This window comes from Actinomyces sp. oral taxon 175 str. F0384 (assembly GCF_000223355.1).
GTDB classification, from domain to species: domain Bacteria; phylum Actinomycetota; class Actinomycetes; order Actinomycetales; family Actinomycetaceae; genus Actinomyces; species Actinomyces oris.
In genome coordinates this window covers 115,344-346,029 of the sequence record NZ_AFUR01000006.1, presented here as the reverse complement: position 1 = coordinate 346,029, position 230,686 = coordinate 115,344, and the positions used below count along the sequence as shown (strand labels likewise).

The following is a 230,686-nucleotide window of genomic DNA, read 5'->3' as shown; positions in this document are numbered from 1 at the left end:
GACCCCGTGGGTGGAGTGGACCATCTTGTCGTGGCTCCACCGGTGGCGGTAGAAGGTGTCGGCCTCGCGCCCTCCGGTCAGGAACAGGCGGCGGGCGTCGGCAGAGGCTTGTCCTCGACGCAGGTACGAGCCCAACGTGAGCAGTCCGGGGGCGTTCTCGACCTGCTGGTCGGGCCCAGGGACGATCCCGGGGCCGGTGGTCTGGGAGCCGGTGGTGCTCATCAATGGTCCTTTGATCCGTGAAGCTGGTGGGTGGTCAATGGTGTGTCTGTGTTCATCAGTGGTCAGCCTGGGGCTGGCTGGCTGGCGGCGGTCCGGCCGATGGCGACCGGGCGGGCGCTGCCCCCTCGACGGGGCAGGCGGGCGGGTGAGCCGTGAGCCGCCGAGCCCGTCAGACAGTTGTGGGCGTTCCGAACGGATGCCGGATGTGGGAACTCAGCCCGGGAACGGGGCTCCCGGTCGCGCGTAGCGCAGCCAGCAGATGACCGCGCACACGGCGCAGTAGGCGACCGAGATCCAGAACCAGGCGGTGGTGCCCAGGGAGGCGATGGCGACGCCGACGATGAAGGGGCCCAGGCTGCCAACGGCGGCTGTGAAGCCGATGGCGCCGCCGGCCTGGCGCTTGGGCATAATCATTGGCATCTGCTTGAAGGTGCCGGCGTTACCCAGGCCGGAGAAGAAGAACATCGCCAGCATGGACCACAGGAAGCCGGGGAACTGCGCCGGATCGGTCGGGTGGAGGTAGAAGGTGGTGACGGCGAGTGTGGCGCCCATTCCCACGATGGAGATGAAGGTCCAGATGGCCCCGCCGAAGCGGTCGCACAGGGGTCCCCACAGCATTCGGACCACCGACCCGATCAGCGGCCCGAGGAAGGCGTAGGTCGCACCCAGGGGCAGCAGGGACTTGTCGAAGTGGTGGGCCAGGGGCGAGCCAGGCCCGTAGGTGTTCTTGATGAGGAGTCCGAACTGTGCGGCGAACCCGGAGAACAGCCCGAAGGTCGCCACGTACATGAGCGTCATGTACCAGGTGTCGGGGTTGGTGAAGATATCGATCTGCTGGCGGATGTTGGCCTTGACCGGGACGTCCTTGAGCAGGGCGAAGGCGAGGACCGCGGCCACGATGGTCCACGGGATGAAGAAGACGGCCACGTTGTGGACCCACACTTGGCCGCTGCCGGCGTGCTGGGGGGCGATCCAGGTGATGCCCAGCAGACCGAAACCCATGAGCCAGGGGCTCAGCAGCTGGATGATGCTCATTCCCATGTTCCCGACGCCCGCCTGGATCCCCAGGGCGGTACCGGTCAGCCGCTTGGGGAAGAAGTAGCCGGTCGAGGGCATGTAGCCGGAGAACGAGCCGCCCCCGATCCCGCAGGCGAAGGCCAGGGCGAGCAGTGTCCCGAAGCTCGTCTCGGTGCTCTGCACCGCGAAGAACCAGCCGAGCATCGGCAGAGCGTAGAGCAGGGACGACCATGCGACGAGCTTGCGGGTGCCGACGATCGGCGGCAGGAACATGTAGATGAGGCGGATCAGGCCGCAGGACAGGCCGGGCATGGCGGCGAGCCAGTACAGCTGGCTCTCAGTGAGCTTGAAGCCGATCTCGGTGAGCTTGGGGGCGATCGCGCTGGGGAGGAGCCAGACGCAGAAGGCCAGGATCATCGAGTAGGTCGAGATGGTCAGAGTGGTCCAGGCGATCTTCGCGGACCAGTTCTCCGGCTCTTCAGGGTTCCACCCTGTGAGGACGCGACCGGAGGTGTCGAGCGTGGACATAGGGCTCCTGCTGTTGTGGGGCTCGGCCCGCTGGGCGACAGCGCCCTGGACCTGAGACTGTTTGGAGAGGGTCGGTGAAAGCCTGCGGACTCACACCGCGCTCAATGATGCATTGAGTTGGTCAGATCTTCATGCAAGGGACGAATGTCTGAGCAATACGAGGCGAAACCGACATCTCAGAGGTGACTAAGGGCGGTGAATTAGGTTCAATGTTAGTTGCCTAATTGAGGTTGCCGGTTGGATCGGGACGTGTTGCCCTTGAAACTCCGGGTGGGAGACGGAGGAGCCGCGCGGGGTGTATGCGGACTACGGTGGGTCCATGAGTGAGACCCCCATCGTCCAGAAGGGCCTGGCGGCCCTGCCCGAGCCCGTCAAGGGCGCCGTCATCACCGTCTCCGACCGCTGCGTCAGCGGTGAGAGAGAGGACCTCTCCGGCCCGCTGGCCCAGCGCCTCCTGGCTGAGCACGACGTCGTCGTCGAGAAGGTGGACCTCGTGCCCGACGGTGTTGAGCCGGTGCGTGAGGCGATCAGGCGGGCGGTGGCCGGCGGCGCCCGGGTGGTCCTGACCACCGGCGGTACCGGGGTGACCCCTCGGGACCTCACCCCGGAGGCGACGGCACCACTGCTGGAGACCCGCATCGAGGGCATCGAGGCTCAGATCCGCGCCCACGGGCTGACCAAGACACCGCTGGCGGGACTGTCCCGCGGGCTGGTAGGCGTGACCTCTCGCGGCGACGACGGCGCCCTGGTCGTCAACGCCCCCGGCTCGCGCGGTGGGGTCAAGGACACCGTTGCCGTCGTCGGCCCCCTGGTGCCCCATGTCCTGGAGCAGCTCGGCGGCGGCGACCACTGAGCACGCTCGAGCACTACTGAGCGATTCGGATTGAGCCGGGCTGCTACTCGGAGCGGCCCGAGTCCCAGGAATGGACCTCGGCCCAGGTGTCCAGATCCCGCACGACATCGCGAGCCGTGGGGATGGCCCTGACGCGGAGCGTCCCGAGTGCCCGGCGCACAGCCGTGTCCCGCAGAGGTGTGCCGCCCGGGGCGACGGACGCGGCCAGTGCTCGGCGACGGTAGAGGCCCAGCAGGTACTGGGTGTGCTCGCCGTCGCGGGCGCAGACGCCGTCCAGCTCCGGCTCGGTCTGCGCCAGCGCCCGGTGCAGGGCCGGCAGCGCCCTCCAGGACAAGGGCGCGTCGCAGGTGAGGATCCCGGCCAGTCCCGCAACCGGGGCGCTCCGTCCTAGGACATCCAGCCCGGCTCCGATCCCGGCGACGGGTCCTCCCAGGGGAGGGTCCTCCAGCGCCCGTAGGACGCCTCCGGGCAGAGCGACCTCTGCCGGGGCGACAACGCACACGCGCCCGAGCGGAAGGCCCTGTTCGCGAAGCTGCTCCAGGCCGGCCAGCACGTGGTCGAGCAGGCGCAGCCCCCGGGCGACGACGTCGGGCTTGGAGGCTCCGTCCAACCGAGCGCCGGTTCCGCCGGCCAGCACGACAACGTCGGCGGTCTCGGCGACCTCGGTGACTTCTGCCGCATCCGCGGTGCTCATGATGGCGCCGACCGTCTGCTCAGGCGGCGTCACCGCGGTCACCGCGGTCACCGCGCACCCAGTCCCCTGAGCGTCCCCCGGACTTGGCGACCACCTTGGCCTCTCGCAGCTCGACGCCCCGGTCCACTCCCTTGACCATGTCGACGATCGCCAGTCCCGCCACGGTAGCGGCGGTGAGGGCCTCCATCTCCACGCCCGTGCGGTCGGCCGTGCGCACCGTGGTCTCAATGTGCACGCCGCCGTCGACGATCTCCAGGTCCACGCGCGCCCCATGCACGCCGATGACATGCGCCAGGGAGAGGAGCTCGGGGACCTTCTTCGTCGCCGCGATCCCGGCCACGCGGGCCACGGCGAGCACGTCGCCCTTGGGGACAGAGCCGCTGCGCAGGGCGTCGACGATCGCCTCCGAGCAGGCCACGAAGGCGGTGGCGCGGGCCTCGCGCACGGTCGGGGTCTTGGCGGTGACATCCACCATGTAGGCGGCGCCCGCCTCGTCCAGGTGGGTGAGGGTGATCTCGGGGCGGGTAGTCACAGGGGCTCCTTCACTGGGGGTGGGATCGTGCGTCGTGGATGTGGCTCGTCGCTTGTACCGGCGGCCTTCAGGGGCGGCCGGCGGGCGCTACGAGGCGGACAGCGGGATGAGGGGCAGCTCGTCGCCGACCTCGACCGCCTCGACCTCGGCGGCCACCACCGCCAGCGCCTGCGCGGCGGGCAGCGAGGCCACCAGGTGCGAGCCGGAGCCCAGCCGGTGGGTGGGCGTGACCCAGGGGAGGCCCGCACCGTCAACGAGGTCGGAACTGACGTCGGAACTGGCTCCGTTGCTGGTGGGGGCCTCGGTGAAGCGCACCGGAACGTGCTGGCGCCGCCCCGGCGGGGTCCGCCAGCCCACCGCCGCGCGCGCTGTCAGGACAGGCCGCCCCGGAAGCGGCTCTGCGCCGCCTGCCGCATCCTGCCCGGCCAGGCGGGCCAGCGCCGGAGCCACGATCGTGGTGAAGGAGACCAGGACACTCACCGGGTTGCCCGGCAGGCAGATGATCGGCACCCGCCGGCTGTCGTCGGCCAGGACCCAGCCGTGCCCCTGGGGCTTGCCCGGCTGCATGGCCACCTTGACGAAGTCCAGGTGCACTGGGGCCTCCTCGCCCCGCTGCGCCTGCGCCAGCATCGTCAGAGGATCGAAGGCTCCCGCGGACACGCCCCCGGAGGTGACGATGAGGTCGGCGCCGGCCGCGGCCTGCCGCAGCACCTCGGCCAGGGCCTCGGCCGTGTCGCCGCTGCGGGCCACGCTCGTGCACACGGCCCCGTGCTCGGCGACCAGCCCGGCCAGCAGCAGGGAGTTGGAGTCGGGAATCGTCCCGGGCTCCAGCGCCTGGCCGGCGTCACGCAGCTCGGCCCCGGTGGACACCACCGCCACGCGCACCTGCGGCCGCACCAGCACTAAGCCGAGCCCCACGGAGGCCAGGGCGGAGATGGCCGCCGCCGACAGCCTCGTCCCCGCCGCCATGACCGGATCACCCGCGGCCACGTCCTCCCCGGTGCGGCGCACGCTGAGGCCCGGGGTCGCTGCCGCGCGGATCTCGACGCGCTTGGGAATCGGGTGTGGGCCGGGAGCCTGGTCGGTGTCCTCCACCTTGACCACGGCGTCCGCGCCCTCAGGCAGCATCGCCCCAGTCATGATCCGCTGGGCGGTTCCCTCCGCGAGGGGCTGCGGCGCGGCGCCGGCCGGAACGTCCCCGCTCACCGGCAGAACCACGGGCGTCTGTGGGCAGGCGCCGGTTGTGTCCTTCGCGCGCACCGCGTAGCCGTCCATCGCCGAGTTCGTCCACGGCGGCACCGGCACGACGGCGGTCACGTCCTCGGCCAGCACCCGTCCGTGCGCTCGCCCCAGTGGCACACGGCCGCCCTCAAGGGGCGAGAGGGCCTCCAGCACCTGGGAGAGGTAGTCCTCCAGCGGAATCATCAGCGCCATAGCGGTCCTTCCTTCGGCGAGCGCCCCGTGGGCTGCGACTCGAGGCGGGCGGTCGCGGGGCCGGTGCCCGAGCATCCGGGGCCTATCATGCCCGTTCAGCCGGGGAAGCCCACATGGGTATGCTCGCGGCCGACCATCCGATCATGCCCAGCCCGCCGCCCCGATCGAGGAGACCCCGTGACGCCCAGCCCCGACCAGCCCAGCCGGCAGCTCCCGGCTCCCATGGCCCGCGTGGTCCGTGCCGAGGTCACCGAGGCCCCCGTCAGCGTCACCGAGCTCGCCGACGCCGTCCAGGACGCCGCCGCCGGCGCCGTCGTCACCTTCGAGGGCGTGGTCCGCAACCACGACGCCGAGCGCGCCGTCACCGGCATCGGCTACTCCTGTCACCCCACGGCCGGCCAGGTCGTTAAGCAGATCGCCCAGGACGTAGCCCAGCAGGGGCGGGTGCGGGCCCTGGGGGTCGTTCACCGCGTCGGCGACCTGAGCGTCGGGGAGGTGGCGCTCGCGGTCGCCGTCAGCTCCGACCACCGCGCCGAGGCCTTCGCCGTGTGCAGCCAGATCGTCGAGGAGGTCAAGGAGCGCCTGCCCGTGTGGAAGCGCCAGACCTTCACCGACGGCTCGAGCCAGTGGAGCAACATCGCCTGACGTCGTGTCGCCGAGTCGGGAACGTCTCGGGCAGCCGGCCGGAAGAACGGTCGGGATGTGCGACAACCGCCCGGCTCGATGCGGTCGTCACCCGCCGGCGAAGGGCGGGAGCACGTCGACGGCGTCGCCGTCGGCCAGGGGCGTGAGCGAGTCCGCCGGGGTGGAGACCGAGTTGACGAGGAAGCTGCAGATCGGGATGACCCGCGCCATCTCCAGGCCTCGACCGGAGAGCCGCTCGCGCAGAGCCGCCAGTGTCGTGCCGGCGGGCAGGTCCAGGCGCTCCTCGGGACGTCCGGCGGCCTCCGTGGCCGCGGCGAAGTAGCGCAGGGTCACGGAGATCTGCGCCTGACCGGCGTGCGCGCCCGCCTGGGGCGACAGCTCGGGGGAGGGTTTCGTCATAGGGGGCTCCTGAGGATTCGGGTCAGCCACCGATGGCCGACATGGTGCGCTGCGGGCGAGCGAAGCCGTCGCTCTCGGTGTGGGGACTGTCCGAGCCGTGCGCGCGGGGCTTGCCCCAGGTTGCGCCGGCCCAGATGCGGATGAGCTCGTCGTCGTCGGCCCCGGCGCGCATGGGGCCGCGCAGGTCGGTCTCGGTGCTGGAGAACAGGCAGGTCATGAGGCGTCCGTCGGCCGTGATGCGGGTGCGGTCGCAGTCCGAGCAGAAGGGGGCGGTGACCGAGGCGATGACGCCCACCGTCCCGGCCGGATGCTCCTGGCCCGACGCGCTTCCGGCGGCGACCCGCCACAGCGCCGCCGGACGACGGTCCGGGCGGCCCACCTCGGTGAGGGTGAATCCGGCCTCCCGCAGCACCTCCAGGATCTGATCGACACCGACGACGTCCTGGCTGCTCCAGGTCTCGCGCGGTCCCAGCGGCATGTGCTCGATGAACCGCAGCTGCCAGCCACGGCGCAGGCACTCGGCCAGGAGGCGCGGCGCCCGCTCCTCCACAGTGGCGGGCACGGCCACGGCATTGACCTTGATGGGGTCCAGGCCGGCCTCCTGGGCGCCGGCGATCCCGGTCAGGACGTCGGCGAGCCGGTCACGGCGAGTGATGGCGGCGTAGTCCTGCGGGTCCAGGGAGTCGATGGAGATGTTGACGCGGTCCAGGCCCGCCGCCCGCAGCCCGGCGGCCCGCTTCTCCAGGCCCAGGCCGTTGGTAGTCAGGGCGATGTCCGGCTTGGCCCCGGCCGAGGTCCGCAGTGCGGACAGTGCACCGACGATCTCCTCCAGGTCGCGCCGCATGAGCGGCTCGCCACCGGTCAGGCGGATGCGCTCAACTCCCAGTCGCTCGACGGCGATGCGCCCCAGGCGGGTGAGCTCGGCGGTGGTCAGCAGATCCGGGGTGGGCAACCACTGGAGACCCTGCGCGGGCATGCAGTAGGTGCAACGCAGGTTGCAGCGGTCCGTGATGGACAGGCGCAGGTCGCGCACGGTGCGCCCGTAGCGGTCGACCAGCTGCTGGGGGACGCCGTCGGCAGCCGGGGCCGACAGGCCGGGACGTTCGGGCAGGTCGGGTAGCACCGGCCGGGTCGTCGGCATAGGCAGGTCCGCGGAGGCTCCACGGCTCCTGCTCGGGCCGACGACCGCGGCATCGAGTGGTGCTGGCGTCATGCGTTGAGCATATCGGGAGCGCGCCGACGGTATGGAGCCAGGCCCGTTGAGGCCCCGAGCCCATGGCCGAAGCCGAGTGCTAGGGACCGCGGGTGCCTTCCGCCGGCCGGTCGCGCTCAGGCGCGGATCAGGCGGTGCGCAGGATCTCGACGCGCGCGAAGCCCTCGGACTGCTCCAGCAGCGTGTGCTGGAAGGTGAAGGGCAGCTGGTCGATCTGGGCCAGCAGAGGGGTGGGCACGTGCGGGGCCACCAGGTCGAAGCCCTCACCGGGGTTGAGGGAGGAGGCGGCGCCAATGACCGCGGCGTGGCGCAGACGGTGCGGGATGGCGCGCGCGTCCAGGGTGAGGCGCTCGTCGCTGTGCTCGTGGCAGCCGCAGCTGGACTTCTTCTCAGTGACGGGCAGCAGCTCGGGGCTCTCGCTCATAGGGCTCTCCTTCGGAGTGTTTCGTACTGGTGTGCGTGACCTTACTACCACCGCAGGGCCGGCTGGAACGACTGTCCACCGCCAGTGGAACGGCTGTCCACTTCTGCTGGAACGACTGTCCACCTCCGCTGGCGCGGCCAGCCCCACTCAAACCTACCGAAACTTCATAGACGACACGGAGCCGTGTCGTCTATGAAGTTTCTGTCGATGTGAGTGCGTGGTGCGTGGGTTTGCGGCGCCGTTGGATACGGTTGGTCCGTGGAGACGGACCGACTCAGCCGGGCGCTGACCAGCCGCGTGGCGCCGCGCCTGGTGGCCCTGGCCCTGGGGGCCGCCTGCATCCTCATGGGACTCAACGCCGCCCTCCTGCGCCTCAGCCTGCCGGCCCCCGTCAACGGGGCCGAGCTGGCGGCGCTCCACGGCCCCCTCATGCTCGTCGGCTTCCTGGGGACCGTCATCGCCCTGGAACGGGCGGTCGCCGCCCGCACCCCCTGGGCCTTCCTCGCCCCCCTGGGAAGTGCCGCGGGCTGCCTGGCCCTCCTGGCCGGTGCCCCCGACGTTGTCGGCCGGGGACTCGTGGCCGGCGCCGCCGGCGTCCTGTGCGCCATCTACCTGCGGGTTCACCGCCGCGCCCCCAGCGCCGCCGTCGACGTCGAGGCCATGGGCGGGGCCGCCCTCCTGCTGGGGGACGTCCTGTGGCTGGGTGGGCGCGGCATGGAGGACGTCGTCCCGCTGTGGCTGCTCTTCCCCACGCTCACCATCATCGGCGAGCGCCTGGAGCTGGCCCGCATCGCCTTCCTCGACGAGATGGTGGAGACCGTCGTCGAGGCGCTCTCCGGCGCGGCGGTCCTGGGTGCCTGCCTGTTGCTCATCGCACCGGGCTCCCACCTCGTGGTTGGCCCGGCCCTGCTGGGACTGGCCGTCGTCATGGCCTACTACGACGTCGCCCGACGCACGGTCCGCCTGCGCGGCGGGGTGCGCTTCATGGCGGCCTCCATGCTCGCCGGCTACGTGTGGCTCGCCCTCGCCGGGGCGGTCTGGTCGCTGTGGGGCCTGCAGGGCCTGAACGGGGCCGCCTACGAGATCGTCATCCACTGCATCACGGTGGGCTTCGCCTTCTCCATGATCCTGGCCCACGCCCCGGTCATCATCCCCGCGATCGTCCACCGGGCCCTGCCCTACCACCGGCTCATGTGGCTGCCCTACGTTCTGCTGCACGCCGGCCTGGTGGTGCGCGTCGTCGGCCTGCTGGCGGAGGCCTCCGCGGTCTGGAAGGTCGGCGGTGCTGTGGGAGTGGCGGCGATCCTCGTCTTCATGGTCCTCACCCTGGGGCGCGTCCTGACCTCCGGCAGCATCCGCAAGCCGGTCCGGGTCGGACCGCCGGATGCGGCCGCGGCATCCGGATCGACGACGTCGCAGACGGGAGGTAGCCCCGCATGAGCCTGTCCATCGGTTCTCCCGGTACCGGATCCGCCCCCCGGCCCGGCTCGCTTCCCGGCCCCGGACGCGTAAGCGGCCCGGGCCGTCCGGCCAAGAAGCCCTCCCGGCGCACCACCCAGGTACGTCGCAACGCCCTGGTCATGGCCTGGCTGCTCATTGCCGCGGTCCTGGCGGCCCTGACCATCGTGGGCCCGCTGGTCTCCTGGGGAACCTGGCTGCCTCTGCACGCCCTGCTCCTGGGCGGGATCGGCAGCGCCATCACCATCTGGTCCGCCCACTTCGCCGACACCCTCCTGCACCGCCCGGCTCTGGGTGGTGCGGCCCTCCTGGATACGCGCCTCTACGCCCACAGCCTCGGTACCGCCGTCGTGCTCACCGGCATCACCATGGGCCAGCAGGTGGTGGCGCTCGTCGGGGCGGGTATCGTCATGGCCCAGGCCATTGCGGGTGTCGTGGCCATCACCGTGCAGTACCGCAGGGCCATCGCCCCGCGCCTGGCATCCCTGGCCCTCCACTACGCCGTCGCCCTGGTCCTGCTGGCCACCGGTGCGCTCCTGGGCTTCCTCATCTCCTGGTCCAACGCCCACGGGCGCTCCGCCCTGGCCGACGGCTTCTACCTGGCCCACACGACCACCATGCTGCTGGGCTTCGTGGGCACCACGGTCCTGGGCACGCTCACGGTCCTGTGGCCCACGATGCTGCGCACCCCCATGGAGCCGGTCGCACCGCGCTGGACCACTCGCGGCCTGCCCTATCTCGTGGGCGGCACCGCGCTGGTGGCCGCCTGCGGGCTGTGGCCGCCCCTGGCGGGTCTGGGCACCCTGGTCTACCTCGGTGGTGCCTGCGCCGTCCTTGTGCCCGCCTACCGCACCGCCCGCCGGGTCCCGCCGACCTCCTTCGCCACGGCCTCCGCCACGGCCTCGGTGGCCTGGTTCGTCGGCTGCGTCGCCATCCTGGGGGCCCGCATGGCACTGGCCGACGACGCCGCTGCCTCCCGCCAGGTCATCCACTCCCTGCGCCTGCCCCTGGCGGCAGGCTTCGCCTTGCAGATCCTCGTGGCGGCCCTGAGCTACCTCACCCCGGTGATGCTCGGCGGCGGCCCCGCGGCCACCCGGGCCACCAACGCGATCATGGACCGCTTCGCCGCCTACCGGGTCACCGCAGCCAACGCCTGCCTCCTGCTGGCGCTCTACCCGGGGGCGCCCTGGCAGGTGCGCGTCGTCGCCGGTGCCCTGGCCGCACTGGTGACCTCCTACCTGCTGGCAGGCATGATCCTCAGCCTGCGCGAGGTCTCCCAGCGCAAGCGCCCGCCGCGTACCCCACGCACCCCGGCCGACGCCGCCACCACCTCCGACCCCGCGGGCCACCGGTCCGCCCAGCCCCGAAGGGGAACCCGATGACGAAGACGTCCGACGCACAGGCACCATCCCCTGATGAGGCCGCCGCTCCCGAGTCTGCCGGCGCTGAGAACGCCCCTTCTCAGGACGCTGCCTCCCAGGAGACCGAGAGCAGCGGCGCCGGCATTGCGGCTCAGGCCCCCGGCGACACTGCTGGGCGCGCGGCGACGGGCGCCGGCAAGCCCGAGGGCGCCCACCGTCGAGCGGTGACGGCCGGTACCGCCCCCGCCATCGACCGCAACCGCCGGCCCCTGACCAGCGGGGCCGGCCCGACGGCGGGAGACGGGACTGCCGCACCGTCCTCGGGCGGCCTGCTCCAGTCCGCCGACCGCCGCGGCGTTCTCATGGGGCTGCTCACCGCCGGAGCGGCCGTCGTCGTCGGCAGCGTCATCGGCAACCGGGGTCAGGGCGGAACCACCCAGGACGTCACGCCCACCGGCAACACCGTCAATGCCACCATCACGGTGGAGGGCCTGCGGTTCGTGCCGGACACGGTCGACGTCACCCCCGGAGACCGGCTCGTCATCACCCTGGACAACACCGCCGACCAGGTCCACGACCTCGTCCTGGCCACCGGCCAGACCACCGGACGCATCGCCGCCAGAGCCAAGGGCACCCTCGACGCCGGCATCGTCGCGGGCCCGATCGAGGGCTGGTGCTCCATCGCCGGCCACCGCGCCCAGGGCATGGTCTTCCACGTCACCGCGGGCGGGGCGGCCGCCGGCGCCCACCAGCACGGCGGTGGCCAGAGCAAGCCGGCCGGCTCCGGCAAGGACGCGGTTCCCGACTACTCGGCCCAGCTGCCCGCAGGTTTCAAGGCCTTCGACGCCGCCCTGCCACCGGCCCCCACCAGTCCCGACGGCGGTCCCATGACCCACCGGCACACCTTCACCGTCAAGGAGCAGGTCATGCCGGTCGGCGCCGGTGTCACCCAGCGGCGCCTGACCTTCAACGGGCAGGTCCCCGGCCCCGTCCTGCGCGGCAAGGTAGGGGACACCTTCGAGATCACCCTGGTCAACGATGGCACGATGAGCCACTCCCTGGACTTCCACGCCGGGATCACCCCGCCCGATCAGGCGATGCGCTCGATCAACCCCGGGGAGTCCCTCGTCTACACCTTCACGGCCCAGCACTCGGGGATCTGGCTCTACCACTGCTCCACCTCGCCGATGAGCCTGCACCTGGCCGCCGGCATGCACGGGGCCGTCATCATCGACCCGCCGGGGCTGCCGGCCGTGGACCGCGAGTACGTCATCGTCGCCTCCGAGGTCTACCTCGGTCCCGAGGGCGGTGAGCCCAACACGGACAAGATCGCCGCCAAGACCCCCGACCTCATGACCTTCAATGGGGTGGCCTTCCAGTACCACCAGCAGCCGCTCAAGGCCAAGGTCGGGGAGCGCGTGCGCTTCTGGGTCATGGCCGCCGGGCCCTCTCTTCCGACGTCGTTCCACGCCGTCGGCCTGCAGTTCGACCAGGTCTTCTTCGAGGGGGCCTGGACCCTGGGCGGCCCGAACCGGATCGGGGCCGCCTGGTCCGGCGGCTCCCAGGCTCTCGGCCTGCAGCCGGCCCAGGGTGGATTCGTCGAGTGCGTCGCCTCCGAGCCGGGACACTACGTGTTCGTGACGCACTCCTTCGCCGACATGGAGAAGGGCGCTCACGGCGTCCTGGAGGTCACCGCCTGAACCGCGGGCGCCTCAGACCAGGGCTCGTAGCACCACCGAATGCCACTTCGGCCCCGGGCGACTGTGCCCGGGGCCGAAGCCTTGCGATCTCAGAAGTGGTGGACGGGTGGACAGGTGGTGCGGTCGGGGCCGAGCGCTCAGGCGACGTCGGCGTGGACGATCTTGAGATCCGGCTCCGTGTCGACGGGCTGAGCCGAGCTGATCTGGCAGCCGTCAGGACCGTTGGGCAGGAACTTGAGACGCTCGTAGGCGGCCGGGTCGGGGCCGACGACGGCCCGGAGGAAACCCTCGTGCATGGTGCACACCAGGTCGCGCGGCTGGTGGTTGCGGGTGATGAGCGGGCAGGAGCGCAGGACGACGCTGTCTCCGGAAACCTCTGGGGCGAAGCCCATGACCGCCAGGTAGGGGATGAGGGCGGTGACCCGGTCCACCTGCTCGCCGTCGACCGTGGGCTCAGCGATGGTGCCGGGGGTCAGCTCGGCCCACCGGCGACCGATCTCCAGAGCGGTGGCGCGGGCGTCCTCGCCCTCGCCCAGGGTGTCGGCGATCGCGTCGAGCAGCAGCAGGTAGGCGTCGACCATCTGCTGGGGGTCGGGTGCCGTTGAGGCGTAGCGCAGGGCCGGGCGGCCCCGCTTGCCCGTCGGCTTGGTGGACACCGTGACGAACCCGGCGTCAACCAGGGCGTCGAGGTGCTCACGGACGGTGTTGTGGTGCAGGTTGAGGGCGCTGGCGACCTGAACGGCCGTCATCGCGTCGTTAGAAGCCTCCACGACCTCCAGGACGCGCCGGCGCGCCGCAGAGAGGTTGGCGCGTGCGGACAGGTCGCCCAGGGCGGGACGTGGAAGCGAAGGGGTCGGACGGTTGTGCATGTCCTGAGACTAACGCGCTTTCGCTTGTGGGAACCGTCAAAATCGGTGTGTAGTTGAATCCTGCAACGGCTACGTGATGTGACTTTTAGCACACCGTGTCCAATAGTGGTTCTGGCGGAACGTGAAAAAAGTCAGTATTGACGCCGTTTTTGCCGGGTCGTCGCCCTGTTCCAGGGCAAACGACTCTCAGGGTTATAGGGCCTACTGTCGACGAAACTGTGACGTGCCCGGAAGGGCTCTGCGCGCGCCGTCGGGAGTGCTTCAGGGGCGGGTGGGGTCCTCGGCCTCCAGTGAGGGGGCCAGCAGCCGGCGGAAGGATTCCACCCTCGCGCGCCGCTCCCCAGGTGAGGTTGAGGCTCCCGGTGCGTTCGGCCCGTCCGCTGCGCCAGTCCAGGCATCCAGGGCGCAGTCGACGACGCCGTCCTCGTGGGTGCACCCGCGCGGACAGTCCTCGGCCACGCGGGCCAGGTCCGGAAAGCCCCTCAGGACGTCGGCGCTGCCGACGTGGGAAACCCCGAAAGAACGCACGCCGGGGGTGTCGATGACCCAGCCGCCCCCGGGCAGTTCGAGGGCCTGAAGGCTGGTGGAGGTGTGGCGGCCCCGGCCGGTGACCTCGTTGACGTGTCCGGTGGCGCGGTCGGCGCCGGGCACGAGTGCGTTGATGAGCGTGGACTTGCCGACCCCTGAGTGGCCCACGAGGACTGAGACGGTGCCGTCGAGCACCTGGCGGACCGCCTCGACGCCGTCGTCGGGCCTCTCGTCGCCGCTCTGGGAGGGGGCGGCTTCGGGCCCATGGGGGTCCAGTCGGGTGGCCAGGCAGCGCACGCCCAGGGGGCTGTAGAGGTCCGTCAGCGGAGCGGCGTCGGCCAGGTCGGTCTTGGTGAGCACGATGAGCGGCTCCATGCCGGCGTCGTAGGCGGCCACGAGGTATCGGTCGATCATGCGTGGGCGCGGCTCGGGGTCGGCCACGGCGGTGACGATGACGAGCTTGGCGGCGTTGGCGACGATCGGCCTCTCGGTGCCGGCGGCGTCCCCGTCCTCGGCGCTGCGGCGCAGCAGGGTGGTGCGCTCCTCGATGCGGACCATGCGCGCCAGGGTGCCTTTGCGGCCGCTGGTGTCCCCGACCACGGCGACCCGGTCGCCGACGACGACCTTGCCCCGCCCCAGCTCGCGGGCCTTCATGGCGGTGATGTTGCCGATGGAGTCCTCGGTGAGGCTTGGGTCGTCCAGGCGGATCCGGTAGTGGCCGCGGTCGATGCGGGTGACCATGCCCAGGGCCGCGTCGGCGTGGCTGGGGCGCTGCTTGGTGCGCGGGCGCGAGCCCCGGCCGGGGCGGACCCTCACACGCGGGTCGTCAGTGCCGATGTCGCGGCGGGCCATCAGGCGCCATCTCCCGGGGCTGCGGGCTCGCGGTGCGATGCGGTGGCGAGTCCGCTACCGCCCTCACCGGAGGTGGCCAGCATGGCGGCCCACAGGTCCGTGAAGCCGGGCAGCGTCTTGGAGGTGCACTCGACGTCGTCCAGGCTCACCCCGTCCACACTCAAGCCGATGATGGCGGCGAAGGTCGCCATCCGGTGGTCCGCGTAGGAGCGCAGCGCGGCACCGTGCAGCGGGGCGGGGCGAATGACGAGCCCGTCGTCGCTCTCCTCGGCGTCCCCGCCCAGGAGGCGGATCTGGGTGGCCAGGGCCGCCAGGCGGTCGGTCTCGTGCCCGCGCAGGTGCGCGATGCCGGTGAGGGTGCTGGTGTGGCCCTGCGCCCCGGCAAGCGCTGCCAGGGCCGCTACCGTGGGGGCCAGCTCGCCGACGTCGGACAGGTCCGCGTGGATCCCGGTCAGCCGCCCGGTGCCGCTGGCCGTGAGCAGTCCGTCGGTGAGTGCCACTTTCCCGCCCAGGCGGGGGAGGAGCTCGCGCCAGGCGTCACCGGCCTGGGTCGTGGCCGCCGGCCAGTGGGGGACGCTGACCCGGCCACCGGCCACGAGGGCGGCCGCCAGGAAGGGACCTGCGTTGGACAGGTCCGGCTCGATGGCCACCTGCCCGCCGCGCGGGCGACCGGGGTGGACCCGCCAGGTGCGCTCGCCGTCACCGGCCCCGAGGGCAGGCTCGTCCACGGCGATGCCCCGCTCGCGCAGCGTCGCCACTGTCATGCCCACATGCGTCAGTGAGGGCACCGGCCCGGTGGGGGTGAGCTCCAGGCCGCCGGGCAGGATGGCGCCCAGGAGCAGGAGGGCGGAGACGAACTGGGAGGAGGCCGAGCCGTCGACCGCCACCCGAGCACCCTCGGCTCGTAGGAGGGCACCGCCGCCGGGGCCGACTCGGAAGGGTAGGAAGCCGGGCTCACCGAGGTGGGTGACCTCCGCACCCAGGGTGGCCAGCGCGTCGAGCAGAGGCGCCATGGGGCGGCGCCGGGCGGCCTCATCCCCGTCGAAGACGACTGGGGCGTCGGCCAGCGCGGCCAGAGCGGGCACGAAGCGCATGACGGTCCCGGCCAGGCCGACGTCGATGCGTCCGACGCCGTCGGATCCGGTCTGCACGTGCAGCGGCAGGGGAGCCGGCGTGACGCGCAGGCGCGTGCCGGTCTCGTCGAGGTTCTCGAAGCGGGCACCGAGCACGCTCAGGGCAGCGAGCATGAGCTCGGTGTCGCGCGAGCGCAGGAGCCCGGTGAGCGTCGTCGGCGCGTCAGCGAGCGCGGCCAGGAGCAGGGCCCGCGCGCTCAGCGACTTCGACCCCGGCAGCTCCACGACGGCCTCCAGCGCCCCCGCCGCCGCCGGCGCCCGCCACGGCTCGGCCGATCCGGCCGAAAGGGCCGCATGGACGCCAGGGCCGGCGGCGCCGGGGGCATCGGTCATGCCAGGGCCTCAATGACCGCGTTGAGGGTGGTCGAGGGTCGCATGGCGGCGTCGGTCAGGGCCGCATCGGGGCGGTAGTAGCCGCCGATGTCCACCGGGGAGCCCTGGACGGCCAGCAGCTCGTCCTGGATCGTGTCATTGAAGGCCTCGAGCTGCTGGGCGATCGGGGAGAAGACGGCGGCGAGCTCGGGGCTGGTCTCCTGCGCGGCCAGCTCGCGGGCCCAGTACAGGGCCAGCCAGGCGTGCGAGCCGCGGTTGTCGACCTGCCCCAGGCGGCGTGCCGGGGAGCGGTTCTCCTCCAGCAGCCGGGCCGTGGCGGCCTCCAGGGCGTCGGCCAGGACCTCGGCGCGCTCGTTGCCGCTGACCTGGGCCACGTGGTGGAAGGCCTCAGCCAGGGCCAGGAACTCACCCAGGGAGTCCCAGCGCAGGTAGTCCTCCTCGAGGAGCTGACGCACGTGCTTGGGGGCCGAGCCCCCGGCCCCGGTCTCATAGAGGCCGCCGCCATTCATCAGCGGCACCACCGAGAGCATCTTGGCGCTCGTGCCCAGCTCGAGGATGGGGAAGAGGTCCGTGTTGTAGTCGCGCAGCACGTTGCCGGTCACCGAGATCGTGTCCTCGCCGCGGCGGGCGCGCTCCAGGGACAGGCGCGTGGCCGCCACCGGGTCCAGCACGCGGATGTCCAGGCCCTCGGTGTCCTCATCTGCCAAGTAACGATTCACCAGGTCGATGAGGACGGCGTCGTGCCCGCGCTCGGGGTCCAGCCAGAAGACGGCCGGGGCGCCGGTGGCCCGGGCCCGCGTGACCGCCAGGTGCACCCAGTCGCGCACGGGGGCGTCCTGCGTGGTGCAGGCCCGCCAGATGTCGCCGGTGGCCACCTCGTGGGACAGCAGCACCGCACCGGGCGCAGCGCCCGCCCCCTCGACCACGACGACCTCCACGGTGCCGTCGGCCGGGATGAGGAAGGTCTTGTCGTGGCTGCCGTACTCCTCGGCCTTGCGGGCCATGAGACCCACATTGGGCACCGAGCCCATGGTGGCCGGGTCCAGAGCCCCGTGGGCGCGGCAGTCATCGATGACGGCCTGGTAGACCCCGGCGTAGGAGGAGTCCGGGATGACGGCGAGCGTGTCCGAGGTCTGGCCATCCGGCCCCCACAGGTGGCCGCCGGCCCGGATCATGGCGGGCATGGAGGCGTCGATGATGACGTCACTGGGCACGTGCAGGTTCGTGATGCCGCGATCGGAGTCCACCATGGACAGGCGCGGTCCGGCGGCCAGCTCGGCCTCGATGGCGGCGCGGATCTCCTCGCCCTGGGGCAGCGAGTCCAGCCCCGCCAGGATCGAGGCCAGCCCGTCCTCGGCCCGCAGACCCGCCTCGGCCAGGACCCTCCCGTAGGTGGAGAAGACCCCCGGCAGGGCGGCGCGCACCGCGTGACCGAAGATGATCGGGTCGGAGACCTTCATCATCGTGGCCTTGAGGTGCACCGACAGCAGCAGGTCCTCATCCTTGGCGGCGGACACCTGCTGGGCGAGGAACTCATCCAGGGCGGCGGCACTCATGAAGGTGGCGTCCACGACCTCCCCGGCGGTCACCGGCAGCGACTCCCGCAGGATGATCGGCTCGCCGCCGTCGGCCGGGCGCAACCGGATCTGCAGGGTGCCGGCCTCGGGCACGACGACGCTGCGCTCATTGCGCCGGAAGTCCCCGGCCCCCATCGTGGCCACGCGGGTGCGCGACTGGGGCGACCAGGCCCCCATCGAGTGCGGGTGGGAGCGGGCGTAGGCCTTGACGGCCGCCGGGGCGCGCCGGTCCGAGTTGCCCTCACGCAGGACGGGGTTGACAGCGCTGCCCTTGACGGCGTCGTAGGCGGCGCGCGCCTCGTGCTCGGCGGGCGTGGCCGGGGAGTCGGGGTAGTCGGGGATCTCGTGGCCCAGGGCCTGAAGCTCGGCGATGGCGGCCTTGAGCTGGGGCAGGGAGGCCGAGATGTTGGGCAGCTTGATGATCGTGGCCGCCGGGGACTGGGTGAGCCCACCCAGGCGGGCCAGGTCGTCGTCGGCCAGGGAGAATGCCGCCAGGATGCGTCCCGCCAGCGAGATGTCCGCCGTGCCCACGCTCACGCCCGCCCGCTGGGCGAAGCCGCGCACGATCGGCAGGAAAGAGTGGGTCGCCAGCATCGGGGCCTCATCGGTCCAGGTGTAGATGATGTCGGGCTGGTCAGCCTGCTCCGACTGGGATGACTGGCTTGCCTGAGCCGGCTGGGCGGACTGGACGGTCATGAGTGCTCCCTAGCGTGTCGATGACGTGTCTGCGCGTGGTGGTCAGTGGTGCGGGCGCGTGCGCGCGCCGCGACCGGTCGGAAGTGGACCGGGGCGAGAGTAGCCGCCGCCTGTGACGCCCAGGTGACAGGTGCCGGGGCGCTGCGGGCGAAGGTGGAGATGGGTCGACGTCGTACCCGGGCTCGGAGCCAACGGGTGACGACCGATGCCGACCAGGGTGACTCAGGCAGTCACGTAGCGCTGCTGAACGGCCTCGTTGGCGGCCTGCATCGCCTCGCGCTGCTGACGTGCGTTGCGCACCTGCCAGGCCAGGGACGGCCTGCCCTGACGGTCCACGGCGGCCAGCGCGAGCCCAGCCCCCAGGGCGGCCCCGCGCAGCAGCCCGGAGAGGGCCTCCTTGCGGGCCTGCGTCCCTTTCACCGCCCAGACGGGGTTGTTGACCACGGTCAGGGGCACATTGAGGGCCGCCAGGATGGTGGCGTTCGTACGGGGCGCCCGCCCGGCGGCCAGCCCCAGCCCGGCCACGAGGCTCACGGCACCCGAGGCGCGGGTGAGCAGCCGGGCGTCGGAGGCCAGCACGGGCGGCAGACCGACCCGCTCCAGCGTCGGGGCGACCTTCTCGAACTTCTCCACATGGCGCGACGGGCGCACCAGGGCGTCGAGTCCATCGACGATGAAGGGCGCGGCGAGCATGGGGCGGGCGAAGGAGCGCAGAATGTTCATGCCCCCATCCTGACCTACGCGGGCGGCTCGGGCCAGCGATATCGCTGCTCGAACGTGGTGCGCGCCTCGCTCAGCGCGGACGGGGAATGAAATCGGGGCGCCATCGTGTTGGCCGAGACATGAGCATCCAGCAGCCGATCGCGTCGCCGCCGAGCCGGACCGCCCGCCGGCGGGGCGCACCGCCGAACGGGCCGCGCGGCCGCCGAGAGCGGCCCGGCAGGCAGGACCGGCGCCGTCGGCCCCGGGATCTGCCGGGACGACCCGCCACGATGACCGGGATGATGACCGAGACGATGACTCAGACGATGACCAAGGCTCGTGGCGTCGGTCGGGCCGAAGACTCCCCGGGCGCGTTAGGCTCGTGGCTGATGACGGACATCGACGACCACACTGATGAGATCACCCTGGATGAGGTGATCGATCCTGACGATGGCGCGCGCGATCTGGACCGGGCGCCGGCCGATGAGGACGAGGCCGCCCGGGCCGCCCGCTTCGAGGCCGAGGCCCTGCCCTACCTGGACCAGCTCTACGGCGCCGCCCTGCGCATGACCCGCAACCGGGCCGATGCCGAGGACCTCGTGCAGGACGCCTACGCCAAGGCCTTCGGCTCCTTCCACCAGTACCGGCCCGGCACCAACCTCAAGGCCTGGCTCTACCGGATCCTGACCAACACCTTCATCAACTCCTACCGCAAGAAGCAGCGCGAGCCGCTTCAGTCCGACGCGGAGACGGTCGAGGACTGGCAGCTGCACCGGGCCGCCTCCCACGACTCGGTGGGGCTGCCCAGCGCGGAGAACCTCGCCCTGGACGCCCTGCCGGACTCTGACATCAAGGACGCCCTGGGCCAGCTCACCGAGGACCGGCGCCTGGCCGTCTACCTGGCGGACGTGGAGGGCTTCTCCTACAAGGAGATCGCCGAGATCATGGACACGCCCATCGGGACCGTCATGTCCCGGCTGCACCGAGGTCGCCGCCAGCTGCGCGAGCTGCTGGCCGACTACGCCCGAGAGTACGGATATGGGGAGGAGGAGAAATGACAGACCGCATGGAATCGGGAACCCCCGGTGACAACAGCGCCGATCCCACCAAGGGCCCCAAGACGGCGGATGGCTCCCAGGACTGCTCCTGCGCCGAGGCCCGCGCCCACCTGGAGGCCTTCCTCGACCGTGAGTGCACCGCCGACCTGGCCGAGCGCCTCGCCCAGCACGTGGCCACTTGCTCGCACTGCTCCCGCCTCGCTGACGCCGAGACCCACTTGCGGGAGATCCTGCGCTCGCGGTGCGCCGAGCAGGCCCCTCCCGAGCTGCGCGCCCGGGTCCTGGGGCGCCTGTCGGCCCTGCGTGCCACCGCGGTGAGCGTGACGACGACGTCGACCACGACTCGGACCCAGGCCTCCGCCTCCGGGCGGGTCGTGCGCGTCGTGGAGTCCCGGGTCGAGTCCTCCCGGACCGTCCGCTTCGAGCACGACTGAGGGAGCAGCCGGGCCCCGGCTGTGACGTGCGCCGACGTGTGGTCGCCTTCACCGGCTGGTCAGCGGCGCCAGACTGGCCCAGGCGCGCCGCCGTGTGCGAGAATCAGCGGCGTTCCGTGCCCCCTCGTGGGGCGAGTCAAGACACGAGGAGGCAGTGATGAGCAAGCGCGGTCGTAAGCGTCGTGCACGCGCCAAGTCCAGCGCCAACCACGGCAAGCGTCCCAACGCCTGAGCCGGGTAGCGCACTGAGCGCAACGCCCTGAGACATAGCAGACGTCGGCCGGTCACCACTGTGGTGACCGGCCGACGTCGTTCTTGAGCCGTCCCGGAACTGTCCTGGTCAGGCACCGATTCGCACTCACAGCCTGGGTCCTTCGGCCTTGACGGTGATGAGACGGTGAGGTGTGAGCCGCGGGACATGGCCTGATTCGTGGTGAGGGGGCACTGTCCAGCCTCTCACCGAGAAACCCGGTGGTGTCTCGTGGGTATGGCCTTGCCGGCTCCTCCTCAACGACGGCGGTGTGACATGAACCTGAGGAACCTGACAGCACCAGACCAGTGGACACTCTCTGACAACTCGCTCCTGCGGCGCATCCTCGTGTGCTTCCTGGGGGAGGTAATCACGGCGGTCGGGATCGCGATCTGCCTGGAGGGCAAGAGCGGCGTCGACCCGTTCACCGCCTTCCTCCAGGGCATCTCCCACGTCTCTGGGATCTCCTTCGCGGCGATCGTCCCGATCGTCAACATCATTATGCTGATCCTCGTCTTCCCCTTCGACCGGTCCATCTTCGGCCTGGGGACAGTCATCAACTTCACCGTCGTGGGTGTCCTCGTGGACTACTTCCGCCCGATCTACCGCAGCTTCTTCCATGTCGAGTACTCCTTCGGCAGCATGCTGCTCCACCTGGCGATCGGGCTGCCGCTGTTCTGCCTGGGAGTCTCCATGTACATCACCTGCGACCTGGGCCAGTGCCCTTATGACGGGATCGCGCCCTCGCTCAGGCGGCACTTCCCGCGCTACAGCTACCGCGTCTACCGGCTGGTTCAGGACATCGTCACAATCTTCCTGGCCCTGCTCCTGATCAGGTTCGACCTCTCGCTGGGCATCGTCGCCCTGGGTACGGTCATCATGGGCTTCTTCATCGGCCCCATCGTCGGTTTCTTCAACAACCACGTCTCCAACCGCCTGGTGGGGATCAGCGGCGACATCTTCGCCGTCGCCGAGTCGTCGTCTGACGAAGGCTCCCCAGCGCCTGCCTGACCGGCGGGTATCGAGGCCTCAGGACTCGGGGCGCTCGACGCCGAGCCACTCGTACCAGCCGCGGTGCAGCACCAGCCAGGCCAGCAGACCGTAGCCGGCCTGGCCCGGGTGCGTGCCGCCGGCGGCGGCGACGTCCGCCGTCCACTGCTCGTGGTTGCGCAGCGGCTCGAAGGCGTCCACGTAGGGCACGTTGCGCCGCAGGCACACCTCCTCGGCGGCCTGGGACAGCTGGGCGGTGGCATCGGGGTCGGCCTCCGGTAGGGGAGGGGGCCCGACGACGAAGCACTCGCGGTGGTCGGAGGCGGCGGTGTCGAGGATATTGGCCAGGGCCAGGCGTGAGCGGGCGTAGGAGATGCCGGCGAGCACGTCGGCCACGCCTAGCCCCACGACGAGCCGGTTGATGCCGGTGTGTGTGGAGCGGCGGGCCACCTCGGGGCCCCAGCGGTCGGACATCTGCGCCGTCGTCTCACCGGGAACCGCCAGGGAGGTCCACAGGATGTCGGCGTCCCGGGGCGTGCGGGCCATGACCCGGCCCGTCCATCCCAGGGCGCGCCCGTCACCATGACCGGCCACCAGCTCGTCACCGATGAAGCTCAGCCTCGTCTCACGCATGACAGCGCCTCCTCATGCCTCATGATCCCTCATGCTGTCTTGACATTATCGTGACCTTGCGTTGTAACGGTGGAGGCTGACGGCATTTCGGCGGGGCTGCCCCAGGACGGGCCGGTGAACCGGTCTTCTTTCAGTGGCGGGCGAAGGCCTGGCGGAGGATCTCCTCCTGCTGGGCGCGGTGGACGCCGGCGGTGCCCACCGCTGGGGCGGCGGCCTCCGGCCGGGAGACCAGCGTGGGCAGGACGCCACCGGTCAGATCCGTCGGCAGGTTGAGCGCCAGGTAGGGCCACATGCCCTGGTTGGCGGGCTCGTCCTGGACCCACACGAGCTCGGCTCCGCTGAAGGGGGCCAGCGCCTCGGCGATGTCCGAGCTCTCCAGCGGGTAGAGCTGCTCGAGGCGGACGATGGCCGTGCTCGTGTCCCCGGTCTTGGTCCGGTGAGCCAGCAGGTCGTAGTAGACGCGCCCCGAGCACAGCAGCACCCGGTCCACGCCCTGCTTGCGCGCAGTGGCCAGGACGGCGTCGTCGGTCTCCCCGATGACCGGCTGGAAGGTGCCGGAGGTGAAGTCCTCCACCGGGGAGCAGGCGGCCTTCAGACGCAGCAGCTGCTTGGGGGTGAAGACGATGAGTGGGCGGCGCGGGCGGGTGTAGGTGTGCTCGCGCAGCAGGTGGAAGTAGCTGGCGGGCGTGGAGGGCTGGGCCACCAGCATGTTGTCCTGGGCGCACATCTGCAGGTAGCGCTCGATGCGGGCCGAGGAGTGGTCGGGTCCCTGCCCCTCCTGGCCGTGAGGGAGCAGCATGACCAGACCGGAACGCTGCCCCCACTTCTGGGCGGCGGAGGTGACGTACTCGTCGATGACGGACTGGGCGCCGTTGGCGAAGTCGCCGAACTGGGCCTCCCACATGGTCAGTCCCTCGGGGCGCTCCACGGAGTAGCCGTATTCGAAGGCCAGGGCGGCGTACTCGCTGAGCAGGGAGTCGTAGATCTCCAGGGGCGCCTGGTCCGGGGTCAGGAAGCTCAGGGGCGTCCACTCCTGCCCGGAGGTGTGGTCGTGCAGGACGGCGTGGCGCTGGGCGAAGGTGGCGCGGCGGGCGTCCTCGCCGGCCAGGCGGATCGGCACGCCCTCCATGAGCAGGCTCCCCAGGGCGATGAGCTCCCCGAGCCCCCAGTCGATGCCGCCCTCGCGCGTGGCCTCGCGGCGCTTGGAGAGCATCGCCTGGAGCTTGGGGTGGACGGTGAAGGACTCGGGCCAGGCGACCTGGGCGTCGCCGATGCGCTCGACGACGTCGCGGGGCACGGCCGAGGTCCAGCCCAGCATCATGCCGGTGCCCGCCCGCTGGGAGTAGGGGATCTCCAGGGAGGAGAGGGGCACGCCCACCTTCGTGGGGTCCGACAGATCCTGCGTGGCGGTGTCGGCCGCCTCCCCGGCGCCGTCGGAGCCCGTGCCCCCGGTGACCTGGACGCGGGCCTCGGCGAAGACCCGCTCCAGCTCGTCCTGGTAGCTCTTGGCGATCTCCTGGGCCTCCTGCGGGGTGATGTCGCCGCGACCCACGAGGGCGGCGGTGTAGACGCCGCGCGTGGAGTCCAGGGAGTCGATGAGCCGGTACATGAGCGGCTGGGTCATCGAGGGGTCGTCGCCCTCGTTGTGGCCGCGCCGCCGGTAGCAGATGAGGTCGATGATGACGTCCTTGTGGAAGGTGCGTCGGTACTCGTAGGCGTGGCGGGCGGTGCGGGCCACCGTCTCGGGGTCGTCGGCGTTGACGTGGAAGATCGGCACCTGCAGGCCCTTGGCCAGGTCGGTGGCGTAGATGGTGGAACGGGCCGAAGCCGAGCCGGTGGTGAAGCCGATCTGGTTGTTGACGACGATGTGGACGGTACCGCCGGTGCGGTAGGCGGGCAGCTGGCTCATGTTGAGGGTCTCGTAGACCACGCCCTGGCCGGCGAAGGCGGCGTCGCCGTGGACGAGGACCGGCATGACCGTGTAACCCTTCTCGCCCAGACCGATGCGGTCCTGCTTGGCGCGCACGATGCCCTCGACGACGCCGTCGACCGTCTCCAGGTGGGAGGGGTTGGCGGCCAGGGAGACCCGGGTGGACACGCCGTCGGTCCCGGAGAAGACGCCCACGGTGCCCAGGTGGTACTTGACGTCGCCGGTGCCGGCGCCCTCGATGACGCCATTGCCCTCGAACTCGTCGAAGACCTGGCCGTAGGACTTGCCGGCGATGTTGGTGAGCACGTTGAGGCGGCCGCGGTGGGCCATGCCGATGACGACCTCGTCGAGGCCGTCGTGGGCGGCGGCGTCGAGCAGGCGGTCCAGGGCCACGATGAGGGACTCCCCGCCCTCGAGGCTGAAGCGCTTCTGGCCCACGTACTTGGTCTGCAGGAAGGTCTCGAAGGCCTCGGCCTGCTCCAGCTTGGTGAGGATCCGACGGCGCTCCTCGTCGGCGATGTCCTCCCAGTCGCGCTCGAGGCGCTCCTGCCACCAGGCGCGCTGGGCAGGGTCCTGGATGTGCATGTACTCCACGCCCACGGTGCGGCAGTAGGCGTCGCGCAGCATCCTGAGGATCTCGCGCAGGGTGGCCCGGTCGCGCCCGCCCAGGCCCCGAGTGGGGAAGGAGCGGTCCAGGTCCCACAGGCTCAGCCCGTAGGAGGTGATGTCCAGGTCGGGGTGGCGGCGCAGTCGGTAGGTGAGCGGGTCGTTGTCGGCCGCCAGATGGCCACGCTGGCGGTAGGCGTGGATGAGCTCGGCCACGCGCGCCGGCTTGCCGGTCTCCAGCTCGGGGTCATAGGTGGTGTCACGCACCCACTTGACCGGCTCGAGGGGAATGCGCAGGGACTCGAAGGCCCGGTTCCAGAAGCCGTCCAGTCCCAGGAGCTTGCGCTCCACCAGGCGCAGGAACTCGCCGGAGGCGGCTCCCTGGATGACGCGGTGGTCGTAGGTGGAGGTCAGGGTGACGACCTTGCCGATGGCCTGGCGGGCCAGGGTGTCGGGGCTGGCACCGGCGAAGGCGGCCGGGTAGTCCATGGCGCCGACCCCCACGATGAGCCCCTGGCCGGGCATGAGGCGCGGCACCGAGTGCAGGGTGCCGATCATGCCGGGGTTGGTCAGGGTCACGGTGGTGCCGCGGAAGTCGTCAAGGTCCAGCTTGTTCTCGCGGGCCTTGGCCACGAGGGCCTCGTAAGCCTCCACGAACTGGGACAGGTCCATGAGGTCGGCCTGCTTGATGGAGGGCACCAGCAGGCGGCGCTGCCCGTCGGAGCCGGGCACGTCGATGGCCAGGCCGAAGGCCACGTGGGCCGGCTCGTGCAGGACCGGCTTGCCCGCCTCGTCGACCCCGTAGGAGACGTTCATCGAGGGCATCTCGGTCAGGGACTCGACCACCGCCCAGCCGATGAGGTGGGTGAAGGAGACCTTGCCGCCGCGGGTACGGGCCAGGTGGGTGTTGATGACGGCCCGGTTCTCAATGAGGACCTTGGCGGGCACGGCGCGGGCGGAGGTGGCCGTGGGCATGGACAGGGAGTCGTCCATGTTCTTGGCGGTGCGGGCCGCCGCACCCTTGAGTCTGGTAGTGCGGTCCTCGTAGGCGTCACCGTCCTGGTCGTGAGCGGGGTGGCCGGCCTGGCGCTGGGCGTAGGGGGAGGTCGGGGGCGCGGTGTCCGACGGCGGGGCCGGCGGCAGGTCGGAGCGCGTGACGTCCTGGACGGCGGAGGAGCGGCGCAGGGAGGAGGCGGCCTGGGGCGTGATGGTGGCCCGGCGCGGCCCACCGGCGGCCGACGACGCAGAGCCGTTGGAGGAGGCAGGGCCCGGTTGGTGCAGACCAGCACTCGGATCGGTCTCGAAGAGCTCGCGCCACTGGGGACTCACGGAGGAGGGATCCGCCGACCAGGCGGCCCGCATCTCCTCCACCATCCACTCGTTGGCACCGAAGCCTGGGCTGATCTGGTCCTGCGTGGGCACGTCGGGTCTCCTCGGAGCTCGTCAGTCTCCCGTTCCGACACTGGGAGCCTCAGCGGGACCCCGGGGGAGGAACGGCGGTGTTCACAGGACATCCTAGAAGGTGAAGGGCGTCTCATGCGAGCAAACACGGGACCAAAGACACATGCGTGTCCGGGGCATGGCGAGCCCCTGAGGTACCTAGGAGGCTCAACTGGGATGGTGGAGATGTCGTCAGGATTGGGCGGAATTACTGTCTGACAACTTTAAATTAACTGCATTTCAGTTTGTTCTGTGTTTAAATTATAGGGATTGATTCTATGTGTGTGGCAATTTCGTCGAGTTTAGATTCCCCGCATCTAGTCGTGTTTTAGGGATGTGACTGGAAGCTTATTTCGTCAAGCAGTTTGGCTGCCATCTCGTTATTGGGGTTGATTGATAATGCCTTACGATACCTGTCTCTGGCACCTTGGAGGTCTTGGTGGAATAGTTGTAAAAACTGCCCATATGCAATTAAGGTTAAGTCGTTTTCGGGTTCGATCTCGAGGGCGTGCCTATATAGTTCTTCAATGCGTTCTGCCTCCCTCTCTTCTTTCGACTTCATCAGGGTTGCGGCGAAGCTTGTTAATGTCGTGGCATTGTCTGGGTCGATTTTCAGGGATGCTTCAAATTGATCCTTTGCGGCAGTATGGTCATTTAGGTCGCCATCTAAGAATAAGGCGTAGCTGGCCAGGTATGTTGGGTTATTCGGACTCTGTGATAATGCTCGTTCGTATAAGTGTTTTATCTTCATTAGGTTTCTGTCGTTTTGCCGCTGTAAGTAGATGGCGTAACTCATGATAATCTCCGACTCGCAGGACTGGATCTTAATTGCTGACTCATATGTCCGATGAACTTCATTAGGGTCTCCGCCCTGGTTCTTCAGGAGGATCGCGTAACTTCCCAGTGCTCGCGTGTTTCTGGGTTCTAGGGAGATGACTTTATTTAATATTTGAAGCGCTTCAGTTGCGTTGTTGGTGATCGTCATTGCTGTGGCGATACTGAGAAGTTGGGATGGTTTTGTGACTAATGTGGCTGCGGTACTGAGTGTTGAACTTGGTGTTGTCCAGTTGGCTTCGTCGGCAATAATGTCAAGTACTTCCCAGCTGTCGTTTCCCACTTGCCGCAGGAGTGCTATGGTGTCGTTGATGGGTTTGGTTGCTTGTTGCCAAACGTCATCCCAGTCGGCGGGTCCCCAGGCGGCGTTGCTGTAATCTCTAGAAAATGTGATGAGTTGCTCTCTTGAGGCGGACCCTAGGCCAATTCTGCGCCAGTCTGCTGCGGCCTTGATGAGTACTCCACACCACGAGTGATTCCTGAGTTCGTCTGCAAACGCGGCGCGCACTGCTTCGGCGCACCCTAGTAGGGGGCCTAATCCAATACTCTCAATCTGTGATATCTGGTTCGCGTAGGGTGTGAGTTGTGTGGCCTTAAGTTCGGTTGTTGAAAGTGAGCGGCTGAGCGTTACTCTTTTGAATCGGTTGATTACATCCCATCCCGCCACTTCCTCGCTGCTGCGGTCGCTGTGCTTGACGTACTGTGAGTGCATCATGGTCGCGATAATGATGCATGAATTGCTTATCCATCGGTTGAGTTGACCTAGTTTGAGGCTTTGGTTGGATAGGAATCTGTCAAGGTCGTCCAAGATGATAATTGCTCCGCGTTTTGGCTGCAGCTGGTTCTTGAGGATTATTTCGATGCTGTCCTCATCTGGTGGGAACCAATGTGGGCGATTTGGCCATTGGGAACGAATTACCTCTATTGTCAGGCGAGTCTTCCCGGACATGGATGGACCCTCAATTAAAACGGGTGTTCCGTTACTGAGGTGCTTGATCAGTTGGTCCTGAATGTCGCGAGGAACGAACTCTGTGATATCGCGATTCGAGGTGTGCACCCTCAGTGAATCTAAAGGATCCCTGCTTATGTCGATTGTAGCCCCTGCTGATTCAGCGATCTGCCGCCTGTGGGAGCGCGCTGAGAACCAGTCGCGGAACTGGGGTGTTGCGGCGCTGAGTCCTGTGACGGTTGCGCTCACGACGCCCGCTATCGCAGAACTCGCTGTGTTGTGTGTGAGGAGTTGAGAGGATACGGTGCTGACGCCGCCGGCGATGATGCCAGCGGTCGGTGGGAGGATCCACCAGCCGGACTGGCCTAGGTCGGTTGAGCGGACCGCTATTTTCCGTGGCTTCCGTGACGGCATTGCAACCTCCATGCTCACTTGGTCTGTGGCGTAGGTTACCCCAATCGTGAGAAACCGGTCCCTCTGTGATGGCGGTGTGACACCTGATGGCTACCTCGGCCTCACTGCTGCCGCGGTGGTACCGTTCGGTCACTATGCGATCGGCTTTCCGCCGGGCCTGCAGGCGCCGCGCCCGCACGCACTGCGCCTCCTCGCCCGCCTCTGACCACCCCCACCCCGACTCGTCCGCCTCCAGCGTCCACGCCGCATCCCACGTGGGGGAGGGGCCCGCATGACCGACTGGCTCATGATCGCCGTCGGCGTGGTCCTCACCGTGGGTACCGCCCTGTTCGTGGCCGGTGAGTTCTCCCTGGTCGCCCTTGACCCCTCCACCGTCGAGACCCGCGCCGCTACCGGGGACAAGCGCGCCACCACCGTCCGACGCGCCCTGGGGCGCCTGTCCACACTCCTGTCCGGCGCCCAGGTCGGCATCACCCTGACCACCGTGCTCCTGGGCTACACCATGCAGGCCGCCCTGGCGAACCTGCTCACCGACCTCATGAGCCACTGGCTGGCCACCTCCGTGGCCACCGGCGCCGCAGTCGTCATCGCCCTCATCGTCGTCAACGCCTTCTCCATGGTCATCGGCGAGCTCATCCCCAAGAACGCCACCCTGGCCGACCCCATGCGCGCCGCCGGTCTCGTGGCCCCCTTCCTCATGGGCTTCACCACCCTCCTCAAGCCCCTCATCATCCTGCTCAACGGCGCCGCCAACGCCGTCCTGCACACCATGGGCATCGAACCCGCTGAGGAGCTCAGCGGCACCCGTAGCGCCGGCGAGCTCGCCTCCCTCGTGCGTCACAGCGCCGAGGAGGGCACCCTCGACGCCTCCACCGCCACCCTGCTCACCCGCTCCATCGGCCTGGGGGCCCTCACCGCCGTCGACGTGATGACCGACCGGGGCCGCCTCCATACCCTTGATGCCGACGACTCCGCCGAGGACGTCGTGCATCTGGCCCGCGCCACCGGCCACTCCCGCTTCCCCGTCATCGGCCGCGACATCGACGACGTCATGGGCATCGTCCACCTGCGCCGCGCCATCGGCGTCCCCTACGAGCGGCGCGCCGACGTCCCCGTCGCCTCCACCTCCCTCATGACCCCCGCGCCCCGCGTCCCCGAGACCATGCCGCTGGCCAACCTGCTCGTCGAGCTGCGCGCCCAGGGCTCCCAGATGGCGATCGTCGTCGACGAGTACGGCGGTACCGCCGGCGTCGTCACCCTCGAGGACGCCGTCGAGGAGGTCGTCGGGGACGTCGCCGACGAGCACGACCGCCGCCGCGCCGGCGCCCACCTCGACCCCTCGGGCCACTGGGTCGTCCCCGGGTGGATGCGCCCCGACGAGCTCGCCACCCGCGCCGCCATCCAGGTTCCCGACGACGGCCCCTACGAGACCCTCGGTGGCCTGGTCATGACCGAGCTCGGCCGCATCCCCGCCGTCGGCGACGTCGTCGAGCTGCCCCACGCCTCCCTGACCGTCGACGCCATGGACGGGCGCCGCGTCACCCGCCTCCACGTGCGCCCCAAGGACCTCGAGGCCGCCCCCGGAAGCCGAGGACCAGAGGGGGAGCGCCGATGAGCACTCCGCTCGCCCTCCTGCTCACCGTCATCCTCCTGACCGGCAACGCCTTCTTCGTTGGCGCTGAGTTCGCCGTCACCTCCTCACGCCGCAGCCAGCTCGAGCCACTGGCCGAGGCCGGCGACGCCCGCGCCACCACCGCCCTGTGGGCCCTGCAGAACGTCTCACGCATGCTGGCCACCGCCCAGCTCGGCGTCACCCTGTGCTCCACCGGCCTGGGCGTCGTCGCCGAGCCGGCCATCGCCCACGCCCTGGAGCCCCTGCTCGCGGCCGTCGGCGTCGGGCACGCCGGCTCCCACGCCGTCGCCGTCGTCATCGCCCTGGTCATCGTCGTGGGCCTGCACGTCGTCGCCGGGGAGATGGTGCCCAAGAACATCTCCATCGCCTCCCCGGAGAAGGCCGTGCGCTGGCTCGCCCCGCCCCTGGTGTGGTGCTCGCGCGTCTTCAGCCCCGTGGTCAACGCTCTCAACGGCTTCGCCAACGGGGTCCTGAGGGTCCTGGGCATCGAGGCCAAGGAGGAGATCGCCGCGGCCTTCAACGCCGAGGAGGTCGCCTCCATCGTCGAGCGCTCCACCGCCGAAGGCGTCCTGGAGGACTCCACCGGCCTGCTCAGTGGCGCCTTGGAGTTCTCCGAGGAGACCGCCGGCAGCGTCATGGTGCCCCTGAGCGAGCTCGTCACTCTGCCCCAGGACTGCACCCCGGAGGACGTGGAGCGGGCCGTGGCCTCCACCGGCTTCTCCCGCTTCCCCCTGGTCGCCGACCAGGCCGCAGTTGATGAGGGGGAGGAGCCCGTCATCACCGGCTACCTGCACCTCAAGGACATCCTTTACGCCGACGGCGCCGAGCGCACCGAGCCGGTACCTGCCTGGCGCGCTCGCGCACTCGTGCCCGTCGGCTACGACGACGAGGTCGAGGAGGCGCTGGCAGCCATGCAGCGCTCGGGGGCCCACCTCGGGCACGTGCGCAACGCGCAGGGGCGCTTCGTCGGGGTCCTCTTCCTGGAGGACATCCTCGAAGAGCTCGTCGGCGAGGTCAACGACGCCATGCAGCGCGAAGAGCACCAGCGCCGTGATTAAATCGTGATTTAACGGCCGGAATCGGCGGATTCCCACAACATGGGCTGCCTGGGGCGACCATTGTCGATCACTGCTCCAGCACTGGTGGCCAGGCGCTGATTCCTTCGTATGGCACGCGAATCCGGTTCGCGGCCGGCTGGTCGGATGGAACCCCTGGGGTTTGTGTGAGAAGTGCAGGTCACACAAAGGTGTGCTGGTTCTCCTGGCAAGACTCACAGCGGACCGCTACTGTTTTAACCGAGTACAACCCAGGCTGTCGCTCTGGCAGCCGCCATGTCGCCACTGCCGGGACACCGGCCGTAACGACTTCCCTATGACACTCAGCCACCTGGAGGCTTCCCGCGTGACCCCGCAGCCCATGAGTCGACGCCAGCGTCGCGAGGCGGAACGTGCTGCCGAAGCTGCTCGCCAAGTCGCTGAGGCGCAGGCCGGAACCGCCCCGTCGTCACCGTCGACGACGCACACCACTCACGTCGCCGGAGCCACTCGCCGCTCACGTCGCGACCTTCACGCTCACCGCGCCGAGAACGGCGCCGCCTCCAGCCCCGTCACCGCTCCGAGCCCATCGGCTCTCCCTGACGTCCCGGTCGCCCCGCAGAAGCAGAACCACCCGCAGCGGCCCGTGGCACCGGCAGTGCCTGCGACGCGCCCAGGGAGCGGTTCAGCGCCGTCGGCTCCCGCAGAGCCGGCGCAATCGCAGCCCGTCGCACCGATGAGCCGCATGGCCCGCCGGCATCAGAGCACCATCGAAGGGCCCGAGCCCACCTCCCAGCAGCCGCAGGCCTCGGCGCCTCAGGCACACAGTGACGCTTCTGCGGCCCCCTCCGTCTTCTCCTCCTCGCCGCAGGTCACCGGTGACACTCGCCCCACCCGGCGCTCCCGCAAGGAGATGCGCACTGCCCAGGTCTTCGAGGACCCCGAGCAGACGCGGGAGAACCCCGCTGTCCAGAGCCCCGTGCAGCCCCAGGCTCACCGCACCGAGGGCCACTCCGAGCTCCACCACGACCAGCACCACTCGCATCGTGGCGACCAGGCCGTGCCCGCCGCGGCACCTTCAACGCCCTCGGCGCTGTCGCCCCTGGTCTCGGCCTCACTGGCCGAGTCCACCTCAGGGCTCGAGCCGGCAGCAACTCACCCCGCCGGTGCCACGCCGTGGTGGGCCGGTAGTGGTGCAGCTCCTGTTTCGCCCAGCGACACACAGCGTCACGGTCATCGGCACGCAGCCGCGCAGACCGCCTCCGCCGAGCCGGAGATCGGGGCGGCCTCTGAGCCCGCCTCCCGATCCGCGGGCCGTCGCCGGCAACGCGCCTCCGCTGCAGCCCCAGCCTCGACCGCCTCGGCCAAGCCCGTCGTCGCCTCCACGCCCCACCACACCGCCACCTTCGACGTCGTCGGCACGCAGGTGGACCACCCCGCCGTCCAGACGCCGCAGGCTGAGCCGTCAGCGCCCGCGCAGCAGGCTCCCCAGGCGACCTCGGCTCCCGAGACACCCCACGAGATCCGCTTCTCGCAGCGGATTACGGACTTCCGAGGTGCCGAGACCATCGAGGTCCCCGAGGTCCGCAAGATCATGGCCGCCCGCAAGGCCGGGGTCCCGCTTGCGGACGAGGAGACCATCCGCGCCATCAAGGCCGCCCGGAGCACCAAGAAGACCAAGCCCGAGAAGACAGCCGCCCAGGCCAAGCGAGGCGAGGCGGCCGATGAGGCCGGCTCCCCGAAGTCGTCGGCCAAGGCCAAAGCGGCATCGAAGCCGGAGGCCCACCGCGACTCCTCGACCGGCCCCGCCCTCGCCCGTCCCGCCCGCCGCCGCACCGGCTCAGGGATTCTGGGGCGCACCGCCGTCCTGTCGGTCCTGGCCGTGGCCACGGTGCTCGCCCCCCTGTCCAGCCACCTCGACAACACCCCGCTGGCCTCGGCTGCCATGAAGATGCACCCTAGCGGCTCGGCCACGCAGAGCCCGGCCGCCGGTGGCACGAAGGCATCCTCCGTGGCCAGCGCCGTGCTCGGCAGCGACGACCTGGACGACGACTCCGACACCCAGCTGTCCAACGTGCCCGACGCCGCCACCCGGGCCCGGATCCGTGAGGCCTTCCAGAACGCCGCCAAGACCTGCTCCTCGGCCACAGGAGCCTCCGGCGACACCACCGCCTTCAGCACCAAGCCGCAGCTGTTCTACCCGATGCTTCCGGGCACCTACGAGATCTCCTCCGAGTACGGGTACCGCACCCACCCCACCCTCGGCTACCGCAAGCTGCACGCCGGGCAGGACATGGCCGCCCCCGTGGGGACGCCCATCTACGCGGCCGCCGCCGGCACCGTCACCACCGCCGGCATGGTCGACGGCACCGGAACCATCACCATCAAGCACGAGATCGACGGCCAGGTCTGGTACACCAGCTACCTGCACATGTACGAGGACGGCATCCACGTCAAGGTCGGTGACACCGTTACGGCCGGTCAGATGATCGCCGGCGTGGGTAACACGGGCCGGTCCTCCGGTTCTCACCTGCACTTCGAGGTGCGCACCAAGGACGACACCGCCGACGAGTCCACCGTGGAGCCGTGGGGCTGGCTCAAGCAGCACAACGCCGTCGAGCTCACCACCAACTGCAGCTGAGGGAGACCCACTGTGCCGCCTGCCGCGTCACGAACCCGCCGTCCTGCCGTCATCGCCCACCGCGGCGGCGGAAGCGAGGTTCCCGAGAACACCTGGAGCGCCGTCGAGCATGTGGCCGCGCTCGGGCTGGAGTGGATGGAGACCGACCTGCGCCTGACCGCCGACGGCGTCGTCGTGCTCAGCCATGACGAGGACCTGCGGCGTACCGCGAACGACCCCCGCACCGTGGGGGAGGTCATGTGGGCCGAGCTGGCCGACCTCGACTCCGGCGACGGGCGCGGCTTCGTCCGGCTCGACGACGCCCTGTACGCCCAGCCGGCGATGAAGTTCAACATCGACCTCAAGGACTCCTGCGTCGTCCAGGCGGCCCTGCAGACGGTGCGTGACGCCCAGGCCCTCGACCGAGTCCGGTTCGCCTCCTTCTCCGCCCGCCGGCTGGCCGTGCTGCGCCGCCAGGAGCCGCGGGCCATGACCTCACTGGGCGTCAGTGACGTGATCGGCCTCATGCTGCGCAGCGAGGCGGCCGTCCCCCTGCCCCAGACCCGCTGGGGCTGGACCCGCGGCAGGGTCGACGCCGTCCAGGTGCCGGAGAGCTACCACGGCGTTCCGGTGGTCACCCGCCGCTTCGTCGCCTCCGCGCACACCGCGGGCCTGGAGGTCCACGTCTGGACGGTGGACGACCCCGAGCGGATGCGCTACCTGGCCGACCTCAACGTGGACGCCATCACGACCGACGTCCCCAGCCTCGCCCTCAAGACCCTGGGGTGACGCTGGGCGAGGCGAGTCGCACCGCTGAGCAGCGGTGTAAGGAATCTTGCCCACCTCTATCCTCGGTACTACCATAATGTCGTGAGGTTCGAGTTCAGCGATTCTGCGGACAAGCATGGCGTTCCCCGCTCCGATGCGGAGTACGCCGTCATGCATCACGTCGATTACGAGATCCTCCAACCCCGCCGTGCAGGTGAGCAGTCATTCATGTTCGTCGGTCTGCCCCACCCGCAGGCACTGCGCTACCTCGAAGTCGGCGTCGTTGTTGACGGTCGTGGTCGACGCACCATCTTCCATGTCATGGAGGTCACTGATCTCTACCGTCACCTTGTTCCACCCGTCGACCACTGACCGACCAGATAGAGCCGCTATGTCTCCTGATTCCACACGCGCCCCTTTCACTGATGCTGAGCAGGCCTACTACAACCAGCTCGATGAGGACGTCACCGCGGGCCGCGTGCCCACCGTTGGACACGGAACCCGCCGTGACGGCTCACGCATCAGCGACGCAGATCTTGACGCCATCCTCCGTGGCCGCCCAGGCCTCGGACAGTCCCACGCCACCGGCCGCGGACGCTCCCCGCGCCGCCAGGTCCGCCTGCCCGAGCACACCAACGCGGCTCTTGACGCCTACATCGAGAAGCACGGCACTACCGCCAGTGCCGTCATTCGCGATGCCGTTGAGGCTTATCTTTCCCATCAGAACACGCCAGCCGCATGATGACCGGTCTGAGCCATGGACACACTGTTGCCCTGTTGTCATGCCTCGAATACATGAGCAAGCCCCCGCCGCGGGTGGTGACGGGGGCTCGGGAGTGGTGCCCCGGACAGGATTCGAACCTGCGACCTTCTGCTCCGGAGGCAGACGCTCTATCCACTGAGCTACCGGGGCCCGAGGCGTGACTGTACCAGCGTCCCGGTCCTGGAGTGAAACCGGCGCGAGACATGCGACATGTCCCACGATGCCCTGCAGCCGCCGGGCTCGCTCGTGATCCGGCCCGCCCGTTGACGGTACGCTGACGCGCGTGACCCCAGAAGAGCTTGCCGCAGCCATCCGCACCGTCCTGGAGGAGGCCTCCGCCGAGGGCTCCCTCGCCCTGCCCGCCGCAGAGATTCCCGTTCCCCGCGTCGAGCGCCCCCGCAACCGCGACCACGGTGACTGGTCCACCAACGTGGCCATGCAGCTGGCCAAGAAGGCCGGCACCAAGCCGCGCGACCTCGCCGAGCTCCTCGTCCCTCGTCTTGAGGCCCTCGACGGCATCGCCTCCGTGGAGGTCGCCGGCCCCGGCTTCCTCAACATCCGCCTCGACGCCGCCAGCGCCGGCGAGCTCGCCCGCTCCATCGTCGAGGCCGGTGAGGCCTACGGCCGCAACGACTCCCTGAGCGGTCAGCACATCAACCTCGAGTACGTCTCGGCCAACCCCACCGGGCCGGTCCACCTGGGTGGCGCCCGCTGGGCCGCCGTCGGCGACTCCCTGGCCCGGATCCTGTCCGCCTGCGGCGCCCAGGTCACCCGGGAGTACTACTTCAACGACCACGGCACCCAGATCGACCGCTTCGCCCGCTCCCTGCTGGCCTCCGCACGCGGCGAGCAGACCCCCGAGGACGGCTACGGCGGTGCCTACATCAGTGAGATCGCCCAGCAGGTGACCGCCGACGAGCTCGCCGCCGGCCGCCCCGACCCGGCCACCCTGCCCGACGCCGAGGCCACCGAGGTCTTCCGCTCCCGCGGCGTCGACCTCATGTTCGCCGCCGTCAAGGCCGAGCTGCACGCCTTCCGCTCCGACTTCGACGTCTTCTTCCACGAGGACTCCCTGCACACCTCCGGTGCCGTCGAGCGTGCCATCGCCCGGCTGCGCGAGCGCGGTGTCATCGAGGAGCGCGACGGCGCCACCTGGCTGCGCACCACCGACTTCGGGGACGACAAGGATCGCGTCCTCATCAAGTCCGACGGCAACGCCGCCTACTTCGCCGCTGACCTCGCCTACTACCTGGACAAGCGCGAGCGCGGCGCCGACTGCGCTATCTACCTGCTCGGAGCCGACCACCACGGCTACATCGGCCGGATGATGGCCATGTGCGCGGCCTTCGGGGACACTCCCGGCACCAACATGCAGATCCTCATCGGCCAGCTCGTCAACCTCGTGCGCAACGGCGTCCCGGTGCGTATGTCCAAGCGCGCCGGCACCATCGTCACCCTGGAGGACCTGGTCGACGCCGTCGGCGTGGACGCCGCCCGCTACGCCCTGGCCCGCTCCTCCATGGACTCCATGATCGACATCGACCTGGACCTGCTGGCCTCTTCCACCTCCGACAACCCCGTCTACTACGTCCAGTACGCTCACGCCCGCACTCGCAACGTGGCCCGCAACGCCGCCGAGCACGGCGTGAGTCGCGACCCGAACGAGGCGCCCTTCGAGCCTGGTGCCCTGGACGATCCGGCCGACGCCGCCCTGCTGGGCGTCCTGGCCCAGTTCCCCGCCACCGTGGCCCAGGCCGCGCAGCTGCGCGAGCAGCACCGCGTGGCCCGCTACCTCGAGAAGCTCGCCGCCGCCTACCACGCCTGGTACGGCGCCACCCGCGTCACCCCCCGTGGGGACGACGCCGTGGACTCCGGGCACGTCGCCCGCCTGTGGCTCAACGACGCCGTCGGGCAGGTCCTGGCCAACGGGCTCGACCTGCTGGGTGTGAGCGCCCCCGAGAGGATGTGAGAGTTGATGACTGACCAGATTCCCGCCGGAGAGCCGCCCCTGGGGGCATTGGCCTGCCCCGAGCCCGAGGACCGTCCCGACCTGTGGCCGACCACGGCACGGCGCACGGATGACGGCGAGCTCGTCCTGGGTGGGCTGACCGTCTTCGAGATCCTCGCCGAGGCCCCCAGCCCCGTCTTCGTCCTGGATGAGGCCGACCTGCGTAGCCGCGCCGCCTCCTGGGCCGCTGCCATGCATGAGGAGTTCTGGCCCAGCTATGGCATGGCCGGGGGAGAGGCCTTCTACGCCGGGAAGGCCTTCCTGACCACCAAGGTCGCCCAGTGGGTCCTCGAGGAGGGCATGGGCATCGACACCGCCAGTCGCGGCGAGCTCGCCGTGTCCCTGGCCGCCCTGCAGGAGGTGGACGGGGAGAAGACCACTACGGACGCCACCCGTCTGGGCCTGCACGGCAACGGCAAGACGCAGGCCGAGATCGCCGTCGCCCTCACCCACCACGTGGGTCACCTCGTCCTCGACTCCCTCGAGGAGGTCGAGCTCGCTGCCCGCGCCGTGCGCGATCTGCGCGCCAGTGGCGTCTACGGGCCCGAGGAGACCGGCAAGGTCATGGTGCGCCTGACCACCGGCGTGCACGCCGGTGGCCACGAGTACATCTCCACCGGTCACGAGGACCAGAAGTTCGGCCTCTCCGTCCACGGAGGCGCTGCCCGTCAGGCCATCGACGCGATCATCGCCGCCCCCGAGCTCGAGCTGCACGGGCTGCACTCCCACATCGGCTCCCAGATCCTGGACCTGGCCGGCTTCCGGGAGGCCGTCGGCATCGTCCTCACCCTGCGCCACGAGGTCGCCGTCGACACCGGGCACCTGTGCCCGGAGGTCGACCTGGGCGGTGGCTACGGCATCGCCTACACCGGGGCCGACCCGGTGCCGCCCAGCCCGGCGCAGGTCGCCCGCACCCTGGCCGAGGCCGTGCGCGAGACCTGCGAGCGTCTTGGAGACGAGGTCCCCACCGTCTCCATCGAGCCCGGCCGCGCAGTCGCCGGCCCGACGACGGTCACCCTCTACACCGTCACCGGCCTCAAGCGCGTCGAGCTGGGGGAGGGGGCCTCGCGCCTCTACGTCAGCATCGACGGCGGCATGAGTGACAACATCCGCCCCGCCCTCTACGAGGCCGCCTACACGGCCCTGGTCGCCAACCGCCGCCCCGACCCGCAGGCCGGGCTGGTGCGCAGCCGGGTGGTGGGCAAGCACTGCGAGTCCGGCGACGTCGTCGTGCGCGACGTGGACCTGCCCGCCGACCTGGCCGTCGGTGATGTGCTGGCCGTGCCCGCCACCGGCGCCTACGGGCGCTCCATGGCCTCCAACTACAACCTCTTCACCCGCCCCGGCGTGCGCTGGGTGCGTGAGGGGGAGTCGGGCTGGGTTCTGCGCCCCGAGACCATCGAGGACCTCCTGCGCCTGGAGGGCTGAGGCCTCCTACCGGTCGCTCGCTGAAGCGCCGTCGTTCCAGGAACAAGTCCTGCAACGACGGCGCTTCTGTATATGTTCTGATAAAACGATGAGGTGGCCCTGAGGGCAACAACAACCTTAAAGAGTGCTGGGTGTAGCCACTTCAAAGGCGGGGTGGATGTCGATTGTTTTGGAGGGCTGACACAACTGACGTGCGGCTTGCCTGATAGGGGAGACACAGGGGCGGCATGGCCCGGCAATAGATTTCTTATAGGAAACCTACAAGACTTTGGGGTTCAGTTTGTTGGAAGATGCAGATTTGGATGTGACGAGACTGTGACGTCGCGCGTGTTTTGAGTGTTCCCTGTTCCCAATCAGTCGGTTTGTGACACAGTGGTCTTGGTCATCACGGGGCGGCCTTTCCTTCTCCTGAACAGACGGTGGGAACGTTCGGTGATGTTTCACAAGGCAGACCCTTGTCATCTATGCCAGGAATCCGGAGAACCCATGAACACAATGTCCACGGGCGCCGCCTCTCGGCCGGCCCTCACGCGAGGGGCGGTGAGGGGGGCCGCCGCCATCCTCACTCTCTTCCTTGTCGCGATCTTGTCGCAGTTCGCCCCCCAGGCGAGCGCTGAGCAGAACAAGAGCGTCAACGTCACCAACCTGTCTCTGACACGGGTGGACGGCAACAACGTTGAGCAGGACGGGCAGCTCAACACCTACGACCTCGCCCGTCTCAGCTTCGACTGGAGCGGCGTCGACGCCAACCTCAAGAGCGGCGACTCCTTCACGATCGGTCTGGGTGAGTACTTCACCAACCTGCAGAACAGCGAGACCCACCCCATGACCGTCGAGTACGGCGGCAAGGATGTCGAGGTCGGTACCTGCACCCTGACCGTCAAGGACGTCACCTGCACCTTCAACTCCAAGGTTGACGAGCTCAAGGCCGCCGGCTTCCACAACTTCAAGGGTTCCGGCTCCGCCCTGGTGTCCGTCGCCAAGGCCACCGACGTGCAGTCCGTTGACTTCACCGTCAACGGTGTCACCACGACCGTCACCCTGCCCGGCGGTGGCGGCATCGGCGGCCCCAAGGAGAGCGACTGGGAGCTCACCAAGTGGGCCTCCAGCTTCTACAACAACTACAAGGAGCTGACCTGGGGTGTGAACTTCGGGACCAACCAGACCACTGGTGGCAAGCTCGGCAAGACCTTCGACGGCTCCCGCCAGAGCATCGTCTTCACCGACACCCTCGGTGGCGGCATGACCTTCAACCAGGCCGACGCCACCCGCACGGTCCTCAACCTGCGTCCCGCTGACGGCAAGTCCATCCCGCTGACCAACGCCGCCGGCCAGGACTCCACCACCCAGTACGGTGACTACGACGTCAAGGCCACCTACTCCGAGGACGGCCGCACCGCCACCTACGAGGTGACCGGTCCGTTCCAGAACGGCACCAACTTCACCCTGGAGTACCCCGTCTCCTTCGTGGACGCCAACGGCAAGGCCGTCGCCGCCTCCCGAGGCACCTCCTACGAGAACACCGTGAACCTCAACGGTACGGACCTGACCAGCACCCAGAAGCAGTCCTACGTCCAGTACTTCGACATCTCGGTCCAGATGGAGCCCGGCTTCGGCAGCTTCAACGTGACCAAGGTCGTCGAGGGCGAGGCTGCCGCGAAGGCCGCCGGCTCCAGTTTCGTCGTCGACGTCGCCTACGAGCTGCCGGCCGCTGCCAGCTCCTACCCGGACTGGAAGGCTCCCGAGGGCCAGAAGGCCACCGGCGAGGGCCGCACCGGAACCTCCTCCGTCACGGTCAAGCCCGGTGAGCCGGTCACCTTCGACGGCACCTTCCCCGTGGGCACCAAGGTCACGCTCACCGAGGACACCTCCAAGGCCCAGCCCGCCGCCTCCGGCTTCAGCTGGGGCGAGCCGGTCTTCACCATCGACGGCCAGAAGACCAACACCTTCACCATCCGCGACCAGGAGATCGTCAATGTCTCTCTGACCAACACGACGACGACCACCTCGACGCCGCCGACGACCACGCAGACCCCGCCCACGGTGACCACTCCGCCGGCGACCCCGCCGACCACCACGCAGGCCCCGCCCACGGTCGACAACCCGCCGGCGACCCCGCCGACCACTACGCAGCAGCCGCCGAGCACCCCGGGTGCTCCGGTGCCGCCCACCTCCACCCCGAAGACGCCGAACGGTGGCACCCCGCCGCTGGCGCACACCGGTGCTAACGCCGTTGCGCTCGTGCTGCTCGCCGGCGCCGGCCTGGGTGGCGGTGCCCTGCTGGTGGCTCGTCGCCGCAACGCCTCCTGAACGCGGGTGACCGCTTCTCGAGCCTGAACGCTCTGTCAGCAGAGCCCATCCAGTGGCCCCTCTCCGGTTCAACCGGGGCGGGGCCACTGGCCATCTGCGCCCTGGGGTCCCACCCCGACGGCCCGGCTCGGCGGATCTGCCGAAAGCAGGAGAGCCCCATTCGATCGTCTCGGCCGTGGGGAGGAGGAGGCCGCCCCGCTAATCATTCTCTCGAGGGGCGCTTATCGCGTGGCTGTTTTCTAGCCTGAAGGCATGAGCGCAACAACCTCCTCCTCTTCGTCCTCACTGACCTCCTTCCTCTCCTCCCTGGAGCAGCCGCCTCCGGCCTGGGGGTACTCCGACAGCGCGGCCGCCCCGGTATCTCTGGGACTGGGGCGGGTGATCGGCCGACTGCTCAAGCAGATCATCTGGCGTCGCTGAGAACTCCGCCCCGTCCGCGTGCAGCCTCAGGCCAGCGCCGGAGGCACCCCCGCCGGCCTCATCGCACTGGGGAGCACAGAGCCGGTCGTGTGTCCACAGGCGGACATGCAAGCGCTCCACGGCCGATGCCCCTTATGCTGGCCCGCAGTGATGGCCAGCGCCGGTGGGCGGTCGGTTGACCGTGCCAGCCGATCGGCCCCATCGCATGACGCAGTCGAAGTGCCCACGCGCGGCACACAACACAGCACACACAGCAAGGTGGTCATCCCGTGGCTCAGGACCTCTCACCCGCCCAGCGCACACTGACCGTCGGCGTCCTCGGCGCCGGGACCGTCGGCAGCCAGGTCATTCGCCTCCTCACCGAGCAGGCCGACGACTTCGCCGCCCGCTCCGGCGCACGTCTTGAGATCACGGGCGTCGCCGTCCGCGACGTCAACGCGCCGCGTGACTTCGCAGTCCCCCAGAACCTCCTCACCGATGACGCCACCGCCGTCGCCACCGGCAACGACCTGGTCATTGAGCTCATCGGCGGGATCGAGCCGGCCCGTACCCTCATCCTGGCCGCCTTCAAGGCCGGGGCCAGCGTCATCACCGGCAACAAGGCCCTCATCGCGGCCCACGGCCCCGAGCTCTACACCGCCGCCGCGGCCGCAGGCACCGACTTCTACTACGAGGCCGCTGTTGCCGGCGCCATCCCTGTGGTCTACGCGCTGCGCGAGTCCATGGCCGGTGACCGCGTCACCAGCGTGCTCGGTATCGTCAACGGCACCACTAACTACATCCTCGACGAGATGAGCACCAAGGGACTCTCCTTCGAGACCGCCCTGGCCACCGCCCAGGAGCTCGGCTACGCCGAGGCTGACCCCACCGCCGACGTCGACGGCCTGGACGCCGCCGCCAAGGCCGCCATCATCGCCTCCCTCGCCTTCCACACCCGCGTGGGCCTCGACGACGTCTCCGTCGAGGGCATCCGCGAGGTCACCGCCGACGACATCCGCGAGGCCCACGCCTCGGGCTGCGAGCTTAAGCTCCTCGCCATCGCCCAGCGCCGCGACGACGAGCACGCGCAAGGCGTCTCCGTGCGCGTCCACCCCGCCCTGGTCCCCAACGACCACCCGCTGGCCAGCGTTCACGGCGCCTACAACGCCGTCCTCGTCGAGGCCGAGAGCGCCGGGCGCCTCATGTTCTACGGTCAGGGAGCCGGGGGAGCCCCGACCGCCTCCGCGGTCCTGTCCGACGTCGTCGCCGCCGCCGCCCACCGGGTCCACGGCGGCCAGGCCCCCCGCGAGTCCTCCTACGCGAGCCTGCCGGTCCTCGGCCCCGAGGCCGCCGTCACCCGCTACCAGATCCAGCTGCGCTCAGACGACGCCGTCGGCTCCCTGGCCGCGATGGCCTCCGTCTTCGCCGAGAACGAGGTCTCCATCAACTCGGTGCGTCAGAGCGCCTACGTCACCTCCGACGGCAGCCACGACCAGGCCGTCGTCACCTTCGTGACCCACCCTGCCCCCGTCTTCCACCTCGACGCCGCCGTCGAGGGCCTGCGGGACTCCGACCGGGTCGCCGAGGTCGTCTCCATCCAACGCGTCGAGGGCGAGTGACATGCGCATCGTCTACGAGCGCGCGGCCGTCCGGGTCCCAGCCACGACGGCGAACATGGGGCCGGGCTTCGACTCCTTCGGCATGGCCTTCCGCTACTACGACGAGGTCTCGGTGCGGCCGATCACCGGCACCACCCGCGTCATTGTTGAGGGGGTGGGCGCCGAGACGGTCCCCACCGATGACGACAACCTCGTCGTGCAGGCGCTGCGAGCCGGTCTGGACGCCGTCGGCGCCCCACAGGCCGGCTTCGAGATGCGCTGCGTCAACCGGATTCCCCACGGCGGGGGCATGGGATCGTCCGCCAGTGCCGCCGTGGCCGGACTCATGCTGGCGCGCGGCCTCATCGCCGAGCCCGAGGCCCTCAGCGATGACCGGATCTTCGCCCTGGCCACCGACTTCGAGGGCCACCCCGACAACGTCGCGCCCGCCGTGTTCGGAGGCGCCACTGTCGCCTGGGTCGAGCGCGGGGGACGCCCGCGCATGGCGCCCATGCCCGTGGACGCCTCCCTCGGGGTGAGCCTGCTCATCCCGCCGGCGACGACGCGCCTGTCCACCAAGGAGGCCCGTCAGGTCCTGCCGGTCTCCGTGCCGCGCGAGGACGCCCTGTTCAACACCTCCCGGGCCGCCGTGCTCATGCTGGCGCTCGCCGGACGTCCCGACCTGCTCATGGCCGGAACCGAAGACCGCCTCCACCAGGAATACCGGCGCGGAGTCCTGCCCGCCTCGATGGCCGTCATGGACTCGCTGCGCGAGCAGGGCTACCCGGCCGTCATCTCCGGCGCCGGTCCCACGGTGCTGGTCCTGTCCACCCTGGCCGATCAGACCCGCTTCGCCCTGGAGAACCACGGCTGGAGCGTGCTCAGCCCCGGAATCGACACCCGTGGTGCGGTCCTGACCTCCTGATCCGCGCGAACGGCTTCTCCATCCGCCTCCCTGATCGCGGGCGTCCTCGGACTCGAGGACGCCCGCGATCTGCGTCCGTCTCGAATCCCCGGTGAGGCTGCTGAGCCCTGCTTCCACGTGGGACGTGCACCACATCTGGGTAGTTGAGAAATAAACTATGGGCTTCTCCAGTTCTCTCAGTACACAAGAAATCATTGAAATCCAGTGTTGAGAACAGGGAGGACGTCCGATGCAGTTTGGAATCTTCACAGTTGGAGACATCACGACCGATCCGGCTACTGGCAAGGCTCCCAGTGAGCATCAGCGCATCAAGAACACGGTCGAGATGGCGGTCCTGGCCGAGCAGGCGGGTTTGGACTTCTTCGCTACCGGGGAGCACCACAATCCACCCTTCGCGCCGTCGTCACCCACGACCCTGCTGGCCAACATCGCCGCCCGCACGGACAAGCTGCTCCTGAGCACTGCGACCACCCTCATTACGACCAATGACCCGGTGCGCCTGGCCGAGGAGTACGCCTACCTCCAGCACCTCTCCGACGGGCGCGTCGACCTCATGATGGGGCGTGGCAACACCGGACCGGTCTACCCCTGGTTCGGCAAGGACATCCGCAAGGGCATCTCGCTCGCGGTGGAGAACTACGACCTGCTGCGCCGCCTGTGGCGCGAGACCAATGTGGACTGGGAGGGTGAGTTCCGCACCGCGCTGCAGGACTTCACATCCATGCCCCGCCCACTCGACGGCGTTCCGCCCTTCGTGTGGCACGCCTCCATCCGCTCGCCCCAGATCGCCGAGCAGGCCGCCTACTACGGAGACGGATACCTCCATAACAACATCTTCTGGCCCATCGACCACGTCAAGAAGATGGTCGACCTCTACCGAGAGCGCTTCGCCTTCTATGGTCATGGCCGGCCCGAGCAGGCGATCGTGGGTTTGGGCGGACAGATCTTCGCCGCCAGGAGTGAGGCCGAGGCCATCGAGCGCTACACCCCCTACTTCCGCAACACCTACGTCTACCAGGGGGCGTCGCTGGAAGAGATGACACAGCACACGCCTCTCGCGGTCGGCACGCCCGAGCAGATCGTGGAGAAGTACCTGACCTACCGGGACGCGATCGGCGACTACCAGCGTCAGGCCTTCAACCTGGACCTGGGCGGCGTCCCGCACAAGGAGATCATGAAGCAGATCGAGTACCTGGGTTCCGAGATCGTTCCGGCGCTGCGTGCCGAGCTGGAGTCCACCAGGCCCGAGGGGGTTCCCGACGCGCCGCTTCACCCGCGCCACCGGGCCCTGCTGGAGGGGGTCGAGCCTCCGGCTGAGGAGCCTTTCTCCCTGTCCAACGAGTTCGACCCGCTCACGGGCCGGAAGGTGAGGATCTGAGATGGCGTGGGAAACCCGTGACACGACGAGTGACAGGCAGGAGATGGATGACATGACCGCTGATACGACCGCGCCCGTCGCCCCTTCCGGGGGCACTCAGTCCCTGGCCGGATCGCCGACCTATGACGCCTACGCCAATACCCAGATGGGGCGTCTGAGCCGGATCGTGGCTCTGCACGCCGGGGTCTCGGAGCCCTCGACCTCCCAGATGCTCGCCGAGCGGCTGGCCGAGTCGACTCGCAAGGCCCTAGAGGCCGACTCCCGCCTGGCCAGCATCGAGGTCATCGGGCTCAGGCCCCTGGTCAAGGACATCGCCCTGGCCGGTGTGGGTGGGCCGGTGTCCGCCGACCTGCAGAAGGTGATCGATGCCCTGTCAGCCGCCGACGGCGTCATCCTGGTCAGCCCGGTCTTTCAGGCCTCCTACTCCGGACTGTTCAAGTCCGCCATGGATGTGCTGCCGGCGGGCACGCTTGAGGGTGTCCCCGTCCTGCTGGGGGCGACGGCCGGCACCGCGCGGCACAGTCTTGTGACCGAGATGGCGCTGCGGCCGCTGGTGGTCTACATGAAGGCCCTTCCGACGCAGACCGCTGTCTTCGCGGCCAGTGAGGACTTCGGTGCGGCCTGGCAGAGGCCATCATCCTCGAAGAGGCCCGAGTCGCCCCTGAGCGAGCGCGTGGCCCGGGCGGGGCGGGAGCTGGCCGCGCTCATGGAGCGCTTCCCGCGCCAGGCGCCGGTTGACCCGTTGGCCGACTTCGCGCCCATGGAGGCGCTTCTCGCAGGTCGTTGAGGTCGTGAGCCTGGGGGCTTGAAGGGCGAGAGTCGGCTTGGTGGTGTCCGAGTCGATCATTCCGGTGGGGCTGATCGTGTGTGCGGTCGGCCCCACCGGCGTCACGGCGACGGCGAGAAGTGTCATGGGTGGAATAACGGCTGCATCCCCGGCGTTGCTCGCCAGTGTTCCGTTAGGTGCTGCTTCTCCGGGCTGCTATGATGACGCTGTCGGCCGCACGGATCGCACCATGCCGCTGACCGCACCAGCCCCGGACCTGAGGCTCAGGTCTCAGCAGAAGCCGGCAGTGCATGACCCACCCCCGTGAATGATTCCGGGGAAGTCTCCCCAGTTGAACGTCTCCTTTGTCGGAGCGTTATCACACCGTTAGGACACTCGTGACCGAGACCTCCAGCGCCCAGCCCTCGCTTTCCACCATGCGTCTGGCCGAGCTTCAGTCGCTCGCCGGCTCCATGGGCCTCAAGGGCACCTCCCGTATGCGTAAGAGTGAGCTCGTCGCCGCCATCCGTGAGGCGCGCGGCTCCTCCGCCTCCACTCCCGACTCCCACAGCACGTCGAAGAGCTCGCCCGATGCCCGGGCGACCAACGCCGCTGACTCCTCCTCCGCCTCAGCGGCCAGTGAGCCCGCACCGGAGCAGCCCCCGGCCGCGGCCTCCGGGCGCTCCCGCCGTCGTCGCGCCACCGCGGCCTCCGGAGCCCCCGAGGAGCGCCAGGCCGCACCGGCCCTCGACCTGGGCCTCGATCTGCCCGATCGCTCCGGCTCCTCCAGCAGCGACTCGGACAGCGGCTCCGGCCGTGACGAGGAGCGCCCCGCACGCAGCCGGTGGCGCGAGCGCGCCGAGCGCTCCGAGACCACTGAGGGCGATGACCGTGACTCCCACGGGCGCTCGGAGCGGGGTGAGCGCTCCTCGCGCGACCAGTTCCGCCGTGGCCGCCGGCGTGCCCAGGCCTCCGCCGGCGCCCCCGAGAACCAGGAGCGCGCCACACGCGAGCCCCGCACCGACTCACCCGAGGACCACGCCGACGCCAAGGCCGCCCTCATGCGGGACCTGGCCGACGCCACCGGGACCTCCGTCGTCGAGCCCCAGGAGCGTTCGCGCCGGGGCCGTGACGGCAATGACGAGTCCGACGGCTACGACGAGGAGCGCGGTGGGCGCCGTCGTCGGGGCCGCAAGCGCGGACGCGACCGCTTCGACCGTGATGACCGTGACTCCGGCCGTGAGGGCCGGGACGGCTCCGCCGGGCGCGGCAACCGCAACCAGCCGCGTGAGGACGAGGTCCTCCTGCCGGTCGCCGGCATCCTGGACGTCACCGACAACCAGCACGCCTACCTGCGCACCTCCGGGTACCTGCCCGGCCCCAAGGACGTCTACGTCTCCAACCAGCTCATCAAGGACAACGGGCTGCGTGCCGGCGACGCCGTGACCGGCTGGGTCCGCGAGGGCGGAGAGTCCTCCACGCCCCACCAGGGCGGGCGCAACAACCGCCGTCAGAACCGGGCCGGCCGGGTCAAGTACAACCCCATGGTCAGCGTCGAGACCGTCAACGGCATGGACGCCGAGCGCTCCAAGCGCCGCCCCGAGTTCGCCAAGCTCACCCCCCTCTACCCCCAGGAGCAGCTGCGCCTGGAGACCACGCCCAAGGCCGTCACCCCGCGGATCATCGACCTGGTCTCGCCCATCGGCAAGGGGCAGCGCGGGCTCATCGTCTCCCCGCCCAAGGCGGGTAAGACGATCGTCCTGCAGCAGATCGCCAACGCCATTAGTGTCAACAACCCCGAGGCCCACCTCATGGTCGTGCTCGTCGACGAGCGCCCCGAGGAGGTCACCGACATGCAGCGCACGGTCAAGGGCGAGGTCATCGCCTCCACCTTCGACCGCCCCGCCTCCGACCACACGATCGTCGCCGAGCTGGCCATCGAGCGCGCCAAGCGCCTCGTGGAGCTGGGCCAGGACGTCGTCGTGCTGCTGGACTCCATCACCCGGCTCGGGCGCGCCTACAACCTGGCAGCCCCGGCCAGCGGCCGGATCCTCTCCGGTGGTGTGGACGCCTCCGCCCTCTACCCGCCCAAGCGCTTCTTCGGGGCGGCCCGCAACGTGGAGAACGGCGGCAGCCTGACCATCCTGGCCACGGCCCTGGTGGAGACCGGCTCCAAGATGGACGAGGTCATCTTCGAGGAGTTCAAGGGGACCGGAAACATGGAGCTGCGGCTGTCGCGCCAGCTCGCCGACAAGCGCATCTTCCCGGCCGTGGACGTGGCGGCCTCCGGCACCCGCCGCGAGGAGCTGCTCATCGACCCCGCCCAGCTCAAGATCATGTGGCGTCTGCGCCGCCTCTTCGCCGGGCTGGAGCAGCAGCAGGCCATCGAGCTGGTGCTCTCCAAGCTCAAGGACACCCAGTCCAACGCCGAGTTCCTCATGGTGCTGTCCAAGACCACCCCGGCCGGCACCTCCCTGGCCGACGGCGAGGACGAGTAACGCAACCGGCCAGGTGCCCGGTCTCACGCGGCCCAGCCGTTGCGACGGCGCGTGAGACAGTGGCAAAATCTGCTGCTGGCCTCCGGTTCACCCTCGCTCCCGCGTGGGACCCGGGACCCTCTGACGCTTAAGGAGAAACCTATGAAGCAGGGCATCCACCCCGACTACGTGGCCACCACGGTCACGTGCACCTGTGGCAACACCTTCGAGACCCGTTCCACCGTCACCTCTGGTGAGATCCGCGTGGACGTGTGCTCGGCCTGCCACCCGTTCTACACCGGCAAGCAGAAGATCCTCGACACCGGTGGCCGCGTCGCCCGCTTCGAGGCCCGGTACGGCAAGCGCAGCAAGTAGCCGCGTCTCACGACGCCGGCGGCCGGCTCCCAGAGTCGCCGTCGGCGTCGTTTGCATATCGCACGAGTGCCGCTGGTGCCCGTCAGCACGACTCCTAGCCAGTGAAGGAACCCGAGTCCATGAGTGAGGACTTCTCCGCCGCAGAGCCGCTCCTGGCCGAGTACGCGGATATCGAGGCCGAGATGGCCGGGCCCGCGGCCTCCGACCCCGGTGCCATGCGTCGGCTGGGGCGCCGCTACGCCGAGCTGGGCAGGGTCGTGGCCGCCTACCGGGCCTGGCAGTCGGCCAGTGCCGACCTGGCTGACGCCCGCGAGCTGGCCGCGGAGGACGAGGACTTCGCCGCCGAGGTGCCGGCCCTGGAGGCCGCCGAGGCCGCTGCCGGGGAGCACCTGCGCGAGGTCCTCGTGCCCCGGGATCCCGACGACGCCCGCGACGTCATCATCGAGGTCAAGGCCGGTGAGGGTGGCGAGGAGTCGGCGCTGTTCGCCTCCGACCTGGCCCGCATGTACTCCCGCTACGCTGAACGGCAGGGCTGGGCCGTGGAGGTCCTGGACGCCACCGACTCCGACCTGGGCGGTTACAAGGACGTGCGTCTGGCCATCAAGGCCCGCGGACCCGTGGAGCCCCAGGACGGGGTGTGGGCGCACCTGAAGTACGAGGGCGGCGTCCACCGCGTCCAGCGCGTCCCGGTCACCGAGTCCCAGGGCCGCATCCACACCTCCGCCGCCGGCGTCCTGGTCATGCCGGAGGCCGATGACCCTGGTGAGCTCCAGATCGACGCCGCCGACCTGCGCATCGACGTCTTCCGCTCCTCGGGACCGGGGGGCCAGAGCGTCAACACCACGGACTCGGCCGTGCGCATCACGCACCTGCCCACGGGGATCGTCGTGTCCATGCAGAACGAGAAGTCCCAGCTGCAGAACAAGGAGGCGGCCATGCGGGTCCTGAGGGCCCGGCTCCTGGCCGAGCGTGCGGCGGCCGCCGCCGCCGAGGCGGCGCAGGCCCGTCGCAGTCAGGTGCGCACTGTGGACCGCTCCGAGCGCATCCGCACCTACAATTTCCCTGAGAACCGGATCGCCGACCACCGCACCGGCTTCAAGGCATACAACCTCGACGCCGTTCTTGACGGTGACCTCGGCCCGGTGATCGCCTCGGCCATCGCCATGGACGAGGCCGAACGGTTATCCCAGGTGGGTGAGGGCAGTGGTTCCTGAGTTGTGCGGCGGCGCGCCGGCGGGCGCGGTGGACCGCTACGGGCTGCGGGCGCTGGTGCGTCAGGCGGCCGGTCGGCTGGCTGCGGCCGGCGTGACCAGCCCCCAGGTCGATGCCCGAATCCTGGCTGAGCACCTGCTGGGGCGGGCCCTGTTGCTGGCCGACGGCGCTGACGGCGACTTCCCGGCCGCCTATGACGCACTGGTGCTGCGCCGCGAGTGCCGCGAGCCGCTCCAGCACATCATCGGCCGCATGTGGCTGCGGGGCGCCGAGCTCATCAGCCGTCCCGGCGTGTTCATCGTGCGCCCGGAGACCGAGGTCGTGGCCGGGGCCGCCATTGAGGCGGCTCGGGAGGTCATGGACGGCGGTGGGGGAGTGGTCCTGACCGCGGACCTGTGCACCGGCTCGGGGGCGATCGCGGCCTGCGTCGCCAAGGAGGTGCCCGGGGCCCGGGTGGTCGCCGTCGAGATCAGTGAGACCGCGGCGTCTCTGGCCCGCGAGAACTGCGAGCGGCTGGTGCCCGGTCGGGTCGAGGTGATCCACGCCGACGCCACCGACCCACTGGTCCTCCACGACCTCAACGGGCAGGTCGACGTCGTTGTCTCCAACCCGCCCTACGTGCCGGCCGGCGCCGTGGAGGACACTGAGACGGAGCAGCACGAGCCCACGGTGGCGCTCTACGGCGGGGGCCCGGACGGGTTGGAGATTCCGATTGACGTCCTGGTGCGCTCGGTCGCGCTGCTGCGCACCGGCGGGGTGCTCGTCATGGAGCACGACCACGAGCAGGGGGCGCTGCTGCGCGCGGCCGCGCTCGGGGCCGGGTTCAAGCAGGCCGAGACCGGCCAGGACCTCACCGGCCGCGACCGCTACCTGCGCGCCGTGCGGTAGGTTCTTCGGTAAGCGAGGCAAAGGTGGCCGGGCCGCCTACCGTCTCGGCGGCCGACGTGGTCGGTTCTCTGGTCGTCGTTCCGCGGTTCTGAGAAAATGGTTCTGTGGCGGTGAAAGTGGCGATCGACACCAAGGTGCTGTCGGAGGCATGCGCCCGGTTTGGTGTTGCTCGGTTGCGTGTCTTTGGATCAGTGCTTAACGATCATTTTGATCCCCAAGCCAGCGACATCGACTTTCTTGTCGACTTCCAGGCGGGCCGGGGGGATCGATTTGCGGATTTCTTCGGCCTGCAGGATGAGCTGACGAGGATCTTCGGAAGAAAGATTGACCTGGTCGTTGCTGAGTCGGTCAAGAATCCTTACTTCAAGTCCTCGGTGCTGAGGGGTGCTGAGGATGTCTATGCGGCCTGAGTGACGGCGTTGGAGTTGGGCTGATCTCGGTGCCGCGGGTACTTGTGATGGCAGCGTGATGCTCGCTCGCATCTGGTGAGTTGAGGTTTCATAGTTTGAGCGGATGTGGAATCACCGTTCATGGATGGGTGTGCGACCGGGTTCAGGAGTTGCGACTGCCTGCGGAGGATAGTTGCTCCGCCGACTCGTGGATCACCGTCGTGGCGGCCTCCAGGAACGCAATGAGCTGATTGACCCGGCTCTCGGGCCAGCCGTCCACCAGAGCTGTCAGTTTCCGGTTGGCGGGCAGGAATATCTCGGCGAGACGATCAGCGCTCGTGGCGTGGATGGTGAAGGAGCGCAGGTCCGTCTCGCTGGGGCGACGCTCAACCCAGCCATCGCGGACGAGTCGCCGCAGCACGCTCGTCATCGTTGTTGTCCCCATCCGGGTGCGGCGGGCGAGGGCGGTGGGGGTCTGCGGGCCGTCGCGGTGCAGGGCGTCGAGTACCGCCAGGTCGCTGTCATTGAGCCCGGTTTTCGCGGCGACAGCGCGGTTGCTGGCGGCGAGCTCGCTGTTCATGGCGCGCAGCGCCCGGATGAGACGCTGATCGTGAATCCCTCCGCTCAAGCGGCCCTCCTGATCGGGGTGAAGATGGATGAGTGTCAGGATAGATCGATGACGAGCTTGCCGCGGACGTGGCCCTTTGCCAGCTCGGTGTAGGCGGCGCGAATCTGCTCCAGTGTGAAGGAGTAGGTGTGGGCGACCTCAACCTTGATGGCGTCATCCGCCACCAGCTCTGCCACCTCCTCGAGGTCGCTGCATCCACTGCTGTGCCGTGAGCCGGTGAACTGCGCGCCCCTGAGGATTGCTGCGGGCGAGGGAACCAGGGTGCCGATGGAACGGCCCGTCAGTCCGAGATCGCGGCCAAGCCGTACGTAGGTGCCGCCGTAGCAGTCCAGGAGCTTGGTGACGGGGGAGGGAGCCGCGTCGCGAACCCGGCTGGTCAGATTCTCGCCGTAGGTGACCGGAATGGCACCCAAGGAGCGGAGGTAGCCCATGTTGCGGGCGCCGGCGATTCCGATGACGGTGGCGCCTCGGCTCACGGCCAGCTGAACGGCGACCGACCCCACACCGCCCGCGGCGGCACTGATGACAATGACATCGCCATCGTGCAGGTTCAGCTGCCTGAATGCGCCGCACGCGGTTTGTGCAGCTACACCCAGGCAGGCCGCCTGCGTGAAGGAAAGTGGAGCCGGCTTCGTGATGACGTCGTCGGCGGGTGCCACCAGCTCGGTGGTGAGTGCCCCGCGGGTGTCGGCCTGACCGGGCGCACTTCGCAAGGTGCCCAGCACGGCATCGCCCACGGCGAGGTCGGTGACGTTCGCACCGACGGCATCAATGACGCCTGCGAAGTCGCGGGCCACGCCCCTGGGGAAGCGAGCGGATGCGCCCTCCAGCCAGCGTCGAGGATGAAGGATGCGCTGAACCCGTTCAAGCCTTCGCAGATCGCCTCGGAAGGTCTTGAAGTCGAGGGGGTTGAGCCCGACGGCGCGCACCGCGATGCGTACCTCTCCGTCGCCGGGTGCCTGCGCCGGGCGCTCGGCCTCCTCCAGGACCTCTGGCCCGCCGAACCGGTGGTACTCGATCGATCGACTCATGGAAGCCTCCTCGTAGACCCTCGACGGCGATACGCTGCGCTCGCATCAACCTACTACGTAGAACGTATAGTACGAGTTTCGTATTAGGTGAGCAAGGAAGTGTCCTTGGGCGGGCTCTGTGGTCCCTTCGGGGAGAGGTCGCTCAGTCGAGCGGCCGCAGCTTGCCGCTGATGCCAGGGGTGTGTCGTAGTGACTCGTTGTCCTGTGGCGGCAGGCGCTGACCGTATCCTGTTAGCTGTTCTGCCAGGCGGCGGTCGCCTCCATGAGTGCCATGTAGTCGTCCTCCCGGGCGCTCAGGAAGACCTGCTTCCAGGTGTCGGCCATAGCGTCGGGCACGAGCCCGGTGATCCGCATGATCTCCGCGGTGAAGGGGACCGCGTGAATGCCTGAGGCCGTGGTGACGCCCCGGTTGGTCACCACTGGGGCCTCCACATAGTGCGCACCGCCTCGGTATCCACTGGCCTCCAGGTACTGGGCGGCATTCGAGGTGTGGCGGCGCTCGTCCAGGAAACCACCGCGGGCCAGCAGAAGTGTGGCACCGCAGATGGCCGCCACCGGAATCTCCTCATCCACGAGACGGCCGACTGCCTCGATGAGCCGGTCGTGCCCGGCCTCGTAGTGGTCTCCTCCAGGGATGACCAGGGCTGCGAGCGAGCTGTCGTCGGCCAGGGCCTGCAGGGTGTCGAGGTCGGCCTCAGGCGTCAGTGGCAGGTTGCCGAGCGTGCGCACCGGATTCAGCCCGTCGCCCACGAGCAGGAGCCGAAAGCGACCGGGCTTGAGCTGCTCCGCGCCCGCGATCTGAGTGGTGAGGTAGGCGTACTCCCAGTCCGCCATGGTCTCGGTCGTGTACAGGGCGATGGTGCGCATCTGGGTTCCTCTCGCAGCGGCTTTCGCAACCTGTTCACAACGTACTGTGAAGGCGGGCGGTGCGGCGGGGAAAGCGGGACATGTCGGTGGCCTGGCCTAGGCTTGGCCTCACGATGAACGCGATGAACTCCCTCTTCGGCGCCCTGCCCATGCCCGGCTCCGGCGGTGCGGCCACACCGCCGCCCGAGGCCGCGCTACCCGCCCTCGTCCCCGCCGCAGGCTCCTTCGACGACGACTCCTGGGCCGACGTCGAGGCCCCGGAGGAGGACTGGGGCCCCGAGGACGCCTCACCGCCTGAGGACGAGTCCGCCGCAGCCCCCACCTGGGAGGAGCGCCAGGACGAGGTCTCCGCCCTCGTCGCCCGCGCCCAGGCCAACGCCGCCGCGGCCCGCACCCGAGCCGACGGCGCCGCGCGGTCGGGCCAGTCCTCCGGCCCCGCCTGGGGCGTGACGGTCTCAGACCCGGCCGAGCTGCTCTCCGGCCTCAACCCCGCCCAGGAGGCCGCCGTCACCCACGCCGGCGCCCCCCTGCTCATCATCGCCGGCGCGGGATCGGGCAAGACCCGGGTCCTGACCCACCGCATCGCTCACCTCATCGCCACCGGACGCGCCCGCCCCGGCGAGATCCTGGCCATCACCTTCACCAACAAGGCCGCCGCCGAGATGCGCGAACGCGTCACCGCCCTGGTGGGCCCCGCCGGCGAGCGCATGTGGGTCTCCACCTTCCACTCCGCCTGCGTACGCATCCTGCGCCGCGAGCACGAGGCCGCCGGCCTGCGCTCCACCTTCTCCATCTACGATGCCGCCGACTCCACCCGCCTCATCACCCTCATCGTGCGTGAGCTGGGCATCGACCCCAAGCGCTTCACCCCCAAGACCTTCGCCCACCGCATCTCCGACCTCAAGAACGAGCTCATCACCCCGGCCCAGTTCGCCGAGCGGGCCGTCACCTCCAACCCCCTGGAGCGCCACCTCGCCGAGGTCTACCGCGCCTACGCCCAGCGCCTGAGCGCCGCCAACGCCCTGGACTTCGACGACATCATCATGCGCACCGTCGCCCTGCTCCAGACCCGCCCGGCCGTAGCCGAGATGTACCGGCGCCGCTTCCGCCACATCCTGGTCGACGAGTACCAGGACACCAACCACGCCCAGTACGTCCTCGTGCGTGAGCTCGTCGGTGGGCCCGGCACCTCCGGGGCCGGCTCGGCCCTGCCACCGGGCGAGCTCACCGTCGTCGGCGATTCCGACCAGTCCATCTACGCCTTCCGCGGCGCCACCATCCGCAACATCGAGGAGTTCGAGGAGGACTACCCCGCGGCGCGCACCATCCTGCTGGAGCAGAACTACCGCTCCACCCAGAACATCCTCTCGGCCGCCAATGCCGTCATCTCCCGCAACAGCGGCCGGCGCGAGAAGAACCTGTGGACCGCCGCCGGCGACGGCGCCCCCATCACCGGTTACGTCGCCGACTCCGAGCACGACGAGGCCCGCTGGATCAGCCAGGAGGTCGACCGCCTGGCCGACGAGCACGGCGTACGCCCCCGCGACGTCGCCGTCTTCTACCGCACCAACGCCCAGTCCCGCGCCCTCGAAGAGGCCTTCATGCGCGCCGGCCAGCCCTACAAGGTCATCGGCGGCACCCGCTTCTACGACCGCCGCGAGATCAAGGACGCCATCGCCTACCTGCGCGCCGTCGACAACCCCGACGACGACGTCAACCTGCGCCGCATCCTCAACGTCCCCAAACGCGGCCTGGGGGACAAGGCTGAGGGCGCCCTGGCCGAGCACGCCGCCCGCTACGCCGTCTCCTTCGGGCAAGCCGTCGCCGACGCCGCCGGAGCCCCCCGCGAGGCCCAGACGGACGGAACCGAGAACACCGACGGACAGGCACCCTCCACCACCGGGACTGACGAGCCGCCCGAGGTCGAGGGCCTGACCACCCGGGCCCGCAACCAGGTGCGCGGCTTCCACGAGCTGCTCACCACCCTGCGCCACATGGTCACCGCCGGCGACGGCGTCGCCGACGTCCTCGACTCCGCCCTGGACGCCTCCGGCTACCTCGCCGAGCTGCGCGCCAGCGACGACCCCCAGGACGCCACCCGCGTGGAGAACCTCGCCGAGCTCCACTCCGTGGCCAGCGACTTCCAGGCCGCCAACCCCGACGGCACCCTGGCCGACTTCCTCGAACGCGTCTCACTCGTGGCCGACTCCGACCAGCTCCCACCCAGCGCCGACCTGGAGGACGAGGATGCCCGGCAGGCCGAGGAGCAGGGCCAGATCACCCTCATGACCGTCCACACCGCCAAGGGCCTGGAGTTCCCAGTCGTCTTCGTCACCGGCATGGAGGACGGCACCTTCCCCCACAGCCGCTCCCTGGCCGAGGAGACCGAGCTCGCCGAAGAACGACGCCTGGCCTACGTGGCCCTCACCCGCGCCCGCGAGCGCCTCTACCTCACCCGCGCCGCCGTACGCTCGGCCTGGGGAGCCGCCAACGCCATGCCCGCCTCCCGCTTCCTCGACGACGTACCGGACGAGACCATCGACTGGAAGCGCCTGACCTCCTCCATGGAGGCGCTGCGCGGCGGCGGCACCGGCTGGGGCAGCAGCTGGGGCGAGGGCGGTTTCGGCTCGGGCGGGCGGCGTTCAGGCTCCCCCCGGCAGAGCTCCTACTCCGACGACGATGACTTCGCCCCGCCCGTGGGCGCAGGCACCAAGCGCTCGGGCAAGCTGGGGCGCGTGGAGACCGCCCAGGACCGGGCCGCCAAGCGCGCCTCCGCCCGCCTCGAGGCCCGCGGCAAGCAGAGCGCCTTCTCGCCGGCCGGCGCTGCCGCCTCGGAGGACCTACCCGCAGCCGTCGCCGGGCTGAGGACCGGAGACCAGGTGCGCCACGACTCCTACGGGGTGGGCACCGTCGTCGGCCTGGAGGGCAAGGGGCGATCCCTGACCGCCCGCGTCGAGTTCGTCATTGACGGTGCCCCCACCACCAAGCGCCTCATCCTGCGCTACGCCCCCGTCGCCAAGATCTGACGGCTCCATCCTTCGCCCACCTCCCGCGGTATCGAGAACTGTGCTGATAGCAGTGGGCGCCGGCTCCTCCTGGCGGGGGAGGTGTGGCGACCGGCAGGTGGGCAACACTGGGGTCATGAACGCCCCGGCCTCCTTCCCGACTTCATCAGCGGAGCCGCGGGCTCCTCGCCTCCTGGACCGGCTCGTCCCGGTCAGTCCCCAGTGGCGCATTCCTCCGCGGAAGGCGGAGCGCCTCGGCTGGCTCCAGCTCCTTCTGGGGATCCTGGTCGTCCTCGGCGCTCAGATGATCGTCGGGCTGCTGGCGGTGGCGACTGGACTCGTGCGACACTGGGGCGGGGCGGCAGCCCGCCCGGGTGTCGCGTTCATCGTCTCAATCAGTGCCGTGCCCCTGACCGTGCTCGGGTACTGGCTGCTGGTGCGCTTCGTCGGTGGCCGGCCCGTCATCGAGCTGGGCGGGCGCGGGGCGGCACTGCGTGAGCTCCTGGCCGGCCTGGCCATGGGTGCGCTGCTCATGGGTGCCGTCATCGCGGTCCTGGCCCTGCTCGGTTCCTATCACGTGGTGGACGTCGGTTGGAACACGGGGATCCTCGTCGGCCTCCAAGCCGGTATCGTCGCCGGATTCACCGAGGAGATCCTCGTCAGAGGTGTCATGCTCCGCCTCATCGAGGGGTGGCTGGGGACCTGGTGGGCGCTGGCCATCACCGCGGTGTTCTTCGGCGCTGCCCACCTCGGCAACCCTCAAGCCACCGTCTTCGGTGCGGTGGCGATCGCACTGGAGGCGGGCATCCTGCTGGGCGCCTGCTACCTGCTCACCCGGCGCCTGTGGCTGGCGATCGGGCTGCACGCCGCCTGGAACTTCGTCCAGGGCGGCATCTTCGGCTCCGACATCTCCGGCACCGGGTCGGGACGCGGACTCATCGAGGCCCGCTTCACCGGCCCCGACCTTCTCACCGGTGGAGTCATGGGGATCGAGGCCTCCGTCGTCGCGGTCGTGCTGTGCACCGCGGCCGGTGTGGCCATGCTGCTGGCGGTCCGCCGGCGCGGGCTCGTCGTCCCGCCGCGGTGGCGCCGCTCGCCTCAGGCCGCACTGGACGGCACGCAGCCGGCCTAGGATCCGTCACGAAACCAGGACGGAGCACTGTGTGTTCGTACCATAGGGCGCGCGGTCGTACCCTCTACCCCTCGAACGCGAGGCTTAAGGTACGACCGCGACGTCGAGTACTACGGGCGGTGACGGCCTGAGCGGGCCGCAACCGGATCAGCTGCGGCTCGGCACCAGGCGCACGGGGCGCCGCTCGGCCCGGAAGTCGTTGACCGGGGCCTCGGAGGCGTAGCCCAGGGCGAAGCCCGTGATGAGGCGGTAGTCCGACGGCGCCTCGAACTCGGCGTCGAAGGGACGGCGCCAGGTGGCCAGGACCCCCAGGGGGCAGGAGTCGACGCCGTGGGCCTTGGCGGACAGGAACAGGGTCTGCAGCATGATCCCGGCGTCGAGCGCCGCGAAGGGCATAAGGCCCTCGTGGACCAGGACGAAACCGATGACCGGGGCGCCGAAGGCCTCACAGTTGCGGCGGGCGGCCGCATCACGGGCCTCGCGGTCCTTGCGGCCGATGCCCATGTGCGCGTACAGCCGGCCGCCGACCGCCTGGGAGTGGGGCAGCAGGTCCGCGGGGTAGGGCGCCCAGGTCGGGTAGTCGCCGTCGGGCGCCTTGCCGCTCAGGGCCAGGCGGGCCATTGCCCCGGGTTCCTTGTGCTGGAGGGGGAGGGCGGCGTCGAACTCCTTGACGTAGGCCGCGCGCAGACGGTCCGCCTGCTCACCGGTGGCCAGCGCCACCATGAAGGGGCGGGTGTTGGACCAGCTCGGTGCCTGGCGGGCATCCTCCAGGATCTCCTCGATGACCTCTGGTGGTACGGGATCGGTCCGGAAGTCCCGCACGGAGTGCCGGGAAGCGGCCAGGTCGGAAAAGGTCTCGGGGTTCATTGCGGCGTCTCCTGAGGCGGGTGCTGATGGCGGGGGCCGAAGGTGGAGTCGTCCAGCTGGCGCAGGACCCGGGCCGGGTTGCCCACCGCCAGGCTGCTGGCGGGAATGTCCTTGGTGACTACCGAGCCCGCGCCGATGACGCAGTTGTCCCCGATGGTCACACCCGGGCAGACGATGACCCCGCCGCCCAGCCACACGTTGTCCCCGATCGTGATGGGGTCGGCCGCCTCCAGGGAGCAGGCGCGCGGCGTCGGCTCCAGGGGGTGGACCGGCGTGAGCAGCTGGACGTTCGGACCGATCTGGCAGTGCGCGCCGATACTGATCTGGGCGACGTCGAGGGCCACGAGCCCGTAGTTGACGAAGGTCCCCTCACCCACGGCGATGTTGTCCCCGTAGTCCACGCGCACCGGCGGCAGCAGGTGTGCCTTGTCGCCCAGTCCCGGGATCGCTGAGCGCAGCAGGTCCCAGCAGTTCTCCTCGCCCTCGGCGAAGGCCCGCTCGAAGCGGTGGAGCATTGTGCGGGCGTGGGCGGCGATCCTGGCATTGTCCGGGTCGTCGGCGACGTACCAGTCACCGGCGAGCATGCGCTCGCGGTTGGTGCGCTCGTCGCCCTCGAAGTAGGGCTCTGCCTCCGGGAAGCGTGGGGTGGGGGTCTCACTCATACCCAGCAGCCTAGCGGCGGCCCGACACGCCCGTCGGCCGGTTCGAGCCGACCCGCCGGAGTCGGCGCTCAGAGCCTGTTCAGGAGTGGGGGAGCACCTCGGCCACGGCCGCCCGCAGCGTCTCCGGCAGGCCCAGGGCCTCGAGCTCACCCAGCAGGGCGGTTCCGCTCAGACCCCGCTGTACCGCGTCCCAAGCCAGGTCCTTGGCCATGTACTCCACGCGCGCGGCGTCCAGGATCGCGTGGACCTCTTCACGCCAGTCGGCTGGGGAGTGCTTCGTGCCGCGGAGGACCAGCTGGACGCCGTCGATGAGCTCCTGGCGGCTCAGCTCCTCCAGGTGCACCAGCGTCCCGGCCCCCAGGGTGAAGCCGTCACCGCTGACCTCCTCGGTGGCCAGCCGGCGCGCCCGCTCACCCACCCCCAGCCAGGCGCCGGCCACCTGGCCGGCCAGGAGTCGCACCGTCACCAGCCGCGAGGCCGGCACGACCTCGGCCGCCCCCTCCAGGCGGATGCGCAGCACCACGTCGGCGCCGTCCTCCTCCTCGGCGTCGGGCCAGGTCAGCGCCATGTGGGTGCGGGCGATCTGGTCCTGCCCGGGCTGGGCCGAGCCGTCGTCCTCCTCCAGGGTGAAGCTCCCCGAGCCCCCGGGCACGACGACGATCTCCAGCTCACGCGGATTGTCCCCGGCCGCCTCCGTCAGGTTCCCGGCCAGGGGGATGACGGAGCCGGCCCGGGCCAGCACCCCGATCCGGTCCAGGGGGCGCGACAGGCTCAGCATGCGCCCGCGTCCGCCGGTGGTGGCCTCATAGCGGCGCCCCGTGGGCAGGTCGTACCAGACGCCGTCGGGCAGCCAGGTCAGCTCCCGCCCCAGGCCGGTGGCCACATCGAGCGGGGAGGTGAAGGGCACCACCAGCAGGTCCCCGAAGCAGAAGCTGCCCCGGTGCTCGTAGGCGGCCAGCTCACGCGGGTGGTCGTGGTAGACCGGACGCACTGGAGCGATGCCTTCACCCGCCGAGCGGCGCGCCCACGTGTACAGGTAGGGCACCAGCCGGTGACGCAGCCGCAGGTGCGCCTCCATCGTGGCGCGCGCGTCACGCGAGTAGCGCCACGGCTCCTTGGAGGTGAAGCCCGAGTTCGACGAGTGCAGGCGGTTGATGGGGGAGAAGCATCCCAGCTGGAACCAGCGGGCCGCCATCGTGTCGTCGCTGCCGCCCAGCATGTGCCCGCCGATGTCGTTGGACCACCAGAAGTAGCCGATGTTGGCGGCCGTGGCCGTGAAGCGCGGCTGGAAGCGCAGGGAGTCCCAGCTGATGATCGTGTCCCCGGAGAAGCCCACCGGGGTGCGGTGGCTCGAGGCGTCGGCGAAGCGAGAGAAGGTCACCGGTCGGCGCCGCTCCACGCCACCGTCGGCCGCCGGGCGCTCGCGGCCCGAGTCGAGGTAGTGGACGTGGTTGAGCATCCACAGCGGGTCCAGGCCGGGAACCGTCGTGGAGCCGCCCTGCTGCCAGTCCAGCCACCAGAAGTCCACGCCCTCGTCCTCCAGGGGATGGTGGAGGCGCGAGAGGTAGGAGCCCACGAAGTCCCGGTCGGCGATGTTGAAGGGCACGTCCTCCCCGGTGCTCGCATCCAGGCCCAGGTCGGCGCAGACCTCCTCATAGGCCTCCTCGTGGCGGCGCACCCCCTGGGCCGGGTGCACGTTGAGCGTGGTGAGCATGCCCTGCTCGTGCAGGCCGGCCAGGAAAGCCGCCGGGTTGGGGAACAGCTCCCGGTTCCAGGTGTAGCCGGTCCATCCCGTGCCGATCGCCGGGTCGATGTCGGTGACGTGCCAGTCCATGTCGACGACGGCCACGGAGAAGGGCAGTTCCTCGGCGGCGAAGCGGTCCATGAGCGCCAGGTACTCCTGGTCGCTGTAGGGGTGGTAGCGGCTCCACCAGTTGCCCAGTAGCGCCCGCGGGATGAGGGGGCTCGGCCCGGTGAGGCGGAAGAAGTCCCGCAGCGCCTCCTGGTAGTCCTGGCCGTAGCCGAACACGTAGAGGTCCTGCGCCCCGTCGGCCAGGCGGTTGCCGGGCTCACGGGGCTGGACCCACTCGTCCTGGGTGAGCAGCAGCGCGGCCGAGTCGTCCAGGGCGGTGATGCCGTTGAGACTCAGCAGGCCCGGACCGAGGGCGACGGCGCCGTCGGCCTCATCGAGGGTGCGGGTGGTGCCGCCCAGGTTCGTCGGGAAGGTCTCGTCCGGATCCCACACGTCGCCGTGGTGCCAGGTGCCGCCGTGGGCGTGCAGCGCCGTCGAACGCAACCTGACGCTGAGCCCGGCGGGGGAGAATCCCAGGGAGGGCACATGGGTCAGGTGCAGATGCTCGGTGATGATCTCCAGGCGGTCCTGGCCGTGCACCACCCGGAACGACGGCGTCTCGCCCAGGTCGCGGTTGACGACCAGCTGGGTGGCGGCGTCGGTGAAGACGCCCGTGGGGGAGTGCTCCATGCGGATGAGCCGAGAGGTGAGCACCGTGAACCGGTAGCCGGACTCCTCCGACGAGGTCCCGGCAATGACCGCCTCAGGGCGGGCTGCGGCCGGGCGCGGAGTGTCAGGGGCATCGCGGAGAGGAGAAACCAACGGTCGGCCTTTCACAGCAGGAGTCGTCACGGGGAGCGGTGGGAGAGGCGGCGCCCCGAGTGAGGCGCGAGAACTCATCTTAATCGGCCCTCCTCCCGGGCTGGTTCTGACACAATCGGTACCGGCCCGCAAGACCCCGTCAGCCCTGGTGGCGGAGCAGGGGCAGTCCCTCACGCACCCGACCCTGCCCCGCTTTCCTCGCATCCCCCTGTCCGGTAGGAAGGAAGTCGCCCGTGACCTCTCCCGCACCCCTGGTTGTCTCTGCCCACCACGTCGGCGACGATCCGGACTGGTGGCGCCGCGCCGTCGTCTACCAGGTCTACCCCCGTTCCTTCGCCGACTCCGACGGCGACGGAATCGGTGACATCCCCGGCCTGACCAGCCGACTGGACCACCTCGACGAGCTGGGTGTCGACGTCGTGTGGCTCAGCCCCGTCTACCGCTCCCCTCAGGACGACAACGGCTACGACATCTCCGACTACCAGGACATCGACCCCCTCTTCGGATCCCTGACCGACCTCGACGCCCTCATCGAGGGACTGCACTGTCGCGGCATGCGCCTGGTCATGGACCTCGTCGTCAACCACACCAGCGACGAGCACCCCTGGTTCACCGCCAGCCGCTCCTCCAAGGACGACCCCAAGCGCGACTGGTACATCTGGCGGCCCGCCCGGCAGGTCGACGGGCTCGCCCCCGGGCAGCCGGGCACCGAGCCCACCAACTGGGGATCGGCCTTCTCCGGGTCGGCCTGGGCCTGGGATGAGGAGAGCCAGGAGTTCTACCTGCACCTCTTCTCACCCAAGCAGCCCGACCTCAACTGGGAGAACCCGCAGGTGCGCCGCGCCATCCACGAGATGATGACCTGGTGGCTGGAGCGCGGCGTCGACGGCTTCCGCATGGACGTCATCAACCTCATCTCCAAGACCTACCCGCTCACTGACGCGCCCCAGGGCGAGGGTGACCTCTACGGCAACGCCTTCGCCGCCGTCGCCAACGGCCCCCGTATTCACGAGTTCCTGCACGAGATGAACCAGCAGGTCCTCGCACCGCGGCCCGGCCACGTCCTGACCGTCGGAGAGATGCCCGGGGCCACCAGCGCCGAGGCCACCCTCTACACCGACCCCGCCCGAGGTGAGCTCGACATGGTCTTCCAGTTCGAGCACGTCTGCCTCACCGACGGGCCCGGCGGCAAGTTCGACCCCCAGCCCCTCGAGCTGGTCACCCTCAAGCAGAACCTGGCCCACTGGCAGGCCGCCCTCGCTCCCGACACGACCCCCACCGGTGCCGTGAGCGCGGAGAAGGGCTGGAACTCCGCCTACTGGGACAACCATGACCAGCCCCGCGCCGTCTCCCGATTCGGCGATGACGACCCCGCCTGGCGCGTCCGCTCGGCCAAGACCCTCGCCACGATCCTCCACACCCACCGCGGCACCCCCTACATCTACCAGGGCGAAGAACTGGGCATGGCCAACACGGTCTTCCGTGGCATCGAGGACTACCGGGACCTGGAGTCCGTCAACCACTTCCACGAGCGCGTGCGCGCCGGCGACGACCCGGCCGCCGTCCTGGCCGGCATCGCCCCCGTATCCCGCGACAACGCCCGCACCCCCGTCCACTGGGACAGCAGCGAGAAGGCCGGATTCACCACCGGCGAGCCCTGGATCGCCCTGGCCCCCGACCACGGCACCGTCAACGCCGCCGCCCAGGTGGGAGTACCTGGCAGCGTCTTCGAGCACTACCGCCAGCTCATCGCCCTGCGGCACGACGACGACGCCCTCGCCCTGGGCACCTTCCGGCTCCTGGCCGCCGACCACCCCACCGCCTGGGTCATCCTGCGCCAGTGGCGCGCCCCCGAGACGCAGGGCGGCGGCATCGAGCAGCTGCTGCTCATCGCCCAGTGCGCCCGCGAGGACCTGCCCCTGACCGGGCAGAGCGGTCTGCTGACGGCGCTCGCGGCCGAGGGCCTGCAGTTAGAGGAGTGGAGCGGGGCCGAGCAGGTGCTGCGCGCCGCCGATCCGGACGTTCAGCCCGGCTCTGCCCACGCGGGCCTGCCGGAGGCGCTACCGGGATGGGACTCGGTGCTTCTGCGCCGTCGGACCTGAGGAGGGGCGCTCTGCGCCCGCCCGACTGCGTCAACTGGAATAGTGCTGGCCGGCCGATCGTTGGCCTCGGTGGACAAAGCCGCGGATTTCGGAAGTAGGGGAGCACCATGGAGTTCAGCCAGGTCGTCGCCAATCGTCACTCGGTTCGAGACTTCACCGACCAGCCCGTCTCCCAGGAGGATCTGGTCGACATTGTCCGCACCGCCCAGCAGGCGCCGTCGTGGGTGAACTCCCAGCCCTGGCGGGTCTATGCGGCCACAGGGGCCACGCTGGCCGGGATCAAGAAGCGCCATGCTGCGGACGTCGCTGCCGGCAGGAAGGGAAACGCCGACCTCCCGGTGAAGCCTCGAACAGAGTGGTCTGTGACCACCCAGGAGAACATGGCCGCGCTCGGAGAGCAGATCAGTGCGCAACTGGGTGATGGCGTCCAGGAGTTCCAGGCATCGCAAGGACGGCTGTTCAATGCTCAGGCAGCCCTGTACGTGACGATCCCGGTCGAATCCACCCCGTGGTCCTTCCACGACCTCGGGGCCTTCTCCGCCATGCTCGTCCTGGCGGCTGCCGACAAGGGCCTTGGCGCCATCAACGCCTACGCCCTGGTCATGTACCCGGACGAGGTGCGCGAGGCCATGGGGATCGGAGCCGATGAGATCGTCGCGATCGGGATCGCGCTGGGCCATCCCGCAGACTCGGCGCTGGCGGCCTTCGCCCCCAGCCGCGTCGACGTCAACGAGATCCTCACGATCAAGGACTGAGCGCAGAGGGCTGCTTGCCTCGTCGGCCCAGGAGGAGGATGAGGGAAGCGACCGCGGCCGCGCCGGTGAGCAGGATTGCCGCATTGAGCCACGAGAGCTCGAAGTCGGGCAGGTTCTCGCTCTGGAGCTGACCGATGAACAGTCCCAGCGTGTTTCCGCTGACGTGCAGGCCCAGGGCGAAGAACATCGACCGCAGCCGCACCACCGACCAGCCGGCGAGCAGCCCGAAGAGCACCTTGTGAAGGATCTGCCAGGCGTAGCCCTTGAGGCTGGTGTCGGAGGTCAGCCAGGTCGGCAGGTGCAGGGCGGTGAAGGACGCCGTCGTCATCAGCACAGCGGCCGCTGGCCCGAAGCGCTCGTGTATCGGTGAGAACAGGGTGCGCCTGAGCGTGATCTCCTCGGGGATCGCGTTGTAGGCGACGCCGACGGTCAGGGCGAAGATCAGCGCGTGAAGCACCGTGGAGGCGGTGATCTCCGGCTTCCACAGCGGGCCGGTGCCCGTCGGCCCCATCCAGGTGTGCAGGCCGCCGAAGGCGACTCCGCCCAGGGCGCCAGCGGCAAACAGGACGGTTCTGCTGCGGATGCCGCCACCGATCAGCAGGTCGCGCCAGCCGCGGCCGGACAGCCCGAACCACAGGGTGAGCCCGCCGACGTGAAGGAGGACGAGCATGAGTATCCACGGCCCCTTCAGGAGTGCCAGGGTCGTACCCAGCGCCGGAGCGCCGGACAGCAGGGCGACGGCGGCAAGGGCGGTGCCCTCAGAGGCTGCGGGGCGTCCGGTCTCGAAGGTGTAGGCGTCGGCCGCGCTGGGCTGTAGCGCGTGACGAGGTGGTGCGTTGTCGTATCGACGGCGCATGAGGCTCCGATAGGAAGCATTATCTACTGATGCAGATATATTAGTGCATTTAAACTGCTGGAGCAAGAGTTCTGTTAGTTTAATTCGAGAAAATTGATTATGTTACTTAAGTTTGTGGCCTAAGTGTGCCTGCGTTTGTGTTAAGGTTGCGGCGGGTGGGCGGTGCAGTGAAAAGATAAGGGATGAGTTTAATGTACTGCGCTCTCATTGTGAATTTTCAAAGGAGGTTGGTATTGTTTTTAAATAGACTTAAGATGGATGCTCTTTATGATTTGCGGAGCTCTATTTTGGTGTCTTATTGATTCTGAGGCACTGGTTTCCTGTTCGCATATTTAACTAACTACATTCGAGGTGGATAGGTGTTTAACGTCGAAGATGTGGCTGTCGACCACTATGTTGACTGGGATTGGCGCGTAGTTTTTGTTGTGATAATCGCAGGATTGTTGCTGGCTGGCTTCTCGCTCTGGAGCTCTCCTGAGCGCGACCATGAATCTGTTTTGCTGTCGGTTGTTTTATATGGATTCCCACCTCTCGTTGCAGTTGCCTGTGTTTGGTTGGGGGTTTCGCGGCTCGAGTCGTGGCGCTGGGCTGGCGGGGCCTATCTGCTTCTCCTTATTTTCTTGGCGGGGGCGTTTTTGCGCTGTTATTTGGGTGTGGGGTTGTGGTGGTTTCGCACCTGCATTCTTGTTGTGGCGCTTGGGTTGGCTTTATGGGCGTTTTTGTGGGAATTCCTGCGAAGGACGGCATCGATGATTCCTATGACGGTTTCGGGGCTCGTTACCGCGATTATCATGGTTGTGGTTTTGGTGTCTCTCGTCGGTAGTCGAAGATAAAGCGTGCAGCATTAATTTGTTGATGCATTTTGAATTTTCTGAGGTAGGTGGCTGTAGTATGTGGGTGTTGTCAACAGCGTGACCGCCACGACGACGGCGAACAGGGCCACCAGCGTCCAGGCCCCGGCACGGGCCAGCTCCCAGGTGAAGACGATCCCGAAGACGGGGGCCCTCTGAGTGGTGGCGAGGACGGCACCCGCCCCCGCCAGTGCCAGGACCGCCACGCTGGCCTCCACCCCGCAGGCGTGGAGCGCGATCGCCAGGGCGGCTCCGGCGCTCGAGCCCGCGGCCAGGGAGGGGGCCAGCCGGCCGCCGGTGGCGCCGGCTGCGAGCGTGAGACCGGTGAGGACCGGCTTGAGGGCCACGATGCCCACCAGCAGGACGAGGCCCGCTCCCGCAGCGCTGTTCGAGGCCCCGGGAAGGCCAGTACCCAGAGCCATCTCCATGGCGTCGCGCCCATTGCCGACGATCGCCGGGACCCACAGGCTCACCAGCCCGGTGACCAGTCCCGCCGTACCGATCGCCGCCGGCAGCCACCGGGGGACGCGCACCCGGTGCGCCAGCATCCACGACCACACTCGCCTCGCCCCCACGCCGAGTACCGCGGCCACGGGAACGAGCAGGACCAGCCCGAGGACGGTCCCCGAAGACAGCCCCGGCGAGGTGACCTCGAAGGTAGGGCGCCCGTGGGAGTGCAGCCAGGAGACGAGCGTGGCGATGAGGCACACCGGTACCGCGACGAGGACGCCGCGCCGTCGCATTCCGGAGACCATGACGAGCTCGACGGCGTAGGCCGCCCCTCCCAGCGGCGCGTTGTACATGGCCGCCAGCCCCGCCCCGGCGGCGGAGGCGATGAGGATCGCGCCCTCGTTCCTGCTGATCCCCAGGCGGGTGGCGAGCTTGGCCGCCACCGCCCCGGCGGCCAGACGCGGGGCGCCCTCGCGGCCCACCGAGTTGCCAGCCCCGACCGTGAGGACCTGGGTGACGGCGTCGAGAAAGGGGCGCGCCAGCCCCATCCGGGGAGCCGCCTGACCACTGCGGTCCGCAACCGCGGCCTCCACGTCCGCCACCCCGCCGGTGGCGCGCAGCCACCACCACAGGCCACCGGCGACAAGGCCGCCCAGGGCCGGGGCGAGCGTGCGCCGCCAGGGCGGGGCGGTGGCCAGGCGTTCCAGGAGCCCGCCGTGGGTGACGCCGTAGAACAGCGACTCGAAGAGCCCCAGGAGCAGTGCCATCGCGATCCCGATGAGACCCGCGGCCACGCCCGCCACGGCGGCAGCCACCAGGAACCGGGGTCGTATCAGCGCGCGCACGCCAGGCACCATACCCGGCCGCTCGGCTCCCGGGGCCGGTGGGTCAGCTGGCCGCGTCGTCGACCGCCTCACCGAAGTCGGGCACGTCCTGAAGCGTCAGGGTCCCGATGTCCTGGCTGACCAGGCCCACGGCGGGGCGCAGACCCAGCCACCACTGGTGGCGGGGGCGACGGTGGTCGCGGTCGAGGTCGTCGTTCATGCGGTCCAGGGGCTGGTCGGAGACCTTGCCGCCCATCAGGCCCACGTAGGAGGCGGTCGGCTCGCCGCGTTTGAGGGCGCAGGCCAGCAGCTCCAGGGAGTGGGCGACGAGCTTGGTCGCCATGATCCGGTCGAAGGCCGTGGGGCTGCCGCCCTGCTGCTGGTGACCCAGGATCGCCTCGCGCACGTCGTAGAGACCCTTGCCCTCCTCAGCGAAGATGTGGGCCAGGACGTCGGTGGTGTAGTTGACGCTGGCCCGCTCGTTGCGGATCACCAGGTAGAGGCTGCGTCCCGAGCGGAAGGACTCCACCATCCGCTCGGAGTCCGCTGCCAGGCCCGCCAGCGTGATGCCCTCCTCGTTGAGGTAGACCTTCTCCGCGCCGGTGGCCAGGCCCGACATCAAGGACAGGTAGCCGCACTTGCGGCCCATGACCTCGGCGACGAAGCAGCGGTGGGAGGCCGCCGCGGAGAGCTTGATGGAGTCCAGTGCCACCACCGCGTTGTTGAGGGCCGTGTCGGTGCCGATGCTCAGCTCGGAGCCGGGCAGGTTGTTGTCGATGGAGGCCGGCACGCACACGATCGGGATCTGGAAGGCGGGGTAGCGGTCCCGTTCGGTGACCAGGCGGTAGGCGCTCAGGTAGGCGTTGTAGCCGCCGATGACCAGCAGGGCGTCGATCTCGTGGAGCTCGATGGCCCGCCCCAGCGCGTAGAGCTGCTCAATGGTGGGCACCTCGCGGCGCGTGCCCAGCTGGGCGCCGCCGTCACCGATCCAGCCCTCGACGTCGGCCCAGGTGAGCTCGCGCACGTCGCCGTCCAGCAGGCCGGGGAAGCCGCCGTAGACGCCCAGCATCGTGAAGTCGTGGTCGATGCCCAGGCGCACGGCCGCACGCGCCGCCGTGTTCATCCCCGGGGCCAGGCCGCCGGCGTGGATGATGGCGACCCGCTTGGGGCGGTCGGAGGCCGACGGCGTCGATCCCGTGTCAGTGGCCGGCTCGGCGGGAGGCGTGGACATGGTCTCGAACAGCTCGAGCATCCTGCCGAAGCTCGCCCCGCGGGCCTGGATTGCCCCGAGGTAGTCGTGGGCGGCCACGAGATCCTTGACAGCACGGGTGGCCGCGATCTGCTCCATCATCGGCAGGCGGCGGATGCGGTTGTGGCGCTCGGCGATGATGACCGGCTCGCTGCCCGGCTCCATGGACACCACCTCACGGGCGGCGGCGCAGCCCAGCAGCGTGGACATCCAGCGGTCGTAGGCGCTGGGGCGGCCACCGCGTTGGACGTGCCCCAGGATGGTGACACGAGCGGCCTCACCCAGCTTGTCGGCGATGACCTGGCGGACGTCGTCGGCGGTGATGCGGTTGCCCTCGCGGTCGGTGGCGCCCTCGGCGACGATCACCATGGACTCGCGGCGCCCGGCCTCCCGGCCCGCCTTGAGCTTGGAGCACATGTCCTCCTCCCAGTCCTTGCCCGGGGGCAGCTCGGGGACCAGGACGTAGTCACAGCCCCCGGCCACGGCCGCCATGAGGGCCAGGTAGCCGCAGTGGCGGCCCATGACCTCCACGACGAAGGTGCGCTGGTGGGAGGCGGCCGTTGAGGAGATGTCGTCGATGGCCTCCAGGATGCGGTGAAGGGCGGAGTCGGTGCCGATGGTCATGTCGGCGCCCACGAGGTCGTTGTCGATGCTGCCCACCAGGCCGGTCACCATGAGGACGGGATGGGCGGCGGCCGTCTGCGCGCTGATGTCACCGGCCGCGACAAGCTCCTCGAGCAGGGAGGGCCAGTTCTTGCGGAACTCGTTGGTGCCGGTCAGGGAGCCGTCGCCGCCGATGACCACGAGCCGGTCGATGCCGTGCTCCAGGAGGTTGCGGGCGGCCGCCAGCTGGCCGGCGCGCTCGCGGAACTCGGCTGAGCGGGCGGTGCCGATGATGGTGCCGCCGCGCTGGAGGATGGAGCCCACCGAGTCCCACTCCAGGGGGCGGATGCCGTCACCCCCGGCCACGGCCCCGGCCCAGCCCTCCATGACCGCGTAGGGCCTGGCCCCCAGGCGGATGGCGGTGCGGACCACGGCCCGCACGGCCGCGTTCATGCCCTGGGCGTCACCGCCGGAGGTGAGGACCCCGATGCGCAGGGGCTCGCCGTCCAGACCGAGCAGCGGGCCGGCCGACGAGCCGGTGGGGGAGGGGACAGTGTCTGCGGTGTCTGAGGACATGGCGGCTGGCATGTGGGGTCCTTCCCTGGGGCGCCGGTGGGCCGGGCTCCCGGCGTCGGCCGGGAGGGCATCAGCCCTTATTGTTGCTGGTGAGCGCCGCAACGTCATCCGCCTGTGGTCCTAGAAGCGGCCGTAGAGGTCCTGTGGCGGCCTGATTCGTGGGTAGAACCGGTTCTACTGCCTGTACGGTAGGGTTTTTTCATGGTTCATGCGCTGTTGGGTGAGCATCAGAATGTCGTCGACCTCCTGCTCGAACGTCTCGAGGCGCTGCGGGATCCTGGCTGTGACCTCCCTCGGGTTGTTGTGCTGAGCGGATCGGCTGGGAGTGGAAAGACGCGAATAGTTCAGGAGCTCTACGCCCGCCTCCGCTCAGACCGGGAGGACGCGTACTGGCCAGCGATGGGAGGTGCTGTACGTACCCGGGGCGGTGCGGGAACCGATCCGATGGCCGGACGCAAGGTTGTGGCACCACGGATTGACGGCTTCGTGTGGCCCGCAGGGGCGTTGCCCACCTTCGGTTGGTGGGGGCTGAGCTGCGAGCGCCTAGCGACAGGGAGTAGTCAGGACGTTGTTTCGGTGATGAGGTCGCAGCTGGAGGCTCACGCCTTGCCGTTGGCGATGGCACGCCGCCAGGTGGAGGATTTGAAGGACAAGACCCGAAGGCTGGCTGGCGAAGCAGTGGATGAGGTGCGTAGTGCCTTTATCGATGAGGGACTGAGCGCTGCCTTTGACGCCCTGAAGCGGCGTCACATCAGCATCCCCTTCGGGTCGACGCTCGTGAAATGGGGTTTCAAAGGAGTGGATGCCTCGTGGAGGCGGGTTCAGGAGCTCAATCGTCTAAAATGTGAATTTTTTCTTGGAGAACAAGATCGCAGTATTCAGCGCACCGCAAGTCAACAGCTCGCTGACATGTTGATCTCCCTATCGCACCGAGATCTTCCCGCTGTCATTGCCATAGAAGACATGCACCTTATGGGGCGTGAACTACCTGCTTTCTTGGATGTCGTGTCCTCCAGGAGAAGCTCACCTATACTCATGGTTGGAACTGTGTGGCCCGAAGGGGAGAACAATGGAGTGTATCGTCGATGGCTGAACAAGGCTCAAAGCAGTGGGACTGTACAGTATGTGAAGAGTCCGATCCTTGGTGTTGACGATCTGTCAAGGATGATTCGGGAAGAGGCTCCACGGACAAGCAAGGCGGACCTGCAGCAGGTCGCTGGTCGCCTGAACAACCCGTATCTCATCAGGCTATGGCTCACGGAACGTCGAACTCAGGAGCATATTGAGAGTCATGATGGTGCTGTCGTCCTGGCCGATGAGAATATTCGTTTGCCTGAAGATGTGGTGGTGGTCCTCAAGGCCCGATGGGATGAATTGGATGATGCGGTAAGAACTGGTCTTCTCTATGCCGCTGCGATCAGTCCTGATACAGATGGCTGTGCTTGTCGTTTCGTGTCCGAGGTTGTCGTTGGTGTCGTCAATCGAAGGGAGCCGGATGCACATTACGACGCACGTATGGGGCTGAGGTGCGCCATAGAGAAACTGTGCTGGTGTCGAAGTGAGCAGGGAATCGATTTTTTTGCCGAACCCTTGCTGGTTGAGTATCTACGAAGCAAGGCTGATAGTTATTTCGGTAAGGAGGGGTGGCGTCAACTGCGCCTGTTGACGCAAGATGCTTTAGCGGAATGGATATGCCGTCGTATCGATGGTGTTGACCTTCCTCTGACTGAGGTGTCGATGTTTGTCTGCCAGTGGTTCCTCAGTATGGATGATGGAGAGCGAGCAGGGGCTTTGGTTATAGCTCGGGCTGCAGCGCAATGGTGCCTTGCTCGGAACGCTGAATCCTGTGATGAAGTGGGTGATGCGGTCGAGTGTGGAAAGAAAACACTGGCTGCTTTACTTGTGGGAAGTTCTCTGCCGGAGACGACAATGCTCAACATCAGGGCGACAGTTGCGGGTTATGTTCTTCAGCATGGGGAGGCAAAGGATGCTCTGAATAGATATAGCGCCCTTCTTCCGGAATTTGAGAGAGTGTTCGGGATTCATCATCCAAAGACGATGATGGTGCGCTACGGTAGGGCATGTTCTATGGCGGGTGTAGGTAATCCGGAAGAATGTGTTGTGGAGCTGAGTGGTCTTCTTGAAGATCAGTCGGCGGTATTGGGGGGTGCTCATCCTGATAGTTGGGTCACTCGAAGTAAGCTCGTTGAACTGCTGAACCGCCTGGGTCGCACGGAAGAATCGCTGGCGTTATGTAACGATGGTGGTGGTGTGTCGGAGAGCGATTCGTTGGTGCAAGACCTCCTCTCTGCCGGTCTCCTAAGGGTAGCGGCCTTGATGGGCGATAAACGCGCCAGTGCGGCGGTTGATGTGTATCGTGAACTTCTTAGCGGTGTGGAACAAGAATTTGGCTTTGATCATGAAAATGTGTTTGCAGCTCGAAGTAATCTGGCTGCAGCGCTTCGGCGGGATAACCGGTTGGGTGAGGCTGTTGCGGAATATCGCTTGTTGGTCCAAGGCTATGAGCGGGTGCTGGGGTCTGACCACCCCGACACGTTAGTGATGCGCAGTTACCTTGCTGGGGCGCTGGAGGGTGCGGGTCGGGTGGAGGAAGCCGTTGAGTCTTTCCAGGCGGTGCTGACCGATTGCCTGCGGGTGCTAGGGGCTGGCCATCCCCGCGTTTTAGTGGTGCGCCACAATTTCGCTGGGGCGCTGCGGAATGTGGGGTGGGTGGAGGATGCTGTCGAGGCCTACCAGGAGTTATTGACTGATTGCTTACGGGTGCTGGGTCCTGACCATCCTGACACGTTGTCAACGCGCCAAGGCCTCGCTGGGGCGCTTCAGGATGCGGGGAGGGTTGATGAAGCTATCAAGGGTTTCCAGGCGGTGCTGACCGATCAGGAGCGAGCGCTAGGGCCCGACTGTGCTGAGACGCTAATCACGCGAAGTAATCTCGTTGTGGCGCTGTGGGTTGCGGGGAGGGTTGAGGAAGCTATCAAGGGTTTCCAGGCGGTGCTGACCGATCAGGAGCGAGTGCTAGGGCCTGACCATCCTGCCACGTTGACAACGCGCCATAACCTCGCTGGGGTGCTTCAGGATGCGGGGAGGGTTGAGGAAGCTATCAAGGGTTTCCAGGCGGTGCTGACCGATCAGGAGCGAGCGCTAGGGCCTGACCATCCTGCCACGTTGACAACGCGCCAAGGCCTCGCTGGGGTGCTTCAGGATGCGGGGAGGGTTGAGGAAGCTATCAAGGGTTTCCAGGCGGTGCTGACCGATCAGGAGCGAGCGCTAGGGCCTGACCATCCTGACACGTTGACAACGCGCCAAGGCCTCGCTGGGGCGCTTCAGGATGCGGGGAGGGTTGAGGAAGCTATCAAGGCTCTTCGTATTTGAGGGTGTTTTAGGCGGGGCTTATCGGCTGGTTTAGGTGGTTGCTGCCAGGTGGTCTTTGAGGCGTCCGGTGTGGATGAGGCTGCGGATGGTGTAGTGCGTGAGGTTGCGGAATCCCAGGGCGATGCCGCGTAGTTGCTCCAGGCGTCCGTTGATCGCTTCGGTGGGGCCGTTGGAGGTACGGGGGCGGTCGAAGTAGGCCAGGATGTCGGAGGCTCTTTCGGTCAGGGTTCTGGCCAGTGTCTGGATCTCCTCCAGCCCGTCGGGGACGGCCTGCCTCAAGGAGTCGATGAGCCGTTGCATCAGGTACTTTCCCAGGCCCGCCTCCTCGGTGCGGTAGGCCTGGATGAGGCGCTGGTAGACGCCCCAGGCGGCCTGGACCGCAGCGTGGCGCTCATCGGCGAAGAGGTTCTCCAGGCGCTCGGCCTGGGCATCGGTGAGCAGGCCGGCCCCGGTCAGCAGAGTGCGCCGGGCCCGGTAGAGCCGGTCACCCGCTCGGCCCCGCCGGCCCGTGATCGCCCGCTGGATCCGCCGGCGGCACTGGTCAAGCTTGCGGGCCGCCAGGGCCACGACGTGAAAGGGATCCATGACCGCCCGAGCCTGTGGGAGCTCCTCGCCGGCGGCGCTCTTGAACCCGGTGAAACCGTCCATGGCTACCACCTCGACCCGCCCACGCCATTCCTGGTCGCGCTGGGAGAGCCAGGTCTTGAGGACCTTCTTGGAACGACCCGGGACCACGTCCAGCAGACGCGCCGGACCACTGCGGTCGCGCACGGGAGTCAGGTCGATCATGACGGTGACATAGCGGTCGCCCCGCCTGGTGTGGCGCCACACATGCTCATCAACTCCGAGAGCCTCCACCCCCTTGAAGCGGTCTGGCGCCTCGTTGAGGATCTGCTCGGCTCGGGTCAGGATTGCGTTGTTGGCGGTGTGCCAGGAGATCCCCAGAGCGGCTGCCACCCGGGAGACCGACATGCACTCCAGGGCAAGGGACCGCAGCCCCCACTCCACCGCCGAGCGCGTCAGCCGCGCCCTGGGCTCAGCCAGGCCGCTCGTGTCCTGTCTCCACACTCGACGGCAGTGGGTGCAGGCGAAGCGCCGCACGCGCACCACCAGCTGCGTGGGCCTCCACCCCACCGGCACGTGGGCCAGGCGTCGGGCCACCGTCCCACGGGATACTCCCTGAGCGCCGCAGGCTCTGCAGAAGGGGTCCTCGAACCCGATCGGCATGCGGCACTCCACAATGGCTCTCGTCGAGGTCAGGAGCTGACCCACCGCGGTCAGTCCCAGGGCATCCAGGCCCAGGAAGGTCGTCAGATCAGGGCAGGCGAAGGTAGTCTCAGGCACGTCGAGGTCTCTCGTGACGGTTGTGTAGCAGCTCCCATCATCGGGAGACCTCGACCTCTACCCAAGCAACGACGCACCCACCCCACCTATGCACTTCAATAGGCTCCAGCTACCACACCCTCAAACGCGAAGAGCCGCTATCAAGGGTTTCCAGGCGGTGCTGACCGATCAGGAGCGAGCGCTAGGGCCTGACCATCCTGACACGTTGTCAACGCGCCATAATCTCGTTGTGGTGCTGTGGGTTGCGGGGAAGGTTGAGGAAGCTATCAAGGATTTTCAGGCGGTGCTGACTGATCGGCTGCGAGTGCTGGGCCCTGACCATCCTGCCACGTTGACAACGCGCCATAACCTCGCTGTGGCGCTGTGGGATGCGGGTAGGCTTGAGGAAGCTATCAAGGATTTTCAGGCGGTGCTGACTGATCGGCTGCGAGTGCTGGGCCCCGACCACCCCAACACGCTGCTGACTCGAGATAATCTTGTGGAAGCGCTCAGTGCTGCAGGCCGGTTTGATGATGCTGCCTCGGTATATCAATCGATCGTTGAGGTGTGGCTGTTGAGTGCTGATCCGGATGACCCGGATGTTCTCGACGCGCGCGATGACCTGGCCTGGGCACTCGGGTGCGCCGAATGTTTTGATGAGGCTCTCGCCGACTATCTGAAACTCATCGCTGACTACGAGCGCGTCATGGGAGTCGATGATCCAGATACGCTCACGGCGCGCAACAACTACATCTGCACCCTGAAGAACTCAGGCAAGATCGTGGAAGCCGTGGCTCTGTACCGTGAGCTGCTCAGCGATGTTGAACGAGCTCTGGGGGCGGACGACGAGTTCGCCCAGGAGATCGCACAGCGCTTGAGCGAGTGGGAGTCACAGTTCTAGCCGCCTCGGCGGATGTGGAACCTGCGGGCCTCGGCGTCGAGGGCGCGTTTGCGTCGTCGACCCCACCGCCTGCCACTCCAGAGGCCGAGCAGCACCATGGCGCCGACCAGCGCGCTCGTCGCCGTCAGTGCGGGCATGACCGTCTCCCTTCTCGAGCCCCTCGTGTCAATTCATGATAATTCGCGTCGTGGTGGGCAGCTCAGGATCGGGAACGTACTTCGTGATCGGGGACTGCGTTTTCCCCCAGACGACTGGGGTCTGACCTCAGTCATCTGGAGGAAAACGCAGTCCTCGCGGGGAAAGTACGTTCTCGACGGCGCTCGTGGCCGGTGGAGGCCCCGGTGCACACGCCCCGCCGTGAGACGCTGCGACCACGCTGTGTGAGACGCCAGCGGCTCGCGCCCGTGTCCGCCCTCCCAACCGGCCACTGGGACGTTAGGCTCATCACTGGTGCCTGCCCGGCCGACGTCGGCCCGCGCCCGCAAGCCATCCACATGCCCCGAGAGGATCAGCTGCATGGATCTGTACGAATACCAGGCCAGGAACCTGTTCCGCCAGCACGGAGTCCCCGTGCTTGACGGCGCCGTGGCCACAACCCCCGAGGAGGCGCGCAGCGCCGCGCAGTCCCTCCTCGACGCGGGAAGCGAGCTCGTGGTCGTCAAGGCCCAGGTCAAGACCGGCGGCCGCGGCAAGGCCGGCGGCGTCAAGCTCGCCCGCACCGCTGAGGAGGCCGAGGCCCGCGCCCGCGACATCCTGGGCATGGACATCAAGGGCCACACGGTGCGCGCCGTCCTCATCTCCGACGGCGTCGACCTGGACGCCGAGTACTACTTCTCCATCCTCCTGGACCGCGCCGAGCGCCAGTACCTGGCGATGTGCTCGCGCGAGGGCGGCATGGACATCGAGACCCTCGCCGTCGAGCGCCCCGAGGCCCTGGCCCGCATCGGCATCGACCCGCTCGAGGGCATCACCCCCGCCGTCGCCCACCGGATCGTCGAGGCCGCGGGCTTCGAGGCCGGGCCCCTGGCCGACGAGGTCGCCGCCGTCATCGAACGCCTCTGGGAGGTCTTCACCGCTGAGGACGCCACCCTCGTGGAGGTCAACCCCCTGGTCAAGGCCGCCGACGGCCGCATCATCGCCCTGGACGGCAAGGTCACTCTCGACGACAACTCCCGCTTCCGCCACCCCGCCCACGCCGAGCTCGTCGACAACGCCGCCACCGACCCCCTCGAGGCCCGCGCCCGCGAGGCCGGCCTCAACTACGTGCGCCTCGAGGGCGAGGTCGGGGTCCTGGGCAACGGCGCCGGCCTGGTCATGTCCACCCTCGACGTCGTCGCCGGCGCCGGCGAGCGCCACGGCGGCATGAAGCCCGCCAACTTCCTCGACCTGGGAGGCGGCTCATCGGCCGAGGTCATGGCCACCGGCCTGGAGGTCGTCGCCTCCGACCCCCAGGTGCGCGCCATCCTCGTCAACGTCTTCGGCGGCATCACCTCCTGCGACACCGTCGCCCAGGGCATCGTGACCGCCGTCGAGTCCCTGGGCGGGCTGCCCAAGCCCGTCGTCGTGCGCCTGGACGGCAATAACGCCGACACCGGTCGCGCCATCCTGGCCGACGCCGCCATCGAGGGCGTCACCGTCGTCGACACCATGGACGGGGCCGCCGACGTCGTCACCGCCATCGCCGAGAAGATCAGCGGCCGGCCCGCTGGCAAGGAGGCCTGAGACATGAGCATCTTCCTGACTGAGACCGACCGCGTCATCGTCCAGGGCATGACCGGTTCCGAGGGCCGCAAGCACACCACCCGCATGCTCTCGGCCGGCACGAAGGTCGTCGCCGGCGTCAACCCCCGCAAGGCCGGCACCACCGTCGCCTTCGACGTCGCCCCCATCGGCCCCGGCGCCGGTGAGGTCCAGGCCGGAACCGTTGAGGTCCCCGTCTACGGCACTGTCGCCGAGGCCAAGGAGGCCACCGGCGCCGAGGTGAGCGTCGTCTTCGTCCCGCCCGCCTTCGCCAAGGGTGCCGTCGTCGAGGCCGTCGACGCCGGAGTGCGCCTCCTCGTCGTCATCACCGAGGGCATCCCGGTGGCCGACGCCACCTGGATGCGCGCCTACGCGGCCGACCACGGCGTGCAGATCATCGGCCCCAACTGCCCCGGCATCATTTCCCCGGCCCGCTCCAACGTGGGCATCACCCCGCCCGATATCACCGGTCCCGGCCCCCTGGGACTGGTCTCCAAGTCCGGGACCCTCACCTACCAGCTCATGCACGAGCTGTCCGACCTGGGCTTCACCACCTGCATCGGCATCGGCGGGGACCCGGTGGTCGGCACCACCCACATTGACGCCCTGGCCGCCTTCGAGGCCGACCCCGACACCCGCCTGGTCGTCATGATCGGTGAGATCGGGGGCGACGCCGAGGAGCGTGCCGCCGCCTACATCCGCGAGCACATGACCAAGCCGGTCGTCGCCTACGTCGCCGGCTTCACCGCACCCGAGGGGCGCACGATGGGGCACGCCGGCGCCATCGTCTCCGGCTCCTCGGGCACCGCCGAGGCCAAGAAGATCGCCCTGGAGGCCGCCGGCGTCCGGGTGGGGCGCACCCCCAGCCAGACCGCTGAGATCGCCCGTGAGCTCTACCGTCAGCTGGCCGGAGAGGTGAGCGCTTGAGCCTGGCGCGGCAGCGAGCCACCAGCCTGGCGTCCTGGGCCCTGTGGTCCCTGCGCGTGGGGGTCGAGTCAGTCGGCCTGGTCTGGCTGGTGGTGGTGCTGGCGACGATCGCCGTGTCCAAGGCGGCCGCCAGCCTCAACGCCGCGGCCATTCTCAGCGCAGGCGACGCCCTGCACACCGGGACCGCCCTGTGGAGCCTCGGCTTCGGGGGCTCGACCGCGCTGACCTCCGAGGACGACGGCGTGCTCAGCCTGCCGCTGCTGGGACTCACCCTGGTGCAGGCGGGCTGGACCTGGTTCTGCGTGCGGCGCGCCCACCCCTCCCGGCCGGCGGCCGGGGCGGCCATCGTCGCCGCCGCGACCGTCGTGGCGGCCCTGGCCTGCCTCACCGGCCCCGCCGGGCTGGACACCTGGCCCGCCGTCGTCGGCATCGCCCTGCTCACCGGCGTCATCGTCGCCATCCAGCTCATGCGCGCCGGCCACCACTGGTCGCCCCTGACCCGCTGGTGGGACCGCCGACCCCATTGGCTGGGGCCGTCCCTGTCACTGGCCTACGGTGCCACGCGAGCCCTGAGCCTGCTGAGCCTGCTGGTGGTGGTCGCGGCCGTCGTCAACGGAGCCGGCCGGGTCTCGGTCCTGCACGACTCCCTGGCCGGGGACGGCTTCGTCGCGATGGCCGGCCTCATCCTGCTTCAGGCCGGCTGGGTGCCGACCCTGGTCATCTGGGCCTGCTCCTGGCTCATCGGCGCCGGCTTCTCCGTGGGCACGGGCACGGTCTTCGCCCCCGACCGGGTCGTGGCCGGCCCCGTCCCGCGCCTGCCGCTGCTGGGGCTGGTGCCGTCGACGCCGCTGAGCAGCGTGGGCCTGTGGCTGCCCCTGGTGGTGACGGCCGGCGCCATGGTGGCCGCCTGGCGCCGTCGGACGGTGCTCAACGCCCTGCGGGTGCGCTACGCCCTCAGCGCCGCCGGTCTGGCCGCCCTCCTCGTGGCCGTTGGCGTGGGCCTGCTGTGCCTGGCCGCCTCCGGATCCGTGGGCCCGGACCGGATGAGCAGCGTCGGCCCACTGGTCCTCTACACCGTCATCCTCGTCTTCGTCGAGGTCGGTGTCGGACTGGCGGCCATGGCCGTCCTGGCCCACCCCTACACGCGTACCTGGGCTCGCAACACCCTGCCCGAGTCGGTCCTGCCGGCGGCCTACCGGCGCCAGGACGCGCGCGAAGGTGCCGTTGACGAGGAGGACGATGCGGACGACGGCGAGGTGGACGGCGAGGCCTGACCCGCAGGTCAGCGCGCCGCGGTGCCCGCGCCGCTCAGGGCGCTGACGGCCGCGTCCACGCCCTCGACGAGCTCAGGCGTCACCGCCAGGAGCGCGGTCCCGGCCCGGTAGGTCATCCCGGGGATGGGGGTGTAGAGGACGTTCGCCTCCAGGAGGGCGCGTCCCTCCTTGATGTCCCGCCACAGCTCAGGATTCTCCCGGAAGAACCGCGCGACGCGCTCGTCGCGGGCCAGGTGCTCCAGGACGTTGTCGGCCGACTTGTGCGCCGCCCGCCCCGGCAGCCTGCGGGGAGGAATGTCGGTCTCGTCGTCGTCATCAATGGTGGGGGCCGCCCCCTGGTACTCGACGACGACCAGATGGTTCCCGGCAGGGGACAGCGCCAGGGCGTGGACGGGGCTGTCCACCGGCCGCTGGTCGATGGCCTCACCCCGGAAGTCGTCGGTGATCCGATAGCCCTCCAGGATGGCGAACTGCTCGCCGTTGCCGGTGTTGAGGCGGCGGGTCAGGTCCAGGATCTCGGCCTGCTGCTCCGACACTGAGGCGGCCAGGTCGCGCATCTGCCCGACCACTTGGGAGTCGGCCCCGGAGGCGGCCAGATCGGCGACGGTCTCATCGATCCGGCTGGGCTCCAGGGCATCGACGTCGGTCACGCCCAGGGACTCGGCGAGCTCGCGAAGGCGCGCGATGTCGGCCTCGACCGCCACCTGCCGCTTGGTGCGCGCCGTGAACAGCGCCTGACTCTCGGAGAAGCTCTCGGCGCCCCGGATTCGCCGGTTGACGGAGAGCTCGGCGGCCAGGTCGGTTCCGCCCCCGGCGGGACTGGCGCTCAGGGCCGAGCGCGGCATGTAGGTCATGGCGAAGTCCAGCAGTGCCAGGCACGCCTGCCCCGGCGTGAGAGTGAGCAGGTGACTGATGAGGCTGCTCGACGACGGCGCTGTGCTGATGCGGCGCCCCGGGGCCCCCAGCGTCAGGACGAGGGACAGGCTCATGGCCACCGCCGCCAGCGCACCGATCGCGTAGAGGAGCCCCTGGGTGCCACTCAACCCGCTCCACCACTGGGAGAACAGGCGTGGCAGGGCGGAGAGGAACAGGTCGTCCTCGGTCTCCTTGAGCTCGGGGGCGAGCTGCCAGACGGTGCGCACCTCGTACATGCAGCACAGGAGGAACAGCACGACGCTGACCACCAGGATCCCCAGGCGGAAGCCCTGGCGGGCATTGGGCTCGGCGCCCGGCGTCGTGGCCTCCATGGCGTCGGCCCGCACGCCGCGCACCTGCTCGGCTGTGGCCCGCCCCGCCCGCATGGCGTACAAACGCCCCTGGCGCAGGTCCCCGTAGGCGCCCCAGGTGACGGCCAGGTCACCCCAGGTGAAGTTCGCCAGCGCCACCACCGAGACGATGAGGGCGCGCACGAAGGGCGGCGCCTCGGTGAGATTGGGGTAGCGGGGAGCCGGCGCCCCGGCCACCGTCCAGCCGTGCACGCCCGCGTAGGCGCGGCGGTGGGCGTCCAGGAGCAGGCAGGCGGCCATGAGAATGACGGACAGGGGGATGGCGCTCAGGCCTCCGCCGTTGACCCTCCACAGGAACATGAGCAGCGCCGGGAACCCGCCGCCGGAGTCGCTCTGGCCGAGCTGCTGGGCGATCCTGGCGATGTAGGTGGCGTGGTCGCTGACCGACTGCAGGATGACCACCGCCGGCAGGATCCAGGCCACGATCCGCAGCCACACGAGGTTCTTGGCCCCTTCGAAGGCCGGGGAGTCCTTGAGGCGCCACAGCGTGATCGCCAATGCCACCGCCATCGTGATGTTGGCGGTGCTCACCTGGTTGCTGACGGCCAGGACGTTGCTGTTCTCCTGGGTCATCGACCCCGAGGTCCACGGGTTGAAGGAGAAGGGAAGGCGCCCGTTGCCCAGGACCGAGGAGAGCAGGCTGCTCTCCTCAAGGGCCCGTATGCCGTCGTTGAGGGCCGTCAGGCCCGCTCCGGCCGCGAAACCCAGCAGGGCCCAGTCGGAGGCCGCCAGGCGGCGCATCCGCCCCGGCGCCAGGAAGACCACGAGCACCAGGGGTACCAGCGGGCTGAGAACCTCCAGGGCAATGGTCAGGGCGATACTCATCCCGTTGCCCATGACGGACAGGCCTGCGCGGGTACGCACCGAGCTCATGATGGCGGCCACGACGAGCGACCAGGCGGCGCCGACACCGTACATGAGCAGAACCGAGCGCCAGCTGATGGTGCGTGTGCGCGCCAGGAGGGCCACCACCATGAGGCACACGGCCATGAAGGCCGCCGGCACGGCGGCGTAGGCCAGCCTCGGCACCATCACCAGGGCGGCGATGAGCAACGGGATCATGAGGGCGTAGGCTCCGCGCACCACCAGGTTCAGGGCACTGGACAATCCCGGATGGCGGCTCCACCAGCGCCGGTAGGCGGAGGCGGCCTCCTGCCACTGCTCCGGGGGAGTCCTCCGATATACCGGTGTTGCTGCGATGTTGATGGGCGCAGTCATGCTGTGGACTGTATGCGGTCCCTCAAGCCGCCCGCAAGGAAACAGGCCGTTCGGTCGGGTGATTCGCCGGGAGCGACATGGAAAACGTCAGGTCAGGCAGGCGAGGTGGCCCTATCCGATGCCGTCGTGGCCGCCACCCGATAGGATGAGGCCGGCTGCGACTGGCGAGGGTGGGGCACCACCGGGGAGTGGCCGAGGCCGTCCATGAAGGGGACGTCGCCCGCCTGGGCGTCCTGCTTCCTCACGCCACACCAGGAGCGCCATGTCCTCGTCCACATCCCTGTCGTCCCAGTCCTCGCAGCCCACGAACCAGGCGGTCCCTACCGCTCACGTCCCCACCGAGGGCCTCGTCAGCCCCGACCGCGTCCCCGTGCGCCGCGCCCTCATCTCCGTCTATGACAAGACCGGCCTCCTCCCGCTCGCCCACGCCCTGGCCGACGCCGGTGTCGAGATCGTCTCCACCGGCTCCACCGCCGCCACCATCGCCGCCGCGGGCCTGGCCGTCACCCCGGTGGAGGAGGTCACCGGCTTCCCCGAGTGCCTCGAGGGGCGGGTCAAGACCCTCCACCCGGCCGTCCATGCCGGCATCCTCGCCGACCGCCGCAAGCCCGACCACCTCGACCAGCTGGCCACCCTGGGGGTGACCCCCATCGACCTGGTCGTCGTCAACCTCTACCCCTTCACCGACACCGTCGCCTCCGGTGCCCCCTTCGACGCCTGCGTCGAGCAGATTGACATCGGCGGCCCCACCATGGTGCGCGCCGCCGCCAAGAACCACCCCGCCGTCGCCGTGGTCACCAGCCCAGGCCGCTACGAGGACGTCGCGGCCGCCGTGCGAGAAGGCGGCTTCACCCTGGCCGGCCGCCGCCGCCTGGCCGCCGAGGCCTTCGCCCACACCGCCGCCTACGACGCGGCCGTGTCGACCTGGATGGCCGCCCAGATCGAGGCCGATGACGTCGCCCACGCCACGGACTCGGCCGATGCGGCCGAGGTCGAAGCCAGCGGGCCGGCCACGCCGCCGGCCTACGTCGGCGTCGGCTACGAGCGCCTGGCGAGCCTGCGCTACGGGGAGAACCCCCACCAGCGGGCCGCCGTCTACCGCACTGCCGGGGCGAGCGGGGGAGTGGCCGGCGCCCGCCAGCTCCACGGCAAGGCCATGAGCTACAACAACTACACCGACACCGACGCCGCCGTGCGCGCCGCCTACGACCACGGCCAGGCCGTCACGGTCGCCGTCGTCAAGCACGCCAACCCCTGCGGCATCGCGGTCTCGGCCGCCGGCGACGTCGCCGAGGCCCACCGCAAGGCCCACGCCTGCGACCCGGTCTCGGCCTACGGCGGTGTCATCGCCACCAACACGGTCGTCACCGCTGAGATGGCCCGTCAGATCAAGCCGATCTTCACTGAGGTCGTCGCCGCCCCCGCCTTCGACGATGAGGCCGTGGAGATTCTGTCCATCAAGAAGAACCTGCGCCTGCTCCTCGTCGAGACCCCCCAGCGCGAGGGCTACGAGATCAAGCAGGTCTCGGGAGGTGCCGTCATCCAGGAGCGTGACGTCCTGGACGCCGCCGGCGACGACCCCTCGACCTGGACCCTGGCCGCGGGGCCGGCCGCCGACGACGCGCTCCTGGCCGATCTGGTCTTCGCCTGGCGCTCGGTGCGTGCCGTGCGCTCCAACGCGGTCCTCCTGGCTCATGACGGTGCCACCGTCGGTGTGGGCATGGGGCAGGTCAACCGCGTCGACTCCTGCAAGCTGGCCGTCGAGCGGGCCAACACCCTGGGGGCCCGCTCCACCGGCGACGCCGCACTCGACGGCTCCCAGCAGGAGAAGGGGGCTGTGGGTGGGGCCGACGCCGCCGATGTCCTGGCAGGAGCGGTCGCACCACAGCGCGCCCGCGGGGCCGTGGCCGCCTCCGACGCCTTCTTCCCCTTCGCCGACGGCCTCCAGGTCCTCATCGACGCCGGGGTCCGCGCCGTCGTCCAGCCGGGCGGCTCCATCCGTGACCAGGAGGTCATCGACGCCGCCCAGGCCGCCGGCGTCACCATGTACCTCACCGGCACCCGCCACTTCTCCCACTGATCTCCCACTGGGTCGCCTGCGCCGCCTGGTGCCCGGCTCCTCGCGCCGGGCACCAGGCGGGCGTACCTGTCGGAGAAAGGTCATGGACCCGCACCCCACGCGCCGATAGGCTCCTGCCCGTGACTCATGACCCGCATCCCCAGCAGGCCGAGCACAAGGAGCCCTACCGCACCATCTGTGTTGTCCTCGTTGCCCTCGGCCTGGCGGCTGTCCCAGCCATCGCCTTGCTGGGGCACCGCCGCATCGCCGTCCTGTGGGCGGCCGCCGGGATCCTCATGCTGGCCATCGTCCGGATCCAGCGCCCCGACGGCACCTGGCTGGCGGCGCGCAGCCGCCTGTTCGACGTCGTCCTCGGCATCGGCCTGGCCGCCGTCCTGATGCTCCTGTCACCGTACGTCAACCTGCCCCGCATCCTGTGAGCAGGCAGTAAGCAGTAAGCCCTACGTGGCCTGAGTTCTCACGGCGGCGCCGCGCGCATTCCGCTGTGATCTGCGCCCTGGGAGCGCTCATTCTTCGGTCCGGTGCGGCGCCGTGACCAAGCGGTGTGGCACGCTGGCCCCAGTCAAGACGTCTTGTCATCTCGTTTCACACTCTGAAGGTCCCTCTATGCCAAGCAATCCCTCAGCCTCGTCATCGCTGGCCCATCGTCTCAGCCACAGCATCCTGACCTGGGTCATTGGCGCGATCCTGCTGGCCCTGCTCCTGGGCTCGGTTCGCTTCGGGGGCCACCCGCTCATTCCCAAGCCCGTCGGCAACGTCTTCGCGACCTTCTCCGACCTGTTCAGCCAGTTCCTCAGCTTCTCCATCCCGCTCATCATCATCGGCCTGGTGACCCCCGCCATCGCCGATCTGGGACGTGGGGCCGGCAAGTGGCTCGGGATCACCACGGCCCTGGCCTACGCCTCGACCCTCTTCGCAGGCTTCCTCACCTTCCTGGTGTGCTACGCCACCTTCCCCCGCCTGCTCGCCGGAACCTCTCTGGCCGACGTGTCCAAGCCGGAGGGGGCTCTGAGCAGCTACTTCACGGTGGAGATGCCGCCGGCCGTCGAGGTCATGACCGCCCTGCTGCTGTCCTTCGTCCTGGGCATCGGCCTGTCCATGGTGCCCCGAGGCGTGCTGCGCAAGGGCTTCATCGAGTTCCGAGCCATCATCACCCGCCTCATCGAGCGGCTCATCATTCCGCTGCTGCCCCTGCACATCTTCGGCATCTTCCTCAACCTCACCTACACCGGGGCGGCCGGGGCGGTGATGAAGGCGCTCCTGCGCGTCGTCGTCGTGGTCCTCATCCTCGAGGTCGTCATCCTGGGCATCCAGTTCCTCACCGCGGGACTCATCGGCCGTCGCAACCCGCTCAAGGCACTGTTCACCATGCTCCCGGCCTACCTGACGGCTCTGGGCACCTCCTCGTCGGCGGCCACGATCCCGGTCACCCTGCGTCAGACGAAGAAGAACGGTGTCTCCGACGCGGTGGCCTCCTTCACCATCCCCCTGTGCGCCACGATCCACCTGGCAGGCTCGACCTCGAAGATCTTCTCCTTCGCCTTCGCGATCGTCCTCACCCAGGACCTGCACGTGAGCACCACCCAGTGGATCGGCTTCATCTTCATGCTCGGCATCACGATGGTGGCCGCGCCGGGTGTCCCCGGGGGCGCCATCATGGCGGCCACCGGTCTGCTGTCCTCCATGCTCGGCTTCAACGACCAGCAGGTGGCCCTCATGATCGCCACCTACATCGCCCTGGACTCCTTCGGTACCGCCACGAACGTCACCGGTGACGGCGCCATTGCCATCATCGTGGACCGTATGGCCGGCGGCTCCGTCAACGACGAGGGCGACCCGGAGAACGTCCGTGAGCTCTCCTTCGACGGCATGGCCTACCTCCACGCGGTCAGCGTCGAGGGTGTCGTCAGCCCCGAGGAGCTCGAGGCCTCGGCCGCGGCCACCCGCTCGGGCGAGTAGAACCGAGGCAGTGCACAACTGATCGGGCGCCGGGAGTCAAGTCAATCGACTCCCGGCGCCCGATCAGTATCTCGGCCTGAGACCTGACTGAAGCAGCCGGAATCCGCCCGGTGTCCGGTCCGGTTGGCCGCGCTCTCAGCGGCCTCGGCCGATCAGTGTGCGCAGCGGTCCGGGCTCGTCCAGGAGCTTGGCCGGCGGCCCCGTCTGCACGATCGTCCCCGCATCCATGACGACGACGTGGTCGGCCTGCTCGGACCACTGCAAGCGGTGAGTGATCTCAATGATCGTCGCCTGCGGAAGATAGGTGCGAACCCCGATGCGCACCCGCTCATCCAGGTCAGGATCCAGGTGGGAGGTGAACTCATCGAGGATGAGCACCCCGGGACGGGCCAGGAGCGCGCGGGCCAGTGCCAGGCGCTGGCGCTGGCCCCCGGACAGGGACTGGCCTCGCTCACCCACGAGGGTGTCGTAACCGTCCTCGAGGGCCTCGATGTCCTCGTCGATGCAGGCCGCTCGGCACGCCCGGCGCACCTGGGCGTCCGTGGCCGAGGGCGCCGCCAGGCGCACGTTGTCCGCAATGGTGGCCCGCATGAGGTGAACCCGCTGATCCACCAGGCCGATCTCCTGGTAGAGGCTGACGGCACGCAGATCGCTCACGTCCTGGCCGTCGATGAGGATGCGGCCCGAGTCCGGCTCATCGAAGCGCACCGCCAGCTGGGCCAGTGTGGACTTGCCCGATCCGGAGGCCCCCACGATGCAGGTCCATCGTCCGGCCCTGGCCCTGATGCTGACGCCGCGGACGGCCTGAGCGGCGGTGTTGGGGTAGGAGTAGGTGACGTCCTGCCACAGGACCTCGTGGGAGATGCCGGGGGTCAGCTCCTCATCGCCGTCGCGCACCTCCACTGGGGCGTTGACGACCTCCCACACTCTCTCAGCCGAGGCGAAGGAGGCATTGAGCGCGCTTGAGAGCTCCTCGACCCCGCGGATGGTCTCAGACAGCCGCAGCACCGCAGCAGCCGCGGCCGCCAGGAGGGGGACGTCCGTGCCCGAGCCGGTTGCCGGCAGTGTCGCACCCGCGGCAACGACGGCGATCGGCGCGCTCAGACCCGCCAGCTGGTTGAGGCCTCGCCTCACGGCGGCCCACTGCCCGGTTGGCCGTGCGGCACCGGCGATCTCGGCGTCGATCCTGGCCATCTCATCGAGACGCTCCTGGCTGCGCCCGTACCCGACGACTTCGCTCATGCCCTGAACGGTGTCGGTCACGTGCTGGGTGAGTTCCGCCCGCGCCGCCGAGACCGAGCGGGAGGCATCCACTGAGGCGGCGAACCCCAGGCGGGGCACGATGAGCAGCTGGAGCACCACGAAGGGGAGCGCCGCCAGGGCCACCAGCCAGGACACCTTCAGGCCGATGAGCGTGAGCACCGTGATCGGTACGACGACGGCGCAGACTGCTGGAGCGAAGGTGTGGGCGAAGAAGACCTCGATCCGGTCCACGTCCTTGGTGGCCCGCGACAGCAGGTCGCCCGAGCGTGACGTCGCACTGACCCTGGGGGAGCGGGGAATGAGGGAGCGGAAGATCTGGCCGCGCAGCAGCTCGAGGGCCTTGAAGGCCACCAGGTGGCCGAGGAACTGCTCGACGTAGCGCAGGGCCGCCTTGAGCAGAGACAGCCCCGCCATGACGGCCAGCACCGGCCAGATGGCGGGCGCCGGTGCGTCCGTCGTCATCGCCAGACCTGCCCGGGCCACGGCGTAGGCGCCCAAGGAGAACAGGGCCACGCCGCACAGCATGTCAGTGATACGGCACAGGGTGGAGCCCAGCAGCGGTGAGAGGACCGGGCGGGTGACCTGAAGCAGCCAGCGCGCCAGCATCGCGCGGGAGACAGGCGCCTGCGTGGAGGAATCGGCCCGGCCGGTCCCGCTGCGCTGCCCCGAGCCGGCGGCCCTCGAGCGGGGCGCTAAGGACCGTCTCGACTGGATCGATCGGATCATGCCTGCTCCTCCTGGTGATGCCCGTCGGTGGCCTCGGAGGAGGACCCGTCGGCCTCGGTGGATTCCTGAGTGGGCGCCGCGCTGGCGGATCTGGGCGTCCCGGCTCCACCCACCTCGCGGACCGTCCCGTCCTCAACTCTCACCGTCCGGTCAGCCGCCGTCAGCGCCCCGACGCGGTGGGAGATGGTGACGACGGTGCGGCCCTGGGCCAGCTGCTCGAGGGATTCCACGATGGCGGCCTCGCTGGCCAGGTCCACCTGGCTGGTGGGCTCATCCAGGAGCAGCACGGGGCGGTCGGCCAGGAAGGCGCGCGCCAGGGACAGGCGCTGGGCCTGACCGCCCGACAGCCCCAGGCCGGCCTCGCCGACCTGCGTCTCCAGCCCCTCGGGCATGAGCGCCACCTCCTTGTCCAGGCGGGCCACCTCCAGGGCCTGCCACATCTGCGACGGCGTCGCGTAGGGCTGGGCCAGGCGTAGGTTGTCGGCGATCGTCCCGGTGAACAGCCAGGTCGTCTGTGCCACCAGCGCGGAGGCCGAGCGCACCTCGTCCTGCGTGGCGGCGCTCAGCTCGGTGCCCTCGACGCGGACGGATCCGCCCCTGGGCAGCAGGTTGCCGGCAAGCACTGCCATGAGCGTCGACTTGCCCGCCCCCGAGGGGCCGACCACCGCCAGGCTCTCGCCGCGGCGCACGCTCAGATTGACGCCCTCCAACACCGGGTCGGCGTCCCAGGCGGCCTCGACGTCGTCGAGCACGATGGAGGACTGAGCGGCCGTCGGCGAGGAGGCCGCGGCCCCGGGACGAGCGGTCGAGCGGGGCAGGGGCCGCGACAGGATCCTGCGGATGGCGCGCTGGTTGGCCATTCCGGCCATGCCCACGTAGAAGAAGGCGCCCACGTGGTCCAGCGGCTCGAGGAGCACGTAGGAGGTCAGGACGATCGCCAAGGCGTCACTGACGTCGATGGCGCCGGTGGACAGGCGCACCAAGGCCAGACCTGCGGCTACGGTGATGAGGAAGAGCGAGAACAGGCCGTCGGTGAGCAGGATGACGAGCTGGTTGCCCGCCAGCAGCCCCATGACGGCGCGTCGGTTCGACTCCCCCTCCAGGCGCAGGCGCGCACTGGTGCGCTCCGCGGCCCGGGCCAGGGTGAGGGTGCGCAGTCCCTGGATCGCGTCGAGGTACTCGGCGGCCAGACGCATCCGCGCCCGTCGGGAGTTTGAGGACGAGGCCCGCAGCCGCGAGTGGCACCAGGCGATGAAGACCGGAACCACGATGACGGCCGCCGCCAGAACCAGGGCGGGAACGACGTCGACGAAGGCGGCCAGCTCGATGAGCACCAGCAGGGGAGCCGCAGCGGCCGCCAGTGTGGGGGCCAGGAAGGTCTGCCGGTAGAGGGCCACCCGCTCTGCGCCGTCGGTCAGCAGGGAGGCGGTCGCACCGCTGCGGACGTCGGCGGCGCGTGCCGGGCCCAGCCCCAGCAGGTGAGCCAGGGTGAGGCGGCGCAGATGCGCCTCCTCGGTGAGCGCACTGAAACGGGCGACCCGCTGGGCCACCAGCTGGCAGGTGGCGCTCACGGCGGCCGCGGCCAGGGCCTGGGCGAGCAGGCCCGCCGCAGGCGAGGAGCTCAGCAGGGCGCCCAGGGCGCGTCCGGTGCAGATGAGGCACCACCCGGCTCCCAGGGCGCCCAGGAGCGTCAGACCGAAGGAGAGGGCGCCTGCGCGACGCCCGGCCGGTGAGGAGACCGTGGGGCGGGGCGGGGAGCCGCGGCGCAGTGGCGCGAGGATGGGCGCGGGGGATCGGCGTGAGCTCATCACGGTCCTGGAAACGAGAAATGGGCTGGGGGAGGCCTCCAGCGTATCGACCAGGACGGGAGGTTGTCAGGGGCGGTGAGTATCTCGCTGGAATCGCGGGCTACCAGGAGGAATCCCACCTCCATGGCTACGGGAAGTGGTGAGAGTCACGAAATACGGTGGATCGGTGTGTTCACCTGCACGAACGTCATAGCGTTGTCCTGCCGGGCTGCCGCCTGCGGCCCGCGACGACACACGTCTCGAAGGAGTCCTTGATGGCTAACGCTCCCGTCAACATCACCATCACCGGTGCTGCCGGCAACATCGGCTACGCCCTGCTGTTCCGCATCGCCTCCGGCGCCCTGCTCGGCCCGGACCAGCGCGTCAACCTCCGTCTGCTGGAGATCCCGCCGGCTGTCAAGGCCGCTGAGGGTACCGCGATGGAGCTGTTCGACTCCGCCTTCCCGACCCTGGGCAGCGTCGACATCTTCGACGACGCCAAGGCCGCCTTCGAGGGCGCCAACATCGCCTTCCTCGTCGGCTCCATGCCCCGCAAGGCCGGTATGGAGCGCGCCGACCTGCTCTCAGCCAACGGCGGTATCTTCGGTCCCCAGGGCGAGGCCCTCAACGCCGGTGCCGCCGAGGACATCAAGGTGCTCGTCGTGGGCAACCCCGCCAACACCAACGCCCTCATCGCGGCCTCGCACGCCCCCGACATCCCCTCCTCGCGCTTCACGGCCATGACCCGTCTGGACCACAACCGCGCCCTGGCCCAGCTGGCGACCAAGGCCGGCTGCCACGTCACCGACATCGACAAGGTCACCGTCTGGGGCAACCACTCCTCCACCCAGTACCCCGACCTGACCCAGGCCACCGTCAAGGGTTCGCCCATCACCGACATCCTGGCCGACCGGGCCTGGGTCGAGAACGACTTCATCCCGACCGTCGCCAAGCGCGGCGCCGCCATCATCGACGCGCGTGGCGCCTCCTCGGCGGCCTCGGCGGCCTCTGCGGCCATCGACCACGTGCACGACTGGGTGCTGGGCACCTCCGGGTCCTGGACCTCCTCCTCGGTCATGTCCGATGGCTCCTACGGTGTGCCCGAGGGCATCATCTCCTCCTTCCCCTGCACCTCGGAGAACGGGGAGTGGAAGATCGTCCAGGGTCTCGAGATCGACGACTTCTCCCGCGCCAAGATCGATGCCTCGGCGGCCGAGCTCGTTGAGGAGAAGAACACCGTGGCCTCCATGGGGCTCATCTGAGTCCTTCGGGCCCTCCGGCTCGGCGCCCGGGCTCGGCCTGAGAGCCCGCCCGGGGCCGACCCGCTCCTGGTACGGACCACCTTGGGGTGCGGGGGACCGTAAGGCCCTGCCGCTCTCCCATCCGGGTCCTCGCCGCTCATCCGAGCGGCGAGGACCCTTTTTCACACATCGGAGCAGATCGGACGGCGGACGAATCATTGCCGCTGCTGGTATGGACCGGTCATTCACGACCGGTACAATGATTGTTCGCGCAATGTATGTTTGAGTTTCGCTCAGTTTAGGTCTACTCTCCTGGGGAGTTCAGATGACTAGACAACATCTGGCCTCGCCGCCCGCGGCAACGGTGCCGTGGTCATGAGACACCGTCGTTTCTAAGGAGCAGTCCCATGCGTCCCACCCACTACCTCTCCCGCCGCGCCGTGCTGGCGGGGCTGGGAACCACTGCAGTCGCCGCCACCCTGGCCGCCTGCGCCACCTCCGGCAGCTCCGGCTCGAAGTCCGGTGGAGCCGCAGGTGAAGGGGATGCCAGCCAGGTCGACGTCGTCACCTGGTGGTCGGCCGGCTCGGAGAAGCTCGGTCTGGACGCCCTGGTCAAGGTCTTCAACCAGCAGTTCCCCAAGACGAAGTTCGAGAACAAGGCCGTCTCCGGCGGCGCCGGCAGCCAGGCCAAGCAGAAACTCGCCGCCGACCTGGCCGCCAAGAACCCGCCGGACACCTACCAGGCCCACGCCGGCGCCGAGATCAAGGACCACATCGAGGCCGGTTACCTGCTGGACGTGTCCAACCTCTACGAGGAGTTCAAGCTCAACGAGGCCTTCCCGGCCACCCTCATGGACCGCCTCAAGGACTCCGACGGCAAGATCTACTCCGTGCCCTCCAACATCCACCGGGCCAACGTCGTGTGGGCCTCGGTGCCCGCGCTCAAGGCCGCCGGGCTCGACCCGACCAAGCCCGCCACCACCATCGACGCCTGGATCGCCGACATGGAGAAGGTCAAGGCCGCCGGCCTGACCCCCATCACCATGGGCATGGCCTGGACCCAGCTCGAGCTGCTCGAGACCATCCTCATCGCCGACCTGGGCGTGGACGCCTACAACGGGCTCTTCGCAGGCAAGACCGACTGGGGCGGCGCCGAGGTCACCAAGGCGCTGGGGCACTACAAGACCATCGTGGGCTTCACCGACTCCTCCCTCTACACCGAGGACTGGGAGCCCGCCATGAAGCCCATCATGGACGGCAAGGCCGCCTTCAATGTCATGGGTGACTGGGCCGTGGCCGGCTTCGACGCCGCCGGCAAGAAGGCCGGCCAGGACTACGTCTACTTCCCGGTCCCGGGCACCGACGGCGTCTTCGACTTCCTGGCCGATTCCTTCACCCTGCCCGACGGCGCCAAGCACCCCGGCGGGGCCAAGAACTGGCTCAACACCATCTCCTCCAAGGACGGCCAGATCGCCTTCAACACGGTCAAGGGCTCCATCCCGGCCCGCACCGACCTCACTGACGAGGAGAAGGGCAAGTTCTCCGAGTACCAGCGCTCGGCGATGGAGTCCTTCGCCAAGGACAAGATCGTCTCCTCCATCGCTCACGGCGCGGCCCTTCCGTCGAAGGCCACCAACGCGATGAACGACGCCCTGACCAAGTTCGCCCAGGGCGCCTCCGACGTCGCCGCCCTGCAGGCCGACCTCAAGGCCGCTGCCGCCTCCTGACCGGCTCCCCGGGGACGGGGGCGGGCCGTGCGCCCGCTCCGGTCCGCCCTCGTCCCCGGGACGACCCCTCGCCGATCATTCGGCCGGAGCTCATCACCACGACAGGCGGATTCCTTCCGCCACCTACGCATCAGGAGAACCTTGTGAGCACCAAGAGCGCCCCCGCGCGGCGCCGTCGGGCGAACTGGAGGCAGTGGGGCCCGGGCCTCCTGCTCATCTCGCCCTCGATCATCCTCGTCGGCGTCTTCGTCTACGGGATGATCGGCATCAACATCAACACCTCCCTGCTGGACATGCACACCGCCGGCCAGGTCTCCGGCCGCAGGGGGACCACCGTCGTCGGGCTGAGCAACTTCACGGCCCTGTTCGGCAACCCGGACTTCCGCCACTCCTTCATCAACCTCATCCTGTTCACCGTCACCTTCCTGGCCGGCACCCTCGTGGTCGGCTTCCTGTGGGCCTGGCTCCTGGACCGCCCCATCAAGGGGGAGGGGATCTTCCGCTCCATCTTCCTGTTCCCCATGGCCGTGTCCTTCGTGGCCTCGGGCGTGGTGTGGCGGTGGCTGCTGAACTCCGCGCAGGGCGAGAGCGCCTCCGGGCTCAACCGCCTGTTCGAGATGACCGGCCTGAGGTTCCTGGAGAACTCATGGACCCAGAACACCACCTGGGGCATCCTGGCCATCGCGCTGCCGGCCGTGTGGCAGCTGGCCGGATACGTCATGGCGCTCTTCCTGGCCGGCTTCCGCGGCATTCCCGACGACCTGCGCGAGGCCGCCCGGGTCGACGGCGCCAGCGAGTGGCAGCTCTACAAGTCGATCATCTTCCCCCAGCTGACCCCGATCGCTCTGAGCGCCGTCATCATCATCGGGCACATGTCCCTGAAGTCCTTCGACCTCATCATGTCGATCACGGACCAGCGCACCTACTCCACCAAGGTCCCGGCCATCGACATGTTCAACTTCATGACCGACAACGACTACTCCAACGCCGCCGCCGTCGGCACGATCCTGCTGGTCCTGGTCGCCGTCGCCGTCATCCCCTACCTCATCCACGACGCCAAGGGCAGGAGGTGAGCGGCGATGACACAGGCACTCACGATGCGCAGCCCGCGCCGCCCCGGCTGGGGCCAGACCATCCGCTTCATCCTGCTGCTGGCCTCGGTGGTCCTCGTCCTCATTCCGGTCTACGTCCTGCTGGTCACCTCCTTCAAGGGATCCGCCGACGCGGACCCCTCGCGCACCTGGTACCTGCCCGAGGTCTGGGTCACCAAGAACTGGTCCAATGCCTGGAACCAGCTCAGTGGCGGGCTGCTGCGCTCCCTGGCGCTGGTCATCCCCTCCTCGATCATCTCCGCGATGCTGGGCAGCGCGAACGGCTTCGTCCTGTCCAAGTGGCGCTTCCCCGGGGCCAACGTGGTCTTCACCCTCATCCTGTTCGGCATGTTCATCCCCTACCAGGCGGTCATGATCCCGCTCATGCGCCTGGTGACCAGTGCCGACCTGGGCTTCGGGATCCACACGCTGATCCTCATGCACGTCGTCTACGGCATCCCGATCACGACGCTCATCTTCCGCAACTACTACGAGACGATTCCCAACGAGCTCATTGAGGCCGCCCGGGTCGACGGGGCCGGCATGCTGCGCACCTACGTCTCGGTGGTCCTGCCGATCTCGGTGCCCAGCTTCGTCGTCGTCCTCATCTGGCAGTTCACCTCCGCCTGGAACGACTTCCTGTTCGCCCTGTTCTTCGGCGGCGGGGCGCAGTCCGGGCCGGTGACGCTGGCGCTGAACAACCTGGCCCACGGCTCGATCCTGGCCGACTACGGGGCCTCCATGTCCGGTGCTCTCATCGCCTCGGTGCCGACCCTGGCGGTCTATATCCTGCTGGGCAAGTACTTCGTCGGCGGCCTCATGGCCGGCTCCGTCAAGGGCTGAGACCGGCCCGGGCCGCTCGTCCGCGTCCTACGCCTCGTTTGCTCTCGGCCTGCTCTCACATCCGGCTGCCGCCCTCGGCTTGGGGACGGCAGCCGGATGTGATGTGATCGGGGCATGGCACGTCGCAGATCCAAGCGCCCCTACGGGCAGGGGCACATCCCCTTGAGCATGGACCGTCTCGCCTCCGTGCCGCGCACCCAGACCGGCCCCGGTGGCGCCGACTTCACCGTGCGACACCTGCGCGGCGGGGACAAGCCCTACACCTGTCCCGGTTGCCACCGCGTCATTCCGGCCGGCACCGCGCACGTGGTGGCCTGGAGCAACGAGTCCCTCTTCGGGGCGGACCGGGGCCTTGAGGAGCGACGTCACTGGCACACCTCATGCTGGGAGCGCCGCCTCTGGTAGAACCCGACGCCGACGCGAGGCAGCGGGGCTGAGAGTCACACGAGCGGCTCGGGGGAGCGCTCCTCCCAGCCCGGCAGCAGGCGGTCCAGCGCGAAGCGCAGCGGCACGATATCGCCGTCGCGTCCGCCCTCACCGATGGTCATCGGCACCGGCTGGCTCTCGGGCCTGACCCCGCGCAGGCGCTGCGCCAGGCTCAGCGGCATCGACAGGACGTAGTAGCGCCCCTGCGTGTCGATGCCGACCGTCTCGTCGGCCCTCAGGTACCAGCCACGCAGCGGGGTGCGGGCGCTGCCGCCCGCGTAGCCACGCACCCGCAGAGGAACGTCCTGGAGGCCCTCTTCGCGGGCGACCTCGAGGAAGAGCCCCACGATGCGGGCGGCCCGAGCGTGCTCGGCCTCCTGGCGCTCCTGAAGCATGCGGGCCCGCTGTGTGGCCGCACGACGACGCGACGCCGCCCAGTCGCGGTCACCAGAACCACGGGTGCTGGTTGACTCGGTCTCGAACCGGGCGGCGTCGTCGGCAGTCACGTCGGTGTCTCAGCGACGTCCTTTGCCCTGGCGGGGGTTGCGGTTGGTGGAGTTGCCGGAGCCGTTGGAGCTCTTGCCGGGGGCCGGGACGTGCTCGATGCGACCAGGGCCGCTCTTCTGGGCGTTCTTCGGGGTCGACTGCGCGCCCGCCTGCTGGCCACCACCGGAGGCCGCAGCCGCCTTGTTGCCGGCCGGCGCAGGGGCCGCCGAGGTGGCCGACGGCGCTGAGGAGGCACTGCCGGAGCCGGCCGAGCGCGGACTGCCTGCGCTGCCGGAGGCCGCCGGCTCTGCCGACTGCGCGGAGGTCTGCTCCGGCGCCGCGGCCGGACTCGGCTCCTGAGGCAGGGCTGCGACGTGGTCGCTGAAGGAGGGGGCCTGGGGCAGTGCACCTCCCAGGACACCGCGCATCTCGGTGAGGTAGGCGGCGACCGAGTCGCGCTGGCGCTCGAGCTCCTGGAGCTGGCGGGCGGCCACCTGGGCGGTGACGTCGGCGTCGGCGCGGGCGTCGCTGATGATCTGCTCGGCCTCGAGACGGGCCTGTGCCAGAGTCTCCTCCGCCTGGGTGACGGCCTCCTCCTGGCGCTTGCGGGCCTCGGCGTCGGTGCGGGCGCGGACCTCCTCGGCACGGGACAGCGCCTCCTGCAGGCGCTCCTCGGCCTCCTGGGCCTGGACCTGGGCCTGCTCCTGCATCTCCCGGATGCGCTCGCGCGTGGCCTCGTGGGCGTCGGAGTCCTCCTGGGCGGCCTGCTCGTGCGCCGCAGCGATCTCCAGGGTGGCCTGCTGGCGCAGCTCGGTGGCCTCGGAGCGGGCCGCGGCGGCCTCGTCGGTGGCCGAGCGTCGCAGTGTCTCGGACTCGTTGCGCGCCGAGGTGAGGATCTCCTCGGCCTCGCGCTTGGCCTTGCCGACGGTCAGCTCGGCCTCCTGCTTGGCGGCCGAGAGGATCTCCTCGGCCTTTGCCGTGGAGGTCTTGTGCAGCTCGTCGGCCTCGGCCGCGGCCGCCTCTCGGTTGGCGGTGGCGTCGCGCTCGGAGGTGATGGCGATCTCGGCGGCCTGCTTGCGCGCCTGGGACAGGACCAGTGCGGCCTCACGCTCCGCGCTGGCGCGCATCTCGGTGACGGCCGCCTCGGCGTCGGCGGAGATCTGGGCGGCCTTGCGCGAGGCGGAGGAGACCAGCTCCTGGGCGCGGGCCTCGGCGTTGGCCAGGGCGGTCGAGGCCTCCCCCTGGGAGCGGGAGCGCAGCTCGCTGGCCTCTCGGCGGGCGTCGGCCAGCAGGGTCGCCGCCTCCGAGGCGCTGCGCTCGGAGAGGTTCTTGGCGTTGGTCCGGGTCCGGGTCAGCAGGGCGTCGGCCTCGGCGTTGGCCTTGGACAGGACGGAGGCGCTCTGCTCCTCGGCGCTGCGCAGCAGCTGCTCGATCCGTGAGCCCAGGCCGGCGTAGGTCGGCTTGTCGGACTCCCGCAGCCGGCGCTGGGCGTCGGCCAGCTCGCCGGCCAGCGTCATGGCGCGCTGGTCGAGGCTGGCCACCTCGCGACGGGCATCGGCCAGCTGGCGCGAGAGCTGCTCCAGCTTCCGGTCGACCTGAGCGCGGTCATAGCCGCGCATCGTGATGGCAAACTCGCTGTATTCCTCAGCCACGTCGGGTTCCTCCTCCTGGCGAGCCGGGGACGCTCACCACCAGGGCAAGCCTAACGATTGGGTGTGATCGGGACGGTCACCACGAAAGTGTGACCATGCGCACAGAAGGTCTGGGGTGGTGGGGCTCCCGACCGCCCGGGAGGGGTGACGGATGGAGGCGCTGGTGGGTTCTCCGGAGACTTCCGATCTCGCGTGCGCGATTCTCCGCGTCTTCCTCCGTGTCCACTTCGAGACCGTCGCGCTGTTCGCGGGGCCGGCGAGACCCTTTCTGCTGGCGGAATTCCGGGAGATATCGCTTCGCTCAGCGCGTGCCAGGTTGTGATCTTGGGCCGAGGTCGGTGCGGTCGCAGGGTCCGTCATGCGATTCTGGTCCCTAGGCGGGCGCACGGTGAGCGCTCGCAGCGATACCCGGCTCCACGGAGCCGGCCGTCGTCCATACCGTGTCCGCGAGCATAGGAGATCCGCGTCGTGAGTCGACGTATCTTGAGCGTGGTGGTGACCGTCCTCGGGCTGGTCCTCGTCGCCCTGGCCGTTTGCTCGGCCACCATCTGGAAACCCGGCTCCAAGGTCGAGGCGAAGCTCGCCTCCGGCCCTTCTCAGCCCTACGTCATCACAGCCCCCGGGGTTCTCAGTGGTGCGGAGTCCGACGTCACCGTGACGGCGAGCTCCTCCGACGGCAAGGACGTCCACCTCTTCGTGGCCAGGGCGGCCGATCTCGACGCCTGGATGAGCCCCGACGCCGACAATGCGCTGCCCTACACGGCGATCACCAGCATCGACGCCGACGCCGGGACCCTGACCTCCAAGGACGAGACCCAGTACTGCCCGCCGGCCAACGCCGCTCCCGCTCCTTCCGCAGCGCCCTCCGCTCAGCCCTCCGCCTCCGCGCAGGCCGGCGGCTCGAAGTGCTCAGAGCGCAAGGCCAAGGGCGTGACCGCCTCGGGCTCCGACATCTGGCTGGGGGAGAAGACCGGCGGCTCGTCAGTCACCTTCGACACCGGCAAGGACGCCGACCGCGCCATGCTGCCCCACAAGAACCTCGACGAGCAGATCGTCGTCATGGCCATGACCGACGGCAAGGCCTCGGCTCCCGGCCTGACCGTCAGCTGGAAGCGCCAGGTGGAGACCCCCTGGTACTTCTACGGGGGACTGGTTCTGGGCAGCGTCTTCGTGCTCGTAGGAGCCTTCCTGTTCTTCATCGACCTCCAGCTGCGCCGCGCCAATGTCGATCGGCGTACCCGTTCGGCCGAGCGGGCGGCCCGCATCGCCAACGCCGACTCGGTCTCCACCGAGGGCATCCCCCAGGTGGACGATCCCGACCGACGGCTGACCCGCCGAGAGCTGCGGGACAAGGAGCGCGCCGAGGCCTCGGGCGAGCCCTGGACCGACCCGCGCACCGGGCGCGTCTACCTCAGCGGCGTTGAGGCGCCCGCCGCCTCCCAGATGCCTGAGGCCGTTCCCGCCGAGGGCTACGACTACGGCCCCGCCGCCGGGCTCAGTGAGGTCCCCGGACGCGGGTTCGGTGACGGAACCACTGCCGCCTACGGCGAGGGCCACGGCGGGCAGGGCGACCATGCGGTTGCCGGGCTTGCCCGAGGCGCGTCGGTCGTCCCCGGTCTTGACGAGGCCGCCACCCAGCAGCACCGGGCCGCCCGGGAGCCGGAGGGCCTCCAGGCCGGCGAGGCGCTCACCATCACCTCGGATGCCACCAACGTCCCCGACTCGTCGGCCTACTCCAACCCCCCGGCTCTCAGTGATGTCGCCGGCGGTGCCGCCGGCGCAGGCCACATGGCCGTGGGCGTGGACCCGGTTGCCGACCAGCCCACAGGCGCCCCGGACCACTCCCGCTTCGCACCGCCGGAGCACCACACCAGCCACGTGGCGAGCGGTAGCGACGCGCGGTCCTTCGAGACCGACACCGCCGAGTTCCAGGACGCGGCCTCCTCGGTCCCGCCGCAGGACCCCGGCCTCCAGATGCCGACCGGACTCGCCCAGCCGGAGGTGAGCGACGCCTCCCTGAGCTGGAGTGAGCAGGAGGTCGAGCCGGCGCACGGGCCCACCTTCTCCCCGAGCGGTTTCGGGGACTCCTCTGCGACGTCGACCACTGTGTCCTGGCCCTCCTACTCCGACGGCGTCGAGCTGCCTCCCCAGGCCGACCCCGCCGTTATCCAGGCCGTTGACGCCGAGCCCCTCAGTGAGCCAGACCCCACCGCGGACCCCGACAACCAGGAGCGCGCATGATGCCCACCCGTCGAGCCTTTCTGAGTGCAGGCGGTGCCTCCGCCATCGCCCTGAGCCTGGCCGCCTGCTCGCGGTCTCAGCCCAAGACTGCTGAGACCGTGGCCTCCGGCACGCCGATCGCCGAGCCCGTCCTCAACGACAAGCAGCTCGAGGAGATCCTCCAGCGCGTCCAGACCGGTCTGGCCGCGGCGGACAAGGAGAAGAACGCGGACAAGCTCAAGGAGGTCATGTCCGGTCCGGCGGCGCGGATCCGTGCCGCCGAGTACGCCACCGCCTCCGCCAGCGGGAATGCCTCCGTCATCCACGCCATGAACACCAAGATCCAGGGCGGGGGAGTGGGGCAGACCGTCGGCTTCCCCCGCAACGCAGCCGTCGCCTCGGAGAGCGACAAGAGCGTCTCGATCATCTCCCTGGAGCAGGGCTCGGCCCGGGACCAGTTCAAGGTGTGGGCCTGGGTGCAGGGGTTCGCCGCGCAGGCGAGCATTCCCGTGCTGACCAAGCAGTCCGCCCAGCACGCCAAGCAGGTGACGGCCGAGTCCACCGGGCTGGTTGTCACCCCCAAGGCGGCTCTCGACTCCTACGTCGATGCGCTCAACCACCCCGACGGCGAGAACGGCAAGGCCTTCCCCGACGACAGCCTGCGTCGGAAGGTCCAGGACGCCCGAAAGACCGACCTGAGCAACTTGGGTGAGGTCACCGTGACGGCGGTCCCCGGACAGGACGGGTTCCAGGGCCTCCAGTTGGAGGAGGGTGACGGCGGGGCGCTGGTCTTCACCACCCTGACCTTCACGGTGGTCTACAAGCGTACCGTTGACGGCTCCGACCTCACCCTGCAGGGTGACATTGCCGCCCACATGGGTGGTAACCAGAAGATCGTCGGTACCGTGACCGCCACCTACGACTCCATGGTCGCCTTCTCCATTCCCAAGGAGGGAAGCGGTGGGAAGGTGACTGTTCTGGGCGCCGAGACGGCGCTGATGAAGGTGGACCGGGACGACTCCAAGACGCCGGCCCCCACGGCGTCGGCGTCGGCCAAGCCGTCCTGACCGCCTCCGGTCCCCGGCCCGGCTCCGTGAGTGCTCGGAGTCGGGCCGCTGGCGCGCCCAGGCCGGTGCGCAGCGTGAGGCCTGCCAACCGCGCCGGCGCTCACGAACACCGAAAGACCCAGATCCATGAAGCAACCGGGCCGCGGCCCGAGGAAGGCAGAGCTGCCATGAGCATGTTCGGCGCCGTCGACCTGTCCAGTCTCGCCCCCGCCACCAAGCCGGCCGGCTCTTCCGGCGCCACCCCGAGCCCCGCCACCGGGGATCGCCCTACTGGAGCTGCCGGTTCTGGTCTGCCGGTACCGCTCGTGGTCGACGTCGACGCCTCCACCCTGCGCGACGTCGCCGAGGTCTCCACCCAGGTGCCTGTCATCGTCGTCCTGCACAGCCCGCGCAGCCAGGCCAGTGCCGACCTCGCCACCGTCCTGGAGCAGCTCGCCGATCAGTACTCCGGCCGTTTCCAGCTGGCGCGCGTCAACGTGGATACGGCCCCGGAGGTCGCCCAGGCCCTCCAGGCTCAGGCCGTCCCCACGGTGGTGGCCCTCATCGCGGGCCAGCCGGTGCCGATGTTCCAGGGGGCGGTGCCCCAGGAGCAGCTGCGCTCCGTCATCGACCAGCTGCTGGAGGTGGCGGCCGCCAACGGTGTCAACGGCACCATCGCCGTCGACGGCGCGGCCGGCGCCGGCACTGCTGAAGCCGAGCCCGAGGAGACCGAGGTCGAGCGGGCCGCCCGCGAGGCCATCGAGGCCGGGGACTTCGCCGCTGCCGAGGAGGTCTACACCCACGCCATCGCCCAGAACCCGGGCGACGACGACCTCAAGGTGGCCCGCAACCAGGTGCGTCTCATGGCCCGCCTGGACGGCCAGGACCCCCACGAGCTCCTTGCGGCGGCCGACGCCGCGCCCACGGATCTGGCCGCCGCTCTGGCCGGTGCCGACGCCGCCCTGGCCATGGGGGATGTCAATGCCGCGCTCGGCCGGGCCCTGGAGGCCGTGCGCACCCACGCGGGGGAGGAGCGGGAGGAGGCCCGGCTGCGGCTGCTCGAGCTCTTCGAGGTCATCGGCTCCACCTCTCCGGAGGTCGCCCAGGCCCGCCGCCGCCTGGCCACCATGCTCTACTGAGCCTCAATGAGCCCCGCTGAGGGCCCGGCGGCGGCGCCCAGCGCATACGGAAAGGAGCGCCCCTCACCGGTTGCGGTGAGGGGCGCTCGCTCATGCCGTGACGATCAGGCGATGGGCTCGGGGTCGATCTTCCAGACCTCGCGGGCGTAGTCGCTGATGGTGCGGTCGGAGGAGAAGCGGCCCGAGCGGGTGATGTTCACCCAGGCCTTGCGCTGCCAGGCGCGGGCATCGGCGTAGTCGGCCGCCATGGCGTCCTTGGTCTCGCGGTAGGAGGCGAAGTCGCCCAGGACGTAGTAGACGTCGGCCGGCTCGTAGGAGGCCTCGAGCAGGCTGCGGCGCAGGTCGGCGAACCAGCCCGAGCCGTTGTCGTCCAGGGTGCCGTCGGTGAAGGCGTCCAGGACGCGCTTGAGACCGGGGACGTTCTCGTAGTGCCACACGGGGTCGTAGCTCTCACGCAGGGCGGGCAGCTCGTCCTCGGTGGCGCCGAAGATGTAGGCGTTGTCGTCACCGACCGCCTCCAGGATCTCCACGTTGGCGCCGTCGAGCGTGCCCAGGGTCAGGGCTCCGTTCATCATGAACTTCATGTTGGAGGTACCCGAGGCCTCCTTACCGGCCATCGAGATCTGCTCGGAGACGTCGGCGGCCGGGATGATGTGCTCGGCCGGGGAGACGTTGTAGTTGTGGACGAAGACGACCTTGATGGTCTTGGAGACCACGGGGTCGTTGTTGACCAGGTCGGCGATGGCGTTGATGAGCTTGATGATGGCCTTGGCCCGGATGTACCCGGGAGCGGCCTTGGCGCCGAAGATGAAGACCCGCTTGGGGACCTGCAGGCTCGGGTCCTGCTTCATGCGGAAGTAGAGGTCCAGGATGTAGATGGCGTTGAGCAGCTGGCGCTTGTACTCGTGGAGGCGCTTGATCTGGACATCGAAGATGGCCTCCGGGTCGATCTCGATCCCCTCGCGCTGGGCGATCCAGGCGGCGAAGTCCACCTTGTTGGCGTGCTTGATCTCCGCCAGGCGGTCGTAGACGGACTCGTCCACGGAGTCGGTGTGCTCGGCCAGGACGGACAGGTCCTTGACCCAGGCGTCCGAGCCGGTGACCTCGTCCAGGAGCGCCGACAGGCGCGGGTTGCACTGGCGCAGCCAGCGGCGCGGGGTGACGCCGTTGGTCTTGTTATTGAAGCGCTCGGGCCAGATGGCGTGCCACTCGCCCAGGGTCTCGCGCTTGATGATCTCGGTGTGCAGCGCGGCGACGCCGTTGATGGAGTAGGAGGCGTAGCAGGCGATCCAGGCCATGCGCACCTTGTCCCCGGAGATGGGGGCCATGTAGTCGATGGTGGCCTGCTCCAGGCCTCGCTCGGCCATCTCCACGCGGAAGCGGCGGTCGATCTCGCGGACGATCTCGGTGATGCGCGGGAAGAGACGGTCGAAGATGGAGATCTCCCAGGTCTCCAGGGCCTCGGCCAGTACAGTGTGGTTGGTGTAGGCAAAGGTCTTGGTGACCACCTCCCAGGCCTCCTCCCAGCCCAGGTGGTGCTCGTCCAGGAGGATGCGCATCAGCTCGGGGATGGCGAGCACCGGGTGGGTGTCGTTGAGCTGGATGGCGTTGTAGTCGGCGAAGCCGGTCAGGTCCTCACCATGGTGGCTGACGTAGTTCTCAACGATCTGCTGCAGGGAGGCCGAGCAGAAGAAGTACTGCTGGCGCACCCGCAGGACCTTGCCCTCGTAGGTGGTGTCGTTGGGGTAGAGGACACGGGAGATGTCCGAGGTGCGCTCGCGCTCGACGATGGCCTCGGTGAAGCGCTGGGAGTTGAAGGCGTCGTAGTCGAACTCCTCGAGCGGCTCGGCCTTCCACAGGCGCAGGGTCCCCACGTTCTTGGTGCCGTAGCCGGTGATGGGCATGTCGTAGGGGATGGCACGCACGGTCATGTCCTGGTAGTGGACCAGGCGCTGGGCCTCCTCGTGGCGGATGACGAAGGGGTAGCCCTCCTCCATCCAGGGGTCGGGGTGCTCGGTCTGGAAGCCGTCCTCGAAGAGCTGCTTGAACAGCCCGTAGCGGTAGAGGATGCCGAAGCCGTTGACCGGCAGGTCGAGGGTGGCGCAGGAGTCGAGGAAGCAGGCGGCCAGGCGGCCCAGACCGCCGTTGCCCAGGGCGGCGTCGGGCTCCTGCTCCAGGACGTCGCTGAGGCTGTCGCCGAAGGAACCGACGGCCTCGCGTGCCTCATCGACCATCCCCAGGTTGGAGAGGTTGTTGAGCAGGGCGCGACCCATGAGGAACTCGGCGGAGAAGTAGTGCTCCTGGCGCCCGGCGCTGTACTTCTGCTCGGTGGCGTACCAGTCGTCCGCGATGGTGTCGACGACGGCGGCGGACAGGCCCTGCCAGACCTCCATGAGGGTGGCTGCGGTCTCGGGTCGACCGGATACGGCGCGCACCTGCGCGGGGGCGCTCGTGACCAGCTTCTGTGTCATTCTTCTTCCCTTGTCAGGCATCGTGGTCGCCGACTGCAAGAGTTTTGCAGCGGACTGAAACATCGTACATCGACGGGGCCGGGCCGACCGGAGCGCGCAAGGGAACATGGCACCGGAGGCCGCGCACCTGTGCGAGACAGGGCCCAGACTACCCGCTCATAGGCGATAGTGGTGGGTCGAGTTCACAGTTCTGATGATGTGGCAAGCAGCAGGCCGCGGTGGGGTGAGAGGTCCATGCCCCTCACCCCACCGCGGTGCGTGGTGTCAGCCCGGGTCAGTCCTGCGCCGGACGCAGGAAGACCGCTCCCATCGGGGGGACCCGCAGGCGCACCGAGGCAGGGCGCCCGTTCCAAGGCAGGTCTTCGGCCTCGACCCGGCCCAGGTTGCCCACGCCGGAGCCGCCGTAGTCCTCGGAGTCGGTGTTGAGGACCTCCTCCCAGTCCCCGGCGAAGGGCAGGCCCACCCGGTAGCCCTCATGCGGGGTGCCGGCGAAGTTGATGATGCAGACCATCAGGTCGGCCCGCCCTTCGGCGTCGGTCCCCTTGCGAAGGTAGGACAGGACGTTGTGGTCGCCGTCGCCGGCCTCGATCCACTCGAATCCTCGGTGGGAGAAGTCCTCCGACCACAGGGCCGGCGAGCTCAGGTAGAGGCGGTTGAGGTCGCTGACCAGGGCGAGCAGCCCCTGGTGGCCGGGGTCGTCCAGGATCCACCAGTCCAGGGAGGTATCGGCGTTCCACTCGGTTCCCTGACCGAACTCCTGGCCCATGAACAGCAGCTGCTTGCCGGGGTGGGACCACTGGTAGGCGTACAGGGCGCGCAGGCCCGCCAGCTCCTGCCAGGGGTCGCCGGGCATCTTGGACAGCAGGGAGCCCTTGCCGTGGACGACCTCATCGTGGCTCAGCGGCAGGATGAACTGCTCGGAGAAGGCGTAGACGAGGGAGAAGGTCAGCTCTCCGTGGTGGTACCGGCGGTTGACGGGGTCCTCCGCCAGGTAGCGCAGGGTGTCGTTCATCCACCCCATGTTCCACTTCAGTCCGAAGCCCAGGCCGCCGTACTCGGTGGGGGCGGTGACGCCCGGCCACGCCGTGGACTCCTCGGCGGCCATGATGATGCCGGGGTTCTTGCGGTAGGCGGTGGCGGTGGCCTCCTGCAGGAAGCTGATGGCCTCCAGGTTCTCGCGGCCGCCGAACTGGTTGGGATGCCACTGGCCGTCCTGGCGCGAGTAGTCCAGGTAGAGCATGGAGGCCACGGCGTCGACGCGCAGGCCATCGGCGTGGAACTCCTGGAGCCAGTACAGGGCGTTGGCAACCAGGAAGTTGCGCACCTCGTTGCGTCCGAAGTTGAACACGTAGGTGCCCCAGTCGGGGTGCTCGCCGCGCTGCGGGTCGGGGTCCTCGTACAGCGGGGTGCCGTCGAAGCGGGCCAGGGCCCACTCGTCCTTGGGGAAGTGGGCCGGCACCCAGTCCAGAATGACGCCGATGCCGGCCTGGTGGAGCTGGTCCACCAGGTAGCGGAAGTCGTCCGGGGTGCCGAAGCGCGAGGTGGGCGCGTAGTAGCTGGTGACCTGGTAGCCCCAGGAGCCGCCGAAGGGGTGCTCGGCCACCGGCAGGAACTCCACGTGGGTGAAGCCGGCCTCCTTGACGTAGGGGACCAGCTCCTTAGCCAGGCCGCGGAAGCCCAGTCCCTGGCGCCACGAGCCGACGTGGACCTCGTAGATGCTCATCGGCCCGCTGTGGGGGTCGGTGGTGGCGCGCTTGGCCATCCACTCCTGGTCCTCCCACTGGTGGAACTGGTCGGTGACCACCGAGGCGGTGGCCGGGGGGACCTCGGTGGCGCGGGCCATCGGGTCGGCCTTCTGGTGCCAGGAGCCGTCGGCGAAGCAGAGCTCGAACTTGTATCGCGCACCGACCCCCACACCGGGCACGAACAGCTCCCACACTCCCGATGAGCCCAGGGAGCGCATGGCGGTGGCGGTGCCGTCCCAGTAGTTGAAGTCGCCGACGACGCGCACGGCGCGGGCGTTGGGGGCCCACACGGCGAAGGCGGTTCCCTCGACCTCACCCATGGGGCCGTCGTAGCGCTTGACGTGGGCGCCCAGGACCTCCCACAGCTCCTCGTGGCGGCCCTCGGAGATGAGGTAGGTGTCCATCTCACCCAGGGTCGGCATGTAGCGGTAGGGGTCGTCGACGGTGGTGGTCTCGTCGCCGTAGGTGACCTTGATGCGGTAGTCGGGGATCTCCTGGCCGGGCAGGACCGCCACCCACACTCCGTCCTGCTCATGAGTGGCCGGGTGGGTGCCGCCCTTGGTGACGACGACGACGTCGTCGGCCAGGTGACGGACGGTGCGGATGGTGACTCCGTTCTCGCCGACGTGGGCGCCCAGGACCTCGTGCGGGTCGTGGTAGCGCGCGTAGGCGACGTCAGCCAGAATCCAGGGGTCCACAGGGACAGGGGCGAGGTCCTTCTCAGGTGTGTTGGCGCTCATACAGCAACTCTTCCATGCGTTGGTGATTAACGGGTGCTTTTGGACGTCGGACCGATGGGGATGAGGGGAATGGAGGATCGTTGCGTGCTCAGCCCTCCGCGTGCTTGGACAGGACCGACTCGATCCCCGCCAGGGGGATGCCCAGCCAGTCGGGACGGTTGCGGGCCTCGTAGACGGCCTCGTAGAGGGCCTTGTCCAGCTCCAGGCAGGTCAGGACCGTCTGGTACGAGGCCTCGGCCTGCTCCTGGTCGCCGGATGCCGCTGGCGACGGGGCGAGCGAGCCGGTCTCCTGGCGTCCCAGGCGGTAGCCCTCCTCGAAGGCGGAGCGCACGGCGGGGAGCCAGTCGGGGTGGGGTGCCTTGCCCACGGCGGCGGCGTAGTCGAAGGAGCGCAGCATCCCGGCCACGTCCCGGGCCGGAAGATCGGGGTCGGATCGCTCGGCCAGGGGGCGCAGGGGCTCGCCCTCGAAGTCCAGGACGTACCAGCGCTGCTGGCCGTCGATCTCGTGAAGCACCTGCCCCAGGTGGTAGTCCCCGTGGATACGGGTGGTCGGTTCCAGGGCGGGGAGCTCCTCGAGACGTGCCAAGGCCTGCTCCACCTTGAGCTCCAGGGCGCGGATGTGGCCGGAGAGCTCGGGCACCTCCTCCAGCGCCCACCGGGCGCGCTTGCGCAGGGCGGCCGCGAGCTCGGCAGGTGAGGGCGGCCGGCTCGTGCCCAGGGAGGCGGCCAGGTGGTGGTGCATCTGCGCGGTCGTGCGTCCCAGATCCCGGGCCAGCTCCACGGCGCGGGCCCGCACCGGTCCGTCGACGTCGTCGGTGGAGGCCAGTGAGCAGAACAGCTCGAAGCCGTCGTCGGCGCGGGGGACGAAGCTGCAGGCCACGGCCGAGTCGGTGGACTCCTCCAGGGCGGGCTGGCCGCAGCCGCCCATGCGCGTCCAGGTCATGGTGGACCAGGCCACCGGCGTGGGCACCCGGTCCCAGCCGCTGCGGGCCAGGGCCACCGACAGCTCCACGTCGGGATTGCGCCCGTGCTCCAGGACCCGCAGGAGCTTGACGATGAGGTCGCCGGTGGCGGCGTCCTGCTCCCCAAGAGCCTCGGCGGGGTCGGAGGGGGCCGGCAGGATGACGGAGGTGTTGGACTGCTCCCCGGTGGTTACCCGCAGCCTCGGCGCCCGCTGGGCGATGGCCAGGGCTCCGGCCTCGCTCAGGACGGTGCCCGCCTTCAGCGTGCTCAGGGCCCAGGCCCGCCAGAAGGCCGGGTGGTGGGCGCCGTCGACGAGCGCCACCTGCGTGGGTGACCCCTGAGAGTCGGTGGTCACCAGCAGGCCGTGGTTGCCGGGTGCCTCACCGGGGGTGGCGAAGGAGTCGAGCGCCTCGGCGGACTCCAGGACCACTGGCACGTGCAGCAGCACCATCCCGTCGCGGTGACCGGTCTCGGCCTGGTTGCCCCGTAGGGCGGCGATGACGAGGTCTCGCACCCCCTCCTCCGGCTCCCAGGTTGCGATCACGCGCAGGGAGCCCAGGGGCGGTGCGGCGTCCCCCTTGAGCGGGAACCAGCGCCGTTGGAGCATCCACGGTTCTAGCGCAGCGAGGATCTCGGCATTGGTGGGCCAGGTCGACGGGGCCTGGGTGCTGCGCAGGGAGTGTGCTGGCACGGTGGCGGGTTGCGGTGCGGCGGAGATCGGTTCGTTTGGCATCAGACTTCCTCGGTCGGGTGGTTGTCGTGGTCGTCCTGGGGGGCGTCGTCGGGCTCAGTCCGGTCAATGGACAGCCAGTAGTATCCGCGCGCTCCCAGCGTCAGGGTGAGGCGGCCTCGGTCGTCGACGGGCGGGAAGGCGCAGCCCCCGAACAGGTCCGTGGTGCCCCTGCCCGCCAGCTCGGGAACCTCGATCGTCACCGACCGGGGGGTGGCCGAGAGGTTCGCGACGCACAGGAGGGTCTCTGCCCCCTCCACTGGCGCCTCGTCGCAGCGCGTGTGCGCCAGGACGGCGTCATCGCTGGTGGGGCGCAGGAGGAAGCTCCCGCGTCCCAGGACGGGGTGGGCGCGGCGCAGGTGCAGGATCCGCCGGGTGAACTGCAGCAGCGAGTCGGGCCGGGCCATCTCGGTGGCCACCGTCAGGTGCGCGTAGCCGGGGGCCTGGATGAGCGGAAGCGTCAGGGCGCCCGGGTCGACCACTGAGGAGAAGCCCATGTTGGGGGAGTCGTCCCACTGCATGGGGGTGCGCACGGCGTCGCGGTCCTCCAGCCAGATGTTCTCGCCCATGCCGATCTCGTCGCCGTAGTAGAGGCAGGGGCTGCCCGGCAGCGACAGGAGCAGGGCGTAGGCCAGCTCCACCTCGGCGCGTGAGGCGTCCAGGAGCGGGGCCAGGCGGCGCCGGATCCCGATGTTGGCGCGCATGCGCTCCTCGGGGGCGTACCAGGCGTACATCTGGTCGCGCTCGGCGTCGGTGACCATCTCCAGGGTCAGCTCATCGTGGTTGCGCAGGAAGGTCCCCCACTGCCCGTGGGCGGGGATGTCGGGGGTCTTCTCCAGCACCCAGCGGATGGCCTCGGCCGAGCCCTGCCGCAGTGCGTAGAAGATGCGCGGCATGACCGGGAAGTGGAAGCACATGGTGCACTCGGGCGCCTCCTCGGTGCCGAAGTACTCCACGACGTCCTCGGGCCACTGGTTGGCCTCGGCCAGCGTGATGGTCCCGGGGAACTCCCGGTCGAGCATCTGACGGATCCCGGCGATGATCTCGTGGGTGCCGGCCAGGTTCTCGCAGTTGGTGCCCTCCGACTCGGTCAGGTAGGGGATGGCGTCGAGGCGGAAGCCGTCCACCCCGGTGCGCGCCCAGAAGCGGATGACGTCGTGGATCGCCTCGATGACCGCCGGGTTGCGGTAGTTGAGGTCGGGCTGGTGGGAGAAGAAGCGGTGCCAGTAGAACTGGCCGCGCTCGACGTCGTAGGCCCAGTTGGACTCCTCGGTGTCCACGAAGATGATGCGGGCGTCGTCGTAGCCGGAGTCGTCGTCGGCCCACACGTAGAAGTCCCCGTAAGGTCCCTCGGGGTCCGAGCGGGAGGCCTGGAACCAGGGGTGGGCGTCCGAGGTGTGGTTGACGACCATGTCGATGATGATGCGGATCCCGCGCTGATGGGCCTGGTGGACCAGCTCGCGGAAGTCCTCCATCGTCCCGTAGCGCGGGTCGATGGCCGTGTAGTCGGAGATGTCGTAGCCGCCGTCGCGCACGGGCGAGGGGTAGAAGGGCGGGATCCACACGCAGTCCACACCCAGCCACGCCAGGTAGTCCAGGCGGGAGATGAGCCCGCGCAGGTCCCCGACGCCGTCGCCGTCGGAGTCGGCGAAGGAGCGCAGCAGCGCCTCGTAGAAGACCGCCGTGCGGAACCATTCGGGGTCCGGGCTCAGGCCGGGGCGGGCCTGGGCCGGCAGGGCCGGCACTCCGGGGATCGGCGGGGCCACCGTCAGCGGCATGGGGATCCCGCCGCTGGGGGTGGGGATCGCCGACATCTGGGTCGCCATGGGCGCCGTGACGGGCACACCCGCCGCGGGCGGGCCGAAGGCTCCCCCCGGCGCCGCGGTTGGAGTCTCGCTGCCGGGGGGCACCGGGGCAGTACTCATCGGATCGGTGCTCACAGCGGCTCCACGGAGAAGACGTGGGCGACCTGCCCGGCGAAGGGGTCGAGGCGCACATAGTTCTGCCCCGACCACTCGTAGGAGTCTCCGGTGAGCGCGTCGGTCACCCGCACCACCGGGCGAGAGGCGTCCACCCAGCCCGGCAGGCCCAGGGCCTCCAGGTTGAGGTAGACCTCGCCGGCCCTCGCCCCGTGCGGGTCGAGGTTGACCACCGTCAGGACGACATCGTCCTTGCCCGTGGGGCTGTGGAAGGCGTCCACCCGCTTGGAGTAGGCGAGGATCTGGTCGTCGCTGGTGGGGTGGAAGTAGATGTCCCGCAGCTGGCGCAGCGCCGGGTGAGCGGCCCGGGCGGCGTTGAGGCGCGTGAGGAGGTCCTCGATGCCGTTGCGGCGAGCGGCGGCGAAGTCACGCGGCTTGTACTCGTACTTCTCGTTGTCGATCTGCTCCTCATAGCCCGGGCGCGGTGTGGACTCGGCCAGCTCGTAGCCCGAGTAGATGCCCCAGGTCGGGCTGAGCGTGGCCGCCAGGACGGCGCGCAGCTTGAAGGCCGGCACCTTCCCGTTGGTCATGAAGGGGGTGAGGATGTCGTGCGTCGTGGGCCAGAAGGCCGGGCGCAGCAGGTGGGCGGTGTCCTTGCTGAGCTCCATCATGTACTCGATGAGCTCGTCCTTGGTGTTGCGCCAGGCGAAGTAGGTGTAGGACTGGTGGAAGCCGATCATGCCCAGGGTGCGCATCATGGCGGGGCGGGTGAAGGCCTCGGCCAGGAACAGCACCCCGGGGGACTCGGCGTGGATCTCGGCGATGAGCCGCTGCCAGAAGGGCAGGGGCTTGGTGTGGGGGTTATCCACCCGGAAGATCGTCACCCCGTGCGCGATCCAGGTGCGCACGACCTCCAGGATCGCCTGGTAGATGCCCTCGGGGTCGTTGTCGAAGTTGAGCGGGTAGATGTCCTGGTACTTCTTGGGCGGGTTCTCGGCGTAGGCGATCGAGCCGTCGGCCAGGACCGTGAACCACTCGGGGTGCTCGGCCACCCACGGGTGGTCCGGGGAGCACTGGAGCGCCAGGTCCAGGGCCACCTCCATGCCCAGCTCGCGCGAGCGCGCCACCAGGGCGTCGAAGTCCTCGAAGGTGCCCAGGTCGGGGTGGATGGCGTCGTGGCCGCCGTCGGGGGAGCCGATGCCGTAGGGGGAGCCGGGGTCACCGGGACGCGCCGTCAGGGTGTTGTTGCGGCCCTTGCGGTTGGTCAGGCCGATGGGGGAGATGGGCGTGAGGTAGAGGACGTCGAATCCCATGGCCGCGATGCGGTCCAGCCGCTCGGTCGCGCTGCGCAGCGTCCCCGAGTGCCAGGTGCCGTCCTCATCTGCCCCCGAGCCCAGCGAGCGCGGGAAGATCTCATACCAGGAGCCGGTCAGGGCGCGCTCGCGGTCCACCTGAAGGGGGTACTCGGCGGAGGGCGAGACGTGGTCGCGCAGCGGCAGGCGCTCCAGGGCGGCCTGGACCGAGTCCGACATGCCCGCAGCCAGGCGGTCGGCCACGGGGTTGGAGGGGTCGCGCATGATCCACACGGCGTCGTTGAGGGCCTTGACTCCCTCCTCGTCGCGCCCCTCAACGGCCACCGCCCGGTCCAGGACACGGGCGCCCTCCTCCAGCATGAGCTCGACGTCGATGCCGGCGGGCACCTTGATGCCGGCGTCGTGGCTCCAGGTGGCGTACGGGTCCGACCAGCCCTCGACGCGGAAGTGCCAGTCCCCGGGGGCGTCGGGCGCCACGGAGGCCTCATAGCGGTCCAGCCCCGGGGCGATGTCGTGCATGCGGGCGCTGGGGCCGTCGCTGCCGTCAGGACGCACCAGGACCGCGGTGGCGCCGTAGCGGTCGTGCCCCTCGCGGAAGACGGTGGCGCGGATCGGAATGACCTCGCCGACGACGGCCTTGGCCGGCCAGCGCCCGTCCTCGACGACGGGGAAGACCTCGGTGACCGGGATCCGGCCGATCAGCGAGAACGGGGCCGGCTGCGGTGCCGCACTGGCCGCGGACGACCCCGACGGCACGGTTTGCGTCCCGGTGCCCTGAGCGGGTGCGTCGGTGGGAGCGGCAGAGGACTTGGAGGGACGGGTGGACTGCTTCTTGCCGGCCTTCGGCGTCGTGTTCGGAGTCACAGGAGCAAGAGTACGGTGAGAAACGACCTGAGTCACATGCCGGTTCGCAGGACGCGGATCGGCCCGGTACGCGCGTCGCGAACCGGGCCGATAGAGGTGGGTGGGCGGGCCGACTCAGCGGCCGGCAGGTCCTCAGTAGTTCATCTGCATGGCGGTGCGGACGTCGGCGAGCGTCCGATTGGCGACCTCGTTGGCCCGGGCGTTGCCCTGCCCCAGGACCTCCAGGAGGTAGTCCTCGTTGGCCGCCAGCTCGGCGCGACGGGCCCGAATGGGGGCGAAGAACTCGTTGACGGCCTCCGTGGTGACCTTCTTGAGCGTGCCCGCTCCACCGTCACCGATGCGCTCGGCGATCTCCTCGGGAGCGCCCGCCCCGCACAGGGAGGCCAGCATCAACAGGTTGGAGACCTCCGGCCGGTTGGCCGGGTCGTAGGTGATGACGCGCTCGGAGTCCGTCTTGGCCTTCTTGAGGGCCTTGGCGGTCTCATCGGCGCTCATGCGCAGCTCGATCGTGTTGTGCCGCGACTTGCTCATCTTCTCCCCGTCCAGGCCCAGCAGCATCGGGGCCTGACTGAGCAGCGCCTCGGGGCGGCGGAAGACCGGGTGGTCCTTGACCGCCCGCCCGTAGCGCTTGTCGAAGCGCTGGGCGATGAGTCGGGCCTGCTCCAGGTGGGGGAGCTGGTCCTTGCCGACGGGCACGAGGTTGGCCTGGCAGAAGAGGATGTCGGTGGCCTGGTGGACCGGGTAGGTGAGCATCAGTCCGCTCATGGCCCGCCCGTCGGTGGCCTCCAGCTCCGACTTCACTGTGGGGTTGCGGTGCAGCTCGGACTCGGTGACCAGGGACAGGAAGGGCAGCATCAGCTGGTTCTGGGCGGGGACCGCCGAGTGGGCGAAGATCGTCGAGCGCTGCGGGTCCACGCCCACCGCCAGGGCATCGGTGACCAGGGACAGGACCCGCTCGCGAATGGGGCCCACGCCGTCGCGGTCGGTGATGACCTGGTAGTCGGCCACGAGGATCCAGGTCTCCACGCCCGCGTCCTGGATCGTCTTCCAGGAGTGCATGGTGCCGAAGTAGTGGCCCAGGTGCATGTTCCCGGTGGGGCGGACCCCGGTGAACATCCGGTAGCGGCCGGGGTTGACGGCGATATCGGCCTCGATCTCGGCGGAGCGGGCGATGGATCGGGCCAGGGAGGCGTCATTGGTGGCGTTGGCCAGGGCCTCCTCGGCCGCGGTGGGGGTCTGAGTCATGCCCTCATCCTAGGGGGTGCGCTGCGGCGGCAGGCCGACGGCGGCCCGCCCCGCGCGCAGTGGTGCCGGCTCAGTGCGCCTCGGCGCCCGGGATCAGGGTCTCCAGCGGTTCTCCGGAGAAGTAGATCCGCAGGGACAGCGCCTCCAGCATCGTCGTGTCGCCCGGCCGGTCGTGATGGCAGTCCGTGAGACTCTCGGCGGTGTGGCCCTCGGGTTCGGCTGCCGTGGTCCTGACCTCCTTGACCTCGCCGGAGCCGTCCGTCTCGATGATGACGTCGGCCTGGGTGTCTTGGGGGCTTCGGCTCACGCGCCGTGCCTGGGAGAAGGGCGCAGTGTGAGGCTGGGGGACCGCCCAGGTCGAGTCCCAGGCCAGGTGCCAGTCGGTCCCGCGTCCCTCGGGCAGGACGACGTCGACCTGGTCCAGGGCGCCGTTGATGACCACGAGCATGTCGTCGTCGTTCCAAGGGTGGCCCGAGCGCAGCATCTGGACGACGCGAGTGTGCGGGTCGTGCCAGGAGTCCCCGTCCATCGGTGCGGCATCCGCCCGGTACCAGGCCAGATCCGCGATCGTGTCGCCTTCCAGGACCTGCCCGGTCGCGAAGCGCGAGGGCCGCACCACCGGGTGGCTGTGGCGCTGGTGGATGAGGAAGCGCGTCGTGGCGACCAGGTCGCGCTGCCAGACCTCCAGGTTCCAGTCCACCCAGGAGAGCACGGAGTCCTGGCAGTAGCAGTTGTTGTTGCCCTGCTGGGTGCGTCCCATCTCATCACCGGCCACCAGCATGGGGGTCCCGGCGCTCAGCAGCACGGTGGCCAGCAGGTTGCGCATCGACCGGCGGCGCAGCACCTCGATCGGGCCGCCGTTGATGCCCTCGACGACGTCCCCCTCGAAACCGTGGTTCCAGGAGCGGTTGTTGGAGTTGCCGTCCCGGTTGTCCTCCTTGTTGGCCAGATTGTGCTTGTGGTCGTAGACCACCAGGTCGCGCAGGGTGAAGCCGTCGTGTGCGGCCACGAAGTTGACCGAGCCCAGCGGGCCGCGACCACCGGGGAACTCCCCGTGGCTGAACAGGTCCGCGCTGCCCGACAGGCGCGTGGCCAGGTCTCGCAGGTCCGAGCCCAGACGGCCCTTGGAGATCTCCGAGGCGTCATGCAGCCAGAAGGAGCGCGTGGTGTCGCGGAAGTGGTCGTTCCAGTCCTGGAAGGGCTCGGGGAACTGCCCGGTGCGCCAGCCGCCGGGCCCCACGTCCCACGGCTCGCTGATGAGCTTGACCGTGCTGAGCACCGGGTCCGTGGCGATCGCCGTGAGCAGCGGGTGACGTGGCGAGAACTCCGCGGCGTGGCGTCCCAGGGTGGTGGCCAGGTCGAAGCGGAAGCCGTCGACGCCGACCTCGGTGACCCAGTAGCGCAGCGAGTCCAGAACCAGCCGGATCGCGCCCGTGGCCCGGAAGTCCACCGTGTTGCCGGTGCCGGTGACGTCCATGTACTGCGCTGGCAGGTAGGGGGCGTGCAGGTAGTAGTCCAGGTTGTCCAGGCCGCGCAGGCTCAAGGACGGGCCATCGACACCGCCCTCGCAGGTGTGGTTGTAGACGACGTCGAGTACGACCTCCAGGCCGGCCTCGTGGAGCATGGAGACCATGCCGCGGACCTCGTCCAGGACCGCCTGCGGGCCGGCCGCACGCGCCGCGGCCGTGGCGTAAGAGGGCTCGGGCGCGAAGTAGCTCAGCGTGGAGTAGCCCCAGTAGTTGCTCAGGCCCCGCTTGGTCAGGAAGGGCTCGCTCACCGAGGCGTGGATCGGCAGCAGCTCGATCGTGGTGATCCCCAGGGCCTTGAGGTGCTCGACCGTCACCGAGTGGGCCAGCCCCGCGTAGGTGCCGCGCAGCTCCTCGGGCACCCCGGGCAGCTGGTAGGTCAGGCCCTTGACGTGGGCCTCATAGATGACGGCGCGCTCGCGGGGCACACGCGGGCCCGGAACCACCGGGAAGGTGTCACCGGTGACCACGCCGACGGCGGTGCTTCCGGCCGAGTCCAGGCGCGAGGGCCTCCACGGCTCGGCCGCAGGGACCAGGTCATCGGTGACCTCATGGGCGTAGACGGCCGGCCCCAGGTCCACGTGGCCGTCCAGGGCCCGGGCGTAGGGGTCCAGCAGCAGCTTGCGGGGGTTGTAGAGCAGGCCCTCGTGCGGGTTCCAGGGGCCGTGGGCGCGGTAGCTATAGCGCTGACCGGCACCGACGCCGGGGACGTGCGCGCTCCACAGGCCCCGTGAGGGCCCGTGCATCCCGATCCGGGTCTCCTCCACCACGGCGCCGTCGGCATCCATGGTCAGCAGGCACAGGTCCACGGCCGTGGCATGCGGGGCGTGGACCGCGAAGTCCGCGCCGTCTCCGTTCAGGGTGACGCCCAGCCCGTGGTCGGGAGCTGCGGGCAGGTCGGCGCGCGGTGCTGGAGCGGGCTCTGGCGTCGAAGGCATGGGCCCATTGTCCTGGCGGCCGCTGGTTGCTACCACTTGAAGGGACGTGAGGTCTCCCTCGTGGGAGTGCGCCCCGTCGCGTTCAACCCACCCGCTGTGACTGCCTCGTCATCATCGCGTCGTCTTCATCCCTGTCCTGACGCCGTGTCAGGGTGACTGAGCGCTCAGTGGCGAGATGCCGCTGTTATGGCAACCTTGAGCCCATGAGAATCGTGGTCTGCATCAAGCACGTTCCTGACGTCCAGTCCGAGCGTCGCATCGAGGACGGTCGCCTCGTGCGCGGCGAGGAGGACGTCCTCAACGAGCTCGACGAGAACGCCGTCGAGGCCGCCGTCGCCCTGGCCGAGGAGGCCGACGGCGAGGTCATCGCCCTGACCATGGGGCCGGAGGATGCTGAGGACGGGGTGCGTCGCGCCCTGCAGATGGGGGCCGACTCCGGGGTCGTCGTGGCCGATGACGACCTGGCCGGCGCCGACGTCGTCACCACCGCCCGGGTCCTGGCCGCCGCCATCGAGCGCATCGGCGAGGTCGACCTGGTCGTCACCGGAATGGCCTCCCTGGACTCCATGACCTCCATGCTGCCCGGCGCCCTGGCCGCCGCCCTGCACCTTCCGGCCGTGACGCTGGCCAACCGGCTCGAGGTCGACGGCGGCGCCGTGACCGTCACCCGCACCGTGGGCACCGTCCGCGAGGTCCTCAGCGCGCCGCTGCCCGCGCTCGTCAGCGTCACCGACCAGGCCAACGAGCCCCGCTACCCCAACTTCGCCGCCATGCGCGCCGCGAAGAAGAAGCCCATCGACTTCTGGGATGTTTCCGAGCTCGGCCTTCAGATCGCCGAGCCGGCCGTCGCCGTCGTCGACGACGAGGCCCGACCCGCCCGTGAGGCCGGCATCATCCGCACCGACGCCGGAGAGGCGGGCCGCGAGCTCGCCGCCTGGCTCGTGGAGAACAAGCTCGTCTGACGGCCGGCCGCAGCGCCCGCCCACGTCCCGGCAGGGGCGCTGGACGCCGTCGCGCCGCCCGTCCGCCTCCTACCACTCGCGAAAGAAGCTGATTCCCATGCTCGATGCCCCCCTGCTCGTCCTCGTCGACCTCGAGACCACCGAGGCCGCCCCCACCGGCCCCAGCCTGGAGCTGCTCACCGCCGCCCGGGAGCTGACCAGCGGCGACGTCGTCGCCCTGGCCCTCCAGCCTCTGGGTGAGGCCGCCTCAGCGGCCCTGGCCGGCGCCGGAGCCACCCGCCTGCTGTCCGCCGACCTGGGCGAGGCCGCCCACCTGGCCGCCACCGCGGCCGACGCCGTCGTGGCGGCCGTCGGCGCCGTCCAGCCCGCCGCGGTCCTGGTCGTCTCCGACTACCGCGGCAAGGAGCTGGCCGGGCGGGCCGCCGTCGTGCTCGGCTCGGCCTGCGTCTCCGACGTCACCGCCCTGGAGGCCGCCGGCACCGAGCTGCGTGCCTCCAAGCTGGTCCTGTCCGGCTCCTGGTCCACCACCGCCGGCGTCGCCTCGGGCGGCAATGCACCGATCATCGCCGTGCGCCCCGGGATCGCCGAGGTCACCGGGGCCGAGGGCGCACCCCTGACGGCCGAGCCCTTCGAGGTTCCCGTCAGCGCTGAGGCCGCCGCCGTGCGCCTCGTCTCGCGCGAGGCCACCTCCGTGGCCTCCGGTCCGGTCCTGAGCGAGGCGCGCACCGTCGTCGTGGGCGGCCGCGGCGTGGACGGCGACTTCGACCTGGTCCGCTCCCTGGCCCAGCCGCTCGACGCCGCGGTGGGAGCCACCCGCGTGGCCTGCGACGAGGGCTGGATCGAGCGCAGCGCCCAGATCGGTCAGACCGGCGAGACCATCTCCCCGCGCCTGTACATCGGCCTGGGCGTCTCCGGCGCTGTCCACCACACCAGCGGCATCCAGGGGGCCGGCACCGTCGTCGCCATCTGCGACGACTCCGAGGCCCCGATCTTCGAGATGGCCGACTTCGGCGTCGTCGGCGACGTCACCGAGGTCGTGCCCCAGCTCGTCGAGGAGCTCGCCAGGCTGCGCGGCTGAGCTCGTCCTCAACGACCTCGTCCTCAACGACATTGTGGGGGTGCCCCGTCTCATCGACGGCGCACCCCCACAACGCGCACGGGGCGTCAGTTCCTCCGGTGCCCCAGTCCGGTGACCTTGAAGCCGTCCTCACTGGGAGTGAGGATGAGCCAGGCCCCGTACTCGAACTGAGCGCGGCGGTTGGGAAGCGGCTGCATCCAGGGCTTGGACTGATCCTCCGAGGTGATCGGGCACAGGATCGACCCGGGAGCCAGATCCTCAGAGATCACCATGGTCCCGAACAACGAGTCCTTGGGGCCCGCCAGCAGGCAGGAGGCCACCTTGCCTCCCTTGGGCAGGTAGGCGCTGCGCGCCGTGGCGTCTCCGGCCTGCGTGGAGCCGGCCGGCTGATCCAGGGAGGAGAGCACCGCGGAGTCGACCTGGTCGGTGACCTTGTCGTCCTCCTTGGCGGCCAGGGCGTCGTAGACGGCCTGAACCTTGACCAGTGACGGGCGGTGGATGTCCTGGGTCGGAAGGTGGTAGACGACGTCGAACAGCGCCAGGGACTCGCCGTCCCACTGAGCGGCGACGGCGGCCGTTCCCGAGCCGGTGCAGGCCTTGCAGTCCATGTCCCCAGCGACCATGAACTGGGGCATGTTGAACAGCACGGTCCCACCCACGACGCGCAGGTTCTCCATATGAGGTGCCGGGGTGTTGCCGATCTCGTTGCTCCCCTCCATGATGAGGGAACCGACCATCTGCTTGTCCCCGTTGTAGGCGGCCATGACGTCGAAGGCCGCAGCGGTGCCGCTGTTGCACTCCAGAACCGCGACCGTCACCGGGGAGGAGCCGAAGAAGCCCGGCTGAGCCTCCTTCAGCGCGACGGTGAAGTTGCTTCCGCCCGGGCCGTTGCCCGCCGCCGCGGTCGCGGTGCCGCTGGAGAAGGTGAGGCTGGTCTTGTCATCCTTCATCTTCTCGACCACCTGCGACTTCGTCGTGCCGCGGACCACGGAGGCGAAGCCGTCGGCGCAAACGGTCGGGACATCGAGGGTGGTGCCGCCCAGCTCCTCCAGGCTGGGGGCGGGCTTGGCTGCGGAGGTCGGGGCCGAGGTCGGCAGTGCCGTGGCGCGGGTCGAGCTCGAGCCGGAGTCGAAGGTCATGACCGACGTCGTCGAGCCGTTGAAGACCACGACGTAGCCATCGCCGGCCGCCCACGAGGTCACCGGGGTGGAGACCCTCCAGATCGTGCTCCCGTCGACCGGGTCGAGGGCGCGCAGCGAGTCCGGGTAGGCCATGACGAGGGCCCCCTTGCTCGTCTGCCAGCGGGGCACCGCCTCGGTGCCCAAGGTGTTGAGGGCGCCCGCGCCCTCGGGGAGCTTGCTTGACCACAGCACGCTGCTGCCGTCCAGGCCGGCCACCGTGACGCCGTCACTGACGACCCAGACATCACGGCTCATCGGTAGGTTGACACTGACGAGCTTGCGGGGCGCCTCGACTCGGGTTGCCCACACCGGCTTGGAACCGTCGAGCTTCAGCCCCGAGACCTTCTCCCGGTTGACGCTCACGGTCCCGTCGGAGTTGACCGACAGGGGTTTTCCGTCCCCGGGAGTGTCGCTCAGCCGCACCGAGGCGGGTGCCGGTCTCGACGCCCGCGTGCTCGGTGACGCCGGTGCGCCAGGAGCGGAGGACGGGGTGGCGGAGGGAGCCGCGGGACCCACGGGGTTCGTGGGGGCCATGCCATTGGGGATCTTCGAGCGCCCGCTCTGGGAGGGAGCGGCCGAGCGGGCGTCACTGGGCTGGGGTGCAACCGGTGAGGCGGGCGCCGTGGGGGCCTCGGCGGAGACAGCTGAGGGCTTGGCGGGGGAGTTGATCCCCGAGGCCAGATCGATGCTGATCTGGTCACCGCAGTCCAAGGTCTTGGCGTTCATCCGGCAGTCGAGGTCCTGGCCAGCCAGATTGTCGGGGATGGGGACCTGCCAGGCGGCGTAGGACGACGATGAGCTCGGGTTCAAAGCCACCAGTGCCTCACGTCGATCAGCGATCACCCGCAGGATCGTCAGCTGCTTGCTGGTGATCGTCGTGGTGCCGTTGGCGTCGAAGGGCGCCGCCGCGAGCTCCTTACCGATGTTGGACAGGTCCTGCTGCGCCTGGAGGATCGGGGCTGTGACCATGGAGAGCGGGTCGGAGCTGCGCGTCAGCGCCCAGATGCCTCCACCGCCGAGCGCCAGGACCAGGGCGACGACGGCGCTGAGGATCCCGAGCCGTGCCCGACGGCGCCGCTGAGGCGGGGGCGGTGAGGCGAGGGCGGGAGGCCCCTGGGGCGGCGCCGCAGGTGGCGGGGTCGTGGATGAGGGGGCCTCCGGGGAAGGCGTTTCGGGAACAGAGGAGTCAGGAGCAGGGGAGTCAGGAGACGGAGACATAACCGCAGCCTAGAAGGAAATGGGCCGGCCGAGAGGCGGAATAAGATTCGTACCGATCGGTTGAATAGACTTCCTGTCGTGCGGGCACATGTCCGTAGGAATGTGCCGTCATGTCCGTATCCGGCACAGCCCGGCTGGGACGTCAGGCGACAGGGTGACTGGGGACCAGAGCGGAGGCGACGGTCGCCTGGGCCAGGACCTGGTCGCCGTCGTCGCCGCCGTAGATGACCAGGCTCTGACCGGCGGCCACGCCACGCAGGGGCACGCCCAGGTCGGCGTGCAGGAGGCCCTGTGCTGCATCGACGCGGACCCTCGCCGGGACCGGGCGGCCGTGGGCGCGCACCTGGACGCTGGCCTCCTGCCAGCCGACGGCGGGGGAGCCGTCAGAATCGGTGATGCCGGTGTCGGGGCCGGTGGTGAGCGGCTCGGGGTCGGCGAGCAGAACGAGCCCGTCGCCGTCGACCGCGGTGCGGCTGAGCAGCTCCTCGGGGCCGACGACGACCTCGTTGGTGGCCGGACGCGTCTCGATGACGTAGCGGGGGCGACCGTCCTCGGTCGGGCGGGACAGGCCCAGGCCCTTGCGCTGGCCGACGGTGAAGCCGAAGTAGCCCTGGTGGGTGCCCAGGACCTCGCCGTCGGGGGAGACCATGGCGCCCTCGTGGGCGCCGAGCGAGCGGGTCAGGAAACCGCGGGTGTCGCCGTCGGCCACGAAGCAGATGTCGTAGGAGTCCGGCTTGGAGGCCACCGGCAGGCCCCGGGACTCGGCCTCGGCGCGCACCTGTGCCTTGGAGGGCGCGTCCCCTAGGGGGAAGAGGGCCCGGGCCAGGCCCTCGCGGCCGGAGACGGCCAGGACATAGGACTGGTCCTTGGCGGCGTCGACGGCGCGGCGCAGCGTGAGGCCCTCGGTGTCCCCGGGGCGGCCGGAGGAGGCGCCGCCGCTCAGGCGCGCGTAGTGGCCGGTGGCGACGGCGTCGAAGCCCAGGGCCAGGGCCCGCTCCAGGAGGGCGTCGAACTTGACGCGCTCGTTGCAGCGCACGCAGGGGTTGGGGGTGCGCCCGGCGCGGTACTCGTCGAGGAAGTCGGCCACGACGCGCTCCTCGAACTCCTCGGACAGGTCCCACACGTAGAAGGGGATGCCCAGGATCTGGGCGGCCCAGCGGGCGTCGGCGGAGTCCTCGATGGAGCAGCAGCCGCGTGAGCCCGAACGGGTCTGGGCCCGGTTGCGGGTCAGGGCCATGTGGACGCCCACGACCTCATGGCCGGCGTCGACGGCGCGCGCCGCGGCCACGGCGGAGTCGACTCCACCGGACAGGGCGGCCAGGACGCGCACGAGGATCTCCTTCAGTCAGACGGGTAGCCGTTGCTACGGGCCGTGGCAGGCTACCGCAGGTCGGTGGCGGCCAGGCAACCGGGGGAGCCCGGGGGACCTCGTGGCGCCCGGCATAGACGGCGCTGAAGGAGGAGATGTCATACCTGACGAGTGAGGCACTGGCACCGGCGGCTTCGCCCGGACCCTACGCGATCAGCGTTGATGCTCAGGGTTCTTCGTTTTCCGTCGGGGGAGTGCAAGCGCATTCTCAGCCTAGTGGGTGAACATGCGACGGTAGGCCCAGGCATGTTCCAGCAGCGCCTGAACAGCGGCGTCATGCTGTTCGTCGGGCTCGACTCGACAAAGGTGTGGCAGTGCGTGTCAGTGTGCTCATGGTGCTCTTGCCTCATCGTTCACGAAAGGAGATGCGATGTCCGATGCGTGGTTGGCCTTCTTGGTTATTTTCGCCATGCTGCTGGTGATCTGGCGGATAGCAGACAGTCGAGAGCGTCCGATGACGAAGAGCGAGCAGGAACGCATGTTCTTCCGGCAGACCTACAGCCTGTCGATCGATCGCATGCTCTCGGAGAGCCCACTGGATCGGGACGAGGTACGGCGCCTGCGTGACTCCGGGAGAAGCGACGGGAGTGCGCGAGCCATCAGATACGTACAAGAATGGGACCCTGTTCCTCGGGATATCGCCGCTCAGTTCGTCGACCGCGTGTGAGAGGGGCTGCGCTGGATCGAGAACTGCGTTCTTCGCCCAGGACGTACTTTTCCCCCACACGACTGCTGACGGACTCCAGTCGTTTGGGGGACATCGCAGTCCTCGGTCACCAAGTACGTCCCCGATGGCCAAGAACTCGGGATCCAGAGCGGATGGCCGGCAGCATGGCGCTGTTGCGTGGCCGTTGAGGGGCGCTCAACGGGCGGCGAACTCATGGCCGGCGCGAATGAGGTCCCTGAGCCAGTCGCTCTGTGCGGCCTCCATCGTCTTGACGACGACGTGGTGGTTCCACCTGTTGGCACTGACCTGGTCGACGCGGTGGACGTGCGGATCCTCCACGGGTCGGTCGAGCCTCACGTTGAGGAACAGGGTGCCGTCGCCCGTCCTCTCATAGGCCCAGACCCACAGGAACTTCCGGTTGACGGAGAAGCTCACCTGGGCCGTCAGGTGCTTCGTGACGGAGCTGAGCGAGAGGGCGTAGGACTCGATTGCCGCGTACATGGCGTTCGATGCCGGCTTGCCGCTGAAGTCGCCGATCATCCTGTTCGAGGTGGTGGGCATGCGGTGCTCCTCATGAGTCGTCGGACTGGATGCTGTTACGAGTGTGTCCCGGCCGCCTTGTGCGTCACCTTCCAGGCGCGCCTGGCTCCCTCCAGGGCGGCGGGCAGGGCGGCGAGCAGGCGCTCGACGTCGTCGGGGCCCGTCTCCCGGCCCAGGGAGCAGCGCAGCGTGGAGCGGGCCGGCCCCTCATCGAAGCCCATTGCCAGGAGCACGTGACTGGGCTGGGTGACCCCGGCGTGGCAGGCCGACCCCGCCGACGCATCGATCCCCGCCAGGTCCAGGGCCATGAGCAGCGCCTCGGCGTCGGCCTCCTCGAACCACAGGTGCGCCGTGGAGGCCACATGATCGGCATCCTCCGGCAACGTGGCGTGAACGCCCGCAAGCCCTCCGGCCCCCTCCAGGATCCGACGTCGCAGCGCCGCCAGCCGGGCCTCCTGCTCCTCCCGCTCGGCGACCGCCAGCTCCACCGCCAGGGCCAGCGCCCGGGCCGCCACCACGTCCTGAGTGCCCGAGCGGAGTCCCCGTTCCTGACGGCCCCCGCCCGTGGCCGGCGTCAACGCCAGGTCGCGGCGAACCACCAGGGCCCCCACGCCCACCGGTGCCCCCAGCTTGTGGCCGCTCAGACTCATCGCATCCAGGCCCCAGCCATGGAAGTCCACCGGAACCTTCCCCAGCGCCGCCACCACGTCGGAGTGGACGGGCACGTACCCGGCCTCGCCGGGACGCCTGCCGCCACTGGCCTCCCGCACGCGCTCCACCAGCGCCGCCATGTCCTGTACCACGCCGGTCTCATTGTTCGCCGTCATCACCGACACCAAGGACGCGGGGGAGTGACCGGTACGGCCCGCAGGCGCCACCGCCCGATCCACCGAGTCGAGCTCGACCCGCCCGGCGCCGTCAACCTCCAGCAGGCTCAGCCCCGCCCCCAGTTGGTCCACGGCGGTGCGCGCCGAGTCCAGAACCGCCGGGTGCTCAATTGGAGAGACCACCAGCCGCCCGCCCGGCACCGCGCGCGCCCGCCCCGAGACCACCAGGGCATCGGCCTCGGTCCCACCGGAGGTCAGCAGCACCTCATGCGCATCCACCCCCAGGGCACTCGCCAGGCGGGCGCGCGCCTGCGCCAGCAGTGCCCCCACCCGCCGGCCTGCGGTGTGCTGCGCACTCGGATTCGCCCAGCCCCCGAGCCCACTGGCCAGGTCCTCGGCAATCTGCTGGGCGACCTCGGGACGGACCGGGGCCGAGGCGGCATGATCGAGGTAGGTGCGCACGCCCCCAGCCTAGACGGCGGCACCGGCGACCAGCATGGTCCGCACGCGGTCTCCGCGCCGCCCGCGCACCGCCTCCTTCCCGTAACCCACCTCGCCCCTCGCCCCGGCGGCCCCCGAGTCCCATATTCATCTCCTATTGGTATGGGCGTGCCCATGTGCACCTCGAAGCAGGGGGTGGGAGAGTGACCCCATGCGCACCAACCAGCTCGCCCTGTCCCGCTCCGCCACCGACCGCGACGCCGAGCGACGCAGCGAGCCCGGGCTGCTGGAGCGCCTCGCCGCCGCCCCCGACACCCGCCTGCTGCTCGTCGACGCCCGCGGCCGCGTCGCCCTGACCGGCCCCGCCATCCACCCCGACCTGCCCGACGACGGCCTCACCCCGCCCAGCCTCATCGGCAGCCCCGGTGCCACCGCCTGGGAGGGACCCGGCACCCGCAGCGGCTGGGGCCTGCCCGACCTGCGCGTCGGCTACCTCGGAGCCTCCGCCCCCACTCGCTGCCCCGACCTGACCGTCCTCTACATGGGCCGCGAGCTCGCCGACGCCGCAGCCTCCGGCCCCGCCTGGATCGCCGTCGTCGTGCCCCAGGCCCTCGAGGTCCCCGACGCCCCCGAACCGCCCGCCACCGGCTCCGACGCCGAGGGCACCGCCGTCGACCACCCCGACCTACGCCGCCTGCTGGAGCGCTACCCGCTCTCCGCCCTGAGAGCCATGGGCGCCCAGATGACGGCCCGCGACGCCGGCCTGGCCACCACGGCCACCGCTCTGGCCGCCTGGCACGCCCGCTCCGCCTACTGCCCGGCCTGCGGCGGACGCACCGAGATCATCGAGGCCGGCTGGGCCCGCCGCTGCTCCGACTGCACCACCGTCCACTTCCCGCGCACCGACCCGGCCGTCATCATGGCGGTCACCGACACCTCCGACCGCCTCCTCCTCGTGCGCGGCGCCACCTGGGCTCCCCGGCGCTACTCGGTCGTGGCCGGTTTCGTCGAGGCCGGCGAGTCCGTGGAGGCGGCCGTGGCCCGGGAGGTATGGGAGGAGACCGGGCTGCGCGTGGCCGACGTCGAGTACCTCGCCTCCCAGCCCTGGCCCTTCCCTCGCTCCCTCATGCTCGGCTGCCGCGCCCGCCTGGCCCCCGGCGAGGACCGGCCCCGCCCCGACGGCCAGGAGGTCGTCGAGGCCCGCCTCGTCTCCCGTGACGAGCTCACCGCGGCCGCGGACGAGGGCAGCATCCTCCTGCCCGGGCCCACATCCATCGCCCGACTCCTCATCGAGGACTGGTACGGCGGCCCCATCGTCAGCTGACGCCACCCCGCCCGGGCCAAGGACCGTCGATTCCTGTCACCGCCGCATGGCAGGCTGGTCCCGATGAGCCCGACCACCCCCCACCCCGCCCCCCTCGACGCATCCAGGCTCCTGGAGGCCCTCGACCCCGACCAGCGCGAGGTCGCCGAGCACCTCGAAGGCCCCCTGTGCGTCCTGGCTGGCGCCGGCACCGGCAAGACCCGGGCCATCACCTACCGCATCGCCCACGGCGTGGCCACCGGCGCCTACCAGGCCACCCAGGTCCTGGCCGTGACCTTCACCGCCCGCGCCGCCGGCGAGATGCGCTCGCGCCTGGCCGACCTCGGCGTCCCCGGCGTCCAGGCCCGCACCTTCCACGCCGCCGCCCTGCGCCAGCTCACCTACTTCTGGCCCACCGCCATCGGCGGACGGCGCCCCGACATCCAGGCCCACAAGGCGCCCCTGGTCGGTGCCGCCGCCCGTCGCCTGGGCCTGCCCACCGACCGGGCCACCGTGCGGGACCTGGCCGCCGAGGTCGAGTGGGCCAAGGTCACCATGACCCTGCCCGAGGACTACGCCCAGGCCGCCGTCGCCGCCGGCCGCACCGGCGTGGCCGGGCAGGAGGCGGCCACCGTCGCCCAAGTCCTGTCGCTCTACGAGGAGGCCAAGAGTGAGCGCGGCGTCATCGACTTCGAGGACGTGCTCCTGCTGACCATCGGGATCCTCCTGGACCGCGAGGACGTCGCCGCCCAGGTGCGCGGCCAGTACAAGCACTTCGTCGTCGACGAGTACCAGGACGTCTCCCCGCTCCAGCAGCGCCTGCTGGACCTGTGGCTGGGCAGGCGCCGCCAGCTGTGCGTCGTCGGTGACGTCTCCCAGACCATCTACTCCTTCACCGGCGCCACCCCAGCGTTCCTCACCGGCTTCACCACCCGCTACGAGGGCGCGCGCACCGTGCGCCTGAGCCGCGACTACCGCTCCACCCCGCAGGTCGTCTCCCTGGCCAACCGGGTCCTGTCGCGCTCGCGGCGCGGGGGCGGCGGCCTGCACCTGCCCGCAGGCGCCGTCGAGCTGGTCGCCCAGCGGCCCAGCGGCCCCGCCGTGCGCTTCAAGACCTACGACGACGACATCGCCGAGGCCGAGGGCGCCGTCGCCCAGGTGCGCCGCCTGCAGGCCGCCGGGGTCCCCCTGAGCGAGATCGCGATCCTGTACCGCACCAACTCCCAGTCCGAGGTCTTCGAGCAGGCCCTGGCGGGAGCCCAGATCGGATACCTCGTGCGCGGCGGCGAGCGCTTCTTCGAGCGTGAGGAGGTCAAGCGTGCCATGGCCGTCATCCTGGGGGCCGCCCGCACCGAGAAGGCCACTCTCACCGGCGACCTCGGCCAGGACGCGCGCACCGTCCTGTCCCGCGAGGGCTGGAGCGAGGAGCCGCCCGCCCCCCGCGGAGCCGTGCGCGAGCGCTGGGACGCCCTCAACGCCCTAGTGACCCTGGCCGACGAGATGGCCCAGACCCGCGGCGCCGACCTCGACGCCTTCCACACCGAGCTGCGTGAGCGCGCCGACGCCCAGAACGCCCCCACCGTCGAGGGCGTCACCCTGTCCTCCCTGCACGCCGCCAAGGGTCTGGAGTGGGACGCCGTCATCCTCGCCGGCGTCTGCGAGGGCCTGCTGCCGATCTCCCTGGCCGAAGGGCAGGCAGCCATCGAGGAGGAGCGGCGCCTGCTCTACGTGGGCGTTACCCGCGCGCGCGAGCACCTCATCATCTCCTACGCCCGCGCCCGCAACGCCGGAGGGCGGGCCTCCCGGAAACCCTCCCGCTTCCTGGACGGCCTGTGGCCCACCGGCCACGGCAGCCGAGACGCCTCCCGGCACCAGGGCCGCCAAAGCGCCAAGGAACGTTCCCGACAGTCCGCCGCCGACTTCGAGGCCAACAACGACCCCCGCACCATCGCCCTGTTCGAGGAGCTGCGGGCCTGGCGCTCCCAGATCGCCAAGGAGCGGTCCAGACCCGCCTACACGGTCTTCGCCGACGCCACCTTGCGGGACATCGCCGTCGTCAAACCCACCAGCCTGCCCCAGCTCTCCCTCATCCGCGGCGTGGGCGCCACCAAGCTCCAGGACTACGGCGGGCCGGTCCTGGCCCTCCTGCGCGACTTCGAGGCCGGGGACTGACCGGCCCGAGGCACGCCTGCCCGACGGCGCTCACAGCTGCGAGCACAGGCACTCGGGATGACGCTCCCAGGCCCTGTGGCGCCCCCGGGGCTCCTGGCCGGTGACCTCCACCGAGTGCATGGACCACCACGCGGCCGAGCCTGCGCTCGCCTCCCCGCCCGGATCAGCCTCGTCCCCGGCGCGGTCGGCCCCGGAAGCCTGGGCCACCAGCGTGTCGATGACGGCCCGCGCCGTCGACGCCGCCGCCTCGTGCAGGACCAGGTGCTCGACCTCCGGCATGGGCAGGGTGCGCATCTGCGTGGCCAGCGCCGGCCAGCACGGGTCGGCGTCCCTCTCCCACAGGTCCAGGCAGGTCGAGCACGGGCCACCCCCGCCCAGGACCGGGCCGATGCGCACCCCCGCCTCGCCGACGACGACCGGCAGGTGCACCACGTCCTCCTGAGCGAGCCGGCGCGCGAGCAGCGGCTCGACCACGTGCGCGTCCACCGTCACCATGACATCGGGGCGGGTGCGCAAAGGCGCCCGCGTCCTCAGGGCCGGGAAACGTGCCGACAGCAGCGGAGCCAGGCCCCCGTCCTGCGGGGAACGGGTGGACAGGATCGTGCCCACCCCGGCCTCCGCCAGCCACAGAGCCGCCTCCTGAGCCAGAGCACTCACGCCGTGAACAGCCAGGACGGCCTGGGACAGGACCGCGCCACGGCCCTTGGCGTCCGCTCCCAGCCGGTCCCAGTAGACGCCGTCGGCCCCGCCGAGCTCGCTGGTCGCCGAGGCCACCAGCACCCCCTGACGCTCCAGGTCCGCGACGATCTCACGCGCCCGCGCCACCGGCACCCGGCTGCGCCGGGCGGCCCGGTAGACACCCGTGCTCTCCAGGCTGCGCGCGAACTCATCGAGCAGGCGCTGCTCGGCCAGGCTCAGGTCACTGACAATGGTGCGCCGCCCGGGACTCGTCCCGATCTGGCTGACGCCCTGCTGGCGCCACAGGATGGCGCACCCACCACGTACACGCATCGTGCCTCCTCACAGTCCTCCCGGAACCCGAACGGGCGCCGGGAGATCGATGTCCTGGCAAGCGCATCAGGACACGGTGAGACAGTGGCACGGGGCGCGTCCAAGCCACCAGAGGCAGTTACCGGCCTGTGGATAACTATCCCCGGCCGAGCGCCGGGTCAGCGGGGGTCACTTGGCCGAGCAGGTGGCCAGGCCGGAGGTGTCGCCAGAGGCGATCGCCTCGGTGGCGGTGACGGCCTCGTGCAGCGTACCGACGGCGAAGACCTGCATGCCCTTGGGCTCATGGCCCTTGACCTCGTCACAGTTGCTCGCCGGGGCCAGGAAGTACGTGGAGCCCGCCTTGCGGGCACCAGCCATCTTCTGCTGGATACCGCCGATGGGGCCGACCTGGCCGTTGATGTCGATCGTCCCGGTCCCGGAGATGTCCTTACCGCCGGTCAGCGCCCCCGGGGTGATCTCGTCAACGACCCCCAGGGCGAACATCATGCCGGCACTGGGGCCGCCGACGTCGGACAGGCCGAAGGTGGCGTCCACCTTGCTGTCCACCGAGATCTTCAGGCTCAGCCCCAGCAGGGAACCGGTCGTCCCCTCCTGCGGGGCGATCGTGGTGAGCGCGGCGGCCACCTGCTGATCGCCGCGGCGCACCCCGAGGGTCACCCGAGTGCCCTCGGCAATGGTGGTCATGAGCTCTTTCAGCTGGGAGAACGAGGTGATGGTCGTGGCCTGGCCGCCCTCAGGAGTGATGGTCTCCAGGACGTCCCCGGCCTGGACCTCGGTCGAGGTCTGCTGCTCGGCCACCTCGGTGACGGTCAGGTGCATGGCTCCGGCCTTGCCGGTCTCCACGAGCGCGGCGATGACGGCGGAGTCCTGCGAGGCGGTCATCTGAGCCTTGCCGGTCTCCTCGACCTGCTCGGCGCTCTGATCCTGCGGGCACACCTCGTTACGGTCCACGATCCGCTTGTCCGCGGAGAACCAGGCTGCGATGAGGTCAGCGGTGGTCACCGGGTAGCCGGGGCAGCCCGACACCGAGACCGTCGTCATCCGCAGGGCGCCCTGGGTCGGGTAGGTCTCGGTTCCCGAGACCTTCAGGACGTCCTGGCTCGACGACGAGCCGTTGTCCAGCACGTTCCAGGTCGGGCCGGGAGCCTCGATGACCACGTTGATCGGCACCGTGAAGACGGCGACGATGAGGGCCACCACCACCAGGACCGCCCCGACCGCCGCAGTGCGCCGCAGCCTGCGTCGGCGCCGGTCCTGTGGGGAGGGCTGCGCTTGCGGAGCCTCGGCGCGCTCGGCCCGGTCGAGCCGATCATCCTCGGGCTCCGGGGCCGGCCGGGTGTCGTCAGGGGCGGGCGAGCCCGCGGCGTCGACGGCGTCGTGCTGGTCTGGGTGCGTCACGCGCTCATCATGCGACATCTTCCTGAGGAAGACGCGCAGATACCGACACGAACCCGGCACGAACTCGACACACTGCCGGCGCGGACAGGACGCGGGCCCGACCGGGACGGAGCGGGCACGCCGTCGGCGAACGGAACATAGCCCCGGCACAGGAATGGGTGCGACCATAGGGCCGTTAGCGACAGTGTCCGGTCGCCCCAGACGGCCCGGACGATGCCCAAGGACGACCCGGCGAGAGGAAACCCCGTGAGCGAGGACGCCTTCGACGAGCTCGAGAAGATGCTCGCATCACTGTTCGGTGAGCAGATGGCCTCCGACGCCGTCAGCGCCCTGCGCTCATCCGGGGTGGATCCCAGCTCCATCGCCCAGATGCCGGGGGTGGGGGACATCTCCCAGCTCAGTCCCGCCCAGCTGCTGGCGATGCGCGCCCAGTTCCAGCAGATGTTCTCCGCCTCCACCGCCGAGCCGGTCAACTGGCAGATGGGCCAGGAGCTGGCCCTCCAGCAGGCGCGTGGCGACGGCGACCCGACGGTGACCGCCGCGGTCGCCGAGTCCACGCGTCAGGCCCTTCAGGTGGCCGACCTGTGGCTGGATACGGCCACCGAGTTCATGCCGGCCCCCGGACAGCGGGAGGCCTGGAGCCGCAGCAGCTGGGTCGAGCGCACGCTGCCGGTGTGGAAGGACGTGTGCGCCCCGGTGGCCGAGGCTGTCACCACCGCCCTGGCCCGTACCCTGGAGAAGCAGATTCAGGAGATGCCGGCCGAGATGGGGCAGGCCGCCCAGCAGATGGGGGCGCTCGGATCCATCATGCGCACCATGGCCGGCACGGCCTTCGGTCTCCAGATCGGCCAGGCCATCGGTGAGCTCGCCAAGGAGGCGCTGGGGGCCACCGACACCGGCCTGCCCCTGACCCGTGAGCCCGGTACGGCACTGGTTCCCGCCAACGTGGCCGCCTTCGCCGAGGGGCTGGAGGTCGATGAGGACGAGGCCCGTATGTTCCTGGCCGTGCGGGAGGCCGCCACCGCCCGCCTCTACGCCCACGTGCCCTGGCTGCGCGGGCAGGTGCTCCAGGCAGTGGTCGCCTACGCCCGCGAGATCCGCATCGACACCGAGACCCTGGAGTCCGCCGTGGCCCAGGTCGACCCCAACGACCCCGACGCCCTGCGCGAGGCCCTTGAGAGCGGGCTGTTCGCGCCCCAGGAGACGGCGGCCCAGCGCGAGGCCCTTGAGGACCTGGAGACGCTCCTGGCACTCGTTGAGGGCTGGGTCGAGGTGGTCACCGCCCGCGCCGCCGCACCGCACCTGCCCCACCTCATGGCACTGGCCGAGATGATGCGCCGGCGCCGGGCCCAGGGCGGCGCCGCCGAGCAGGTCTTCGCCCGCCTCATCGGCCTGACCTTCCGTCCCCGCCGGGCCCGGGAGGCCGCCGAGCTGTGGGCCCACCTGGGCGCCCAGGCCGGTGACGCCGAGCGCGACGCCTTCTGGAACCACCCCGACGTCATGCCCACGGCCTCCGAGCTCGCCAACCCCAAGGACTTCCTCACCATGCGGCGCATGGCTCAGGACATCGACGCCGAGATCGACGCCGACCTGGCCTCCCTGCTGGACGGGACCCTCGGGTACGCCGAGGGCGCCAAGGAGGCCGACGAGAACAGCCCCGAGGGGCTCGGGGACCGGAGCCCTGCCTCCGCCGACGCCGCCTCCCAGGAGCCCGGCCAGTCAGCCGACCCCGCTTCGGCCGGCGCCGGGGGCGAGGACTCGCCCGGGGAGCCCGACGAGCAGGACCCGACCGGCACGGACAAGGACTGAGGCGCACGGGGCCGCGCGGCGCTGGTGGCCGGCGTCGAGTGCTCGCCCGACGGTGACCGGCTACAGGAAGGTCGCCTCCAGGGCCTCGACCAGGCCGGGGACCAGGCGCTCGCCCTGATAGAGCGAGGCGTCGTCGTCGTGACTGCGTGAGCGCAGTACGCACCAGGACTGCCCGCCGCGCAGGACCCCCACCACCATGCGGATGTCCTCGCGGTCCGGGCGCTCCTGGAGGAAGGCCAGACGCTCGGCGGCATCGGTGATGGCCTCGGCCTCCTCCTGGGCCGCAGGCGGCAGTACCAGCCGCTCGACGCTGATGGCGGCGCCGTGGACGGACTCGGGCCAGGCGAGCTGGGCCAACAGGTGCTCCAGGTCCGCGGCGGGCGGCAGCCCCTCCTGCTCCACCACCATGAGCAGCTCGGGGTTCGAGCGGGCCTCCTCCACGGTGGCGGTGTCCAGGAGGTCGGCCACGTCCGGGTCGGCCTCAAGAGCCTCGGCGGTGCGCACCAGCGCGAAGACGCGCACCGGTTGGTCCCAGCCGTGGGCAGCCACGTGAGTCTCGGTCTCCGTCACCGCGCGGGCCAGGGCCCCTGCCGATAAGGCTGCGGCTGGACCCGCCCCCGTGGTGGTCGCCTCGTCATGCATTGTGTCAGTCACGCCGCCATCGTCTCACTGGTGGCGCCGCCTCCTCCAATGACGAGGCTTCATCAGTCAGGTGGCGCGCCCTGGCCACCCGAGGCGTTTTCTCATCCTGGAGAAGGTTATGGCCGTGTCAGAGGTGTGTGGGACGATGGACCGAGCGGCCCCTCCGGCCGATGACGCCATGTTTCACCGTGTGCGAGGCCGCGTCACCACGCACGTCAGACAGGGAGCAGGATCGTGAGCACCAGGCCCGATGACGAGTCCCCGGACTCAACCTCCGAGGAGTCCTCGAGCAAGTCCGCCGGCTCGTCCCGGCAGGGCAAGCCTGACAACTTAGCCGGACTGTTCGGCCTTGGACGCATGGGTGGGGGAGGGCCCCGTCCTCCCCGCGCTCCGCGCACCGGTAAAGGCGGCGGACGTCCCGGTCCGCTGGTCCTGACCATCTCGATCATCGCGGCCATCGCTGTGGTCATTGGCATCCTGTCGCAGGTGTGGACCGAGGTCCTCTGGTTCAGTCAGATCGGGTACGCCCGGGTGCTGTGGACGCAGTGGATCGCCCTCATCGTCCTGTTCCTGGTGGGATTCGGCATCATGTTCGGGGCCGTCTTCGTCTCGATGACCAGGGCCTACCGGGCCCGGGAGATCGGGATGCCCGACGACGAGGCCACGCGCAACCTCGAGGCCTACCGCTCCGTCATCGAGCCGGTGCGACGTCGGCTGACCTGGGCAGTGCCGGCGGTGCTGGCCCTGTTCGGCTCGGCCTGGGAGCTGGCCCCCAGCTGGCGGGAGATTCTGCTGGCCTTCAACTCCCAGTCCTTCGGAGTCAAGGACCCCCAGTTCGGGATCGATATCTCCTTCTACGTCTTCATCCTGCCCGCAGTGCTGACGCTCGTGTCCTTCCTGTCCGGCGTCGTCCTGTTCGCCGGGGTGGCCTCGATCGTCGTCCACTACCTGTACGGCGGTATCTCCGTGGTGCGTAAGCCTCACTTCACCAAGGCCGCACGCATGCACCTGGCGATCTTCTTGGCGCTGTACGCCGTCATCCGGGCCGTGGGCTACTGGCTGGGTCGCTACAGCGCCCTGTACGCCTCCAACTCCAAGTTCGACGGCGCCAACTACACCGACGTCAACGCGGTCATCCCCGCCAACGCGATTCTCGCGGCGATCGGACTGGCCGTGGCCTTCCTCTTCGTCGCCTCGGTGCGATCCAGCTCCTGGCGCCTGCCGATCATCGGTGTGGTTGTCATGATCGTCTCCTCCCTGGTGGTGGGGACCGCCTACCCGCTGGTCATCCAGAAGTTCATCGTCGACCCCAACGCCCAGCGCCAGGAGGCCGAGTACATCCAGCGCAACATCAACGCCACCAAGGCCGCCTACGGCCTGGAGAACGTGGAGACCACCAACTACGACGCCACGACGAAGACGGCGGCCGGCCAGCTGGAGAAGGACGCCGAGTCCACCACCTCGATCCGGCTCCTGGACCCCGGGCTCATCTCCCCGACCTTCCAGCAGGTCCAGCAGAACAAGCAGTACTACTCCTTCGCGAACCGGCTCAACGTGGACCGCTACAAGGTGGACTCCACCAGTCGGGACACGGTGATCGCGGTACGTGAGCTCAACCTGTCCGGCCTGGGCGAGCAGCAGCAGACCTGGGTCAACGAGCACACCGTCTACACCCACGGCTACGGCGTCGTGAACGCCTACGGCAACACGGTGGCCACCCGCGGCTACCCCTCGTTCTGGGAGGGGGGCATCCCCTCCCAGGGCGACCTGGGTAAGTACGAGCCCCGGATCTACTTCGGTCAGTCCTCGCCGTCTTACTCCATCGTGGGCGGCAAGGACAACGGCTCGCCGCGCGAGCTGGACTACCCCGACGACGAGTCCAAGACCGGTCAGGTCAACACCACCTTCGCCGGCAACGGCGGGCCGAGCGTGTCCAACCCGTTCAACCGCCTGCTCTACGCCGCCAAGTTCCGGGAGGCCAACATCCTCTTCTCCCAGGAGGTGCGCGAGGGATCCCAGATCCTCTACGACCGGGACCCGGCCAAGCGCGTCGCCAAGGTGGCCCCCTGGCTGACCCTGGACAACAGCCCCTACCCGGCCGTTGTCGATCACGACGACAACCCGGCCACCCCCAAGCGGGTGATGTGGATCGTCGACGGTTACACCACGACGAACAACTACCCCTACGCCCAGCACGAGTCCCTGGCCAAGGCGACGGCGACCGCCGACAACAAGGGCGGACTTCTGCGGGCGCCGGAGGAGTCCAACTACGTGCGCAACTCCGTCAAGGCCGTCGTGGACGCCTACGACGGGTCGGTCAAGCTCTACCAGTGGGATGACAAGGACCCGATCCTCAAGGCCTGGCAGAAGGTCTTCCCCGGGACGGTCACGCCCATGAGCCAGATGAGCGCCGACCTCATCGCCCACATGCGCTACCCCGAGGACCTGTTCAACGTCCAGCGCACCATGATGGCGACCTATCACGTCAACGACGCCGCGGAGTTCTACTCCGGTGGAGACTTCTGGAAGATCCCGGATGACCCGACCACACCCGGTCAGGACCAGCAGGCCCCCTACTACCTGACCCTCAAGATGCCCGGGCAGGACCAGGCGAGCTTCTCCCTGTCCAGCGCCTACATCATCGGCGGAAATACCAACCGCAACGTGCTCACCGGCTTCCTCGCCGTGGACTCCGAGACCTCTCCCGGCACCGGGAAGAAGGGGGAGCGTAGTCCGAGCTACGGCAAGCTGAGACTCCTGGAGCTTCCGCGTTCCTCGAACGTGGCCGGGCCGGGGCAGGTGCAGAACATCTTCGACTCCAACCCGGAGATCTCCAAGGAGCTCAACCTCCTGTCCCAGGAGGGCTCCCAGGTCATCAAGGGCAACCTGCTGACGCTGCCCGTGGGAGGCGGACTGCTCTACGTCCAGCCCGTCTACGTGCAGTCGTCGTCGGGAACTCAGTACCCGCTGCTGCGCAAGGTGCTGGTTTCCTTCGGGGACAACGTCGGATTCGCCGACACCCTCTCGGGGGCGCTCGACCAGGTCTTCGGCGGTAACTCCGGGGCGACCACGGGTCAGGAGGCCATCGACGGCGATGCCGCCGCGGCCAATGACACCAATGAGACGACCGACGGCAAGGACCCGACGGCGGATGGCGGGGCCAAGGCATCGGCGAGCCCGAGCGCCGCGCCCACGGCTTCAGCCAGTGCGTCCTCCTCGGCCTCGGCCAGCGCGTCCTCCAGTTCCTCCGCCACCCCGTCGGCCTCGGGAACCTCGGATCCGAAGGCGGAGCTCAATCAGGCGCTCTCCGACGCTCAGACCGCGATGACTGACGCGGACACAGCCAGGAGCAAGGGCGACTGGTCGGCATACGGCGATGCGCAGAAGCGCCTCAACGAAGCCGTCAAGCGGGCCGTTGAGGCCCAGAAGAAGCTGGGCTGAGCCCGGTCGGCCACCACTGAGGGCGTGCCCTGCGACCCGCCTCACCGGGCGGTGAGCAAGGGCACGCCCTCGTCATTTGCCTTAAGGGTGGGACGCCCCCTAAGGTTGGTCTCACCGACGCGGGGTGGAGCAGTTCGGTAGCTCGCCGGGCTCATAACCCGGAGGTCGCAGGTTCGAATCCTGTCCCCGCTACCACTCCAGAGGAGCCCGGTCCTTCCCAGGACCGGGCTCCTCTGTTCTTGTCTGTTCGGCCGTCCGACTGAAGAGAGGCAGTGACCTTGAGGGGGCGTACGTTATGACGTACGCTTGCTGCGTGTCTACGATTCCAGTGACGACCGCTCGTTCTCAGCTGTATCGGCTCATCGATCAGGTCAACGAAGACTCCGAGCCGCTGGTCATCACCGGCCAACGCGGCAATGCCGTCTTGGTGGGGGAGGAGGACTGGAGGGCGATCCAGGAGACGCTCTACCTGGAGTCCGTCCCGGGCATGATGGACTCGATCCGGAATGCCCGACGTGAAGGCATCGAGGCGGGCTCGGAAGAACTCGACTGGTGAGCTCGTGGCGAATCGTGTTCTCACGTCAGGCACAGAAGGACGCGAAGAAACTCACCGCGGCGGGGCTCAAGCCTAAAACCGAGAAGTTCCTCAACCTCATGCGGGAGAATCCCTTCGTCAAGCCGCCTCGTGATGCAAAGCTGGTCGGGGATCTATCGGGCTGTTACTCGCGGCGTATCACTATCCAGCATCGGCTCGTCTACGAGGTGCATACCGACGAGAGGACCATCCATGTCCTGAGAATGTGGACCCACTACGAGTGATGACGCCTCCCCGCAGGCTCGGCGTGACGTGATTCCCCAGACTGGCATGACTGCGGGCGCATGACTGGGTAGCGCCAGCGCCGGTATCTCCCTCATGAATACGTTCGCGGTTGCTTGCGCACCCGCGTGGGATCTGTGAGAAACTCAAGTATGGCGAAGAAGCACCCCACCATGGACCGTTCCCTGTACGAGGCCGAGCTGTTGAGGCTGCAGGCGGAGTTGGTCGAGATGCAGGAGTGGGTCAGGGCCACCGGCGCCCGCGTCGTCGTCATCTTCGAGGGCCGTGACGCGGCCGGCAAGGGTGGGGCGATCAAACGGATCACCGAGTACCTCAACCCGCGTATCGCGCGCGTGGTCGCACTTCCCGTACCCACCGAGCGTGAGCGCACCCAGTGGTACTTCCAGCGCTACATCGCGCACCTGCCCGCCGCCGGCGAGATCTGCCTGTTCGACCGCTCCTGGTACAACCGCGGCGGCGTCGAGCACGTCATGGGCTACTGCACCCCGGAGGAGCACCGGCGCTTCCTCCAGCAGTGCCCGGTCTTCGAGAGGATGCTCGTCGACGACGGCATCCTGCTGCGCAAGTACTGGTTCTCCGTGCCCCAGAAGGAGCAGTACAAACGGTTCAAGTCGCGGATGACCGACCCCATGCGGCGTTGGAAGCTCTCGCTCACGGACCTGGAGTCTCTGCCCCGCTGGGAGGACTACTCGCGCGCCAAGGACGAGATGTTCGTCCACACGGACATCGACTCCGCGCGCTGGCACGTCGTGGAGTCCGCCGACAAGCGCAAGGCGCGCATCAACATGATCCACCACCTGCTGGAGTCCATTCCCTACGAGCACGTGGAGCGTCCTGAGATGACCTTCCCGAAGAAGTCCTCCTTGCCGTCGTCGGGCTACCGCCGCACGGACCGCTCCCTCCAGAGCGAGGTGCCCGACTACGCGGCCACCCTCAGCGAGTCCGATGCGCCCGAGCGCTACGTGGACCTCGAGGACCAGGGAATCGGTTAGGGCTGTCGCCTCAGACGCTCCAGCTCCTGGAAGACCTGGCCGACCGGCTCACGAATGATGAGGTCGGCGCGGGAGTCGTACGGCGTGGGAGTCGCGTTCATGAGGACCAGGCGCTCACCGGCGTAGTAGTCGATGAGGCCCGCCGCCGGGTAGACGACCAGGCTCGTGCCGGCCACGATCAGCAGGTCCGCCTCTGAGATGGCCCGCACGGCCCCCTCCATGACGTCGTTGTCCAGCATCTCCCCGTAGAACACGATGTCCGGCCGCAGCACCGAGGAGCATGCAGGGCAGTGGGGGACCTCGCCGGAGCGGGCGCCGTCGACGTCGTCCAGGGTGAAGTGCTCACCGCAGCCGGTGCAGGTCAGACGCGACCAGTTGCCGTGCAGCTCGAGGACCCGCTGGGAGCCGGCCCGCTGGTGGAGGCCGTCGATGTTCTGCGTGACCACGGCAGACAGCTTCCCGGCCCTTTCCAGATCGGCCATAAGCCTGTGGGCCGCGTTGGGGGCCACGCCCTCGCGGGCGATCTCCTGCGCGAACCACTCCCAGTAGGCCTGCGGGTGCACGGTGAAGAAGTCGATGGAGAGGACCTGCTCCAGGGGGATCTCTCGCTCCTGGTGGTAGAAGCCCTTGGCGCCTCGGAAGTCAGGGATCCCCGACTCCGTGGAGACCCCGGCACCGCCGAAGAAGACGATGCGGCTGGACTCTTCGATCCACTGGGCGAGCAGGCCCCTCTGGCTGTCCTGGTGATCCATGCACTCCACCCTAACGCCGGGGACCAATCCTGCACGCGCAGAGCCGGTTGCGACGCCATACGAGACATATGCTCAGGACACAGGCAAGAGTGGACAGCGTCCCGGTGACATAACGCTCGAACTCGCTGGTGGTGATGAAGAGGTTGAAGGCCGAGGCGATGAACAGCCACAGAGTCGAGGCATACACAACCCCTCGCGCGGTGCGATCACGCAGGGGCCGGCGTATCAGACCGCCGTACCTGAGGTACGCCAGGCCGCAGCTGAACCAGGCCAGAAAGAGTGCCAGGTTGACCGGCCTGAGTAGGACAGGGGAGACGGTATAGGCGCCGCCCAGGACGAACCGGCCCAAAGGAAGTCCCAGGGCCAGAAGTAGCTGCAGCACGCCATTGATGAAGAACAAGGCGGCGCACATCACCGCGAGCACAGGTGTCTTCATGAGAGCGACTGTATCGGCCTGCATGTTGGCAACGTGAAGAATCGAAGGACGAACAACTCTGCGCCGGGTTGGGCCTCAGTGGATCGGTCGGTAGCCGGTGCGATCGGCCTCGATCCGCGCTGTGATGAGCTCAGGCGTCAGGTCGTCGTACATCGCGCCCGTCGCCATATGAGCGAATTGCTCCGTCAGGTTCATGCGTACCGATCCTCCTGCCTGCCGTTCCGGTTCATCGACTCTCAGCCTCCTCGCAGGACGCTGAGTGATCAGGCAAGGGCCCAGATCAGCAGCGGAACGCCGTGGAATGCGGTCCGCCAGACCTGGGCCCTGTGCGTGCTCGTCGTGGGGGGAGAGGCTCAGATACCGAAGCCGACCCGGCGGGGCTCGGCCTCGCCGAGCTCGATGTACGCCAGGGAGCCGGCCGGCACGAAGACCTTGCGGCCCTTGTCGTCGCTGAGGATGACGGCCTTGGTCTCGGCGTCGGCCACGGCGGCCAGCACCTTCTCCTGAGAGTCGGAGGTCTCCAGGGAGAGCTCGCGGCTGGCGTGCTTGATTCCGATCGTGACCTGCATGGGGCTCCTTCGCATCGTCTGTGTGCCGTATTGAGCGGCACAGCGCCCATCGGGGAGAGGGGCGTGAACCTGGCTCGATCCTAGGGGGCTGCGGCCGTGCCGGCCCTTCGCGCGCACCAGGAGCCGCGCCGTTTCGCGCCACGCGGAACATGCGCCGCCGGCGCTTCCGGGTCGAGGGCTCGTGACCGATGACGATCCGTTAACGGTGCACGATCCTGTCGGTGGCCCGTGGTGAGATGGTCCCATGCCCCAGGACCCCGTCCGTCTCCTCCCGCCCGCCGAGGCGGCCGAGCTGCCCGCCGCCGACGCCGATGGGCAGCGGGTCCTGGACCGCGTGGCTGAGGGCTCCAACGTCGTCGTCCTGGGGGCTCCTGGGACCGGTAAGACGTCTTTGGCCCTGAGGCTGCTGGCCGAGGCGGTCGCCGGTGGACGTGACGCCGTCCTGCTGGCACCTACCCGGGCGCGGGCCGACTGGCTGCGCGGCCGGGCCGCCCACCTGCTGCGTGAGGGCCATGGCGACGGCGTCGTCCGAGTGCGTACTCCCGCAGCCCTCGCCCTGACGATTCTGACCACCTCCTTGACCATGCGGCCCGCCCCGCTGCCGCCCCCGGTGCTTCTGGCCGGTGCGGAGGAGGACTCCGCCCTGGCCTCCATGGTCAGCACCGTCACCTGGCCGGGGCTCCCCGCCGAGGCCACCGGGTCTCGGGCGTTCCGCTCCGAGCTGCGCAACCTCCTGGCCCGCGCCGGAGAGCTGGGCGTCAGCGCCGACGACCTGGCCGACCTGGCACGCCGGCTCAATGTCCCCATCTGGGGGCCCGCGTCTCAGCTCCTGCGCACCTGGGACGCGCAGGGGCGGGCCAGCGCCGAGCGCAGGGCCCAGACCCGCAAGATGGACACGGCTCGTCTCCAGGACCGCGCCGTGGAGGCACTGAGCTCCTGGGGCGCCGACGCCGTCACCGCCCCCCGCCCTGTGCCGGACCTCGTCCTCGTGGACGACTACCAGGACTGCACGGCCGCCACCGCCAGGCTCCTGACGGCCCTGGCGACCCCGGACCCCGACGGGCACCGGGCGCAGGTTGTGGTGCTGGGGGACCCCGACGTCGCCGTGGAGACCTTCCGCGGGGGCACCCCCAGCCTGCTTATCGCCGCCGAGGACCACTCGGGGCTCGCAGCCACCCGCCTGCGGCTGACCACCTGCTACCGAGGCAACCCGGCCATCGCGGCGGTGATCCGTGACCAGAGTGCCCGGGTCCCGGTGACCGGCACGACCGCCCACCGGCAGACGACCCTGGCGCCCGGGTCCTCAGTACGGTCCTCGGCAGGGCTTTCCTCCGGGGCGAGTGACGCTGAGCGCCCGCAGGCGGCGGCCGGCGTCGAAGTCGTCCTGGCCTCCTCCATCTGGCAGGAGCACGCCCACGTCGCCCGGGCGCTCAGGCTCGAGCACGTCCACCACGGCACCGCCTGGTCACAAATGGCGGTCATCGTTCGCAGCGCCGCAGACGCCGAGACCCTCGCCAGGGACCTGCGCAGACGAGGTGTGCCCCTGGCCTCACGCACGCCCGCGGTCCTGCTACGCGCAGAACCGGCCGCGGCCGCGCTCCTGGACATCGTGCGCGCCGCCATCCGCGACCAGCTGGGCGGGCATGGTGAACCGCCCCAGCGCGACGCCGCCATCAACCTCCTCACCAGCCCCCTGGTGGGGCTGACCACCATGGACCTGCGCCGACTGCGCCGCAGGCTGCGACAGGCCCAGCCGGCCGCAACCCCGCACGCCGGTGCGGCCGAGCCCAGTGAGCCCAGGACCACCGCACCCACAACCGGTCCCGCTGTTGATCCCGTCGCCGGGACCGGGCCCCGAACCGGCGGCGACGCCGCCCTCCTGGCCCTGCTGGCCGCCCCCGAGCAGGCCTCCGGCTTCGCCCGGTCCCTGGACGGGCAGTCGCTGAGCGCCCAGGCGGAGCGGCTCCTCATCGCAGCCAGGATCCTTGAGGCCCTGCGCTCCGCCATCGGGCAGACCCCGGACGAGGCCCCGCGCGATGTCGAGGCCCTGCTGTGGGCCGCCTGGAACGCCTCCGAGCGGGCCGAGGCCTGGCGCGCCACCGCCCTGCTGCCCTCGGCAAGCTCGGTGCGAACGCTCCTGTCCGAGGCCGCCGAGCACGACCTCGACGTCGTCACCACCCTGTTCAAACGCGCCGAGGTCTGGGCCGAGCGCCACCCGGGCCAGGACGCCTCCAGCTTCCTGGCCGAGCTCGACGCCGAGGTCCTGCCCTCGGACTCCGTCGCCCCTCAGGGGCGGCGCCCGGAGGGTGTGGCCGTCATGACCCCGGCGGGTTGCGCGGGCCAGGAGTGGGAGCTTGTTGTGGTTGTCGGACTGGAGCGGGACCGCTGGCCGGACCTGCGCCTGAGGGACTCCCTGACCCGAACCGGCCTCCTCGTCGACGCCGTCACCGGCCGCCTGACCACAGACACCGCTGCACCGGGGGAGGGAAGCGGCGGCAGCGGGGCCGTGGCCGCCGCCCGGGCGCAGGTGCGCGCCGACGAGCGCCGCATGCTCATCATGGCCGTGTCGCGCGCCTCCAGGCGCCTCCTGCTGACCGCCACCGCTGACGCCGAGCACGCCCCCTCACCCTTCCTGACCGAGATCGCCCACAGCGCCGGGATCGCCTTGACCGACGCTGACGGCGCCCCCCTCCTGACCCCCGACACCGGCGACCTCACCCTACGCGGCCTGGTGGGGGAGCTGCGCCACGCCGCCATCTGCGGCAACCTCGAGACGGCCACCGACGCCGAGCGCCGCCGCGGCCGGGCCGCCGTCGACCTGTTGGCCGACCTCGCCCGCCAAGGCGTACCCGGCGCAGACCCCGCCACCTGGATCGGCGCGACCGGCCCCACCTCCACCGCCCCCCTCATCGCCGCCGGCGAGCGGATACGGGTCAGCCCCTCCGACGTGGAGGGCCTGGCCGCCTGCCCCCTCAAGTGGTTCCTGACCCGCAGCGGCGGATCGGCCCCCGCCAGCGACGCCCAGGCCCTGGGCAGCCTCGTCCACGCCGTCGCCGAACGGGCGGAGACGGAGCACCTGCGCGGTCCGGCCCTGCGCGAGGCCTTCGAGGAGCGCCTGACCGACCTCGGCTACCCCGCCACCTGGCAGGGAGGCCTGGCCGCAGACCGCGCCCGCGCCATGATCGAGCGCCTCGACGCCTACCTGGCTGACTGCGACGCCCTGGGCGTGCGCGCCGACGTCGAGCAGCCGGTGCGCGCCGACGTCGACATCCCCCTGAGTGTCCTCAGCCCCGCGGTCCGCCAGCGGGCCGGCCTGCGGATACCGACGAAAGGCGGCAACGCCGTCCCGATCACGATCTCCGGGCGCATCGACCGCCTCGAGCACCTCGGCGGCCTGTCGGGAGATGACCTGGAGGACTCCGCCGGCCCCGACCGGAACGGCACCGTGCGCGTCATCGACCTCAAGACCGGGCAGCGCGTCCCCAAGGACGTCCAGCGTCACCCCCAGCTGGCCACCTACCGGCTGGCCCTGAGCTCGCAGGGCCTCGACGTCGTCGGCGGAGCCCTCGTGCTCCTGGGCAAGGAGCCCTCCAAACGCTCCGGGGACGGCTACGTCCTGGCCCCGCCGGGCGCCGCCCTCGACCCCAGCCCCGCCGCCACGGAACCTGCGGAGGAGCCCGCGTGCGAGCCCGCTGAGGAACCGGGCGACGAGGAAGCGAACAGTGCTACCGACAGCAGCGAGGAGTACTGGGCAGAGGACCTCGTGGCCGCCGCGGCCATGGCCGGAGTGGGCCCGCAGATCGAGGCCCGCACCGGCGAGCACTGCCGTACCTGCCAGGTCAAGGACTCCTGCCCCGTGCAGGTCGAGGGAAGGAGAGTCGTCTCATGACCCCCACCGACCCAGACCGGCTCACCCCCCAGGCCCTGGCGGAGGCCCTCGGCATCCACACCCCCACCCAGGAGCAGGCGCGCGTCATCGCCCACCGGCTGAGCCCCCTGCTGGTGGTCGCCGGAGCCGGCTCAGGCAAGACCGCCACCATGGCCCAGCGAGTCGTCTATCTGGTCGCCACCGGGCAGGTCCGCCCCGACCAGATCCTCGGACTGACCTTCACCCGCAAGGCCACCGCCGAGCTCGACCAGCGCGTCGCCTCCCGCCTAGCCGGCCTCAGTGCGGCCGGACTGCTCCCGGCCACCGGGTCGGAGCACGACAGGGGAGTGGAGGGCACCGCTGACGCCACCGACTTTGGCGAGCCGATGATCGCCACCTACAACTCCTTCGCAGGCTCCCTGGTGCGAGACCACGGGCTGCGCATCGGCGTGGACCCCGACTCAACCCTCATCACCCAGGCCCGCTCCTGGCAGATCGTCACCTCCCTGCTCGAGGCGCGCACGCTCCCGCTGCCCAACGAGAGCCTCAGCCACAACGCGAGCGCCACCCTGGTCCTGGCCGACTCCCTGAGCCAGAACCTGCTGACCATCGAGGAGGCCGCCAAGGACCTGGCCGACCTGACCGAGCAGTTCACCGCCCTGGCCGCCATCAAGGGCTGCAAGACCCTGGTCGGCAAGGCCCCCGCCGTCATGGCCGAGTGGGAGGCCCTGCTCGACGTCGTCGCCGAACTGCATGCGCACAAACGTCACCACGGCCTGCTCGACTTCGGTGACCAGATCGCCCTGGCCTGCGCCATCGCCGAGTCCGTCCCCGAGGCCGCCGCCCAGGTGCGGGCCCAGTACCCCGCGGTCCTGCTCGACGAGTTCCAGGACACCTCGGTGGCCCAGGTCCGGCTCCTGTCCGCCCTCTTCGCCGACTCTGGGGTGACCGCCGTCGGCGATCCCCACCAGGCCATCTACGGGTGGCGAGGAGCCAGCGCCGCCGCCCTGGACACCTTCCACCAGCGCTTCAACCCCACCGGCACCGCCCTCCTGGAGTCCGATACCTCACCGGTCGAGGCCACCCCCGTCCTGGAGCTGTCGACCTCCTGGCGCAACGACTCCACCATCCTGGAGGTCGCCAACGTCGTCTCCGCACCCCTGCGCTCCGGCGTCGTCGAGGACGGGGACCCGGTCGGCGAGCACCTCACCGTCGCCCCCTTGCAGGCCCGCCCCGCAGCCTTCGGCCTGGAGCCCGGCGCGGTGTACGGGGCCTTCCTCCAGGACCCCGCCGAGGAGGCCCACACGGTCGTCGCCTTCCTCGCCGAGCGCTGGTCACCCAGTGCCGAGATGGCCGTCCTGTGCCGCACCCGGGCACAGATGGAGCCCATCGCCGCCGAGCTGGAGGAGGCCGGCCTGCCCTACACGATCATCGGCCTGGGCGGGATGCTCTACGTCCCCGAGGTCGCCGACGTCCGCGCCCTGCTGACCGCGGCCTCGGACCCGGAGCGCGGGGACCGGGTGGTCAGGCTCCTGACCGGTTTCGGCATCGGTGCCCGCGACCTGCGGGCCCTGGCCTCGCTGGCCCGCGAGCTCACCCGCACCGCGACCGAAAGCGGCAAGGAAGCACCAGGACCTCACGGCGACCATGCCGAGGCCGACTCCCCACTGCTCAGCGAGGCCCTGGACACCCTGCTGCGATGGCATGAGGACGGCGCGCAGGAAGAGCAGGAAGAGTCCGCCGCGGCCCGGGATCTGACCCAGGCCGGGCGGGCCGTCGCGCTGCGCACCGCCCGGGCGATCCGACGCATCCGGGAGGCCGTCTCGCTTCCCCTGCCCGACCTCGTGGCCCTGGCCGAGCAGGCACTTGATCTTGATATCGAGATCGCCGCCCGGGTCGGCCACCCGATGGGGCACCGCGCCCTCGACTCCTTCCACGAGACGGCCCGGGCCTTCTCCGCCGACACCGACGCCCCCACTCTCACCGGCTTCCTGGAATGGCTCGATGCCGCCGAGGAGCACGAGGACGCCATGAGCGCCCCCGAGGTCGAGCCCTCGCCCGGGGCGGTCCAGCTCCTCACCGTCCACGCCGCCAAGGGCCTGGAGTGGGACGTCGTCGCCGTCCCCGGCATGGACGAGCAGGTCTTCCCCTCCTACACCAGCGCCGTCAAGGACGATCTTCGCGTCGCGGAGACCGGCTGGATGGGCTCCACCTCAACCTTCCCCTTCCCGCTGCGGGCCGACGCCGGCGACCTGCCCCCCTTCACCGTGGGAGACCTCGACCCGGCTGCCACCGACAAGCCCCTCCTGACCGAGACGATGAGCGCCTACAAGGAGGCCCTCGGGCGCCAGAGCTTGCGCGAGGAGCGCCGCCTGGCCTACGTGGCCTTCACCCGGGCCCGCCACGAGCTCCTCCTGACCGGCTCCCACCTGTCCAAGACCGCCTCCAAGCCCCGCCGCCCCTCACGCTTCCTCACCGAGCTCCAGCGGCGCGACCTCCTGTCTCCCTACGCGGAGGGCTGGGTCGACTTCGATGAGTCCCGCCCCAACCCCCTGACCGCCCTGACCCAGGTGGGCACCTGGCCCCCCGACGCCGACGCAGCGGAGCCCCTGGACAACCAGGCCCCGGAGGCCAGGGGAGAGGACGCCCCGGTCACCGATCGGCTCGCCGCTGTGCGCCGGGCCCGGTACGCGGCCGCCGCCCAGGTCACCGCCGCCATGGGCGGAACCGGCCCCGTCCAGGAGGTGCCCGCTCAGGCCCAGCCCGATGACGAGATGGTGCGGCGGTGGAGACTCGAGGCGGGACTCCTCCTGGCCGAGCGCACCCGGGCCCTGGCCGGCGGCCCCGCCGTCCGCCTGCCCGAGCACCTGGCCGCCACCCGCCTGGACGACCTGCGCGCCGACCGCCACCAGTTCGCACTCGACCTGCGTCGCCCGCTCCCACCCGAGCCCCGCGCCGCCGGCCGGCTCGGAACCGTCTTTCACGAGGCCGTCGCCCAGCGCCTGAGCGCACGTGGCACCCTGTTCGGCCTGGGGCAGGCGGGCGTGCCCGACAGCCTCGGGCCCCAGGACCGGGACCGCATCGAGCGCTGGCTGGAGACCGCAGAGAACCTGCCGCTCCTGGAGGACTACGTCCTGGCCGAGACCGAGACCGACCGGGAGATCACCATCGGTGCCACCACCCTGCGCTGCCGCATGGACGCCGTCTTCCACCGCTCGGACGGTTCCGGGTGGCTCATCGTCGACTGGAAGACCGGGCGCCGACAGGTGCCCGTGGACCAGCTCAGCGTCTATGTCCACGCGTGGGCTGCCTCCCAGGGCGTGCCCACCGGGGCGGTACGGGCCGCCTACGTCTACGTCGACTACCCCGGAGGACGCGTCGATGAGCTCACCGCCGAGGGCCTGCTCAGCATCGAGCAGATCCAGGCGGCTCTGGCACCAGGCTCCCCACCCGAGGAGATGACACCTCTTCCCGCACCCGAGCAGCCAGGCTAACGTCAGCCTCAGGCCCGCCCGGGATCGGCCGCTCGACACAGAAGCACGGCCGGTCCCGGCCCGGCGCGCCGGCTCTTCCTACCCGACGCCGCAAGGAGAACCCACATGCTGGTGACCTGGTCGATCCTCGCCTTCCTCATCAGCGCCCTGTGCTGGATCCTCGGTGACGCGCTCATCGTCGGTTTCCATCGGCCTGACCGGCGCGAGCACGGCGAGTTCATCGACCTCATGGGGGACGACGCCTACGCCTTCTACACGCGCATCAACGAGCCTCGCCTGCGATGGGGCGCGCTGGTCGCCAACTACTCCATCCCGCTCATGCTCGCCGGCCTCTACGCCCACTGGGTGCTACTGCGTGGATCACCGGTAGGGATGGCGGGGGCGGTGCTGCTCGGCGTCGGGTTCAGCCTCTCGCCCCTGGCCCATGCCTCCTTCTACCCTCTCGCTCTGGCCTCGGAGCGAGCCCACGCCGCCTATCAGACGTACGTAGCAGCCAGGACGGCGAGCAGCGGAAAGGAGGACAGCGAAGTGCTCGATCCCGTCGCCCTGGAGCATGCGCGCAGGCTCTACCGCTTCCTCATGCAGGCCTGGGTCCCCGCTATCGGGCTGACGACGCTGGGTTGGCTCCTTATCTGCGTCGCCCTGGGCTCCGGAGCCACTGCCTTCCCTCGATGGTCGCTGCTCCTGACCCCACCGGTGCAGGCCCTCCCGTGGTACGCCCTCACCCGCCTGCCCTATCCCGGCAAGCCGCTGCTGGACGGGGCCCTGTTCAACATCGTCAACCTGGTGTGGGCCATCGCCTTCCTGGCGCTCATGAGCCACAACCCGCTGACCTGATCCAGGGTGAGGCGCGACGCGGCGTCAGTCGTCCTCGTCGTCGACCCGCACCATGGCCACCGGGTTGGTGATGGCGTCGGGCTCAGCCGGCTCGCGAACCCCGGGCACCGGTGCCAGCCGGGGCGTGGCCGGCTCCACCAGCGGGGCGTCACCCACCTGGGCGGCCAGGTCCTCCAGCATCGCCACCGCGTCATTGATGACCGGCTTGTCCCCGGTCCTCACCCCGTGCAGCAGCCAGCGCGCCAGGCTCAGCTCACTGACCAGCTCGGCGCGCTCACGCAGGTGGCGGTCAACGCCCTCGGAGCGGGCGATGTCGTAGGCGTCCTCAATGGAGTCCAGGCAGTCCACCGGCGCCGAGGAGTACACCCAGGCCAGGTCCTCGGCGGGGTCTCCCACATGCGCCTGGGACCAGCCCCGCACGGCCACCACCGTGCCACCGGCCACCAGGACGTTCTCCTCAGCGAGGTCCCCGTGAACCACGGTGGGGCGGAAGCGCCACAGGGCGGTGTCCTCCAGGGCCTGCTCCCAGCGCCCCAGCAGCGCCGGTGGAGTCCTGCCCGTCGCGGCGGTGTCGTCCAGCAGACTCAGCCAGCGCCGACGCACCTCCTCGGCGTCGTAGACCGGCATACCGGCCTCGGAGATCACCGTCATGGACAGCTCATGGATCTCACCGAGCGCCTTGCCCAGGCCCGCCGACATCCCCGGTCCCGGCCGGAGCGTCTCCACCGGGATCGGCTTGCCCTCCACGTGGGAGCGGACCTGAATGTGCGCGTCCTTCTGACGCAGGGAGCCGGCGACGCGAGGAACGTCGAAGGAGAGCCGTCCGTCGTCGACGACCCGTCCGATGCGGCGCAGCACCTCGGCCTCAGCCTCCAAGGAAGCGCCCACGGCATCGGTGCGGGCCTCATGGACCTCCCAGTGGCGGCCCTGGGTGTCGATGACGCCGATGATGTGGCGCTCCGGGGTCTCGGACTGCGGCAGCGCCAGCCGAGTCGGGTTGAGGCCGGCGACGGCGACGCTCGCCATCGCCGCCAGGGAGAGCGCGGTGTGGCGAGGGCGAGGAGTCTCGGCGGGCTGGGCCTGTGGAGCCGGCGCGCTGCTGCGGGGCGGCTCGGCCGAGGCACCCGGCAGCGGGGCCACGACCACGGGAGCACGATAGTCCTCGTCGTGCTCGTCGGATCGCTGATCGGAGGGCTCAGCCTGTTGCTGGTGGTTGTCCTCATCGCCGGCCTGAGCCTCAGCGCGCTCGACGTCGGAGGTCACCTCATCGGCGAGGCTGTCGACACCGCCGTCGACATCAGTGGTGCCGGGGGCGTCCGGGGACTGCGGAGGCTGTGACATGGTCCAACCGTAGGCGACAGGTCCTATGTCTCGCAGGACAGCCGCGCCCGTCCGCTGGCGGCAAACGTCCAGGGACGTGGGCAACGGCTTGAGGAATGTGCCAGAAGATCGATGTTATCCACAGGTTATGTCGAGGTGGTGGCCATGTCGTGACCAGGTGCCCTAGAGTTTATCCGTGACAATGGTCACCGACCGGCTGGTGTGTCACGGCTCAGTGCAGAGCCCCGGGTCGGTCCTCACATCATCCTCACTCCTCCCCTCATACGACTCCCACGCTGAGAGGCATCATGGACGCTGCCGATCTTCTCCTGACGGAGGTTCGCGAGCTGGTGCGCGCTCGCGGCATCGACCCGCTCAAGGACGCCTCCGACCTCGACCAGCTCGTCACCCAGGCCGAGGAGGACTATCTGCGCCGCTCCGACGCCGGACTCGTCCCTCCGCTCATCGACCCCAAGGGGGCGCGAACCCACGTACTCGACTCCATGGCGGGGCTGGGCCCGCTCCAGGGCTACCTCGATGACGAGTCCATTGAGGAGATCTGGGTCAACGCCCCCGGCCGAGTCTTCGTCGCCCGTTCCGGGCGCCCCGAGCTGACCACCACGATCCTGGAGAGCGAGGACCTCGCGGTCCTGGTCGAGCGGATGCTGCGGGCCTCCGGACGCCGCCTGGACCTGTCCAGCCCCTTCGTTGACGCCCAGCTCGCCGGGGGACAGCGGCTCCACGTCGTCATCCCGCCCATCACCTCCCAGCATTGGGCGGTCAATATCCGCAAGCACACCTCGCGTGCCTCCCGCACCGCCGACCTGGTGCGCATGGGCTCACTGACCAGCCAGGTCTCCGCCTTCCTGGATGCCTCCGTGCAGGCCGGCCTCAACATCCTGGTGTCGGGCGCCACCCAGGCCGGCAAGACCACCATGGTCAGGGCGCTGGCCGGAGCGATCCCGGGCGCCCAGCGGGTCATCTCCTGCGAGGAGGTCTTCGAGCTCGCCCTGCGCAACCGGGACTGCGTGGCCATGCAGACCCGGCCGCCCAACCTTGAGGGAGTCGGAGAGATCAGCCTGCGGCGCCTGGTCAAGGAGGCCCTGCGCATGCGCCCCGACCGCCTCCTCATCGGAGAGGTCCGCGAGGCCGAGGCCCTGGACCTCCTCATCGCCATGAACTCGGGACTGCCGTCCATGTGCACCATCCACGCCAACTCCGCCAGGGAGGCCATCATCAAGATTTGTACGCTTCCGCTGCTGGCGGGGGAGAACGTCTCCAGCGACTTCGTGGTCCCCACCGTCGCCAGCGCCATCGACCTGGTCGTCCACCTCGACCTGGATCGCAGCGGGCGCCGTACCGTGCGCGAGGTCGCGGCCCTGTCCGGCCGGGTGGAGAACGGCATCATCGAGCTCTCCGACGTCTTCCACCGCGACCCCACCGGCAACCTCGTCCGGGGCGCCGGAGCGCCTGATGCCGCCGAGCGCTTCAATCGGGCTGGTCATGACCTCACCGCCCTGCTCGGCTCCCGCCCCGCAGGCCCCCAGGAGGCCTACTGATGGGCGCCTTCGCCGGGCTCCTGGGTGGGGTGGGGCTGCTCCTGATCTGGATGGCCTGCACCTCCGACCCGCCTCAGTGGCGCTCGAGGCGCTCCCGTCTCCTGGCCGACATCCTGGTCCAGGCCGGTGCCGGCCGCACCAGCCCCGCGATGTTCGTCCTGGGGTCGATCGGGCTGGGGCTGCTGATCGGTCTGGTCTTCCTGGGAATGTCCCGGGCCTGGCCGGTGGCCGTGGCCTTCACCGCCATCTTCACGGCGATTCCTTTCCTTGTCATCTCCTCGCGAGCGCGTAACCGCCGCACCCGGCTGCGCGAGGTGTGGCCCGAGGCCGTCGACACCCTCGTCTCCGGTGTCCGTGCGGGCATGAGCCTGCCGGAGGCGCTGACCAACCTCGGTGAGCGCGGCCCGGAGGCAGTCCGCCCCCAGTTCCGGGCCTTCGCCACCGACTACGCCGCCTCGGCCCGCTTCGACAGCTCCCTGGACCGTCTCAAGGCCCGTTTCGCTGACCCGGTCGCCGACCGGATCGTTGAGGCCCTGCGCCTGGCCCACGAGGTCGGAGGCACTGACCTGGGGACGCTGCTGCGCTCCCTGTCGCAGATGCTGCGTGAGGACATGCGCACCCGAGGCGAGCTCGAGGCTCGCCAGTCCTGGACCGTCAACGGCGCCAAGGTCGCGGTCGCCGCCCCGTGGCTGGTCCTGGCGCTGCTGTCCAGCCGGCCTCAGGCAGCAGCGGCCTACGCCACCGGCGCCGGAGCCGTCATTCTCCTGATCGGAGCCGTTGTCTCGGTCATCGCCTACCGGCTCATGCTGCGCCTGGGGCGGCTGCCCGAGGAGGAGAGGACGCTGCGATGAACCCCATGAACGCGATGCTCACCGGAGGACTCGCCGGGCTGCTGGGGGCCGTGGGCGTCCTGTGCGTCATCTCGGCCCTCCGCCGACGTCGCCCCACACTCATGGCCCGCCTGGAGCCCTATGTCCACCGCCGGCCCACGACCTCCGGCCTGCTGGCCGCTCCGGCAGGGCCGACCTCTGACGGGAGCACCGTCGTCGGCCTGCTCATGGCCTCCACCGCACGTGCTCTCAGCCTCGGCAGGCTGATGGACACCCTGGGCTCGTCAGCTGACTCGGTCCGGCGGCGCTTGACGCGATCAGGGTCGTCACTGGGGGTCGACCAGTTCCGCCTCCAGCAGGTCCTGTGGTCGACGACGGCGCTCCTGCTCGTCCTGACTGCAGGCGGCCTGGCGGCCCTGGCCCGCTCCGTCAACGTGTCCGCGCTCATCCTCCTGTGCCTCATGGGTACAGTGGCCGGGGCCGCTGCCCGCGACTGGTGGCTCAGCCGGGCCGTGGCGAAGCGGCTGTCACGGATCGAGGCGCAGCTGCCCGACGTCGTCGAGCTGCTGGCCCTGGCGGTGGGGGCCGGTCAGGGCCCGGTGCCGGCCATCGAGCGCATCGTCGCGCTGGGCCGGGGCGACCTCGTCGACGAGCTGAGCAGCACTCTGACCGACATCCGCTCCGGCACGGTCCTGTCCACAGCCCTGGACCGTATGGAGCGGCGAGTCGGTTCCGTCCACGTCACCCGCCTGTGCGAGGCGATCATCGTGGCCCTTGAACGCGGCACACCGTTGGCCGAGGTCCTGCGCTCCCAGGCCGCCGACGTGCGTGAGGCGGCGCGCCAGGACCTCATGGAGGAGGGTGGAAGACGGGAGATCGCCCAAATGGTCCCCGTGGTCTTCCTCGTCCTGCCCATCACCGTCGTCTTCGCCCTCTTCCCGGGACTGTTCGTCCTCAGGCTGGGGGTGTGAAGCGCACCCACCTCCCTCCTGCACCTGCCGAGCCCAATCAGCGTTCGTCCTCTTGCCCAGAATCCTTACCGACAGCAAGGAGCAGTCATGAAGCGCCTCATCCCTCCCACATCCCACCGCCCTGACCCCGGTTCCCGGTCGTGGCCTGCCACCGGTGCGACCCGGATCGATCTGCGCGATGAACGCGGCGACGTCCCCGGCTGGGTCCTGGTGACCCTCATGACCGCGGGGCTCGTCGTGGCTCTGTGGACGGTGGCCGGCAGCACGCTGACCGAGGTCTTCCTCAACGCCATCGCGAAGGTGACCAGTGCGATCTGAACGAGTGCCCCTCCTCGGGGTGCTCCAACGGGCTGGTCGCGCCCTGCCCCGGCCGGCTCGCCCCTGCCCGCGCGAGCACAACGAGTCGGGCTCGGCCGTCGTCGACTTCGTCATGGTCGGTGCGCTTGTCATCGTCGTGTTCGTGGCGCTCCTCCAGGTGGCCCTGGGGGTCTACGCCCGGAACGTCCTCACCGACGCCGCGGGCGACGGTGCTCGTCGAGCCGCACTGGTCGGAGGCACGGAGGCCGAGGCGCGCCAGCGGGTACAGGTCCTCACCGACGCCGCCCTCAGACGTGGCTACGTGGACACCGTCACCGTCTCGCGGGTCCCCTCCGGCGACCTGAGGATCGTTGAGGTGACGGTGACAGCGCCCTTCCCGGTCCTGGGGCTGTTCGGCCCCGGTGGGACACTGCGGGTCACCGGGCACGCCATCGATGAGTCCTCCCTGATCCAGCAGAGGTGAGCTCGGGTGATAGCCATGGTCGGCTCCAGGCGACGCGGGAGCTGTGCCGCGCCGCGGTCGCCGAGGGCGGTGCCGGCCCCCGCCCTCATCGCCGGGAGGGCAGTCAGCAGGCTCCGAGAGGCACTCAGGGCAGGTCGCCGAACCGTCCGGCGGCTCATGAGCCAGGAGGAGGGCAATGCGATCGTCGAGTTCATCGGGTGGAGCGCCGTCCTGGTGGTGCCCGTGCTCTACCTGGTGGTGACGCTCGCCCAGCTCCAGGCCACAACCTTCGCCGTCGCCTCGGCGGCCGACGCCGCCAGCCGGGTGCTGGAGGTCGATGACTCGCCCTCCGCGATGGATGACGCGCAGTTGGCCATGCAGCTGTCCCTGTCCGATCAGGGCATCGACGCCGACCCGTCGGGCTCCCTGTCGGTCACCTGTGCTCACGGCTGCGCCCGGGGGCAGGTGGCGATGGTCGAAGTCTCAGTCGGTGTGGACCTGCCGGGCTTCGCCTCGCTGGGGATCGGTCGGGACGTCGTCGTCGTGGACACCGAGCGCTCCATCACCCTGCCGGGCAAGGAGGAGCCGTGAACCGGAACTCCGCTCCCAGAACCGCCCGACGGCGGACTCTCGCTCTGGTGCGTCGGCTGCACTGCGAGGAGGACGGGCAGACGCTTCTCCTGGGGGTCGGGCTCATCTGCGTCGTCCTCGCGCTGCTGTTCGTCGCGGCCTCGGCAACCGCCGTCTACCTCGACCTCAAGACCCTCACGTCGCTGGCGGACTCGGCTGCGGCCGCGGGAGCCGACAGCGTGGAGGCGCACCCCTACTATGGGGGCGGTGTCACGGATGAAGCACCCGGGTCCCTCACCGACGCAGGGGTGGGGAGCAAGGCGGCCGAGGACCTGTCGGCCCAGCCGGCAGCGGCCAGGCTGGAAGGGGTCATGATCGTCAGCGCCCGGGCTGCTGACAGCCGGACCGCTGTCGTGACGCTGCGGGCGCGTTCCCGCCCGCCTTTCCTTCCATGGGGGATCCTCCCGGCCGAGGGCTTCACCATCACCGCCACCGGCTCTGCCCGAATGACGACGACGCAGTGAGCCCACAGGACTCACTGCGTCGAGATGGATGGGTGAAAGGTTGTGTGTGGCCGGAGGCGGCCCGCCGCTCAGGCCTGCTCGACGAAGCCCGCCGACACCACGGGGGAGGGGTGCCGGCGCAGGTGCATCCGGGACCGCAGCTCCTCAGTCTGCCGGCGCGAGAGCTGGGCGATGTAGGCCCGCTTCACCGTGAACAGGATGTTGAGCCCCACCAGCAGGTAGAAGGCGTTGGCGATGACGCTGGGCCAGGCGCCGGAGCTCGCGCAGTTGATCGTCAGCAGCACGGAGCCGGTGATGTTGAGGGCCTGATACTTGAGCGAATCGCCGGCGATCGTGCCCTTGGAGACCAGGAAGTAGGCCACGAGGAGCTCAGCGGCACCGATCCAGCCGCCGATAGAGATGAGGGAGGAGAGCACGTCGTTCACGGGGACGATTCTTAGACACCCCCGAATGAAGGTCAATCGCATCTATCTGCATGAGGGATGTAGATTTACTTCATGCAGGTATTGCCCCAGAGGCTCTCAGTTCTATTGGCCGTCCATCGAGCCGGAGGAGTCGTCGCAGCGGCAGATTTCCTTCATATAACGCCGTCGGCGGTCTCCCAGCAGATTCGCCTCCTGGAGCGCGAGTGCGGTGCCCGGGTCCTGGATCGCACACCCACCGGAGCCGTGCTCACGACGGCCGGGAAGGTTCTGGCGGACGCGGCCGAGCGCATCGAGGACGAGCTGACCACCGTGCGCCGCGAGCTGGCGGACCTGGACGACTCCATCCCCTCCGGTGTGGTGCGTGTCGGGAGCTTCGCCTCCGCCGTCCGGGCGCTCCTGCTGCCCCTCCTGAGCTCTCTGGCGACCACCAGCCCCGAGCTGGAGGTGATCGTCGAGGAGGCCGAGGAGCGCAACGCCCTGCCCCGCCTGCGTCGCGGCGAGCTCGACCTGGTCCTCATCGAGCGTGACGAGCACACGCTGCCCGCGGCGCCTCGGGGCATGGCCGACATTCCGCTGCTGGATGAGTCCTGGCTCGTCGTCGTGCCGGCCGAGCAGGCGGCCCCTTCGACCCTGGCGGACCTGGCGCGCGCCACCTGGATCGACCTGGCCCCGGGGACCGCGGGCGCCTTCGCCCTGGACCGCCTGGAGCGTCAGCTGGGGGTCCCGTTGACGACACGGCATGTCGCCTACGACTACGACGTCGTGCTGGCCATGGTCAGTCAGGGCCTGGGCTGCGCGCTCCTGCCCGAGCTGGCCGTCTACTCCGGTCTCGTCCCCGATGAGCTCAGTGTGGTGCGCCTGCCCGGGCTGGGTGTGCGTCAGCTGGTGGTGCGTCACCGACAGACCCGCACCGAGCCGGGCCCGGCGACACGCGCGGTGCTCGATGCCCTGCTCGCCCAGGCCCAGGGCATCGAGCTGGGGTGAGTGACAGTTGAGGGGACCACTGTGGGAGTGACCGAGCCGTCGCGCGAGCCGAGTACGCCCCGACGGCGCCCCTCGCACGATCTGCCGTAGACTCCCCTTCGTGGCCACTGACTTCTCCGCTGAGATCGAACGACTCCGACACACCTACGCCTCCATTGCCGCGGTGACCGACCCCGAGGCCCTGCGCGCCCGGATCGCCGAGCTCTCCGAGCAGGCCTCCGCGCCCGACCTGTGGGATGACCCCGACTCCGCCCAGGTGGTCACCTCCGCGCTGTCCCACGCCCAGGCCGACCTCAAGCGGGTCGAGAGCCTGGGGGAGCGCATCGAGGACCTCGAGGCGATGGTCGAGCTCGGCGGCGAGGAGGAGGGCGAGGATGCCGCCGAAATCCTCGCCGAGGCCGAGACGGACCTGGCGGCCATCAGCAAGGACCTCTCCGACCTGGAGATCCGCACGCTGCTCAGCGGCGAGTACGACCCCCGCGACGCCGTCATCACCATCCGCTCGGGCGCCGGCGGCGTGGACGCCGCCGACTTCGCCGAGATGCTTCTGCGCATGTACACCCGCTGGGCCGAGCGGCACGACTACCCCGTCAAGGTCCTCAACACCTCCTACGCCGAGGAGGCAGGCCTGAAGTCGGTCACCTTCGAGGTCCACGCCCCCTACGCCTACGGGACCCTGAGCGTCGAGGGCGGCACGCACCGCCTGGTGCGCATCAGCCCCTTCGACAACCAGGGCCGCCGCCAGACCTCCTTCGCCGCCGTCGAGGTCATCCCGCTCATCGAGTCCACCGACCACATCGACATCCCCGAGACCGACATCCGCATCGACGTCTTCCGCTCCTCGGGCCCCGGCGGGCAGAGCGTCAACACCACCGACTCCGCCGTGCGCATCACCCACCTGCCCACGGGCCTGGTGGTCTCCATGCAGGACGAGAAGTCCCAGATCCAGAACCGCGCCGCCGCCATGCGCGTCCTCCAGTCGCGCCTGCTCCTGCTCAAGCAGCAGGAGGAGGACGCCAAGAAGAAGGAGCTCGCCGGGGACGTCAAGGCCTCCTGGGGGGACCAGATGCGCTCCTACGTCCTCAACCCCTACCAGATGGTCAAGGACCTGCGGACCAACTTCGAGGTCGGCAACCCCGACTCGGTGTTCGACGGCGACATCGACGGCTTCATCGACGCCGGCATCCGCTGGCGCAAGCAGCAGGAAACGGTCGAGGACTGATCGGCTCGCTTCATCAGAAACGGCATCGGAGTCAGGGATCCCCCGGAGGGGTCCCTGATTTCTTTTCCGTGACCCCCTGATTTTTCCGGGGTCCGATTGAGGTCGCAAAATGGTGAGCGTACCGTGAATTTCATGAGCACATCACATGGAAAACCTCGGTCGGTGGAAGTCTCATCAACACTCTCGTCTCTCGAGTCTTCGGATCTCAGTGGGGATCGATCGGATCAAGGTCATCACCTTACTGTGGGCGGCAAGGTTGTGCGCATCGTGATTGCGTTTGCGATGATGTTCGCCTGTGCGCTCACGCCGCCTTTACTGAAGCAGGTTCCTGTCATCCAGTCTTTTGCTCTCGCACATGAGAATCCGGCTGGTCTCGTGGAGTCCTTCGCGGTGGGCTCGTGTGTGCTGCTGATCTACGGGTCGGCGGTGGTGCTCGCTCTTGTCCTGTGCCGTACGCTCGACCGGGGCCGTCATGTCCGTTTGTGCCTGCGTATCGATCGTCGTGCCCTGTTATGGCTCGCTGGGATGATTCTGGCTGCGCTCGTCGTGGACCTTGTGGTGGCCGGCATGCTTCAAGTGCTCGGGTTTGCCGGTGGCGACCAGTCGGTACCCCACGGCCCAGCGTGGCTCATGATCGTCGAGTCCTTCTCCATAGCCTTCCTTCTTCAGGGAATTCCTGAGGAGATCATATGGAGAGGGTGGCTCTTCTCCTCACTGGGTGAGACGCGTTTCGCGGCAGTGTCCAGTGTCCTCGGATTCACCGCTCTTCATATTCTCTCTCAAGGCGGTCAGCAGAATCTTCTCGAGCATCTCACGTATCTCGCTCTACCGTGCGGATTTGCGGTGACGGCGATGATTGTCCGAATCGTCTCCGGGTCTACCTGGGCGGCGATCGGCGTGCACGGAGGGTTCCACTTGGTGAACTACTACGTGGCAGAACCCCTGCATCTGCGCATTGGGTCGATCACCTGGGTACTTCAGGGGTTGACCTGGGCCGCGGTCGGCCTTCTCATTCTGGCCTTCCACCGCCGTCGCCAGCGGTTGTCAGGCCAGACATGTTGACGCCCTCCATCTTCAGGAGCCATTCCTTCCGATCGACTCCTCCGGCGTAACCGCGCAGGCTCCCGTCGGAGGCGAGCACGCGGTGGCACGGCACGATAAGAGCGATCGGGTTGTGTCCGACCGCGCCACCCACGGCCTGAGCGGACATGTGCCTCCGGCCAGTATGCCGGGCGACCTCCGCGGCGATGCGGGCATAGGTGCTGGTGGCACCGAAGGGGATGGAGAGCATGATGGAGGTGACCATCCTCTTGAAGTCGGAGCCCTCAACCCTGATCGGCGGGGTGAAGCCCGGGTCAGTGCCCCCGAAGTAGCTATCGAGCCACTGGGTCGTCTGCGTGAAGACAGGCAGATCGGGCTCCAGGGCCGCCTCGTCGTTGATCGTTGAGCGGTCGTACTTCTGACCGTCGAACCACAGGCCTGTGAGGTGCTCGCCGTCGCTGGCCATGGTCATGGCGCCTAAAGGCGATTCGTAGTGACTGACGTAGTGCATGAGCCCTTCCCTTTGTTCCTCCGCCTGCTCATGGTGTCATAGCGCGGGCGCTGTTCTGCCTCGCATCTGCTCGCTGTGGATCCGCGTGCACCGTCTCACCTCCGCCGTCGTCGCCAATGCTCCGGGGCTCCCTTAGGCTTGGCCACGGTGCGCAGGACGGGACCGGTCGGTCGCCGTCGTCGCGCAGAACCTCCGCTCACACCCTGACGAAAGGCGCAGACGAGCAGTGGCTGAGTACATCTACCAGATGATCAAGGCGCGCAAGGCCCACGGTGACAAGGTCATCCTTGACGACGTCACCATGGCCTTCCTCCCCGGAGCCAAGATCGGCATGGTCGGCCCCAACGGCGCCGGCAAGTCCTCCATCCTCAAGATCATGGCCGGCATCGACCAGCCCTCCAACGGCGAGGCCCGCCTGACCCCCGGCTACAGCGTCGGCATCCTCCTGCAGGAGCCCCCGCTCAACGAGGACAAGACGGTGCTCGGCAACGTCGAGGAGGGCGTTGCCGAGATCAAGTCCAAGCTGGACCGCTATAACGAGATCAGCGCCGCCATGGCGGACCCGGACGCCGACTTCGACGCCCTCATGGCGGAGATGGGCACCCTCCAGGACGCCCTGGACGCCGCCAACGCCTGGGACCTCGACTCCCAGCTCGAGCAGGCCATGGACGCCCTGCGCTGCCCCCCGCCGGATGCCGAGGTCAAGCACCTCTCCGGTGGTGAGCGCCGCCGCGTCGCCCTGTGCAAGCTGCTCCTGGAGGCACCCGACCTCCTCCTCCTGGACGAGCCCACCAACCACCTCGACGCCGAGTCCGTGCTCTGGCTCGAGCAGCACCTGGCCAGCTACCAGGGCGCTGTCATCGCCGTCACCCACGACCGCTACTTCCTCGACCACGTCGCCGAGTGGATCGCCGAGGTCGACCGCGGCCACCTCTACCCCTACGAGGGCAACTACTCCACCTACCTGGAGACCAAGGAGAAGCGCCTCGAGGTCCAGGGCAAGAAGGATGCCAAGCTCGCCAAGCGCCTCAAGGAGGAGCTCGAGTGGGTGCGCTCCTCGGCCAAGGGACGCCAGGCCAAGTCCAAGGCCCGTCTGGCCCGCTACGAGGAGATGGCCGCCGAGGCCGAGCGCACCCGCAAGCTCGACTTCGAGGAGATCCAGATCCCGCCGGGGCCCCGCCTGGGTAACCAGGTCCTGGAGGCCACCAACCTCAACAAGGGCTTCGACGGGCGCACCCTCATCGACGGGCTCTCTTTCACCCTGCCGCGCAACGGCATCGTCGGGGTCGTCGGCCCCAACGGCGTCGGAAAGTCCACCCTGTTCAAGACCATCGTGGGCCTGGAGCCGCTCGACGGCGGAGACCTCAAGATCGGTCAGACCGTCAAGCTCTCCTACGTCGACCAGTCCCGAGCCGGCATCGACCCGAAGAAGACCCTCTGGGAGGTCGTCTCCGACGGGCTGGACTACATTCAGGTCGGCAATGTGGAGATGCCCTCGCGCGCCTACGTCGCCTCCTTCGGCTTCAAGGGGGCCGACCAGCAGAAGCCGGCCGGCGTGCTCTCCGGTGGTGAGCGCAACCGCCTCAACCTGGCCCTGACCCTCAAGCAGGGCGGCAACCTCATCCTCCTGGACGAGCCCACCAACGACCTCGACGTCGAGACCCTGGGTTCCCTGGAGAACGCCCTGCTGGAGTTCCCCGGCTGCGCCGTGGTCATCACCCACGACCGCTGGTTCCTCGACCGCGTGGCCACCCACATCCTGGCCTGGGAGGGGACTGACGAGAACCCCGCTAGCTGGTACTGGTTCGAGGGGAACTTCGCCTCCTACGAAGAGAACAAGGTCGAGCGCCTCGGCCCCGAGGCGGCCCGCCCCCACCGGGTCACCTACCGGAAGCTGACTCGAGACTGAGTGGAGCCCGCCCGGTCGACCGCGTAAGAAGGAGAAGCGCCATTCCCTCAGCCAGGCTGCTGAGGGAATGGCGTTTCTCGTCCTGCTTCAGAAGGCGACTTCATACGTCTTGTCGGTTGGAGTCGATTGCACTTAAGGTGCTGGTGGAGGTGTCATGATGAGTAGGAATACCCTAGGACTCATCCCCGAAGGCGGCGTTATCGGGAAGCTTCCGTTCGACGGGCAGTGGCTGACCGAGCGCAGTCCCACACGCCGCGTTCCCAGCCATGGGACTCACCTGTTCGCCACCACGTACGCGTTTGACTTCGTCGCCGTCGACGACGATGGTCTCACGGCTCCACCACGCAGCATGCGTGCGCTCGTCACTCCCGAACAGCCAGAGCTCTTCCACGCCTTCGGCCGCCCCCTGTACTCGCCCGTTGCAGGAACCGTGGTCTCCGTTCACGACGGCGAGCCCGACCACGTGGCGCGCCGCTCCGTCCTGACTCGCATCCCGTACGGATTGAGCCAGCCCCACCGAATTCGGCAGGGACTTCCCGCCATCCCTGGAAACCACATCATCATCCAGGTTGCCGAGGGGCCTCATTGCGTGGGACTCGTGCACCTCCAGCGAGGCTCCGTCCAGGTGTCGCCCGGCGACCGGGTGAGCGCAGGCGATCAGATCGGTCGATGCGGCAACTCCGGGAACTCCACGCAGCCCCACCTTCACATCCAGGCAATGGACAGCCCAGATCTCCGCACCGCAAAGGGGGTTCCGCTCCGTTTTGAGGAGTTCCGGCAACGCAGTCCGCAGCAAGGTGCTCCCTGGGCACTTCGGCGACAGTCATGCCCCGAGCAGGGTTCGATCATCGCTCAGCCTTGAGGCGACGCCACACAACGAGCCTCGGATCCGGCGTGATGATCGGTCGTGGGGCGCTGCGTGCTGATTGTGGCGAGAAACGGGGGATGGCTCTACGGCACAGTGCGCTGCTCCTGATCGGGGACGTACTTCTCCGGCGAGGACTGCGCCTTCCTGCAAACCTCTGGGACCCGGCCGCAGTCGTGTGGGGGAGAAGTACGTCTTGGATGGAGAACGCAGTCCTCGATCCGTGTCCTCAAGGGGTGGTCGTCAGCCAGGGATGGCGCTGCCGTCGTCGCCCTCTCCCATGCGGATCCGCCAACGTCCCGAGCCGCCGTCGGACTGGGAACCGGTGGGCATGCGCACCATGCCCTCCTGGGCGATGGTCGACACCAGCCGACCGGATGAGTCGAAGACCTGCGCGCGAGCCATGCCCCGGCCGCCCTGTGAGGAGGGGGAGTCCTGCACGTAGAGCAGCCAGTCACCCATATCCACATCCCGGTGGAACCACTGAGCGTGGTCGAGGGTCGCCAGGCTCATGCCCTCACTGCGCCAGGACAGTCCCTGGCTTCGCAGCACCGGCTCCAGCATCACCTGGTCGCACACGTAGGCCAGCAGCGCCCGGTGCACGGTCTGGGAGGTCTGCTCCGGGATGCGGCTGCGCGAGCGCATCCACAGGTGCTGGCGACCGGTGCGCTCCTTGGCGGGGCGCAGGTAGAGGTTGCCCTCCACGTGCCTGAGGTCGAAGGCCGCCGTGCGCCCCAGGAAACGCGCCACGGGATGATCGATGGTTCGGAAGATCTCCAGAGCGCTCGTCAAGTCCTCGGGGCGCGGAACCGAAGGGGCTTCGACATGGATGTCGGCGCCCTCCTGCTCCTCCTGGAAGGAGGTGAGCATCGTCAGGATCGGCGTGCCCTCCTGGGAGGCGGCGGTGCGCCGTTGGGAGAAGGACCGTCCGTCGTGCAGGCGCTCGACGGCGAAGGTGATTGGCGTATCGGGCTGACCGCCCCGCATGAAGAAGGCGTGAACCGAGTGCGGCAGACGCTCGCCGTCGCCGTCATCCTCAATAGTGGCGGCCGCGGCAAGCATGCCCTGGGCCACCACCTGTCCTCCGTAGACCCGGCCCGAGAGCTGGGGGAGGGATCCCCCGGAGAAGACATCCTCCCCGTCACCCGCCGCCAGGCTGAGGATCCGGGTCACCGACCCGAGGGGCTCCTCCGTGGCGGCGGGGACGGGGTATGGGGTTGTCACAGACCGAGCTCCTCCAGGATCGGCAGCTTGGCGCGCACTGCCGAGCGCGCGTCCTCAGCCGTCGCCGCGTCCAGAGCGATCCTCGCCAGTTCCTGGCACTCGGCGAGCGTGACGGACTTCAGGACGGCGTCGACGTCCGGCAGAGCGCGCGCCGTCATGGACAGGGAGGCGACCCCCAGACCCACGAGCACGGCGGCCAGCGCCGGGTCCGCGGCGGCCTCACCACACACGCCCACCGGACGTCCCTTGGGCGAGGCACCCTCGCAGGCGGTGCCGATCAGACGCAGAACGGCCGGCTGCCAGGCCGTGGACAGATCCGCCAGCGAGGACAGCAGACGGTCGGCCGCCATGACGTACTGGGTGAGGTCGTTGGTGCCCACCGAGGCGAAGTCGGCGTGCTCGAAGAGCTTGTCGGCCATGAGCGCGGCCGAGGGCACCTCGATCATCATCCCGGCCGTCTTCAAGCCGTAGGAGCGGGCCTTCTGCGTGAAGGCCTCGGCCTCCTCGGCCGTGGAGATCATCGGGGCCATGACCCACACCTTCGCCTCGGTGGCGGCCTCGGCCTTGGCCAGGGCCTCGAGCTGGTGGTCCAGGACCTCGGGGTCGCGGCGCGTCGTGCGGTAGGCGCGCACACCGAGCGCCGGGTTGGCCTCGGTGGCGTCGGTCAGGAAGGGCAGCGGCTTGTCCGCCCCGGCGTCGAGGGTGCGCACCACGACCTTCTTGCCGGGGAAGGCCTCGAGGACACCCTGGTAGGCCTCCACCTGAGCCTCCACCGTGGGCTCCTCGGGCTGGTCCAGGAAGCAGAACTCGGTGCGGAACAGGCCGATGCCCATGGCTCCGGCCTCGGCGGCGCTACGGGCGCCGGCCGCATCACCGACATTGGCCAGCAGCTGGACCTCGTGGCCGTCCTTCGTGGCTCCGTCACCGTTGAAGACACGCACGCGCGACGCAAGCTCCCGCGCCCGGCGCAGAGCGTCCTCGGAGGGGTTGAGGGTGATGCTTCCCTTGGTGCCGTCGACCAGGACGATGTCGCCCTCGGCCAGCGCATCGGTGACCTTCTCGCCAGTGCCGACGATCGCCGGCATGCCCAGTGCGCGCGCCAGGATCGCGGTGTGGGAGGTGGGGCCGCCCTCGGAGGTGATGAAGGCGATGACCTTCTCGGGGTCCAGCAGCGCGGTGTCGGCCGGGGCCAGGTCGGCCGCCACGAGCACGAAGGGCTCGGGCAGGCGGGGGATCCCGGGCATCGGGGACTCGGTCAGGACGGCGACGATGCGGTCGCGCACGTCCTGGACGTCACGGGTGCGCTCGGCCATGTAGCCGCCCAGGGACTCCAGCATGGAGGCCAGAGTTCCTGCGGACTCCCACACGGCGCGCTCCGGAACCAGGCGCCTCTCGCGCACCATGGCCTGCGCCGTCGAGGTCAGGGTGGGGTCAGCAGCCATCTGCGCGGTGGTCTCAAGGAGCGTGCGCGCCTCGGCCTTGGCCTCGGCTGCGGACAGCTCCAGGCCCTTCTTAACCTGCTGGGCCGCCAGCGCGATGCGCTCGCACTCCTTCTCGACATCGCGACTGGGTTCGAGGGTCGCGATCTCGGGCTCAGGAATGGGAGGTGCCATCCTGGCGACGGGGCCGGCCACAAGGCCAGGGCTCACACCGATGCCGGACAGGGTTGTGGAGGTGGTGTCGGACGCTGTCATGTGGTGCTCCTCATCGGAGACGAATGGGGATCATTGCTCATTGTGCCCCGAGTGCGGCCGGAAAGAGACGTTTCCGCCAGGGGAATAACGATCTCCTCTGTGGGCGCGTCAAGGCATCTATCGCGTTCCCGTAAGGTTACGTGAGTGAGCCCCGTCATGCGAGGAAGGAGATCCTCCGGCGCGGTCGTCCGCTGTGAAGCAGGCCCTGCGGCCCGCGTGCGCACGCGTCTTCCTGGCGACTGGAACTCTTCGCCGCGGACAACGCGGAGGTGGGATAAAGTGATCGCGAGCACGAAGGACCTCAGCTGCCCGACCACGCGCATGACAGACGGGGATTGCGCAAGGGCGGGAACCGGGAAGGAGAAGCCATGAGCACTGCATCAGACATCGTCGCCGGTCTCGGCGGCCAGGAGAACATCACCGACCTCGAGCCCTGCATCACGCGTCTGCGCGTCGAGGTAGCCGACCAGACGAAGGTGGATGAGGAGGCGCTGCGAGCGGCCGGCGCCTTCGGCGTGGTGCGTTCGGGCCGCGTCGTCCAGGTCGTCGTGGGGCCCACGGCGGACAGCCTCGCCTCGGAGATCGCAGCGCTCTGAACTGATCGCCCCGTTCCCGGAGGGTCTGCGCACCCGCCCGGCTCCAGCACCTGCAACGCGGAGCCGGGCGGCCTGCCTTTCCCCGCACAGCGGTGGGCGTATGTCGGGACGTGTGACCCGATCTCGCCGTCCGCTCCGCTGATCGCCGACCGGCTGCGCGTTCCTGGGCACATGGTCCCGGGCGGCTCAACGGCAGTCGCGCCATTGCGCGGCTTCACGGTGAAACAGTTGCAGCAAAACGTCAGGAGACACGGTGCGGCGGGTGCACAACCCTCAGCCGCTAGGGCACACTTGGACACTGCTAGTCCTGCTAGCGCCCGCATCCCGATCCGACCCATCCATCCCCAGGGGTGATGGCGGAGCGCAACCCTGCTCCACGCCCGCTCCATGGCGCTCCATCGCACATCTGCTCACGCAAGGCTGACCCACGCACATGAACGAGTTCAACGACGACCTGTTACCTGCTTCCGAGAGCCTCAAGCAACTGGCTGAGGCGCACGGTGTCTCCACCGAGTACTGGGACTATCACGGCAACCTTGCCTCACCCTCAAGCGCTACTCTCAGGGCCGTGCTGGCCGCGTTAGGGGTGAGCATCAACTCCGAGGAGGAGATCGGGCGCGCTCTGCGAGAGGTCGAGGACGCCCCCTGGCGGCAGGCGCTTGCCCCCACGGTCGTCACGCGCGGCGGTGTGGAGTCGACCGTCCCCGTCTACGTGCCCGACGGCGCCAAGGTGCGGGTGCGCGTCGAGCTCGAGAACGGGGACGTCCGTGAGCTGACTCAGACTGAGGACTGGACCGTGCCCCGTGAGGTGGACGGCGTCAAGCGCGGCCGCGCCTCCTTCATCCTCGGAGCCGATCTGCCCCTGGGATGGCACCGGATCATCGCCGAGGTCAGCCCCGGCTCCACGGACCAGGCCGCCCCGCAGGGGGCTCATGCCGCGCCGCCCGCCGACGGCGAGGCGGAGACCATCACCGTGACCTCGGCGCTGGCGGTCACCCCCAACCACCTCGATCTTCCCGAGTCCCTCGGAGACCGGGGCTGGGGGGTCATGACCCAGCTGTACTCGACCCGCTCGCGCGGGTCGTGGGGGACCGGTGACACCGACGATCTCACTGAGCTCGCCGCCTTCTTGGGGGACCAGGGAGCCGACTTCCTGCTCATCAACCCGCTGCACGCGGCTGAGCCGGTGGCGCCGATGACCCACTCGCCCTACCTGCCGGTGACACGTCGCTTCGTCAACCCCCTCTACATCCGGCCGGAGAACATCCCCGAGGTGGCCCGCCTGTCCGGCCCCAAGCGCTCGCTGGTGCAGTGGGCCTTCGAAGAGGTCAAGGACAGTGACCTCAGCGCCGAGCCGATCGACCGCGACGCGGTGTGGAAGGCCAAGCGCGAGGCCCTCGAGGTCATCTTCGCCGCCGGTCGCTCCTACTCCCGCCAGCGAGACTTCGAGCGCTTCCGGGCCGAGCAGGGCGAGGGGCTGGAGCGCTTCGCCCTGTGGAGCGCGCTGGTGGAGAAGCACGGGTCCCTGGAGAACTGGCCCGCCACGCTGCGGGAGGCGGACTCCGCTTACGTCGCCAACGAGGCGCACCAGCTGGCCGAGCGCATCGACTTCTTCGCCTGGCTGCAGTGGATCGTCGACGAGCAGCTGGCTCGCGCGCAGGCCGAGGCCCTGGCCTCGGGGATGGCCCTGGGCATCATGGACGACCTCGCCGTCGGAGTCCACTCCCAGGGGGCGGACGTGTGGTCCAACCCGGAGGCCTTCGCCTCCGGAGTCACCGTGGGGGCTCCGCCGGACATGTACAACCAGCAGGGCCAGAACTGGTCCCAGCCGCCGTGGAACCCCGAGTACCTGGCGCGCAGCGCCTACGCCCCTCTGCGTGACATGGTGCGCACGGTCCTGCGTCACGCCGGCGCACTGCGCGTGGACCACATCATCGGCCTGTTCCGCCTGTGGTGGATCCCCGAGGGCATGGGTGCGGACCACGGCGCCTACGTGCGCTACGACCACGAGGCCATGCTCGGCGTCGTCCTGCTGGAGGCTCACCGGGCCGGCGCTGTGGTCATCGGTGAGGACCTGGGGACCGTGGAGCCCTGGGCGCGCGACTACCTGGCCAGCCGCGGTGTGCTGGGAACCAGTGTCCTGTGGTTCGAGAAGCAGCACGACGGCTGGCCCCTCCAGCCCCAGGACTACCGCCGGCTCGCCCTGTCCACGGTCAACACCCACGATCTTCCCCCGACTGCCGGCTACCTGGCTGACGAGCACGTCGATCTGCGTGAGCGCCTCGGCCTGCTCACCGAGCCGGTCGAGCAGGTGCGCACCGAGGCGCGCATCGAACGCGACCGGATGACCTCCCGGTTGCGCGAGCACGGCCTGCTGGGGGATGCCCCCACCGAGCGTCAGGTCGTCGAGGCCCTGCACCGCTACGTGGTGCGCACCCCCTCGGTGCTGGTCGGCGTCGCCCTGGTTGACGGCGTGGGGGAGCGACGCGCTCAGAACCAGCCCGGCACCGACCAGGAGTACCCCAACTGGCGGATTCCTCTGGCCGACGGCGCGGGAGAGGTCGTCCTGGTCGACGACCTGCCCGAGAACGCGCGCCTGGGCAGCCTGCTGAGCGTCGTGCGCGACGAGATGGCTTCTCGGGACTGATGCCACCACAGGCTCCGCGCCCACTGGGCTGCAGACGGGCCTGAGGCGGGCGACGTGCTGAGACGCTGTGGCCCCGGCCGTCACGATGACGGCCGGGGCCACACACTAAGCGGTTGAGGTCCGATGAGACCGGGCCCGCGTTCGGGTCTACACCCAGGTCATGAGCGTGTCGCCGGCTGCCATCATGCGGCCGGGTGACACGGGCTCCAGATCAGTCTCATCACCCTCCAGGGCGATGACGGGGACGATCGGGTTGAGTCCGCCGGCTTCGATCTGAGCCGGTGACCAGCTGATGACGGGGCTGCCCGCGTCGATGGTGTCTCCCTCACTGGCCAGGAGGGTGAAGCCCTTGCCCCCCAGACCCACGGTGTCCAGCCCCAGATGGACCAGGACGCTGTGGCCGTCGTCGTTGGTGATGACGTAGGCGTGGGGATGGATCTTCGTGATGGTTCCGCTGATCGGTGCCAGGGCGATGACCTCGCCCCCGTCAGCGGTGTCCGGGGTGATGGCCACACCAGGGCCGACGATCTTGCCGGAGAAGACGGGGTCGGGAACGTCACTGAGAGCGACGACGACGCCGGATACCGGCGACTGGACGGTCAGGCTCACCGCAGGTCCTCGATGTCCTCCGCGATGGTGTCCGCGTTGGGGCCGACCACGACCTGCACGATGTCGCCGAGCTTGACGACACCGTGTGCTCCCGCGTTCTTCAGGGCCGGCTCGTCCACGAGGGAACCGTCCTCCAGCTCGCAGCGCAGCCGCGTGATGCAGGGTTCGATCTCCACGATGTTGTCGAATCCTCCGAGGGCGTCGACGATGCTCTGTGCCTGAGACATGGGTTCCTCCTGGGTCTGCCCGGGTGCTTGCCGGGCTCAGTGGGTGATGGTGCCGAGATGAGGCGTCAGGACATGGGCAGGTGCAGTCAGGTGCGGCACCTTCGCCGGTACCGGACTAATGGTCCATACCAGTACCCCATGGTACAGGCCGCCCGGAGGTTGTCCAGTACCGACCTGGGTCAGCCCCTCAAGACGACGAGCGGTCCGGGCGGAAGGCGGGTTTGGGGGCGGCCACCGGGACCCACAGGGTGTAGCGGTCGGCGCGGAACAAGGTGCGCGAGTAGTCGATGGCGCAGTGCTCGTGGAAGGTTCGCCGGGTGATGTCCAGGGTCGGGGCGCCCTCTGGGACGGAGAGCAACGCTGCCTCCTGGGCCGTGGCCGCATGGGCCTCGATCATGTCCTCACCCCACTGCGGCGCCAGGTCGGCGCTGGTCAGCTCGGCGTAGACCGAGAAGTTCGGGCTGGTGCGCAGCAGGTTGGGCAGAAGCGCAGCGGGAATCCAGTTCTCCTCGATCGCCATGGGGATGGCATTGGCGGTCAGCAGGCGACGCAGGTGGTGGACCTCGGCCCCGGCCTCGAGCTCGAGCGCCTCCGCCACTGTCTCATCGGAGGCGATGGTCTCGGCCTGCAGCATGACGACGCCGGGCTCCATCCCGCGGCGCCGCATCTCCTGGGTGAAGGAGGTCAGTCGGACCTGCAGGTCGAGCTTCGGGGGCGCCACGAAGGTTCCCTTGCCCTGGTGGCGCTCCAGGATGCCGTCGACGACGAGGGTGTCGATGGCCTGGCGCACGGTCATGCGGGAGACCTCGAACTGCTCGCACAGCTCGCGCTCGGAGGGCACTGGGCTGCCGTTGGCGAGCCCGTTCCTGACCAGGTCCAGCAGGTGATTGCGCACGATGACGTACTTTGCCGGCTTCTTGCCTGCGTTCTTGGGCATGGGACTCCCCTGGTTGACAGTGGGTGGACGCAGCCAGGGCGTGGGGGATGGCTACGACCGCTGCTTCCGCTGTGTCGCATCGACTTTCATATCATTATGGCTGACGAGTGTGCCCCGCGCTTGACATTGAAGGTTCTATCGGTTTTTCTGGTGTCACTGGTCCAGACGTGTTCGGTGTCGATCCGTCCCGACTACCACCGTCACGGTGGATATCTCTGACGCGGCAGTGCTGCCGCGCGATCCTGAACTGGAGAACACTCATGTCAGTCAAGAAGAAGACGGGCGGTGCCTTCGCCCTTGCCCAGCGTCTGGGGAGATCTCTGATGCTGCCCATCGCCACGCTCCCGGCAGCGGGTCTGCTGCTGCGTCTGGGGCAGGCGGACATGCTGGGGGCCGAGGGGCTCGCCGCGAAGGCGTCCTGGCTGCAGCCCGTCGCAGACATCTTCAGTGCGGCCGGTGGGGCGGTCTTCGATAACCTGCCCCTCATCTTCGCCGTTGGCGTCGCCGTGGGATTCGCCAAGAAGGCCGATGGCTCCACCGGGGTGGCCGCGCTGTTCGGCTTCCTCGTCTACCGCGCCGTCACCTGGACCATGTCCCCCATCATCATGGGCAAGCCCGCGCCCCTGAGCAAGGAGGCCCTCGACTGCCTCCACTCCTTCGATCCCGCCACGGGGAAGATTGCACAGGTCGGCCCCTGGAACCAGGGAATCAAGCTCTGTGACATCCCCACTCAGACGCCCATCAACTACGGGGTGCTGGGCGGCATCGTCATCGGCGTCGCCGCCGCCCTGCTCTGGCAGCGCTACTACCGCGTCAAGCTGCCGGACTGGCTGGCCTTCTTCGGTGGACGCCGCTTCGTCCCCATCGTCACCTCCGGCGCTGCGCTTGTCATCGCCCTGGTGATGTCGGCTCTCTACCCGGCCTTCAACTGGCTCATCAACGAACAGCTCGGCGGCTGGCTCATCAACGCCGGGAACTCCAAGGGCATCGCCGGAGCCCTGGCGGTCTTCGTCTTCGGTACCGTCAACCGCCTGCTCATCCCCTTCGGCCTGCACCACCTGCTCAACTCCGTGCCCTGGTTCCAGCTCGGCTCCTGCCAGACGGCCTCCGGGGATACGGCGCACGGTGACATCACCTGCTTCTTCCAGGGTGTGGACGGCTCGAACTCCTGGACCGGGGGCTTCACGACCGGCTTCTTCCCGATCATGATGTTCGCGCTGCCCGCCGCTGCACTGGCCATCTGGCATACCGCCAAACCAGCCAAGCGCAAGGCGACCGGCGCCCTCATGGTCTCGGTGGCCCTGACTGCCTTCATCACCGGCATCACCGAGCCCCTCGAGTACGCCTTCGCCTACGTGGCCTTCCCGATCTACGCCGTCCACGCGGTGCTGACAGGTTCCTCCTTGGCCATCGCCAACCTCCTGGGCGCGAAGGACGGCTTCGCCTTCTCCGCCGGAGCGATCGACTACCTGCTCAACTTCGGCAAGTCCGCCGAGCTCTCCGGTGGTGTGGTCCGCGGACCGCTCATGATCGTCATCATGGGGCTGGTCTATGCCGTCATCTACTACTTCCTCTTCAGGTTCCTCATCGTCAAGTTCGACTTCAAGACCCCTGGGCGTGAGGACGACGACGTCGACGCCTTTGCCGCCGCGCAGGCCGCCGCCGCCACGTCCACGGGCAAGAAGGCCGCGGAGTCGTCTGGGCGTTGAGAGATTCGGGTGTCGGGATGTCGGGGCCGGCACCTCACGAGTTGGGGTCGAGCGCATCATGCGCTCGGCCCCAACTCATGGTGTCGTCGGGTCCCGGTCCGGGTTGCGCCCCGGACCGGGACCCGAGGCGGCTACTGGACGCTCCGGGCCTCAGCGGCCTGCGCTCTGGCCACGCGCAGCGTGTCGTCGAGGTTCTCGCGCACGATCCGCCGCAGTGCGGCCGGGGCCTGGGCGTGGGACTCCAACCATCCCGTCAGGGCGGCGGCCGGGTCGTCAGCGCCCGCAAGGCCCACCGTGGCACAGGACCACAAGCCGGTCAGCAGGTTCTCAGCCATGTGGAAGGTGCGCGAGGACCACACGGAGTCGATGGCCTCCACATACGCCCCCACGAAGGGAGCCAGCAGCTCGGGGTGGCGCTCGACATTGGTCAGGCCCCGCAGGACGCGCACCTGGGTCTCATTGGGCATGGAGGCGTCGTCGACGAGGGCCCGCCAGGTGGCCTGCTTCGCCTCCGGGGTCGGAATCGACGCCCGGGCCTCGGCGGCGCGCTCGCGTCCCGTGGTCGTGCGGTCCCGGGCCTCCTCGGCGCGGATCTGCTCCTCCCCGCTGCGGCCGGCGGCCACCAGGCCGATCAGCAGGTCCCAGCGCAGGTCCTGGTCGACGTCGAGACCGCCGAGAGTCTGGTTCCCCTCCACAAGCCCGGCGACGACGTCGAGCTGCTCATCGGTGACGGCGTGAGCGGCCAGGGCCCGGACCAGCTGGAGCTGCTTGTCGCTGCCGGGCTGGGCCGCCCGCGCCAGCCCCAGCAGCCGGTCGGCGGTGCCCGGGGCGAGGTCGCGCCGCACGGCCGGGGGCAGGAAACCGGACAGGCAGGTGGTGATACGTCCCAGCAGCCCCTGGATGACCGAGGAATGCTCCTCCACGCCCAGCGCCCGCAGGGCCGCGTCAAGGAATCGGGAGGAGGCGAGCTCGCCGTCGCGCACCATGTCCCAGGCCGAGGCCAGGACGATCGAGCGCGGCAGGGAGTCGGTGAAGGCCTCGATGTGCTCGAGGCCGAAGGACAGTGAGTCCTCATCGAGGCGAACCTTGGCGTAGGTGAGGTCGTCGTCATTGAGGACGAGGACATCCGCCCGCTTGGCGCCGACCAGCTCGGGAACCTCGGTCAGCTCGCCGTCGACATCGAGCTCGATGCGGTTGGTGCGCTCCAGGCGCGCCTCGGCTCCCTGGCCGGTCAGGTTGTAGCAGCCGATCGCCACCCGGTGCGGGCGCAGCGAGGCCGGTGAGTCGGCGGGGATCTCCTGGCGGACGGCCACCTGGGTGATGAGGCCGTCGGCGTCAGTGGCCAGCTGCGTGCGCAGGGTCGTCACACCGGCCTCCTGGAGCCACAAGCGGGTCCAGGTACTCAGGTCGCGTCCAGAGACCGCCTCCAGCTCACGGAGCAGGTCGCTCAGCTCGGCGTTGGCGTAGGCGTGCGCCTCCAGGTAGCGCTGGATGCCGGCGAAGAAGTTCTCCCGGCCCACGTATCCCACGAGCGCGGCCAGGACCGAGGCCCCCTTGGCGTAGGTGATGCCGTCGAAGTTGACCTCGACGTCGTGCAGGTCGTGGATCTCCGCGGCCACGGGGTGGGTGGAGGACAGCTGGTCCTGGTTGTAGGCCCACCCCTTCTCCAGGGTCTGGAAGGTCGTCCAGGCCTGGTTCCAACGGGTGATCTCGGCGGTGGCCAGGGTGGAGGTGTACTCGGCGAAGGACTCGTTGAGCCACAGGTCGTTCCACCAGGTCATGGTGACCATGTCCCCGAACCACATGTGAGCCAGCTCGTGCAGGATCGTCACGGCTCGCCGCTCCACACGGGCCTCGACGGGCCTGGAGCGGAAGATGTAGTCGTCGCGGTGGGTGACGCAACCGGCGTTCTCCATCGCCCCGGCGTTGAACTCAGGAACGAAGATCTGGTCGTACTTGGTGAAGGCGTAGGGGGTGGCGAACAGATCCTCGTAGTAGGCGAAGCCCCGTTTGGTCAGGTCCAGGATCTCCTCTGAGTCCATGTGCTCGACCAGGCTCTTTCGGCAGTAGACCCCCAGGGGCACGACGCGTCCGTCTCCGGCGACGTACTCGTCGGTCGCACCGACATAGGGCCCGGCGACGATGGCCGTGACGTAGGAGCTCATGGGCTCGGTGGGGGCGAAGGCGAAGGTGTGGGCGTCCCCTGAGCCGTCGGAGGCCTTGGTGGGAGTCGGTTCAGGAGTGGGGGAGTTGGACAGCACCGTCCAGCTCGACGGCGCGGTGACGGTGAAGGTGAAGGAGGCCTTGAGATCGGGCTGCTCGAAGACGGCGAACACCCGCCGGGAGTCGGGGACCTCGAACTGGCTGTAGAGATAGGTCTCGCCATCGGCCGGGTCGGTGAAGCGGTGCAGCCCCTCTCCGGTGTGCATGTAGGCGCAGTCGGCGACGACGACCAGCTCATTGTCCGCGGCCAGATCCTTCAGCGCGATACGCGAGTCCGCGTAGACCTCGGCTGGGTCCAGAGGGGCGCCGTTGAGCGTGATGGAGCGGACCGTCGGTGCGACGAGGTCGATGAAGGTGGAGGAACCCGGTGTGGCCGTGAACCGCGCCGTGGTAGTGGATCCGAAGACCGTCTCGCCTCGCGTGAGATCGAGGACGACGTCATAGCTCTGGGTCCGTACGGTTGCGCTGCGCTCGGCGGCCTCAAGACGAGTCAGGTTCTGACCGGGCATAAGAACTCCTGTCTGCGAGGGATGCGCGGCCCATGGGGGCGCGCCGGGCGATTGTCTCACCTTCTGATCGACACCGGCAGTGCCCGAGGTACGGCACGACGATGCCGGGGGACGACACGTGGCGTGTCGTCCCCCGGCACCGACGCTGTTCCCATGGACGTGGGAACGTCAGCGGATCAGGTCAGATGCGGCTCAGGCCTTGTTGCGGCGACGCAGCACCAGGGCGGCTCCTCCAGCCACGACCAGGAACGCGGCGATTCCGCCGAAGAGCAGGCCGTTGGCACCGGTACGGGCCAGGGAGTTGTCGCTGTCCTTGGTGGTGGTCTCACCGCCGGCCCGGTTCTCCGAGGAGGAGTCCTTGGCGCTCGAGCTCAGGTTGTTGCCCTTGTCGGCCCCAGCCTTGTTGTCACCGGCCTTGGCCTGCTTGTCTCCACCGGCCTGCTTGTCGCTGCCGGCGTTGGCGTTGCTGTTGCTTCCGCCGTTGTTGCCGCCACTGTTGTTCTCGGTGGTCTTCTTCTCGCTGGCCTTCTGCTCGGTGGTCTTGTCACCGCCGGCCTGCTTGTTGCCGCCACTGTTGTTCTCAGAAGCCGAGCGCTCAGTGGTGTTCTGCTCCGAGTTCTGACGCTCGGAGGTGGAACGCTCGGTGGTCTTCTGCTCGGAGGTCTTGTCACCGCCACCGTTGTTCTCGGTGGTCTTCTGCTCGGAGGTCTTGTCACCGCCGCCGTTGTTCTCGGTGGTCTTCTGCTCGGAGGTCTTGTCACCGCCGCCGTTGTTCTCGGTGGTCTTCTGCTCGGAGGTCTTGTCACCGCCACCGTTGTTCTCGGTGGTCTTCTGCTCGGAGGTCTTGTCGCCACCGCCGTTGTTCTCGGTGGTCTTCTGCTCCGTGGTCTTGTCGCCGCCACCGTTGTTCTCGGTGGTCTTCTGCTCGGAGGTCTTGTCGCCGCCACCGTTGTTCTCGGTGGTCTTCTGCTTCGTGGTCTTGTCGCCACCGCCGTTGTTCTCGGTGGTCTTCTGCTCGGAGGTCTCGGTCTCGGTGCTAGAGCGCTCGGAGCTCGCGATGGTGAAGGTGTGCTGGGAGACCGTGGTGACGGTCTGGCTGGTGGCCGTCTCGCTGTGGTGAGAGCCGGTCAGCACCAGGACGTACTCCCCGTCGGGGGCGTCAGTGGGAGCGGGCAGGTTGCCCGTGAGGTTGCCGTTGGCGTCAACCGTCAGCTCACCAAGGGTGTAGCTGACGCTGGAGTCGCTCTTGCTCCTGAGGAGGACCGTGACCTTCTCGCTGGCGTAGAAGCCCTGGGCGTGGAAGGTGAAGGTCTGGGACTGGCTCTCCGTGCGGGCGGAGACCTCGTAGGAGCCGGAGATACGCGTGTCGTCGAAGTAGATCTGCGTCTGCTGCTGCTTGGTGACCTGGGTCATCTCAGTCTTGTCACCGTAGGTCATGCAGCCAGCGCCAATGGTCCACCCGTCAGTGGTGGTGGCGGTGGTTGTGCCGATGGACTTGATGAGCGCCGCCAGGTCGAGGTCGGAGGTCCAGCTGCCGTCCGCAGCCGCCTCGGTCTTGACGACGTCGGAAACGGAGCCGTCAGGTGCGTACAGCGCGATGCCGACGGTGGCCTGCTTCCCGGTGCAGCCGGTTCCCGAGATGGTGAAGGACGTGTTGGTGCTGGAGGAGGCGAAGGTCTTCTCCTGAGTGATCTTGAAGCTGCTGCCAGCGGCGGTCTTGCCGGGGGCCGGAGTGGCCTCGCCGGTCTTGCTGGGAGCCGGGCTGGGCTGAGCAGGTTTGCCGGGGGGCGTGGTGGCCTCGGCGGTGCTGCTGGGGGTGCTCGAGCTGTTGCTGTTGGAGCTGTTGGCGAGAACGGGGGAGGCAATGAGCGAGGCTCCGGTCATTGCGGCCACCGCGCTGGCTGCGGCCAAGGGGCGTCCAAGACGCATGTGTCCTCCTAGGTCTGACGGGGGAACGATGGTTGCCGGCGATCCGATTCTTCGTCGACTTGTTATCTACCGTAACGATGAATAGGGCGAGGGCGTGGGTCTCTGAGGTGATACCAGCCACATATGGGAGTGTCCTCCCTCACGTGAAAATGTGGGGTGGTCGTGTGAGAAGGGCGACGAAAGGCTGATACGGCGGGAAACCCTCGGGGTCTCTCCGATGAGTGACTAGGCGCCCGCTGGCCGACAGGTTTTGGGCGTGTACCCGTAGCCGGCCAGCAGATCGCGCGACTCCTGGTTGGGGGAGACGATGATCGACTCATCCCGAGGTCCCGTCGGAAGGTCGATGACCGTCGTGGTTCCGGCCCGTCCGGCTTTGGAGGCGCTACGTCCTAGTGAGACCAGGTCTGCGAGCCCGGTACCTGAGTCCAGGGTGATGTTCCCGGCCACGGTGTGCGCCAGCTGATGGAGCGAGACGGGGTTACTGGCCCTCTGCCCGATGGCGGACAGTACGGCCTGCATGACGGTGGCCGTGGACTGGCTGCGGCGTTGGGCGCCGTCGGCCTGGCTCATGGCCACCCAGCTGCCGTCGCGCAGGATCTCCGGGTGCCGTGAGCGGACAAGGGCCAGGGCGTCGATCCCACTGAGACGGTGGTGGCCTGCGGAGGTGAGGTTCAGACCGGTGTAGGTGTCTCGAACCGGCTCGGGGATGTCCACCTCAACGCCTCCCAGGGAGTCGATGATGGTGGCGAACTGAGCCATGTCGATGGTTACCAGATGCGTGGTGGGGATTCCCAGGCCGGTGCACAGGGCGTTGATCGTGTTCTGCGGTCCCGGGACGTAGGTGGTGGCCAGGCGGTCCAGCTCCATGCCCTTGCTGTTGATGGTCAGGTCCCGGGGCAGGTTGATGACGGTGAGTCCGTCCTGGGATGGGCGTACCAGGGCGATGACGTCGGCGCGGGAGCCTTCCACCTCCTGAGTGGTCCCGTAGCGGCTCTGGTCTCCCGGCACGGTGGCGCGCGAGTCGGTTCCCAGGATCAGCCAGGTCTCGCCGGCCGTCGGTGAGGAGGTGGAGGGCATGGCGATATCGACACGTGCGGGGCGATGAACCAGGACAGCCACATCCGCCCCCAGCGCCAGGGCGGTCGTCATGACCGCAGCGCTCAGGCCGACGACGATCTTGCGTCGCCTCGACCAGTGCCTGATGCCTGTGCCACCCCGGCCCTGGCGGCGTCGTTGCGGCAGGGGGGAGGAGGTAGCGGTGGGGTCGCCGGTGGCGTCCGAGGCCTCCGAGGGGGCTGCGCTGTGCTCGTCGTGGGAGGTGGTGTCCATGGTCTCAGTGTCCGCTTCGGGGCAGTGCTGTGCCGTCAGGCGGGGACGCGCGCGCCGTGTGGCGGTGACGGGATGGAACGAGACCGCCGGGGAGACAGCACGTGCGGTGCTGTCTCCCCGGCGGGAAGGTGTTCCCAGTCAGACTGGGAGGAGGCGATCAGGCCTTACGACGACGCACGACGAGGGCGCCGCCACCGATGGCCACGAGGGCCGCGGCAATGCTGCCGAAGAGCAGGCCGTTGGCACCGGTCTGGGCCAGGGGCTTGCCCGAGGTGGGGGAGGAGGCCGCCGGGGTGGCCTCGGTGCTGGCCGGGACGTTCACGCTGCCGTTGGTGGCGGGAGCGGTCGGGTTGGCGGTGGCGCCACCGTTGCCGGTGATGCCGTTGTCACCGTTCTCCACGAGGTCGAGGGAGCCGCCCTTGGCGACGACGGTCTTGGTGCTGCTGCCGCCCTCGCCGTAGCGGTCGCCCTCGATGGTCAGCGTGTACTCGCCGTCCTCCACGTTCGAGGGTGCGGGAAGCTCGCCCGTGACGTTGCCGTTGTCGTCAGCCGTCAGCGTGCCGACGGGGTAGGTCTTGGAGGAGTCGGTCTTGCTGACCAGGGTGAGGGTGACCTTCTCCTTGGGGGAGAAGCCCTTGACGTCCACCGTGATCTTCTGAGCGCCGTTCTCGTCGGTGGTGATCTTGTAGGTGCCGTCCACGTCGGTGTCGTCGAAGGCGATGCCCTGCTGGTCCTGGCCCTTCTCCTCGCCGTAGGAGACACAGCCGGCCACGAGGGACCAGCCGTCGTCCGAGCCGTCCGTCTTGGCCTCAGCGCCAGTGGACTTGACCAGCTCGGGGATGTTCAGCGTGGTGGACCAGTTGCCCTCGGCGTCGGGGGTGGCCTTCACGATGGTGGACATCTCGCCCTTCGAGGTGTGGAGGGCGATGCCGACAGCCGCGTCCTTGCCGGTGCAGCCGGTGCCCGACACCGAGAAGGCGGTGTCCGAGGGGTTGACGATGACCTGCTGGTCCTCGGCGAACTTGAAGGCGAGGGAGTCGCCGGCCAGGGCGGGGGAGGCGGCAAGGGAGGCGCCGATGGCGGCGGCCATCACGCTCGCGGCGGCCAGGGGGCGTCCGAGACGCATGAGTACTCCTAGATATAGGGGGATAGGTGGCAACCGGTGAGTCGGGGTGTCACCGCGTTGTCCCCACCCTAGCGTTCCTCAGGGCGAGGTTCTACGGTATTTTGTGAATGAGGTGTCGACCTCAGTCGGGAGTAGTTGTGGATTCTTCTAAGTGGGGCAACGAGTTTCGGACCCTGGGGCTTGAATCCGAGCGACCGGGCCGTTTACCAAATAGAGACCCGCTCGTTTGGTGGCAACCATAAGGCGTCGTCGGAATCCACCGCGAAGGCCTTGTAGAAGGCATCCACATTGCGCACGATTCCGTTACAACGGAACTCCGCCGGCGAGTGCGGGTCGACGGTCAGGAGAAGCTCCGCGTAGTCCGGACGGCTCTTGGATCGCCAGATCCGTGCCCAGGAGTAGAAGAAGCGCTGCAGGCCGGTGAGCCCGTCGATGACAGGAGCCTCATCCACTGAGGGGATGCCGATGTCGGCCAGGGCCAGGGAGTAGGCCTTGAGGGCGATGCCCAGGCCACCCAGGTCACCAATGTTCTCCCCGATGGTCAAAGCGCCGTTGACGTGCGGGATCTCCTCCTGCGCCGTGCCCGCCTCCCGGTGCTTGGCGACGACGACCTCGGGCGTGTAGGCGTCGTACTGGCTGATGAGCGCGCTCGTGCGCTCGGTGAAGGCCTCCCGGTCCTCCTGGGTCCACCAGTCGCTGACCTTTCCGGTGCCGTCGAAGGTCGAGCCCTGGTCATCGAAGCCGTGGCCGATCTCGTGACCGATGACAGCGCCGATACCCGCGTAGTTCACAGCGTCGTCGGCCTGCGGGTCGAAGAAGGGAGGCTGAAGGATCGCCGCGGGGAAGACGATCTCATTCATGGTGGGGTTGTAGTAGGCGTTGACCGTCTGAGGGGTCATGTGCCACTCGTCGCGGTCCACCGGCTTGGTCAGCTTGTTCAGCGAGTAGGCCATGTCGGCCCGCTCCACGCTGCGCACCGAGGCCAGGACGTCCCCGGGGAAGACCTCGACGGCGGAGTAGTCGCGCCAGCGCACCGGGTAGCCGATCTTCGGGGTGAACAGCGCCAGCTTCTCCAGGGCCCGCTCCCGCGTGGCTGGACTCATCCACTCCAGTGAGGAGATGGACTGGTGGTAGGCCTCGATGAGCCGGCCCACCAGGGCCTCCATCGCCGACTTGTGCGACGGCGGGAAGTGCCGCTCCACGTAGATCTCACCCAGTGCCTCACCCAGGCAGGACTCCACCAGGCCGACGCCGCGCTTCCAGCGGGGCCGCAACTCGTCGGTCCCCTGGAGCGTGCGGCCGTAGAAGTCGAAGCTCTCCTCCACGAAGGCCCCCGACAGCAGGCTGGCCCGTCCGTGAACGACGTGCCAGGCCACCCAGGCCTTGAGATCCTCCAGGTCGGTCTTCTGCCAGACGCCTGCCGCGTGGGGGAGGTAGTCGGGCTGGGTGACGATGGCCTCCTCGAGGAAGGCGGTCTGCTCGATGCCGGCGCTCCGGGCGGCCGCACGGATCCCCTCGCGCCACTCGTCCCAGGGCAGGTCTGGGGCCGAGTCCACGATCTGCTGCCAGGACATCGGGTTGTTCATCTTCTCCACGTCTCGGCAGGTGACGCGGTCCCAGTGGCCCTTGGCCAGGGCGGTCTCCACGGCCATGACCCGTTCGGCGAGGTCCTCACCCGAGGTGCCGAAGGAGTCCGTCAGGCCCGCCAGCGCCATCATCCTGGCCACGTGCTCCACGTAGGCCTGGCGCAGCGGGGCCTGAGCCTCCTCCCGGTAGTAGGACTCGTCCGGCAGCCCCAGTCCCGACTGCCCCACCCAGCTCGTGTAGCGCTCCGGGTCATTGATGTCCACCTCGACATCCGCGCCGACCACGCCCATGAAGCCGACGGGCGTCATCTCTCCCAGCGCTCGGGCCAGCTCCTCCTTGGAGGAGGCGCCCAGCACCGGTGCCAGCTCCTCAGCCAGCGGCTCGGCTCCGAGCTCCTCCAGATGGGCCTCGTCCATGAAGGCCTGGTAGAGGGCGCCGACTCGGCCCCGGTTGGTGGTCAGGACCTCCGCGGCCCCCTCGGGCGCCACGCAGGAGAACTGCTCGGCGAGCTCCTCGACGATCTGGCGGCAGGCGGCCTCGGCCTCGTCGCGCAAGGTGGTGAAGGCGCCGCTGCTGGGCCGGTCCGCCGGGATCTCGGCGGTCGCAAGCCACTGGCCGTTGACGAAACGGAACAGGTCGTCCTGGGGGCGCACCGAGGTGTCGGTGTGCGCCGTCTCCAGCACGCCGGCGAGGATGACGTCGGTGGCGGGGGAGCTGCTCGCCGGCTGGGAGTGCTGGGCCGGTGAGTCCGATGCAGGGCCGGTGGGAGTCGGTGAGGTCGCGCAGGCGTCAGTCATAGCGGACACGCTAACCCTCTCCGCTGCTCTCAGGCGTCCCGATGGCGCCCGTTGCCTCATGGTGCGAAGCGCTGTTCGCGTGAGGCACAATTCTGCCCATGCGCATCCATATCGCCTCCGACCACGCCGGTTATGAGCTCAAGAGCGCCGTGAGCGCGCACTTGAGGGAGCAGGGGCACACCGTCATCGACCATGGAGCCCACTCCTACGACCCGGATGACGACTACCCCGCCTTCTGCCTGGCTTGCGGGGAGGCCGTCGTGGCCGACGCCGGGAGCCTGGGCATTGTTCTCGGGGGCAGTGGCAACGGGGAGCAGATCGCCGCCAACAAGGTGGACGGGGTGCGTGCCGCCCTGGCCTGGTCGATCGAGACCGCCAGGCTCGCCCGCCAGCACAACAACGCCAACGTCGTCGCGCTGGGCGGTCGCATGCACGATCTGGGGGCGGGCCTGGCGATCATCGATGCTTTTCTCGCCGAACCCTTCAGCGGCGATGAGCGCCACGTGCGTCGCATCGCCCAGCTCACCGACTACGAGAGCCGCGTTCATGACGCCCCCGCTCCAGCGGCTGATCCCACCGGCACCCCCACCGGGGCCTGAGCATGCCGGAGGGGCACACCATCCACCGGCTCGCCGCCGCCCTTGACGAGCTCTACGGCGGTCAGAGCCTGCGCGTGCGCTCGCCGCAGGGGCGCTTCGCCGACGGGGCGAGCCGTCTTGACGGTCAGGTCCTCCTGGGCAGCCAGGCCCACGGCAAGCACCTCTTCCTGCCTTTCGGCCCCCGCGCCGACATGTCCCTCGACGACGCCTCCGTCACCTGGCTGCGGATCCACCTGGGCCTCTACGGGGCATGGACCTTCGACGGCGACCGTGAGTTCACAGCGCCCCACGCCATCGGGGCGCCGCGTCGGCGCGTCGGGGAGCGTGGCGAGCACGCCCTCAAAGGTGGGGGAGGGTCGGCCCTGACCGGGCTGAACGGCGGGAGCCTCGAAGCCGAGGGGCAGGGCACAGCCACACACGGGCCCGCCCCCGAGGAGTGGGAGCCTCCCGAGCCGCGTGGCGCGGTACGGCTGCGGCTGCTCGGCGAGCACGGGGTGGCCGACCTGACCGGACCGGCGGCCTGCGAGCTGCTGGACGCCGAGGGCGTGGCCGCTGTCCGCCGTCGCCTCGGCCCGGACCCGCTGCGCGCTGACGGCGACGTGGAGGCCTTCGTGGCCAAGGCGCGCTCGCGGCGCAAGAGCATCGGGGAGCTGCTCATGGACCAGTCCGTCATCTCCGGAGCCGGCAACATCTACCGGGCCGAGACGCTCTTCCGGGTCGGGGTCTCGCCGTTCCGAGCGGGCAACCGCATCAGCCAGGAGCGGCTGCGGGCCATCTGGGAGGACCTGCGTCCTCTCATGGAGTACGGGGTGGCCACCGGCTTCATCACCACCGTCGACCTCGACGACGTCCCCGCCCCCCTGCCGCCTGACGACCCCGAGGCCGGCCGGTGGTACGTGTACCACCGCACCGGCCGTCCATGCCTGCGCTGCGGGACCCCGGTGGCGGAGCGGGAGGTCGCCTCCCGCCGGCTCTTCTGGTGCCCGACCTGTCAGGCCCACTGAAACCGGCTGGAGACCCTCCGGGTCCCACTAAGGTGGCAGCATGTCGAACGCCTCGCCCGCCCTGCACTCCTCGAGCTGGTCCTCCTCGACCGCCGGCCTGCTGACCCGCGACCACCACCTGACCGTTCCCCTGGACCGCAGCGGGCAGGGGGACTCAGCCCCCGACGGTACGGAGTCCATCACCGTCTACGCCCGTGAGATCTCAGCCGTGGGCATCGACCCGGTCTCCCGGCCGCCACTGGTCTTCCTTCAGGGCGGGCCGGGCTGCGAGGCACCCCGCCCCAGTGCCGACTCCGGGCTCGGCTGGATCGGTGCGATCCTCGAGCACCACCGACTCATCCTCGTCGACCAGCGCGGCACCGGAGCCTCCAGCCCGGTGGACCGGCCCGATGCCGCCGGCACCCCCGCAGACACCGCCCGGCTGCTCACTCACCTGCGCGCCGATGAGATCGTCGAGGACTGCGAGGACCTGCGCCGCGCTCTGGGCCTGGAGCGCTGGAGCCTGCTGGGCCAGTCCTTCGGAGGGTTCTGCGTCACCCGGTACCTCTCCGAGCACGCCCAGAGCCTGGAGAAGGTCTACATCACCGGCGGCCTGCCCGCCGTCGGGCACAGCATTGACGAGGTCTACGCCCTCAGCTACGAGGCGATGCGCCTCAAGAGCGAGGAGTACTACACCCGCTTCCCCCAGGACCGCGACCGCATGGCGTCCCTGGTTGAGAAGGCCGGTCGGGGTGAGCTGAGGACGGCGGGAGGGGATTTCGTAGGACCCGAGCGCCTGCGCTCGCTCGGCGCCCTGCTGGGCGGGGCCGGGGGAGCGGACACGATCCACTACCTCCTGGAGCGCGACCCCGACTCCTGGGCCTTCCGCTATGACCTGGGGCAGTGCCTGCCCTTCGGCGGCAGGTTCCCGCTCTACGCCGTCATCCACGAGTCCTGCTGGGCCGACGCCGGCACCACCGACTGGGCCGCGCAGCGGGTGCGTCCCGCGGTCTTCGACGACGATCCCACCCTGCTGACAGGCGAGCACGTGCGCCGTGAGGCCTTCGTCGAGGACGCCGGTCTGCGCCCCTGGCTGGAGGTGGCCGACCTCCTGGCCGCGCACGAGTGGCCGGCGCTCTACGACCCGGCCCGTCTCAAGGCCACGACGACCCCCGGGGCGGCCGCCGTCTACGCTCGCGACGTGTTCGTGCCGATGACCACCTCCCTGGAGACGGCCGCGCTCATCCCCGGCCTGCGCACCTGGATCACCAGCGAGTACGAGCATGACGGCTCACGCGCCTCCGGCGGTCGGGTCTTCAAGCGCCTGCGAGACCTGGCCGCCGGGGTGATCGCCCGCTGACAGCTGTGCCCCGGTACGCCCACCGGGCGCACCAGGGCACAGCCGGGTGCTTGAGGAGCACGCGAGGGACGGGCGTGAGGCGGCCCCCGGGTGCCCGCTGGGATGCTGTGAGGCGGCTCAGATGTAGATGGTCGGGTCCATCATGAGCTCGGGGTCGGTGCGGGGGTCGCGGGCCCGGCTGGGCACGCCCACGGCGACATGACCCTGCGGGAGGTTCTTCACCAGGACCGCGTTGGCCCCCACCTTGGCCCCGTCCTCGACGGTGACCGGCCCCAGGACCTTGGCGCCGGCGCCGATCTGCACGTTGTTACCGATGGTGGGGTGGCGCTTGCCCGGACTCATCGACACCCCGCCCAGAGTCACTCCGTGGAACAGCAGGACGTCGTTGCCGACCTCCGCGGTCTCACCGATGACCACGCCCATGCCGTGGTCGATGAAGAAGCGCTCACCGATCGTCGCGGCCGGGTGGATCTCGATGCCGGTGAAGTTGCGGGCCGCTTGAGACAGGGCGCGTGCCGCGAAGCGGTGCCCCTTGTGCCACAGCTTGTGAGCCGCCCGGTGCGCCCACAGGGCGTGGACACCCGGGTAGAGGAGGGCCACCTCCACGCTGGAGCGGGCGGCGGGGTCGCGCTTGCGGGCCGTGGCCAGGTCCTCGCGGGCCAGGTCCAGGAGGGACCGCTGGGAGTTGTGCATGGTGTGCTCCTGTGATGGGTGACGGTGCGGCTCAGGTCGGCTGGTGAGCCTTCACCTCGCCCGCTGCGCCGATGACAACACCGACGGCGGCTCACCTGTTCCCAGGTTCGCCGCCGTCGGGGGAGTCAGTCGAGGAAGTCCTTGAACAAGGGCGTGGACAGGTAGCGCTCACCGGTGTCAGGCAGGACGGTGACGATGGTCTTGCCCTCGAACTCAGGGCGCCTGGCCAGCTCGCTGGCGGCAGCCAGAGCGGCGCCCGAGGAGATCCCCACCAGGAGACCCTCCTCCGCAGCGGCCCGGCGAGCGTAGGTGATGGCGACGTCGGACTCGATGTGGAGCAGCTCGTCCCAGATGCCCTGGTCAAGGATCTCGGGAACCACGTTGGGGCCCAGGCCCTGGATCTTGTGGGGAGCGGCCTGGCCCTCGCTCAGCAGCGGGGACTCGGAGGGCTCGACGCCGTAGATCTTCACCCCGGGCTTCTCCTGGCGCAGAACCTGGCCCACTCCGGTCAGCGTGCCCCCGGTGCCGATACCGGCCACGAAGACGTCGATGTCGCCCCCGGTCTGCTCCAGGATCTCCCGAGCCGTGGTCTCGCGGTGGATCTTGGGGTTGGCCGGGTTGGTGAACTGGGAGGCGAGGATCGAGTTGGGGGTCGCGGCCTGGATCTCCTCGGCCCGCTTGACCGCGCCGGCCACGCCGCCCTCGGTGGTCAGCACCAGCTCCGCACCGAAGGCGCGCATGATGGCCCGGCGCTCCTTGGACATGGTCTCGGGCATGGTGATGATGACCTTGTACCCCAGGGCCGCTCCCACCATAGCCAGGCCGACGCCGGTGTTCCCGGAGGTCGCCTCCACGATGGTGCCACCGGGCTTGAGGTCACCGGAGGCCTCCGCGGCGCGCACGATGGACAGGGCGATGCGGTCCTTGACCGAGGCGGCCGGCTCGAAGGCCTCCACCTTGGCCAGGACGGTGGCGGGGGCGCCGTCGGTGACGCGGTTGATGCGGACCAGGGGAGTGTTGCCGACCAGAGCGGTTGCGTCGGGTGCGTACGTCATAGTGATGTCCTTCGAGTGTGGGTTGGGTGAGCCCTGTGGTGATGGCGACCGGCGGTGCCGCGTGATGAGGCGACGTCGGGCCCGCGAGGACTCGTAAGAGAAAAGAAGTGGGACGGTCCGCGTCCGTCAGGGGGCCACGTCATGAGGAGTGGCTCGAACAGCAGGGGTGACCGCCTGCTCCGGGAGCGCCGGGCATGCGCGCAGCGGTACGCGCACAGATGTCGTGGCCTGGCGCCCTACCGACACCGGCAGCAGCAGCACGCGGGCGCGATGGGCATGGAGAGCGAGGACATGGTGCACATGACGGTCTTCACCATCATGGGTCCTCCTTAGTTCCTCTCGGCGACTGGCTGCGCCTACCCGGGCGTGAACTGCTCATCCGGGGCGTGGTTCCCCGGCTGTTGGTGGAACCCTACCCCGCATCCGACGGTGATCGCCACATCCATCCGGTATCTGCTCGCATCGTGGTCGTGAGCGCGGCCGAGTCCGCGGGTGCCTGGTAGGCGTATCCGGGGGAGAGGGGGTTCTCGACCCTGGGCTTCAGGCCGGGGGCACAGGGACCTCGACCAGTCGGCTCCCGGCAGGCTCTGCCGCCCCCTCGCCGCGGGTCAGGGCCGCCAGCGGGGCGTGCAGGAGCTCAGGGTCGGCGCAGGACGTGGCCAGCACGAGGACCGCGTGGGTCGGTCCCCAGATCGTCTCCTCGACGTGAATGGTCGGGGCCGGTGTGGCCGTCCCGCCCTCCGCCGTCGGCCCCGATGCTGCGGTGGGGTTGCGGGAGCGCAGCTCCGCCTCGATCCTGCCGGCCTGGGCCACCGGAACCCGCAGGTCCCACAGATGAAGCCGGGTCAGGGTGACCCGTGCAGCCGCCTGCAGCGCCTGAGCGGTCGCCTCGGAGTAGGCGCGCACCAGTCCGCCGGTACCCAGGAGCGTTCCGCCGAAGTAACGGGTGACGACGACGGTCGTGTTGGCCAGTCCCGTTCCTCTCAGGACGTCGAGCATGGGCTGGCCGGCCGTGCCGGAGGGCTCGCCGTCGTCGTTGGAGCGCTCGGTGGGTGGGGGCGGGGCGGCCAGGGCGTGTCCGTCGGAGAGGTCGGTGAGCGTCAGCGCCGAGCAGTGGTGGCGCGCGTCGGGGTAGGTGGAGCGCACCTCCGCGATGAAGCTGCGGGCCTCGTCCATGGAGTCCGTGCGGCAGGCGCGTGCCAGGAAGTGGGATTTCTTGATCTCCAGGTCGATCTCGGGCTGCTCGCCGCGGGCCAGGGTGATGAGCCCGGGGGGTGACTGCTCCCGAGACGGCTGGTGCGATGGTGTGCGAGGGGCGTGCGGGGCCATGGCAGGATCCTCGCACGAGGCGGGCGCGGGACCGATGTCACACGCCTTGAGGTGCTCCTGGACTGGAAGCGGTCCCGGCGATGTCGTTATGGTGTCCCTCGGTCCAGTTTCGAGGGGTCGTCCGATCCCCAAGGTTCATGAGAGAGGAGCGGGCCCATGGCAGTGCCGAAGCGGAAGATGTCCCGCAGCAACACCCGCAACCGCCGCTCACAGTGGAAGGCCAAGCTCACCGAGCTCAACACCATCCGCGTCCAGGGCCGCGAGATCTCCGTCCCTCGCCGTCTGGCGCGGGCCTACAAGGAGGGCCTCATCGAGCAGTGAGGCTGCAGGTGGAGGGGTGAAACCCTTCATCCATGCGGGTGTAGCTCAATGGTAGAGCCTCTGCCTTCCAAGCAGATTGCGCGGGTTCGATTCCCGTCACCCGCTCTGTGAGCCGAAAGGGGCCGCTCCTCGGCGGTCCCTTTCGTCACGTCACGGGCTGTGGCGCAGTTTGGTAGCGCACCTGCTTTGGGAGCAGGGGGCCGCGGGTTCAAATCCCGCCAGCCCGACTCCTCGTCCCGTGGTCGGACGGCCTGTGCGCAGACCGCATTCAGGTGCGCGTCGAGGCGGATGCATGGCCCGTGAGTATGCCGATGCGCCCCGCGGCCACGACGGCCGTGCCCGGTGCCATCTCCTGTGTCCAGACTCATGCGCCAGGTGCGGACGCAGCGTCGATCCCACTGTCCGTTTGCCCTAAGATGGCACGGATTGACGCCACAGACACGCGTCCACCGAGCGCCTCCGAGTGCGTCGGTGTTACCGCAGAACTCAGACCTTGGGAGCAACCCCCGTGAAGACCACTGTCGAGAATCTTGACCCCAGTCGCATCAAGCTGACCGTTGAGGTCCCCTATGAGGAGCTCAAGCCCAGCCTGGATGCCGCCTACAAGGAGATCGGCTCCCAGATCCAGGTCCCCGGCTTCCGCCGCGGTCACGTCCCCAACCGGGTCATCGACCAGCGCGTCGGCCGTGGGACCGTCATCCAGGAGGCCGTCAACAACAAGCTTTCCGACTTCTACCGTGACGCCATCACAGAGGCCGAGCGGGTCCCCATGCTCCAGCCCGAGGTCGATGTCGTCGAGCTGCCCAACGCCACCGGCGAGAACGGCGGTCAGCTGGCCTTCACCGCCGAGGTCACTGTTCGCCCCGTCATCGAGCTGCCGGACCTGAGCAAGGCCAAGCTGACCGTGGACGCCGTCGAGGTCACCGATGAGGACGTCGACATCGAGCTGGACAACCTGCGTGCCCGCTTCGGCTCCCTGAAGTCCGTGGGCCGCAAGGCCAAGACCGGTGACTTCGTCACCATTGACCTCAAGGCCGTCATCGACGGCGAGGAGGTCGACTCCATCTCGGGCGTCTCCTACGAGATCGGCAAGGGCAACATGCTCAAGGGCCTGGACACCGCCCTGCGCGGCCTGAAGACCGACGAGTCCGCCACCTTCACCACCGAGCTGGCCGGCGGGGAGCACGCCGGTGAGCAGGCCGAGGTCACGGTGACCGCCACTGCCGTCAAGCAGCGTGAGCTGCCCAAGGTCGATGACGAGTTCGCCCAGCTCGCCTCCGAGTTCGACACCGTCGAGGAGCTGCGCGAGGACCTCGTCAAGCAGGTCACCGAGCGCAAGACCGGCGAGCAGGCGGTCGCCGCCCGTGACGCCCTCCTCGAGCACCTGCGCAGCGAGGTCGCCTTCGACGTCCCCGAGGCCGTTGTCGAGGCCGAGGTCGCCCAGCACCTGCGGGCCGAGGGCAAGGACGGCGACGAGGAGCACGCCAAGGAGATCCGCGAGGACATCGTCAACGGTGTGCGCGACCAGATCATCCTCGATGTCCTGGCTGAGGACCTCAAGGTCGGTGTGGCGCAGGACGAGCTGCTGGAGTTCCTCTTCCAGACCGCCCAGCAGTACGGCATGGAGCCCGCCCAGTTCCTCCAGGGTGCTCAGCAGGCCGGGCAGATTCCCGCCTTCGTCTCCGAGGTCGCTCGCAACAAGTCTCTGGCCATGGCGCTGCGCCAGGCAGCGGTGGTTGACTCCAAGGGCGAGACCGTGGACCTGTCCGCCTTCATCGGCTCCGACGAGGACGACGCCGCCGCGGCAGCTCAGGCCGCAGCCGTTGCCGCTGAGGGCGAGGACGCCGAGTGAGCCCACGGCGGCGTATGAGCTGAGGCGCGTTCCCCGCTCATGCGGGACGCCTCACAAGCTGAACAGACGGGCCCACCTTCTTCTTCTGGAAGGTGGGCCCGTTGCCGTGCGGGGGAGTGTTGTCGGGATGACCTCTGCCGCGTTGACCGGGATGTGTCCCGGATGAGGATCAGCCCGCTGTGACGAGGTCCTTGCGCTTGGGGCGAATGACTCCGAAATTGCGTTCAGGAATCGCCATCTTGAAATAGTAGGCGACCCCGATGGGAACCACGATGAGACTGACGAAGAGGCAGTAGAAGGGCTGGAAGATCAGCCACTTGTTGCCGTGGTCCCAGTGAAGCCACACGATAGCGGCGTAGTAGATGAACAGTGCCAGCAGAAGTGTCCATCCGGGATTGACAACGGCTATCCATCTGAGCACAAACATGCTGATGACCACGATGCCGCTGTACAGCCACAGGAAGGGGTGCTGGAAGACGAATCTGAAGTTGATGATGAAAAGCCTGAAGGAACCGCCGCTCCAGGCGATTCGCTGGCGCCACCAGGAGTACAGGGTGTCTGGAGCGTTGGTGTTGACGTGGGCAAGAATGTGAACGGCCTTGTATCCCAGTGCGTCTCCGATAATCCCGGACTCGATGTCATTGCCCTGGAAGAACAGTGAGTGGCGGGCCATGATCTGGCGCATGACGTCGGTCTTGCCGATGTGAAGGGCGCCGCTGAGCAGCCACGGCATGATTCTGCGTGCGCGCATCGAGACCACGTACTCGTGGCGCTGCATCTGGACGATGAAGGGCCCCTTCTTCTGAGGCACGATGGTGACCGAGGCGAAGTCGGCCTTATTGGCCACCAGGGCGCCGATGATGTGGGTCAGCGGCTCCTGCGCCGTAGTATCGGCGTCAAGGCAGACGATGTAGGAGTTGAGGGGGGCGGCCAGCAGTGCGTCGCGGACAACCGTGTCCCGGGTGATTCCCGAGGTGCTCCGCTTGCGCCCTACCTTCCGTGGGACGTAGTTGCTGCGGAAGATTCTGAACCCGTAGCGAATGGCGATGTCCTCCAGGTCGCGGTAGAACTCCTCGGACTCACCAGATGTGGTGCACAGGACTACTCGATCTCCATAAGGGCGCAGATAATCCGCGTTCTGCAAGTACTTGACGTTGCCGTAGATCGGTACCAGGACGCTGAAGTCGTCCGAGGTGATGTTCGGATTCAGCTCCACGGCTTTATACCACTTCGAGGTGATGCCGGCCCAGATGTCAATTCCGATCCAGAATAGGATTCCCACCAGCAGGGTAATGACGATCATGCAGTGGTCCTCTCTGATGCATGGAATTGTGCGAACGTGCTGAACACGAGTAGCCCCTTACTGGGTGGTGCGGCAAGCGGAAAAGACGTGTTGTTCTAGCAGGGACGGGATTATTGAATCGTGAAAGAATGTGGCTGACTGGCGTCGGAGTGAAGCCTGAGTCGAAGGGCTTTGGTGTCGTCAGGCAGGCGGACACTCCAATGCTATCGGTCGGATAAATTCGATGGTGCCACGCCGCCCTCACCGATGCCACGGTGTGGGAAGCGGGTCACGTCAAGATCTCGGGCGCCTACAACCTATCCGATGGAAGGTTTAGTTTTCCTACAAGGAAGGGTGAGTTGGCTTACCGTCGTCTCGCGCCTGTGGGAGCGAGTGATCCGCGACACCGGGCGCGATACGTCAGGTGGTGCGTGGTCGGCCGGCGTCTTTACTGCGGCCGGATGAGGTGCTCGACTTAGTGGAACTCACAAGGAAACGGGATGGGGGCGAAGGCTCGGCGCCTCGCCCCCATCACGCGCGGTGGTGGCCGTCAGTCGGACGGCTCCCGATCGGTAGGCGGTTGCCCGCTCCCGGGCTACTTCTCGTTCGCTGCTGCGGCCTTGTCGACGTCGACCATCACCAGCTGCATGCGGCACGGCGTCACGGCCGTCAGCGCGTGACGGTCACCGGGTGCCAGGTAGATGACGTCCCCGGCGCCCATCCGCTCGGTGCGCTCGCCGATGGAGAAGTCCATCTCGCCCTCCAGGAGCGTGACGATCACCGCCCTGGGGGAGGAGTGCTCGGTGAGGACCTGACCGGCGTCGAAGGTGAAGACGACGGTGCGCAGAATCTCGTTGTTGACGACGACCCGTGAGGTGGTTGCCTCCTCGGAGATGGGCAGGGCGGCGTTGAGGCCGAGTCGGAACAGGGACTCGGTTGAGGGGGTGCTGGACGAGGGGGACATGTGTGCTCCTACGATGTTGGGTGGACAGGACTGTGAGGGTTGTATGGCTGTGAGGGCTGGGCCGAGCGCGTCCCGAGGTGGCGGCGTGCCGGGCGTCGGATGATGCTGTTATGGAAGACAGTACTGGTGACAAGACTGAGGGGCGCGATCTGCCGAGGTGCTGACCGTCGGGGATGGTGCCGTGATCGCGAGGAGGCTCGAGGAGATGCGCCCCGTGGTCGTCGCACCTGCGCCGTGGGCGAAAAGGGTGCGACGGCGGGCATGGTGGCCGAGGGGGTCGCGTTAGCGTTGGTGACACCGACCATGAGAGGACTGACGTGAGCGAGCTCTACACACCCGCTGCGGTCGCCCCTCCCCAGGCAGCCGACGCCGCAGGCGCGGGTCTGGGGTTGACCGACTCCATCTACAACCGCCTCCTCAAGGAGCGCATCATCTGGCTCGGCTCCGAGGTGCGTGACGACAACGCCAACGCCATCTGCGCCCAGATGCTGCTGCTGGCCGCCGAGGATCCCGAGCGGGACATCTACCTCTACATCAACAGCCCCGGCGGCTCGGTGACCGCCGGCATGGCCATCTACGACACCATGCAGTACGTCCAGCCCGACGTCGCCACCGTGGCCACGGGGCTGGCCGCCTCCATGGGGCAGCACCTGCTGTCGGCCGGCGCCAAGGGTAAGCGCTACCTCACCCCCCACGCCCGCGTGCTCATGCACCAGCCCTCCGGTGGTGCCGGGGGCTCGGCCACTGACATCCGCATCAACGCCGACCTCATCATCAAGATGAAGCAGGAGCTCGCGGAGATCACCGCAGCCAACACCGGGCACACGGTGGAGGAGATCATTGCTGACTCCGACCGTGACCACTGGTTCTCGGCCCAGGAGGCCCTGGAGTACGGATTCGTCGACCACATCGTGCGCTCCAGCCGGGAGATCGGCAAGCAGAACGGAGACAACTGACATGTCCTCGACCCGTCCCTACTTCGAGGCCATCGCCCGCCAGGCCGGTGCCATGCCGCAGGCCCGTTACGTGCTGCCCCAGTTCGAGGAGCGCACCGCCTACGGCTTCAAACGCCAGGACCCCTACGCCAAGCTCTTCGAGGACCGCATCGTCTTCATGGGTGTCCAGGTCGACGACGCCTCCGCCGACGACATCATGGCCCAGCTCCTGGTCCTGGAGTCCCAGGACCCAGACGGTCTCATCACCATGTACATCAACAGTCCCGGCGGATCCTTCACGGCGCTGACGGCCATCTACGACACCATGCAGTACATCAAGCCGCAGGTGCAGACCGTCTGCCTGGGGCAGGCGGCCTCCGCCGCCGCCGTGCTCCTGGCCGCCGGCAGCGAGGGCAAGCGTCTGGCCCTGCCCAACGCGCGCGTCCTCATCCACCAGCCCGCCATGGAGGGGATGCAGGGCCAGGCCAGCGACATCGAGATCGTCGCCAATGAGATCGACCGCATGCGCTCCTGGTTGGAGGACACCCTGGCCGCGCACACCGGACGGGACCGCGAGAAGATCCACGCCGACCTCGAGCGCGACAAGATTCTCACGGCTGCCGCCGCCAAGGAGTACGGGATCGTGGACCAGGTGCTCACGTCCCGCAAGGCCCCGGCCTCTCCGCACTCCTCCTGAGGAGTGCCGGGATGCAGGCCGGGCCTTCAGTGCCGTGCTGAGGCCGTGTGTGGCGCTCCCTCCCATGACCGGTGGGAGCGCCGCACACGCAGCCGGTGGAAATAAGTCCAGCAAACCCTGGCAGCATGGCGCCCAACGTGGCATATTGCGGACTGGACACGCCGCCATGCACTCGGCGCACCTGCCGTCTGAGCCCGTAGGCTGACGCAGGGCCGCCCGGCTGCGGGGGCCGATGACGAACCTGGAGGAAACTGTGGCACGTAACGCTGAGAGTGTGGATCTGCTCAAGTGCTCCTTCTGTGGCAAGAGCCAGAAGCAGGTCAAGAAGCTCATCGCCGGGCCCGGTGTCTACATCTGCGACGAGTGCATCGAGCTGTGCAATGAGATCGTCGACGAGGAGCTGAGCGACTCAGGCGCCGGAGTTCCTCTCGAGCTGCCCAAGCCCCAGGAGATCTTCGACTTCCTCAACCAGTACGTCATCGGCCAGGAGGCCGCCAAGCGCGCCATGAGTGTGGCGGTCTACAACCACTACAAGCGCGTCCAGGTCAAGGAGCGCTCCGTGGCCGAGGGGGACGGCCTGGAGCTGGGTAAGTCCAACATCCTTCTGCTGGGGCCCACCGGAACCGGTAAGACTCACCTGGCCCGAACCCTGGCCCGCCTCCTCGACGTCCCCTTCGCCATCGTCGATGCCACGGCTCTGACCGAGGCGGGGTATGTCGGCGAGGACGTGGAGAACATCCTCCTCAAGCTCATCCAGGCCGCTGACGGCGACGTCAAGCGCGCTGAGAAGGGCATCATCTACATCGACGAGATTGACAAGATCGGTCGCAAGGCGGAGAACCCGTCGATCACCCGCGACGTCTCGGGTGAGGGCGTCCAGCAGGCACTGCTCAAGATCATCGAGGGAACGACGGCCTCCGTGCCGCCCGGCGGCGGGCGCAAGCACCCGCACCAGGAGTTCCTGGAGATCGACACCACCAACATTCTCTTCATCGCCGCGGGCGCTTTCGCCGGTATTGAGGAGATCGTGCGCCAGCGTCAGCGCAAGGAGTCCGGGGCCCAGATGGTGGGCTTCGGGGCGCAGCTGACCGGTAGCACGGGATCGCAGGACGTCTTCACCTCACCGGTGCGCCCCGAGGACCTTCACAAGTTCGGCCTCATCCCCGAGTTCATCGGCCGCCTGCCCGTCATCGCCACGGTTCAGGACCTGGGGGTGCGTGAGCTCGTGCGCGTCATGACCGAGCCCAAGAACGCTCTGGTCTCTCAGTACCAGTACCTCTTCAGTCTCGACGGCGTCGAACTCGAGCTGACCGATGCCGCCATTGAAGCGGTGGCCTCCCTCGCCCTGGAGCGCAAGACCGGCGCCCGGGGACTGACCTCCATCGTCGAGGAGGTCCTGGGACAGGCCATGTTCGAGGTTCCCTCCCTGCCCGAGGTCGGGCGCGTCGTCGTCGACGCCGATGCCGTCAGGGGTACCGGCAAGCCCAGCTACCAGTCCGGTTCGGGAACGCTGCGCTCGACGAGCAAGATGGGGGAGCGGAGCCGGACCGCATGAGCGAGGAGCAGGGCGGCGTCCCCCCTCAGCTGGCCGTCTATCGGGCCACAATCGACAATCTCGACGCCGCCCTTGTCCATCTCCTGGCTGAGCGCTTCCGCTGCACTCAGCAAGTGGGCCTGCTCAAGGCCCAACTGGACCTGCCGCCGGCCGACCCCGGGCGCGAGCAGCACCAGGTGGCACGTCTGCGGGCACTGGCTGAGGAGTCCGGCCTGGACCCGATCTTCGCCGAGAAGTTCTTCACCTTCATCGTCGCCGAGGTCATCCAGCACCACGAGGAGATCCGCGACGACCACGAGGCCGAGCGGGCCAAGCAGACCGAACTGTAGGAACCGCCGGAGGCGTCCGGTCAGGTGACCTACCGGTGACTCGCAGCGACAAGAGCCGTCCAGGTCGGGCGAGCCAGAAGCGCGGTCCTGGAGCAGCCGGCGGGCCGAGCCCAGTGGGCTCTCGCGGCGGCTTTCAGTCCTGCGACGGTGAGACGGTGGTGCCGGGAATGAGCGGGGTACGCGTGTAGAGAGCCTCGATCTCGGCCCAGAAGCGCTTCTCCGCCTCGGCGCGGCGTACCTTGAGCGAGGGAGTCAGCAAGCCGTTGGCCACGGTGAAGTCCGTGGGCAGCACCTCGAAGGTGCGGATCGACTCCGCCCGTGAGACCGTCTCGTTGGCCCGGGCCACCGCCTTCTCCAGGGCGGCGCGCACCCGTGGGTCCCGGGCGGCGTCGACGACAGTCATCTCCTCCAGGCCGTGGGAGGACAGCCATAGAGGCAACATCTCCGCATCCAGGGTGAGGAGCGCACCGATGCAGGGACGGTTCTCCCCGACGACGAGTACCTGGCTGACCAGCGGATGACCCCGCAGGCGGTCCTCCAGAGGGGCCGGGGCGACGTTCTTCCCACCGGCGGTGACAATGAGCTCCTTCTTGCGCCCCGTGATCCGCAGGAAGCCCTCGGTACCTTCGAAGGAGCCGATGTCCCCGGTGCGCAGCCAGCCGTCATCGGTGAAGGCCTCGACCGTGGCCTCGGGGTTGTTGTGGTAGCCCGTGAAGGTGCCGATGCCCCGGACCAGGATCTCCCCGTCGTCGTCCAGGCGGAGCGAGCAGCCGGGTAGCGGGGTGCCCACAGTCCCGATCCGGGTGACCTGGGGCAGGTTGACGCTGCACGGACCCATGGTCTCGGTCAGGCCATAGCCCTCCAGGACGGTGACTCCGGCGCCGCGGTAGAAGTGACCCAGGCGCTCGCCCAAAGGCCCGCCTCCGGAGACCACGTGCGTGACCTGCCCGCCCAGCACGGAGCGCAGGGTGGAGAAGACCAGCTTGTCGAAGGCAGCGCGCTGAGCCTTGAGGCGGCGCGACGGGCCCTGCGGGGTGTCCAAGGCCCGGGAGTACGCGATCGCGGTCTTGGCCGCCAGGCGGAAGACCTTCTGCTTGGCGCCGGTCGCCTTGGCATCGGCGGCGTTATAGATCTTCTCGAAGACCCGGGGGACGGCCAGGACCGCGGTGGGCCGGAAGGAGCCCAGGTCGTTGAGGAGATTACGCACGTCGGGCACGTGCCCCAGTACGCCCGCGCGTGAGCAGACGACTGCGATCTCCACGAACCGGCCGAGTACGTGGGCCAGGGGCAGGAACAGCAGGAAACGGACCTCGGCCCCGCCCAGGACCTCGGGCACGTGCGGGCAGACGTTGACGCACAGGTGCACGAGGTTGCCGTGGCTGAGCTCGACGCCCTTGGGGCGGCCAGTTGTGCCGGAGGTGTAGACGATGGTGGCCAGGGACTGTGAGGTCAGGGCCGCGCTGCGCCGGTCGAGCTCGCCGGCATCCACGCCTCGACCGGCCTTGATGAGCCCCAGGACGTCCTCGCGCTCGATACACAGCACCTGCAGGCTCTCGAGCTCGGGTACGGTGGAGGTCAGTGCGCCGACCATGGAGGCCATGGCTTCGTTCTCCACGACGATGAGCCTGACGCCGGCGTCGGTGAGGATCCACTGGGCCTGCTCGGCTGAGGAGGTCTCGTAGACGGGGACGACGACGAGGCCCGCCTCCCAGGCGGCGAAGTCCAGAAGCGTCCACTCGTACGACGTGTGCGACATGATGCCGATGGCGTCTCCGGGCTGAAGACCTCGGGCCACCAGACCCGCGGCCACCTCACGCACCTGGGTGCGGAAGGCGCTGGCGCTCATCTCTCGCCAGCGCCGCCCCAAGGGGGACTTGCGGGCGATGAGCCCGCCGTCGGGGCTGCGGCGCACGCGCTCGGCCAGCGCCCAGGGCGTCGTCATGCCGTCGTGAACCGGGACCAGGAGCTCGGTGGTGTGCTCCTCGGAGGAGACGGAGGGGCTGGGGTCGGCCGGTCGGACTGAGGCGTCGGTCATGGTGGCAAGTATGCCCGCCCGAGGCCGCCGGCGAGGTTTGCTCCCGTTTACTCCTGCGGTCCTTTGCGCGTGGAGCTGTAGATCTCCGCGATGACGTCGGCGTGGGCCTCCATGACCGGGCCGCGCTTGACCTTCAGCGACGGGGTGAGCAGGCCGTTGGCCTCGGTGAAGTCGGTGGCCAGCACCCGGAAGGTACGGATCGACTCGGCCCGCGAGACCGCGCGGTTCGTGCGCGCCACGGCCCGGTCCAGGGCGGCGAGCACCTGCGGGTGGGAGGAGGCCTCAACCACGTCCATCGCCGCCAGCCCGTGGTTGCGCAGCCACTGGGGGAGCATCTCCTTGTCCAGGGTGATGAGGGCGGAGATGAAGGGGTCCCCGTCCCCGATGACGAGCACCTGGCTGATGAGCGGGTGGCCGCGCAGGCGGTCCTCGAGCTGGGCGGGGGCGACGTTCTTGCCTCCGGCGGTGACGATGAGCTCCTTCTTGCGTCCGGTGATGCGCAGGTAGCCGTCCTCGTCGAGGGCACCGATGTCACCGGTGCGGAACCAGCCGTCGGCGGTGAAGGCCTCGGCGGTGGCCGAGGTGTTGTTGTGGTAGGTGGAGAAGACTCCGATACCGCGGACCTGGATCTCCTCGTCCTCACCGATGCGGATCTCGTTGCCGCAGACGGGCGGGCCGACGGTGCCGATCTTGTTGAGCCAGTCTGTGTTGACGCTGACCGGGCCGATGGTCTCGGTCAGGCCGTAGCCCTCCAGGATGGCCAGGCCCAGGCCGCGGTAGAAGTGCCCCAGGCGCTGCCCCAGCGGTCCTCCGCCGGAGATGATGAAACGGGCATTGGGTCCCATGAGTCCCCGGATCTTGCGGAAGACGAGACGGTCGGCCATGGCGTGCGCCCGACGCAGGCCGCGGGAGGGGCCCTGAGGGGTGTCCAGAGCGCGGGAGTAGGCGATGGCGACCTTGGCGGCCCAACGGAACAGCTTGAGCTTGGCGCCGCTGCCGGCCTTGGCGTCGGCGGCGTTGTAGATCTTCTCCAGGACGCGCGGGACGGCCAGGATGTAGGAGGGAGCGAAGGACTGCAGGTCGGGCAGGAGGGTCTTGGCGTCGGGGGTGTGGCCCAGCACGCCCTCGCCGGCCAGGGACAGCAGCTGGAGGCAGCGGGCGTAGACGTGTGCCAGCGGCAGGAACAGCAGCAGGCGCACGTTGGTGCCCCACAGGACTCCGGGCAGGTAGCGCACCCCGTGATACGGGATGCCGACGGCGTTGCGGTGGGTGAGCTCGACGCCCTTGGGGCGGCCCGTGGTGCCGGAGGTGTAGATGATGGAGTAGACGTCGTCGACCGTGAGGGCGTTGGAGCGCTGGTCGACCTGGGAGGGGCTGACGCCCGAGCCCGCCTGGACGATGGTGGTGATCGCGTCGGCGTCCAGGGCGAGGACCCTCACCGGCTGCTCGATATCGGCGACGGCGCCGCGCACGAGCTCGGCCAGCGCGCCGCTCTCGGTGATGACCACACGCACGTCGGCGTCGGTGACGATCCACTCGACCTGCTCGGCCGAGCTTGTCTCGTAGATGGGCACGGAGATGAGGCCCGCGCGAGCGATGGCCATGTCCAGGAGGAACCAGTCGTAGGAGGTGTGCGCCATGATGCCGACGGCGGTGCCCGCTTCCAGCCCCATGCCGATGAGACCCGCGGCCACGTGGGCCACCTCCTCGCCGAAGGCTCGGGCCGAGACCTCCTGCCAGTCCCCCGACAGGGGCGACTTGCGGGCCACCAGTGGCCGGTCGCCGCTGCGGGCGATGCGGTCGGCGAGCAGCCACGGCACCGACCAGTGCGCCTCGGGCTGGAAGGGGATCTCGGTGCTGGAGACCCCGCCGGCCATGTGGCCGGGATAGCGCGGCGGCCTGGTGCTGGTGGCCTGGGGCGAGGAGGGGTGAGAGCTCACGGCCTCATTGTGTCAGGCGACGGTCAGGGCGGCGCACCGTTGAGGTGAGAGAAGGAGAGCGGTGCTGTGGAGGTTTTCACAGGCGGTACGCGGTGGTCTCGTGGGGATCGCGGGGTGCGGGTGGTGGGAGGGCAGCCTGCGGTTCGGAGGTTCCTCTCAAGGATTCTGAGACGACAAGCGCGAATTAGGTTTGACCGGTCGGTTGCAGATGTGTAACGTGCATCTCATGCCCAAGTCGACGCGCGTCGACGATGTGGGTCCTTCCGGAACGGAGCCGGTGGGCTCCGCAGCAGTTTCAAGGAGGAAACACACATGACACCCCTACCCCGTCGTCAGTTCATCCAGGGCTCGGCCCTGGCTGCGGCACTGGCCTCCGTCGGGGCCTGCGCCACCTCCCACGGAGACGACGACGGCCCCGTCACTTTTGAAGGCACCGGACCGATCACCTGGGTCCAGGGCAAGGACAACTCGGGCGGCAAGGTGCAGGCCAGGATCGATGAGTGGAACAAGGCTCATCCCGGTGAGGAGGTCAAGCTCATCGAGCTCTCCGCCGAGGCCGACCAGCAGCGCACCGCTCTCGTCAACGCCGCCAGAATCAACTCCAACGCCTACGACGTCGTCTCCCTGGACAATGTCTGGGTCTCGGAGTTCGCCGCCAACCGGTGGGTGGTCGAGTTGCCCCAGGACGAGCTCAAGAATGACGACATCCTGGAACCCGTCTGGAAGACGGGCGTGTACAAGGACAAGCTCTTCGCGGTCCCCTTCGTCACTGATGCTCCGATGATGTACTACCGCAAGGACTTCCTGGCGAAGGCCGGTGTGGCGGTCCCCAAGACCTGGGATGAGGTCAAGGCCGCCATCGACAAGGTCCGGGCCCTGCCCGACCACAAGGACATCGGAGGGTTCGGCGGTCAGTTCGCCAAGTATGAGGGCCTGACCTGCTGCGCCTCGGAGTTCATCCACACCGCCGGAGGTGGCTTCTACAACGACGACGCCCAGGTCATCCTCGACTCCACCGAGTCGGCCACCGGTCTGCAGTGGCTCATCGACGGCTTCGCCAAGGGCTACATCCCCAAGGAGTCTCTGGAGTGGAAGGAGGAGGACGGACGTAACGCCTTCGAGTCGGGCGACCTCCTCTTCTACCGGCAGTGGCCCTACCAGTACGCCAACAACAAGGAGTCCCTGGGAACGGAGAAGTTCGACGTCGCACCGCTACCGAGCATCGACGGCAAGTCCTTCGTCTCCACGCTGGGTGGGCACAACTGCGCCATCACCAAGGGTTCCAAGAACAAGGCGACCGCCTTGAAGTTCGTCAAGTGGTGGATCAACGAGGAGTCCCAGCGCTACCAGCTCAAGACCCAGACGCTCGCACCGATCCTCGGATCCCTCTATGAGGATCCCGAGCTCCTCAAGGAGTTCCCCTACCTGCCGATCCTCAAGAAGAGCCTCGAGAACGCCAAGAGCCGTCCTCAGGCCGTCTACTACGGCGACGTCACCGCGAAGATCCAGGACAACATCTATCCCGCGATCCAGCAGCCGGGGAGCCGGTCCTCCAAGGACGTCATCGCCGGCCTGAGCAGCAACCTGAAGAAGCTGGAGGGGTAAGGCCACAGCAACGGCCGCCGCCGCGGGCGGCGCCCCTGAGACAAATCGGTCATGTCAACAAGGACGGTCAAAGGACAGTCATGAGTACCACGACGCACTCCGAGCAAGTCGTCAATCACCAGTCCAAGAGCTCCAAGGCGCAGGCCCGTCTGGCCTGGATGCTCATCTCGCCCACGGTACTGGTGCTGACGATCGTCATCCTCATCCCCATCGCTCAGTCCCTCTACCAGTCGCTCTTCGGGCGTCCCCGGCTGAAGGACGACGGCTTCTTCTCCACCACCGAGCCCTTTGTGGGACTGAAGAACTACACCGACATCTTCTCCAGCGCCGGTGAGAGGTTCTGGGTGGCCTTCTACAACACGACCCTCTTCGGCGTGGTCACCGTGGTCCTGGAGACCGTTCTGGGCGTGGCCATGGCGCTCATCATGCACAAGGCGATGAAGGGGCGCGGCATCGTGCGCGCCTCCATCCTCGTGCCCTGGGCGATCCCCACCGCCGTCTCCGCCATCCTGTGGGGGTGGATCTTCAACCAGAACGGTGTCGCCAACGCCATCCTGGGCCGGCACGTCATGTGGGCCTCGGGGGACCTGAGCGCCAAGGCGGCAATCATCATCGCCGACGTGTGGAAGACGGCCCCCTACATCGGGCTGCTCACCCTGGCCGGGCTCCAGCTCATTCCCGATGAGGTCTACGAGGCCGCCAAGATCGACGGCGCGAGCGCCTGGAAGCGCTTCACCTCCATCACCCTGCCGCTGGTCAAGCCCGCGCTCGTCGTTGCCGTGGTCTTCCGTGCCCTGGACGCCCTGCGCATGTTTGACCTGCCCTACATCCTCATCGGCCCCAGGAAGGGCAGCGTGGAGACCCTCTCGATGCTGGTCCAGGACGAGAGCTCCAACTCGCGCTACGGCAGCGCCGCGGCCTACGCCCTCATCCTGTTCCTCTACGTCTTCGTCTTCGCCGTCGCGTTCTTGAAGATCACCAACACCGACATCAGTGGTAACGACGAGGCCCGACGCAAGCGCAATGAGCGCAAGCTGCCGGTCAGTGCCTTCTTCAAGCGCTCCGGCTCCTCCACCCCGGCCTCCCAGACGGCTACTGAAAGGAGCCAGCAGGCATGAGCACCTCCACCGCCGCACCTGTCCGCAAGACCAAGAGGGACTGGGGAAGCCTCTTCTCCACCGTCGGCATCGTCCTCATCGTCATCTACTGCCTGGCGCCCTTCTACTGGATGCTGGTCTCCTCCCTGCGCCCCGACAGTGAGATCTTCGAGAACAGCTGGTGGCCCCGCCACCCCTCCTTCGAGAACTACAAGGCGGTCTTCTCCGAGAAGAACGACTTCGCCAACGGCCTCATCAACTCCCTGGTCGTCTCGATCATCGTGACGATCGTGGCGCTGGCGGTGGCGACTTTCACCGCTTACGCCCTGGCGCGCCTCGACTTCCGGGGCAAGGGCTTGCTCATGCTCCTTATCATCGCCACCTCGATGTTCCCGCTCGTGGCCATCATCGTGCCCCTGCTGAAGAACTTCGCCGCCTGGGGTTGGACGGACACCTACCAGGCGATGATCGTTCCGGATCTGTCCTTCTCGCTGCCGCTGGCGGTGTGGAACCTGACGAGCTTCTTCCGGCAGATGCCCCAGGAGCTCGAGCAGTCCGCCATGGTTGACGGATGCACCCCGGGCCAGGCCTTCCGCAAGGTCATCCTCCCGCTGGCCGCGCCGGGAATCTTCACCACCGCCATCATCATCTTCATCGGCGCCTGGAACGAGTTCCTCGTGGCCGTCACGATGATTATCAACCCCTCCATGCAGCCGGCCACGGTGCTGCTGTCGAAGTTCACCGGGGACTCCCAGTTCAACACGCCCTTCGGCTCACAGATGGCGGCGGGAGTCATCATGACGCTGCCGCTGGTCGTCATGGTGCTGCTCTTCCAGCGCCGGATCGTGGCCGGACTGGCCGCAGGAGGTCTCAAGCAGTAGGGCGGCTGCAGTCCCCGTGCCCGGCTCACCGGAGAGCCCGCCCATCACCCGTTCGTCTCTGTGGGGCGGCACCGCCACCGCGCTGCCGCCCCACAGAGAGCGTTCGGGACTAGGCTGGATGCCTCCAGCCTCCACCCCACCCTCCCTTGTTTCCATGTCTCCATTCACCCGGCCGCAGCGCCGCGGCCCGACCAGGACCTGTTCATGACCTTGACCAGTGCTCGCCCGCAGGACCTCCTGCCGCGCACCGACACCGACGCCTGGTGGCGCGATGCCGTCATCTACCAGATCTACCCGCGCTCCTTCGCCGACGCCAACGGCGACGGTATCGGCGATATCCAGGGGATCCGGGAGCACGTCGACCACCTGGTGGCGCTCGGTGTGGACGCCGTGTGGCTGTCGCCCTTCTACCCCTCGCCCCAGGTCGACGCCGGCTACGACGTCTCGGACTACTTCGATCTGGCCCCCGAGTACGGCTCCCTGCAGGACCTCGACGCCCTCATCGCCGACCTCCACGAGGCCGGCATCCGCGTCATCGTCGACCTGGTCCCCAACCACTCCTCCGACCAGCACGCCTGGTTCCGCGCCGCCTTGGAGGCGGGGCCGGGGTCTCCCGAGCGTGACCGCTACATCTTCCGCCACAGCGACGACGGCGCACCGAACAACTGGGGCTCGCTCTTCGGCGGGCCGGCCTGGCAGCCGGTGGAGCCGCTCACCGGCCGTAGCGAGGACCGGGGCTGGTACTACCTCCACCTGTTCGCAGCCGAGCAACCCGACTTCAACTGGTCCAACGCGGACGTCCACGAGCACTTCCGCACCTTCCTGCGCTTCTGGGTGGAGCGTGGTGTCGAGGGCTTCCGCGTGGACGTCGCCCACGGTCTGGTCAAGGCCGAGGGTCTGCCCGACGACGACCTCGGCCCCGACCGGTGGAACGTCGCAGGCTCCCCGGATGAGGACGCGGCCCACGAGAAGCTGCCCGATGTCGGACCGGCCTTCAACCAGCCCGGGGTCCACGACATCTACCGCGAGTGGCGCCGTGTCCTGGACGAGATCGGCGAGGACATCCTCCTGGTCGCCGAGGCCTGGGTGCCCACGGAGGCTGATGCCGCCCAGTACGTGCGCGCCGACGAGATGAGCCAGGCCTTCAACTTCCCCTTCCTGGGCGCCGGATGGGACGCCGACGCGCTGCGCCGTGTCATCGACGTCTCCCTGAGCGAGTACGGCGCCGTGGGGGCGCCCGCCACCTGGGTGCTGTCCAACCACGACGTCGTGCGCCACGCCTCCCGCCTGGCCTACCCCGCCGACATGGACACCGACCCCGGGATCGGCCCCAAGGACCCCCAGCCCGACGCCGAGCTCGGCCTGGCCCGAGCGCGCGCCGCCACCCTGTTCATGCTGGGACTGCCCGGCAGCGCCTACCTCTACCAGGGCGAGGAGCTCGGACTGCCCGAGCACACCACCATGGAGGACGAGGCCCGCCAGGACCCCCTGTGGGAGCGCACCAACCACCTCATCCCGGGGCGCGACGGCTGCCGGGTCCCCCTGCCCTGGACGCGGGACGGGGCCTCCTACGGCTACAACGCCACCGGCCGCACCTGGCTGCCCCAACCCGAGGGCTGGGGCGAGTACTCGCCCCAGGCCCAGGAGGGACGCGAGGACTCCACCCTCACCCTGTACCGGCGGGCCATCGCCCTGCGCCGTGAGCTCCGACTCGGGCGCGGGTCAGTGGAGTGGCTGGATAGCGAGCCTGGGGTCCTGCACCTGCGCAACGGCACCACCGGGATCGTCCTCAACACTACCGAGCAGCCGGTGGCGATCGAGGGGGCCGGCAGGCCCCTCTTCACCTCCTGGCACCGGACCGAGGTGGACGGGGCGGAGGCTGGGGACGCCGTGAACACTGCGTGCGCCGTCGTCGTACCATCCAACGGCGCCTGCTGGCTGGATGCCTCCGCCGGAGGAACCGATGGCGGCGACCCGCGCTGACGTGGCCCGGGCGGCGGGGGTGTCGCCCTCGACCGTCACCTACGTCCTGAGCGGTCAGCGCTCGACGAGCTCGAGCACGCGGGAGCGGGTCATGCGGGCCGTGCGCGAGCTCGACTACCACCCCAACACCGCCGCCCGCTCACTGGCCTCGCGGGTGCTGCGCACCGTGGGAGTCCTCTTTCGGCGCCAGCGTTCCACCATTGACGCCAACGACCTGGACTACGTCGATGGTGTGCGTCGCGCACTGACGCCCAGCGGAATCCAGGTCGTCATCCCGGTCATGACCTCCTCGGCGCCGCTGATCGAGCTGCGCTCGCTCGTGCGCTCCGGCGCCCTGGGCGGAGTGGTTCTCATGGACGTGGCCGACGGCGATGAGCGCGAGGCGATGCTGCTGGAGGAGAAGGTCCCCACCGTCCTCATCGGATCCTCGGATCGCGCCGGTGGGGCGCCCGGCATTGACGCGAACTTCGCTCAGATGGCCCGCACCGGCGTGGAGCACCTGTCCGAACTCGGGCACCGTCGCATCGTCGCGCTCATGCGGGAGACCGCATCCGATGACGCTCACGCCCGCCAGGACCAGGCCCGCGAGCTCCTGCGCGCCGCCCAGGAGCTGGGGGTGGAGGTCCTGGTGCGCCAGGTGCCGGAAGCGGCGCTGGCCGGCGCCGAGATCCTGGGAGCCGGCGGCCTCATCGAGGGTTGCAGCGCCGTCCTGTCCAACAACCCCGCCGCCGTGGTGGGACTGGCCTGCGCGGCGCAGGCCCACGGGCTGTCCGTTCCCGCCGACCTGTCCGTGCTCACCCTCGGGATCACCCAGGGCAGCGGCCGCCACGGGGAGGCCTTCAGCGAGCTCAGCGTAGACCGGGAGGCCATGGGGGTCGAGGCGGGCTCGCTCCTGCTCAGGTGCCTCAGAGGAGAACCGGATCCGGCCCAGCACGGCGGGCTCATGCCCGCCGTCCTCACCGACCGCGGCTCCACGGCGCGCCATCAGGAATAGCCGGAGCCGCTACGGATTGCGTCCCCCTACTCCGGGAGCCCCACATACTTGACGAAGCGGAAGGAGAGGTCCTTGTCCATGCCCGGGGCACAGGGGGCGGGGTGATGCTCATTGAAGAACTCCACGATATGAAAACCGCACTTGTTGACGTAGAAGTGGATGTTGCGCACCTCGAAGTAAGGGGTCACCAGCTCCCACTCCCGCACATCGGGGTACGCCTCCTCGATGGCGGTCCATGCGCGTGCGCCGATGCCGCGCCCGTGCGCGCTCGCATTGATCGCGATAATCTCGACCTCTCCGCGATCTCCCTCCACTGTGAGGATAACGCCGCCGACCGCAGTGCCGTCCTCAATGATGCGTAGAGCCTGGGCATCGGACCTGCTGAGTGACTCCTCAATGTCCTCTCGCGGAAGGATCGGAGGGGCGGCGGGGTTGACGGTTCCGTCCTCGAGCAGGGATGTGTCGATGAATGAGTCTCGTGCGTCGCCCACGAAGTGCTCGAAGGCCTCCTGCAGGTCGGCGATGAAGGACTCGCGGTCGGCGGCATCCAGGGGCTTCAGGCTGATCGTCATCGAGACGAGTGTATGAGACCGTCGTCAGGGAGCGCTGAGCAGATCGACGACGACGGTGGCGCCGCCCAAGGGAGACGGCGCCACCGTTCGTCACAGGACCGGGTGCTCGCGGCTCACTTCTTCTTGGCCGGGGCCTCGCCGAGCTCTGCGGCGGTCACGGTCACCGGGGAAGCGCCTTCAGCCGAGTCGGCTGCCGGGGCGGCCTGCTCCACAGTGAAGGTGCCAGTCACCTTGGCGGCCTCCGTCAGGTCCGCACGCACCGCCTCGATGGCCTCGGCGTACTCGGGCCGGTCGGCAGCAACGGCCAGCGCCACTGAGAGGATCGGTGTCTTCTGACTCGTCTTGGCTTCCGACTTCACCTTGCGCAGTGCCGCCAGGGCGACTCCCGCACGGGCCACCAGCTCGGCGTCGGCCCCGGTGGAGGCCTCCCGCAGACCATCGGACTGCGGCCAGGCGGCCCGGTGCACCGAGCCGGTGCGGTACCAGCTCCACACCTCCTCGGTCGCGAAGGGCAGGAAGGGGGCCAGCAGGCGCACGAAGGTGTCCACGGCGATCGCCAGCGTCGCCCGCGCCGAGCGGACGGCGGCGTCGTCGTGAGATCCGTCGAAGTCATTGGCCCGGTCCTTGACCAGCTCGATGTAGTCATCGCAGAAGGTCCAGAAGAAGGACTCGGTGACCTCCAGGGCCCGGGCGTGACCGAACTCCTCGAAGGCCGCCGTGGCGGCGTCGACGACGTCGGCCAGAGCCGCCAGGACCGCGCGGTCGATCGGCTCGCTGACCACCGAGGCGTCCAGGCAGGGGACGGGGGCCGCGGCCACGGTGGCCTCGTCGGCGTCCCACGGGATCCCCATGGACAGGGCGAACTTGGAGGCGTTGAGGACCTTGATGGCCAGGCGACGGCCGATCTTGATCTGGGTCTCCTCGAAGGCCGCGTCCAGGCCCAGGCGGGCCGAGCTGGCCCAGTAGCGCACGGCGTCGGAGCCGTACTGCTCCAGCAGGCCCATGGGGGTGACGACATTGCCCTTCGACTTGGACATCTTCTTGTGGTCGGAGTCCAGGATCCAGCCCGACAGGCCGGCATTCGTCCACGGCAGGGCCGCGAACTCCAGGTTCGCGCGCACCACCGTGGTGAACAGCCAGGTACGGATGATGTCCTGCCCCTGCGGGCGCAGGTCCATCGGGTAGACCCGGCCGAAGAGGTCCTCGTCGCTCAGCCAGCCCGAGGCCAGCTGGGGAGAGAGGGAGGAAGTGGCCCAGGTGTCCATGATGTCGAGCTCGCCGACGAAACCACCGGGCTCGCCGCGCTGGTCCTCGGTGTAGCCGGCCGGGACGTCGGAGGAGGGGTCCACGGGCAGCTCGGACTCGGCCGGCGTCAGGATCGCGTCGTAGTCGACCTCGCCGTCGGCCCCGACCTGGTACCACAGCGGGAAGGGGACGCCGAAGAAGCGCTGACGCGAGACCAGCCAGTCGTTGTTGAGGCCGCGCACCCAGTTCTCGTAGCGCACGCGCATGAAGTCGGGGTGGAACTCCAGCTGGCGGCCGCGCGCGAGCAGCTCCTCGCGCAGGTCGGTGCCGGAGGCCGGGTTCGTCCACTCCTTGCCGCCGTTGCGGATGTACCACTGGCGGGAGGTGACGATCTCCAGGGGCTTGTCGCCCTTCTCGAAGAAGTTGGTCTGACGCACCGTCTTGACGGGCTCGCCGCGCATCTCACCGGTCTGCGCCAGGCGGGCCACGAGGGCCTCGCGGGCCGAGAAGGTGGTCTTGCCGGCCATGGCCTCGTACATCTCGCGGCCGGACTGGGAGGTGATCCACTCGGGGGTCTCGGTCTCGATGCGCCCGTCCTTGCGAAGGATCGCTCGCAGCGGCAGCTGCAGGTCGCGCCACCAGTCGATGTCCGTGGTGTCACCGAAGGTGCAGCACATGGCGATGCCGGCGCCCTTGTCCTTCTCCGCGGCCGGGTGCGGCAGGACCGGCACCTCGACGCCGAAGACGGGGGAGGACACGGTGGTGCCGAACAGGGGCTGGTAGCGCTCGTCGTCGGGGTGGGCCACCAGGGCCACGCACGCGGGCAGCAGCTCGGGGCGGGTGGTCTCGATGCACACGTCGACGCCGTTCTCCACCGGGGCGCCGGCGGCCTCGGCCTTGGCGGCGGCGGCCTCATCGACGATGTGGAAGGCCAGGCGGTGGTAGAAGCCGGGGTACTCGCGCGACTCCAGCTCGGCCTGAGCCACCGCCGTCTGGAAGGTGACGTCCCACAGACCGGGCGCCGCGGCCTGGTAGGCCTCCCCGCGCTCGAGGTTGTGCAGGAAGGCGGTCTGGGCGACCTTGCGGGCCCGCTCGCCGATGGTCTGGTAGGTGTGCGACCAGTCCACGCTCAGGCCCAGGCGGCGCCACAGGGCCTCGAACTGCTTCTCGTCCTCCACCGTGAGGCGCTCGCACAGCTCGACGAAGTTGCGACGCGAGACCGGCACCTGGTCGCGGGCCTTGATCGACTTGCCCTCCCCGCCGGTGTGCGGGGGAGTGAAGTCCGGGTCGTAGGGCAGGGAGGGGTCGCAGCGCACCCCGAAGTAGTTCTGGACGCGGCGCTCAGTGGGCAGGCCATTGTCGTCCCAGCCCATGGGGTAGAACACCGCCTTGCCGCGCATGCGCTGGAAGCGGGCCACGGTGTCGGTGTGGGTGTAGGAGAAGACGTGCCCCACGTGCAGGGAGCCGGAGACCGTCGGCGGCGGGGTGTCGATGGAGAAGACCTCGGCGCGCTCGGCGCTGCGGTCGAAGGCGTAGGTCCCCTCGGACTCCCAGCGCTCGCCCCAGGTGGTCTCCAGGCCGTCGGTCGACACCTTGGCCGGCACTCGCGGGCTGTGGGGCTCGGAGGGCAGCAGACGGCTGGATGACGACGGGGGAGCGGAGTGGCTCGTGGGGATCTCAGACATGGGTCGATTCTGTCACGGCGTGGCCCAGGGCCTCGACCGGCTGCGGTGTGAGGTCGGCGGGCATTAACGCCGCTCCGCATGACTCGTGGATACGGATACGGGTTACGAAACGGACGCGGATTGGTACGCTTGTACCAATACGGATCGAAGGGGATCGCAGCGGCCCCGGGCCGCAGTCGAGGAGGACGCGCATGGATGAGGAACCGGTGGAGCACAAGGACCCATTGGCGCAGACGCTGACGGGCGTCTCCCAGGCCCCGTCAGCGCAGGCAGGCGGCCAGCCCGGAGAGGACGTCACCGACCGCCTGCGGGAGCTCAGCGAGCACGCCGGCGTCCTCAGCCGCAAGAACACCCATCTGGCCAACGCCCTCAGGGCGGCGCGCCAGGAGCTGGCAGCCCTCCACGAGGACGTCAAGGCCCTCCAGCTCCCGCCCCTGGCGCACGCCACCGTCCTGGCCGTGGACGCCACCGCACGCACCGCCGACGTCTCCATCGCCGGGCGGCGCCACCGGGTGGGCGTGGGACCCGGCGTCGTGTCCTCCTCCCTCCACCCCGGTGACGACGTCGTCCTCAACGAGCACCTTGTCATCACCGCCACCTGCCCGTCACCGCGCTTCGGGGAGGTCGTCACCGTCAAGGAGACCTACGACGACGGCACCGTCCTGGTCCTGGCCCGTCACGACGAGGAGCAGGTCCTCAGCCTCTCGGAGAACCTGAGCGACCACCGCCCCCGGGTCGGCGACGCCCTCGTGGCCGACCTGGCCGTGCGCATGGCGCTGCGCCCCGTGGTGCGCTCCGAGGTCGAGGAGCTCGTCCTGGAGGAGGTGCCCGACGTCGGGTACGGCGACATCGGGGGACTGGGCGAGCAGATCGAGCTCATCCGCGACGCCGTCGAGCTGCCCTTCCTCCACCCCGACCTCTACCGCGAGCACCGGCTCACCCCGCCGCGCGGGGTGCTGCTCTACGGGCCGCCCGGATGCGGCAAGACCCTCATCGCCAAGGCAGTCGCCGCCTCCCTGGGGGCCGGTGGGCGCGGCGAGGCCTACTTCCTCAACATCAAGGGCCCCCAGCTGCTGGACAAGTACGTGGGGGAGACCGAGCGGCGCATCCGCGTCATCTTCGCCCGCGCCCGGGAGAAGGCGGCCACCGGCGTGCCCGTCGTCGTCTTCTTCGACGAGATGGACTCCCTGTTCCGCACCCGCGGGTCCGGACGCTCCTCGGACGTCGAGACCACCGTCGTCCCGCAGATGCTCGCCGAGATCGACGGCGTCGACGAGCTCGACAACGTCGTGGTCATCGGTGCTACCAACCGCGAGGACATGATCGACCCGGCCATCCTGCGGCCGGGCCGCCTCGACGTCAAGATCCGCATCGGCCGGCCGGACCGGCGCGGCGCCGCCGAGATCCTGGCGACATACCTGGCCCCCGACCTCCCCATCAGCGAGGAGCTCCTGGCGGCACACGGTGACGCGCAGGGCGCGGTGGATGCCCTCATCGAGCAGGTGATCGATGCCCTCTACACCCGTCGCCGCGCCACCGAGATGGTCGAGCTCACCCGCGCCGACGGGGAGATCGAGATCCTCCACGTCGCCGACCTCGTCAGCGGCGCCATGCTCGCCAACATCGTCGACCGCGCCAAGAAGGCGGCCGTCAAGGACCTGGTCACCAAGGGCAGGCGCGGCCTGACGTCCGAGCACCTGCGCCGCGCCGTCATTGAGGAGATCATGGAGAACGAGGGCCTGCCCGCCACCGTCCACCCCGACGACTGGGCCCGCGTCAGCGGGAGGCGCGGCACCCCCGTGGTCTCCATGAGCGTGCTCCAGCGCTCGCGGGAGGAGTGAGAGCCGTGGCGCCGGCGAGCACCCAGCGGTTCCCCGGCCGTGAGGTCACGGTCATGGGCCTGGAGACCGAGTACGGCATCCTCGGGGCCGAGCCCGAGGACGTCGTGGCCGCCTGCCTGGAGGCCGAGGGCGAGGCGGGGCGCAGCCGAGGCGTGCGCTGGGACTACTCCGGGGAGTACCCCCTGCGTGACGCCCGCGGCTTCGAGATGGACCGCGCCGCGGCCGACCCCTCCATGCTCACCGACATCCCCGGAGCCGCCTCCGTCGAGGCCCCCGTCCCCGGACGGGTGCGCACCACCGCCGTCGTGCGCCTGACCGCCCAGGAGGAGGCCTGGCAGCGCGGCACCGCCACTTGCGTGGGCACCGGCGGGCGCCTCTACGTGGACCACGGTCACCCCGAGTACGCCACACCCGAGTGCACCGGTGCCGCACAGGCCGTCCTGGCCGACCGGGCAGGGGACCTCCTGGTGGCCAGAGGAGCCGAGCGGCTGCGCCGGCGCGGGGTGAAGGCCCGGCTGTTCAAGAACAACGTCGACGGCAAGGGCGCCACCTACGGCACCCATGAGAACTACCTCGTGCCCCGCGCCCTCGACTTCGACGACCTCGTTCAGGCCCTGGTCCCCCTGCTCGTGGTCCGCCCGCTCCTGGTGGGCTCGGGCCGGGTCGGCACCGGCGCTGTCGGCCAGGGCGCCGACTTCCAGATCAGTCAGCGGGCCGACTACCTGGAGAAGGTCGTCGGCCTGGGCACCACGGTGGACCGCCCCCTGGTCAACACCCGCGACGAGCCCCACGCCGACCCCCAGCGCTGGCGCCGTCTTCACCTGGTGGCAGGCGACGCCAACTGCTTCGACACCATCGCCTGGCTCAAGCTCGGCATGACCGCCCTCGTCCTCCAGGTGCTGGCCGACGGCGTCCCCGCCGCCTGGCGCCGTCTGCGCCTGGCCGACCCCGTGGCCCAGGCCCGGGAGGTCTCCCGCGACACCTGCCTTCAAGGCACGCTGGAGCTGGACGACGGGCGGCGCCTGAGCGCCCTGGAGATCCTGGAGCACTACCTGCAGGCGGTGCGCAGCCACCTGAAGGACCACGGCCGCCCCGCGCCGGCGCCGCAAGACGACCCCCTGCGCCCGGACCTGGCCGCGCTGGCCGACGGCGCCGACACCGATGGCGCCGAGACCGGCGCGATCCTCGCCTTCTGGGAGGCCTCACTGGCCTCCCTGCGCGAGCTGCAGGCCCAGTGCGCCGGTGGCCACGAGCCGGGGGAGTCGCAAGGAGCGGCCGGGCACCTGGAGTGGGTCGCCAAGAAGCAGCTCCTGGACGCCACCGCCCGCCGCCATCCCGGCGCCGGCGGACACGACGTCCTCCACGCCGTCGACCTGGCCTGGTCCGAGCTCTCCCCGGCCGGGAGGGGCCTGGCCGAGCGGGTTCCCGCCGGCGTCGACGCACGCGGTGGGCTCAGCGACGAGGTGGTGGAGACGGCCCTCGGCCAGCCGCCCACCACGACCCGGGCCTGGCTCAGGGGTAGGCTCGTGAGCGACTTCCCCGGGCAGGTGGTCGCCGCCGGTTGGCACTCCATGGTCCTGGAGACCGGTGAGAGGGCCCAGCGCCGCCTTCCCCTGACCGACACCCTGTCCTTCACCCGCACCGCCACGGCGCCGGTCCTCAAGGACGCCGCCGACGTCGTCGAGGTCCTCTCTCGCCTCACGGGCGAGCGTCCCGGCGACCCGGGGCGAGCCACCGAAGCAGTGACCACATCCGCCACCCTGTCAGGAGAGCAGACATGAGTGAGTTCGCCCAGCCGTCCCGCAGCCGCCAGGACGACCCCGCCCCCGACGACGACCCGACCCCCGCCCCCGCCGGCCCCGCCCGGGGCCAGGGCCTGGACTCGGTGCTGGACATGATCGACGACGTCCTGGCCGTCGACGCCCAGGAGTTCGTGCGCGGCTTCGTCCAGAAGGGCGGCCAGTGAGCACCAGCGCCCCGGGGCCGCGCGTCACCGGCCTGGAGACCGAGTTCGGCCTCCTGTGCGCCCCCGCGGGGCCGTCGGAAGCGACGAAAGAGGACCTGCCGGATGTCGAGCGGGCGGCGGCGCTCATCTTCCGTCACCGGCCGGTCGGCTACCGCAGCACCAACCTCTTCCTGCCCAACGGCGGGCGCCTCTACCTCGACATCGGTGCCCACCCCGAGTACGCCACCGCCGAGTGCGTGAGCGTGCGCGACCTCGTCGCCCAGGACCAGGCCGGCCGGGCGATCCTGGCCGACATGGCCAAGCGCGCCGCCGCGGGCCTCTCCCAGGAGGGGACCGCAGTCCGCTTCCACCTCCTGGCCAACAACACCGACTCCGCCGGCCACACCTACGGCTGCCACGAGAGCTACTCGGTGCCCCGCAGCCTGCTCGATGCCACCGACGGCGCATCCGGCGCCAGCAGTGAGACCACCATGGCGGTCCTCACCTCCTTCCTGGCCACGCGTCCCGTCCTGGTCGGCTCCGGGCGCCCACTGGCAGGCGGCCCGACGGAGCCGAACGACGGCGGCCGCGGTGCGGGGGAGGAGTCCGCCTGGGGTCTGTCACCGCGCGCCCCCCACCTGCAGGCCCTGACCTCGGCCGACACCACCGGGCAGCGCGCCCTGGTCAACACCCGCGACGAGCCCCACGCCGACGCCAGCCGCCTGCGGCGCCTGCACGTCACCTGCGCCGACACCACCATGGCCGAGCCGACAACGGGCCTGCGCAGCGCTGTGACCCTGCTGCTCCTGGACGCCCTTGAGGCCGGCTGGGACTTCACCGACCTGATCCTGGCCGACCCTCTGGTCACGCTGTCCGCACTGGGGGAGAGCCCCTGGGGGGACGTGCCCGCCACCATCGTCCAGGGCCGGTGCCTGAGCGCCGTCGACATCCAGGAGGCCTTCCTGGAGCGGCTGACCTCCTACCTGGACGACGCCGGAGTGCCGGACTTCCTGCGCAGCGCCGAGCATCTGCTCACCGACTTGGCGCCACGCGTCATCTCCGCGCTGCGCCACCACGACGACAGCGCCATCGACACCGAGATCGACTGGGCCATCAAGCGTCGCCTCATGCGCGCCCAGCGCGAGCGCCACCCCCAGCTGAGCGGCCAGTCCCTGGAGACCCTGCGCTCGCGGGTGGACCTGGCCTACCACGACCTCAACGCCGAGACCGGACTGGTTCCGCGCCTGGTCGCCCAGGGGGCCATGGTGAACCTGTGCGATCCGGAGGAGATCGAGCGCGCCCGCCAGACGCCCCCGGCCACGCGCGCCGCCCTGCGGGGGGCCTTCGTGGCGGCCTGTCTGGAGGTAGGCGCCGACTTCTCGGTGACCTGGGAGAGCCTGCGCCTGGACTCGCCGCCCACTGCTCCAGTGGATCTGCCGGATCCGCTGGAGACGGCCCATGAGGCCGCCGAGGCCCTGACCCAGCGGGTGCGGCGCCTGCGTCCCGAGGAGATGCACCGCATCGACCTTGTGGGACGCGGTGGACTGGGTGCGCCGGGCTGAGACTCCTGAGAGCCTGGGCCCCGCCGCCCTTCAGTGCTGTCCGCTACCGGTTTCTCCCGTCCTTTCAAAGGCTGGGGCCGGGTGTTCCCTCACGGCCCGGAGCCTGGTCGACCCTTGCGTGAACTCCCAAGAAGGAGTAAACACTTAGGTATGCCTCACCAAAGCCGATGGGGTGGGTTGCCCTCCGGGACGGCATTTCTGAGGGGTGGTTCGTTCGACGTGTCGGTCGCACAGCTCGGGTCGAGCATTTCTCTGAGCGAGTCAATAATGATAATGATTTGCAAAACAGGCTGGGGGCGGAGTAGATGTGCGGTCATCACGCCGGCGCGCCTGACGCGGCGTGCCCCGGGGCTCCGGCACGACGTCGGAGCGGTCACCGTGACTCGTGAGAACACGCAAGGAGAAAGCATGAGCACCACCAACCGCACGCCGGCCGCCACCGAGCAGGACAGGCCCTCGGTTCACACCTCATCGCGCTCAGGCCTGGCCGACTCCGCCCTGGGAACCCGCAACCTCATGATGATCGCCGCCCTGGCGGTCGTCTCCATGATCCTCCTGGTGCCTCTGAACTACCTGGCCCCGGCGGCGGGAGCCTCCCGAGACGCAGTTCTCCTGGGCTGCGCGATCATGGGACTGTGGCTCGTGCCGTACCTGCTGCCCGCAACCGTTGTGCGGCGCCCCGGCGCCGTCATGATTGCGGCTCTTCTCATGGGCATCATGTCCGTCTTCACCACCCCGGTCGGCCCCGCGGCCATCGTCGGCAACCTCATCGGCGGGGCTTTCGTCGAGGTGCCCCTGGCCATCCTGCTCTACCGGAAGTGGACCTGGTGGTCCTTCCTCATCTCGGCGGCAACCTTCGGTCTGCTCAACGGCATCATGTACGTCTCCGTCATGAGCGCCGCAGCGGGCATGGCCTCGGCGAGCGCCGGTGTCGTCATCGCCGTGGTCTCGGCCCTGGTCGGCGGCGGCCTCACCATTGTCCTGACCCGACTGCTCAACCGCGCTGGCGTCGGCATCGATCACCGCACGACCAGCCGTGCCTGAGACAGTGCCCGCCGTGTCCGACGCGCCGGCGGTGGAACAGCCGCATGGCGGGCCGGAAGGATCGGCCCTGGTGAGCATCGAGGGCCTGAGCGTCCACTACCTCGGACGCGAGAGCTGGGTCCTGGATGCCGTCGACCTGACCCACCTGCGCGCTCAGGTCACCGCCGTCATCGGCCCCTCGGGCTGCGGCAAGACCACCCTCGTGCGCGCGCTGTGCGGCCTCATCCCGCACTGCCTGCCCTCGGAGTACGCCGGCAGCCTGAGACTGGCCGGCACCGAGGTCGCCGACGCCACCGTCCAGAACCTGGCCCAGACCGTCGCCTACGTCGGCCAGAGCCCCGACGCCGCCGTCGTCACCCGCACCGTCCACGACGACGTCGCCTTCCCACTGCAGAACCTGTGCCTGACCAGGTCGGAGATCACCGCGCGGGTCGAGCAGGCCCTGCGCGCGGTGGGACTCATCGAGCGCATCTGGGACGATCCCTGGACGCTCTCGGGCGGACAGCGTCAACGGCTCGCGCTCGCCGTCGCCCTGGCCATGCGCCCACAGCTCCTCGTGCTCGACGAGCCGACCAGCACTATCGATGCCACCGGCCGGGACGAGTTCTATACCCTCATCTCCTCCCTGGCCACCTCCGGGACGGCGGTCGTCGTCATCGACCACGACCTCGACCCGGTGCTGCCCATCGTCGATCAGGTCCTGGCCCTCAACGCCGACGGGCGGACCATCGCCGTCGGCTCGCCGCGGGAGGTCTTCATGAGCCACCGCCGCGAGCTGACCGACGCCGGAGTGTGGATGCCCCGAGCTCTGCGTGAGGCCGGCGACGACCTCCCCGCGGGGATGCAGGCCTCGGAGGCGGCGCTGACCTGTGCCGAGGCCGGAATCCGGGTGCCCCGGCTCGCCGACCTGTGCGCCGAGGGCGAGGTGCGCTACCTGGAGAAACAGGTGCGGGAATCCGCTGAGAGCTGGCAGCAGGTCGAGGCCATCGACACCCGCGAGGTAGTAGCCGGCCACCCCCGGATAGAGCCCCGAACCAGCGTCGAGCTGGTCGACCTCGAGGTCCCGGGGCGCGCCCCCCGGGTGTCCCTGCGCCTGGGCGGCGGCGAGCTCGTGGCGCTGGTCGGACCCAACGGCGCGGGCAAGTCCTCGATCCTGTCCGCCCTGGCCGGACTCGTCCGCTCACGGGCCGACAAGGCAATGGTTGGCGGCCGGGACGTCGGCAAGGGCAAGCACCTGGTCGGATACGTCTTCCAGAACCCCGAGCACCAGTTCGTGGCCACCACCGTCGGGGCGGAGCTCGCCGTCGGAGGGACCTCGCCGGAGCGGGTCAGTGAGCTCCTCGAGCAGTTCCACCTGACCGCCCACCGGAACCACCATCCCCTGACCCTCTCGGGCGGTCAGGCCCGCAGGCTCTCGGTGGCCACCATGGTCAGCGAGGAGCGCGACGTCGTCGTCCTGGACGAGCCCACCTACGGGCAGGACTGGGACAACACCTGTGAGCTCATGGACTTCATCGACCAGCTGCGCCACCAGGGGCGCACGGTCATCATGGCCACCCACGACCTCGAGCTCGCCCTGGAGCACTGCACCCACATCGTCGCCCTGCCCGGGGCGGCCGGAACCGGAGCAGCGGACTCGCGCGTCGGTCTGCCCGAGCCCGCCCCGGTACCGCCCCGGCCCCAGCCACGGCGAGGCCTGTTCACCTCGCTCAACCCCTTGACCCTCTTCGCCTCGGTCCTACCGGTCATGGTGATGGTCTTCGCCCTGCGCAACCATCACCTCAACCTGGGCGTCCTGCTGACCTCCTCGGTCCTCATCGTCGCCGCGCGCGCCTCCCTGAGACGCACTGTGGCCTCGGTGGTCGCCCCCTGGGTGGTCACCGCACTCATGATGTGGATCTTCAGTAGCGGGGTCCACCACCAGGAGACGGCCGCGCGCCTCTACGACCTGGGTGACGCGGTGACGGGAGGGACCGGTATCGGCTCGCTCATCGCACTGGTCCTCGTCTCGGGCGTCTCCACCGACCCCGAGGCCCTCATCCGCACCCTGACCACTACCTTCCACATGCCCTACCGCCTCGGGGCGGCGGGGACCGCGGCCATCGCCTTCATCACCCGCTTCCACGGCGACTTCGTCCTCCTGCGCACCGCCAGGGCGCTGCGCGGGGTCGGCGGCCGCTGGGGGATGCTCGCGCCCGTGGTCCGCTGGATCGGCTCCATCCTGCCGCTGATGATCCTGGCCATCCAGCACGCCGAGCGCGTCGCCCTGTCCATGGACTCACGTGCCTTCGGCGCCCACCGACGGCGCACCGAGATGACCGACGAGCCCTGGAGAGGATGCGACTGGGGAGTCGTTGTTCTCACCTGGGCGATGGCCCTCATCATCTGGAACACCCTCCGCTGAGGAGACAACCATGCCTAAGCAACCGATGCACCGGACGAGTCACCAGGAGGTCGCAGGCGTTGCCGTCGGCGACCTCATCCGACCGGCGCGCCCGGCCATGATTGCGACCGGGCTGCTGACCGCGCTCGGAGCGCTGCTGTCCATCGTCCCCTTCGAGGCCATGCGCAACATGGCGGCCATCTGGCTGGGCGAGACCTCACCGCAGGGCTGGCGCGGCAGCCTGTGGATCTGGGCGGCCATCGCCGTCGGGGCGCTCTTCGCCTCCCAGGCCCTCTACCTGGCGGGTCTGGGGATCACGCACCTGGCCGAGGCCCGGCTGCGCCACCACCTGCGTGAGCGGGTCGTCGAGGCCATCAGCGGCCTGCCCCTGGGGCGGGTGGCGCAGATCCCGCACGGCACCATCCGCAAGATGGTCTGCGACGACACCACCTCCATCCACACCCTCGTCGCCCACGTCCCCGGGGACGCCACCAACGCCGTCGTCATGGCGGCGGCGGGGACGGCCTACCTGCTGTGGACCGACTGGCGCCTGGCCTGTGCGCTGGTGGGGCTGTGGGTCCTCGCCCTGGGCGCGATGCTCCTGACCATGACTGGCCTGTCGGGCATCACCGAGCGCTTCGGGGTCGCTCAGACCGCGCTGGCCGCCGCGACCGTCGAGATGCTCGAGGGCATCAAGGAGATCAAGGGCTTTCAGGCCACCGACGCCTCCCGCACGCGCTTCAGCCAGGCGCGCACCGAGTTCTCCAGGCTGTCCTACGAGTGGGTGAGCAGGTCCGGGAAGGCCATCAGCGCCATGACCGCCGTCCTGCGTCCCTCCACGGTCTTCGCCACGGTCGCGCTCCTGGCTGTCCTGTTCACCTCCCAGGGCTGGACGCCCCTGTCGGCCACCCTGCCGTTCTTCCTGGTGGCCCTCGGACTGCCGGAGGGACTCATGACCCTCATCGGCCTCATGCAGCACATGTACGAGTCCAGGATGGCCGCCCAGGCCACCGCGGACCTGCTCTCCCTGCCGGCGATGCCCGAGGGAACCCATGACGAGGGCGAGGGACCCGCCCCCGGGCGCGTCGACGTCGAGGACGTCACCTTCTCCTACGAGGCCGGCTCCCCGGTCCTGCACGGCGCCTCCTTCACCGCCGAGCCCGGAACCGTGACAGCGCTCGTCGGCCCCTCCGGCGGGGGCAAGTCGACCCTGGCCCGCCTCATCGCCCGCTTCTACGACGTCGACGACGGAGCCGTGCGCATCAGCGGCGTCGACGTGCGCGAGGCGACCTTCCCCTGGCTGCTCTCGCGCGTGGCGGTCGTGCTGCAGGACGTGGCCCTGGCCCACGAGTCCGTCCACGACAACATCGCCCTGGGGCGCCCCGACGCCACCCGGGAGCAGGTCGAGGCCGCTGCCCGCGCGGCCTGCATCCATGAGCGCATCGCGCGTCTGCCCCATGGCTACGACACGATTCTGGGTGAGGAAGGCGGGTTCCTCTCCGGAGGGGAGCGTCAGCGCGTCACCCTGGCGCGCGCCTACCTCCAGGACGCCCCCGTCCTCGTCCTGGACGAGGCCACCGCCCAGGCCGACCCGGCCTCCGAGCGCGACATCCACCAGGCCCTGTCCCGGCTCGCCGCCGGGCGGACCGTCATCATCATCGCCCACCGCCTGTCCACGATCCGCGACGCAGACCAGATCCTCGTCGTCGACGCCGGACGCATCACCGAGCGCGGCACGCACGAGGAGCTGCTGGCCGCCGGCGGACGCTATGCCGCCATGTGGCGCAGTCAGGACCTGAGTGAGGAGACCGATGCCGCCGCACTGACCGCCCAGATCGACCGGCTGAGAGCCGAATCCGCCGGGCAGGAGGAGAAGTAACCATGTGGAAGCTGCTGACGCGAGTCGTCAACGCCGCCGAGATGCGCACCATCATCGCCTGGTTCGTAGCCTCCGCCGTCCTCCAGGGCCTCACCCTGGCCCTCATGATCCCCTTCCTGCGCGCCCTCTACTCCCGCTCGCAGTTCCTGACCGCCTGGCTGATCGCCGTCGTGGTCATGGCGGTGAGCGCCGCGCTGGTCGACACCATCGCCATGCACCGCTCCTACCGGGTCAGTGTCTTCGAGGTCTGCGACACCATGATCGACCGCGTCGCCGATCACGTCCTGACCCTGCCGCTGGGCTGGTTCAGCGCCGAGCGGGAGGCCGCCGTCGTCAACGCCACCTCCAAGGAGGTCAACACCCTCTCCCACCTGGCCTCCATGGTGATCCCCAACCTTTGCAACGCCTTCATCGTCCCGCTGGTCATGCTCGGGGCCACCGCCGTCGTCGAATGGCCCCTGGCGCTCATCATGGCCGCCGCCGTCGTCCCGCTGGTCCTGACGTGGCGGCTCATGGGCGCCGCGACCACTCACGCCAACGAGATGGAGGACCGTACGTCGAGCGCCGCGGCCGGACGCCTCGTGGAGTTCGCCCGACTCCAGCCCGTGCTGCGCGCCACCGGTGCCACCAAGACGGGCTGGGCGCCGGTGCAAGCCGCCCTGGAGGCCGACTCCGCCTCCACCCTGGACGGCCTACGGGTCAAGGGCAGGCCCGGGCAGTACTTCAACCTCATCGTCAACGTCGCCTTCGCCCTGGTCATGGCGGTGGGGCTGGCACGGGTGAGTGGGCACCGGCTCGACGTCGTCGCATACCTGGCGATCATGGCCGTCACCGCGCGCACGCTCCTGCCACTGACCAAGGCCGCCATGTACGGATCCGAGGCCGACAACGCGAAGGTCGCCCTACGGGCCGTGGGGGACATTCTCGACGCGCGTCCCCTGTCCGACCCCGAGCCCGGTCAGGAGATCGAGCCCCGGGGGACCACGATCTCCCTGAACGACGTCTCCTTCTCCTACGACGCCGGCCGCCCCGTCCTGGCGGGCGTCTCCTTGAGCGCACCGCAGGGGAGAGTGACCGCCCTGGTGGGCCCGTCAGGGGCGGGCAAGTCCACGATCCTGCGTCTGGCGGCCCGGTTCTGGGACGTCGACGACGGGACCGTCACCATTGGCGGCGCACCGGTTCGCTCCATGCGCGCCTCGACGATCATGGGCATGACCTCCATGGTCTTCCAGGACGTCTACCTGTTCGACACCACGATCCGGGAGAACCTGCGCATCGCCCGGCCCGAGGCCACCGACGCCGAGCTGGCCGAGGCTGCCCGGCGCGCCCGCCTGGACCGCGTCATCGAGGCGCTGCCGCACGGGTGGGACACGCAGGTCGGTCCCGGCGGGATGAGCCTGTCCGGCGGGGAGCGCCAGCGCGTCGCCATCGCCCGGGCCTTCGTCAAGGACGCCCCGATCCTGCTGCTCGACGAGATCACCTCGGCCCTGGACGGGGAGAACGAGTCCGCCATCACCGAGGTGGTGCGCGAGCTCTCCGAGGGGCGCACCGTCATCGTGGTGGCCCACCGCCTGTCCACCGTCCGCCAGGCCGATGAGGTCGTCTTCCTCGAGCCGACTCAGGCCGGCGCCCGTGTGGCCCAGCGCGGTACGCCCCAGGAGCTGGCTGCCGTCACCGGCCCCTTCCGTGAGTTCATCGAGGCCTCCACGGCCTCCTCGCGCTGGCACATCTCCTCCTTGGCGGCAGTGGCATCCTCCGCTGAGGGCGACTGAGAAACGGTGTCGGAGCGCCCGTAAGGCCCCGTGAGGAGCACCTGCGGCGGTGGCGGGGTGCGCCCGCGGTCAGGCGACCTGTTCCCGGTAGCGGTGGGCCACCAGCTCGGCGAGCGCCGGGTGGTCGCCGATGGGAGCGGCCACGACGTCGGCTCCCGTGGAGTGCAGTGCCCGGTGGAAACGCCCTTCCGCCAGCAGGTAGGTGGCCACGCCCACCCGCCTGGCGCCTCGGGCCCGGGCCGTGCTCACCGCGTCACGGACGCTGGGGCGCGCAGCCGAGAGGTAGGCGGGTGTCACCTCGCGCCCCAGGCGCGCCTCGAGCAGGCGAGTGATGGTCTCAACCTCCTCCAGTGCCACCGCCTGGCGCGACCCGGCCGCGCCCAGGACGATGTGGTCGAGCCCTGCAAGCCCGCCCAGGGGCGCGGATGCCTCGTGGAGACGCTGCGCGACGGCCTCCACCAGGTGCTCCTCGACCCCCAGGTGCCCGGTGACCGTCCCCGACCCGTGTCGTTCCACTGCGGCCGGTACGTCATGGACGACGTGATAGCCGCGGGCCAGGAAGAAGGGCAGCACCACCGGATCCACCAGCCCCTCCAGGGCCGTGGCCGGGTCCGGGGGCTGGAGCTCGATGTAGCCGGTGCGCACCTCCACCCCCGGCAGGATCGTGCCGACGCGCTCAGCGGTGCGGGACAGGACCGAGGACGGCCCGGGCCTGCGCGAGCCGTGGGCCAGCAGCACCAGGGGACGAGTGCTCATGCCGGCTCCACCACCAGAACCGTGTGCGTGTGAGGACGAGTCGGCTCGACCGGCCTCGGGGTGACGGGACCGCCGGCGGCGATCGCCTCCTCCAGGACAGCAGTCTCAGGCTCGTGGCCGCGTAGAGGATCGGTGCGGACCTCCTCAAGCACCTGCTCGGTCTCCTCTCGAATCTCTGTAGCGGTGGCGCGTGCCTTGCGGACCGCCAGGGTCAGGAAGGCCACCCAGATCACCCCGAGCGCGCCGTACAACACGACCCCGGTTCGGGCCGAGGCCTCGGACCAGGACAGTAGCACCCGCAGGTTCGTGGCCAGGATCAGCCCGCCGACGGCGGTGCCCAGCACCGCTCCGGGTAGGCGGGAGACCAGCCAGGCGGAGATCGGTGCGGCCACGAGCCCACCGGCCAGCAGGGTCAGGACGATGCCGAGGCTGATGCCCGCGGTGCCCAGTCCGGTGAGGAATCCGGCCGAGGCCGCCACCGTCACCAGGAACTCCGAGGCCCCCACCGAGCCGACCACGGTGCGCGGCGCTGTGCGACCACCCGTGAGCAGCGTCGTCGTCACGACCGGTCCCCAGCCGCCACCACCGGTGGCGTCAACGAAACCGCCCACCAGTCCCAGGGGAACCAGGAGCCGCCTACCGTGCGGGGATCGCCGGCTACCGGATCCGCTGGGCGGGCGCAGGGCGAAGCGCCCCAGGACATAGGTCCCCAGCAGGATCAGCAGGCTCGCCGTCACCGGGGTCGCCGCGCGGGTCGACAGGTGAGACAGAACCGCGGCGCCGCTGAAGGCCCCCACCGCGCCGGGCAGCCCCAGCCGGACCACCAGGCGAGGATCGGTGTTGCCCAGCCTCCAGTGGGAGGCACCTGAGGCCAGGGTCGTGCCGATCTCGGCCAGGTGCACGGAGGCCGAGGCCAGTGCCGGGCTCAGCCCGGCCAGAAGCAGCAGGGAGGAGGAGGTCATGCCGTACCCCATCCCGAGGGAGCCGTCGACCAGCTGGGCGGCCAGGCCGACGAGGGCGAGAAGAACAAGCTTGCGCATCAGTGACTCCGGGACATTCAGTCTGCATGCGCCGAGGTGGACTCAGGCGGCGGGGTTCGCCGGCCGGGCCTCCTCGACGACTCGGTCAGCCCAGTACGGGCTCAGGGTGACGACGTCGCCGATGACGATGACCGCGGGGGCGGTCACGCCGTACCGGGCGGCGACGTCGGCCAGACATCGCAGCTCGGTGGTGGTCACGCGCTGGTCGGGGTGGTAGCCGCGCTCGATGATCGCCGCCGGAGTGGCCGGGTCGCTGCCGGCCTCCAGCAGGGAGGCGACCGAGTCCCGCAGCCGGGAGACCCCCATGAGCAGGATGAGGGTGTGGTCGCGGCGCTGGGGGAGCACCCCCAGATCCGCGTGAGCCGTGATGACCGAGAAGCCGCGCGACAGTCCCCGGTGGGTGACGGGGATCCCCGCCGCCGCGGGCACGGCGATGGCGCTGGTGATCCCCGGGACGACCTCGACGGCCACGTCGGCTGCACGGCAGGCGGCCGCCTCCTCCCCGCCGCGCCCGAGCACGTAGGGGTCGCCGCCCTTGAGACGGACCACCCCCTTGCCGCGGCGGGCCAGGTCGACCAGGAGCGCGTCGATCTCCTCCTGGCTCATGACGTGCCGGCCGCGCCGCTTGGAGGCGTCGATGACCTCCGTGCCGGGGTCAAGGTCCTCCAGGAGGTCCCGGGGCGCCAGCGCGTCGACGACGACCACGTCCGCCCGGCCCAACAGCTCCAGGCCGCGGGCGGTGATGAGGCCGCTGCTGCCCGGGCCGCCGCCCACCAGGGCCACCCAGCCATCTGCGGAACCCGCGGAGTCAGCGGAACCGTCGGGTCCATGGGGAGAGACGTCGTGGGTCATGCCTCAGCCCCTGCCTGAGGCGGCGGCCGCAGCCGGTTCTGCGCGCCCTGCGCCTGCCAGCTGCACCATGCCCGCCCCGAGCGTGCCGCCCTCGTGGGCGTCGATGAGGAGGAAGGCGCCGTCGGACCGGGAGACCGAGTAGTCGGCCAGAGGCACCGGCGAGGCCAGACGCAGCCGAACCAGGCCGATGTCGTTGAGCTCCAGGCGGTCAGCGGGCACCGTGGTCAGGTCATCCAGGTCGAGGCGCCCCTCAATGGCGCGCACGATCGCCTGGACCGTCTGGGCGCCGTGCTTGAGCAGCACTCGCGCCCGGGGGCGCAGGGGCTCCTCGCTCAGCCAGGACACACGGGCGTCGACCTCGGTGAGCACCTGGGGCGCGTCCCCCGCCGCGGCCAGAGTGTCACCGCGGGCGATGTCGATATCGTCGGTCAGGCGAACCGTCACCGACTGGCCCTCGACGGCCTCCTCCAGGCTGCGCTCGCCCAGGTCGATGCCGGCCACGCGCGAGTGCCTGCCCGAGGGCAGCACCACCACGGGGTCGCCGACGCGTACCGTGCCCGAGGCGATCCGCCCGGCGTAGCCCCGGTAGTCGCGCAGCTCGGGCCTCGGCGCCGCCCCCTGGGGGCGGATGACCAGCTGGACCGGCAGGCGGAAGACGCCCTCGTCGCGAGCAGTGGGCAGGGACTCCAGCAGCCCCAACAGGGTCGGCCCCTCGTAGAAGGGCGTGCTGGTCGAGGCCTCGACGATGTTGTCCCCCAGGAGCGCGGAGGTCGGCAGGACATGGATTTCGGCCACGCCCAGCTCGGCTGCCACGGTGCGGATATCGGCCTCGATGGCCGTGTAGACCTCGGCGGAGAAGTCCACCAGGTCGATCTTGTTGACCGCGACGATGACGTGCGGGACGCGCAGGAGGGCGGCGACCGCCAGGTGGCGGCGCGTCTGTTCCAGGACCCCGTTGCGGGCGTCCACCAGCAGCACGACGACGTCGGCCGTGGAGCAGCCGGTGACCGTGTTGCGGGTGTACTGCACGTGCCCGGGGCAGTCGGCCAGGATGAAGGAGCGCTGCGGGGTGGCGAAGTAGCGGTAGGCGACGTCGATCGTGATGCCCTGCTCGCGCTCGGCCCGCAGACCGTCGGTCAGCAGGGCGAGGTCGGCGCTGGTCAGGCCCCGATCCAGGCTGACCTGCTCGACGGCGGCCAGCTGGTCGCGCAGCACGGACTTGGAGTCGAAGAGCAGACGGCCCACGAGCGTGGACTTGCCGTCGTCGACGCTGCCGGCCGTGGCCAGCCGCAGCAGTGAGCCGGTGGCGGCGGCGCGAGCCTCGGCCTCGGCGGGGATGTCGGTGAGGGTGGGGGTGCTCATCAGAAGTAGCCCTCCTTCTTGCGGTCCTCCATGGCCGCCTCGCTCAGGCGGTCATCGGCGCGGGTGGCTCCCCGCTCGGTCAGGGTGGAGGCGGCGACCTCCAGAACGATGTCGTGGTTGGTGGCAGCCTCGGACTCGACGGCGCCGGTGCAGGACATGTCGCCCACAGTGCGGTAGCGCACGGTGCGGGTGACCACCTGCTCGCCATCGCGCAGCCGGTTGACGCCGCCGGCCGCCAGCCACATCCCGTCACGCAGGAAGACCTCACGCTCATGGGCGTAGTAGAGGCCGGGCAGGGCGATGTCTTCACGCTCGATGTAGCGCCACACGTCCAGCTCGGTCCAGTTGCTCAAGGGGAAGACCCGCACGTGCTCACCGGGGCGGTGGCGGGGGTTGAGCAGGTTCCACAGCTCGGGGCGCTGGTTGCGCGGGTCCCACTGGCCGAACTCGTCGCGCAGGGAGACGATGCGCTCCTTGGCCCGGGCCTTCTCCTCGTCGCGGCGCCCGCCGCCGAAGACGCCGTCGAAGCCGCCCTCCTCGATGGCGTCGAGAAGCGGGATCGTCTGGAGCGGGTTACGGGTGCCGTCGGTGCGCTCGCGCAGACGGCCGTCGTCGATGTAGTCCTGGACGCGGGCCACCACGAGCCGCAGACCGAGCTCCTCGACCGTCCGGTCGCGGTAGGCCAGCAACTCGGGGAAGTTGTGGCCGGTGTCCACGTGCAGGACGGGGAAGGGGATCGGAGCGGGCCAGAAGGCCTTCCGGGCCAGGTGCAGCATGACCACGGAGTCCTTGCCCCCGGAGAACAGCAGCACGGGGCGGCGGCACTCGGCGGCGATCTCCCGGATGACGAGGATGGCCTCGGCCTCCAGGACGTCAAGGATGTCCAGGGCCTCAGTGGTGACGGGGGCCCGGGAGAGGTCGGCCAGGCCGGCCGGTTCGAGCTCCGGCGTCTGATGGGGGACGGAGGAGGGGGCTGGGGCCGGACGGGTGTGGGTCAGGGTGATGCTCATAGGTGGATTCCGCATTCTGTCTTGGTGAATCCGGCCCAGCGGCCGGAACGGGGGTCGTCTCCGGGCTTGACTCGCGCCGTGCACGGGGCGCAGCCGATCGAGGGGTAGCCGTCGTACAGGAGGGGGTTGATGAGCACGCCGTGCTGGTCGGCGTAGCCGGTCAGCTCCTCCATGCTCCAGGCGGCCAGGGGATTGATCTTGACGATCTCGTGGGTGGCGTCCCATCCGATCAACGGTGTGTGGGTGCGGGTGGGGGCGTCCTCGCGGCGCACCCCGGTGGCCCAGGCCTCGTAGCCGCTCAGGGCCCTCGCCAGCGGCTCGACCTTGCGCAGACGGCAGCAGGCGGCCGGGTCCCGCGACCACAGATCCGGCCCGTAGCGCTCGTCCTGCTCGGCCAGGCTCAGCTCAGGAGTCACGTCGACGACGGTGACGTCCATGGTGGCGGCCACGGCGTCGCGGGTACCCACGGTCTCGGTGAAGTGGTAGCCGGTGTCCAGGAAGAGGACGTCGACGCCGGGCAGGACCCGGGAGACCACGTGCGGCAGGACGGCGTCGGCCATGGAGCAGGCCACGGCCAGCGTGTCGGGGAAGTTCTGGGCCGCCCACTGGGCGACGTCGAGGGCCGGGGCATCGTCACCGAGCTCGCGCGCACCGGCCTCGGCCAGGGCGCGCAGCTCCTCGGTGGACCGCAGCGGGGCCGCGCCGGCTCCCCGTGACCCCGAGGCGGCAGGAGCACGGTGCGCCACGTTCAGGGACGCCTGGGCGCGGTCAGTGGTTGTGGCGCTCACTGCAGGGCCTCCTCATCGGCTCGGTGCGCCCACTGGGCGAAGGTCTCCTCAGGGAGGCGCTGGTCCAGGTAGCGGCGCACCAGGCGCTCGACATAATCGGTCAGGCCCGAGGCGGGGACCTTCAGGCCCCGCACCGTGCGGCCCAGGCCGGCCTCGGCGCGCCCGTCGGTGGCCAGGCCGCCGCCCAGGTGCACCTGGAAGCCGGGCATCTGCTCGCCGTCGACCGTGATGATCTGGCCCTTGAGGCCGATGTCCGCGATCTGAATGCGGGCGCAGGAGTTCGGGCAGCCGTTGACGGTCAGGGTGATGCGCCGCTCCAGGTCGGTGTCGGCCAGGCGCGCGTCGAGCTCGGCCGAGACGCGCGCCGCCAGCTTCTTGGTCTCCACGATCGCGAACTTGCAGAACTCCAGCCCGGTGCAGGCCAGGGTTGAGCGGGTGAAGGCGCCCGGATCGGGATCGAGCCCCAGCTCGCGCAGGCCGGCGACGGCGTCGTCGACCTTCTCGGCGGGCACGTCCAGGAGCAGCAGGTTCTGCAGCGGGGTGGTGCGCACCCGGTTGGAGCCGACCCGCTCGGCCAGGTCCGCCAGGCCCAGCAGGACGTCCCCGCTCAACCGGCCGACGGGCGGCTTGGCCCCCACCCAGAAGCGGCCGTCCTTCTGCTCGTGGACGCCGATGTGGTCGGAGTCCCCGCTCGGCTCCTCAGGTGCCGGGCCGTCAGGCAGGGCGCGCCCCAGGTAGTCGTCCTGGAGGACCTGTCGGAACTTCTCCGGCCCCCACTCGGCCATGAGGAACTTCAACCGGGCCTTGTTGCGCAGGCGACGGTAGCCGTAGTCGCGGAAGATGCGGATGACGGCGTACCAGACGTCCAGGGCGTCCTCAGGGGTGACGAAGGCCCCCAGCCGCTGACCCAGACGCGGGGCGGTGGACAGGGCGCCGGCCACCCACAGGTCGTAGCCGGGACCGAGCTCGGGGTGGTTGACGCCCACGAAGGAGATGTCGTTGATCTCGTGGAGGATGTCGAGGCTGGGGGAGCCGGTGATGGCCGTCTTGAACTTGCGGGGCAGATTGGCCAGCTCGGGGTCACCCAGGTAGGTGTCCTTGATGGCACGGGCCAGCGGGGTCGGATCGATGACCTCGTCCTTGGCGATGCCGGCCACCGGGGAGACCAAGAACCCCCGAGGCGTGTCCCCACAGCCCTCAATCGTGGTCAGTCCCACCGACTCCAGGCGCTGCCACAGCTCGGGCACGTTGTCGATCTCCACCCAGTGCAGCTGGATGTTCTGGCGGTCGGTGATGTCGGCGGTGCCGCGGGCGAAGTCGTTGGAGACCGAGCCGAGCACCCGCAGCTGCTCGCGGCTCAGGCTGCCACCATCCAGGCGCACCCGCTGCAGGAAGTAGCGGTCGGACAGCTCCGAGGCCTCCAGCTGGGCGGTGCGGCCGCCGTCGATCCCCTGCTTGCGCTGGGTGTACAGGCCCCACCAACGGAAACGGCCGTTGAGGTCATCGGGCGCGATGCTCTCGTAGCCGCCGGGACCGTAGATGTTCACGATCCGGTCGCGCACCGCCAGCGGGTCCCCGTCCTGCTTGAAGGCCTCGTTGTCGTTGAGCGGCTTTCGCCCGTCGAGGGCCCACTGGCCGTTGGAGCGGGCCTTGCGCGGTGGGCGCAGGGTGCGGGCGGGTGGCGTGACGGTGGTGGTCATTGCTCCTCCATGACGGTGGCGTGTCATTGGCGTATGAGGAGCGTCCGGGGGCGGCCTGGTGTGCTGCTGCGTGTCGAGCCTGCAGGGCCGTTCGGTTGGCGTCAGCCGTCTCAACGGGGCCTTCCGGACGCTTCATTGCGCCGGATACCTCGTTGCGGGGGAAGTCCCCGTGGTGTCAGGCGCTGGTCAGGCCCGACAACACATGACCGCATGGGCACGCAGAAGATCAGCGGGATAGGTACCGCTGAAGAGTGCTGCGTGAGAGAAGGTCATAGCCGAAACAGTAACCATGCATTTACCTGGCGACAAGCAGGAATGATCTGTGCTTCGAGTCACGGCAGGGGAGTTGGGGGTGCACTTTAACCCGTCAGGACGCGGAATAAGATCGCGCTGCCGCACAGGGCGCCGGTAGCGGTCTGCGGCAGCGGATAGGCGAGATATTGGGACCTTGGGCCTGGGGCTGCGGTCAGGCGCCCAGCTCGCGGTCCCTCTCGGTGATGGCCTCGAAGGCGCGCACGACGGCGTCGGAGAAACCGGCCCGCTCCAGGGCCACCATGCCCGCCACTGTGGTCCCTCCGGGGGAGCAGACCGCGTCAATGAGGTCGGCCGGGGTGCGGCCGTGGCCTCCCTCGGCGGTGCGCTGAGCCTCGGTCTGCACGGTGCGGGCGGTCCCCAGTACCGCCTGCGCGACGATCTGGACGGCCTGGGCCTTGGGGATGCCGCCCATGACGCCGGCGCGAGCCAGGGCGTCGATGAAGGCGCACACCAGGGCGGGGGAGGAGCCCGCCAGACCGATGAAGGAGGAGAAGTCCTTCTCCTCCAGGACCACGGTGCGGCCGATGGTCTCCATGAGGGTGCGTACCGTCTCCAGGTCCTCGGCACTCGCACTGCTGCCAGGGGCCAGTGCCGTCATCGACTCGCCCACGGAGGCGGCCATGTTCGGCATGGTGCGCACCACCCGGGTACCGCTCGGCAGCATCGACTCCAGGCGCTCCAAGGGCACACCGGCCGCGATGGAGACCACCAGGGGGCGGCTGGCGGCGATGGCCTCCGACAACCGGGGCAGGACATCGGGGATGACGTAGGGCTTGAGGCCCACGATGAGGACGTCGCTGCGTGAAACCAGCTCGGCGGCGTCGGGCACATGGACGGCCCCGACCTGCCCAGCCAGGCGCTCGGCGGAGCCGTGCTTGCTGGTCAGGAGCAGGTGCCCGGCCGGTGTTCCCGCGGCCACGGCCCCTCGCACAATGGCGCTGACCATGTTGCCGGCGCCGATGAACCCGATACGCATGAAGGCCTCCTGCTCGTGAGCGACATGAGGCCATCACC

General features: G+C 69.4%; 176 protein-coding genes and 4 tRNA genes (1 of these 180 running past the window's edge). 101 read left to right on the top strand and 79 right to left on the bottom strand.

The window, feature by feature from the left end:
- Positions 1-222, bottom strand: partial view of a nitrate reductase subunit alpha gene (locus HMPREF9058_RS10085; RefSeq protein ID WP_009747853.1) — the beginning only. 3,555 nt of this gene lie to the left of the window's left edge; only the first 222 of its 3,777 coding nucleotides appear in the window; its start codon is at positions 220-222; the stop codon falls past the left edge of the window.
- Positions 223-435: 213 nt separating this feature from the next.
- The gene (locus HMPREF9058_RS10080; RefSeq protein WP_009407059.1) at positions 436-1,767 is read right to left on the bottom strand and encodes a NarK/NasA family nitrate transporter; all 1,332 of its coding nucleotides are present in this window, start codon (positions 1,765-1,767) and stop codon (positions 436-438) included.
- A 319-nt stretch (positions 1,768-2,086) separates the two neighbouring features.
- Here HMPREF9058_RS10080 and HMPREF9058_RS10075 point away from each other — a divergent pair, with 319 nt between their 5' ends.
- Positions 2,087-2,620 (top strand): molybdenum cofactor biosynthesis protein B, encoded by a 534-nt coding sequence (locus HMPREF9058_RS10075; RefSeq protein WP_043538155.1) that lies wholly within the window; start codon positions 2,087-2,089, stop codon positions 2,618-2,620.
- A 43-nt stretch (positions 2,621-2,663) separates the two neighbouring features.
- Here the strand turns inward: HMPREF9058_RS10075 and HMPREF9058_RS10070 are convergent, their stop codons facing one another.
- The 3 genes from HMPREF9058_RS10070 to glp all read right to left on the bottom strand — a co-directional run bounded on the left by HMPREF9058_RS10070 (position 2,664) and on the right by glp (position 5,280).
- On the bottom strand, positions 2,664-3,314 hold the full coding sequence (locus HMPREF9058_RS10070) for a molybdenum cofactor guanylyltransferase (protein WP_043538299.1): 651 nt from the start codon (positions 3,312-3,314) through the stop codon (positions 2,664-2,666).
- A gap of 19 nt (positions 3,315-3,333) precedes the next feature.
- A complete protein-coding gene (moaC, locus tag HMPREF9058_RS10065; protein WP_009747780.1) occupies positions 3,334-3,846 on the bottom strand; it encodes a cyclic pyranopterin monophosphate synthase MoaC in 513 nt (170 codons plus the stop codon).
- A gap of 87 nt (positions 3,847-3,933) precedes the next feature.
- On the bottom strand, positions 3,934-5,280 hold the full coding sequence (glp, locus tag HMPREF9058_RS10060) for a gephyrin-like molybdotransferase Glp (protein WP_009747738.1): 1,347 nt from the start codon (positions 5,278-5,280) through the stop codon (positions 3,934-3,936).
- Between the two features lie 231 nt (positions 5,281-5,511).
- On the opposite strand from glp, the gene HMPREF9058_RS10055 reads away from it, so the two are divergent.
- Entirely contained in the window at positions 5,512-5,925 is a 414-nt protein-coding gene (locus HMPREF9058_RS10055) for a molybdenum cofactor biosynthesis protein MoaE (protein WP_043538295.1), read from the top strand.
- Positions 5,926-6,012: 87 nt separating this feature from the next.
- On the opposite strand, the gene HMPREF9058_RS10050 is transcribed toward HMPREF9058_RS10055, so the two are convergent.
- From HMPREF9058_RS10050 to HMPREF9058_RS10040, 3 genes are all read right to left on the bottom strand, one after another.
- Positions 6,013-6,324, bottom strand: coding sequence for a MoaD/ThiS family protein (locus tag HMPREF9058_RS10050; RefSeq protein WP_009407337.1), 312 nt, complete (start codon positions 6,322-6,324; stop codon positions 6,013-6,015).
- Between the two features lie 22 nt (positions 6,325-6,346).
- The gene (moaA, locus tag HMPREF9058_RS10045; RefSeq protein ID WP_009747899.1) at positions 6,347-7,537 is read right to left on the bottom strand and encodes a GTP 3',8-cyclase MoaA; all 1,191 of its coding nucleotides are present in this window, start codon (positions 7,535-7,537) and stop codon (positions 6,347-6,349) included.
- A 127-nt stretch (positions 7,538-7,664) separates the two neighbouring features.
- Positions 7,665-7,961: a DUF2249 domain-containing protein gene (locus HMPREF9058_RS10040; protein WP_003785642.1), complete on the bottom strand. Its 297-nt coding sequence runs from the start codon at positions 7,959-7,961 to the stop codon at positions 7,665-7,667.
- A 258-nt stretch (positions 7,962-8,219) separates the two neighbouring features.
- Between HMPREF9058_RS10040 and HMPREF9058_RS10035 the strand changes: the two genes are divergently transcribed.
- Genes HMPREF9058_RS10035 through HMPREF9058_RS10025 form a run of 3 tightly spaced genes read left to right on the top strand, consistent with a single transcriptional unit; the run spans position 8,220 to position 12,480 of the window.
- Positions 8,220-9,401 (top strand): membrane protein, encoded by a 1,182-nt coding sequence (locus tag HMPREF9058_RS10035; RefSeq protein ID WP_009747819.1) that lies wholly within the window; start codon positions 8,220-8,222, stop codon positions 9,399-9,401.
- Complete coding sequence (locus HMPREF9058_RS10030) at positions 9,398-10,801, top strand: hypothetical protein (protein WP_009747719.1); 1,404 nt, start codon at positions 9,398-9,400, stop codon at positions 10,799-10,801. Before HMPREF9058_RS10035 ends, HMPREF9058_RS10030 begins: the two co-directional genes overlap by 4 nt.
- A complete protein-coding gene (locus HMPREF9058_RS10025; protein WP_009407286.1) occupies positions 10,798-12,480 on the top strand; it encodes a multicopper oxidase domain-containing protein in 1,683 nt (560 codons plus the stop codon). Before HMPREF9058_RS10030 ends, HMPREF9058_RS10025 begins: the two co-directional genes overlap by 4 nt.
- Positions 12,481-12,617: 137 nt before the next feature.
- Here the strand turns inward: HMPREF9058_RS10025 and HMPREF9058_RS10020 are convergent, their stop codons facing one another.
- From HMPREF9058_RS10020 to HMPREF9058_RS10000, 5 genes are all read right to left on the bottom strand, one after another.
- On the bottom strand, positions 12,618-13,349 hold the full coding sequence (locus HMPREF9058_RS10020; protein WP_009406985.1) for a metalloregulator ArsR/SmtB family transcription factor: 732 nt from the start codon (positions 13,347-13,349) through the stop codon (positions 12,618-12,620).
- A 261-nt stretch (positions 13,350-13,610) separates the two neighbouring features.
- Positions 13,611-14,729, bottom strand: a complete 1,119-nt coding sequence (gene rsgA, locus HMPREF9058_RS10015; RefSeq protein WP_009747768.1) for a ribosome small subunit-dependent GTPase A — start codon at positions 14,727-14,729, stop codon at positions 13,611-13,613.
- Positions 14,729-16,195, bottom strand: a complete 1,467-nt coding sequence (gene aroA / locus HMPREF9058_RS10010; RefSeq protein ID WP_009747808.1) for a 3-phosphoshikimate 1-carboxyvinyltransferase — start codon at positions 16,193-16,195, stop codon at positions 14,729-14,731. The genes rsgA and aroA overlap by 1 nt, the downstream gene beginning before the upstream one ends.
- Positions 16,192-18,468, bottom strand: coding sequence for an NADP-dependent isocitrate dehydrogenase (locus HMPREF9058_RS10005; RefSeq protein WP_009407132.1), 2,277 nt, complete (start codon positions 18,466-18,468; stop codon positions 16,192-16,194). Before HMPREF9058_RS10005 ends, aroA begins: the two co-directional genes overlap by 4 nt.
- 222 nt (positions 18,469-18,690) lie before the next feature.
- The gene (locus HMPREF9058_RS10000; RefSeq protein WP_009407349.1) at positions 18,691-19,191 is read right to left on the bottom strand and encodes a DoxX family protein; all 501 of its coding nucleotides are present in this window, start codon (positions 19,189-19,191) and stop codon (positions 18,691-18,693) included.
- Positions 19,192-19,559: 368 nt separating this feature from the next.
- On the opposite strand from HMPREF9058_RS10000, the gene HMPREF9058_RS09995 reads away from it, so the two are divergent.
- From HMPREF9058_RS09995 to HMPREF9058_RS09985, 3 genes are all read left to right on the top strand, one after another.
- Positions 19,560-20,228, top strand: coding sequence for a sigma-70 family RNA polymerase sigma factor (locus HMPREF9058_RS09995; protein ID WP_010613374.1), 669 nt, complete (start codon positions 19,560-19,562; stop codon positions 20,226-20,228).
- The gene (rsrA, locus tag HMPREF9058_RS09990; protein ID WP_043538152.1) at positions 20,225-20,662 is read left to right on the top strand and encodes a mycothiol system anti-sigma-R factor; all 438 of its coding nucleotides are present in this window, start codon (positions 20,225-20,227) and stop codon (positions 20,660-20,662) included. The genes HMPREF9058_RS09995 and rsrA overlap by 4 nt, the downstream gene beginning before the upstream one ends.
- Positions 20,663-21,188: 526 nt before the next feature.
- The gene (locus HMPREF9058_RS09985; RefSeq protein ID WP_009407393.1) at positions 21,189-21,923 is read left to right on the top strand and encodes a YitT family protein; all 735 of its coding nucleotides are present in this window, start codon (positions 21,189-21,191) and stop codon (positions 21,921-21,923) included.
- 18 nt (positions 21,924-21,941) lie between these two features.
- Here the strand turns inward: HMPREF9058_RS09985 and HMPREF9058_RS09980 are convergent, their stop codons facing one another.
- From HMPREF9058_RS09980 to HMPREF9058_RS13485, 3 genes are all read right to left on the bottom strand, one after another.
- Positions 21,942-22,535, bottom strand: a complete 594-nt coding sequence (locus HMPREF9058_RS09980; protein ID WP_003785741.1) for a GDSL-type esterase/lipase family protein — start codon at positions 22,533-22,535, stop codon at positions 21,942-21,944.
- 130 nt (positions 22,536-22,665) lie between these two features.
- Positions 22,666-26,493: a multifunctional oxoglutarate decarboxylase/oxoglutarate dehydrogenase thiamine pyrophosphate-binding subunit/dihydrolipoyllysine-residue succinyltransferase subunit gene (locus tag HMPREF9058_RS09975; protein WP_009407412.1), complete on the bottom strand. Its 3,828-nt coding sequence runs from the start codon at positions 26,491-26,493 to the stop codon at positions 22,666-22,668.
- A gap of 346 nt (positions 26,494-26,839) precedes the next feature.
- On the bottom strand, positions 26,840-28,720 hold the full coding sequence (locus HMPREF9058_RS13485) for a hypothetical protein (protein WP_139019019.1): 1,881 nt from the start codon (positions 28,718-28,720) through the stop codon (positions 26,840-26,842).
- Between the two features lie 259 nt (positions 28,721-28,979).
- On the opposite strand from HMPREF9058_RS13485, the gene HMPREF9058_RS09970 reads away from it, so the two are divergent.
- The 6 genes from HMPREF9058_RS09970 (at position 28,980) to HMPREF9058_RS09945 (ending at position 35,505) form a co-directional block, all read left to right on the top strand.
- Positions 28,980-30,323 carry a hemolysin family protein gene (locus tag HMPREF9058_RS09970; protein ID WP_009407136.1) on the top strand — a complete coding sequence of 448 codons (1,344 nt, stop codon included), beginning with the start codon at positions 28,980-28,982 and terminating at the stop codon, positions 30,321-30,323.
- Complete coding sequence (locus HMPREF9058_RS09965; protein ID WP_009747925.1) at positions 30,320-31,399, top strand: hemolysin family protein; 1,080 nt, start codon at positions 30,320-30,322, stop codon at positions 31,397-31,399. Before HMPREF9058_RS09970 ends, HMPREF9058_RS09965 begins: the two co-directional genes overlap by 4 nt.
- Before the next feature lie 343 nt (positions 31,400-31,742).
- Complete coding sequence (locus tag HMPREF9058_RS09960; RefSeq protein ID WP_175284721.1) at positions 31,743-34,016, top strand: peptidoglycan DD-metalloendopeptidase family protein; 2,274 nt, start codon at positions 31,743-31,745, stop codon at positions 34,014-34,016.
- A 12-nt stretch (positions 34,017-34,028) separates the two neighbouring features.
- Positions 34,029-34,784 (top strand): glycerophosphodiester phosphodiesterase family protein, encoded by a 756-nt coding sequence (locus tag HMPREF9058_RS09955; protein WP_009747843.1) that lies wholly within the window; start codon positions 34,029-34,031, stop codon positions 34,782-34,784.
- An 81-nt stretch (positions 34,785-34,865) separates the two neighbouring features.
- A complete protein-coding gene (locus HMPREF9058_RS09950) occupies positions 34,866-35,135 on the top strand; it encodes a hypothetical protein (RefSeq protein ID WP_139019018.1) in 270 nt (89 codons plus the stop codon).
- Between the two features lie 19 nt (positions 35,136-35,154).
- Entirely contained in the window at positions 35,155-35,505 is a 351-nt protein-coding gene (locus HMPREF9058_RS09945) for a ribbon-helix-helix domain-containing protein (protein WP_009407028.1), read from the top strand.
- A 95-nt stretch (positions 35,506-35,600) separates the two neighbouring features.
- On the opposite strand, the gene HMPREF9058_RS09940 is transcribed toward HMPREF9058_RS09945, so the two are convergent.
- Positions 35,601-35,676: transfer RNA gene (locus HMPREF9058_RS09940), tRNA-Arg, on the bottom strand.
- Positions 35,677-35,809: 133 nt separating this feature from the next.
- Here HMPREF9058_RS09940 and argS point away from each other — a divergent pair.
- The 13 genes from argS to HMPREF9058_RS09880 all read left to right on the top strand — a co-directional run bounded on the left by argS (position 35,810) and on the right by HMPREF9058_RS09880 (position 51,700).
- Positions 35,810-37,495, top strand: a complete 1,686-nt coding sequence (gene argS / locus HMPREF9058_RS09935; protein ID WP_009747729.1) for an arginine--tRNA ligase — start codon at positions 35,810-35,812, stop codon at positions 37,493-37,495.
- 6 nt (positions 37,496-37,501) lie between these two features.
- Entirely contained in the window at positions 37,502-38,962 is a 1,461-nt protein-coding gene (gene lysA, locus HMPREF9058_RS09930) for a diaminopimelate decarboxylase (RefSeq protein WP_009747934.1), read from the top strand.
- A 486-nt stretch (positions 38,963-39,448) separates the two neighbouring features.
- Positions 39,449-41,272 (top strand): DUF5979 domain-containing protein, encoded by a 1,824-nt coding sequence (locus HMPREF9058_RS09925; protein ID WP_043538149.1) that lies wholly within the window; start codon positions 39,449-39,451, stop codon positions 41,270-41,272.
- Positions 41,273-41,524: 252 nt separating this feature from the next.
- On the top strand, positions 41,525-41,692 hold the full coding sequence (locus tag HMPREF9058_RS13630; RefSeq protein WP_003786832.1) for a hypothetical protein: 168 nt from the start codon (positions 41,525-41,527) through the stop codon (positions 41,690-41,692).
- Positions 41,693-41,961: 269 nt separating this feature from the next.
- Positions 41,962-43,290, top strand: a complete 1,329-nt coding sequence (locus tag HMPREF9058_RS09920; protein ID WP_009747846.1) for a homoserine dehydrogenase — start codon at positions 41,962-41,964, stop codon at positions 43,288-43,290.
- Position 43,291: 1 nt separating this feature from the next.
- The gene (thrB, locus tag HMPREF9058_RS09915) at positions 43,292-44,194 is read left to right on the top strand and encodes a homoserine kinase (RefSeq protein WP_009747892.1); all 903 of its coding nucleotides are present in this window, start codon (positions 43,292-43,294) and stop codon (positions 44,192-44,194) included.
- Between the two features lie 229 nt (positions 44,195-44,423).
- Entirely contained in the window at positions 44,424-45,572 is a 1,149-nt protein-coding gene (locus HMPREF9058_RS09910) for a CE1758 family FMN-dependent luciferase-like monooxygenase (RefSeq protein WP_009747854.1), read from the top strand.
- A gap of 52 nt (positions 45,573-45,624) precedes the next feature.
- Entirely contained in the window at positions 45,625-46,359 is a 735-nt protein-coding gene (locus tag HMPREF9058_RS09905; protein WP_254654126.1) for a CE1759 family FMN reductase, read from the top strand.
- A gap of 377 nt (positions 46,360-46,736) precedes the next feature.
- The gene (rho, locus tag HMPREF9058_RS09900; RefSeq protein WP_009747735.1) at positions 46,737-48,836 is read left to right on the top strand and encodes a transcription termination factor Rho; all 2,100 of its coding nucleotides are present in this window, start codon (positions 46,737-46,739) and stop codon (positions 48,834-48,836) included.
- Between the two features lie 141 nt (positions 48,837-48,977).
- The gene (rpmE, locus tag HMPREF9058_RS09895) at positions 48,978-49,190 is read left to right on the top strand and encodes a 50S ribosomal protein L31 (RefSeq protein ID WP_003782958.1); all 213 of its coding nucleotides are present in this window, start codon (positions 48,978-48,980) and stop codon (positions 49,188-49,190) included.
- Between the two features lie 119 nt (positions 49,191-49,309).
- A complete protein-coding gene (gene prfA / locus HMPREF9058_RS09890; protein ID WP_009407171.1) occupies positions 49,310-50,404 on the top strand; it encodes a peptide chain release factor 1 in 1,095 nt (364 codons plus the stop codon).
- A complete protein-coding gene (gene prmC, locus HMPREF9058_RS09885; RefSeq protein ID WP_009747883.1) occupies positions 50,394-51,290 on the top strand; it encodes a peptide chain release factor N(5)-glutamine methyltransferase in 897 nt (298 codons plus the stop codon). The genes prfA and prmC overlap by 11 nt, the downstream gene beginning before the upstream one ends.
- Positions 51,291-51,394: 104 nt before the next feature.
- The gene (locus tag HMPREF9058_RS09880) at positions 51,395-51,700 is read left to right on the top strand and encodes a nucleotidyltransferase family protein (protein ID WP_009407339.1); all 306 of its coding nucleotides are present in this window, start codon (positions 51,395-51,397) and stop codon (positions 51,698-51,700) included.
- 142 nt (positions 51,701-51,842) lie between these two features.
- On the opposite strand, the gene HMPREF9058_RS09875 is transcribed toward HMPREF9058_RS09880, so the two are convergent.
- The 3 genes from HMPREF9058_RS09875 to HMPREF9058_RS09865 form a co-directional block, all read right to left on the bottom strand.
- Positions 51,843-52,307, bottom strand: a complete 465-nt coding sequence (locus HMPREF9058_RS09875) for a MarR family winged helix-turn-helix transcriptional regulator (RefSeq protein ID WP_009747951.1) — start codon at positions 52,305-52,307, stop codon at positions 51,843-51,845.
- Positions 52,308-52,342: 35 nt separating this feature from the next.
- Positions 52,343-53,338 (bottom strand): NADP-dependent oxidoreductase, encoded by a 996-nt coding sequence (locus tag HMPREF9058_RS09870; RefSeq protein ID WP_009747868.1) that lies wholly within the window; start codon positions 53,336-53,338, stop codon positions 52,343-52,345.
- A 231-nt stretch (positions 53,339-53,569) separates the two neighbouring features.
- Positions 53,570-54,205: a DJ-1/PfpI family protein gene (locus HMPREF9058_RS09865; RefSeq protein ID WP_009747948.1), complete on the bottom strand. Its 636-nt coding sequence runs from the start codon at positions 54,203-54,205 to the stop codon at positions 53,570-53,572.
- 113 nt (positions 54,206-54,318) lie between these two features.
- Between HMPREF9058_RS09865 and HMPREF9058_RS09860 the strand changes: the two genes are divergently transcribed.
- Positions 54,319-57,231, top strand: a complete 2,913-nt coding sequence (locus HMPREF9058_RS09860; protein WP_043538147.1) for a UvrD-helicase domain-containing protein — start codon at positions 54,319-54,321, stop codon at positions 57,229-57,231.
- Positions 57,232-57,346: 115 nt separating this feature from the next.
- Positions 57,347-58,342 carry a CPBP family intramembrane glutamic endopeptidase gene (locus HMPREF9058_RS09855; RefSeq protein ID WP_043538145.1) on the top strand — a complete coding sequence of 332 codons (996 nt, stop codon included), beginning with the start codon at positions 57,347-57,349 and terminating at the stop codon, positions 58,340-58,342.
- Between the two features lie 147 nt (positions 58,343-58,489).
- On the opposite strand, the gene HMPREF9058_RS09850 is transcribed toward HMPREF9058_RS09855, so the two are convergent.
- From HMPREF9058_RS09850 to HMPREF9058_RS09840, 3 genes are all read right to left on the bottom strand, one after another.
- Positions 58,490-59,209, bottom strand: coding sequence for a nitroreductase (locus HMPREF9058_RS09850; protein WP_009407312.1), 720 nt, complete (start codon positions 59,207-59,209; stop codon positions 58,490-58,492).
- A complete protein-coding gene (locus HMPREF9058_RS09845; protein WP_009407159.1) occupies positions 59,206-59,871 on the bottom strand; it encodes a sugar O-acetyltransferase in 666 nt (221 codons plus the stop codon). The genes HMPREF9058_RS09850 and HMPREF9058_RS09845 overlap by 4 nt, the downstream gene beginning before the upstream one ends.
- Positions 59,872-59,950: 79 nt before the next feature.
- Positions 59,951-62,485 (bottom strand): TIM-barrel domain-containing protein, encoded by a 2,535-nt coding sequence (locus HMPREF9058_RS09840; protein ID WP_009747770.1) that lies wholly within the window; start codon positions 62,483-62,485, stop codon positions 59,951-59,953.
- A gap of 233 nt (positions 62,486-62,718) precedes the next feature.
- On the opposite strand from HMPREF9058_RS09840, the gene HMPREF9058_RS09835 reads away from it, so the two are divergent.
- Positions 62,719-64,587 (top strand): alpha-glucosidase, encoded by a 1,869-nt coding sequence (locus tag HMPREF9058_RS09835; protein ID WP_009406983.1) that lies wholly within the window; start codon positions 62,719-62,721, stop codon positions 64,585-64,587.
- Between the two features lie 107 nt (positions 64,588-64,694).
- Positions 64,695-65,342, top strand: a complete 648-nt coding sequence (locus tag HMPREF9058_RS09830) for a nitroreductase (protein WP_009407112.1) — start codon at positions 64,695-64,697, stop codon at positions 65,340-65,342.
- Here the strand turns inward: HMPREF9058_RS09830 and HMPREF9058_RS09825 are convergent.
- Positions 65,332-66,198, bottom strand: coding sequence for a CPBP family intramembrane glutamic endopeptidase (locus HMPREF9058_RS09825; RefSeq protein ID WP_009407361.1), 867 nt, complete (start codon positions 66,196-66,198; stop codon positions 65,332-65,334). The two genes, HMPREF9058_RS09830 and HMPREF9058_RS09825, sit on opposite strands and share 11 nt — an antisense overlap.
- Before the next feature lie 359 nt (positions 66,199-66,557).
- On the opposite strand from HMPREF9058_RS09825, the gene HMPREF9058_RS13480 reads away from it, so the two are divergent.
- On the top strand, positions 66,558-67,031 hold the full coding sequence (locus tag HMPREF9058_RS13480; RefSeq protein ID WP_139019017.1) for a hypothetical protein: 474 nt from the start codon (positions 66,558-66,560) through the stop codon (positions 67,029-67,031).
- 11 nt (positions 67,032-67,042) lie between these two features.
- On the opposite strand, the gene HMPREF9058_RS09820 is transcribed toward HMPREF9058_RS13480, so the two are convergent.
- Positions 67,043-68,344, bottom strand: coding sequence for a chloride channel protein (locus tag HMPREF9058_RS09820; RefSeq protein WP_009747898.1), 1,302 nt, complete (start codon positions 68,342-68,344; stop codon positions 67,043-67,045).
- 43 nt (positions 68,345-68,387) lie between these two features.
- Positions 68,388-70,763, bottom strand: a complete 2,376-nt coding sequence (locus HMPREF9058_RS09815) for a 6-phosphofructokinase (protein WP_009747841.1) — start codon at positions 70,761-70,763, stop codon at positions 68,388-68,390.
- Between the two features lie 189 nt (positions 70,764-70,952).
- On the opposite strand from HMPREF9058_RS09815, the gene HMPREF9058_RS13170 reads away from it, so the two are divergent.
- Positions 70,953-74,144 (top strand): tetratricopeptide repeat protein, encoded by a 3,192-nt coding sequence (locus tag HMPREF9058_RS13170; RefSeq protein WP_009747872.1) that lies wholly within the window; start codon positions 70,953-70,955, stop codon positions 74,142-74,144.
- Between the two features lie 30 nt (positions 74,145-74,174).
- Here the strand turns inward: HMPREF9058_RS13170 and HMPREF9058_RS09800 are convergent, their stop codons facing one another.
- Entirely contained in the window at positions 74,175-75,488 is a 1,314-nt protein-coding gene (locus HMPREF9058_RS09800) for an ISL3 family transposase (protein WP_009405997.1), read from the bottom strand.
- A gap of 88 nt (positions 75,489-75,576) precedes the next feature.
- Between HMPREF9058_RS09800 and HMPREF9058_RS13165 the strand changes: the two genes are divergently transcribed.
- The 4 genes from HMPREF9058_RS13165 to HMPREF9058_RS09780 all read left to right on the top strand — a co-directional run bounded on the left by HMPREF9058_RS13165 (position 75,577) and on the right by HMPREF9058_RS09780 (position 80,309).
- Positions 75,577-76,368, top strand: coding sequence for a tetratricopeptide repeat protein (locus tag HMPREF9058_RS13165; protein WP_009747877.1), 792 nt, complete (start codon positions 75,577-75,579; stop codon positions 76,366-76,368).
- Between the two features lie 516 nt (positions 76,369-76,884).
- A complete protein-coding gene (gene sucC / locus HMPREF9058_RS09790; protein WP_009407046.1) occupies positions 76,885-78,090 on the top strand; it encodes an ADP-forming succinate--CoA ligase subunit beta in 1,206 nt (401 codons plus the stop codon).
- 3 nt (positions 78,091-78,093) lie between these two features.
- Complete coding sequence (gene sucD, locus HMPREF9058_RS09785) at positions 78,094-79,035, top strand: succinate--CoA ligase subunit alpha (protein ID WP_009747943.1); 942 nt, start codon at positions 78,094-78,096, stop codon at positions 79,033-79,035.
- The gene (locus HMPREF9058_RS09780; protein WP_009407199.1) at positions 79,032-80,309 is read left to right on the top strand and encodes a DUF6350 family protein; all 1,278 of its coding nucleotides are present in this window, start codon (positions 79,032-79,034) and stop codon (positions 80,307-80,309) included. The genes sucD and HMPREF9058_RS09780 overlap by 4 nt, the downstream gene beginning before the upstream one ends.
- Before the next feature lie 8 nt (positions 80,310-80,317).
- Here HMPREF9058_RS09780 and HMPREF9058_RS09775 read toward each other — a convergent pair whose 3' ends face one another.
- On the bottom strand, positions 80,318-82,813 hold the full coding sequence (locus HMPREF9058_RS09775; protein WP_009407123.1) for a hypothetical protein: 2,496 nt from the start codon (positions 82,811-82,813) through the stop codon (positions 80,318-80,320).
- 262 nt (positions 82,814-83,075) lie between these two features.
- Here HMPREF9058_RS09775 and purH point away from each other — a divergent pair, with 262 nt between their 5' ends.
- The 3 genes from purH (at position 83,076) to HMPREF9058_RS09760 (ending at position 86,852) form a co-directional block, all read left to right on the top strand.
- Positions 83,076-84,893 (top strand): bifunctional phosphoribosylaminoimidazolecarboxamide formyltransferase/IMP cyclohydrolase, encoded by a 1,818-nt coding sequence (purH, locus tag HMPREF9058_RS09770; protein WP_009747727.1) that lies wholly within the window; start codon positions 83,076-83,078, stop codon positions 84,891-84,893.
- Between the two features lie 119 nt (positions 84,894-85,012).
- Positions 85,013-85,312 carry a DUF3017 domain-containing protein gene (locus HMPREF9058_RS09765; RefSeq protein WP_009747903.1) on the top strand — a complete coding sequence of 100 codons (300 nt, stop codon included), beginning with the start codon at positions 85,013-85,015 and terminating at the stop codon, positions 85,310-85,312.
- A gap of 187 nt (positions 85,313-85,499) precedes the next feature.
- Positions 85,500-86,852 carry a dicarboxylate/amino acid:cation symporter gene (locus HMPREF9058_RS09760; RefSeq protein ID WP_009747828.1) on the top strand — a complete coding sequence of 451 codons (1,353 nt, stop codon included), beginning with the start codon at positions 85,500-85,502 and terminating at the stop codon, positions 86,850-86,852.
- A gap of 135 nt (positions 86,853-86,987) precedes the next feature.
- Here HMPREF9058_RS09760 and HMPREF9058_RS09755 read toward each other — a convergent pair whose 3' ends face one another.
- Together HMPREF9058_RS09755 and HMPREF9058_RS09750 are read right to left on the bottom strand one after the other, a co-directional pair.
- Complete coding sequence (locus tag HMPREF9058_RS09755) at positions 86,988-88,841, bottom strand: amino acid ABC transporter ATP-binding/permease protein (protein ID WP_009747764.1); 1,854 nt, start codon at positions 88,839-88,841, stop codon at positions 86,988-86,990.
- Entirely contained in the window at positions 88,838-90,649 is a 1,812-nt protein-coding gene (locus HMPREF9058_RS09750; protein ID WP_009407374.1) for an ABC transporter ATP-binding protein/permease, read from the bottom strand. Before HMPREF9058_RS09750 ends, HMPREF9058_RS09755 begins: the two co-directional genes overlap by 4 nt.
- A gap of 254 nt (positions 90,650-90,903) precedes the next feature.
- Between HMPREF9058_RS09750 and HMPREF9058_RS09745 the strand changes: the two genes are divergently transcribed.
- The 5 genes from HMPREF9058_RS09745 (at position 90,904) to HMPREF9058_RS09725 (ending at position 95,935) form a co-directional block, all read left to right on the top strand.
- Positions 90,904-91,890: a malate dehydrogenase gene (locus tag HMPREF9058_RS09745; protein ID WP_009407204.1), complete on the top strand. Its 987-nt coding sequence runs from the start codon at positions 90,904-90,906 to the stop codon at positions 91,888-91,890.
- Between the two features lie 386 nt (positions 91,891-92,276).
- Complete coding sequence (locus tag HMPREF9058_RS09740) at positions 92,277-93,596, top strand: ABC transporter substrate-binding protein (protein WP_009407007.1); 1,320 nt, start codon at positions 92,277-92,279, stop codon at positions 93,594-93,596.
- A 143-nt stretch (positions 93,597-93,739) separates the two neighbouring features.
- Complete coding sequence (locus HMPREF9058_RS09735) at positions 93,740-94,669, top strand: carbohydrate ABC transporter permease (protein WP_009747956.1); 930 nt, start codon at positions 93,740-93,742, stop codon at positions 94,667-94,669.
- Between the two features lie 6 nt (positions 94,670-94,675).
- Positions 94,676-95,530: a carbohydrate ABC transporter permease gene (locus HMPREF9058_RS09730; protein WP_009747887.1), complete on the top strand. Its 855-nt coding sequence runs from the start codon at positions 94,676-94,678 to the stop codon at positions 95,528-95,530.
- A 114-nt stretch (positions 95,531-95,644) separates the two neighbouring features.
- Complete coding sequence (locus HMPREF9058_RS09725; protein ID WP_003786752.1) at positions 95,645-95,935, top strand: hypothetical protein; 291 nt, start codon at positions 95,645-95,647, stop codon at positions 95,933-95,935.
- Positions 95,936-95,970: 35 nt separating this feature from the next.
- On the opposite strand, the gene HMPREF9058_RS09720 is transcribed toward HMPREF9058_RS09725, so the two are convergent.
- Both HMPREF9058_RS09720 and HMPREF9058_RS09715 read right to left on the bottom strand, forming a co-directional pair.
- Positions 95,971-96,462, bottom strand: coding sequence for a hypothetical protein (locus HMPREF9058_RS09720; protein WP_009747786.1), 492 nt, complete (start codon positions 96,460-96,462; stop codon positions 95,971-95,973).
- Positions 96,463-96,471: 9 nt separating this feature from the next.
- Positions 96,472-98,094 (bottom strand): DivIVA domain-containing protein, encoded by a 1,623-nt coding sequence (locus tag HMPREF9058_RS09715; protein ID WP_009407301.1) that lies wholly within the window; start codon positions 98,092-98,094, stop codon positions 96,472-96,474.
- Positions 98,095-98,562: 468 nt separating this feature from the next.
- Between HMPREF9058_RS09715 and HMPREF9058_RS09710 the strand changes: the two genes are divergently transcribed.
- From HMPREF9058_RS09710 to HMPREF9058_RS09700, 3 genes are all read left to right on the top strand, one after another.
- Positions 98,563-100,335: a hypothetical protein gene (locus HMPREF9058_RS09710; protein ID WP_009407189.1), complete on the top strand. Its 1,773-nt coding sequence runs from the start codon at positions 98,563-98,565 to the stop codon at positions 100,333-100,335.
- Complete coding sequence (locus HMPREF9058_RS09705) at positions 100,332-101,381, top strand: hypothetical protein (protein ID WP_009407134.1); 1,050 nt, start codon at positions 100,332-100,334, stop codon at positions 101,379-101,381. Before HMPREF9058_RS09710 ends, HMPREF9058_RS09705 begins: the two co-directional genes overlap by 4 nt.
- Positions 101,382-101,548: 167 nt before the next feature.
- Positions 101,549-102,499: a tetratricopeptide repeat protein gene (locus tag HMPREF9058_RS09700; protein WP_009407217.1), complete on the top strand. Its 951-nt coding sequence runs from the start codon at positions 101,549-101,551 to the stop codon at positions 102,497-102,499.
- A gap of 104 nt (positions 102,500-102,603) precedes the next feature.
- Here the strand turns inward: HMPREF9058_RS09700 and HMPREF9058_RS09695 are convergent, their stop codons facing one another.
- The 7 genes from HMPREF9058_RS09695 to glgX form a co-directional block, all read right to left on the bottom strand.
- The gene (locus HMPREF9058_RS09695; RefSeq protein WP_043538138.1) at positions 102,604-104,970 is read right to left on the bottom strand and encodes a glycogen/starch/alpha-glucan phosphorylase; all 2,367 of its coding nucleotides are present in this window, start codon (positions 104,968-104,970) and stop codon (positions 102,604-102,606) included.
- Positions 104,971-105,244: 274 nt separating this feature from the next.
- The gene (gene glgB / locus HMPREF9058_RS09690) at positions 105,245-107,455 is read right to left on the bottom strand and encodes a 1,4-alpha-glucan branching protein GlgB (protein ID WP_009747850.1); all 2,211 of its coding nucleotides are present in this window, start codon (positions 107,453-107,455) and stop codon (positions 105,245-105,247) included.
- An 88-nt stretch (positions 107,456-107,543) separates the two neighbouring features.
- Positions 107,544-109,151, bottom strand: coding sequence for a phosphotransferase (locus HMPREF9058_RS09685; protein ID WP_009407138.1), 1,608 nt, complete (start codon positions 109,149-109,151; stop codon positions 107,544-107,546).
- Positions 109,151-110,962, bottom strand: coding sequence for a maltose alpha-D-glucosyltransferase (gene treS, locus HMPREF9058_RS09680; protein ID WP_254654149.1), 1,812 nt, complete (start codon positions 110,960-110,962; stop codon positions 109,151-109,153). Before treS ends, HMPREF9058_RS09685 begins: the two co-directional genes overlap by 1 nt.
- Before the next feature lie 122 nt (positions 110,963-111,084).
- Positions 111,085-113,244 (bottom strand): alpha-1,4-glucan--maltose-1-phosphate maltosyltransferase, encoded by a 2,160-nt coding sequence (locus tag HMPREF9058_RS09675; protein WP_302621226.1) that lies wholly within the window; start codon positions 113,242-113,244, stop codon positions 111,085-111,087.
- Positions 113,245-113,376: 132 nt separating this feature from the next.
- A complete protein-coding gene (trpS, locus tag HMPREF9058_RS09670; protein WP_009407456.1) occupies positions 113,377-114,489 on the bottom strand; it encodes a tryptophan--tRNA ligase in 1,113 nt (370 codons plus the stop codon).
- A gap of 70 nt (positions 114,490-114,559) precedes the next feature.
- The gene (gene glgX / locus HMPREF9058_RS09665; protein ID WP_009407358.1) at positions 114,560-116,953 is read right to left on the bottom strand and encodes a glycogen debranching protein GlgX; all 2,394 of its coding nucleotides are present in this window, start codon (positions 116,951-116,953) and stop codon (positions 114,560-114,562) included.
- 203 nt (positions 116,954-117,156) lie between these two features.
- Here glgX and HMPREF9058_RS09660 point away from each other — a divergent pair, with 203 nt between their 5' ends.
- Together HMPREF9058_RS09660 and HMPREF9058_RS09655 are read left to right on the top strand one after the other, a co-directional pair.
- Complete coding sequence (locus tag HMPREF9058_RS09660) at positions 117,157-117,915, top strand: electron transfer flavoprotein subunit beta (RefSeq protein WP_043538137.1); 759 nt, start codon at positions 117,157-117,159, stop codon at positions 117,913-117,915.
- Between the two features lie 97 nt (positions 117,916-118,012).
- Positions 118,013-118,993, top strand: coding sequence for an electron transfer flavoprotein subunit alpha/FixB family protein (locus HMPREF9058_RS09655; RefSeq protein WP_009747897.1), 981 nt, complete (start codon positions 118,013-118,015; stop codon positions 118,991-118,993).
- Between the two features lie 86 nt (positions 118,994-119,079).
- Here the strand turns inward: HMPREF9058_RS09655 and HMPREF9058_RS09650 are convergent, their stop codons facing one another.
- Positions 119,080-121,392, bottom strand: a complete 2,313-nt coding sequence (locus HMPREF9058_RS09650; RefSeq protein WP_009747942.1) for a hypothetical protein — start codon at positions 121,390-121,392, stop codon at positions 119,080-119,082.
- A 142-nt stretch (positions 121,393-121,534) separates the two neighbouring features.
- Positions 121,535-122,722, bottom strand: coding sequence for a tRNA 2-thiouridine(34) synthase MnmA (gene mnmA, locus HMPREF9058_RS09645; RefSeq protein ID WP_009747820.1), 1,188 nt, complete (start codon positions 122,720-122,722; stop codon positions 121,535-121,537).
- 409 nt (positions 122,723-123,131) lie between these two features.
- On the opposite strand from mnmA, the gene HMPREF9058_RS09640 reads away from it, so the two are divergent.
- Positions 123,132-123,428, top strand: a complete 297-nt coding sequence (locus HMPREF9058_RS09640) for a hypothetical protein (RefSeq protein WP_043538135.1) — start codon at positions 123,132-123,134, stop codon at positions 123,426-123,428.
- A 195-nt stretch (positions 123,429-123,623) separates the two neighbouring features.
- Here HMPREF9058_RS09640 and HMPREF9058_RS09635 read toward each other — a convergent pair whose 3' ends face one another.
- Both HMPREF9058_RS09635 and HMPREF9058_RS09630 read right to left on the bottom strand, forming a co-directional pair.
- Positions 123,624-123,989, bottom strand: a complete 366-nt coding sequence (locus tag HMPREF9058_RS09635) for a DUF5655 domain-containing protein (protein ID WP_009747736.1) — start codon at positions 123,987-123,989, stop codon at positions 123,624-123,626.
- A gap of 35 nt (positions 123,990-124,024) precedes the next feature.
- Positions 124,025-125,257 (bottom strand): cysteine desulfurase family protein, encoded by a 1,233-nt coding sequence (locus HMPREF9058_RS09630; protein WP_009406965.1) that lies wholly within the window; start codon positions 125,255-125,257, stop codon positions 124,025-124,027.
- A gap of 190 nt (positions 125,258-125,447) precedes the next feature.
- On the opposite strand from HMPREF9058_RS09630, the gene nudC reads away from it, so the two are divergent.
- Complete coding sequence (nudC, locus tag HMPREF9058_RS09625) at positions 125,448-126,560, top strand: NAD(+) diphosphatase (RefSeq protein ID WP_009407253.1); 1,113 nt, start codon at positions 125,448-125,450, stop codon at positions 126,558-126,560.
- A gap of 63 nt (positions 126,561-126,623) precedes the next feature.
- Complete coding sequence (locus HMPREF9058_RS09620; protein ID WP_009747958.1) at positions 126,624-128,711, top strand: ATP-dependent helicase; 2,088 nt, start codon at positions 126,624-126,626, stop codon at positions 128,709-128,711.
- A 30-nt stretch (positions 128,712-128,741) separates the two neighbouring features.
- Here HMPREF9058_RS09620 and HMPREF9058_RS09615 read toward each other — a convergent pair whose 3' ends face one another.
- Positions 128,742-129,722 carry a hypothetical protein gene (locus HMPREF9058_RS09615; RefSeq protein ID WP_009407080.1) on the bottom strand — a complete coding sequence of 327 codons (981 nt, stop codon included), beginning with the start codon at positions 129,720-129,722 and terminating at the stop codon, positions 128,742-128,744.
- Between the two features lie 168 nt (positions 129,723-129,890).
- A complete protein-coding gene (locus HMPREF9058_RS09610; RefSeq protein ID WP_009747809.1) occupies positions 129,891-131,138 on the bottom strand; it encodes a PDZ domain-containing protein in 1,248 nt (415 codons plus the stop codon).
- A gap of 228 nt (positions 131,139-131,366) precedes the next feature.
- On the opposite strand from HMPREF9058_RS09610, the gene HMPREF9058_RS09605 reads away from it, so the two are divergent.
- Positions 131,367-132,929, top strand: a complete 1,563-nt coding sequence (locus HMPREF9058_RS09605) for a zinc-dependent metalloprotease (RefSeq protein ID WP_009407147.1) — start codon at positions 131,367-131,369, stop codon at positions 132,927-132,929.
- Positions 132,930-132,989: 60 nt separating this feature from the next.
- Here HMPREF9058_RS09605 and HMPREF9058_RS09600 read toward each other — a convergent pair whose 3' ends face one another.
- Complete coding sequence (locus tag HMPREF9058_RS09600; protein ID WP_043538132.1) at positions 132,990-133,571, bottom strand: PPA1309 family protein; 582 nt, start codon at positions 133,569-133,571, stop codon at positions 132,990-132,992.
- A 234-nt stretch (positions 133,572-133,805) separates the two neighbouring features.
- Between HMPREF9058_RS09600 and HMPREF9058_RS09595 the strand changes: the two genes are divergently transcribed.
- The 5 genes from HMPREF9058_RS09595 to ppk2 all read left to right on the top strand — a co-directional run bounded on the left by HMPREF9058_RS09595 (position 133,806) and on the right by ppk2 (position 138,842).
- Entirely contained in the window at positions 133,806-137,012 is a 3,207-nt protein-coding gene (locus tag HMPREF9058_RS09595) for a UPF0182 family protein (RefSeq protein ID WP_009407196.1), read from the top strand.
- 118 nt (positions 137,013-137,130) lie between these two features.
- Positions 137,131-137,207: transfer RNA gene (locus HMPREF9058_RS09590), tRNA-Met, on the top strand.
- A gap of 118 nt (positions 137,208-137,325) precedes the next feature.
- Positions 137,326-137,568: a type II toxin-antitoxin system Phd/YefM family antitoxin gene (locus HMPREF9058_RS09585; protein ID WP_029316340.1), complete on the top strand. Its 243-nt coding sequence runs from the start codon at positions 137,326-137,328 to the stop codon at positions 137,566-137,568.
- On the top strand, positions 137,565-137,831 hold the full coding sequence (locus HMPREF9058_RS09580; RefSeq protein WP_009747888.1) for a Txe/YoeB family addiction module toxin: 267 nt from the start codon (positions 137,565-137,567) through the stop codon (positions 137,829-137,831). Before HMPREF9058_RS09585 ends, HMPREF9058_RS09580 begins: the two co-directional genes overlap by 4 nt.
- Positions 137,832-138,002: 171 nt before the next feature.
- Entirely contained in the window at positions 138,003-138,842 is an 840-nt protein-coding gene (gene ppk2 / locus HMPREF9058_RS09575; protein ID WP_043538268.1) for a polyphosphate kinase 2, read from the top strand.
- Here ppk2 and HMPREF9058_RS09570 read toward each other — a convergent pair.
- From HMPREF9058_RS09570 to HMPREF9058_RS09560, 3 genes are all read right to left on the bottom strand, one after another.
- Positions 138,839-139,594, bottom strand: coding sequence for an NAD-dependent protein deacylase (locus HMPREF9058_RS09570; RefSeq protein ID WP_009407378.1), 756 nt, complete (start codon positions 139,592-139,594; stop codon positions 138,839-138,841). The genes ppk2 and HMPREF9058_RS09570 overlap by 4 nt on opposite strands.
- A 10-nt stretch (positions 139,595-139,604) precedes the next feature.
- On the bottom strand, positions 139,605-140,030 hold the full coding sequence (locus tag HMPREF9058_RS09565) for a hypothetical protein (protein WP_043538266.1): 426 nt from the start codon (positions 140,028-140,030) through the stop codon (positions 139,605-139,607).
- 353 nt (positions 140,031-140,383) lie between these two features.
- Entirely contained in the window at positions 140,384-140,599 is a 216-nt protein-coding gene (locus tag HMPREF9058_RS09560) for a DUF3107 domain-containing protein (protein ID WP_009407243.1), read from the bottom strand.
- Positions 140,600-140,843: 244 nt separating this feature from the next.
- Here HMPREF9058_RS09560 and HMPREF9058_RS09555 point away from each other — a divergent pair, with 244 nt between their 5' ends.
- From HMPREF9058_RS09555 to HMPREF9058_RS09545, 3 genes are all read left to right on the top strand, one after another.
- Positions 140,844-144,488 (top strand): UrvD/REP family ATP-dependent DNA helicase, encoded by a 3,645-nt coding sequence (locus tag HMPREF9058_RS09555; protein ID WP_009407348.1) that lies wholly within the window; start codon positions 140,844-140,846, stop codon positions 144,486-144,488.
- Positions 144,485-147,961 (top strand): ATP-dependent DNA helicase, encoded by a 3,477-nt coding sequence (locus HMPREF9058_RS09550; RefSeq protein WP_009747801.1) that lies wholly within the window; start codon positions 144,485-144,487, stop codon positions 147,959-147,961. Before HMPREF9058_RS09555 ends, HMPREF9058_RS09550 begins: the two co-directional genes overlap by 4 nt.
- Positions 147,962-148,066: 105 nt before the next feature.
- The gene (locus HMPREF9058_RS09545) at positions 148,067-148,798 is read left to right on the top strand and encodes a hypothetical protein (RefSeq protein WP_009747757.1); all 732 of its coding nucleotides are present in this window, start codon (positions 148,067-148,069) and stop codon (positions 148,796-148,798) included.
- 24 nt (positions 148,799-148,822) lie between these two features.
- Here the strand turns inward: HMPREF9058_RS09545 and HMPREF9058_RS09540 are convergent, their stop codons facing one another.
- The gene (locus tag HMPREF9058_RS09540; RefSeq protein ID WP_009747833.1) at positions 148,823-150,139 is read right to left on the bottom strand and encodes a phosphotransferase; all 1,317 of its coding nucleotides are present in this window, start codon (positions 150,137-150,139) and stop codon (positions 148,823-148,825) included.
- A 287-nt stretch (positions 150,140-150,426) separates the two neighbouring features.
- Here HMPREF9058_RS09540 and HMPREF9058_RS09535 point away from each other — a divergent pair, with 287 nt between their 5' ends.
- The 7 genes from HMPREF9058_RS09535 (at position 150,427) to HMPREF9058_RS09505 (ending at position 155,332) form a co-directional block, all read left to right on the top strand.
- The gene (locus HMPREF9058_RS09535) at positions 150,427-151,677 is read left to right on the top strand and encodes a CpaF family protein (RefSeq protein ID WP_009407036.1); all 1,251 of its coding nucleotides are present in this window, start codon (positions 150,427-150,429) and stop codon (positions 151,675-151,677) included.
- Positions 151,677-152,528, top strand: coding sequence for a type II secretion system F family protein (locus tag HMPREF9058_RS09530; RefSeq protein ID WP_009407379.1), 852 nt, complete (start codon positions 151,677-151,679; stop codon positions 152,526-152,528). Before HMPREF9058_RS09535 ends, HMPREF9058_RS09530 begins: the two co-directional genes overlap by 1 nt.
- Positions 152,525-153,478, top strand: a complete 954-nt coding sequence (locus HMPREF9058_RS09525) for a type II secretion system F family protein (RefSeq protein WP_009407318.1) — start codon at positions 152,525-152,527, stop codon at positions 153,476-153,478. Before HMPREF9058_RS09530 ends, HMPREF9058_RS09525 begins: the two co-directional genes overlap by 4 nt.
- Positions 153,479-153,565: 87 nt before the next feature.
- Positions 153,566-153,796, top strand: a complete 231-nt coding sequence (locus tag HMPREF9058_RS09520) for a hypothetical protein (RefSeq protein WP_009747723.1) — start codon at positions 153,566-153,568, stop codon at positions 153,794-153,796.
- Positions 153,786-154,259, top strand: coding sequence for a TadE family protein (locus HMPREF9058_RS09515; RefSeq protein WP_009747807.1), 474 nt, complete (start codon positions 153,786-153,788; stop codon positions 154,257-154,259). The genes HMPREF9058_RS09520 and HMPREF9058_RS09515 overlap by 11 nt, the downstream gene beginning before the upstream one ends.
- A 156-nt stretch (positions 154,260-154,415) precedes the next feature.
- The gene (locus HMPREF9058_RS09510) at positions 154,416-154,829 is read left to right on the top strand and encodes a hypothetical protein (RefSeq protein ID WP_009407090.1); all 414 of its coding nucleotides are present in this window, start codon (positions 154,416-154,418) and stop codon (positions 154,827-154,829) included.
- Positions 154,826-155,332, top strand: coding sequence for a hypothetical protein (locus HMPREF9058_RS09505; RefSeq protein ID WP_009407108.1), 507 nt, complete (start codon positions 154,826-154,828; stop codon positions 155,330-155,332). The genes HMPREF9058_RS09510 and HMPREF9058_RS09505 overlap by 4 nt, the downstream gene beginning before the upstream one ends.
- 68 nt (positions 155,333-155,400) lie before the next feature.
- Here HMPREF9058_RS09505 and HMPREF9058_RS09500 read toward each other — a convergent pair whose 3' ends face one another.
- The gene (locus HMPREF9058_RS09500; protein WP_020991684.1) at positions 155,401-155,799 is read right to left on the bottom strand and encodes a hypothetical protein; all 399 of its coding nucleotides are present in this window, start codon (positions 155,797-155,799) and stop codon (positions 155,401-155,403) included.
- 30 nt (positions 155,800-155,829) lie between these two features.
- On the opposite strand from HMPREF9058_RS09500, the gene HMPREF9058_RS09495 reads away from it, so the two are divergent.
- The 3 genes from HMPREF9058_RS09495 (at position 155,830) to HMPREF9058_RS09485 (ending at position 159,025) form a co-directional block, all read left to right on the top strand.
- On the top strand, positions 155,830-156,741 hold the full coding sequence (locus HMPREF9058_RS09495; RefSeq protein WP_009747938.1) for a LysR family transcriptional regulator: 912 nt from the start codon (positions 155,830-155,832) through the stop codon (positions 156,739-156,741).
- Between the two features lie 100 nt (positions 156,742-156,841).
- Positions 156,842-157,963, top strand: coding sequence for a peptide chain release factor 2 (gene prfB / locus HMPREF9058_RS09490; RefSeq protein ID WP_009407343.1), 1,122 nt, complete (start codon positions 156,842-156,844; stop codon positions 157,961-157,963).
- Positions 157,964-158,095: 132 nt separating this feature from the next.
- Positions 158,096-159,025 (top strand): CPBP family intramembrane glutamic endopeptidase, encoded by a 930-nt coding sequence (locus tag HMPREF9058_RS09485; protein ID WP_254654125.1) that lies wholly within the window; start codon positions 158,096-158,098, stop codon positions 159,023-159,025.
- Here the strand turns inward: HMPREF9058_RS09485 and HMPREF9058_RS09480 are convergent.
- Entirely contained in the window at positions 158,973-159,515 is a 543-nt protein-coding gene (locus HMPREF9058_RS09480) for a methylated-DNA--[protein]-cysteine S-methyltransferase (protein WP_043538129.1), read from the bottom strand. The genes HMPREF9058_RS09485 and HMPREF9058_RS09480 overlap by 53 nt on opposite strands.
- Positions 159,516-159,741: 226 nt before the next feature.
- Here HMPREF9058_RS09480 and ettA point away from each other — a divergent pair, with 226 nt between their 5' ends.
- Complete coding sequence (gene ettA, locus HMPREF9058_RS09475; RefSeq protein ID WP_009747851.1) at positions 159,742-161,424, top strand: energy-dependent translational throttle protein EttA; 1,683 nt, start codon at positions 159,742-159,744, stop codon at positions 161,422-161,424.
- Positions 161,425-161,581: 157 nt separating this feature from the next.
- Complete coding sequence (locus HMPREF9058_RS09470; RefSeq protein ID WP_043538261.1) at positions 161,582-162,286, top strand: M23 family metallopeptidase; 705 nt, start codon at positions 161,582-161,584, stop codon at positions 162,284-162,286.
- 246 nt (positions 162,287-162,532) lie between these two features.
- Here HMPREF9058_RS09470 and HMPREF9058_RS09465 read toward each other — a convergent pair whose 3' ends face one another.
- Positions 162,533-163,513 carry an acyl-CoA thioesterase II gene (locus tag HMPREF9058_RS09465; protein ID WP_043538127.1) on the bottom strand — a complete coding sequence of 327 codons (981 nt, stop codon included), beginning with the start codon at positions 163,511-163,513 and terminating at the stop codon, positions 162,533-162,535.
- Positions 163,510-165,207, bottom strand: coding sequence for a phosphoenolpyruvate--protein phosphotransferase (gene ptsP / locus HMPREF9058_RS09460; RefSeq protein ID WP_003786645.1), 1,698 nt, complete (start codon positions 165,205-165,207; stop codon positions 163,510-163,512). Before ptsP ends, HMPREF9058_RS09465 begins: the two co-directional genes overlap by 4 nt.
- 368 nt (positions 165,208-165,575) lie before the next feature.
- On the opposite strand from ptsP, the gene HMPREF9058_RS09455 reads away from it, so the two are divergent.
- The gene (locus tag HMPREF9058_RS09455) at positions 165,576-165,803 is read left to right on the top strand and encodes a glucose PTS transporter subunit EIIB (protein WP_009407368.1); all 228 of its coding nucleotides are present in this window, start codon (positions 165,576-165,578) and stop codon (positions 165,801-165,803) included.
- Positions 165,804-166,236: 433 nt separating this feature from the next.
- Entirely contained in the window at positions 166,237-168,450 is a 2,214-nt protein-coding gene (gene malQ / locus HMPREF9058_RS09450) for a 4-alpha-glucanotransferase (protein ID WP_009747917.1), read from the top strand.
- Between the two features lie 147 nt (positions 168,451-168,597).
- Here malQ and HMPREF9058_RS09445 read toward each other — a convergent pair whose 3' ends face one another.
- The 3 genes from HMPREF9058_RS09445 to HMPREF9058_RS09435 all read right to left on the bottom strand — a co-directional run bounded on the left by HMPREF9058_RS09445 (position 168,598) and on the right by HMPREF9058_RS09435 (position 170,223).
- A complete protein-coding gene (locus HMPREF9058_RS09445; protein ID WP_009747852.1) occupies positions 168,598-169,059 on the bottom strand; it encodes a PTS glucose transporter subunit IIA in 462 nt (153 codons plus the stop codon).
- Positions 169,056-169,286 (bottom strand): glucose PTS transporter subunit EIIB, encoded by a 231-nt coding sequence (locus HMPREF9058_RS09440; RefSeq protein WP_009407032.1) that lies wholly within the window; start codon positions 169,284-169,286, stop codon positions 169,056-169,058. Before HMPREF9058_RS09440 ends, HMPREF9058_RS09445 begins: the two co-directional genes overlap by 4 nt.
- A gap of 187 nt (positions 169,287-169,473) precedes the next feature.
- Positions 169,474-170,223, bottom strand: coding sequence for a GntR family transcriptional regulator (locus HMPREF9058_RS09435; protein ID WP_009407254.1), 750 nt, complete (start codon positions 170,221-170,223; stop codon positions 169,474-169,476).
- Between the two features lie 260 nt (positions 170,224-170,483).
- Between HMPREF9058_RS09435 and HMPREF9058_RS09430 the strand changes: the two genes are divergently transcribed.
- On the top strand, positions 170,484-171,932 hold the full coding sequence (locus tag HMPREF9058_RS09430; RefSeq protein ID WP_003786634.1) for a PTS transporter subunit EIIC: 1,449 nt from the start codon (positions 170,484-170,486) through the stop codon (positions 171,930-171,932).
- Between the two features lie 131 nt (positions 171,933-172,063).
- Here the strand turns inward: HMPREF9058_RS09430 and pepN are convergent, their stop codons facing one another.
- The 5 genes from pepN to HMPREF9058_RS09405 all read right to left on the bottom strand — a co-directional run bounded on the left by pepN (position 172,064) and on the right by HMPREF9058_RS09405 (position 181,432).
- Positions 172,064-174,664, bottom strand: coding sequence for an aminopeptidase N (pepN, locus tag HMPREF9058_RS09425; RefSeq protein ID WP_009747745.1), 2,601 nt, complete (start codon positions 174,662-174,664; stop codon positions 172,064-172,066).
- A gap of 192 nt (positions 174,665-174,856) precedes the next feature.
- Positions 174,857-176,593 carry a hypothetical protein gene (locus HMPREF9058_RS09420; protein ID WP_009747796.1) on the bottom strand — a complete coding sequence of 579 codons (1,737 nt, stop codon included), beginning with the start codon at positions 176,591-176,593 and terminating at the stop codon, positions 174,857-174,859.
- Between the two features lie 225 nt (positions 176,594-176,818).
- A complete protein-coding gene (locus tag HMPREF9058_RS09415; protein ID WP_009747726.1) occupies positions 176,819-177,922 on the bottom strand; it encodes an LCP family protein in 1,104 nt (367 codons plus the stop codon).
- A 157-nt stretch (positions 177,923-178,079) separates the two neighbouring features.
- Positions 178,080-179,048, bottom strand: coding sequence for a bacterial Ig-like domain-containing protein (locus HMPREF9058_RS09410; RefSeq protein WP_009747815.1), 969 nt, complete (start codon positions 179,046-179,048; stop codon positions 178,080-178,082).
- 203 nt (positions 179,049-179,251) lie between these two features.
- On the bottom strand, positions 179,252-181,432 hold the full coding sequence (locus HMPREF9058_RS09405; protein ID WP_043538125.1) for a M13 family metallopeptidase: 2,181 nt from the start codon (positions 181,430-181,432) through the stop codon (positions 179,252-179,254).
- Between the two features lie 98 nt (positions 181,433-181,530).
- Here HMPREF9058_RS09405 and HMPREF9058_RS09400 point away from each other — a divergent pair, with 98 nt between their 5' ends.
- The 3 genes from HMPREF9058_RS09400 to HMPREF9058_RS09390 are packed head-to-tail and all read left to right on the top strand — an operon-like array spanning position 181,531 to position 184,374.
- The gene (locus HMPREF9058_RS09400; RefSeq protein ID WP_009407236.1) at positions 181,531-182,031 is read left to right on the top strand and encodes a ribose-5-phosphate isomerase; all 501 of its coding nucleotides are present in this window, start codon (positions 181,531-181,533) and stop codon (positions 182,029-182,031) included.
- 2 nt (positions 182,032-182,033) lie between these two features.
- Positions 182,034-183,035, top strand: a complete 1,002-nt coding sequence (locus HMPREF9058_RS09395) for an Fpg/Nei family DNA glycosylase (protein ID WP_009747864.1) — start codon at positions 182,034-182,036, stop codon at positions 183,033-183,035.
- A gap of 40 nt (positions 183,036-183,075) precedes the next feature.
- Complete coding sequence (locus HMPREF9058_RS09390; RefSeq protein WP_009406995.1) at positions 183,076-184,374, top strand: alpha/beta fold hydrolase; 1,299 nt, start codon at positions 183,076-183,078, stop codon at positions 184,372-184,374.
- A 117-nt stretch (positions 184,375-184,491) separates the two neighbouring features.
- On the opposite strand, the gene epsC is transcribed toward HMPREF9058_RS09390, so the two are convergent.
- From epsC to HMPREF9058_RS09370, 3 genes are all read right to left on the bottom strand, one after another.
- Positions 184,492-185,067, bottom strand: a complete 576-nt coding sequence (gene epsC / locus HMPREF9058_RS09385) for a serine O-acetyltransferase EpsC (RefSeq protein ID WP_009747725.1) — start codon at positions 185,065-185,067, stop codon at positions 184,492-184,494.
- Between the two features lie 125 nt (positions 185,068-185,192).
- Complete coding sequence (gene cysK / locus HMPREF9058_RS09380) at positions 185,193-186,122, bottom strand: cysteine synthase A (RefSeq protein WP_009747869.1); 930 nt, start codon at positions 186,120-186,122, stop codon at positions 185,193-185,195.
- A gap of 540 nt (positions 186,123-186,662) precedes the next feature.
- On the bottom strand, positions 186,663-187,451 hold the full coding sequence (locus HMPREF9058_RS09370; RefSeq protein WP_009747847.1) for a YigZ family protein: 789 nt from the start codon (positions 187,449-187,451) through the stop codon (positions 186,663-186,665).
- Positions 187,452-187,607: 156 nt separating this feature from the next.
- On the opposite strand from HMPREF9058_RS09370, the gene rpmF reads away from it, so the two are divergent.
- The 4 genes from rpmF to tig all read left to right on the top strand — a co-directional run bounded on the left by rpmF (position 187,608) and on the right by tig (position 189,624).
- Entirely contained in the window at positions 187,608-187,772 is a 165-nt protein-coding gene (gene rpmF, locus HMPREF9058_RS09365; RefSeq protein ID WP_003784449.1) for a 50S ribosomal protein L32, read from the top strand.
- 34 nt (positions 187,773-187,806) lie between these two features.
- A tRNA-Gly gene (locus HMPREF9058_RS09360) sits at positions 187,807-187,877 on the top strand.
- Between the two features lie 48 nt (positions 187,878-187,925).
- Positions 187,926-187,999 (top strand) — tRNA-Pro (locus HMPREF9058_RS09355).
- Positions 188,000-188,280: 281 nt separating this feature from the next.
- Entirely contained in the window at positions 188,281-189,624 is a 1,344-nt protein-coding gene (gene tig / locus HMPREF9058_RS09350) for a trigger factor (RefSeq protein WP_009407279.1), read from the top strand.
- A gap of 169 nt (positions 189,625-189,793) precedes the next feature.
- On the opposite strand, the gene HMPREF9058_RS09345 is transcribed toward tig, so the two are convergent.
- The gene (locus HMPREF9058_RS09345; RefSeq protein WP_003786607.1) at positions 189,794-190,927 is read right to left on the bottom strand and encodes a glycosyltransferase family 2 protein; all 1,134 of its coding nucleotides are present in this window, start codon (positions 190,925-190,927) and stop codon (positions 189,794-189,796) included.
- 574 nt (positions 190,928-191,501) lie between these two features.
- Positions 191,502-191,870, bottom strand: a complete 369-nt coding sequence (locus HMPREF9058_RS09340) for a cupin domain-containing protein (protein WP_009747840.1) — start codon at positions 191,868-191,870, stop codon at positions 191,502-191,504.
- A 317-nt stretch (positions 191,871-192,187) separates the two neighbouring features.
- Here HMPREF9058_RS09340 and HMPREF9058_RS09335 point away from each other — a divergent pair, with 317 nt between their 5' ends.
- From HMPREF9058_RS09335 to HMPREF9058_RS09320, 4 genes are all read left to right on the top strand, one after another.
- Positions 192,188-192,826: an ATP-dependent Clp protease proteolytic subunit gene (locus HMPREF9058_RS09335; RefSeq protein ID WP_003786603.1), complete on the top strand. Its 639-nt coding sequence runs from the start codon at positions 192,188-192,190 to the stop codon at positions 192,824-192,826.
- A gap of 1 nt (position 192,827) precedes the next feature.
- Positions 192,828-193,502, top strand: a complete 675-nt coding sequence (locus tag HMPREF9058_RS09330; RefSeq protein ID WP_003786600.1) for an ATP-dependent Clp protease proteolytic subunit — start codon at positions 192,828-192,830, stop codon at positions 193,500-193,502.
- Positions 193,503-193,755: 253 nt separating this feature from the next.
- Complete coding sequence (gene clpX, locus HMPREF9058_RS09325) at positions 193,756-195,057, top strand: ATP-dependent Clp protease ATP-binding subunit ClpX (protein ID WP_043538119.1); 1,302 nt, start codon at positions 193,756-193,758, stop codon at positions 195,055-195,057.
- Positions 195,054-195,386 carry a chorismate mutase gene (locus HMPREF9058_RS09320; protein ID WP_009407163.1) on the top strand — a complete coding sequence of 111 codons (333 nt, stop codon included), beginning with the start codon at positions 195,054-195,056 and terminating at the stop codon, positions 195,384-195,386. The genes clpX and HMPREF9058_RS09320 overlap by 4 nt, the downstream gene beginning before the upstream one ends.
- A 133-nt stretch (positions 195,387-195,519) precedes the next feature.
- On the opposite strand, the gene HMPREF9058_RS09315 is transcribed toward HMPREF9058_RS09320, so the two are convergent.
- The gene (locus HMPREF9058_RS09315) at positions 195,520-197,421 is read right to left on the bottom strand and encodes a long-chain fatty acid--CoA ligase (RefSeq protein WP_009407250.1); all 1,902 of its coding nucleotides are present in this window, start codon (positions 197,419-197,421) and stop codon (positions 195,520-195,522) included.
- A 47-nt stretch (positions 197,422-197,468) separates the two neighbouring features.
- Positions 197,469-199,361: a long-chain fatty acid--CoA ligase gene (locus HMPREF9058_RS09310; RefSeq protein WP_009407295.1), complete on the bottom strand. Its 1,893-nt coding sequence runs from the start codon at positions 199,359-199,361 to the stop codon at positions 197,469-197,471.
- 312 nt (positions 199,362-199,673) lie between these two features.
- Between HMPREF9058_RS09310 and HMPREF9058_RS09305 the strand changes: the two genes are divergently transcribed.
- The 5 genes from HMPREF9058_RS09305 to HMPREF9058_RS09285 all read left to right on the top strand — a co-directional run bounded on the left by HMPREF9058_RS09305 (position 199,674) and on the right by HMPREF9058_RS09285 (position 205,921).
- Entirely contained in the window at positions 199,674-200,966 is a 1,293-nt protein-coding gene (locus HMPREF9058_RS09305) for an ABC transporter substrate-binding protein (protein WP_009747793.1), read from the top strand.
- A gap of 80 nt (positions 200,967-201,046) precedes the next feature.
- The gene (locus HMPREF9058_RS09300; protein WP_009747866.1) at positions 201,047-202,084 is read left to right on the top strand and encodes a carbohydrate ABC transporter permease; all 1,038 of its coding nucleotides are present in this window, start codon (positions 201,047-201,049) and stop codon (positions 202,082-202,084) included.
- Complete coding sequence (locus HMPREF9058_RS09295) at positions 202,081-202,944, top strand: carbohydrate ABC transporter permease (protein WP_009747947.1); 864 nt, start codon at positions 202,081-202,083, stop codon at positions 202,942-202,944. Before HMPREF9058_RS09300 ends, HMPREF9058_RS09295 begins: the two co-directional genes overlap by 4 nt.
- 204 nt (positions 202,945-203,148) lie before the next feature.
- Complete coding sequence (locus HMPREF9058_RS09290; RefSeq protein WP_009407025.1) at positions 203,149-204,927, top strand: glycoside hydrolase family 13 protein; 1,779 nt, start codon at positions 203,149-203,151, stop codon at positions 204,925-204,927.
- Positions 204,908-205,921 (top strand): LacI family DNA-binding transcriptional regulator, encoded by a 1,014-nt coding sequence (locus tag HMPREF9058_RS09285; protein ID WP_009407135.1) that lies wholly within the window; start codon positions 204,908-204,910, stop codon positions 205,919-205,921. The genes HMPREF9058_RS09290 and HMPREF9058_RS09285 overlap by 20 nt, the downstream gene beginning before the upstream one ends.
- Positions 205,922-205,947: 26 nt before the next feature.
- On the opposite strand, the gene HMPREF9058_RS09280 is transcribed toward HMPREF9058_RS09285, so the two are convergent.
- Positions 205,948-206,493, bottom strand: coding sequence for a GNAT family N-acetyltransferase (locus tag HMPREF9058_RS09280; RefSeq protein ID WP_009407214.1), 546 nt, complete (start codon positions 206,491-206,493; stop codon positions 205,948-205,950).
- Between the two features lie 113 nt (positions 206,494-206,606).
- Positions 206,607-209,423, bottom strand: coding sequence for a valine--tRNA ligase (gene valS, locus HMPREF9058_RS09275; protein ID WP_009407209.1), 2,817 nt, complete (start codon positions 209,421-209,423; stop codon positions 206,607-206,609).
- 191 nt (positions 209,424-209,614) lie between these two features.
- Here valS and arc point away from each other — a divergent pair, with 191 nt between their 5' ends.
- The 8 genes from arc (at position 209,615) to HMPREF9058_RS09235 (ending at position 221,849) form a co-directional block, all read left to right on the top strand.
- Positions 209,615-211,264 (top strand): proteasome ATPase, encoded by a 1,650-nt coding sequence (gene arc, locus HMPREF9058_RS09270; protein ID WP_009407328.1) that lies wholly within the window; start codon positions 209,615-209,617, stop codon positions 211,262-211,264.
- A gap of 5 nt (positions 211,265-211,269) precedes the next feature.
- A complete protein-coding gene (locus HMPREF9058_RS09265; protein WP_009407023.1) occupies positions 211,270-213,045 on the top strand; it encodes a proteasome accessory factor PafA2 family protein in 1,776 nt (591 codons plus the stop codon).
- Entirely contained in the window at positions 213,042-213,230 is a 189-nt protein-coding gene (locus tag HMPREF9058_RS09260; RefSeq protein ID WP_003786115.1) for a ubiquitin-like protein Pup, read from the top strand. Before HMPREF9058_RS09265 ends, HMPREF9058_RS09260 begins: the two co-directional genes overlap by 4 nt.
- A complete protein-coding gene (locus HMPREF9058_RS09255; RefSeq protein ID WP_009406976.1) occupies positions 213,227-214,771 on the top strand; it encodes a proteasome accessory factor PafA2 family protein in 1,545 nt (514 codons plus the stop codon). The genes HMPREF9058_RS09260 and HMPREF9058_RS09255 overlap by 4 nt, the downstream gene beginning before the upstream one ends.
- Positions 214,772-215,179: 408 nt before the next feature.
- Positions 215,180-215,815 (top strand): ECF transporter S component, encoded by a 636-nt coding sequence (locus HMPREF9058_RS09250; RefSeq protein WP_009407117.1) that lies wholly within the window; start codon positions 215,180-215,182, stop codon positions 215,813-215,815.
- Between the two features lie 70 nt (positions 215,816-215,885).
- Positions 215,886-218,219 (top strand): ATP-binding cassette domain-containing protein, encoded by a 2,334-nt coding sequence (locus HMPREF9058_RS09245; protein ID WP_009747881.1) that lies wholly within the window; start codon positions 215,886-215,888, stop codon positions 218,217-218,219.
- Between the two features lie 10 nt (positions 218,220-218,229).
- Positions 218,230-220,077, top strand: coding sequence for an ABC transporter ATP-binding protein (locus HMPREF9058_RS09240; RefSeq protein WP_009747945.1), 1,848 nt, complete (start codon positions 218,230-218,232; stop codon positions 220,075-220,077).
- A 2-nt stretch (positions 220,078-220,079) separates the two neighbouring features.
- The gene (locus HMPREF9058_RS09235) at positions 220,080-221,849 is read left to right on the top strand and encodes an ABC transporter ATP-binding protein (protein WP_009407297.1); all 1,770 of its coding nucleotides are present in this window, start codon (positions 220,080-220,082) and stop codon (positions 221,847-221,849) included.
- 69 nt (positions 221,850-221,918) lie between these two features.
- On the opposite strand, the gene HMPREF9058_RS09230 is transcribed toward HMPREF9058_RS09235, so the two are convergent.
- From HMPREF9058_RS09230 to proC, 8 genes are all read right to left on the bottom strand, one after another.
- Positions 221,919-222,605 carry a sirohydrochlorin chelatase gene (locus HMPREF9058_RS09230; protein ID WP_009747797.1) on the bottom strand — a complete coding sequence of 229 codons (687 nt, stop codon included), beginning with the start codon at positions 222,603-222,605 and terminating at the stop codon, positions 221,919-221,921.
- Complete coding sequence (locus HMPREF9058_RS09225; RefSeq protein WP_009407211.1) at positions 222,602-223,645, bottom strand: sulfite exporter TauE/SafE family protein; 1,044 nt, start codon at positions 223,643-223,645, stop codon at positions 222,602-222,604. The genes HMPREF9058_RS09230 and HMPREF9058_RS09225 overlap by 4 nt, the downstream gene beginning before the upstream one ends.
- A gap of 42 nt (positions 223,646-223,687) precedes the next feature.
- Positions 223,688-224,497 carry a uroporphyrinogen-III C-methyltransferase gene (gene cobA, locus HMPREF9058_RS09220; RefSeq protein ID WP_009406967.1) on the bottom strand — a complete coding sequence of 270 codons (810 nt, stop codon included), beginning with the start codon at positions 224,495-224,497 and terminating at the stop codon, positions 223,688-223,690.
- Positions 224,498-224,500: 3 nt separating this feature from the next.
- Complete coding sequence (locus HMPREF9058_RS09215) at positions 224,501-225,859, bottom strand: sulfate adenylyltransferase subunit 1 (RefSeq protein ID WP_009407185.1); 1,359 nt, start codon at positions 225,857-225,859, stop codon at positions 224,501-224,503.
- A complete protein-coding gene (cysD, locus tag HMPREF9058_RS09210) occupies positions 225,859-226,869 on the bottom strand; it encodes a sulfate adenylyltransferase subunit CysD (RefSeq protein ID WP_009407213.1) in 1,011 nt (336 codons plus the stop codon). The genes HMPREF9058_RS09215 and cysD overlap by 1 nt, the downstream gene beginning before the upstream one ends.
- Entirely contained in the window at positions 226,866-227,657 is a 792-nt protein-coding gene (locus HMPREF9058_RS09205) for a phosphoadenylyl-sulfate reductase (RefSeq protein ID WP_009407446.1), read from the bottom strand. The genes cysD and HMPREF9058_RS09205 overlap by 4 nt, the downstream gene beginning before the upstream one ends.
- A complete protein-coding gene (locus HMPREF9058_RS09200; RefSeq protein WP_009407397.1) occupies positions 227,654-229,357 on the bottom strand; it encodes a nitrite/sulfite reductase in 1,704 nt (567 codons plus the stop codon). Before HMPREF9058_RS09200 ends, HMPREF9058_RS09205 begins: the two co-directional genes overlap by 4 nt.
- 466 nt (positions 229,358-229,823) lie before the next feature.
- Positions 229,824-230,648: a pyrroline-5-carboxylate reductase gene (proC, locus tag HMPREF9058_RS09195; RefSeq protein WP_009406966.1), complete on the bottom strand. Its 825-nt coding sequence runs from the start codon at positions 230,646-230,648 to the stop codon at positions 229,824-229,826.
- Positions 230,649-230,686 lie beyond the last annotated feature (38 nt).

What these genes read in the sequence shown, in the direction of transcription:
- HMPREF9058_RS09855 (WP_043538145.1), top strand. Translation starts at nt 57,347, where the DNA reads ATGAACGCCCCGGCCTCCTTCCCGACTTCATCAGCGGAGCCGCGGGCT.
- HMPREF9058_RS10070 (WP_043538299.1), bottom strand. Translation starts at nt 3,314, where the DNA reads ATGAGCACCGCGGATGCGGCAGAAGTCACCGAGGTCGCCGAGACCGCC.
- HMPREF9058_RS09815 (WP_009747841.1), bottom strand. Translation starts at nt 70,763, where the DNA reads ATGCCAGCCGCCATGTCCTCAGACACCGCAGACACTGTCCCCTCCCCC.
- HMPREF9058_RS09440 (WP_009407032.1), bottom strand. Translation starts at nt 169,286, where the DNA reads ATGTCTCAGGCACAGAGCATCGTCGACGCCCTCGGAGGATTCGACAAC.
- HMPREF9058_RS09470 (WP_043538261.1), top strand. Translation starts at nt 161,582, where the DNA reads ATGAGTAGGAATACCCTAGGACTCATCCCCGAAGGCGGCGTTATCGGG.
- HMPREF9058_RS13170 (WP_009747872.1), top strand. Translation starts at nt 70,953, where the DNA reads ATGGTTCATGCGCTGTTGGGTGAGCATCAGAATGTCGTCGACCTCCTG.
- HMPREF9058_RS09295 (WP_009747947.1), top strand. Translation starts at nt 202,081, where the DNA reads ATGAGCACCTCCACCGCCGCACCTGTCCGCAAGACCAAGAGGGACTGG.
- cysD (WP_009407213.1), bottom strand. Translation starts at nt 226,869, where the DNA reads ATGAGCATCACCCTGACCCACACCCGTCCGGCCCCAGCCCCCTCCTCC.
- nudC (WP_009407253.1), top strand. Translation starts at nt 125,448, where the DNA reads ATGCGCACCAACCAGCTCGCCCTGTCCCGCTCCGCCACCGACCGCGAC.
- HMPREF9058_RS09535 (WP_009407036.1), top strand. Translation starts at nt 150,427, where the DNA reads ATGGACGCTGCCGATCTTCTCCTGACGGAGGTTCGCGAGCTGGTGCGC.
- HMPREF9058_RS09390 (WP_009406995.1), top strand. Translation starts at nt 183,076, where the DNA reads ATGTCGAACGCCTCGCCCGCCCTGCACTCCTCGAGCTGGTCCTCCTCG.
- HMPREF9058_RS09640 (WP_043538135.1), top strand. Translation starts at nt 123,132, where the DNA reads ATGTCCGATGCGTGGTTGGCCTTCTTGGTTATTTTCGCCATGCTGCTG.
- HMPREF9058_RS09600 (WP_043538132.1), bottom strand. Translation starts at nt 133,571, where the DNA reads ATGCATGACGAGGCGACCACCACGGGGGCGGGTCCAGCCGCAGCCTTA.
- malQ (WP_009747917.1), top strand. Translation starts at nt 166,237, where the DNA reads ATGAACGAGTTCAACGACGACCTGTTACCTGCTTCCGAGAGCCTCAAG.
- HMPREF9058_RS09410 (WP_009747815.1), bottom strand. Translation starts at nt 179,048, where the DNA reads ATGCGTCTCGGACGCCCCCTGGCCGCCGCGAGCGTGATGGCCGCCGCC.
- HMPREF9058_RS09760 (WP_009747828.1), top strand. Translation starts at nt 85,500, where the DNA reads ATGCCAAGCAATCCCTCAGCCTCGTCATCGCTGGCCCATCGTCTCAGC.
- HMPREF9058_RS09405 (WP_043538125.1), bottom strand. Translation starts at nt 181,432, where the DNA reads ATGACTGACGCCTGCGCGACCTCACCGACTCCCACCGGCCCTGCATCG.
- HMPREF9058_RS09980 (WP_003785741.1), bottom strand. Translation starts at nt 22,535, where the DNA reads ATGCGTGAGACGAGGCTGAGCTTCATCGGTGACGAGCTGGTGGCCGGT.
- HMPREF9058_RS09455 (WP_009407368.1), top strand. Translation starts at nt 165,576, where the DNA reads ATGAGCACTGCATCAGACATCGTCGCCGGTCTCGGCGGCCAGGAGAAC.
- HMPREF9058_RS09850 (WP_009407312.1), bottom strand. Translation starts at nt 59,209, where the DNA reads ATGAACCCCGAGACCTTTTCCGACCTGGCCGCTTCCCGGCACTCCGTG.
- HMPREF9058_RS09400 (WP_009407236.1), top strand. Translation starts at nt 181,531, where the DNA reads ATGCGCATCCATATCGCCTCCGACCACGCCGGTTATGAGCTCAAGAGC.
- HMPREF9058_RS13630 (WP_003786832.1), top strand. Translation starts at nt 41,525, where the DNA reads ATGAGCGCAACAACCTCCTCCTCTTCGTCCTCACTGACCTCCTTCCTC.
- HMPREF9058_RS09755 (WP_009747764.1), bottom strand. Translation starts at nt 88,841, where the DNA reads ATGATCCGATCGATCCAGTCGAGACGGTCCTTAGCGCCCCGCTCGAGG.
- HMPREF9058_RS09235 (WP_009407297.1), top strand. Translation starts at nt 220,080, where the DNA reads ATGTGGAAGCTGCTGACGCGAGTCGTCAACGCCGCCGAGATGCGCACC.
- lysA (WP_009747934.1), top strand. Translation starts at nt 37,502, where the DNA reads ATGACTGACCAGATTCCCGCCGGAGAGCCGCCCCTGGGGGCATTGGCC.
- HMPREF9058_RS10080 (WP_009407059.1), bottom strand. Translation starts at nt 1,767, where the DNA reads ATGTCCACGCTCGACACCTCCGGTCGCGTCCTCACAGGGTGGAACCCT.
- HMPREF9058_RS10020 (WP_009406985.1), bottom strand. Translation starts at nt 13,349, where the DNA reads ATGCACAACCGTCCGACCCCTTCGCTTCCACGTCCCGCCCTGGGCGAC.
- glgX (WP_009407358.1), bottom strand. Translation starts at nt 116,953, where the DNA reads ATGCCTTCGACGCCAGAGCCCGCTCCAGCACCGCGCGCCGACCTGCCC.
- treS (WP_254654149.1), bottom strand. Translation starts at nt 110,962, where the DNA reads ATGTCGGCGATCCCCACCCCCAGCGGCGGGATCCCCATGCCGCTGACG.
- HMPREF9058_RS09280 (WP_009407214.1), bottom strand. Translation starts at nt 206,493, where the DNA reads ATGACGATCAGCCTGAAGCCCCTGGATGCCGCCGACCGCGAGTCCTTC.
- HMPREF9058_RS09925 (WP_043538149.1), top strand. Translation starts at nt 39,449, where the DNA reads ATGAACACAATGTCCACGGGCGCCGCCTCTCGGCCGGCCCTCACGCGA.
- HMPREF9058_RS09370 (WP_009747847.1), bottom strand. Translation starts at nt 187,451, where the DNA reads ATGGCCCCGCACGCCCCTCGCACACCATCGCACCAGCCGTCTCGGGAG.
- cobA (WP_009406967.1), bottom strand. Translation starts at nt 224,497, where the DNA reads ATGACCCACGACGTCTCTCCCCATGGACCCGACGGTTCCGCTGACTCC.
- HMPREF9058_RS10040 (WP_003785642.1), bottom strand. Translation starts at nt 7,961, where the DNA reads ATGAGCGAGAGCCCCGAGCTGCTGCCCGTCACTGAGAAGAAGTCCAGC.
- HMPREF9058_RS09290 (WP_009407025.1), top strand. Translation starts at nt 203,149, where the DNA reads ATGACCTTGACCAGTGCTCGCCCGCAGGACCTCCTGCCGCGCACCGAC.
- HMPREF9058_RS10050 (WP_009407337.1), bottom strand. Translation starts at nt 6,324, where the DNA reads ATGACGAAACCCTCCCCCGAGCTGTCGCCCCAGGCGGGCGCGCACGCC.
- aroA (WP_009747808.1), bottom strand. Translation starts at nt 16,195, where the DNA reads ATGACCGATGCCCCCGGCGCCGCCGGCCCTGGCGTCCATGCGGCCCTT.
- sucC (WP_009407046.1), top strand. Translation starts at nt 76,885, where the DNA reads ATGGATCTGTACGAATACCAGGCCAGGAACCTGTTCCGCCAGCACGGA.
- HMPREF9058_RS09945 (WP_009407028.1), top strand. Translation starts at nt 35,155, where the DNA reads ATGTCTCCTGATTCCACACGCGCCCCTTTCACTGATGCTGAGCAGGCC.
- HMPREF9058_RS09970 (WP_009407136.1), top strand. Translation starts at nt 28,980, where the DNA reads ATGACCGACTGGCTCATGATCGCCGTCGGCGTGGTCCTCACCGTGGGT.
- HMPREF9058_RS09225 (WP_009407211.1), bottom strand. Translation starts at nt 223,645, where the DNA reads ATGCGCAAGCTTGTTCTTCTCGCCCTCGTCGGCCTGGCCGCCCAGCTG.
- HMPREF9058_RS09910 (WP_009747854.1), top strand. Translation starts at nt 44,424, where the DNA reads ATGCAGTTTGGAATCTTCACAGTTGGAGACATCACGACCGATCCGGCT.
- arc (WP_009407328.1), top strand. Translation starts at nt 209,615, where the DNA reads ATGGATGAGGAACCGGTGGAGCACAAGGACCCATTGGCGCAGACGCTG.
- purH (WP_009747727.1), top strand. Translation starts at nt 83,076, where the DNA reads ATGTCCTCGTCCACATCCCTGTCGTCCCAGTCCTCGCAGCCCACGAAC.
- prfA (WP_009407171.1), top strand. Translation starts at nt 49,310, where the DNA reads ATGAGTGAGGACTTCTCCGCCGCAGAGCCGCTCCTGGCCGAGTACGCG.
- HMPREF9058_RS09620 (WP_009747958.1), top strand. Translation starts at nt 126,624, where the DNA reads ATGAGCCCGACCACCCCCCACCCCGCCCCCCTCGACGCATCCAGGCTC.
- HMPREF9058_RS09965 (WP_009747925.1), top strand. Translation starts at nt 30,320, where the DNA reads ATGAGCACTCCGCTCGCCCTCCTGCTCACCGTCATCCTCCTGACCGGC.
- HMPREF9058_RS09860 (WP_043538147.1), top strand. Translation starts at nt 54,319, where the DNA reads ATGAACGCGATGAACTCCCTCTTCGGCGCCCTGCCCATGCCCGGCTCC.
- rpmE (WP_003782958.1), top strand. Translation starts at nt 48,978, where the DNA reads ATGAAGCAGGGCATCCACCCCGACTACGTGGCCACCACGGTCACGTGC.
- HMPREF9058_RS09570 (WP_009407378.1), bottom strand. Translation starts at nt 139,594, where the DNA reads ATGGATCACCAGGACAGCCAGAGGGGCCTGCTCGCCCAGTGGATCGAA.
- HMPREF9058_RS09230 (WP_009747797.1), bottom strand. Translation starts at nt 222,605, where the DNA reads ATGAGCACTCGTCCCCTGGTGCTGCTGGCCCACGGCTCGCGCAGGCCC.
- trpS (WP_009407456.1), bottom strand. Translation starts at nt 114,489, where the DNA reads ATGACTCAGACCCCCACCGCGGCCGAGGAGGCCCTGGCCAACGCCACC.
- ptsP (WP_003786645.1), bottom strand. Translation starts at nt 165,207, where the DNA reads ATGACAGCGTCCGACACCACCTCCACAACCCTGTCCGGCATCGGTGTG.
- HMPREF9058_RS09655 (WP_009747897.1), top strand. Translation starts at nt 118,013, where the DNA reads ATGCTCGATGCCCCCCTGCTCGTCCTCGTCGACCTCGAGACCACCGAG.
- HMPREF9058_RS09330 (WP_003786600.1), top strand. Translation starts at nt 192,828, where the DNA reads ATGTCCTCGACCCGTCCCTACTTCGAGGCCATCGCCCGCCAGGCCGGT.
- HMPREF9058_RS09775 (WP_009407123.1), bottom strand. Translation starts at nt 82,813, where the DNA reads ATGACTGCGCCCATCAACATCGCAGCAACACCGGTATATCGGAGGACT.
- HMPREF9058_RS09250 (WP_009407117.1), top strand. Translation starts at nt 215,180, where the DNA reads ATGAGCACCACCAACCGCACGCCGGCCGCCACCGAGCAGGACAGGCCC.
- HMPREF9058_RS09695 (WP_043538138.1), bottom strand. Translation starts at nt 104,970, where the DNA reads ATGACACAGAAGCTGGTCACGAGCGCCCCCGCGCAGGTGCGCGCCGTA.
- HMPREF9058_RS09525 (WP_009407318.1), top strand. Translation starts at nt 152,525, where the DNA reads ATGAACCCCATGAACGCGATGCTCACCGGAGGACTCGCCGGGCTGCTG.
- moaA (WP_009747899.1), bottom strand. Translation starts at nt 7,537, where the DNA reads ATGACGCCAGCACCACTCGATGCCGCGGTCGTCGGCCCGAGCAGGAGC.
- epsC (WP_009747725.1), bottom strand. Translation starts at nt 185,067, where the DNA reads ATGCACAACTCCCAGCGGTCCCTCCTGGACCTGGCCCGCGAGGACCTG.
- HMPREF9058_RS09305 (WP_009747793.1), top strand. Translation starts at nt 199,674, where the DNA reads ATGACACCCCTACCCCGTCGTCAGTTCATCCAGGGCTCGGCCCTGGCT.
- HMPREF9058_RS09635 (WP_009747736.1), bottom strand. Translation starts at nt 123,989, where the DNA reads ATGCCCACCACCTCGAACAGGATGATCGGCGACTTCAGCGGCAAGCCG.
- HMPREF9058_RS09650 (WP_009747942.1), bottom strand. Translation starts at nt 121,392, where the DNA reads ATGTCTCCGTCTCCTGACTCCCCTGCTCCTGACTCCTCTGTTCCCGAA.
- HMPREF9058_RS09480 (WP_043538129.1), bottom strand. Translation starts at nt 159,515, where the DNA reads ATGCACTACGTCAGTCACTACGAATCGCCTTTAGGCGCCATGACCATG.
- HMPREF9058_RS09540 (WP_009747833.1), bottom strand. Translation starts at nt 150,139, where the DNA reads ATGTCACAGCCTCCGCAGTCCCCGGACGCCCCCGGCACCACTGATGTC.
- HMPREF9058_RS09240 (WP_009747945.1), top strand. Translation starts at nt 218,230, where the DNA reads ATGCCTAAGCAACCGATGCACCGGACGAGTCACCAGGAGGTCGCAGGC.
- cysK (WP_009747869.1), bottom strand. Translation starts at nt 186,122, where the DNA reads ATGACGTACGCACCCGACGCAACCGCTCTGGTCGGCAACACTCCCCTG.
- HMPREF9058_RS13485 (WP_139019019.1), bottom strand. Translation starts at nt 28,720, where the DNA reads ATGGAGGTTGCAATGCCGTCACGGAAGCCACGGAAAATAGCGGTCCGC.
- sucD (WP_009747943.1), top strand. Translation starts at nt 78,094, where the DNA reads ATGAGCATCTTCCTGACTGAGACCGACCGCGTCATCGTCCAGGGCATG.
- HMPREF9058_RS09740 (WP_009407007.1), top strand. Translation starts at nt 92,277, where the DNA reads ATGCGTCCCACCCACTACCTCTCCCGCCGCGCCGTGCTGGCGGGGCTG.
- HMPREF9058_RS10075 (WP_043538155.1), top strand. Translation starts at nt 2,087, where the DNA reads ATGAGTGAGACCCCCATCGTCCAGAAGGGCCTGGCGGCCCTGCCCGAG.
- HMPREF9058_RS09725 (WP_003786752.1), top strand. Translation starts at nt 95,645, where the DNA reads ATGGCACGTCGCAGATCCAAGCGCCCCTACGGGCAGGGGCACATCCCC.
- HMPREF9058_RS09905 (WP_254654126.1), top strand. Translation starts at nt 45,625, where the DNA reads ATGACCGCTGATACGACCGCGCCCGTCGCCCCTTCCGGGGGCACTCAG.
- rsrA (WP_043538152.1), top strand. Translation starts at nt 20,225, where the DNA reads ATGACAGACCGCATGGAATCGGGAACCCCCGGTGACAACAGCGCCGAT.
- HMPREF9058_RS09520 (WP_009747723.1), top strand. Translation starts at nt 153,566, where the DNA reads ATGAAGCGCCTCATCCCTCCCACATCCCACCGCCCTGACCCCGGTTCC.
- HMPREF9058_RS09420 (WP_009747796.1), bottom strand. Translation starts at nt 176,593, where the DNA reads ATGCGTCTTGGACGCCCCTTGGCCGCAGCCAGCGCGGTGGCCGCAATG.
- HMPREF9058_RS09615 (WP_009407080.1), bottom strand. Translation starts at nt 129,722, where the DNA reads ATGCGTGTACGTGGTGGGTGCGCCATCCTGTGGCGCCAGCAGGGCGTC.
- proC (WP_009406966.1), bottom strand. Translation starts at nt 230,648, where the DNA reads ATGCGTATCGGGTTCATCGGCGCCGGCAACATGGTCAGCGCCATTGTG.
- HMPREF9058_RS09215 (WP_009407185.1), bottom strand. Translation starts at nt 225,859, where the DNA reads ATGAGCACCCCCACCCTCACCGACATCCCCGCCGAGGCCGAGGCTCGC.
- HMPREF9058_RS09435 (WP_009407254.1), bottom strand. Translation starts at nt 170,223, where the DNA reads ATGCCCAAGAACGCAGGCAAGAAGCCGGCAAAGTACGTCATCGTGCGC.
- HMPREF9058_RS09985 (WP_009407393.1), top strand. Translation starts at nt 21,189, where the DNA reads ATGAACCTGAGGAACCTGACAGCACCAGACCAGTGGACACTCTCTGAC.
- HMPREF9058_RS09865 (WP_009747948.1), bottom strand. Translation starts at nt 54,205, where the DNA reads ATGCGCACCATCGCCCTGTACACGACCGAGACCATGGCGGACTGGGAG.
- HMPREF9058_RS09545 (WP_009747757.1), top strand. Translation starts at nt 148,067, where the DNA reads ATGCTGGTGACCTGGTCGATCCTCGCCTTCCTCATCAGCGCCCTGTGC.
- HMPREF9058_RS09995 (WP_010613374.1), top strand. Translation starts at nt 19,560, where the DNA reads ATGACGGACATCGACGACCACACTGATGAGATCACCCTGGATGAGGTG.
- HMPREF9058_RS10030 (WP_009747719.1), top strand. Translation starts at nt 9,398, where the DNA reads ATGAGCCTGTCCATCGGTTCTCCCGGTACCGGATCCGCCCCCCGGCCC.
- pepN (WP_009747745.1), bottom strand. Translation starts at nt 174,664, where the DNA reads ATGCCCGGTCAGAACCTGACTCGTCTTGAGGCCGCCGAGCGCAGCGCA.
- glp (WP_009747738.1), bottom strand. Translation starts at nt 5,280, where the DNA reads ATGGCGCTGATGATTCCGCTGGAGGACTACCTCTCCCAGGTGCTGGAG.
- HMPREF9058_RS09565 (WP_043538266.1), bottom strand. Translation starts at nt 140,030, where the DNA reads ATGAAGACACCTGTGCTCGCGGTGATGTGCGCCGCCTTGTTCTTCATC.
- HMPREF9058_RS10025 (WP_009407286.1), top strand. Translation starts at nt 10,798, where the DNA reads ATGACGAAGACGTCCGACGCACAGGCACCATCCCCTGATGAGGCCGCC.
- HMPREF9058_RS09320 (WP_009407163.1), top strand. Translation starts at nt 195,054, where the DNA reads ATGAGCGAGGAGCAGGGCGGCGTCCCCCCTCAGCTGGCCGTCTATCGG.
- HMPREF9058_RS09500 (WP_020991684.1), bottom strand. Translation starts at nt 155,799, where the DNA reads ATGCGATTGACCTTCATTCGGGGGTGTCTAAGAATCGTCCCCGTGAAC.
- rsgA (WP_009747768.1), bottom strand. Translation starts at nt 14,729, where the DNA reads ATGGCCCGCCGCGACATCGGCACTGACGACCCGCGTGTGAGGGTCCGC.
- HMPREF9058_RS09200 (WP_009407397.1), bottom strand. Translation starts at nt 229,357, where the DNA reads ATGACCACCACCGTCACGCCACCCGCCCGCACCCTGCGCCCACCGCGC.
- HMPREF9058_RS09870 (WP_009747868.1), bottom strand. Translation starts at nt 53,338, where the DNA reads ATGAGTCGATCGATCGAGTACCACCGGTTCGGCGGGCCAGAGGTCCTG.
- HMPREF9058_RS09300 (WP_009747866.1), top strand. Translation starts at nt 201,047, where the DNA reads ATGAGTACCACGACGCACTCCGAGCAAGTCGTCAATCACCAGTCCAAG.
- HMPREF9058_RS09700 (WP_009407217.1), top strand. Translation starts at nt 101,549, where the DNA reads ATGAGCATGTTCGGCGCCGTCGACCTGTCCAGTCTCGCCCCCGCCACC.
- valS (WP_009407209.1), bottom strand. Translation starts at nt 209,423, where the DNA reads ATGTCTGAGATCCCCACGAGCCACTCCGCTCCCCCGTCGTCATCCAGC.
- HMPREF9058_RS09260 (WP_003786115.1), top strand. Translation starts at nt 213,042, where the DNA reads ATGAGTGAGTTCGCCCAGCCGTCCCGCAGCCGCCAGGACGACCCCGCC.
- HMPREF9058_RS09730 (WP_009747887.1), top strand. Translation starts at nt 94,676, where the DNA reads ATGACACAGGCACTCACGATGCGCAGCCCGCGCCGCCCCGGCTGGGGC.
- HMPREF9058_RS09825 (WP_009407361.1), bottom strand. Translation starts at nt 66,198, where the DNA reads ATGCGCCGTCGATACGACAACGCACCACCTCGTCACGCGCTACAGCCC.
- HMPREF9058_RS09495 (WP_009747938.1), top strand. Translation starts at nt 155,830, where the DNA reads ATGCAGGTATTGCCCCAGAGGCTCTCAGTTCTATTGGCCGTCCATCGA.
- HMPREF9058_RS09485 (WP_254654125.1), top strand. Translation starts at nt 158,096, where the DNA reads ATGAGCACATCACATGGAAAACCTCGGTCGGTGGAAGTCTCATCAACA.
- HMPREF9058_RS13165 (WP_009747877.1), top strand. Translation starts at nt 75,577, where the DNA reads ATGCACTTCAATAGGCTCCAGCTACCACACCCTCAAACGCGAAGAGCC.
- HMPREF9058_RS09555 (WP_009407348.1), top strand. Translation starts at nt 140,844, where the DNA reads ATGCCCCAGGACCCCGTCCGTCTCCTCCCGCCCGCCGAGGCGGCCGAG.
- HMPREF9058_RS09345 (WP_003786607.1), bottom strand. Translation starts at nt 190,927, where the DNA reads ATGATCGTCATTACCCTGCTGGTGGGAATCCTATTCTGGATCGGAATT.
- HMPREF9058_RS10005 (WP_009407132.1), bottom strand. Translation starts at nt 18,468, where the DNA reads ATGACCGTCCAGTCCGCCCAGCCGGCTCAGGCAAGCCAGTCATCCCAG.
- HMPREF9058_RS09830 (WP_009407112.1), top strand. Translation starts at nt 64,695, where the DNA reads ATGGAGTTCAGCCAGGTCGTCGCCAATCGTCACTCGGTTCGAGACTTC.
- ppk2 (WP_043538268.1), top strand. Translation starts at nt 138,003, where the DNA reads ATGGACCGTTCCCTGTACGAGGCCGAGCTGTTGAGGCTGCAGGCGGAG.
- HMPREF9058_RS09430 (WP_003786634.1), top strand. Translation starts at nt 170,484, where the DNA reads ATGTCAGTCAAGAAGAAGACGGGCGGTGCCTTCGCCCTTGCCCAGCGT.
- HMPREF9058_RS09415 (WP_009747726.1), bottom strand. Translation starts at nt 177,922, where the DNA reads ATGGACACCACCTCCCACGACGAGCACAGCGCAGCCCCCTCGGAGGCC.
- HMPREF9058_RS09560 (WP_009407243.1), bottom strand. Translation starts at nt 140,599, where the DNA reads ATGCAGGTCACGATCGGAATCAAGCACGCCAGCCGCGAGCTCTCCCTG.
- HMPREF9058_RS09395 (WP_009747864.1), top strand. Translation starts at nt 182,034, where the DNA reads ATGCCGGAGGGGCACACCATCCACCGGCTCGCCGCCGCCCTTGACGAG.
- HMPREF9058_RS09550 (WP_009747801.1), top strand. Translation starts at nt 144,485, where the DNA reads ATGACCCCCACCGACCCAGACCGGCTCACCCCCCAGGCCCTGGCGGAG.
- thrB (WP_009747892.1), top strand. Translation starts at nt 43,292, where the DNA reads ATGCGCATCGTCTACGAGCGCGCGGCCGTCCGGGTCCCAGCCACGACG.
- HMPREF9058_RS09340 (WP_009747840.1), bottom strand. Translation starts at nt 191,870, where the DNA reads ATGTCCCCCTCGTCCAGCACCCCCTCAACCGAGTCCCTGTTCCGACTC.
- HMPREF9058_RS09660 (WP_043538137.1), top strand. Translation starts at nt 117,157, where the DNA reads ATGAGAATCGTGGTCTGCATCAAGCACGTTCCTGACGTCCAGTCCGAG.
- HMPREF9058_RS09745 (WP_009407204.1), top strand. Translation starts at nt 90,904, where the DNA reads ATGGCTAACGCTCCCGTCAACATCACCATCACCGGTGCTGCCGGCAAC.
- HMPREF9058_RS09750 (WP_009407374.1), bottom strand. Translation starts at nt 90,649, where the DNA reads ATGAGCTCACGCCGATCCCCCGCGCCCATCCTCGCGCCACTGCGCCGC.
- rpmF (WP_003784449.1), top strand. Translation starts at nt 187,608, where the DNA reads ATGGCAGTGCCGAAGCGGAAGATGTCCCGCAGCAACACCCGCAACCGC.
- HMPREF9058_RS10000 (WP_009407349.1), bottom strand. Translation starts at nt 19,191, where the DNA reads ATGAACATTCTGCGCTCCTTCGCCCGCCCCATGCTCGCCGCGCCCTTC.
- HMPREF9058_RS09685 (WP_009407138.1), bottom strand. Translation starts at nt 109,151, where the DNA reads ATGCCAAACGAACCGATCTCCGCCGCACCGCAACCCGCCACCGTGCCA.
- HMPREF9058_RS09315 (WP_009407250.1), bottom strand. Translation starts at nt 197,421, where the DNA reads ATGACCGACGCCTCAGTCCGACCGGCCGACCCCAGCCCCTCCGTCTCC.
- HMPREF9058_RS09705 (WP_009407134.1), top strand. Translation starts at nt 100,332, where the DNA reads ATGATGCCCACCCGTCGAGCCTTTCTGAGTGCAGGCGGTGCCTCCGCC.
- HMPREF9058_RS09610 (WP_009747809.1), bottom strand. Translation starts at nt 131,138, where the DNA reads ATGTCGCATGATGAGCGCGTGACGCACCCAGACCAGCACGACGCCGTC.
- HMPREF9058_RS09530 (WP_009407379.1), top strand. Translation starts at nt 151,677, where the DNA reads ATGGGCGCCTTCGCCGGGCTCCTGGGTGGGGTGGGGCTGCTCCTGATC.
- glgB (WP_009747850.1), bottom strand. Translation starts at nt 107,455, where the DNA reads ATGAGCGCCAACACACCTGAGAAGGACCTCGCCCCTGTCCCTGTGGAC.
- HMPREF9058_RS09510 (WP_009407090.1), top strand. Translation starts at nt 154,416, where the DNA reads ATGAGCCAGGAGGAGGGCAATGCGATCGTCGAGTTCATCGGGTGGAGC.
- HMPREF9058_RS09845 (WP_009407159.1), bottom strand. Translation starts at nt 59,871, where the DNA reads ATGAGTGAGACCCCCACCCCACGCTTCCCGGAGGCAGAGCCCTACTTC.
- HMPREF9058_RS09285 (WP_009407135.1), top strand. Translation starts at nt 204,908, where the DNA reads ATGGCGGCGACCCGCGCTGACGTGGCCCGGGCGGCGGGGGTGTCGCCC.